Below are 228,094 nucleotides of genomic sequence, written 5' to 3'. Positions count from 1 at the left end.
AGCCCAGCTCGACCGCCTGCCTGAGGAAGACGACGCCGTCGATCGTGTCGAGCCGGGCCGGGTCGAGCGGGAAGTAGCGGAAATCCCGGGAGACGCGCGGTGCGGGTTCGGTGACGGCCTCGGCCAGGCGGCGGGCGTCGACGAGAGAGCGGTCCCACGGGAGCGTGGACAGGATGCCCTCGACGGTGTCCGGGGGAGGGGCGTCGTCGCCGGTCGTGCCGAGGGCCGAGGCGAGGAAGGCGTACCGGTCGCCCAGGTGCGCTCCGGCGATGGCCCCCGCGCTCCACCACTCCAGCGTCTGGTCGCCGAGCGGCATGACGCTCCTGTTCCGCTGCAGGTGGAGGTTGTGGCCGAAGACCAGGGCCGGGCCGTGGCCGGCGACGGCCCGCAGGTTGGCGGCCATCATCGCGTCTCGCTGCGCCGACAGGCGGGTCCACCGCGCCTCGGACGCGTCGGCCATCCAGTGGTGGTAGCGGAGCAGGCCGACGGCGGTGCGGGCGTACAGTGCCGCCCGCTCCCCGTCGTCCGCGCTCAGCCGCGGGACCTGCGTCTCGAGCAGCGCCACCAGGTCGTCGGCGATCAGCCGCAGCCGCCGGGCGTCGGCGGACCGCCCGATCGACCGGGCCGGATCCCTGGCCGTGGCCTCGTCCGACCACCGGTCGTCCGGGCCGAGCAGTTCGTCCAGCTCCTCGGGAGCGCAGGGGAGCGGGCCGTCGAGGAGGGCGTGCAGGGCGGTGAGCGCCTCGCGCGGGCTCGCCGCCCAATACTCCAGCGGGCCGTCGAATCCGAAGAACCGGAGCTTCTCGTCGTGTTCCTCGTTGTACGCGCGCATCCAGCGCACGAGTTCCCGGTTGGCGGCCGACGCGCCGAAGTTGTGGCTGAAGCCGCGTTCCATGACGTCGTCGAGGTCGCCCGCGCCCGTCCTGACGTGGTCGTCCACCACCAGGCCCATGAGACAGTCGCTCTCGATCGCGAACGACCGGTAGCCCTCGTGCTCGACCAGATGCCGGAAGACCTCGTTGCGCACCTCGCCCAGCTCGCCCACGAAGTGCCTCGCCTCACCCAGGCCGAGCAGCAGGGGCCGCGCCGGCAGCGACCGGAGGAACGCCGAGACTCCCGCGCCGTCGAGCGGCCGGGCCGTGTCCTTGATATCCATGCCTTCGACGGTATCGTTGAACCCTCGATGTAAACTTTTCCCCGCTCGGCTCTGCTGATCAGCGACGGACCTTCAATCGGAGATGTATCCATGAGGCCGGTGGACCTGGCGCGGGAGCACGGCCTGTCCACCCAGGCGGTCAGGAACTACGAGGACGCCGGGATCCTGCCCGCCGCCGGGCGCACCCCTTCCGGCTACCGCGTCTACACGCCGCTGCACGCGCGGGCGCTGCGCGCGTTCCTCTCCCTCGTGCCCGGGCACGGTCACCAGACGGCCACGTCGATCATGCAGGCGGTCAACCGGGGCGCCACCGAGGACGCGCTGCGGATCGTCGACGAGAGCCACGCCCGGCTCCTGGACGACCGCCGCACTCTGGAGGCCGTCGAGGCCGCCCTCCACGACCTGGCGCCCGTGCCGCAGGAACGCGGCGACACCCTCAACGGCGACACCTTCATCGGCCCGCTGGCGAGAAGACTCGGCCTCCGCCCGGCCACCCTGCGCAAATGGGAGAACGCGGGGCTGGTCCGGCCGCGGCGCGACCCGCGGACGGGTTACCGGGTCTACGGCGCCGCCGACGTACGGGACGTCCGGCTGGTCCACCAGCTCAGGCGGGGCGGCTACCTGCTGGAGCAGATCGCCCCGCTGATCGCCCAGGTCCGCTCCGCCGGAGGGGTCGCTCCGCTGGAGTCGGCCCTGGGTGACTGGCAGGCCCGCCTGTCCGCCCGGGGCCGCGCCATGCTCAGGGGCGCCGCCGACCTGGACGCCTACCTCCGGACCCGCGACACCTGAACCGGAGACCTTCGAAACAGGCCACGCCGGTTCACCTGGCCGTGTAGCCGCCGTCGGCGACCAGCACGCTGCCCGTCATGAACGAGGAGTCGGCCGAGAGCACGAACTCGACGACCGACGCGATCTCGGCGGGCTCCGCCAGCCGGCCGAGCGGAATGTTCGCCGCCGAGTCCGCGAGCGTCTTGCCGAGGCGCGCCTGCTCCCGCTCCAGCATGGGTGTCCTCGTGCCGCCCGGCGCCACGGCGTTGAAGCGGATTCCCTGCTCGGCGTTCTCCAGTGCGAGGACGCGCATGAGGTTGATCACCGCCGCCTTCGACGAGCTGTACGCACTGAGCCCGGGAGCGCCGACCGTCCCGAGTTCGGACGCGATCGCCGCGAAGGAGGGGGCGGACGACCGCGCGAGCAGCGGCAGGGCCGCCCGGGCCAGCACGAAGACGGCACGCAGGTTGACGTTCAGCACCTCGTCGAACGCCTGCGGGGACGTCTCGGGGGCCGGAGCGGTGTAGCCGATCCCCGCGCAGGCCGCGACTCCGTCGAGGCGCCCCTCGGCCTCCCCGAGCTCGTGGAGCAGCGACTCGACGGCGGCCTCGTCGGCCACGTCGATCGCCCGGCTGACGATCTCGGAGTCCAGTCGCTCCAAGCCGCTTTCGTCGAGATCGGCCGCCCACACCCGCCAGCCGCGTTCGTGCAGGCGTCGCGCGGTCGCCGCGCCGATTCCCGACGCGGCTCCGGTCACCAGGACGGTTCCAGGCATCGTGCTTCCTCTCTCCCGGATCCCCGGCATCTTCGAACATCTGTCAGATCGTGTAAATGTTCGTCAACTTTGATCGAGCTTAGGGGGTGACAATATGCCCTCGACTCTGCTGGATGTCCAGATTTCGCGACATCAAGGTTTGATAACGCCACTCCTCGGCCACTTCGGCATGCGTGCTGAGCTGCGCCGGGGTTGTCGCGCAGTCAAGGCCGCCCGTCGGCGGTTGCCGATGGTGCTGGAGGGCCTTGTGTGAAATCGATGTGAACACCTGCCGACCCCTAGACAACTCTGGAAGACCTCTGTCACATTTGAGGAACATGAGCCGTCCGGCAGGAGGGACACCGGTGGACCACAGCTCGGGCCAGCGCTTTCTTCGGGCGGCGCGGGTGTATCCCGCTCTCGGCGACGACGTCCTGCACGACGCGGTGGTCGAGATGCGGGGCGACCGCGTCGTACGGGTGCGCACCGCGGCGGACGCCGCCGACGACCTCGCCCGGCCGGGCGCCCGGGTGATCGACTACGGGGACGCCACCGTCGTCCCCGGCCTCGTCGACGCGCACTGCCACATCACGCTGACCGGCGACGGCACCCCGTACGAGCAGCAGGTTCTCGACTCGGACGAGATGATGGCGCTCATCGCCGTCAGCAACCTGCAGCGGCATCTCGCCTCCGGCGTCACCACGATCCGGGACAACGGCGGGCGCAACCGCATCGTGTTCGAGGTGCGGGAGGCCGTCGAGCGGGGCTATGTCAGAGGACCCCGGATGCTGCTGGCCGGCCGCCCCATCACCCATTCGTACGGGCACTTCTACTGGTGCAACGGAGTCGCGGACGGCGCCGACCAGATCCGCGCGGCCGTGCGCCGCCTGGTGGCCGAGGGCGCCGACCACATCAAGATCATGGCCTCCGGCGGGGCGACGGCCGGGAACATCCCCTACTACTCCTCCTACACCGCCGCCGAGATGCGCGTCGCCGTCGACACGGCGCACGGCCTCGGCCGGTTGACCACCGCGCACTGCCGGGCCACGTCCTCGATGCTCAACGCGGTCGAGGCCGGCCTCGACTGCATCGAGCACGGGGAGTTCCTCGTCCCGGGCGAGATGATGGAGTTCGGCGGCGGCGTCGCCTCCAGCGGTCGCATGGTCTACGACCCGGCGGTCGCCCAGACGGTGCACGACGCGGGCACCTTCATCAGCTTCACCGCCCAGACCGGCGGCTGGGAGACGCTGGTCGACCTGCGCCGGCGGGCCGAGCGCGGCCCGCTCGGCGACACGGAGAAGGGCCGGGTCTCCGCCATCGAGGCCTACTTCGACATGAAGCTCGGCATCCTGTCGTCGATGCTGGCCGACGGCCTGGGCCCGCGCATCGCGATCAGCAGCGACGCCGGTCCGTACGACGTCGCCTTCGGCGGGCTCCAGCACGGCATCGAACTCGCCGTGGCGGCCGGCCTGACCCCGCTCGCGGCCATCCGCTCGGCGACCGCGGTCGCCGCCGAGGCCTGCGGCATCGCCGACCAGGTCGGCACCCTCGCGCCCGGCCGCCTCGCCGACCTGCTCGTGGTCGGCGGCGACGCCACCCGTGACGTCTCCCGGCTGTGGGACGTGCGGGCCGTCTACCAGAGCGGACGGCTGGTCGCCCCACTGGTCGCCGACTCGGGCGCGGACACCGGCGTGGTCCCCCTCCTGCCGGTCCGGCCCGCCGCCTCCGTCCCCGATTGCTGACCCACCCGAACCACCCCCGGCTCCCCGGACCGCCCCCGTCGAGAGGTGAGAACCCCATGTACCCACGAGACCTCAAGGGATACGGCAGGCGCCCGCCGCACGCCGGCTGGCCGGGGGGCGCGAAGGTCGCCCTGCAGTTCGTCGTCAACTACGAGGAGGGCGGCGAGCGTTCGGTCCTGCACGGGGACCGGTGCTCGGAGGCGTTCCTGACCGAGGAGCCGACCCGGGAGTTCCCCAACGTCCGCAACCTCAACGTCGAGTCGCAGTACGAGTACGGCAGCCGCGCCGGGTTCTGGCGGCTGCACCGGCTGTTCACCGAGCGGGGGCTGCCGGTCACGGTCTTCGGCATCGCCGAGGCCCTGGAGCGTAACCCCGAGGCGGTCGCCGCGATGCGGGAGGCGGAGTGGGAGATCGCCTGCCACGGCCTGCGCTGGATCGACTACGCGGAGATGCCGGCCGAGCAGGAGCGGGAGCACATCCGCCGCGCGATCGACCTGCACACCAGGGTCACCGGCAGCCGGCCCGAAGGCTGGTACACCGGCCGGATGAGCCCGAACACCCGCCGCCTGGTGGCGGAGGAGGGCGGGTTCCTGTACGACTCGGACTCCTTCGCCGACGACCTGCCCTACTGGGAGCACGTCGCCGGCCGGGCGCACCTGGTCGTCCCGTACACCCTGGACAACAACGACGGCCGCTACCTCAACACCTACGGCTTCCAGTCGGAGAGCTTCTCCGCCTATCTGCGCCGGGCGCTCGACCTGCTGCGCGAGGAGGGGGACGACCGGCCGAAGATGATGAGCGTCGGGCTGCACACGCGCATCGCCGGCCGCCCCGGCCGGGCCGCCGACCTGATGCGTTTCCTCGACCACGCCGCCGGGGCGGGCGACGTGTGGGTCGCCCGCCGCGTCGACGTCGCCCGGCACTGGCACGAGACGCATCCCGCCGTCCCGGCGAACGCGTCCTGAGGGGGCCGGCGATGCGTGTGCTGGTGACCGGAGCCTGCGGCTTCGTGATGAGCGTGTTCATCCGGCGCTTCCTCCAGGAGCACGAGGAGGCGCGGGTGCTGGCCCTCGACGTGGGCGAACCGGATACGGCCTGGTCGGGCCATCTGGCGGACGTCGCCGGCCGGGTGGACGTCGAGCGCTGCGACGTGCGCGACCGCGACCGCCTCGCGACGCTGTTCGCCCGGCACCGGCCCGAGACCGTGGTGCACGGCGCCACCGTGACCCTGGTGCCCGAGTGGGAGAGGGAGGACCCCGGGCGGTTCCTCGACGTCAACGTCATGGGCACCGCCGCCGTCCTGGACGCCGCCCGCCGCGCCGGCTCGGTCGGCCGGGTCGTCCACGTCAGCAGCGCGGCCGTGTACGGCGCCGGCGACCCCGGGCGTACGGAACCGCAGGACGAGGACACGCCCCTGGAGCCCGACGACATGTACGGCGTCAGCAAGGTGGCCGCCGAACTGGTGGCCAGGCGGTTCGCCGCCCTCTACGGCATGAGCGTGCCGATCGTGCGGTTCACCAAGGTGTTCGGCCCGATGGAGCGGCCCACCTCCGCGCGGACCCTGATGTCCCTGCCGTACCACCTGGCGCGGGCCCTCGTCGCCGGGACACCGCTGGCGGTGACGCCGCGGACGCTCCGGGCGGCCGGCGACTGGATCAGCGCGGTCGACGTCGCCGCCGCGCTCGGGCTGCTGTGCACCCGGCCGGACGTCGGCAGCGTGGCGTTCAACCTGGCCGGCGGGGCCGCTGTCCCGGTGCCGCGGCTGGCCGAGCTGTTCGGCGTCGAGATGGTCGCCGACCCGGAGCGGGCGGTCGCCGACATGGACCCCGCACTGCGCTCGGGCAAGGACGGGATCTACGACGTGGGGAGGGCGGCGCGGCTTCTGGGGTGGCGGCCGCGCGACCTGGCGCAGCAGGTCGGCGAGTACCGGGAGTGGGCCCTCGCGCACTGGACCCCGGAGACCCTCGCCGACCCCGGCGGCGCGACGTAGGTACTTCTCACATTCACGCGCCATATGCTGCTGACCAACTCAAGAACACTTATCAAGGTCCTCAGATGGCTAAATTTACCGTTTGGAAACCCGAGATGATGCACAACCGAAATCGGCGAGGAGTGTTCTGGTCGTGTCGCCCGCCGCGCACCACCCGGAGAGGCCGATGGCTCGTGAACCCTTCCCCTTCAGCCCCCCGCACCCTCGTGGAGCCGGCCGCATGAGCGCGCGGCGCACGACCGGGACCGCCATGGCCGAGGCGCTCGCCGCCAACGGGGCGGACCTCGCCTTCGGCATCCCCGGCACGCACAACCTGGAGCTCTACCGCGGCATGGCGGCGAGCGGGATCCGCCACGTGGTGACCCGGCACGAGCAGGGCGCGGGCTACGCGGCGGACGGGTACGCCCGGGTCACCGGCCGCCCGGGGCTCGTCGTCACCACCAGCGGACCCGGCCTGATGAACGCCATGGCCGCGATGGGCACCGCCTACGCCGACTCCGTACCGCTCCTGGTGCTCTCACCCGGAGTGCCCACCGGCCTGGAGCGCGCCGACTACGGGTGGCTGCACGAGATGAAGGACCAGCGGGCCGCCGCCGACGCGGCGGTGGCGCGCAGCGTCCGGCCCGGCACCCCGGCGCAGGCCGTCGACGCCGTCCACGAGACCTTCGCCCGCTGGGCGGCCGAGCGGCCGCGTCCGGTGCACATCGAGGTGCCGCTGGACGTGCTCGAGGCGCCCTGGGACGGCGAGGTTCCGGGCCCCTGGCGCGCGCCGCACCCGCCGGCGCCGTCCCGGGCGGCGGTGACGGAGGCCCTCGGCCTGCTCTCGCGGGCCGCGGCCCCGGTGATCGTCGCCGGGGGAGGCGCGCTGGGCGCCGCCGCGCCGCTGCGGGCGGTCGCCGAGGCGCTCGGCGCGCCGGTGGTCACCACCACCGCGGGCAAGGGGGTGCTCGACGAGGACCATCCGCTGGCCGTCGGCCCGTTCCCCGGCTTCGCCGCCGCCCGCGGCCTGATGGAGGACGCCGACGTCCTGCTCGTCGTGGGCAGCGAACTCGGCGACGCCGAACTGCCGGAGCGCCTGGCACCGCGCGGCGCCGTCATCCGGATCGACCTCGACCCGGCCCAGCTGCACAAGAACCTCCGCGCCGCGCTGCCGGTGCACGCCGACGCCCGGGAGGCGCTGACCGCGCTGGCGGCCGGGCTCGCCGGGCCGGCCGGGACGGAACGTGCCGCAGAGGGGGAACGGCGGGCGGCCGGAACCCGGGCCGGATGCCTGGAGCAGGCCGCGGAGCAGGGCGGCCGGTGGCGTGAGGTGCAGGACGCGCTGCGGGCCGAGCTGCCCGGCGACGTCGTCGTGGTGGGCGACAGCTCCCAGGTCTCCTATCTGGGCACCGCGCCGTTCTGGCCGTTCTCCGCGCCGCGCCGCTACCTCGCGCCGGTCGGATACTCCACCCTCGGCTACGCCCTGCCGGCGGCGATCGGGGCGCGGCTCGCGGAACCCGCGCGGCCGGTGGTGGCCCTGCTCGGCGACGGCGCGTTCATGTTCAGCGCCCAGGAACTGGTGACCGGCGCCGAGCTGGGGCTCCCGCTTCCGGTGATGATCCTCGACAACCACGGCTTCGGCGAGATCCGGCAGAACATGCTCGACCGCGACATCGCGCCGTACGCCGTGGACCTGGCCCGTCCCGACTTCGCGGCGCTCGCCCAGGCGATGGGCTGCCACGGCGTCCGGGTGACGGACGCCGCCGGCGCGGCCAAGCAGGCCGCCGCCGCGCTGACGGCCGCACGGCCGACCGTGATCATCTGGGAGGTGGGCTCGTGAGAACCGTACGCAACATGATCGACGGGCGGTGGCGGGACGCCGCGGACGGGCACACCGCCGAGGTGGTGGACCCGAGCACCGAGAAGGTGATCGCGGCCGCGCCGGTGTCGGCCGCGGTGGACGTGGACGCCGCCTGCCACGCGGCCGAGCGGGCCTTCGCCGGGTGGCGGCGGACCACGCCGCGCGTCCGGCAGGACCTGCTGCTGCGGCTGGCCGACGCCGTCGCCGCCCGGGCGGGGGAGCTGGCCGAGGCCGAGTCGGCGAACACCGGCAAGCCCGCGGCCGCGTCGGCGGCCGAGGTGGCCGAGTGCGTGGACGTGCTGCGGTTCTTCGCCGGCGCCGCCCGCCTGCTGGAGGGCAGGTCGGCGGGGGAGTACCTCGACGACCACACCTCGATGATCCGGCGCGAGCCCGTCGGGGTGTGCGCCCAGGTGACGCCGTGGAACTACCCGCTGATGATGGCGGTCTGGAAGATCGCCCCCGCGCTCGCGGCGGGCAACACGGTGGTGCTGAAACCCGGCGACACCACGCCGCTCACCACGGTGCTGCTCGCCGAGATCGCGGCCGGGATCCTGCCGTCCGGCGTCGTGAACGTGGTGTGCGGCGACCGCGACACCGGGCGCGCCCTGGTGTCCCACGAGATCCCGCAGATGGTCTCCATCACCGGGTCGGTCAGGGCCGGGACGGAGGTGGCCGTCGCGGCGTCGGCGTCGCTCAAGCGTCTCCACCTGGAGCTCGGCGGCAAGGCGCCGGTGCTGGTCTTCGCCGACGCCGAGCTGGACGTCGCCGTCCGCACGGTCGCCGAGGCCGGGTACGCGAACACGGGCCAGGACTGCACGGCGGCCACCCGGGTGCTGGTGCACAAGAGCGTCCACGACGAGTTCCTGGCGGGGCTGACCGCCGCGGCGGCGGCCGTCCGCGTCGGGCCGCCGGGCGACCCGGCGGCGGCGATCGGCCCGCTCAACAACGCGGCCCAGCTCCGGCGGGTGTCCGGGTTCGTGGAACGGCTGCCGGCGCACGCCACCGTGACGACCGGCGGGGCCCGCTCCGCCGGCGAGGGCTACTTCTTCGCTCCCACCGTCGTGGCCGGCGTGCGGCAGGCCGACGAGGTGGTGCGTGAGGAGGTCTTCGGGCCGGTGGTGACCGTGCAGCCCTTCACCGCCGAGGAGGAGGCGGTGGCCCTCGCCAACGACACGGCGTACGGCCTCGCCTCCAGTGTGTGGACGCGGGACAACGCCCGTGCGCTGCGCGTCGCCGCCCGCCTCGACTTCGGGGCGGTCTGGCTCAACACCCACATGACCATGGTCTCCGAGATGCCGCATGGGGGCTTCAAGCACTCGGGCTACGGCAAGGACATGTCGGCCTACGGGTTCGACGACTACACGCGGATCAAGCACGTCATGAGCTTCACCGGGGAGCGGTGAGCGGTTGCCGCCGCGCACCGGACACGTCCGCCCGGACCGGGCCGGGCCGCGGGAGGGGGCCGGCGAACCGGCGCCCGGCCGGGCGGACGACCACCAAGGAAAAAGGAAAGGTAAGTGAGAACGTGAAGGTTTCACGCAATTTGTGGGCCGTCACTTCGCTGGCGCTGGCCCTCACCCTCGCCGCCGCGTGCGGCGGAGGGAGCGGGAGCGGTGACGCCGGCGCGTCCGGCGACTCCGGTTCCGTCACCTACGCGGGCTTCGGCGGGACCGGCCAGGAGGCCATCGCCAAGGCGTGGCTCGACCCGTACGGCAAGGAGAGCGGCGTCAGGGTGGTCCAGGACAACCCCGTGACGTACGCCAAGATCCACCAGATGGTCGACGCCAAGAACGTGACCTGGGACATCGCCCAGGGCGGGGTCGACTTCGGGCTGGAGGGCAACCCGCGCCTGGAGGACATCGACTGCACGGTCGTCGCCTGCGACGACTACGCGGACGGGCCGTTCAAGGCCTACAAGCAGGGCGTGCCGCTGTTCGTCTTCTCGATCGTGCTCGCCTACAACACCGACAAGTTCGCGAGCAACCCGCCCAAGAACTACGCCGCCTTCTTCGACACCGCGAAGTATCCCGGCAAGCGGGCCATCGACGGCACCGCCGGCTTCCAGGGCATCCTGGAGGCGGGGCTGATGGCGAACGGCACCCCCCGCGACAAGCTCTACCCGCTCGACGTCGACGCCGCGCTGAAGCTCCTGGAGCCGATCAAGGACGACCTGATCGTCTTCAAGGACGCCGCGGAGTGCATCAACCTGGTCTCCTCCGGTGAGGCCGTCATGGGCAACTGCTACAACGGGCGCGTCAAGCTGGCCAAGGACGAGGGCCAGCCGATCGACAACACCTGGGGCCAGCAGATCTACCTCTGCGACTACCTCTTCGTGCCGAAGGGCGCCAAGGACAAGGCGAACGCGATGAAGCTCATCTCCTACATCGCCAAGGCTGCCAACAACGGGAAGATCACCGAGTACATCCCGTACGGCCCGGCCAACCCCAAGGCCACGGCCTCCGGCAAGTACGCCGCGGACGCCCCGACCGCCCACCAGCTGGAGGGCGAGGACGCCCCGATCGTCATGGACTCCGCCTGGTGGAACGCCAACATGGAGAAGGCGATCGAGAAGACCACCGCCTGGCTGGCGGGCTGACCACCGTGACGGCGGCCCGGCCGTGCCCGAGAGCGGAACGTGCTCGCACGCGGAACGCGGAAGCGGAACGCGCGGTGGAACGCGCGGCGAAGCGCGGCCCGAAACGAGGAGCACAGTGAGCGCACTTTCCCAGATCCCCTCCCGCGCGTCGTCTCCCGGCCCGCAGGCGGGTCCCGAGGCCGGCTCGGCCGTCCGGGCCGGTCGCGGCGGCGGGCCCGGCGGAGGCCCTGCCCGCGCCCGGCGTTTCCCCCGGCCCGACTTCTGGAGCGGCGCCGGCCTGCCCGGCCTGGTCTTCGTCGTCGCCGCGTTCGTCGTCCCGATGGCCGTGGTGGTGGTCAAGAGCCTGACCGACCCCTCCCCGGCGAACTACAGCGCGATCTTCACCAGTCCGCTCTACCAGCGCTCCGTCGTGGACACCCTGCAGATGGCGCTGGTGGTCACCGTTCTGTGCCTGCTGATCGGATACCCGTACGCCTATGCGATGGCCAGGTCAGGGACGGCCATGCGCACCTTCCTGATGGTCGCGCTGATGCTGGCCTTCTGGACGAGCCTGCTGGTGCGCACCTACGCCTGGCAGATCGTGCTGAACGACACCGGCCTCGTGAACACCGCGCTGCGCGACTGGCTCGGCCTCACGTCCGCCCCGATCCACATGATCAGGACACCCTTCGCGGTCTACGTCGGCATGGTCCACATCCTCCTGCCGTACGCCGTGCTCGCGTTGTTCGCCCAGCTCCGCTCGATCGACCCGGACGTCGAGCGGGCCGCGCAGGTGATGGGGGCGCGGCCGTGGCGCGTGTTCGCGCGGGTCACGCTGCCGCTCTCGCTGCCCGGCGCGGTGGCCGGAGGCGTCCTGGTGTTCGTCCTCGCCCTGGGCTTCTACATCACGCCGCAGCTTCTCGGCGGCGCCCGCCAGGTGTACGTGGGGCAGGCGATCATGCAGCAGATCGAGCAGTTCCTCAAACCGGGCGTCGGCGCGGCGATGGCGGTCCTGCTGTTCGTCGCGGTACTGGCCGTCCTCGGGCTCGCCGCCCGGTTCGTCGGCCTCGGCAGGATCCTCGGCGTCGGCATGGGGAGGCGGCGATGAGGGCCGGCCTCGGCGTGCGGCTGTTCGCCTGCCTGATCGCGCTGCTGTTCGTCACCCCCACCCTGATCGTCGCGGCGACCTCGGTGACCTCCGGCTCGATGGTGACCTTCCCGCCCAAGGGCTTCTCCCTGCGCTGGTTCCAGGAGGTCCTCACCGATCCCGAGTGGCTCACCGCGCTCGGCAACAGCGCGCAGGTGGGGCTGCTCGCCGCGGTCCTGGCGATGGCGGCGGGCACCTCGCTCGCCTTCGCCGCGGCGCGCAGCCGCTTCCTGCCGCCCGCCCTCGTCACCGGCCTGGCCGTGCTGCCGATGACGGTGCCGCTCGTCGTCGCCGGCATCGGCTTCTACCTGGTCTACATCCGGGTCGGCCTGTCGGGGAACGTGCTCAGCCTGGGCATCGCCCACGCGGTGCTCGGCCTGCCGTTCGTGTTCGTGAACGTCCTGGCCGCGCTCACCGGCGTGGACCGCCGCGTCGAGGAGGCGGCCCGCGTGTCCGGCGCGACCGAGGCGGTCACGCTCCTGCGGATCACACTGCCCCTGGTGGCCCCGGCCGCGCTGGTCGGCGGCGTGCTGGCCTTCGTCTCCTCATGGGACGAGGTGGTCGTCGCCCTGTTCCTGAACACGCCGCAGTTCCGCACCCTGCCCGTCGTCATGTGGAGCCAGGTGCGCTCCGGCGTCGAGCCGTCCATCTCGGCGGTCGCGACGCTGATCACCCTCGTCTCGCTGCTCATGGCCGCCCTGGTCCTGGTGGGGCCGGCCGTGGTGAAGAAGGTAAGGAGAAGGACGTGACCGAGACGGCAACCCAGGCCGGCCCCGCCGGCCAGGAGGGCTCGCCGGGGGCGAGGGTCGAACTGGCCGGCATCGTGAAGGTGTACGGCGACACGCGGGCCGTCGACGACGTGTCGCTGACCGTCGAGCCCGGTCAGTTCCTCACGCTGCTCGGCGCCTCCGGGTCGGGCAAGACCACGCTCCTGCGGATCATCGCCGGCTTCGTGGACGCCGACGAGGGCCGGATCGTGGTGAACGGCCGCGACATCTCCCAGGTCCCGGTGCACCAGCGCGGGATCGGCATGGTGTTCCAGAACTACGCGTTGTTCCCGCACCTGTCGGTCGCCGCCAACGTCGGCTTCCCGCTGGAGATGCGGGGGGTGCGCCGCCGCGACCGGGCGGCCCTGGTCGAGCGGGCGCTGGAGGCGGTGCACCTCGGCGGGTACGGCCGGCGCTCCCCGAAGGAGCTGTCCGGCGGGCAGCAGCAGCGGGTGGCGCTGGCCAGGGCCATCGTGGCCCGGCCGCCGCTGCTGCTGATGGACGAGCCGCTCGGCGCCCTCGACCGCAGGCTCCGCGAGGCCATGCAGATCGAGATCCGCAGGCTCAGCCGCGAGCTCGGGCTCACCGTCATCAACGTCACCCACGACCAGGAGGAGGCGCTGACGATGAGCGACCGCATCGCGTTGCTCGCCGGCGGCCGGCTGGTCCAGCACGGCACGCCCGAGGAGCTGTACGGGCTGCCCGAGAGCGAGGTCGCCGCCCGCTTCCTGGGCGAGTCCAACCTGTTCCGCGGCCGGGTCCGGCGGGAGGGCGCCGACTCCGTGCTGGCCCTGCCGTACGGGCGGGTGCTCGTCCCCGGCGACCCGCCGGGGGAGCGGGAGGCGGTCGTCGTGGTGCGGCCGTCGGCCATCCGCATCCGGCCCGCCGGGGCGGAGCCGTCCGCGTCCGTCTCCCGCATGCCCGGCGTGGTGAGCGCCGACATCTACGCCGGCGACTCGCGCAAGGTCCTGGTCGCGGGCGCCGACGGCGCCGAGCTGGTGGTCAGGTGCGAGTCCGGCGCCCCGCTGCCGTGCTCCGTGGGCGACGAGGTCGTCCTGGAGTGGGACCCCGGCTCCTGCCACATCATCCCCGGCGCGGCCTGACCGCGCCCGTCCTGCGACGAGGGCGCCGCCCGGCGGCCGCCCACGCCTCCGGCATGCCCGGAAACCCCCGCAGACCCCTGCACACCCCCGAGAACAACACCCCAGAACAAGGAACGAGGAACGACATGGGACTGACCGAGCGCCAGCGCGCCGGAGTCGCCGCGGTGGAGGAACTCGGCAAGGAACTCTCGGAGTTCCACCGCCTCATCTGGTCGTACGCCGAGCCCGCCTGGCGGGAGTACCGGTCGGCGCAGGCGTACGTCGACCTGCTGAAGGCGGAGGGCTTCGAGGTGGAGGTGGGGTCGGGCGACATGCCCACCGCCTTCCACGCCCGGTGGGGCGACGGCGGCCCCGCCATCGGGATGTACTCCGAGTACGACGCCTCGCCGGGTTACTCCCAGGACACCGTGCCGTACCGGCAGCCGCGCCCCGGCCTCCACCCGTGGGCGCCGGGCTTCACCGACGCGCACTCGGCCCTGGGCGTCGGCGCCCTCGCCGGGGCGCTCGCGACCAAGCGGGCGATCGAGCGCACCGGCGGACGGGGAGTCGTCCACCTGTTCGGCGAGCCGGCCGAGAAGGTGTGCGGTTCCAAGCCCGTGCACGCCGCCAAGGGCTACTACGACGAGCTCGACGCGGTGATCAGCTACCACCCGCTGTTCGAGAACACCGCGGTGTGGGACATCCACAACTGCCTGTACTGGTCGGCGGTCTTCACCTTCCAGTGCTTCGAGGCGCAGCGGGACGACGCCCCGCCGTGGATCGACGGCGACCCCCTGGAGGGGTCGGGCATGGGCGCGCACAACAGCGTCCGCTCCCCGGGGGCGCTGGACGCGCTCGGGCTGATGATCACGGCGACGAAGTACGCCAAGGAGAACATGTTCCCCCGGACCGGCCTGTGGTCGCTCAACGAGGCGATCCTGGGCGCGGCCAACGCGACCGCCGACAACCTGCCGCCCCGGATCACCCAGATCCAGTTCAGCTGGCGCTCGCCGCTGATCGGCGTTCAGGAGCAGATCCTGGAGGTGCTCAGGCGCAACGCCAGGCACGTCGCCGGGCTGGCCAACTGCGAGGTCTCGATGCGCTGGGTGACCCGCACCCGGCCGGGCCTGAAGAACCACGTCATGGCGCAGGCGACGTACGAGAACCTGCTGGAGCTGGGGCCGCGCCGGTTCGCGCCCGAGGCGTACGAGTTCGCCCGCGAACTGGAGCGCACCCTCGGGCACGAGCCCTCCGACGACCCCTTCCGGCCGATGCTGCACCAGGTCACCGACCCGCGCGACCACGACGCGGCCACCCGTGCCACCCTCCCGCCGTGGCAGGACTGCACCGGGGCCGACGACTGCACCGAGTACACCTGGCACGCCCCCACCGTGCGCTTCTACACGGCCAAGCCGCTGCTGCGGGTGGTGGGGGAGGACCTCAACCACTGGGCCAACAACGCCATGAACGGCCTGGCCCCGGCGATCGACCCGGTGTGGGGCTACGCCGGGGAGGTCATCGCCGCGACCGCGCTGCGGCTCATCGACGACAGCGGACTGCTGGGCGCCGCCACGGAGGAGTTCCGGCGCAACCGCGAGGCCGCGCCCGAGGCGCTGCGCGACCCGCTGCTGCCGCGCGACTTCGCGCCGCCCGTCGAGCTGCCCTGGCCCGAGTACGTGACCACCGCCCGCGGCTTCGAGTGGCAACTGCCGACCACCACGGACTTCGGCGAGAAGCTCTAGCCGTCCGTGGGAATGCTCTCCCGCCCCCGCCGCGACCCGGGTGCGCCGGTGGGGGCGAGCGGGACCGCGCTCGCGGTCACGATGGTCGGCGCGCTGTTCCTCACCGAGGGGCTGGTGCAGATCCTGCTGCCGATCGGCCTGGAGGCGAGCGGCGCCGGGTCCGGGCTGCTGATCGGCGCGCTGCTCGCGCTCGCCCAGGGCGCCGGCGTGGTCATGTCCCCGCCGGCGGCCCTGCGCGCCGACCGGCACGGGCGTGGCGGCGTGCTGTTCGCCGGCGGCCTCGTCCTCGCGGCGTGCGCGGCCGGGCTCGCCGCCGCCACGTCGTTCTCCTCGGCGTGGATCTGGGTGCTGCCCCTGCTCGGGTACGGCCTGGCCAGGGGCTCCGTCGTGACCACCACGCTGGCGGTGGTCGCCCGGTCCGGCGACCGCTACCGGACCCAGGGCCTCAACGGCGCGGCGCAGCGTCTGTCGGCCGCGGTGGCGGCGACGCTGTCGGTCGTCCTGCTGGCGCGCCTCGGCACCGGGGGCGCCGCCGGGCCCGGGCTCTGGCTGGTCGTCCTGTCGGCCCTGGCCTTCGCGCTGCTCGCTCGGCGGGTGCGGGGCCGGGCCGACCGGGACGACCCCGCCGCGCTGACCGGCACGGCCGGCGCGCGCGGCGGCTACGCGGCGTCGCTGCGCATGCTGCGCCGCGAGCCCGCCCTGCAGGCGTCGTCGCTGATCAACCTCAACCTGAACACCGTGGTCCTGCTCGGCAACTCCTTCTATCCGATCGCGCTCGACGTGCCCGCCGAGCGGCTGCCGGGGCTGGTGCTGACGCTGCTGCTGTGCCGCGACCTGACCTCGGTCACCGCCGGGCCCTTCTTCGGGCGGTTGGTCGCCCGCATCGGGCTGCGCGGCGCGGTGACGGTGTCCGGCGTGTGCGCGGTGGCCGGGCTGGCCGCGGTGGGGCTGGCCGGGAACGGCTTCGCCGGGGTCGCGGCGGGCGCCGTGCTGCACGGGCTGGCCGGGGCGACCGGCATCGGGGCCACCAACCTGCTGGCGACCGGGGGCAGTTCGGCGGGAGGCACCGGTCTGCGACTAGCGGCGACGAACTATCTCAACGGAGTGGGCATGCTGGTCCTGCCGGTGGTCTTCGGAGCGCTGCTCGACGTCTCCGGGCCCCGCGGCGTGTTCCTGGCCGGCGCCTGTGTCTCCGCCGCGATGCTCGCGGGCGTCCTCGCGCTCACCCCCGCCGCGTCCCCTGCGCGGGCCCGGTGACAGGCACGGTGACAGGCCCGGTGACAGGCACGGCGCGGTGGGCGGACGCGTCAGCCGGCGGCGGTCTCGAACCGCCACGGGCGGGGCAGCACCAGGACGCGCGCGTAGGGCAGCACGGTCAGGTCGCGCACGCCGTCCACGGCGACGACGCGGCGCGTCAGCGCGGCCAGGTCCCGCGCCGAGCCGCAGGCCGCCTCGGCCACGACGTGGAACCGGCCCGCCGTCAGCGTGACGATCGCCAGCTCGGGCAGCGCGACCAGGGCGTCCAGGGCGGCCTCGGGGGAGCCGTCCAGGGTGATCCCGACGGAGGCCATCATGATGACGGGATCGGTGGACACCCGGTCGACCATCGCGGTCGCCTGGATCGTGCCGTCGCGGAACAGCGTCTGCGCCCGCTTGCGCACCACCCAGTAGGGGACGCCGAGCTCGTCCTCCATCTCCCGGAAGCTGGCCCTCGGGTTGTCGACGAGCAGGCGCAGCAGCGCCACGTCGAGGTCGTCGAGCTCCGGCCGCCTCGGCGCCGGCGGCCCGGACCGGCGCGGCCTGCCCTGGCTCTCCCACTTGGCCACGTCGAGCTGGCGCCAGACCTCGTGGTCCCCCACGCCCTCGATCGTGCCGGCGATCCGCTGCACGACGTCGGCGAGGTCCGCGTCGTCGCGGGCGGCGACCTCGCACATGACGTCGTACGGGCCGATCGTCTGGGCCGCGAAGGTGACCTGGGGAGTGGCGTTGAGCGCGACACGCAGCCGTTCGACGGGGCCGCGGTAGCGCAGGCCGACGGTGCCGAGCACGTCATAGCCGAGGACGGCCGGGTCCACCAGGCCGATCACCCGCAGGACGCCGTCGCCGGCCAGCCGCGCCATGCGGGCGCGGACCGTGTCGGCCGACAGGCCGACCTGCTCTCCGATCCGGGCCAGCGGAGCCCGGCCGTCCTCCCGCAGCAGGCCGACGATCGCCTGGTCCTGCGCGTCAAGTTCGTATCGCTGCGTCAAGGATCCGCTTCCCGTTCCCGTCACCCGCCCGCGACGGCCCTCCCGCCCTGGACAGTGTGGCACAGCCATGAACGCGTGCGTACGGGTGTCGAACGCCAAATATCCACGATCGACTTCGCTGAATCGATGAACAATGCGAACAGACAATCCTCCGTCGTCGCCGGAGGCCCGTCCGGGGCCCTTCGGGCTGGTGGCCCACCGTCCGTGGCGGCTCTGGATCCTCGGCTCCCTGCTGGCCCGGCTGCCCACGTCCATGGCGGGGCTGGTGCTGATGCTCGTGGGCGAGCGGGTCACCGGCTCGCTGGCGGAGGGCGCGCTGCTGGCCGGGGTGCTCAGCCTCTGCTCGGGGCCGCCCGGCCCGTTCTTCGGGCGGCTGCTCGACCGGCTCGAACTGCGCCGAGCGATGAGGGTGACGGTGGCCCTTTCCGGGCTGGTCACGCTGGGCCTGGTCGTGGCCGCCGAGGTGCGGGCGCCGATCTGGGCGTTGTACGCCCTGTCCGTCGTCCTCGGGCTGGCGACGGCGGGGATGTGGGGCGGCATGCGGGCCCTGCTCGTGGTGACGGTTCCGGCCGTCCAGCTCCGCCGCGCCCACTTCGCCGAGTCCCTCCTCGTCGAGCTGTGCTCGGTGGTCGGCCCGGTCCTGGTCAGCGTGCTCGTGCTGACGGGCGGGACCGTCGCCGCGCTCGCCGGGATGGCGGCCCTGTCGCTGCTGGGCGCCTGGCTCATGCGGGCCGTGCCGCCGCTGCCTCCGGCGCCCCGGCGCCCGGACACGCTCCTGCCGCCGCGCGACACGCAACTCGTGTCCGCCCTGGTGCTGTGGATCGGCCTGGCGTACGGGCTGCTCATGGCCAACGTGCCGCAGCGCATGGGGCAGTACGGCCTCGACTCCGGCGCCTCCGGCTGGTTCACCGCGGCCCTGCCCGCCGGAGCCTGCCTCGGCGGGATCGTCGTCAGCGCCTGGCCGCTGGGCCGCCGGCGTGCCCTGCTCACCACGACGGCCATGCTGCTCGCCTCGGCCGCCCTGGCCGTACCGCCCGGGCTCGCGGGCGGCTCCCTCGGGTACGCCGCGGGGTTGTTCGCCGCAGGGCTGTTCATGGTGCCGCTCAACGGCCTGATGGCGACCGAGATCGAGGGACGGATGGGCCTGCGCCGCCGGGCGGAGGCGTTCTCCTACTTCGGGTCGGCCGCGGTCGCCGGCGGCTCCGGAGGCTACTTCCTCGCCGGCGCGCTGGACGGCCGGCTGGAACCGGCCGCCGTGGGCCTGCTGTCGTCCGCCGCGTTCCTGCTGCTCGCGCTGGTCCTCGCCGCCGTACTGCTGCTCCGGCGCGCCCGCCGACATCGCTGAGCTCTGCCAACCCGCGGCACCTTTCACCCACCCGGCTCCCGAGCCTGTTCGAACGGATCCCTGACCAGTGAGCGACGTCCCCTATCCGATCTCCTCCCCTCTGTCCCATCAGGAGCTGTTGCTGCTCGACATCGTCGCCGAGTCGGCGGACCCCGTCGGCGCGCGCATCGCGACGCGCCTCCTGGGCGACAGCGGCATCGCGCTGAGCGAGGCCAGCACGTCCCGGCTGCTCGCCCGGCTGGACGAACTGGGACTGACCGTCTCCTCGGGCCGCAAGGGCCGCGTGGTCACGGACGCGGGCCGCCGCGTGGCCCAGGTCACCCAGCGCACCCGGCGGCAGGCGAAAGGGCTGCACCAGGCGCTGGACATCCAGAACGCGCGTCAGCTGCTCGACCTGCTGTACGCCCGGCGCGGAGTGGAGCGCGAGGCCGCCCGGTGGGCCGCGGCCCGGGCCACCCCCGACGACATCGAACGGCTCGAAGAACTGGTGAACGGGCACCGCGAAGCGCTCGACGCCGGCGGCGACGCCCGGCTGTGCGGCATGCGCTTCCACCGGGAGATCTTCCGCATCTCCCGCAACCGCCTGCTCCAGGCGATCGGCGAGGTCGTGCTCGACGAGTCGCTCGAACCCCTGGAACGGGTGCTCGACGTCATCACGGGCGGCCACGGGACCCTCGCCCAGTCCGCGCCCGAGCACGTCGACGTCCTGGCCGCCATCCGCGCGGGCGACCCCGACGAGGCGGAGCGGACCATGCTCGCGCACGTCGACCGGCTGATCGAGGAGGCCGAAGGCGCCGCGACGGACCGCGGCGCCGAGGTCGTCAAACGCCTGATCGAGCTCACGCTCTGACCCGAAGAGACACGAGGAACACGAAGAAGAAAGGGGAGAGGCACATGCCGATCCTGCGCCTTGACGCCCGCTACGTGGTGGCCTTCCAGGACGGTGAGCACCGGCTGCTGGAGAACGGCACCGTCGTCGTGGACGGCGACCGCGTCGTCTACACCGGCCGCGACTACCAGGGGCCGGCCGACGAGCGGGTGGACGCCGGAGACACGCTGGTCACGCCGGGGTTCATCAACACGCACGCCCACCTGGAGACCGCCCCGCTGGACAAGTCCTTCCAGGAGGACGTCGGGAAGCGGCAGTTCTTCTCCACCGGCCTGGTCGAGACCCTGCTGATCCAGGAGAACTCCATCGACGAGGAGGGCGTCGACACCTGCATCGACGTCTCGATGTCCGAGCTCATCCGTACGGGCACCACGACCGTGATGCACCAGGGGCTACGGGGCCGGCGGGTGGCCGAGGCCTGCGAACGGGCCGGGCTGCGCGCCTACATCGCGGACGGGTACAGGTCGGGCCGCTGGTTCACCCCCGACGGGAACCGCGTCGCGTACGAGTGGGACGAGGACGGCGGGTTCGCGGGCCTGGAACGGGCCGTGCGGCTGATCGAGGAACTGCGCGACGGCGGTTCCGGGCGCGTGCGGGGCTTCCTGTCCCCGTGGCAGGCCAACACCTGCACGCCCGACCTGCTGAAGGAGTCGCGGCGGCTGTCCGACGACCTGGAGGTGCCGCTGACGATCCACGCCGCCCAGGCGATGTTCGAGGTGATGGACCTCATGGCGGCGCACGGCATGACGCCGATCGAGTATCTGGAGTCGGCCGGGTTCCTCGGCCCCCGGGTCGTGCTCGGGCACGCGATCTTCACCACCGGCACCTCGTGGCTGAACCTGCCCGGGGACGACCTGCGGCGCATCGCGGACTCCGGCGCCTCGATCTCCTACAACGCCTGGACGTTCGCCCGGCGCGGCATCATGGTCGAATCCCTCCCCGGTTACCGGAGAGCCGGCGTCAACATCACGCTCGGCACGGACACCACGCCGCAGTCGATGATCGAGTCGATCCGCTGGTCGGCGATCCTGGGCAAGGTGGCCGACCGGCGCGCCGACTCCTGGCTCGCCACCCATCTGCTCGACGCCGCGACGGTCAACGCGGCCCGGCTGCTGGGCCGCGACGACCTCGGCCGGATCGCGCCGGGAGCCAAGGCCGACCTGCTGCTGTGGCGGCTCGGCACCCCCGTCATGTCACCGGTCCGCGATCCCATCAGGAACCTCGTCTACTACGCGACCCGCGAGGACCTGGCGTCCGTGATGATCGACGGCGCGTGGGTGATGCGGGACGGCGCCCTGCTCACCGTGGACGAGGAGGGGATGACCGAGCGCCTCCAACGGGCCGGCGAGCGCTCCTGGGCCCGGGTGCCGGACCACGACCGGCTCGGCCGCACCCTCGAAGAGGTCGCGCCGTCCTCCCTCCGCCCGTTCCGCTGACCATTCGGTCCTCGTACCGGAGGAGAGCCCGGGCGCGGCGCCGGGGGCAGGCTCACACCGACGGGCGCCGGCCCGCCCCCCGCGCCGCCTGTCTCCGCGGCCACTGCCGGACGTCGATCCGCTGCGGAACGAAGCGCCCGGCTCCTTCGGTGCCCGTGAACCGGCCGTCGCGGGCCACCACCCGGCCGCGGGAGATCGTGAGCTCGGGCAGGCCAGCGCCGGTCATGCCCTCGTACGGCTCGTAGTCGCTGCCCCAGCCCGCCTCGAAGGCCGGCCAGGTCCACTCCCGCGCGGGGTTCCACAGCACCAGGTCGGCGTCCGCGCCCACGCGGATCACCCCCTTGCGGGGATACATGCCGAACGTCCGGGCCGGGCCGGTCGCCGACACCTCGACGAACCCCCGCAGGCCAAGCCGGCCCCGGGTGACCGCGTGGTCCCACAGCAGGGGGATCCGCGCGTCCAGGCCGGGGGCTCCCGGCGGCAGCACGGTGAAGTCGGCGGCGCCGGGCAGCTTGTGCTCCAGGCCGTAGGCGCAGTGGTCGGAGGCCACGCTGCCGAGGACTCCGGCGCGCAGCGCGTCCCAGAGGCGGTCCTGTGCGGCGGCGTCCCTGACCGGCGGCGTGATCACGTACTTCCACCCGTCGGGACGCCGGTACACCGAGTCGTCCAGCACCAGGTAGTGGGTGCAGGTCTCCGCCTGCACCAGGACGCCCGACTCACCGGCCGCCTCGATGGCGGCCAGCGCCTCGCCGCCGGAGACGTGGTAGACGTACACCGGCGCGCCGAGCTCCCGGGCGAAGTGCGTCACCAGGCCGATCGCGGCGCTCTCCGCGCTGCCGGGGCGGCTGCGGGGGAAGCGGTCGATGGCCGCGGCCGAGTCGGACAGCACCGCGGACCTGGCGTGTTCGAGGATGGCGTGGTTCTCCGCGTGGAAACCGGCGAGCCCGCCCGCCTCCGCCACGGTGGTCATCACCGCCCTGATCTCGCCGTCGTCGAGCCGGTCGTCGTACGTCGTGTAGATCTTGAAGGAGGCCAGGCCCTCGTCCACCAGGGCGGGGATCTCCCGCAGCCGGTCCGGGGTGATGCGGGCGATCACCGGATGGAAGGTGTAGTCGATCAGCGATGACGCCGCCTCGGCCATGCGCTCGCGGGCCGCGGCCAGGAGCGACCCGCCGGACGCCGGGACGAAGTCGATCACCGTGGTGGTGCCGCTGACCGCCGCCGCCCGGGTCGCCGAGGCGAAGTCGTCGAGGCTGCGGACGCCTTCCGCGATCGGCCAGGCGATGTGGGTGTGGGTGTCGATCCCCCCGGGGACCAGGACCGCGCCCGGTGAGGCCTCGACGATCCGCGTCCCCCGCAGGGTGCCCGGCGCGGCGAGCGCGGCGATCCTCTCGCCGGTGACGCCGACGTCGGCCACCTCGATGTCGTGCTCACCCACGACGAGGGCGCCGCTCACCACGAGGTCGAAGTCATCACGCACCGGACATCTCCCGACAGAAATCCATCAATACGGAAAGATGTCTATCTCATGTATCGGATAACTGTCTAGGTCTATCAGAATTGAGGAAGATGCTTGTATCGTGACGATCGTGAATCGCCGCCCCCCGTGCGTGAAAGGTGACGCCGACATGACCGCTGCGCAGACCCAGCAGGCCCATGGCCTCGGCAACCGGGACCTGCTCGACCAGTACCTCGCGGCGGGCTTCGCCGGACGCGTCGGATGGGGGGAGCGCGTGGCCCTCCTGGTCATCGACATGGCCGGAGCCTGGACGAGCCAGGACGAGATGATCGGCGCTAACCTCGACGGCGTGCTGCGCAACGTCCGGCGGCTTCTGGACGTCGTGCGCACGCGTGACGACATTCCGGTGGTGTTCACCACCATGGCCTACGACGAGACGTACTCCGACCTGCCCTTCCCGAGCCGGCTGAAGACCCCGCACCTGGAGCGCATGATCCGGGGGTCCGAGCGCGTCCGGCTGGTGCCCGGGCTGGACCGCCGCCCGCACGAGGCGCTCATCGAGAAGCCGCGGGCCAGCGCGTTCTTCAACACCAACCTGCCGAGCATCCTCGCGGCCCAGCGCGTCGACACGGTGGTCGTCGTCGGATGCAGCACCAGCGGGTGCGTCCGCTCCACCTGCGAGAGCGCCATCGACCACGGTCTGCGCGCCATCGTCCCGGCCGAGGCAGTGGGGGACCGCTCCGCCTCGGCGCACGAGGCCGCCCTCTTCGACATCAACGCCCGCTACGCCGACGTGCTGTCCGTCGAGGAGGTCGTCGGCCACATCGAGCGGCTCCCGCGGACGGCCGGCGCCGTCACGACTGACGCGTGAACATCAGCAACCGGTCGAAGATGCGGACCTGGTCGCTGCGGGAGAAGTCGGTGACCTCGTCGATCAGCCGGGTGAGGTGACGGGCCATCGCCTCCTCCGCCGCCGCGGGCTCGCGGCGGCGGATCGCCGAGACGATCTCCGCGTGCTCGGGCACCGACTGACTCACGGTGCCGTGACCTCCGGTGATCACGTCGAGCACCTTCTCCAGCGGGACGAGCGACTCGTTGAGCACGGCTCCCGCCAGCGCCCCCAGGAGATCGCTGCCCGCGATGCGGGCGATCGCCCGGTGGAATTCCATGCCGATCTGGCGGGCGCGTTCGTCGTCGCCCAGGATCGACTCGTGACGGCGCAGGATCTCCTCGAGCCCCGCGACGTCGTCGTCGGTCGCCCGGCTCGCCGCCCGGCCGGCGATCTCCCGCTCGACGCCCCGTCTGCCGTGCAGCAGATCGAGCAGCTGCTCCACCGTGCGGATGTCGAAGGCCCGGGCGAACTCCTCCTCGTGGCGCTGCCGCGCCGACATCGCCTCGGCGCAGCGCCGACCGTGCTCGGTCAGCGTGCGGCCCTTGCGGCCGGACGGCATGGTGAGCCCGAAGTCGTCCAGGCGCTTGAAGATCCGTGAGACGGTCGCCTCGCTGATCTCCAGCCCGCTCTCGCGCAGCTGGCGGCCCGCGAGCCGGGCGCCCACGGGACCGTCGGCCCGCCACACGATGCCGAGCAGACGCTCCTCTTCGAGGTCGAGCTCAGGAGCGGTGCCGTTCATCGCGGGGACGTCGGAAGCCGATGGTCGCGCTCGCCTCGCCACGTTGCGAGCCTCCCCATCCTTTTGGTGGACCCCACTGAAGCGCCCATGATATCGGTCTGGCCGGCACCCGGAACGCTGACTAGAGCGGGTCGTCGTGGGCGATCAGGGCGAGCTGGACGCGGTTGTCCAGGCCGGTCTTGGCGAGGATGCGGGAGACGTAGCTCTTGACCGTGCCGACGCTCATGTGGAGCTCGGCCGCGATGTCCGCGTTGGACCTGCCCCGGCCGACCGCGGCGGCGACCTCGCGCTCACGGTCGCTGAGCCGGGACAGCAGCCGGCGCGCGTCGTCGCGGCGGCGGTCCTCCGTCTCGGGCGCCAGGTGGGCGATCAGTCGCCGGGTCACGTCGGGCGACAGGATCGGCTCGCCCGCCGCCACCCGCAGGACCGCGTCCACGATGCCCTCCGGCGGGGTGTCCTTCAGCAGGAATCCGCCGGCCCCGGCGCGCAGCGCGCCGAAGACGTGCTCGTCGGCGTCGAACGTGGTCAGGATGACGACCTGGGGAGGGTCGGGCCGCCGCCGCAGCAGGCGGGTGGCGTCGATCCCGTTCAGGCCCGGCATCCGGATGTCCATGAGCACCACGTCGGGCGCGTGCGCGTCGACCGCGGCCGCGACGTCGGCGCCGTCGGCCACACCGCCCACCACGACGAGCTCGTCGGCGCCCCTGAGCATCAGCGTCAGACCCGCCCTGACGAGCGGGTCGTCGTCCACGACCAGCACGCGGATGGCGCTCACACCGGCCATGGTAGCCAGACCGCCAGCCGGAACCCGCCGTCCTCCACGCCGGCCCGCTCCACCCGGCCGCCCGCCAGCTCGGCGCGCTCCCGCATCCCGGCCAGGCCGGCGCCCTCGCCCGCGACAGGACCCGCCCCAGAGGCGGAACCAGAGGCGGAACCGGCGGTGGACGTCGCGACGGGGTTGCGCACCTCGATGGTCAGCCCCCGGCCGGGGGCGCCGTCGAGGCGTACGGTCACCGGCCGGCCGGGAGCGTGCCTGCGGGCGTTGGTGAGCCCCTCCTGGACGATCCGGTAGGCGGCCCGCGCCGTCGCACCCGGCAGGCCGGGCAGGCGCACGCCGCCGTCGTGCAGGTCGACGCGCATGCCCGCCCGCCGTACCTCCTCGACCAGCGCCGGCAGGTCGAGCTCGGCCAGGACGGGCGCCTCGCGCAGGACCGAGATCACCTGGCGCAGCTCCTGCAGCGCGTGATGCGCGCTGGAGCGCATGACCGCGGCCGCCTCGACCACCTCGGCGGGGTCGGCCCGCGCGTTGAACTCCAGCGCCCCGGCGTGCAGCGCCAGCAGCGACAGCCGGTGCGCCAGCACGTCGTGCATCTCGCGGGCGATCGCCAGGCGCTCGGTGTGGCGCGCCTGCGCGACGCGCCGCCGTTGTTCCTCCTCGGCCCTGCGGAGCCGCTCCGCCAGCGACAGCAGCAGCTGGCGGCGGGCCCGCGCCAGCATCCCCCATCCGGTCAGCGCGACCCCGAACAGCACCGCGACCAGCGCCCACACCGGGTACGGCGCCAGGCCCGGCGGCCGCAGCCAGAACCGGGCCAGCGTCGCCGCCACCCACGCCGCGCCCATGCCGATCGCCACGGCCGAACGCCGGTAAAGGGCGGTCATCAGCGTGGCGATCCCGGCCGCGACCGACGCCGAGGCGGCGGGCACCGCCAGCGCCACGGCGATCAGCGCCGTGGTGGCAGGCCACCGGCGCGACAGCCACAGCGCCCCGCACGCCACCGCGCCGCCGGCCGCGTCGGCGATCAGGTGCCAGGCGGGCGCCTCGCCGAGGTCGCCTCGCACGACGACCGCGGCCGCGGCCAGCGCGCAGGCGACGCTCCCCGCCCGGATCGCCCGGTCCCGCCGGGTTCTCGCCGGGCCCGGCCGTACGTCTGCCGTCACGGACGCCCAGCGTAACGACGACGGGCGGGGTGGCGGCAGCAACCAAAGTCGACGCGAGGTTGTCACCTGGGTTGCCACGGGCGGGACCTGGGGCGGCAGACGCGGGGGGTGCGCGCGGCACACGCTGGCCGCATGACGGCGAACAAGACACGCGGCCGCCTGGCCGCACTGCTCCTCGCGGTGATCACACCGCTCGTGGCCGAGTTCACCCTCGGCAACCCGCCGCTGCGCATGGCCTGGCTCCTGCTGCTGTGGATCCCGATCTACGGCGCGGGCGTCGTCCTGGTGCGCGAACTCGTACGGCGGGCCGGGACGGGCTGGACCGGGGTGCTGCTGCTCGGCGCGGCGTACGGCATCGTCGAGGAGGGCCTGGCGCTGCAGGCGCTGAGCAGCCCCACGATGTACGGCGCCGCCGGGTGGGCACCGCGGATTCTGGACCTGAACAGCGCCTACACCGAGCTGCAGATCCCCTACCACGCGGTCTTCAGCGCCGCGATCCCGATCCTCCTGACCGATCTGATCGTCCCGTCCCTGCGCGACCGGCCCTACCTCGGCAGGCTCGGCACGTGGGTGGCAGGGGTGGTCTTCGTCCTCGGCGCGCTGCTGCTGCGGGTGACGGTCGTGACCACCATCGACCCCGGCTATCAGGCGCCGCCGGCGATCCTGGCGGGCTGCGCCGCCGCCGTGGCCCTGCTGGTGGCGGCCGGGCTGCGGCTGAGGTCCCGCCCGCGCGCGGCGGTGACCAGGCCGCCCGCGCCCGCGGCGGCGGGGCTGTTCGGCGCGGTGGCCGCCTTCACCTACCTGGCCTTGCTGTTCCCCTTCGGCGGCGCGGCCCGGCCCGCCTTCACCCACGGCGGGTGGGTGCTCGTGCCCATGTCGGCCGCCGTGGTCGTGGCGGTGGCCGTCGCGTGGCTCCTGCGCCGGTGGACGGCGGACGGCCGATGGACCGACCGGCACAGCCTCGCCCTCGCCTCCGGCGCCCTGGTCGCCCACACCGCCTTCGGCCTGATCTCCAACACCGACACGGCAGCCGACCGCGCCGGCCTGGCAGCCGTCGGCGTCGTCATGGCAGGCCTGCTGGCCGTACTGGGCCGCTCGACGGCCCGCGCACAGGTGCTCAGCTGATGGCGCCCCAGGTGAGAGAGAGGCCGGTGGCGGCGCGTTCGGTGCGGATCTCCATCATGCTGCCGAGGATGGTGGCATGGTCGGACACCACGGGTGTGGCGTCGAGTGTGTAGGTGATCCGGGTGCTGACGAGCACCGGGCTGCCCTGCGGCTCCTGGAGGTGACGCGCGGCGGCGGGGTCGAGCAGCCCGGGCCGGACCACCTCGGACGCCCGGGCGACCGTCACCCCCGCGTCGGCGAGGGCCGTGTAGAGGGAGACGGCGGTGAAGTCGCGGTCGCGGATCCGGTCGGCGACCGGCCGGCGGACCCAGGACACCTGGTGCACGGCGGGACGCCCCGCGAACTCGCGGACCCGCTCGAGCCGCAGGGCGGTGTCGCCGGGGCGCAGCCGCAGCTCCGCGGCGATCCGGGCGGGGGCCCGGCGCACCGCCCGCCCGGCCACGGCCGTGCGCACGTCATGGCCCTGCGTACGCAGGTCGTCGACCAGGCTGCGGAGCGAGTCGAGCTGGTACGCCAGATGCGGCGGCGTGACGAACGTGCCCTTGCCGGGCCGCTGCACGATCAGCTTCTCGTCGCTCAGCTCCCGCAACGCCTGGCGCAGCGTCATGAGGGTCACCCCGTAGGAGGCGCTCAGCTCCCGTTGCGGCGGCAGGGCCTCACCGGGCGCATAGTGCCCCGACCGGATCTTCGCGGCGAGGTCGGCGGCGATGGCGCGGTATCTCGCCTCGTGCCCGGCGTCGGGGCCCGCCTGGGGGTTCGCCTCGGGGGTCATCGTGGTCGGTCACACTCCTGGTCGAGGGCCTGCCGCAGGGGCGCGAGGAAGGCCCGCAGGTCGTCCGGCCCGGCCCCGTCGAGCACCCGCCGCATGACCGCGGCGCCGACCACCACGCCGTCGGCGTGCCGGCGGGCTTCGCGGGCCTGATCCGGGGTGGAGATGCCGAATCCTAGCAAGACCGGCCGGTCGGTGACGCGCCTGATCCGCCCGGTGAGCTCCGCCGCCGAGGCGGCGAGGGCAGCCCGCTCACCGGTGGTGCCCATCAGCGAGACCGCGTAGACGAAACCGCGGCTCCGGGCCGAGATCTCCGCCAGCCGCGGCTGCGGCGTCGCCGGCGACGCCAGCAGGACCAGCTCGATCCCGGCGCCTTCGGCCACGCCGGTCAGCTCGTCCGCCTCGTGCACCGGCAGGTCGGGCACGATCAGGCCGCCGACGCCGGCCCGGCGGAGCGCGGTGCAGAACGCCTCGGGGCCGTCGTGCAGCACCAGGTTGTAGTAGGTGCTGACGACCAGCGGCACGCCCAGGTCCGGCAGGCCGGACTGATTGGACAAATCGGCGAGGATCCGGCGGGTGCTCGCTCCCCGGGCCAGCGCCGTGTCGCTCGCCTGCTGGATGGTGACGCCGTCCAGCGTCGGGTCGGAGAAGGGCAGGCCGACCTCGATCGCGTCCGCCCCGGCGTCGGCGAACGCCCGCAGGTAGTCCGTCCAACCCGGGGTGATCCCCCCGGTGACGTACGGCATGAGCAGGCCGCGGCCGGTGTCCCGGCGGGCGCGCAGGTGGCGTTCGACCGCCCCCGCGGCCACGGCGGGGTTCGTCCTGGGGTAGGTCACAGCAGCTCCTTCAGGGTCGAGACGTCCTTGTCGCCGCGGCCGGACAGCGTCATCAGCACCGTCGATCCCGCGGGCAGGTCGCCGTCGTCCGCCGCGCGGATCACCCAGGCGAGCGCGTGCGCGGATTCGAGCGCCGGGACGATGCCCTCGGTGCGCGCCAGCCGTACCGCCGCGCGGACCGCCTCGTCGTCGGTCACGGTGACGTAGCGGGCCCGGCCCAGGTCGCGCAGGTGCGCGTGCTCCGGGCCGACTCCCGGATAGTCGAGCCCGGCGGCGATGGAGTGGGCCTGGGTGATCTGCCCGTCGCCGTCCTGCAGGAACAGCGAGCGGCAGCCGTGCAGGACGCCGAGCCGGCCGCGGGCCGCCCCGGCGCCGCCCTCCGCCTCGACTCCGACCAGGCGCGCCGGAGTGTCGGCGAAACCGGCGAACGTGCCGGCCGCGTTGGATCCGCCGCCGACGCACGCGACCACGTGGTCCGGCACGCCGGTCCGCAGCTCGGCGGCGCACTGCGCGCGGGCCTCGTCGCCGATGACGCGCTGCAGCTCCCTGACCATCCAGGGGTACGGATCCGGCCCGACGACCGAGCCGATGCAGTAGTGGGAGTCGCCGGTCGCGCCCACCCAGTGCCGCATGGCCTCGCTGGTCGCGTCCTTGAGGGTGCGGCTGCCCGTGGTCACCGGGACCACCTCGGCGCCCAGCATGCGCATCCGGAAGACGTTCAGGGCCTGCCGCTCGATGTCGCGCTCACCCATGAAGACCGTGGCCTCCAGCCCGAGCAGCGCGGCGGCGGTCGCGGTGGCCACCCCGTGCTGGCCCGCCCCCGTCTCGGCGATCAGCCTGCGCCGTCCCATCCGGGTGGCCAGCAGCGCCTGGCCCAGCACGTTGTTGATCTTGTGGGATCCGGTGTGGGTGAGATCCTCGCGCTTGAGGTACAGCCGCACTCCCAGTTCCTCGGACAGGCGGAGGGCCGGGGTGAGCGGGGTCGGCCGCCCGGCGTGCACGGCGAGCAGTCGCGCCAGGGCGCCGCGGAACCCCGGATCCGCCCAGGCCTCCCGGAACGCCTCGCCCACCTCGCGGCACGCCTCCACCAGGGACTCCGGCGCGTACCGTCCGCCGTACTCCCCGAACCGGCCCCGCGCCGGGGGCCCGCCCATCGCCTCGTCCGGCGGGACCGGATCACGCCGCAGCGACGCGTCTCGCATGTCAGCTCCCATCGTTCTATAACTCATGAGTGAGTTCTATAACAGTGAGTGTGACATGGAGCGGCCCGGACGCGCCACCACGGGTCCGTCGCCGGTGACCGGCTCGGTGAGCCTCGGCGGGGCTGTGTCATGATCTCCACAAAGCCCCGGCGCGGTCGTCCGCGCCCGACACCCCCGGAGGACCGGTGCCTCTCGTCGCCGGGGTCGACTCCTCGACCCAGTCGTGCAAAGTCGTCGTCCGCGACGCCGACACCGGGGAACTGGTGCGCGAAGGCCGCGCGCCACACCCCACCGGGACCGCCGTACCGCCGGCCGCGTGGGAGGCCGCACTTTCCGACGCGGTCGCACAGGCCGGAGGACTGGACGACGTGGCGGCGGCCTCGATCGCCGGGCAGATGCAGGGCATGGTGTGCCTGGACGCGGACGGCGCGGTGATCCGGGACGCGGTGCTGTGGAACGACACCCGCTCGGCCGGCGCCGCCGCCGACCTGATCTCGGATCTCGGCGGCGGGGAGGCGGGACGGCGAGCATGGGCGGAGGCGGTCGGCCTGGTACCGGTGGCCAGCTTCACCGTCACCAAACTGCGCTGGCTGGCCTCGGCCGAGCCGGACAACGCCGCCCGCACGGCCGCGGTGTGTCTGCCGCACGACTGGCTGACCTGGCGACTGTCCGGCGCGCCGGGGCTCGACGCGCTGCGCACCGACCGCAGCGAGGCCAGCGGGACCGGATACTGGTCGGCCGCGACCGGTGAGTACCGCCTGGACCTGATCCGGCTGGCGTTCGGCCGCGACGATGTGCTGCTGCCGCAGGTGCTCGGGCCCACCGGCCAGGCCGGGCACCTGCGCACCGGCGCGCCGCTGGGCCCCGGCGCCGGGGACTGCGCCGCGGCGGCGCTGGGTGCCGGTGCCGAGCCAGGCGACGTGATCGTGTCGATCGGCACCTCAGGCATCGTGTCCACCGTCTCCGACGTGCCGGCCGCGGACCCGAGCGGGATCGTCGCCGGGTTCGCCGACATGACCGGCCGGTTCCTGCCGGTGGTGTGCACGCTCAACGCCGCCCGGGTGCTGGACGCGGCCGCGACCATGCTGCGGGTGGACCACGCGGAGCTGTCGGCGCTGGCGCTGTCGGCCCCGCCGGGCGCCGACGGGCTGGTCCTGGTGCCCTACCTGGAGGGCGAGCGCACACCGAACCGCCCGCACGCCACCGGAGCCGTGCACGGCCTGACCCTGCGGACCTCGACCGCCGCGCACCTGGCCCGCGCGGCGGTGGAGGGCATGCTGTGCGCACTCGCCGACGGGCTGGACGCGATGATCGCGCAGGGCACGACGGTCAACCGGGTCATCCTGGTCGGCGGCGGCGCCCGTTCGGAGGCGGTGCGCCGGATCGCGCCGACGGTCTTCGGCCGCCCTGTGCTCGTCCCACCGCTGGGGGAGTACGTCGCCGACGGCGCCGCCCGCCAGGCGGCCTGGGTGCTGTCAGGCGGGGAGCGACCGCCGTCGTGGACGGTCGGGCAGGTCGAGACGCACGAGGCGGATCCTGTGCCGGCGATCCGCGAACGGTACGCCGTGGCCCGCGAGAACATCCTCGACCGCGCCGACTGATCGCGGCGGCACGGTCAGCGGGCCGGCGTCACGAACCGCCGGCCATCGCGGGGTGAACCGCGCCGCTCGGCAGCCAGGGCCGATATGTCCAGGGTGTGGGCGTCCATGTTGCGCAGGTAGATGAGTTTTTCGATGGCGGTCTTGACCGAGGTCTCGCTGGCGTCGGTGGCGGCTTTGATCAGCCAGGCCAGCCGGGTCATCTCCAGCCCGGCGTCATACTTCAGCAGCCGGTCCAGATCCCCGCGCCGTTCGCCGGTCGAAGGAGGCGGGCGAGAGCTCCCGGACCTCAGCGCGGATCCCTGCGCATGCACCAGGTGCGGGGGCCGTTGTCAGGGAGCCGGACGTCGGCGGTGACCCTGAAACCGTGTCGCTCGTAGAACGCCACGTTCCGCTCGCTGGAGGTCTCCAGGAATGCCGGATACCCAGCTCGTTCGGCCTCTTCGAGACCGGGAAGCAGCACCGCGCCGCCAAGGCCCCGCCCCTGGAACTCGGGGGCGGTGCCCACCGTCTCCAGGAACCATCCCGGCTCCTGCGGCCGATAGGGCGCGACGGCCTCCGCCGCGGACGCGGCGGCGGCCGCCCGGTCACCGCTGAGTTGGCCGAGCATCGGACCGATTTCGGCGAAGGCGGGCGAGGGGTCCTGGTCGGGGGTGGCCCAGACAGCCACGGCGCGGCCCCCGTCGGCGACCCACACTCGGCCGTACATCATTCCGACGCGAGTCAGGCACAGCTCCTGGGACCGCCGGATCCGGTCCTCGTGACCGTCCGCGGCGATCACGTGCCGGGTGAAGGGGTAGTCGGCGAAGGCCCGGGCAAGCGTGTCGACCGCGGTGGGGACATCGGCGTCGGTGATAGGGCGTACGGAAGGGGCGTTCTGGTGGTGCGGCATGTTCACCAAGCGATCTTGACAGCGGGTCGTCCCCTCGACAACGCATCTCACTGGGTGCCTATGCCCTGCGTAACCGCCAACCGAAGCTCAGCCGACGCCGACGGTCTGCCGCTCGGGTTCGATGACGGCGACGACGCGTTCCTCCGCCCGGGAGTAGGGCCGGCCGATGTACTTCTCGGAGATCTGGTCGATGATCTCCCACGCCGCGTCCCCTTCGAGCCATCGGACGACCCGGCCGCGGACGATGACGGGCTGGAACGGGTTGTCGGCGGGCGCCAGGGAGAGTGCCACCCGGGGGTCGCGGCGCAGGTTGCGGGCCTTGCGCGAGTGCGGCCCGGTGAGGAAGACGAGGTGGTCGCCGTGGGTTCCGGCCCAGAGGGGGACGGTGTGGGGCGAGCCGTCCGGCAGGACGGTGGCGAGGTGGGCCAGCGAGGTTCCGTCGAAGGCGCGGCGTACGTCGGGGTCGAGCATCTGCTTCTCCTTGCGGGGTTGTCGTCGGTAACACGGCCCGGCCGGTGGCGGGGGAGAGCCCCCACGCCGGGGACGAGGGTCAGCGTTCGACCTGGTAGTGGAGGTGGGTGACACCGGGCGCCGGGACGGCCTGGACGAGGCCCAGGCGCACGTGCCCGGGCAGCGACCGGAAGAAGGGACGCCCGCCGCCGAGCAGGATCGGCACCTGATGGAGGATCACCTCGTCGACGAGCCCGGCCCTGAGGGCCTCGGTGGCGACGCCGCCGCCCATGAGCCCGACGTCCTTGCCCCCGGCGGCCTCGCGTGCCGCCGCGACCGCGTCCTCGATGCCGGTGGTGATCAGGGTCTGCCGCTCGGTCATCTCGGGCGCGGGCCGGCGGCTGAGGACGAAGACCCGGGCCGCAGGATGGGGGCTGCCGCCTCCGAAACCGTCGGAGGCGTCGTACGTGGTGCGCCCTGCCACGATCGCGCCGACACGTCCGGCGAAGGTGTCGAAGACCTGGGCGCTGGGTCCGCTCAGTTCGAAGCCGCCGAACACCTGACTGGGCGTGTCGCCGTCGAAATACCAGTCGAACAGCATGCCCGCGTCGCCCAGTCCGCGCCCGGCGCCGGGGTTGCGCCCGGTGATGTACCCGTCGACCGACACCGCATGGGCGATGAGGACTTTGCTCATCGTGCGACTCCCTTTTGGGGTTTCTTAAAAAGACTCTACGACCGTAGCATCCCGAGTTCCCTGAGGGAACCTCAAGAACTAGACTGATCCCATGCAACGTACGAACTTCGGGGAGATGGCCTGCTCCATCGCACGCACGCTCGACGTGATCGGGGAGCCGTGGTCGCCGCTGATCCTGCGCGACGTGTGGGTCGGCATGAACCGGTTCGACCAGCTCCAGGCCGACCTCGGGATCTCACGCAAGGTGCTGACCGAGCGGCTCAACCACCTCGTCGGCCAGGGCGTGCTCGAACGCCGCCCCTACGACAACCGGCCGCGCTACGAGTACCACCTGACCCAGAAGGGCGTCGAGCTGGTCGACCTGCTCATGGTCATGGCCGGCTGGGGAGACAGGTGGCTGGCGGGCGAAGCCGGGCCGCCGGTGCTCTACCGTCACCACGCCTGCGGCCAGGTCAGCCACGTCGATCTGCGCTGCGCCCACTGCGGCCAGTCGATGCACGCCGGCGACATCGACCTGCTGCCGGGCGCCGCCGCCTGACCCTGGACGCTGCGTCACCGAAGGGCGTCCGCGTAGCGGCGGGCAAGGTGGGCGAAGGCGGCCTTGAGCTCGGCCGGGCCGACGACCTCGATGTCGGCGTCGAACCTGCCGACGGCGGCGGCCAGTCCGGTCCACGACCACGAGCCCAGGACGAGCCGGCAGCGGTCCGGGCCGAGCTCCTCGACGACCCCTTCGCGGGTGTAGCGGGACACGACGGCGGCGGGCAGGCCGAGGATCACCTCGCCGCGGCAGGGCCAGTCGCCGGAGCCGTCGGAGCCCCGGAACCTGGCGGCCACGAAGGCGGCCACCGTTCCTCCGGGCAGCTCGCGCGGGGTGAAGCGGGGCCCGGCCGGGGTGCGCGGGGTGATCCGGTCGGCGCGGAAGGTGCGCCAGTCCTCCCGGTCGAGGTCCCAGGCGACGAGGTACCAGCGCCCGCCCCATGTGACGAGGTGGTGGGGCTCCGCCCGCCGCGGCGGGGACCCCGCGTAGTCGAAGCGCAGCACCTCACGACTGTGGACGGCGGCGCTGAGGGCCATGATCACCTCGGCGCCGACCTGCGGGGCCGGCCGGGGCGCGGGGTGCTCGACGGCGGTGACCTGGAGGGTGTCGATCCGGTGGCGCAGCCGTGCGGGCATGACCTGCCGTACGGTGTTCAGCGCTCGGGCCGCGGCCTCCTCGATGCCGGCGCCGCTGGTGACGGCGGTCTGGAGCGCGATGGCCAGGGCGACGGCCTGCTCGTCGTCGAACAGCAGCGGGGGCAGCTCCGTGCCGGCGTCCAGCCGGTAGCCGCCGTCGGGTCCCTTGAAGGTCGCGATGGGATAGCCGAGCTCGCGCAGCCGGTCGATGTCACGGCGCACGGTACGCGGGCTGACCTCCAGCCGCTCGGCGAGCAGTGCCCCCGGCCAGTCCCGGCGCGTCTGGAGCAGCGAGAGCAACACCAGCAGTCGCGCTGAGGTCTTCGGCATGAAATCCAGTGTGCCGTAGGTAGCGGCCACATCCTGACCGCTACCCCTGCGACTGTTGTCGCACTTGAGGCGCTGCACAGCGTCCAGAACCAATAGGAGCGGCATGTCCGTCAAGTCCGTCACTCATCTGAACTTCCGGGGCGACGCCCGCGCGGCGCTGGAGTTCTACCAGTCTGTCTTCGGCGGTCATCTCGCCGTCGTCACCTACAAGGACGCCGGGAACGTGCAGGACCCGGCCGAGGCGGACCAGGTGATGTGGGGCCAGGTGGTCGCCGGCAACGGCTTCCACGTGATGGCCTACGACGTGCCCTCGCGGCTGCCGTGGGACCGGGGCGAGAACTCGTTCTTCCTCTCCCTGCGCGGCGAGACCACCGAGGAGATCACCGCGTACTGGGAGAAGCTCTCCGACGGGGCGACCATCGCGGCGCCCCTGGAACCCGCGCAGTGGGCTCCGCTGTACGGCATGCTGACCGACCGCTTCGGCGTCGTCTGGGTCGTGGACGTCGCGAGCGAATACAACGGCTGAACAGCGGGGGCGTGGTGGGGAGTACCCGCAGCACGCCCCAGCCTGACATCGAAGGGAACAACCAGCATGAGAACACGGCCCCTGGGGCGGACCGGGATACAGGTCAGCGCCTACTGCCTGGGCACCATGATGTTCGGGCGGGTCGGCAACCCCGACCATGACGACTGCGTGCGCATCATCCACCGGGCCCTCGACGCCGGGATCAACGTCATCGACACCGCCGACGTCTACTCCCACAGCGAGACCGAGGAAATCGTCGGCAAGGCACTTGAGGGCCGCCGCGACGACGTGGTCCTCGCCACGAAGGTGAACGGGCCGATGGGCGACGATCCCAACCGCGCGGGCAACTCCCGGCGCTGGATCGTCACCGAGGTCGAGCACTCGCTGCGCCGCCTCCGGACCGACCACATCGACCTCTACCAGATCCACCATCCCGACCCCGGGACCGACATCGAGGACACCCTCTCCGCGCTGACCGACCTGATGGCCGCCGGCAAGGTACGCGCCATCGGCGCCTCCAACTTCCCCGCCTCCGACATCGTCGAAGCCCAATGGGTGGCCGAGCGACGCGGCCTGGCGCGCTTCCGCACCGAGCAACCCCCGTACTCACTCCTCAACCGCGGCATCGAACGCGAGGTCCTGCCCGTCTGCGAGCGCTACGGCATGGGCACGCTCGTGTGGGGTCCCCTCGGAATGGGCCTGCTCGGCGGCCGTTACCGCAGGGGCCGTACGACTCAGGTCCCCGAGCGGCGGATGGCCTGGGTGCCCAGGCACATGACCGACGAACGCACGCTCGGTACCGTCGAGCGGCTCGCCCTGCTGGCCGAGGAGGCCGGGATCGCACCGGCCCACATGGCGATGGCGTTCACGGTCGCCCACCCGGGCGTGAGCGCGGCGATCATCGGGCCGCGCACCATGGAGCACCTCGACGACCTGCTGGCCGGGGCCGGCACCGTGCTCGGGGACGACCTCCTCGACAGGATCGACGAGATCGTGCCTCCGGGCGCCGACATCGGCCCGCTCGACGTGTCCTACGACCCGCCTCCCGTCACCCGGCCGGCGCTGCGCCGACGGCCGGCCGGCGAGCGTTCGGCGGCGTGACCCGTTGACCGTACTCGGCACCCGCGCGCTCAACCGCGCGACGCTCGCCCGGCAGTTGCTGCTCGACCGCGCCGGTCTGCCGGTCCTCGACTCCGTCGCGCATCTGTGCGGCCTGCAGGCGCAGGAGCCGCAGGAACCGTTCGTGGGGCTCTGGTCGCGGCTGCGCGGGTTCGACCCGGCGGCGCTGTCGGACCTGCTGATCCGCCGCGGCGTGGTGCGCACTCACCTCATGCGCCGCACCGTCCATCTCCTCACCGCCGGCGACGTCCTGGCCTGGCGGGCCCGCCACGACCTCATGCTGCGCCAGCGGGTGCTCGGAACCTACCGCCGCGAGCTCGCCGGGGTGAACCTCGACGAGCTCGCGGCGGCGGGCCGGGCGGTGCTGGCCGACGGCGAGCCGCGCTCGATGGGCGAGCTCGCGAGGGCGCTGGCCGGCCGCTGGCCGGAGCCGGGACCGCGGGCGCTGGGCGAGATGCTGGTCGCCGCCCTCGTCCCGATGGCCCAGCTACCGCCGCGCGGGCTGTGGCGCGCGAAGGCCGGAGTGCGCAACCTGCCGCTCTCCGCGTGGCTGGGGCAGGAGATCGACCCACCGGCCGCGGACGGCGCCGATCCGGTGGGGGAGACCCTGGCACGGCGTTATCTCGCCGCGTTCGGCCCCGCCGCCGTGGCCGACCTGCGCGCCTGGTGCGGGCTGGCGGGGCTGCCGGCCGCGGTGGCCGCGATCCGCGGTGAGCTGGTCTCCTTTCGCGACGAGCGGGGCCGGGAGCTGCTCGACCTCCCCGGCGCACCACGCCCCGACCCGGACACACCCGCCCCGGTACGGTTCCTGCCGGCGTTCGACAACGCGATCCTCGGCTACCACGACCGCGGCCGGATCATCGACGACGCCGACCGCGGGCTGTCGGTCGCCGGCGCCCGCGTGGTCCTGGTCGACGGCCGGGTCGCCGCGACCTGGACGGTCGAGGACGGCACAGTGATCGTCACTCCGCTGCGCCTCCTCTCCCGAGCCGACCGCGCCGACCTGGCCGAGGAGGGCCGGGCGCTGGCGTCGTTCCTGTCCGACGGCGACAGCGCCCGCGTACGGCTCCTGTGATCGGCAGGACGCGCTGACCCGGACACTGTCGCTCAGGCGTCGTCAGCCGGCGGGCGGCGTCACCTCGTCCTGAGCGGAGGCCAGCGGCTTCAGGCACCCGCCGGGCCGCTGTAGTCGGTGACGGCGTACACCTGCAGGAGCCTCTCAACTCCGCGCAGGAAGGTCTCAGTGATCAGCACGGGGTCGAACAGGCAGCCGGCGGCCATGGCGCCGTCGCGCATCATCACGAAGTGGCGGGCGGCGGGCTCCGCACCGGTCTCCTGGATCTTGGCCAGCAGCTCCGTGACGGTTTCCAGGAACCACTGGCGGTGGGCGAGCACGGCCTTGCGGACCGGAGACTCGGGATCGGGATATTCGGCGGCGGCGTTGAGGAAGGCGCATCCCCGGAAGCCGGGGGACTGGATGCCCTGGGCGATGGACGTGCTGAGGGCCCGGATGGCGTCGGCGGCCGGTGGTCCGGCGGCGACGGCCTCGTCCGCCTGACCCCGCATGGCCCGGTCGACCTCGTTCAGATAGGCGAGCACGAGGTCCTCCTTGCCGGGGAAGTGCCGGTAGAGGGTGGCCCGCGTCACCTGCGCTTCGGCGACGATGCGATCGATGCCGACGGCGTGGATGCCCTCCGCGTAGAAGAGCCGGGTGGCCGTGGTGAGCAGCCGGGACCGCGCTTCGGACGGCCGTGCTTCGGATTGGCGGGACATACCGCCATCGTACTGGATAGAACGTTCGGTATTGACAACGCGCGCCGTACGTCGTCATGCTCAGCCAAGATAGAACGTTCGGTCTTGCAGTGAGGCGGACCATCGCTGGTTCCCCTGATCGAGAAGGCCGGCCGCGGGGTGCGGTGAACCGCGCTCCACGTCACTCATCCGCTGGAAGGATCATCATGAGCACTGTCGCGGCTTCGCCGGGTGTTCTCGGGATCGCGTCCGCACTGCGGCGGCTGTACCTCGTCCGGTTCGCGTTCGCCATCGTCTGGGCCCTCGCGCTGTTCACGACCGCCTCGAACTTGGGTCCGCTCGCGGTCACCCTGCTCGTGCTCTACCCGCTGTTCGACGTGGCCGCCGCCGCCATCGACGCCCGCGCGTCGCGCGCCACCGGATCACCTGCCCTGTTGTACGTCAACATCGCGGTCAGCCTGATCACCGCCATCGGAGTGGCCATCGCCTGCGCGTCCGGCATCCCGGCCGTGCTGCGCGTGTGGGGCGCCTGGGCAATCGTGGCCGGGCTGGTCCAGCTGCTCGTGGGCGTCACTCGCCGCAGGATGGGCGGCCAGTGGCCGATGATCATCAGCGGTGGCATCTCCGTGCTGGCCGGTGTGTCCTTCATCGTCGGTGCCGCATCGGCCGGCCCGACGCTGGCCAACGCGGCCGGCTACGCCGTCCCCGGTGGCGTCTTCTTCCTCGTCTCGGCCTTCCGTCTCGGCCGCGCCGCGAAGGGAGACTGACGGGGACGACGACACCCACGACGTCGTCGTGCCCGGGACCGGTCCAGCCGGGAAGAAGGGGGTTGAGGAACATCGGAACGAAAACCGGCGCTAAGCGCTCTCGGGGCTTTCGGGCGCTTTGATCTGGGTCTGTAGTGTCGGAATCTTCAGCGGTCGCGTTGATCGACTGTCTGAAGGTCCGGGGTGCCGCTCGAGTTTCTGACGGATGAGCAGGCTGCCGGCTACGCCGCGTTCCGCGGGGTGCCGTCGCGTTCTGAGCTGGAGCGCTTTTTTCTGGACGACGCCGACCGGGAGCTGGTGGAGTCCAAGCGGCGGAATCACAACCGCCTGGGCTTCGCGGTGCAGCTACTGACGTTGAACTCGTGGTGTCGTAGGGGCTGATGGCTCGTCGTCCGTGCGGTTTCACCGGAGCATGCGATATCCATCAAGGAGGCGGGCTGACTGCCGAACGGCAGCAGTTCCGCGAGGAGTTACGGCTCAAGGCGGCCGAGCGGTTCGCCCAGGGCGAGGCGAGCTCGGTCATCGCCAATGCCCTGGGCGTCAACGTCCGCTCGGTACAACGGTGGCGGCAGAAGTGGGAGCAGGGCGGTCCGTGGCCGCTCCCGCAGACGGATCTCCATCGCCGCGCTGACCTGCTACAAACCCGGTCGCCGCTCCAGGCTCATCTACCGGCCCCGCCATGACGACGGCCGTCGCGATGGGCGCAAGAGCTTCTCCTGGCGCGGCTACCGGGACCTGTTGATCGCAGCACACCAGCAGCTCGGTGGCCCGATCGTTCTCGTCTGGGACAACCTCAACGTCCACAAGGCCGCCGACCTGCAGAAGTTCGCCGAGGCCCGGGACTGGCTGACCATCTACTATCTGCCGCCCTACGCACCCGACCTCAACACCTCGTCCAGCGCATCCGGCGCGGCCCACGGCACATCCAGTACCGCAGCGAACTCATAGACGGCTGCCTCGCCGAGACCGGCCTGGCAATCAGACCCACCTGAGCAACCCGGCCACATCACGAGTTCAACCTCAGTACTGCAGGGCGGCCGCGAGTGCCTCGGCCAGGGTCACGGGCGGGCGGCCGATCAGGCGGCGCAAGTCGCCAGAGTCGGTGTACATCTCGCCGCGGTTCATACCGCGGTCAGCGTCAGCGAGGACCTCCGCCAGCTCGGCGGGTAGGCCCGCGGCGTCCAGTACCTGGGCGAAGTCGGCCACCGGGAGGTCAGCGTAGGTAACCTGCTTTCCGGCCGCAGCGGAGATCGCGGCGGCGAGCTCAGTCAGGGTGAAGGATTCGTCGCCGCCGAGCTCGTACACGGCGCCGGTGTGGCCTTCAGCGGTGAGGACGACCGCTGCGGCCTCGGCGTAGTCGGCGCGGGACGCGGCGCTGATCCGCCCCTCGCCTGCGGCGCCGACGACCGCGCCGTTCTGCAGGATCTGCGGCAGTTGGCTGGTGTAGTTCTCCAAGTACCAGCCGTTGCGCAGCAGCACGCTGGGGATTCCGCGGTCCCGCAGATACGCCTCGGTCTCGCTGTGCGTGGCACCGATGACGGTGGTGGCCGTGTCTGCGTGCGTCGTGCTCGTGTACGCCACTAGCGACACGCCTGCGGATGCCGCGGCGTCGATCACGCGGCGGTGGTTGGCGACCCGCTCGCCCACGGGGACCGAGGCCGAGATCAGCAGCAGCCTGTCCGCCCCCGCGAATGCCTCGGCCAGGCCGTCCGTGTCCGCGAAGTCGGCGCGGCGTACCGTGATGCCTCGGTCGGCCAAATCCTTGATCCCGGCGATGTCCCGGCCGGTCGCGATGATGTCCGCGGCCGGGATCCCGCGCCGCAGCAGTGCCTCGACGGTGAGCCTGCCCAGCTGGCCGGTGGCTCCAGTGACGACGATCGGCATGATGGTCATTCCTTCCTTCCGCGCGTGCCTCGCACGCCTGCCGCGGTCCGTCCGCCGCGGGATGGAACACAGAATGACCTGGACACTCTCTGTTGGGGAGTAGCCACTTCTTGGTAGGGTACTTACCGCAGCGAAAGCATGGAGGTGAGCCGTATGGCTGCTGTCGAGAATGTGACCGGGCCCATGCCGTCATTCGATCCGTACGAGCGCGGCTGCCCGTCGCGGGACCTGCTCGACCAGATCGGCAGTAAGTGGGCGGTCCTCGTGCTGGGCGAACTCGGCCGGAACGGGACCTCCCGGTTCGGTCATCTCCGGCAGGCGCTGGCGGGCGTGAGCGAGAAGATGCTCACCCAGACGCTGCGCACCCTCGAACGCGACGGGCTGGTCAGCCGGACCGTCTACCCAGAGGTGCCGCCGCACGTGGAGTATGAGCTGACCGCGCTCGGCCAGACGCTACGGGAACCGCTGAAGGCGCTCACCGAGTGGTCCGTGCTGCACATCGAAGAAGTCATCACCGCCCGCGAAGAGTACGACGACCGCACTGAGCGCACCAGGTAATCAGCGGCGGCCAGCGGTCTGGTCATAGACGGCCGCCTCGCCGAGACCGGCCCGACAATCAGACCCACCTAAGCCACCCGGCGACACCACGCGTTCAACCTCAGTAACCACGGTCCGGTACCTGGGGGTCTTCCTCGACGACCCGCTTCAGGTGCCGGCGGAGGTTACCTGGCGGGCCAGCTGGGAATCGGCGACGTCTCGGTGCTCAAGGCGTACGGCGAGCGGGAGAACACCCGGCTGGAGCACGTACGCGAGCTCCGGCGCGTCTTCGGGTACCGGGAGTTCGCCGAGTCGGAGGCGGAGCTGCGGGCTCCTGACCTGGTGGGGCGCGCGTATCACCAGTAGGTCTAGCTGGTAGGCGCACCTATCTTCTCTATTGAGGTAATTTTCCCCTTCCGAATTTGCAGGGTTACAATGGTGCCGATCTGATACATGCCCTGCTTGATTTCCACTCCATCCTCCAAGGGGTAGCACTGGACGGCTTTTTCATCACTCGGATTGGGCGCTTCGATGCATGCCCGTTTCTTGTCGAGAGAACTTAAGGGGCCAGACACTTGGGCCACCCCAGTAGTGCATGAGACTAGAAAACATCCCGCTAGCAACATGAGGCTGTTTCTTCGTGTATACATAGCTTCTCCTCTCGAAAGAGAGAAAGTGCTGAGTTTGCACCATAGGGGGTAGAACCATAAACCCGGCGAGTGGAGGATTGGATCAGGCCGCCTCGCCCTTCGACGTGGGATTGGGAGCTGGAGCTAGCCGTACGCGGCCGGGGCGGGCCTCCTCGTCCGGGAAGACCCACCTCCGGAATGCCCAGAAACGGAAGACCATGGCGATCAGCGTGCCAATGACCTGCGCGCTCACAAAGTCGGCGATCTCCTGGGTGACCAGGCTCACGTCCGGGGTCTCCAGCAGGAACACATACCGGGAGATCCATAGCGGCACGGAGCTGAGCACCAGACCGACGCCACTGACCAGGAAGAACAGCGCCGCCTCATGGTGGCGCTCGCGACCACCCCTGGTCCGGAACGACCATTCACGGCTCAGCACATAGGACACGATCGTCGCCACGAGCACCGCGACGACCTTCGCGGTCACCGGCTTCGGTTCCAGAACAGTTAGCTTCAGCCCATAAAACACCACGTTGTCTACCAGGAACGATGTTCCACCCACCACCGCGAACTTCAGCAGCTCGCGGTGCTTCAGGGCAAAGGCGGGCACTCCTGATAATCTTTCGAGTGCTGCTTCTGCTATTGTGAAATATCTCGATCTTCTCACCAGCCGGACACCCTGGTCTCAAGACTCACTGACACGGCCTTTCCGGCTCGGGCCGCTGGAGCCGCACCTGTCGGCATCTGGTATCAATGCTCACTCCCACCACAGTCGAGTCCTTTGCGGTGGAGCGCCTGTCAGGGGCCAAACCATCTCGGTGACCGGATGTGCACCCAGCAAAATCCAGTCCGGACACTACATTGGTATGAACTCCCCACCGAAAGCCGGCGCCCAATACCGATAGGCGACCACCATACATTGCTTCCATTGCCCCCACCACTGAGTGCCGGAGCAGACGCGCGGAGAAGATTGGGCAGCGGTTCAGACGCACAACCCCTTGCCACAGATAACAGGGCCGCTTCATGCGCCGCCTGGCGGTCGCCTCCGCAGGCCGCGATCAGCGATGCTGCAGATGACAGAGCGTTATCTGCGGGAAGATTTCAAGCCAGTCCCGGCGGCAACCCATCACCAGCCGCCCACCAGGGCGGACAGGGCCTTGGCGCCGGTTTTCGTTCCGATGTTCCTCAGGCCCCGAGAACGTCGCCGGCCGGGTGAAGCCGGGCGGGCCGGGTGGCCCGCCACGGCCACACTCCCTGGTCTCCGGCTAGTCTCCGGCCATCACGGTGAAGGTGAATCCGGTGCTCGTCGTACGGCGCAGCGGAATGTCGCACTTGATCCGGCGCAGCACCTGGTTCCTGCTGAGGCCGAGCCCCTGCGCGATGAGCCGTTCCGGGCGCACCGGTACGGGATCGTCGAAGACGACCTCCACCTGTACCGGCCACGTCTCGTCATGCCAGACCGGCGGGGTGTCCAGCCGCCAGGCCCCCGTCCAGTCGAGGGTGAAGCGGTTACGCCGGGCGAACAGCGGATCCAGCAGCGTGGACGCCACCAGCTCCGGATCGTTGACGCGGTAGCCGCGGAGCTCGGCCGGATCGAAGGATCCGACCGGGGTCCGCTCGCGCACGGTGAGCTTGGCCGTCCGGTCGCAGGACACGCAGCGGACCAGCAGCCAGACGTCCAGCAGCTTGCCGTTGGCGTTGACGCGGAACCTGCCCTCGCCGGTGGTGGCCGACTCCGACCGGCAGGCCACGCACCGCGACGACAGCAGAGGCAGCCTGGTCCGGCGGACGACCCAGGGCAGCACGATATGAGGTTGTGAAGACATGATCTCTCTAAGACCTGACACGAGGCCGATTGCGCGCGACCTCAAACGCTGTATGACCGGGCGCTCAAGGGCAGCCCGGCGGAACCGACGGAAGCGTCGGCTACAGGTGAGCGGATGAAGGTGTCAGGTCAAAGAGCAGGCGGGGTCACGCGGTTTGTCCTCTGTCCTCACGGCGACGGGCCGGAGGCAACCTACGGGACAGCGAAAAGAAGGCTCAACCCGTTTTCCGGCCGGTGGCCGTCGCCGGTGGCCACGGTGAGGCGGGGCTCCGCGTCAGCGCGGGCGCAGGACGCAGAACTCGTTGCCCTCCGGGTCGGCGAGGACGACCCACGGGACGTCGCCCTGCCCGACGTCGGTGAGCGTCGCGCCGAGGCCCCGCAGCCGGGCCACCTCCGCCGCCTGATCGTCACCGGCGTACGGCAGCAGGTCGAGATGGACGCGGTTCCACACCGTCTTCGGACCGGGCGTCGTACGGAGGAACTCCAGGTACGGCCCGACGCCCTTGGCGGAGCGCAGCGTCGCCTGGTCGTCGGTCACCTCGTGGAGGGTCCAGTCCATCGCCTCGTCCCAGAACCGGGCCATGGCCCGGGGGTCAGCGCAGTCGACCACGATCGCGGCGATCGGCCCGGTGTCCCGGTACTTCTCCCGGGGCTCCAGCACGCAGAAGACGTTGCCCTCCGGATCGGCCAGCACCGTCCACGGCACGTCGCCCTGCCCGACGTCCGCGGGCGTCGCACCGAGATCCTTGAGGCGCGCTACCAGCTCCGCCTGGTGGGCGGCCGAGGTGGTGGCGAGATCGAGGTGCACGCGATATCGCACCGCTTCGGGGTCGGGGACGGCGACGACGTCGACGCAGACCGCGGCCGGGTCCGGCCAGACGAAGTCGCCCGAAGGTTCGACGTTGGTCACGCCGGGTCCCTCGCTGGAGACACCCCAGCCGAGCGCCTCCGCCCAGAACCCGCCGAGGGCTACGTCGTCCCGAGCCTTGAAGTTCACCTGAACAAGTCGCAGCGCCATGCCGCCCAACCCTATGCCCACCGGCCGAACCTGGACCGATGGGCCGCCCGACGGTTTCACTCGATGAGATAGCGCTGGATCGTGGGGCTGAGCCAGGTGATGAGCTCTTCCTCCGTCGCCGCCGCCATCGGCGGAAATTTCAGGATGTAGCGAGACAGGGCCATGCCCAGGAGTTGCGAGGCGACCAGGGACGCCCGCAGGGGAGCGCGCTCCGGGTCGCCGGTCAGGCCGAGCACGAGCGGCAGGACCTGGCCGCCGAAGATCGTCCGCATGCGTTCGGCGGCGGCCTCGTTCGTCACGCCGGTGCGGAGCAGGACCTGCAGCCCCTCGTCGGCCTCCCACTTGCGCAGGAAGTGGCGCACCAGGCCGGCGCCGGCCTCGTCCGGCGTCAGCTCGGGCAGTTCCAGGTCGAACTCGGCCGCGGCGGCGAACAGCTTCTCCTTCGTGCCGAAGTAGCGCATCACCATGGCCGGGTCGATCCGCGCGTCGGCGGCGATGGCCCTGATCGTGGCCTTGTCGTAGCCGTCGGCGGCGAAGCGTTCGCGGGCTGCGGCGAGGATCACGGCCTTGGTCTCGACGGAGGATCTCTTCATGTCAACGATTGTAGGCCAACGCGTGTTGACATTCCAATCGGGACCGGCTTACCTTCATGTCAACAGTCGTTGACCAGGGAGGCGCAATGAACGCCGAAGTGCTCATCGTCGGAGCCGGGCCCGCCGGGCTCACCGCCGCGATCGTGCTGGCCCAGCAGGGCCGGCAGGTCATGATCGTCGACGCGCGGGCGGAGGGCGCCGGCACCTCCCGCGCCGCCGTCGTGCACCCCCGCACCCTGGAGGTCCTGGAGCCGTACGGCGTGGCGGAGCGGCTGGCCGCGCACGGCATCCACACTCCGCTCTTCGCCATCCGCGACCGCGACCGGTTGCTGGTACCGGTGCCCTTCGACGGCCTGCCCACCGCCTACCCCTACACCCTGATGATCTCCCAGGCCGACACCGAGGCCCACCTGCTGGCCCGCCTGCACGAACTCGGCGTCCGGGTGATCAGGCCCGCTCGGGTGAGCCACGTCGAGCAGGACGCCGGCGGTGTCACCGCCACCCTGGACGACGGGCAGCGGATCCGTGCCGCCTACCTGATCGGCGCCGACGGCCTGAACAGCACGGTCCGCCAGAGCGCCGGGATCGGCTTCACCGGCGGCACCTACGCCGAGTCGTTCGTCCTGGCCGACGTCCGCCTGTCCGGCGGGGTGCCGCAGAACGAGGTCATCCTGTACTTCTCGCCCGCCGGACTGGTCGTCGTCGCCCCGCTGCCCGGCGGCATGCACCGGATCGTCGCCACCGTGGACGAGGCCCCCAAGGAACCCGGCATCCCCTTCGTACAGCACCTGCTCGACACCCGCGGTCCCGAGGCCGAGCCCGCGCGGGTGCGGGAGCTGATCTGGAGCTCGCGCTTCCGGGTCCACCACCGCATCGCCGACACCTACCGCCAGGGCCGCATCCTGCTGGCCGGCGACGCCGCCCACGTGCACTCGCCCGCCGGCGGCCAGGGCATGAACCTGGGCATCGACGACGCCGTGCACCTGGGGGAGACACTGGTCCGAGTGCTCGGCGGCGAACCGGACAGCCTGCTCGACTCCTACGCCGCCACCCGCCGCCCGCAGGCCGAGCAGGTGGTCGCCCTCGCCGGGCGGCTCACGAGGCTGGCCACCGCCGCGGCCGGCCGCCGCGTGCTGCGCAACTTCCTCCTCGCCCTGGCCGGCCGCGTCCCCGCCGTACGCACCCGGCTGGCCTGGCAGCTGTCCGGCCTGAACAGGCGGGATCCCGCCGGCAGCGGGGCAGCGGAACGGAGAGTCGCGGCAGGGAGGTAGGGAGAAAAAAGGGTTGGACGGGGTGACGCCCGGGCTTGTAGCGTGCACGCGACCGTGACGCCGCCCGAGGAGGTGAGACCCATGAACGCTGTAGCGATGTGGGTGCTCCCCCTTCCGGTCACGGCCGGCGACTGACGTAGGTGTCGCCGGGAGCGCCTCCCCACCAAGGCACTCCCGAAGGGCAACACCCATGCATTCCCAGCACTTCACCACCGAGCCGTCGCCGGACGACACGGCCGGACGCGACCTCACCGCGGGCGACGTCCCCGGGCTCGGGTCGCAGGCCTCCGGCGCCGACCGCGCGCCGCTCATGTTCGATGTGATCATCGCCGGGTGCGGGCCGACCGGCGCGATGCTGGCCGCCGAGCTGCGGCTGCACGACGTACGGGTGCTCGTCCTGGAGAAGGAGACCGAACCCAAGTCGTTCGTCCGCATAGTCGGCCTGCATGTTCGCAGTCTCGAACTGATGGCGATGCGCGGGCTGCTGGAGCGCCTTCTCCCGCATGGAAGACGGCGTCCGGCCGGCGGCTTCTTCGCCGCCATCGCCAAACCCGCGCCCAAGGACCTGGACTCGGCGTACGCCTATCTGCTGGGCATCCCGCAGCCGGTCGTCGAGCGCCTGCTCGAAGAACACGCCGTAGAGCTGGGTGCGCAGGTCCGGCGCGGTCGCGCGGTCACCGGTCTCGAGCAGGACGACGAGGGCGTGACCGTCGAGCTGGCCGACGGGGAACGGCTGCGTGCGCGCTACCTCGTCGGCTGCGACGGCGGGCGCAGCACGGTGCGCAAACTGCTCGGTGTGGGCTTCCCGGGCGAGCCCTCACGCAAGGAGACGCTGATGGGCGAGATGGAGGCGGCCGCGCCGCAGGAGGAGATCGCCGCCAAGGTGGCCGAGCTCCGCGAGATTCAGCCCTTCTGGCTCCGGCCCTTCGGCGGAGGGGTCTACAGCGTCGTCGTCCCGGCCGCGGGAGTCGGAGACCGCGCGCAGCCGCCCACCCTGGAGGATTTCAGGCAGCAGTTGCGCGCCGTCGCCGGGACCGATTTCGGCGTGCACTCCCCGCGCTGGTTGTCCCGCTTCGGGGACGCCACCCGACTGGCCGAGCGTTACCGGGTCGGCCGGGTGCTGCTGGCCGGGGACGCGGCGCACATCCATCCGCCCATCGGCGGGCAGGGCCTCAACCTGGGCGTCCAGGACGCGTTCAACCTCGGCTGGAAACTCGCCGCACAGATCCGTGGCTGGGCGCCGGACACGCTCCTGGACACCTACCAGGCCGAACGCCGTCCGGTCGCCGAGGACGTGCTGGACAACACCCGCGCCCAGGCGGAACTGATGTCCGCCGAACCGGGGGCGCAGGCCGTGCGCAGGCTGCTCACCGAACTGATGGACTTCGACGAGGTGAACCGGCATCTGATCGAGAAGATCACCGCGATCGGCGTCCGCTACGACTTCGGCGAGGGCCCCGACCTGCTCGGCCGTCGCCTGCGCGACATCGACGTGAAACAGGGCCACCTCTACGGTCTGCTGCACCGCGGCCGGGGCCTGCTGCTGGACCGCACCGGACGCCTGACCGCCGGCGCCTGGTCGGACCGGGTCGACCACCTCGCCGATCCCACCGCGGCACTGGACGTTCCCTGCGTCCTGCTGCGCCCCGACGGCCACGTCGTCTGGATCGGCGACGATCAGCAGGATCTGGACACTCACCTCGCCCGCTGGTTCGGCGGGTGCCGAGCGCACAGCCATCGACACCACTGGCCGTCACACCCCGAGGAGCTCGACCGGCAGCTCCTCCCGCAGCCGGATGTCAGCCGGGGATGACGAACGCCAGCCGGTCGGCCAGTCTCTGGAGGGTGGCGGCGATCTGGACGTTGGTCTGGTGATCGTCGCCCATCCGGACGATCACCGTCCGGGTGGACGGTGACACGACCATGATCTGGCCGTGCGCGCTCATCGCGGCGAGGTCGCGTCCGCCGTCGCCGCGGGGGAGGATCCACCAGCCGTTTCGGTAGCCGACGCCGATGCCGGCGAAGGTGGTGACGGGGTCGCGGCCGGCCGGGTCGAGGCTGCGATCGAGGAAGGGCCCGGGCGCCACCTGGCGCCCGGCGACCCTTCCCCCGTCGAGCATGAGCTGACCGATCCTGGCCAGGTCAGGGGCGGTCACCACGAGACCGCTCTCGTGGTAGGGGAACCCGTGGTCGTCGACGCACCATCCGGCGGGACGCTCCGCGCCAAGGTCGTCCCACAGCCGTTGCAGCGGCCGCCGCGTGAGCGGCGTTCCGGTCAGCCGCCGATACGCGAGGCCGACGAGGTTGGGCGCGTAGTCGTTGTAGGTGAACGGTCCCGGCGGGCTTGCGATCTTCGGCCGCCGCACGATGGTCCCGGCCAGGTCGGTCGCGTAGTAGACCGACGGATAGTCCCGATCGACCCACGGGAAGGAGATGTCGTCGGAGAAGGCGATGCCCGAGCGCATGTCGATTGCGCGGAGATCCGTGAGGCGCGAAAGCACACCGCCCGGCACCGCATGGCGGCGGGCGCGGTGGAGTGATGCCGCGCCCGTCGAGTGCCTGGTGAAGTACCCCTCGTCGTGGGCCCGTTGCCCCGGTGGCCCCCGGGCGTGCGGTCACGGCTCGGGTCAGGCGACATTGATGAGCGGAGCGTCTGCCGCGATTGCTGACGATCAAGTCCGACGACGTGCTGGGCCGCGTGAAGGTCTACGAGGCCATCGTCAAGGGCGAGAACATCCCCGAGGCGGGCATTCCCGAGTCCTTCAAGGTCCTCATCAAGGAAATGCAGTCGCTCTGCCTGAACGTCGAGGTTCTCTCCGGCGACGGCATGTCGATCGAGATGAGGGATACCGACGAGGATGTCTTCCGCGCGGCGGAGGAGCTCGGCATCGACCTGTCCCGGCGCCCCCACGAGGGCGCGATGACCGTCGACGACATCGGAGACAGGGCAGACCGGCTGTGGGCGGCCACTCGCACGCGAGGCCGATCGACCGGTGCGGGCCGCGCAGGGTCTCCTGCACGGCCCGCCGGTAGGCCTTGGCAGATCCGCGGGCTGTGCGCAACACGATCGGGAGGAGCGGTCAGCTCGATGAGCTTCTCGGCCGCCGCCCGGTCGACGGCGAAGTCGGTCTTGCCGCCGAGGAGATGGCCGTAGATCCGGGCGACGCTGGAGACCGTCACGTCGATTCCTCCGCCGCCTGGGAAAGCGGCCCCGGTCCCCAGCGCTCATCCCTGGGGGTGCCGGCGACCAGGATGTCGACCGGGCCGGTGGTCGCGGGGCGGGTGGTGACGGGGGTGGTGACGACCGGGTCGGCGATGAAGTCCCGCATCCAGCGGAAGCTGGCCTTCGGTGTGCGCGCCTGGGTGTCGTAGTCGACGTGCACGAGGCCGAACCTCGCCGAATACCCCCGCGCCCACTCGAAGTTGTCCAGCAACGACCAGCAGAAGTACCCGCGCACGTCGGCGCCCGCCGTCATCGCCTCACGGGTCGCGGTCAGGTGGTCGCGCAGGTAGTCGATGCGCCCGGTGTCCTCCAGCGCGCCGTCGTCGCCGTACCCGTTCTCGGTGATGTAGACGGGCGGCAGGTCGGGATAGCGGGAGGTCAGGCCGACCAGCGTCTCGTACAGCCCCTCGGGCTCCACCACCCAGCCCAGCCCGCTGGTACGCGCGCGCTCCGGCGTGACGGTGCGCACGCCCAAATCGAACGCCGAGCGCCGGACGGGATCGGCCTCCTCGTACGGCGCCGCCTCCACGTGCAGGCGGTAGTAGTAGTTCACCCCGAGGAAGTCCACCGGCCTGCCGACGATCTCCAAATCGCCGTCCCGGCGGAAGGAGAAGCCGCTGATCCGGCCGAACGTCTCGGCCATGTCGGCGGCGTAGGCACCGCCGAAGAGAGGTTCGGTGAACTGCCGGTTGACCAGCAGATCCATCCGCCGCGCGGCCTGGACGTCCTGCGGCGAGGAGGTCACCGGCACCGTGGGCGACATGTTGAGCGTCACCCCGATCTGCTGACCGGGCCTGGCCATCTGGCGCAGGCGGGCGACGGCCAGGCCGTGACCCAGCAGCAGGTGGTGGGCCGCGGCCAGCGCGCCCTCCCCCTCCGTGGCTCCGGGCGCGTGCCGGCCCTCGCCGTAGCCGACGATCGAGGAGCAGTACGGCTCGTTGAGCGTGATCCAGTTCGAGACCGACTCGCCGAGGGCCTCGTACATGACCTCGGCGTAGTCGGCGAAACGCTCGGCGGTGTCGCGGACCCGCCAGCCCCCGTGGTCCTCCAGCGCTTGCGGCAGGTCCCAGTGGTACAGCGTGATGTACGGCTCGATGCCGCCCTCGCGCAGGGCGTCCACGAGCCGGCGGTAGAAGTCCAGCCCGCGCCGGTTCACCGGTCCGCGGCCGTCGGGCAGCACCCGCGGCCAGGCAACGGAGAATCGGTAGGCCCCCGCCCCCAGGTCTTTCATGAGGCCGACATCCTCTTGCCAGCGGTGATAGTGGTCGCAGGCGAACTCACCCGACTCGCCCCGTGCCACCGCGCCGGGCACCCGGCAGAAGGTGTCCCAGATCGAGGGCCCCCGGCCGTCGGTGTCGACGGCCCCCTCGATCTGGTACGCAGCGGTGGCCGTGCCCCACACGAAGCCGGCGGGAAAGGTCCGCGGCCGGGTGCGCCTTTCCTCGATCGCCGTCATCCCTTGATCGCTCCTGACATGATTCCTCCGATGATCTGCCGGCCCAGGGCCGCGAAGACGGCCACGACGGGCACTGTCGCCAGCACCGTGCCGGTGAGCACGAGCGCGTAGTCGGTCGTGTAGCCGCTGGCCAGCGAGGAGAGCGCGACCTGCACGGTCGGGTTCTCCGGGGTGAGGACCACCAGCGGCCAGAAGAAGTCGTTCCATGCCTGCATGAACGTGAACAGCCCGAGCACGGCCGCGGCCGGCCGCGCCGCGGGCACCACCACGTGCCAGAACAGGCGCAAGGTGGAGCAGCCGTCGATCCGTCCGGCCTCCAGGAGTTCGTCCGGCACCGCGCTCGACAGGTACTGCGTCATGAAGAAGACACCGAACGCCGTGACCAGGCCGGGCACGATCACCGCCTCCAGCCGGCCGGTCCAGCCGAGCTCCGCCATGAGGATGTAGAGCGGGATGATCCCGAGCTGGTGCGGCACGGTGGTGGTCGCGATGGCCACGACCAGCAGCGACGTCCGGCCCCGGAAGCGGAGCTTGGCGAAGGCGAACCCGGCCAGCGTGGAGAACAGCACGACCGACACGGTGACCGAGCCGGAGACGATGAAGGAGTTGAGCATCGCCTTACCGAACGCGGTCGTGTCGAAGACCCGCGCGATGTTCTCGAACAGGTGCCCGCCGGGCGTCAGGACGGGAGGCACGCGGGCGATGGCGTCGTTGTCGTGCGACGCCACGATGAGCGACCAGTAGACGGGGAACAGGGAGCCGAGCAGGACGGCGACCAGCGCCGCATAGGTCCAGAACCCGGCCGAGCGGCGCCCGCCGCGGGAGCGGGCCGCCCGCGAGCGGGGCACGCGCGCCTGCCGGGGTGCCTCGGTGATGATCGTCGTCACGTCAGCTTCTCCTGATCCGGCGGGTGACCGAGTAGTTGACCAGAGCCATGACCACGATGATCAGGCACAGGGTCCATGCGATGGCCGAGGCATAGCCGAACTTGTACAGGCTGAACCCCTGCTCGTAGAGGTAGAGGCCGACGGTCTGGAACTGTCGGTCCGAGCCTCCCGTCGGGTTGCCCGTGCCGGCTTGGAACAGCAGCGGCTCGGCGATGATCTGGAAGCCGCCGATGGTGGACACGACGGCGGTGAAGATGATCGTCGGCCGCAGCATCGGGATCGTGATCTTCCGGAACTGGGTGAACTGGCCGGCCCCGTCCAGCGTCGCGGCCTCGTACAGATGCTCGGGGATCGTCTGCATGGCGGCCAGGTAGATCAGCGCGTTGTAGCCGGTCCACCGCCAGATGACGATGAGCGAGATGGCGATGTGCGAGGACAGGGTGCCCGCCTGCCAGTCCACCGGGTCGAGCCCCACCAGATCGAGCGCCCAGTTGACCATGCCGAAGTCGCGGCCGAAGAGCTGGGCGAAGATGATCGTGACGGCGACGATGGACGTCACGTTGGGCAGCAGCACGCCCATCCGGAAGAACGTGCGGGCACGCAGGCTGCGGTTGAGCATGTGCGCGATGAACAGGGCCGCGAGCAGCTGCGGCACGGTGGACAGCAGCCAGATGCTGACGGTGTTGAACAGCGCGTTCCAGAAGTAGTCGTCGGTCAGCAGTTCGGCGTAGTTCGCCAGCCCCACCCAGTGCCGGGTGGGCTCCAGCAGGTTCCAGTTCGTGAGCGAGACGTACGCGGTGTACAGCAGTGGGAACATCCCCACCGCGCCGAACAGCAGGAAGAACGGGGCGATGTAGAGGTACGGCGAGCCCTTGACGTCGAGCTGGTAGGCCCAGCGGCGCCGTGGCCCGGATCGTGCGAGGGTCATGGGTCCATCCCGGGGAAGGGGTGGCGGCGGGCCCTTACCTCCCGCCGTCACCCGGTTTGGCTGGGCGGCTACTGCTCGATGCGCTCGACGTCCTTGAGCATCTGCTCCCAGGCCTGCGGGCCGTCCTGCTTGCCCTCCTCCACTCGGTTGATCGCGTCGCGGATGGCGGTCTGGATGTCGCCGGCCCGCGGCCCTTGGTACTGCGGCTTCAGGTTCAGCGCGGCGGTGGTGAAGACCTGCCCGACCGGGGCGTCGTTGAAGAAGGCGTTCTTCAGGTTCTTGACCTCGGGCTTCTCGTACGTCGCCACTGTCGAAGGCAGGATGCCGTGCGCCTTGAACACCTCGATCTGCTGCTCGGGAGCCGTCAGCCAGGTGATCAGGTCCACCGCCTCCTTCACGTGCTTGCTCTGCGCCGGAACCGTCAGGTAGGAGCCGCCCCAGTTGCCGCCGCCGCCGGGGATGGCCGCGATGTCCCACTTGCCGGCGAATGCCTTGGCCTGGTCCTGGATCTTCGCGAGCATCCAGGCGGGGCAGGCGATGGTGGCGAACTGACTCTTGGCGAAGCCGGTGTTCCACGCCGGGGAGCTGCCCACCAGCTTGGCCGACTCGCCGTCGGCTACGGCCTTGAGCACCTCGTCGTACGCCGAGCGGACCACCGGGTTGGTGGCGACGACCACGTGGTCGGAGGCGTCGTAGTAGCCGGTCTCGGCCTGCCCGATCATCGCGTTGAAGATCTGCGCGCCGCCGTCGAAGAAGCTGGCGCCCTCCGGCTTGTTCGCGGTGTACTTCCTGCCGGCCTCGAAGTACGACGCCCAGTCCGGCCAGAGCTTGCTCACCTCGTCGCGCTCGGTGGGCAGGCCGGCCTTCTCGAACAGGTCGCGCCGGTAGCACATGGCCAGGCCGCCGACGTCCGTCCCGTATCCGATCTGGGCCCCGTTCTTGGCCACCGACGCCTGCCACTTCCACGGCAACCACCGGTCCTTGAGCCCGTCGGCGCCGTGCTGGCGCAGGTCGACGAAGCGCTCCGGCTGCGCCCTGAACTGGGCGATGAAGCCGGTGTCGATGCCCTCCACGTCCGCCGCGCCGCTGCCCGTCGCCAGATGGGCGGCCAGGTTGCGATGGTGGTCGTTGTACGCCGACGTACGCTCGACGATCTTGATGTTCGGGTGGGCGGCCTCGTACTTGGCGTACAGGTCCTTGAACCCCATGTTCCCGAACAGGTTGAGAGTGAGGGTGACGGGGCCGTCGCCGGACGAGCCGGTCGAGCCGCCGCAGCCGGCGGTGAGCACGCCGACGGCGAGCACACCCACGAGCAGACGAAGTTTCGCAGCAGACACCGTGAACTCCTTGGTAGGGAGAAGGGGCGTGGCTGCGAGATGCGACGGTCGAGCCGCGGCAACGAAAAGCATCGACCGATACGCCCGCCATGAGACATAACAGCGGCACGCGATGTCAAATCACGAAAACGTAACGCCGATGAAATTACCGGCGACCTTGACAGACTTCCCACGATTGCGTAATTTCCTCGAAACCGGTTACATGAAACCGGTTGCAGCGAGATGTGACAGCGTTCGATCCGTGGCAACGATCAGAGAGCTGGCACGCCTGTGCGGCGTGTCCCCGGCAACCGTCTCCCGCGATTTCAACAATCCGGAGGTAGCGAACGCGAAGACCAGGACGCAGGTTCTGCGGGCGGCGCGTCAGATCGGCTACCTGCCCAACGAGTCGGCCCGCACGCTGGCCACCAAGAAGTCCTTCATGGTCGGCCTCGTGTGGGACACCGACCACCGCCGCTGCCGAGGAACACCGCGTTCTCCTTGGCGGTGATGAAGTCCAGCGTGCCCAGGTGGGTGATGACCTCGCGTTTGAGGGACCGCTGGTGGTCGAAGTCGAACTCCTCGATCGACTTGCGGGCCGGGAAGCGGGCGGTGTGGATGCGGCCTTCACCGCCGTGGGCTTCGCGGGCGGCGACTTCCCGCTGCAGGCGGCCAGGAACTCCTCATGACTCCACTGCTCGGAGCGGGCGCGTTCGGCCAGCCGTTCGACCGCTGCGGCCAGCGAGGGAGCCTTCAGCGCCCGGGTGAGATAGGCGATCTCACCGGCCACGTTCCTGCCGGTGCTTTTGCTGCCGGTCGGGGCGCTCATCCGGCGATCTCCTCATCAGTCAGGCCGAGCAGCCGGTCGTAATCCGACAACGGCCGCTGCTCCACCGCGGTCTGCAGCGGGCGCAGCGCAGCCAGGTGCCGCGCCTGACGCAGTTGCGCCGCTGCAGCCTGGTGGGCGGGGTCGGTGATGGTCTGGTGGTCGGCCCAGCAGCGGTCATGGCGGGCCACCGCGGCGCCGTCACAGGTGACCACGACGTGGTCCAGGTCTGCGGTCACGTGGACTCGCCGGCCGATCACCGACGGGTGCACCGAATAGTCGTTGGAGTCCAGCCGCACGTAGTGGTCGCGGGGCAGGCGGGTGCCCAGCTGCCATCCCACCGTCGGCGCGACCGGCGGCAGGGGCAGCATCGCCGCCCGGTCAGCCTCCCACCGGTCGATCGGCCGGCAACCGAGCCGCCGGTGGTGACGGGTACCGGCCCGCCACTGGCCGATCGCGGCCTCGTTGTCCCACACCAGGGCCCGGGGCACCCGGCCTCACTGGCTGAGCAGTCTCCAGTGTCCAGCCAGCAGGTCCGGCGCTCTGCGCGAGGGCAGCATGACCGCGCTGATTATCCGCGAGTAGCCGCTGACCATGACCAACACCGGCGGACGGCCCGTTTGCCCGAACCCCAAGGGGACATCGACCGGCGGGAACCACAGATCGCATTGGGCCAGCTCACCGGCCTGGTACTCGGTGCGGGAGGCCGGATCGACCGGCCGATACAGCGGTCGCAGCTGCTGCACCCGCTCGAAGAACACCGTCTTACCCCTACTCCAGCCGACCCGTTCCATGACGACCGAGGCCGGCATGTCCGGGAACTCCGCCAGCAGCGCCCGGATCCGCGGCTCGACCGCGTCGACGATCGATCCTTTCCCGGCTCGCACATACCGGGGCGGTTCATGCGAGGCCAGCGCTTTGCGCACCGTGTTCCGAGCGATCCCGAGCCTGCGGGCGATCGCTCGGATCGCCAGTCCCTCAGCCCGATGCAACCGGCGGATCTCCGCCCAGTCCTCCAACCCGGGCGCTCAACAGCCCCGACCCAGTCCGGCTCGGAGCATTGGCATCCTGTGGCGTTCCTTGCTGACGTGTCATGGCAAAACGGCAGGTCATCGCCGTACTGGAGCTGTCAGCACATGGCACATTGCCGTGGCCTGTCAGTGAGGGATACGCGGCAATCCACGCGCGGGCTGGCGGTGGAAGCCCACCAGCACCGAGTCATCACCCGCGTGGACCCGTGCACGGGGACGATGACGCGGCCAGACGCGTACCGTGACTCCGGCTCGCGATCGGGGCTATGACCTGCGTAAACGGTCTACAAGCGACGGAGGAGCAACACCACGACGCACCCTTCAGCAGCTGATCTTGCCACCAAGTTGTTCTGGGCTTTTGCCATGAGCGGTCAGTGGATGTGCCACGAGGTGTCAGCAATTCGCACCCGGGGTCCGGGTTGTCCGCAGGAGAAGACCCAGAAAGATAACTTGCGAGAATTACCCATCTCCCAAGTTATCCGCGTGCCCAGGCCGCACAACGAATCGATGCTTCCTGTTTTCTATTTCCAGAAAATCAGAAAATCAGTAAGCTGTCCGTCGTGACGACCTCCGGAACCCCCGCCGTGACAACCGCGTGCAAGCACTGCGGGGCGCCGATCGACCAGCCCGTACGGCGGGGCAGGCCGCGGGAGTACTGCCCGGACGGCGACTGCCAGGCGGCGGCCAAGCGGGAGCGGGAGCTGCGCCGCGCGACCCCGGGCCTGGAGGGCGCGCTGGCACGGGTGGAGGACCTGTACGAGCGGATGGAGAAGGGCCTCGCCGCGGCGATCGACCCGCTGGCGCGGGTGCTGGAGCAGGAGCTGAGCCCGGCGGGGGTGGAGGCCAAGCTGAGCGCGGTCCAGGCGGAGGCGCACACCAGCGTCGCCATCGCCCGCGCCGAGCGGGAGCAGGCGCTGGAGCAGGTGCGCCTCGCCCGGGAGGCCGCCGAGGAGGCGCGGCGGGACGCGGAGGAGGCCCGCCGCCGCACGGACGAGGCCTACACGGAGCGGGACACGGCGTTCGCCGACGCCGAGACCGCCCGTGAGCAGGCTCTCGCCGCGCTGCGCGAGGCGGCCGCGACCGAGCGCCGGATCAGGCAGGAGGCCGATCAGGCGACCCGGCGGGCCGAGCTCGCCGAGGCCGCCCGCGAGCAGGCCGTACGCGAGCTCGCCGACCGCGTGGACAAGGCCACGGCCGAGGTGCGGCAGGTGCGGGAACGGGCGGCGCGGGCCGGTGAGGAACGCGACCAGGCGCAGGCCGAGGCGCGGGCGGCGCGGGCGGAGGCCGAGCTGGCCCGCCGCGCGCACCGGGAGGCGGAGCAGGCGAGCGCCGCCGCGCTGGCGAGGGCCCAGTCCGCCGAGTCCGAGCGTGACCGCGCGGTGGCGCGGGCGGAGGCCGAGCGCGACCGGGCCGTCGCCCAGGCCCAGGACGAACGCGACCGGGCGCTGTCACGGGCGCAGACCGCCGAGTCGGCCCGCGAGGAGGTGGTCGCGGAGGCCGCCCGCCTGCGGGCGGAGGCGGCGCAGGCCGAGGCGCGTGCCCGGGCCGCGGTCGCGGAGGCGGAGCGCGTGGTGGGGGAGTCGCGGTCGGCGGCGGCCGAGCGTGATCGGGTCCAGGCCGAGCTGTCGCTGGAGCTGTCACTGGAACGGGCGCGGCTCGACGACCTGCGTTCACAGCTCGACGTGGCCAGGTCGGAGGCCGCCCAGCTGCGTGAGCGGGCGGTCGCCGCGGAGCTGCGGGCCACGGTGGAGGCCCCGCCGCCGGACCGGTGACCGGGCGCCGATCAGTCCCGGGCGGGCCGGATGCGTTCCTCGGCCACAGCCGGCGGGCGGGCCCGCTCGACCCGTGCTTCGTCCCAAACCGGTTCACCGCTCTCGTAGACGGATCCACCGGCCCCGAAGACGAGGAAGCGGTCGAAGTCGGCGGCAAACCAGCGGTCATGGGTGACGGCCAGCACGGTGCCGGCGAAGGACGCGAGGCCCTGTTGCAGGGCCTCGGTACTGGCCAGATCGAGGTTGTCGGTCGGCTCGTCGAGCAGCAGCAGCGTCGCCCCCGACAGCTCCAGCAGCAGGATCTGCAGCCGGGCCTGCTGCCCGCCGGACAGGGTCTCGAACCGCTGGTTGGCCGCCGGCGCGAGTTCGTAGCGGGCCAGCGCGGCCATGGCGTCGTTCAAGGTGAGGGCATGCCCGGCCGTGACCAGTTCGGCGGGGGTATGGCCGTCCAGGTCGGGCCTGGCGTGGGTCTGCACGAAGTGGCCGGGCACAACCCGGGCGCCGAGCCGTACGGAGCCGGTGTGGCGCACCGAGGGGACCGCGCCGTCCGCCGCTTGGGCCAGCAATCGCAGGAAATGGGACTTGCCCGAACCGTTCGACCCGAGGACGCCCACGCGTTCGCCGTACCAGATCTCGACGTCGAACGGCCGCATCAGTCCGGTGAGCTCCAGTGCCTCGCAGACGACGGCGCGTTTGCCGGTCCGGCCGCCGCGCAGCCGCATCCGCACGTTCTGCCGTTTGGGCGGGCGCTCGGGCGGGCCCGCTTCCTCGAACCTCGCGAGCCGGGTACGGGACGCCCGGTAGGCGGAGGCGAGGGCGTCGTTGTTGGCCGCCGTCTGCCGGAGGGTCCGCACCAGGCGCTTGAGCCTCGTGTGCTCCTCGTCCCAGCGGCGGCGCCGTTCCTCCAGCCGGTCGATGCGGTTCTGGCGGCCCTCGGCGTAGGTGGCGAAGCCCGCGCCGTGGACCCAGACGCCACGCGACTCCACGGTCACGATGCGGTCGGTCGCGTTGGCCAGCAACTGCCGGTCGTGGGAGACCAGCAGCACGGTCTTGGCGGTTCCGCGCAGCCGGTCTTCCAGCCATTCCTTGGCGGGCACGTCGAGGTAGTTGTCCGGCTCGTCCAGCAGCAGGACCTGATCCGGCCCGCGCAGCAGCGCCTCCAGGACGAGGCGCTTCTGCTCGCCGCCCGACAGGGTGCTCACCCGGCGCTCCCGGACCGCGTCGTAGGGCAGGCCCAGGGCCGCTGTCGCACAGGTGTCCCACACCACCTCCATGGCGTAGCCACCGGCGTCGGCGTAGTCGCTGATCGCCTGCGCGTAGGCCAGTTGCGTCGTCTCGTCGTCGCGTCCCGCCATCGCCGACTCCGCCCGTCGCACCGCCGCGGCGGTGACGCGGACCCGCTCGGGGGCCACTGACAGCAGCAGATCGTGCAGCGTGCGGTCGTCGCGGACGCTGCCGATGAACTGCCGCATCACCCCCAGCCCGCCCGAGCAGACCACCCGGCCGTCGTCCGGCCGCAGGTCTCCGGCGATCAGCCGCAGCAGAGTGGTCTTTCCCGCACCGTTCGGTCCCACCAGCCCGGCCCTGACACCGTCGCCGACGCGGAACGACGCCTCGTGAAGAAGCAGTCGCCCGTCCGGCAGTACGTAGGTGAGCCGGTCCACCTCGACATGTCCCGCCACCGTGTCCCTCCCTGCCGGGCGACCCCTCTGGACCGTCGTTCTATCACCGGATCATTGATCCGGTGCTCGACCACGATACTAGACTTGCCCGCACGAGGACGAGGAGAGACGTGGTGGGAACGAAGCACTCAGGATCGCCGGGAGACGTGTGGCTGCGACCGTCCGCGCGGGCGGCGCGCGAAGCGCCGCCGCTCAGCCGCGACCGGATCGTGGCCGAGGCCATAGCCCTCCTGGACGAGGAAGGCGCCGACCGGCTGACCATGCGGCGGCTCGCCGAGCGCCTGGGGACCGGCTCCACGACGTTGTACTGGCACGTGAAGACCAAGAACGACGTCCTCGACCTCGCCCTCGACGCGATCTTCGCAGCGGTCGAGATCCCGCGCGCGGACGGCCAGGACTGGCGTGCCGGCATCACCGCGCTGATCAGCGGGTGGCGTGCCGTCCTGCTGGACCATCCCTGGTCGGCGGCGCTGCTCGGCCGGCCGATGCTCGGTCCCAACGTGCTCGCCCGCAGCGAGTTCCTGTACGCCACCCTGCTGGACGCCGGGGTGACCGAGCCGCACCTGACCGCCGCCGCGTACGGCTTGTCCAACTACGTCATCGGTTCCGCACTCATGCAGGCGACCTGGACGGCCGGGGAAGGGCAGGCCACGCGCGCCGCCGCTCAGGAGCGCTTCCGCGCCGACCGTGACCGGTATCCCGTCCTCGCCGCCCACGGCCCTCTGGCCGCGGACAGCGATTGGGACAGCAGCTTCGCTCTCGGCCTCACCTGGCTCCTCGACGGTGTTCACGCCACCGTCGACGAGGCGTCCGGTCGTGGCCGCGGGTCTTCCGGGAAGTGAGGGAGCCGGCCGCGCGGAGGATGTGCCGCCCCAGCGGGCGCGTACAAACGCGGTCCAGACGGGTGGAGATCGGCCGGAAAGGGGATCGTCCACTCCTTTCCACTCTCAACCTATAGCGCACCGGGGGCCTTGCCACAAGACCCCGGTCGTGCCGCACAATCGTCGGCCGAGGCCGGGCCCGCGCCCATCGGGGGACGCCGGCGCACCACCGGACCGGATCGGAGCCGATGCCGTGAACCCCTTGACCACCAGCGCGTTCGACCTGCCCCACCACCTGTCCCACAAGGCGGCCCCGGACCTGATCGCCGGGGACGAGCGGCACTTCGCGGCCATCGCGGAGAGCCTGCGGCAGTCGGTCGCCGAGCTGTCGGGCCGTCTCGACGCCGAGCGCAGGGCGCCCGGCGGCGAGGGCCGGGAGGCGCTGGACCGCGACCTGGAGATCCACCGGCTGACCGCCCGCCTGCGTACGCTGCGCCGCTTCGGCCTGGACCTGTGCCTCGGGCGCATGGTCGGCGCGGACGGCTCCGAGCCCGTGTACGTCGGGCGGCTCGGCCTCACCGACAGCGCGGGCCGCCGGCTGCTGCTCGACTGGCGCTCTCCGGCGGCCGAGCCGTTCTTCGGCGCCACCCACGCCAACCCGATGGGCCTCGCGAGCCGCCGCAGGTACCGCTGGTCCGGGGGACGGGTCAGCGACTACTGGGACGAGGTGTTCACCCCGGACGGTTTCGAGGGGAACGCCGCGCTGGACGACCAGTCCGCGTTCATCGCCAGCCTGGGCGGCAGCCGGTCGTCGCGGATGCGGGACGTGCTCGGCACCATCCAGGCCGACCAGGACGCCGTCATCCGCGCGGGATCGCACGGCGCTCTCGTCGTCGACGGCGGCCCGGGCACGGGCAAGACCGTCGTCGCCCTGCACCGGTCGGCCTACCTGCTGTACGCCGACCCCCGCCTGGGTCACCGCCGGGGCGGCGTGCTGTTCGTCGGCCCGCACCAGCCCTACCTCGCCTACGTATCCGACGTCCTGCCCAGCCTCGGAGAGGACGGCGTACGGACCTGCACCCTGCGGGACCTGGTCACCGAGGGAGCCGCGGCCGGGGTCGAGACCGACCCGGAGGTGGCCCGCCTGAAGTCGTCCGCTCGCCTGGTGGAGGCGATCGAGCCGGCCGTCAGGTTCTACGAGAACCCGCCGGCCACGGGGATGACGGTCACGACGCCGTGGTCGGAGGTCTGGCTGAGCCCCGACGACTGGGCCGAGGCGTTCGAGGCGGCCGAACCCGGCACCCCGCACAACGACGCGCGCGACCTGATCTGGGAGGAGCTGCTCACGATTCTGGTGGACCGCCACGACGGCGACGCACCGCCCGACCTGGTCCGCCGGGCGCTGCTGCGCGACAGGGAGCTGCTCACGGTCTTCAACCGGGCCTGGCCCCTGATCGAGGCGGCCGACCTCGTCGGCGACCTGTGGTCGGTGCCCGCCTACCTGCGGATGTGCGCCCCCTGGCTCAGCGTGGAGGAGATCCGCGCGCTGCGGCGCGCGGACGCGCAGGCCTGGACGGTGTCCGACCTGCCACTCCTGGACGCGGCGCGGCAGCGGCTCGGCGACCCGGAGGCCGCGCGCCGAAGGCGCCGGAACGAGGCCGCCGTCGCCGCCCAGCACGAGCACATGAACCGGGTCGTCGAGAACCTGATCGAGGCCGACGACTCCGAGATGCTCGTGATGTCGATGCTCCGCGGGCAGGACATGCGCGACGCACTGGTCGACGAGGCCGCGCTGGCCGCCGGCGACACCGACCCGCTCGCCGGCCCGTTCGCGCACGTCGTCGTGGACGAGGCTCAGGAACTGACCGACGCGGAGTGGCAGATGCTGCTGCGGCGCTGCCCGTCCCGGAGCTTCACCGTCGTCGGGGACCGCGCCCAGGCCAGGCACGGGTTCACCGAGTCGTGGCGGGAACGGCTGGAGCGGATCGGGTTCGACCGGATCACCCTGGCCTCCCTGAGCATCAACTACCGGACGCCGGAGGAGGTCATGGCGGAGGCCGAGCCGGTCATCCGGGCCGTGCTCCCCGACGCGAACGTGCCGGTCTCCATCCGCAGCGGCGGCGTCCCCGTCGTGCACGGCCCGGTGTCCGAGCTGGGCTCGGTCCTCGGCACGTGGCTCGCCGCGCACGCCGAGGGGACCGCCTGCGTCATCGGCGACCCCACGTTCGAGGAGACGCCGCGCGTCCGGTCGCTGACCCCGGAGCTGTCGAAGGGGCTGGAGTTCGACCTGGTCGTGCTCGTCGACCCGGACACCTTCGGCGACGGCATCGAAGGAGCGGTCGACCGCTACGTCGCGATGACCCGGGCGACCCGCCGGCTCGTCATCCTCACCAGCCCCTGACCCGGCCCCTTCTCCGGCTCCGGCGGACGCCGGCCCGGTGTCAGGGGCCGGCCCCGGGCGTCGTCGTGATGGGGATCAGCGGCCGTAGGGTGTGCGCGGCGATCCGCATGCCCTGCAGAGTCCGCTCGAGTGTGCCGCCCCACACCGGGTCTTCGTGCTCGACCGCGACGTCGCCGTCATAACCGGCGGCGTACAACGCGTCGATGATCCGGTTCCAGTCGAGTTGGCCACGGCCGGGAACGCGGTAGCGCCACCAGCCGACGTCGGTGGGAGAGGCACGTCCGGCTGTCTTGCCGAAGACTCCGTAGCGGGTGCGGGCCCGCTCGTCGATCTGGATGTCTTTGGCCTGAACGTGACCGACGATGCCGGATCGCAGCGCGTGTTCCAGCGCGTCGAGAGGGTCGATGCCGAGCCAGGGCAGATGAGAGGGATCGTAGGCGAGGCCGAATCCGAGGCCGGCCATCCAGTCCCACAGCTCGGGCGAGTAGGCGAGGTTGGCGGGGTATCCGTCGGGATGCCAGCCTTCCATCGGGCAGTTCTCGGCGAGCAGTTTCACGCCGCGGTCCGCCGCGTAGCCGGTCAGCGCGGGCAGGCGCTGTTCGGCCTGCCTGAGGTTGTCGGCTATGGGCAGGGTGACGTCGCGGCCGATGAAGGTGGTGACGTACCGGACACCCAGAAGCGCGGCCGCATCGATGCAGGCCCGCAGGTGACGGTGGACGCGGTCGCGTTCGGCGGGATCGCCGTGCAGGTTGTTGCCGCAGTAGGTCACCGCGGAGACGGTCAGGCCGTGACCGTCCAGCAGCTCGCGCACACGGGCGGCGTCGGCGGCGGTGAAACCGGCCACATCGAGGTGGGCGGCCTGGTGAATGTGTTCGCTGCCGACCGGCCAGGCCGCCACCTCCAGCGCCTGGTATCCGGCCTGCGGCGCCCAGGCGGCGATCTGCTCCAGGGACATCTGGCCGAGCGCGGCGGTGAGCAGTCCGAGCTTCAATTCTGCCTCCTTCACTTTCTGCTGTTCCTTCGAGCGTCCTGCTCAGCGCGCGACGACCGCCGGCACATCGGCGCAGGCGCCTCCGCCCGTGGCCTCGACGGCTGGGAGCTGACGCGGGACGGGGAGCGGTTCCCGGAAGCGGACCGCCTCCTGAAGGCGGAGGAGCAGGCCGAGCCATGCCGCGGTGTCACGGCTCATGGGATGACCTGGGCCGTGCCGCTTGTCCTGAAGACGCAGGGACTCTTCGAGGTCGTGGACGACCCGGCGGACGACGCGGTCGTCACGCGGATCGGCCAGCGCCTGGGCCAGAGCAAGGTACTTGCGGGTCTCCAGCGTGTCAGGGTGCCGGTCTCCCTGGACACGCGCGCGGTCTTCCGCCAGGGCGCGCAGGAGGGCCTGCGCCTGGTCCGCGTGCCCGGCGACGACGAGGAGCTTTCCCTTGGAGTGCCGTGCGTCCAAGCTGTCGGCGTGGTCCTCGTCCAGCTCATGGATCCGGTTCACGATCACGGCGTCATAGCCGCTCACCGACTCCTCCACCCGTCCCTGCCGCCCCAGCAACCAGGCGCGCCGGCACTGCACGTGCCGCAGCATCGGGCTGTCGGGGCCCTGGGACAGCAGCACGCGGTCCTGCAACGCGCCGAAGCCGTCCTCAGCCTCCCGCAACCGGCCCTGGCCGACCAGCGTCCACAGCAGGAGCAGCGTGGTACGCGGATCGGGATGGCCGAACATCCGCTGCTCGTCCTCGCCCAGCCGACGCAGCCCCGTCTCGGCTTGCCGGTGCCGGCCGAGCTCGGACAGGGACTCGGCCCAGGCGCGCCGGACCTCCAGAACGGCCGGATGCCAGCGGCCCAGAAACACCAGATGGGGGAGAGCGGCCTGGACCAGGCGCAGGGCGCCGCGCTCGTCCCGGTCCGCGATCAGGCTCGTCGCCAGTACGGCCACCGTCTCCGCGACCCTCGCCGAGCCCTCCGGGCCGAGCACCCCTGCCGGGCACCTGCTCAGCAGCTCACGCCAGTCCGCGATCGATGCCCGGGTCGCCCCGCGTTCGGCGTCGCGCATCGTCCGCAGATCGCCACCGGGAATCATCGGCGTCCCCGCCCTCTCCACGATGTCGTCCGCGGCACGACCGGCCGTACGGCGCTGGACGAGACGTGCCCCGGCTACAGGGGAGAGGCCTGTATCGGGAGGCGACACGGCGGCGGCCGGCGCACCGGACACGCCGCGCTCACGGACCTCTGAACGAGGCTCGGGAACCGATGCTCCGTTGGGCGCCCGATCGCGCGTCGCCCGCGGCGGGGCGGCGGGGCCGGCGGAAGCCGGTCTTCCGCCCACGATCGCCTCCCAGCCGGAGTCGATGTCGACGGCCTCGTCCACCAGGTCGTCCACGGCCTGGTTGAACGCCGCGAGAATCGCGTCGAGCTCGGCGTCGGACCGCTCGCGTCGCGTCATGCTTCACCTCCGTCATGTGCTCTCTTCAGAGCGGATCTCGCGCGTGAGAGGTTCTGCCGGACGGCGTCCGTCGTCATCCCCAGGTGTTCGGCGATCTCCTGGTTGCCGTAGCCGTCCAGGTGCCAGGCCAGCACGGTGCGCTGCCGGTCGGGCAGCTTGGCGATCATGCGGATCACCTGCCGCATCCGCTCGCTCAGTTCGAGCGCGGCGTCGGGACGCAGCAGCCCGGAGCGGTGGGCGGGAGCCATCGCCCGTTCGGTGTCGGGCAGCTCGGCGACCGGGTCCTCTCCCGGCACGTTCCGATCCTTGGCACGCATCAGCTTGCGCCCGGCGACGCGCCGTATCCAGGCGCGGTGCTCGTAAATCGTGTCCCACTTGGTCAACGCGTCAAGGAAGGTGGCTTGCACGATGTCGGCGGCCAGCTCCCGGTCGCCTGTGCCGAGCCGCATCACGAACCCGAACAGCTTCTTGGCCTCCTGCGCGTAGAAGGCGGCGACCTCCTCCTGCACGCGCGACATGACGGCGGCCCCGGCTCCCTCCGGTGCGGTCTTCGCCTCGACCGGCCCGGTGGCCGAGGCCGGCCGTGGCCGGCCCTCGCGACGCCGCGCCGGGAAGAGCGTCTCACCGGCCACGGCCTCATGAACCATCGGGCGGCTCCGGTGCCCGGGCCAGATCGACCCTGACCACCGATCCGTCCGCCGCCCGGACCGTCAGCCGGCTGCCCGGGGGCAGCACCCTGATCATGGCCGGGGTCGTACTCGCTCCCTGCGCTTCGGCCGTGCTCGGCCTGGCTCGCCCGCGTAGCCAAAGCCTGAGGCAGTGGCTGGCGTAAAGGAGCCCGAGCACGACCACGCTCCCGAGATTCACCTCCACGGCTTCACCTCCTCGATCGCGTCTCCTGGCATCGTCGGCCTTGTGCCGCTGTCAGGGAGTGCATCCGGCCCCCATGAATGTGACATCGTCCAGGTCAACCGGGCTCAGGATGGTGTGCCGTCCGAAGTCCGGCATGGTGGAGGTGCGGGCCGTGGGTTCCTCGCTGCCGCCCCTTGTCGAGACGCTCACGACCTCAGGTGCGGGCGGGGGTGATGACTCCGAACCACCGCTGCACGGCTGCCCGGAGCGCTTCGATCTCCGCGGGGCCGGGCCGGGGCGACGCGGATGCCCAGGCCACATAGCCGTCCGGTCGAAGGAGCAGCGCGGTGGGGGTGGTGGGGATGCGGGAGCGCGCCGTGACGACATCGACCTGGTCGTGCCGCAGAGCGGGTGCGTCTGCCAGCGATGCCTCTTCGGTCAGGTCGAGCAGCAGAGGGCGCGCGTTTCTGGTCAGCTCGGCCAGGCGGACCGGTCCGGCCGGGGTGTCCAGGTCCATGTCTGGGGCGAACCGGCCGGTCAACGGGTGCGCCTCGGGTTCGCCCATGTCGTAGCGGACGTCGGCGCCGGCGAGGAGGTCGGCCAGGCGCTGTACGGTGCTTCGGTCGCCGAGCAGTTCGGTGAACACCTCGCGTAGTCCGGTGACATCGCTGCCGGGGGCTATCAAGGCCGATTGCGCCTGCGCGTTCAGCACCATGCGCTCGGCGGCCGATCGCCGCTCCGTCTCGTAGCTGTCCAGCAGCCCGGCCGGGGCGCTTCCGCGGATCTCGGCGGCGAGTTTCCAGCCCAGATTCACCGCGTCCTGCAGGCCGAGGTTGAGCCCCGGACCGCCTCCCGTGGCGGCGTACACGTGCGCGGCGTCACCGATCAGGAACACCCGGCCGTCGGCGAACCGTTCGGCGATCCGGGTGTTGCCGCCGGTCAGCCGGCGCAGCACGTGCGGCCCCGCGCCGTCGGGCGGATCGAGCGGCACGTCGACGCCGAGCACGCGGCGGATGCTCGCCCGCAGCTCCTCCAGGCTCATCGGCGCGTCGGTCGCGGGCGTGTCCCACTCGGTGGTGCTGATCAGCGGTGGGTGGCCCGGTAACGGCGCGTAGGAGAACCCGCCGTGTTCGGTGCGGTGGGGCAGGAACGGAAAGACAGCGCCGTGGCCGGGCACGTTCAGCGCGCCGGTCGCGGGATCGACCCATTCCGCCGGGACCGTCGCATGCGCCGAGAGCACAGTCATCCGGTCGTAGGTGACGCCGGGGAACGCGATGCCGGAGAGCTTGCGCGTGGTGCTGTGGGCTCCGTCCGCGCCGACGAGGTACCGGGCCCGCAACTGGTAGGCCCCGCCCGGGCCCGCGACGTCGATGGTCACCCCGTCGTCGTCCTGCGACAGGCCGGCGAGCTCGTGTCCCCGGCGGATCTCCACGCCCAGTTCGAGGGCACGCTCCTGCAGGACCTGCACGATGCGTCGCTGCGGCACCGGCAGGGCATAGACGGGGCTGTCCTCCAGCAGGCTGAGGTCCAGGCCCATCGCGCCGAACATGAAGTAGCCGGAGTTCGGCCGCGGAGGGTGCGGGCTGCCACTGAGACGTTCGTGCAGTCCCCGGTGGTCGAGCACTCTCACGACCTGGCCGAGCAGTCCGTTCGCCTTCGGTTCTTCGCTGGGCTCGATCAGCCGCTCCAGCACGACCGGCCGGGCCCCTGCCAGGCTCAGTTCGCAGGCCAGCATCAGCCCGTTCGGGCCACCACCGGCGACGACGACATCTGTGATCACGTGTTTCTCCTTGGGGTGAGAAGGCCAGGCTAGGAACAAAGTTGCGCGTGCGCAAATTTGCGCGCACGCAACTAGACTATGCTGAGACGGTGACGACGAGACGGACGGGGTTGCGCGAGCAGAAGAAGCAGGCCACCCGGGAGGCGTTGCGCGCGGCGGCCCTCCGGCTGGCTCTTGAGCGCGGACCGGACAACGTGCGCGTCGATGACATCGCCGAGGCCGCCGGCGTCTCACCGAGGACGTACAACAACTACTTCTCCAGCCGCGAACAGGCGATCGTCGCGGCCGTGGCCGGCGAACGAGAGGCACGAGTCGCGGCGGCGGTGATCGACCGGCCCGACGGCGTCGGCCTCGCCGACGCCGTGGTCGAGGCCGTCGTGGATCAGTACACCGCCTCGGACGCACCCGGCCAGGAGGCGCTGCTGCTGATCACCACCCGTCCCGCACTGCGCGACGCCTTCATCGACACGACCACCGCGATCGAACGTCCCCTCACCGAGGCCATCGCGCAGCGTCTCGGCGATGACGACCCGCACACCGCACGGGTGCTCGCGGCGAGCGTGACCGCCGCGGTCCGCGTGGCGATCGAGCAGTGGCTGCGCACGACCGTCTCATCCTTCACGGCCGGCGGGCTCGTCGTGCCGTCCGGCTCGCTGCCGGACCTCCTGCGCGCCACACTCGCACCCCTCACACCCGCACTCGACGCCGCGGAGCAACGAGCACTCCGCCACCGGCATCGGTGAGATCGAGATCCAGTCGGTGGTGCTCGTGCCCGCCGCGTACACCGTGCTGAGCCGGGAACGCGAGGACTCCCTGCGGACGCAGGTCGCGCACCGATGAGGTTTCCGCGCCGCGCCCGTCTGTACGTGTGAGATCGACTCACGGAAGGCTGCACGATGCGGAAACTGATCTTCGCCATGAACGTGACCCTGGACGGCTACATCGCCGCGACCGGCGACGACATCGGCTGGAGTGGGGACGAGGGACCGGACTCGTCGCCGAGGGCCGAGCTGTTCCAGTGGTGGCTCGACCGGGAGCGGGCGAACGAGATGTTCCTGTACGGGCGCAAGCTGTGGGAGACGATGAGCCCCTACTGGCCGACCGGCGACCAGCGGCCCGACGCCACCCCGGCGGAGATCGAATACGCGCGGAACTGGCGGGACACCCCGAAGGTGGTGTTCTCGTCGACGATCGACAAGGTCGACTGGAACACCCGCCTGGTCACCGGCGACGCGGTCGCCGAGATCACCCGGCTCAGGGCCGCGGACGGCGGCCCGATGGGCATCGGCGGCGCGACGCTCGCCGGGGCGGCCATGCGGGCCGGGCTGATCGACGAGTACGCGCTGGTCACCAGGCCGGTCCTGGTGGGCGGCGGCACGCCGTTCTTCACCGCGCTGGACAGCTGGGTGAACCTGAACCTGGTCGAGACGCGGACGTTCCCCGGCGGCGTGGTGCTGACCCGATATGAGACGAGGCGATGAGCACGGGCCAGGCCCCGCCGGCAACACCGGCGGGGCGGTGTTCGCGTCGCCGCGTCGGTGTTCAGCCCGCCGGGGTGCTCATTCGGCGGTGACCTCGGTGACGGCGGCCCGTGCGCCGGACTCGTCGACGATGGGGCCTTTGCCTGACGACAGCGTCGGGGGCAGGCCCAGCCATGGTTTGCCGGTCGCGTCGAATCCGGTGAGCTCGGCGAGCTTCCCGTCGACGATGTGCAGGACCGCGATGGCGAACAGCCGGTATTCCGGGTCGCCGGGGGTGCGGAGGTACAGCGCGGCGGCAGGCATGCGGTTGACCGTCGTGGCGACGCAGCGCCAGTCGTCGTGGCCGCGCTGGAAGAGCCCGCCGGAGACCCAGCCGTCCACCGCGTCCTTGGCCGTGACGGTCACGGTGCCCGGCTCGGGCAGCATCGCGAAGCGCAGGTCGTCGAGCAGCAGGGCCGTCAGCCCGTCGAGGTCGTTGCGCTCATGGGCGTCCATGTACGACTTCACCACGCCGCGCTCGTCATCCGACAGCTCGTGCGTGGCAGGGCTCCGCCAGTCGAGGCGGCGGTCGGGCAGCTGCTCGCGCATCGTCACGCGCGCCCGCTGCAGTGCGCTGGTCACCGACGCGACGGTCAGCTCGAGGGCGTCGGCGGCCTTCGACGCCGGCCAGCCGAGGATGTCGCGCAGGATGAACACCGCCCGCTGCCGCGGCGGCAGGTGCTGGACGGCGACGATGAACGCCAGCTCGATCGTCTCCCGCGCCACCACCGATTCCTGCGGGTCCTCCGGGAGCATCCGGTCCGGGTAGGGCTGCAGGTAGCGCACTTCCGAGCCCGCGCCCGGCAGTCCGGCGGGCACGGGTGTGCGGTCGTTGCGCTTCTCCAGGAAGTCGAGGCAGGCGTTCGTCGCGATCCGGTACAGCCAGGTCCGCAGCGCGGCGTGACCCTTGAACGACTCCCGCTTGTTCCATGCCCGCAGGAACGTCTCCTGCGTCATGTCCTGGGCGTCCTCGTAGTTCGCGAGCATCCGGTAGCAGTGCACCTGCAGCTCACGCCGGTAGCGCTCGGTGACGAGCGCGAACTGTGCCGCGTCGTTCGAGCGGGCCGCCGCGATGAACGCGGCCTCGTCGTCGGCTGGCGGTCTGGCGTCGGTCATGGTCGTCAATCCTTCCGCGGGTGGCGAGGGGCTACCAGAACCGACGACGCGGCGGAGGATTTCCGATCGGTGAAGCCGCTACCGGTCTACCGGAACCCCTTGCCGCGGCGGCGGCTCCGTGCCTATTATCAACACAACGGTTGATAAAGAGGTTGGTTGATAAAGATGACGGTTGATGAGGCGGAGGGCCGCCTGGACAGGGCGTTCGCCGCGCTGGGCGACCCGGTCCGGCGCGCGCTGATCGCCCGGCTGTCACGGGGCGAGGCGACCGTGAACGAGCTCGCCGAGCCGTTCCCGATCACCAAGCAGGCCGTCTCCCGGCACATCCAGGTGCTGGAGGCGGCCGGGCTGATCACGCGGAGCCGTGACGGCCAGCGCCGCCCGTGTCGTCTCAATCCGGCGGCGCTCGAGGAGCTGACGAGCTGGATCGACACCTACCGGCTGACCCGCGAGGGGCAGTTCCGGCGCCTCGACGACGTACTCGGCGAGATAGGGGAGCAGGAATCATGATCGAGAACCCGACCACCATCACGGCCCAGCCCGGCAGCCCGTTCATCGAGGTCGTCCGTGACTTCGACGCGCCGCCCGCGCGGCTCTTCCGCGCGTACACCGACCCCGAGCTGGTCACCCGCTGGCTCGGCCCGCGGGACGTCGAGATGCGCCTCGTCGAGTACGACGCGCGCCCGGGCGGAAGGTACCGCTACGTGCACCGCGACACCGAGGGCGACGAGCACGTCTTCCACGGCGTCTTCCACACCGTCGCCCCCGGCGAGCGGATCATCCAGACCTTCGAGTACGAGGGCACGCCCGGTGTCGTCAGCCTCGACTCCGCGACGTTCGAGGATCTCGGCGGACGTACCCGGCTGTGGTCCCGCTCCGTGTTCCCGAGCGTCGAGGCGCGGGACGCCATGATCGCCGGCGGGATGGAGCGCGGCGTCGCCGACTCGATGGACCGCCTCGGCGAGCTGGTTCACGACGAGGGCGAGGACCGCCCGGAGGCCGGCCCGGTCGTGCTGGACATCACGATGTCGCTGGACGGGTACGTCACCGCGCCGGGCGCCGGCCCCGACCACGGGCTGGGGGTGGGCGGTGAGATCCTGCACGCCTGGGTGACGGACGAGCGGACGCCGCGCGACGCGGAGATCCTCCACAGGTCCTTCGTCGACACCGGAGCCGTCATCATGGGCCGGCGCACCTTCGACGTCGTCGACGGGCCCAACGGATGGGGCGACGAGGTCGGCTACGGCCACGACCAGGACCAGATCGCCGCCCCGCCCGTCTTCGTCGTCACCCACTCGCGGCCGGAGAAGGTGCGGTTGCGCGACCGGTTCCACTTCGTCACGGACGGCCTCGACAGCGCCGTGGACAAGGCGCGCGCCGCAGCCGGGGGCAAGGACGTCGTGATCCTGGGAGGCGGCGCGATCGCGGAGCAGTTCCTGCGCGCCGGCCTGGTGGACATCCTCCGGATCCACCTCGCCCCCCTCATCCTCGGCGGCGGCACGTCGTTGTTCCCCGAGGGCATGCCCGGGTCCCTGCGGCTGGAGCCGCTCGGCTCCGTGTCCACCCCGGCCGCCGAGCACCTGACCTACCGTGTGATCAAGTGAGGGAAGGGTGCACGGCCGGGGGTGTCCAGTCCCAGAGAGGACCGAGCGCCCACTCCTCGTCTTCCGGTACGCGGAGTACCTTGCCGGTTCGCTAACGTTCCCACCAGATCCGCAGGTAGGGTACGGGCGGTTGTGCAGCGGGAAGGCTCGCGGTGAACGACTCGGGCAAACCTCCAGGGGCGGGGCGGACGCGGCGGCGCGGCGCCTCCCTGGAGGAGGCGATCCTGCGCGCCGCGGTGGACGAGATGCTCGAATCCGGGTACGCCGGGCTGACCATGGACAAGGTCGCCGCCCGCGCCGGCACCAACAAGAACGCCATCTACCGCCGCTGGCCCAGCCGGCTCGCCCTCGGCGTCGCCGCCTACCGGCAACTGGTCACGGCGGTCCAGCCGCCCGACACCGGCGACCTGCGCGGCGACGTCCTGGAGATGCTGCGCGGGGCCAACCGCCACTGGAGCTCCCCCCTCGGCGCGATCCTGCGCGAGCTGATGTCGGCCGCCGGCGGCGCGCAGGAGTTCCTCACGCAGCTACCGGAGCAGTCGGGCGACGCCGCTGCCGCCGCCTGGCTGACCGTACTGGGCCGGGCGGTCGCGCGCGGCGAGGCGTCCCCCGAGGCGCTCCATCCCCGGGTCGCCACGGTGGCCGTCGTCCTGCTGCGCAACGAGTTCGTGGTGCGCGGGGTGCCCACCGCGCCCGACGACGTCCTCGTCGAGATCGTCGACGAGGTCTACCTGCCGCTGGTGCGCGGCCGCGGGTCGGCTCCGGCGCCGGACGTGGTGAAGTAGGCGGCGCTCTCGGCGTCCGACGGGTAGTACGACTCGATCGCGATCTCGTCCAGGGTGATGTCCGTCGGGGTGCCGAACGTCGTGGTGGTCGAGAACAGTCGTAGTTCCCGTCCACCGAAGCGGAAGATCATCGGTACGGCGATCTCGGACCCGATCGCGGGGCTCGCGTCCTCGGAGCCGGGTGCCAGGAGTTCCTCGTACAGGGCGGTGAGCTCGGGATCGGGAGCGGTGGCGAGCTGACGTCCGATACGGGTACGCAGGAGCGAGCGCACCTCGGCCAGGTTGACGATCCGGTGAGCGAGCCCGCGCGGGTCCAGTCCCAGCCGCACCATGTTGACCGGCGGCCGTAGCAGGTCGGGGGCGACGTCGGCGAGGAACGGGTCGATGGCGCGATTGGTCATCAGGATGTTCCATCGGCGGTCGATGACCAGCGCCGGGTACGGCTCGTGCGCGCGCAGCACCCGTGCGATCGCGTCCCAGGCCGCCGGCAGCGCGTCCCCGTCGAGCGGCCGCTCGGCGTAGCGGGGCGCGAAGCCGGCGGCGAGCAACAGCACGTTGCGCTCACGCAACGGCACGTCGAGCTGGTCGGCGAGCCGGAGGACCATGTCGGCGCTCGGGTTGGACCTGCCGGTCTCCACCAGGCTGACGTGACGGGCCGAGACGTCGGCGGCGATCGCGAGATCGAGCTGGCTGAGCCGCCGGCGATGCCGCCATTCCCGTAACAGTTCCCCGACCGTGCGCATGACCGCCGATGCTACTCATCGTGGCGCTCCGCGCCATGAAATGGGAGTTCATCGACACCGTCGCGGGCGGCGGAGACACTGCGTCCCGTGACTACGCGGAACACGACCACCGACAACAAGAGCATCGTCCAGCGGGCGCTGACGGCACTGGTCGCGACGGGCGACGTCGACGCGCTCGCGCCGTTGCTGAGCGACGACTTCACCCATCACCGGCCGGATTCGACCTCGAAGACCAAGACGGAATGGCTCGCCGCCGTACGCGCCGCGCTCGTCCCGCTCGCGGGCATGCGGGTCGAGATCCTGCATGTGCTGGCCGATGGTGATCACGTCGTGATGCACTCGCGGCGCCGGCTCCCCGGCGCCGGGCCGGGGATCGCGGTCGTCGACATCTGGCGGCTCGACGACGGGCTCATCGCCGAGGCGTGGGAGATCATCGAGCCGGCGGCCCGGGCGGCCGCCAATCTGACGTGGTGGGAATCGGCTGATCGATGAGCACCCGGGCCGGGGGTCGGGAACCATGGTTCGCGATCCCCGGCCCGGGGGTCGTCAGGAGGCGAGCTCGGCGGGGTAGACCGGGTAGCCGTACCCGGCGACCTGCCAGGCGGGGCGGGTGCGGGCCTCGACGGCGCCGTTGCCGGTGTTGCCCTCGACGGTGCGGATGGTGCCGTCGCCGTTGTCCCTGACGACGAAGCCGACGTGCTGGATGTCGCCGATCTTGTTGCTGCCGCTCCAGCTGAAGAACACCACGGCCCCGGGCTTGGGCGTACGGCCCCAGCGGCCGTGGTCGGCGAACCAGCGGGCGTGCTCCACGGTGTAGGCGTCGGAACCCATCACCGGCTGGATGCCGAGCTGCTGGCCCACCCAGGAGACGAACATGTCGCACCAGGGGGCGTTCTCGTATTCCTCCAGCGCCCCGCCGTCGCGCGCGAGGGTCTCGCGGGCGCGCGGGCTGGTCATGTACCACTCCTGGAACTTGGTCCCGCCGCCGGCGGAGTTCTCGCTGATGCCGACCTGGCTCGCGGCCAGCTTGATGACGTCCTGGGGGCCGACCTTGGGCAGCCGGGCGGCGATCTCGGTCAGGGACGGCGCGGCCGCGGCCGCTGCGGCCGGGCCCTTGCCGGAGGCCGGGTTGTCCGCCGCCTGCGCGGCGGGAGAGGCGATCGCCACGGCCGAGGCGAGGACTCCGCCGGCGAGGGCCGTGCGCAGACAGGTCGAGAGGGCGTGCATGATGGGCGGACTCCCTTTGCTTCCATGCCGCCGACCGGGTTAGCTGACGGGTTCGGGCTGGAAGTCGCCCTACGGCAGGTATGCCGATTCACCCCAGGAAGAGGTTGGGTCCCCGGCTCCGCTTACGCGGATTAGGCGGCCGGGCGGCAGGCCGAGATCGGCCGGCCGCGTCGGTGTGAGGTGGGCTTTCTTGACCACTGAGATGAGCAAGTGGGCCCTGAGTTGCTCAAAAAGTAATAGACAAGCCCAAACCGGTCAAGTGATGACAACTCGGGTTTTACCTGGCGCGATGCCGGACGGGCGAGCGCAAAGGGCGGGTTCGCCCGCCCCGCCGGGGATGCCGCGTTCCCCTTCTTCTCCTCTGCTCACACCTTTGTTCGCCCAGAGCGAACGCACCTCGCTCACCTGGGCAGACGTACGGTCACCGTCAGGCCGCCCTCCGGCCGGGCACGGGCGTCGGCCGTACCGCCGTGCGCGACCGCGATGGCGCGGACGATGGACAGGCCGAGCCCGGCGCCGCGGGCCGACCGGATCCGGTCGCCGCCGTGCCGCCGGAACGGCTCGAACAGGTCGCCGACCTCGTACGGCGGCACCGGCGGCCCGGTGTTCTCCACCGTCAGGCACGCCCCGGCGTCGTCCTCGCGCAGCCGGACCCAGACCTCCCCGTCCCGAACGTTGTACTTGACGGCGTTCTCCAGCAGGTTGACCAGGCAGCGTTCCAGGAAGAGCGGATCGCCGTGCGCGACGGCCGGGCGCAGGTCCTCGTGCACCGTGACCTTCCCTCGGCGCGGCTGCGGGCCGATCTGCTCCATCGCCGTACGGACGACCTGCCGCAGGTCCACCGGCCTGCGGGTGGTGATCTCCTGCTCCGACTGCGCCAGCATGAGCAGCCCGTCGATCAGCCGCTCGTACCGGGCGGTGGCGCCCAGCAGCGCCCGGGCCAGCGCCTTGAGGTCCTCCGACGCGGCGGGCTCCTCCAGCGACACCTCCAGCACCGTGCGGTTCACCGCCAGCGGGGTGCGCAGTTCGTGGGAGGCGTTGGCGATGAAACGGCGCTGGGCGTCGAAGACCCGGTGCAGCCGGTCGAGCATCGCGTCGAAGGTGTCGGCGAGCCGCTTGATCTCGTCCTGCGGGCCGCGCAGGGCGATCCGCTCGTGCAGGGTGCTCTCCGACAGCCGCTGCGCGGTCTCGGTCACCCGGTCGAGCGGGCGCAGCGCGCGGTCGGCCACCAGGTAGCCCAGCACCACCGCGACCACCCCGACGAGGATCATCACGATCAGCGACGACCGGAGCACGTCGTTCAGCACGTCGGCGGCGCCCTGCTCGACGTCGGTGCGCACGCGCCGCGCGATCACGTCGGCGCCGAGCGCGCCGCCCGGCAGGCTGTCGGCGGGCAGGGCGGCGCCGGACACCGCGGGGGCAGGGCGCCCGCCGTGGCTCACCTTGTCCACCGCCACGACGAACCGCTGGTTGAGCGCCCGCGCGGTCAGCAGGTGGGTGAACCACAGCAGCACCGAGCCCGCGACGAAGAACAGCCCGCCGTACAGCAGGGTGAGCCGCGTCCGCAGCCCCAGCCTGCGCCACACCAGCAGGCGGCGGGTCACAGGCGGTACCCCCGGCCCGGGACGTTCTCGATCACCGGGGGGTCGCCCAGTTTCCTGCGCAGCGAGGTGATGGTGACGCGCAGCACGCCCGTGCCGGCGCCGGCGTGCTCGTCCCACACGCTCGCGCGCAGCCGCGCCGAGCTGACCAGGCCGCCGCCGGCGCGCATCAGCTCGTGCAGCACGTCGAACTCGCGGCGGCCCAGCGCCACCTGCCGCCCGTCCCGGGCCACCGTACGGCGGGCCGGGTCGAGCCGGATCCCGGCGCGCTCCAGCACCGGCGGCGCGGCCCGGGGGGTGCGCCGGGCCAGCGCCCGCACCCGCGCCACCAGCTCGGCGAACACGAACGGCTTGACCAGGTAGTCGTCGGCGCCCAGGGCCAGGCCGCCGACCCGGTCCCGCACCCGCCCCGCCGCGGTCAGCATGAGGATCCGGCTCGCGCCGCTCGCCGTGACCAGCTCCCGGCACACCTCGTCCCCGTGGACGTCGGGCAGGTCGCGGTCGAGCACCACCACGTCGTAGCCGACGTAGGAGGCCAGCTCCAGCGCCTCCCGGCCGTCGTAGGCCACGTCGACCGCGATCGCGTGCAGCCGCAGCCCGCGGGCGACGGCGTCGGCCAGTTGTTCCTCGTCCTCGACCACCAGCACCCGCATCCTCGCCTCCCGCTCGGCACCGACAGTGGCGCACGCGGTGTTAGGCCCGGATAAGCGAAGCCTCCCGGATCACCCGCGGCTCCTCCTTATCCGTGATTAGCACCGGCTGCGCTGGAGTTGGGCCCCGTCCCGGGCGAAGGCCCCGGGGGAGGAGGAACGACCATGCGCCTGCGACCGACACGCTCACGACCCCTGCGCCCGCGACCCGTACGGACGGGGCTGCGCCTGGCCCTCGCCACGGCTCTCGCGACGACCCTCGCGACGGCGGCAGCCTGTGGTGACGCCGAGGGCGGCGCCTCCGACGGCGACGGAATCGCCGCCGCGTCCACGGCCAGGACCACGGCCGGGGCCACGCCGTCGGCCTCGGCGAGCACCGACCTGCGCGAGGCCCAGATCAAGTTCGCCCAGTGCATGCGGGAACACGGCGTGGACATGCCCGACCCCGACGCCTCCGGCCGCGTCCAGATCCGCGGCCGGAAGGGAGAGGAGGCGACGACCCGCGAGGCCATGCGGGCCTGCGAGCACTTCATGAAGAACGCCGTCGGCGACCGGGCGGGCGCCGACGACCCCCGGGAACGCGACCGGATGCTCAAGTTCGCCCAGTGCATGCGCGAACACGGCATCGACATGGCCGACCCCAAGCCTGGCGAAGGGCTCCTCGTCAAGGTCAAGCCGGGCCAGGAGAAGACGATGGAAGCGGCGCAGAAGGAGTGCGAGGAGTTCGCGCCGGGGGAGCGGCCGTGACGCGCCGGGCCCTGGTGCTCGCCGGGGCGGGCGTCCTGGCGCTGGCCGCCGCGGGAACGGCCGTCGCCGTGACGGGCGGCGGCCCCGGTGGCAGGCCGGGCGGAGGTGGGGGTGGAGGCGACGGCGCGGGCGGGCCCTCCGCGCGGGCCGTCCCGGCCACCACCCCGATCACCCGGCAGGACCTGGTCGACACCAAGACCGTGGAGGGATCGCTCACCTACTCCGGGGAGCGGCGGATCGTCACCGACGCCCGGGGCGTCGTCACCTGGGTGCCCGCCGAGGGAGCGGTCGTCCGCCGGGGCCGCCCGCTGCTGCGGGTCGCCCGCCGCCCGGTCGTGCTGATGTACGGCACGCTGCCGCTCTACCGTACGCTCCGGCAGGGCGTCGCCGACGGGCCGGACGTCGAGCAGCTCGAACGCAACCTGAAGGTCCTCGGCTACGGCGGCGACCTGTCGGTGGACGACCACTTCAGCTACGCCACCTATCTCGCCGTCAGGCAGTGGCAGGACGACGCCGGGCTGCCGCGGACCGGGCAGGTGGACGCCTCGCAGGTGGTGTTCCTGCCCGCCGCCGCCCGGGTGACCGACGCCAGGGCCGAGGTCGGCGCCAGGACCGGCCCCGGGCAACCGGCCCTGGTCGTGTCGGGCCTGCGCCGCCTCGTCCACGTCGACCTGTCCACGAGTGACCAGGCGCTGGTGCGGAAGGGCGCCACGGTCGCGGTGGAGCTGCCCGGCGGTGAACGCGTCAAAGGCAGAGTGACCTCGGTCGGCACGGTCGCCAAGGCGGCCTCGCAGGGTGAGGGGCAGGACGAGGACAGCACCGTCGACGTGGACATCACGCTGGCCAGGACCCCGAAAACCCGGCTCGACAAGGCGCCCGTGCAGGTGGAGCTGGTCAGCGAACGCCGCCGCGACGTGCTGGCCGTGCCGGTGGAGGCGCTGCTCGCGCTGCGCGAGGGCGGCTTCGGCGTGGAGGTGGTCGAGGGCGCCGCGACCCGGATCGTGCCGGTGGAGACCGGCGCCTTCGGCGGCGGAATGGTCGAGATCACCGGCGCCGGGCTCGCCGAGGGCATGAAGGTCGGGGTGCCCGCCCCATGAACCGGCCCCCGAACGAACCCGCCCGCGCCGGCGGGCCGTACGTCGTGGAACTGCGCGAAGTGACCCGGACCTACGGCGGCGTGCGGGCGCTGCGCGGGGTGGACCTGCTCGTCGAGCAGGGCGAGCTGGTGGCCGTCGCCGGGCCGTCCGGGTCGGGAAAGTCGACCATGCTCCACCTGATCGGCACCCTCGACCGGCCCACCACCGGCACCGTGCGGATCGCCGGGCACGACGTGCCGGGGCTGTCGGACCGCGAGCTGTCCGCGTTGCGCGCCCGCCACCTGGGGTTCGTCTTCCAGCAGTTCCATCTCGCCCCCGGGGTCGCGGCGCTGGACAACGTCGCCGACGGGCTCCTCTACGCGGGAGTCCCGCTGCGGGCCCGGCGCGAGAGGGCCGCCGCGGCGCTGGAACGGGTGGGCCTCGGCCACCGCCTCGGCCACCGGCCCCACCAGCTGTCGGGCGGCGAGCAGCAGCGGGTGGCGGTGGCCCGCGCGGTGGCGGGCGACCCGCCGCTGCTGCTCGCCGACGAGCCGACGGGCAACCTCGACTCGGCGGCCGGGACCGAGGTGCTGGCCGTCCTGCGGGACCTGCACGCCTCCGGCACCACGATCCTGGTCATCACCCACGACGCGGAGATCGCGGCGTGGTGCCCGCGCCAGGTGCGCGTCCGCGACGGGCGGATCGCCGGCGACGACGGCCCGGGGTCGGGCCGCCGCCCGCCCGGGGCCGTCCCGGCGACGGCGAAGGGAGCGTCACGATGACCGGTGAGACCACGGGCGGGACGAGCGGCGGGCGGCTCGTCCCGGCCCGGCTCGGGCCGTCCGACGTCCTGCGGACCGGCGTGGCCGGGCTGCGCACCCGCCCCGCCCGCGTGATCCTGTCCGCGCTCGGCATCGCCATCGGCATCGCGACCATGATCGCAGTGCTGGGCGTCTCGGCCTCCTCCCGGGAGGAGCTGCTGCGCCGCCTCGACCGGCTCGGCACCAACCTGCTGACCGTCTCGCCGGGTCGCACGCTGTTCGGCGAGCAGGCGAAGCTGCCGGAGGAGGCGCTGCGCATGGTCCGGCGCATCGGGCCGGTCCGCACGGCGTCGGCGACCGGAGTGATCGGCACGACGATCCGGCGCACCGACCGCATCCCCGAGGCGGTGACCGGCGGCATCGCCGTCCAGGCCGCCACGTCCGGCCTGCTCGCCACCCTGGAGGGCCGGGTGACCGCGGGTGCCTGGCTGAACGCCGCCACCGAGACGCGGCCCGCCGTCGTGCTCGGCGCCAAGGCCGCCGAACGCCTCGGCGTCACCCGCATCGGCGTACGGGTGTGGATGGGCGAGCGGTGGTTCAGCGTCGTCGGCATCCTCGGCCCGATGCCGCTCGCCCCCGAGATCGAACGCTCGGCGCTCGTCGGCTTCCCCGCCGCCACCGACTACCTGGGCTTCGACGGCCATCCGACGACGATCTACGAGCGGTCGACCGAGGAGTCGGTGGAGGCCGTACGGGCCGTGCTGCCGCGCACGGTCAACCCGGAGAACCCGGAGGAGGTGACGGTGAGCAGGCCCTCGGACGCGCTCGCGGCCCGGGCCGCCGCCGCGAGCGCCTTCACCGGCCTGCTGCTGGGCCTCGGCGCGGTCGCGCTGCTCGTCGGCGGGGTCGGCGTCGCCAACACCATGGTGATCTCGGTGCTGGAGCGGCGCAGGGAGATCGGCCTGCGCCGCTCGCTCGGCGCCACCCGCGGGCAGGTGCGCCTGCAGTTCCTCACCGAGTCGCTGCTGCTGTCGGCCCTCGGCGGGCTGGCGGGCACGGTGCTCGGCGGCCTGGCGACCACCGCGTACGCACTGGCGCGCGGCTGGCCGCCGGTGGTGCCGCCCTGGGCGTTCGCGGGCGCGGCCGGCGCCGCGCTGGTCATCGGCACGATCGCCGGTCTCTACCCGGCGATGCGCGCGGCCCGGCTGCCGCCGACGGCCGCGCTGTCGGCCACCTGACCGGCCGGGCTACCGCCAGCCGTCCGGGTCGACCCCGCCCGGCACCGGGGCCGCCGGGTCGTACGGCTCGCGGGTGAACACGAACGTGTTGAGGTCGAGATGCGTGACGCCGCCGGTGGAACGGACCACCCGCAGCGTCTCCCCGGCGTAGTAGCCGTCGAGCCCGACCCAGGTGCCGTCCGCGTCGGGCACGAACCGGGACGCCCGGCCCCGCCCGTTGACCGGGCCGAGCGACAGGCCCCGCCGTGGCAGGACCCGCAGCACGTAGGGCGTCGGGCCCCAGTACCACGGCCCGGTCAGCTCCAGCAGGTCCTCGTCCACGGGCGACGGCCGCCACTCGGCGGGCAGCGGCGGCTCGTGCTCGGCCAGGATGTCCAGCAGCGCGGTGTCGAGGGGGCGCACCCCGGCGGTGGTGTTGGCCATCCACAGCACCGCCACGCCGTCGGCGGGGTCGGCCCACACGGTGGCCAGGAAGCCGGGCATCGACCCGGTGTGCCCGGCCAGCCGCCGCGGCCCGCCGGGCCCGGTGTGCCGGGCGACCTGGAAGCCCAGGCCGTAGCCGCGGGTCCAGGTGTCGCCGTCCTCCACCGTGGCCGGCTCACGCATCTCGGCCAGCGTCGCCGGGCGCAGCACCTCGCCGGTGTCGCCGGCGACGAACGCCGCCCAGCGGGCGAGGTCGGCGGGGGTGGACCACATCTGCCCGGCGGGGGCCATGGCGCCGTGGTCGTTCTCCGGCTCGGGCAGCAGCACGTCGGCCCACGGGTGCACGGCGTATCCGGTCGCGTGCGGCGGCCTCGGCCGGGGGGTGGTGTCGCGCATGCCGAGCGGCAGCAGGATCTCCTCACGCACCACCTGCTCCCACGGCGCCGACCGCTTGCGCGCGACCAGCTCGCCGAGCAGGGCGTACCCGAGGTTGGAGTAGTGATAGCGGCGGCCGGGCCGGTGCCGCGCGGTCTCCGGGCCGAGCGCGGCGAGCAGGTCGGCCGGCGGCGTCCCCGGCGTGCGCTCCCACCACTGACCGGGCGACTCCGCGGTCAGCCCTCCGGTGTGCGACAGCAGCTGCGCGACCGTCACGTCGCCCAGCGGGGTGCCCGGCACGTGCTTGCCGAGGGGGTCCAGCAGGTCGAGCCGGCCCTCGTCGCGCAGCCGCATGACGGCCGTCGCGACGAACGTCTTGGTGATGGAGCCGATGCGATACTGGGTGTCCGGCGTGGGCGGCTCGTCGCCGACCCGGCCGCGCCCTCCGAACCAGGCGACCTCGCCGCCCCGCACGATCGCCGCCACCAGCGACGGCACCCGTGACTCCGCCTGCTCGGCCGCCAGCTTCGCCAGCAGCGCGCGGGCCGTCCCCTCGGAAACCATGCCCCACCCCTCCCGCTCCGTGATCCGCACCAGGCTAGCGCTCCGCCGCTCCCGCGGCCTCCGCATCCGCCCAGCTCACCGGTCAGGGGGAGCGGGCGAGACGGGAGGTCGTGGGACGGCCGGCACGCCGGATGCTCAGCTCGCGAGACGGGCGGCCCGCGGAGTCGTCAGGTCGGGGGACAGGTCGGGGGGTGGTCAGGTGGTGAGCTCGCCCAGCAGACGGGCGATCGCGTCGGCGCACCAGCCGAGCAGCCGCCCGCCGGCGGCCACCACCGCCCCCGCCGCGTCCGGGTTCTTGCCGGCCACGACGATGACCAGCGGGAGCACCAGGATGAGAACGCCCAGCTTCCTCGGCCATGTCGCCCTGCCGGGCCTGTCGGTCCACATGGCTCCTCCTTCCGCCGTCACAGCGGTACGACCTCAGCATCCGTCCGGGCCGAACCGCCGTCAGGGTCCGAGGGTCACCGGCCGCGAGGACCAAGGCCACCGCCGCGCGTCCGTCCGGAGGCCCGGCCGGGACCGGCCTCCGGGGCCGCACACGACGCCGCGCCGCGGATCACCCGCCCCGGGACGCCGCGGGCTCGGAGAGCGGGCCGGGTTCACGCTCCCGGAAGCCACGCCCGCGCGTACGGTCCATCTCGCGCCACTCGGGGCGCAGCCCGGCCAGGTTGGTGGTCAGGAAGTAGGCCGCGCCGCCGGCCAGCAGCACCGGGGCGAGGCCGAAGGCGGCCACCGCCGCTCCGGCGACCAGCCCGCCGAGGGGGATGCCGGCCCACGCCAGCGCGTCGCCCAGCCCGTTGACCCGCCCCAGCAGGGCGCGCGGCACCCGCTCGAACGCGATCGCGCCCAGGATCGGGTTGAGGAAGCCGGACCCGAAACCCCCGACGGCGAACACCGCGACCACCGCCCACATGGGCGCGTCGGCGGCGAGGACGAGGAACCTCGGCGCGCCGACCAGCAGGAACCCGGTGAAGAACACCGCCCGGCGCGGCAGCCGGTGCGCGGCGCCCGCCGCGAGCAGGCTCCCCGCGATCGCCGTCGCGCCCAGCACGCCGTTGCTCAGGCCGATGGCGGCCGGGCCGTTTCCGGACCGCTCGGCCCACACGGGCAGGAGCACCGTGTTCAGCGCCGCGTCGAGCAGGTTGGTGATGCCCACCATGACGATGACGGCCAGCAGCAGCGGTTCGCCGCGCAGGAAGACGAAGCCCTCGCCGAGACGCCGCCAGTATCCCGGCTCTCCGGGCGACGCATCCCCCGGCGGGCGTCCCGGGCTCACGGCCGGGGCCGGCCGTCCCATGCCCCGCGGCAGCGCCAGCGCGACGAGCAGCGCGGCGAGCGCGAAACACGCCGCGTTGACGACGAGACCGGTCAGGGGGCCCAGCAGCGCCACGAGGATCCCGCCGGCGGGCAGGCCGAGGGTCGACGACAGCCGTTCGGTCACGCCCGACAGTCCGGTGGCCCGCTCCAGCGGCACCCGGCCGCGCTCGGCCGCCTCCGGCACCATCACGTGCTTGGCGAGGTCGCCGGGGCCGCGCGCCGCGCCGACCACCGCGACCACGGCCAGCAGCAGCGGGAAGGACAGCAGGCCGAGGGCGTGCAGCAGGGGTACGGCGGCGACCGCGGCCGCGCTGAGCAGGTCGGTGCTCGAGGAGATCCGCCGCGGGCCGGCCCGGTCCACCAGCGGCCCGGCCAGCGCCTTGACCACCACGTAGGGGGTCATCTCGCAGAACGCGACCAGGCCCGTCTGGGTGGCGCTGCCGGTGGTGACGAGCACGAACCACGGGAGCGCGACGGTCGAGACCCGGGTGCCGGTCAGCGCCACCGCCGTGGCCGCGAGCAGCCCGGTCAGCGCCCGCGCTCCCCGCTCCCGGGAGGACCCGCCCGGGCCGGTCCCGGGTTCGGCCACAGGTTCGGCCACAGGTCCGGTCGCGGGGCCGGTCGCCGGGGCCGTCATGACGAGCCCCCGCCGTCGGGATCGGGGTCCGGATCGGGCCCAGGGTCAGCGCCGGGGTCGGGGGCGTCCAGTTCGGGCAGGATGTAGGAGATCAGCCCCACCCGCTCAGCGCCCTCCGGGGCGGTGGCCGCCCCCTCGGGGACGTCACGGCGGTATCGGGCGATGACATCGTGCAGTTCGTCCCGCAGCCGCACGGTCTCCTCGGGGGTGAGCCGCAGCGCCCAGTCGCTCATGTCGGCGGCGCTCCGCCACGGCCGGGGCATCGTCTGGAACTCGTTCACCGCCCGCTGCACGCGCAGGGTGTGGGCGGCGGCGACGGACTGCAGGTAGGCCAGCGCGACCTCGGGTTCCCGCTCGACCAGGTCGATGCCCTCGAAGTACGTCGACCGGTGGACCGAGCGCCACCACCGCTCCCGCGCGTTGCCGCGCCCGGCGTCCTCCTCGACGAAGCCCGCGGCGGCCAGTTGCCGCAGGTGGTAGCTCGCGGTGCCGGAGTTGACGCCCAGCCGCTCGGCGAGCCGGGTGGCGGTCGACGGTCCGTGCTTGCGCAGCAGGCCGATCAGCTGCACGCGTACGGGATGCGCCAGGGCGCGCAGGCCCTTGGCGTCCAGGACGACCACGTCGGGGTTGCCCGGCATGTAGGGCGAGGACGGTGAGTCGGACATGCTCCCACCCTAAACCGCAAAGACTTCTTCGCAAAGGGTTCTTCGCGAAGAACCCTTTGCGGTCCTGCTCGGCACGCACGAGCGAGGGCGTGGGGGAGAATGCCAGCCATGACCACCGCGGGTCCCGAAGGCAGGCCGCCCGGCGTCCAGCTCGACGCCGTGCTGGAGCGGATCACCTATGCCAACGAGGAGACCGGGTACACGATCGCCAGGGTCGCCACCGAGCGGTCGGGTACCGAGCTGCTGACCGTGGTCGGGCCGCTGCTCGGGGCGCAGGTCGGCGAGTCGCTGCGGCTCACCGGCCGCTGGGGCTCCCACCCCAGGTACGGCAGGCAGTTCGAGGTCTGGTCGTACACCACGGTGCTCCCGGCGACCATCCAGGGCATCCAGCGCTACCTGGGCTCGGGCCTGATCAAGGGCATCGGCCCCAAGATGGCCGAGCGGATCGTGGACCACTTCGGCACCGACACCCTGCGGGTGATCGAGGAGGAGCCCAAGCGGCTGGTCGAGGTGCCCGGGCTCGGCCCCAAGCGCACCAAGATGATCGCCGCCGCCTGGGAGGAACAGAAGATCATCAAAGAGGTGATGATCTTCCTGCAGGGCGTCGGGGTGTCCACCTCCATCGCGGTGCGCATCTTCAAGCAGTACGGCGAGGACTCCATCGAGGTGGTTCGCAAGGAGCCCTACCGGCTCGCCGACGACGTGTGGGGCATCGGGTTCAAGACGGCCGACACGATCGCCCAGGCCGTCGGCATCCCCCACGACAGCCCCGAGCGGGTCAAGGCCGGGCTGCGTTACACGTTGTCGCAGGGCGCCGACGACGGCCACTGCTTCCTGCCCGCCCCCAACCTCGTGGCCGACGCCGTGAAGATCCTGGAGGTGCCGGCCGCCCTGGCCGGGACCTGCCTGGAGGAACTGGTCGCCGAGGAGGGGGTGGTCCGCGAGGAGATCCCGGCCCGGGGAAGCGGCGAAGGCGACAGGAAGGGCGACGCCGGGGACGGCGACGTCACCGTCCCGGCGGTCTACCTCGTGCCCTTCCACCGGGCCGAGCTGTCGCTGGCCGGCACGCTGCGCGGCCTGCTGGCCTCGTCGCACGACCGGCTCAGGGCGTTCGCGGACGTCGACTGGCCCGCCGCCCTCGACTGGCTGCGCGGCCGCACCGGCGCCGACCTCGCCCCCGAGCAGGCCCAGGCCGTACGGCTCGCGCTGACCGAGAAGGTCGCGGTGCTGACCGGCGGTCCCGGCTGCGGCAAGAGCTTCACCGTCCGCTCGGTGGTGACGCTCGCGCGGGCCAAACGCGCCAAGGTCATCCTCGCGGCCCCGACCGGGCGGGCGGCCAAGCGGCTGGCGGAGCTGACCGGGCACGAGGCCACCACCGTGCACCGGCTGCTCCAGCTGCGGCCCGGCGGGGACGCCACCTTCGACCGCGACAACCCCCTCGACGCCGACCTGGTGGTGGTGGACGAGGCGTCGATGCTCGACCTGCTGCTGGCCAACAAGCTGGCCAAGGCGGTCGCCCCGGGCGCGCACCTGCTGTTCGTCGGCGACGTCGACCAGCTTCCCTCGGTCGGCGCCGGCGAGGTGCTGCGCGACCTGCTCGCCGCCCCCGACGTCCCCCGGGTGCGGCTGACCCAGATCTTCCGCCAGGCGCAGGAGTCCGGCGTGGTCGTCAACGCCCACCGCGTCAACACCGGGCAGCACCCCCTCGTGCGGGAGTTCCCCGACTTCTTCCTGTTCCCCTGCGAGGAGCCCGAGGAGATCGCCGCGCTGACCGTGGACGTGGTCGCCCGCCGCATCCCGAAGAAGTTCGGGCTGAACCCCCGCAGGGACGTGCAGGTCCTGGCGCCGATGCACCGCGGCGCGGCCGGGGCGGGCGCGCTCAACATCGCCCTGCAGGAGGCGCTGACCCCCGCCCGCGAGGGCATGCCCGAGCGCCGGTACGGCGGCCGCGTCTTCCGCGTCGGCGACAAGGTCACCCAGTTGCGCAACAACTACGACAAGGGCGCGGCCGGGGTGTTCAACGGCACCGTGGGCGTGGTCACCGCCATCACCCCCGAGGAGAGCAGGCTGACCGTGCTCACCGACGAGGACGAGAACGTCGACTACTCCTTCGACGAGCTGGACGAGCTCGCGCACGCCTACGCCGTCAGCATCCACCGCTCCCAGGGCAGCGAGTATCCCGCCGTGGTCATCCCGCTGGCCACCAGTGCCTGGATGATGCTGCAGCGCAACCTGCTCTACACCGCCATCACCCGGGCCAAGAAGCTTGTGGTCGTCGTGGGGTCACGGCGGGCGCTCGGCCAGGCGGTCCGCACGCGGGGGGCGGGCCGCCGGCACACGGGGCTCACCCACCGCCTCCGCGTGCCGTGACCCGCCCCCCGGTCGTGCCGGTGCTCCGGTTCTGTCAGTACTTCGAGGTGTAGGTCACCAGGGACGGCTGGCCGACCGCCGTGGTGCCGTTGTAGCAGACCACGTCACGGACGTAGACGTCCGAGCCCGAGGTGGTCCACAGCGTGAGCAGGTTGCAGAAGGCCGGCCCCGGCCCGTACGCCGTGACCTGCACGTTGTTGGGCAGCAACCCGACCTTGGGGAAGGTCACCAGGCGCATGCCGGTCCCGGCCGACTGCACCGTGTTGACCGCGCCCGGGTAGTTGAAGTTGATCGCGGCGGGCAGCGGCGCGTACGGACCGGGGTTGGCCGGGGTGTTGTCGAAGGTGTAGGCGAAGTACTTCGGCGGCGCGAACGCCCCGGTGATGGCCCGCTCGCGCTGGTAGGTGAGGGTCCAGCCGGTGTCGAGCGGCGTGGTGGTCGCGTCGTGGCAGAGCACCTGGAACTTCTGCCCCGTCGCCGCCCAGCTCCAGGCGCCCACCTTGCACCGCGCCGGCACGCCGGAGTCGACCGCGGTGACCTGCACGTTCCCGGCCTGCGTGGACGAGCCGAGGCCGGGCATCCAGACGGTCCAGGTCCCGGTGGAGGTGTGGGTCACGGTGTTCACCGCGAGCGCCGAGTTGTAGTGGGAGGCGATGGACGAGCCGTTCCAGAAGACGTAGCCGTACGCCTGCGTCGCCGAGGTGAGCGCTCCGCTGCTGCTGGCGAAGACGATGGAGAACAGCGCCTTCGCCGGGCCCCCGCCGAACCGGTAGCACCGCACGGCCACGATCTCGTCGGTGCCGGCCATACCCCACTTCTCGATCTGGCACCACTCGGCCGACTGCGTGATCGCGGTCACGTGCGCGATCCCGCCCGAGGGGATCCCGATCCCCGGGAACCGCACGAAGTATTCGCCGGGGACCCCCGGGGTGACGGTCACCGACCCGGACGTCCAGCTGCCCGCCTGGTAGGACAGGTTCGGGACGCCGGAGCTGGTGTTGACGTAGGCGAATCCCCACACGTCGGGAACGGCCGCGGAGGCGGCGCCCGCCGCCGCGGTCGTCCCCCCGGCGACCATCGCAACCATGACCAGTAGTCGGATGACCACGGTTCGTAACAGGCGCATGCCGTCCTCCATCGCGGTGGTGCCCAGTGGGCGTGCGAGATGTCGACGCCGGGCGGTCCCGGCGCGTCGTGCCCTGCTTCGGGTGGAGCGGTGATCGGGGTGGAGCGGTGATCAGGGTGAGGCGGGCGATCGCGGTGAGGCGGAAGGCTCACTTTCACCTTTCCGCTTTGTGATAACCCGTGTGGCGATCTTTGAAAAGACCCAATCCACCTGCCGGAAGACGGCCGGGCGGGCGCCGTCGTGCTTCGGCCGAAAGGGCGCGCCCCTAGCGGGCGATCAGGTGCTTCCGAATCTCCCGCGCCGCGGCCGGTCGGCCGCCGGCACCGCACCGCGGGCCTCCGCGAGCCGGGCGCACCTGACCGAACACTTGATCAGGCTTGACCTGCGCCTTACCGTTTACACAGGTGAGACCAGCGAAGAGCGACCGAAATGTGACCTCAGGGCTAGGGAAAATGCCAACATAAGAGGCAACCCCGAATAAGGTCTGATAGTGCCCTTCGCGCTCATGGGGGAGTAGTTGTGCTGAGCACTGCACGTCGTTCGATGACGCCGATCGCCGGTGTCGCCGTGGTTCTGACCGCGACTCTGTCGGCATGCTCCGGTGGGTCGGGCGGACCGGGCTCGACCGGAGACGGAGGGTCCGGAGGATCGGGGAGTTCCGCCCCCGCGGCCCCGGCCCCCACGATCAAGATCAGCCCGGCGACGGGCAGTGCCGGTGTGCGCCCCGACAAGACCGTGGTCGTCACGGCCGCGGGCGGCCAGTTGCAGGAGGTCACCGTCAGGGCGGGTGGCACGACGGTCGAGGGCGAGTTCGACTCCACCCACACCAAGTGGACGTCCAAGCAGCCGCTCAAGCCCTCCAGCAAGTACACCGTCTCGGCCACCGCCGCCGGTGACGGCGGGCCCGCCAACGCGTCCAGCAGCTTCAGCACGCTCAAGCCCAAGTTCCCCCTGCAGATCGCCGACGTCACCCCGGGCATCAAGGGCGAGACCGTCGGCGTCGGCATGCCGATCATGGTGCGGTTCAACCGGCCCGTGCAGGACAAGGGCGCCGTCGAGCAGGCTCTCGAGGTGGAGGCCCAGAAGCCGGTCAAGGGCGCCTGGCGGTGGATCGACGACACGTACGCGATCTACCGGCCGGCGAAGTACTGGCCCGCGCACCAGAAGGTGAAGTTCACCGCGCACCTCACCGGGGTGAAGTCCGGACGCGACACCTACGGCGTGAAGGACCACTCCACGACCATCAAGATCGGCGCCGCCTGGATCAGCTCGGTCAACACCCGGACCCACATGATGGTGGTCAAGCGCGACGGCAAGGTCGTGCAGACCATGAAGATCAGCGCGGGCAAGGCGACCACCCGCGAGTACACCACCACCAACGGCATCCACCTGACCATGGAACGCGGCAACCCGGTCACCATGATCTCCCCGGGGAAGAAGGAGGGCGACCCCGGCTACTACAAGGAGATCGTGAACCACGCGGTGCGCATCTCCAACAGCGGCGAGTACGTCCACAGCGCGCCGTGGTCGGTCGGCTCGCAGGGCCGCGCCAACGTCAGCCACGGCTGCGTCAACGCCAGCCCCTCGCAGGCCAAGTGGTTCTACGAGAACTTCCACCGCGGCGACGTCGTGAAGATCGTCGGCACGAACCGGGCGCTGGAGTGGAACAACGGCTGGGGCTTCTGGCAGATGCCGTTCAGCAAGTGGAAGCAGGGCAGCGCCCTGGAGTCCTGAGCCCCCCTGGAGTCCTGGGTCCTGGGGTCCTGGCCCGCCAGGGCCGGGACCCGGTGGGGTGTCCGCGAACTAGGTGATGCCCCACTTCATGAGGGCGAAGGCGCCCACGATCTTCAGCGCGACGAGCACCATGATCACGCAGAAGACGATCAGTGCGGGGCGGTGCTCGAAGTGTTTGCCCTCCTTGAGCGGGGGGCGTTTGGCGACGCGCTCGGCGATGCGCTCTTCCAGGGGTTTGCGGTGGAACATGCCTCCAGGCTATCGCCCTCCCTCTCCGCCCCACCAGCCGGGCGCGTCGGCCTCGCTCCCTAAACTTCCCCGAACCGGCCAGCGATAGGGTGGTTTGGGGAGTCACGCGGAGAGGGGTGCCATGATGCCGCGGCAGCCGTACTCGGTCGAGCAGGTGGCCGAACTGCTGGGCCTGCACGTCAAGACCGTGCGCAGCTACGTGCGCGACGGGCGGCTCAAGGCGGTGCGCATCGGCAAGCAGTACCGCATCGTCCCCGAGGACCTCGACGCCTTCCTGGGGCAGCCGGTGACGGCCCCGGCCGCCGGGACCGCGGGCCGGCGGCGCCATGCTGAGGCGTCGAGCATCGTGCAGATCGACGCGATCGCCCCCGACGCCGCGATGACCGTGGGCAACACCCTGATCGCCGCCGTCAACGGGCGCACCCCCGGCGGGCGGCCCCTGCGCGTCGAGACGATCTACGACGAGGACAGGGCGAGCTTGAAGATCATCATCGTGGGGGGCGTGGCCGACACCGCGGAGCTGCTGCGTTTCGTCACCACGCTGACCGAGCACAGCACGCCGGCCGGGGGCACCGCGTGAGCACCGGCCGAGAGCCCGGCACGCGCGACGCGGCCGCGCCGGACACGTCCGCGCCGGATACGTCCGAGACCCGGCCGGACGAGGTGCGCGTCCTCACGCCTGGCCCGGCCGTCGCGGTCGGCCGGCCCTCGCTGGTCAGCCGGCGAGGCCGAGCCGGGCCGCGCGGGACAGGGGGGTCGCGGCGCCCGGGCTGAGGGGCTCGGTCAGCATGAACGGCATCTGGGACATGAACCGCGGCCGGGTGCCGTGGTGGGGCTGCGCGGCGTGCACCAGGTAGGGGTGGCACACGTAGACGTCTCCCGGCAGTCCGGTCGCCAGGGCCACGGGCCGGTGGGCGCTCGCCTCGTCGAGCAGCGGCCCGGAGGCGAAGAACTCCAGCCCGCTCTCGCCGTGCGGTTCGAGCACGCGGGCGGTGTCGAGATGGGAGCCGACCCTGACGCGGGTCGGCGCGTCGTCCGGGCCGACCTCCGAGAACAGCATCAGCACGAGCAGCGTGCGGGACCTGGCGGTGACGGTCCCCCAGGTGCCGCCGGGCCCGGGGTCGTTCTGGTCGATGTGCCAGCCGGTGTCCCCGGCGTCGGAGGGATGCGGGAAACGGATCGGTATGTTGCCGATCGTGCCGCGCGGCTCCCAGCCGCCCTTCCCGGCGACCAGGTCGAGCGCCTCGGCGAGTGCGGGGCTGCGCACCGCCTCCCCGAACGGGCCCCGCCCCATCGGGTCGGGTCCTGCCCACACCACCGGCTGCGTCCAGTCGCCGGGCCGGTCGGGCGACAGCCCGACCTGCTGCCACAGGATGTCCCTGAGACGGTCGCCGGTCTCCCGGGGGAAGGCCTCCTCCAGTTTGAGGAAGCCCTCGGCGACGAAACGATCGGCGTCGGTGTCAGTGAGCATGCCGTGGACGGTAGCGATCACGGCCCCGCGCGTCGACCGGTTTTCCGCCGCCTGCTTCCGCCGCTCCCCGCTTTCTCCGCTACTGCTGTCGGCGTCGTCTGCTGCCGTCGCCTGGCGATTCGCCGTACCCGGCCGGTCAGGCCGCTTCGGCGCTGAGGGCCCGCGCCACCGGCCGCCGGGCGGCCAGGCGGGCCGGCAGGGCGGTGAACGCCGCCGTCACCAGGAGGGTCACGAGTGCGGCGGCGAGCATCCAGGAGACGGGCGGCATGATCGTGTTCCTGGCGCTGAAGAGCCCGCACACACCGATGCCCAGAGGAACACCGGCCATGGCGCCGAGCAGGGCGGGCAGCACCTGGGCGGCCGACAGTCCCGCGGCGATCTGCCCGGGGGTGGCGCCGAGCGTGCGGGCGACGGCCATGTTCGCCCGGGCCTCCATGGCCGTGGTCCAGGTGAGCGTGACGGTGTTCACGACGGCGAGCGCGATCAGCAGGATGGTGACGGCGAGCATCAGCCGGCGGTCGAGCTCGCCCCGCAGGTTGGGCAGGACGGAGGACCCGTTCAGGCCGTAGCCCCTCTCCTTCTGGGAGTAGACGGTCAGCAGGGCGACAGTCGCGATCACCGTGGTGGCGGTGGAGCACGCCTGCAGCACGGCGCGGCCCGGCCGGCGGGCGGTGAGCCGCAAACCGAGCAGCAGAGGCGTGGGCAGCAGCGCGGACAGCGCGGTGAGCAGCGGCCGGTGACGGGGCTGGTGCGCGGCGGCGGCCAGCGCTGTGACGGTCGCCGTACGCATGGCCCGCAGTGCGGGACGCAGGGTGGACAGCACCGCCACCGCCACGGCGAGGACGGTCGCCGCGGCGACGGTGGCGCCGCCGGGCCCGGCCGCGTCACCGATCCGGCTGGCGGTGGGGCTGGCGATGCCGGGCACGGTCAGGCGGGCGATCGCCAGCCCCAGCGCGTCGCCGACCAGCGCCAGCGCCAGATACTCGGTGAGCAGGACGGTGGCGATCAGGCCCGGGGTGGCGCCGACGGCCTTGAGCAGCCCGGCCCGGCGGGTCTGCTCGACGGCGCGTCCCGCGGCCAGCGCCGCCACTCCGGTGACGGCCAGGAAGCCCAGCAGCCAACTCCCGACGACCAGGATCGGCTGGCTGTTCCTGAGGATGACCGTGTCCTGCGTGGCCATGAACTGCCAGGTGTGCAGGTTCACCCTGGCGGCGGAGTCGCGGTGGGCGTCCGAGAACGCCTCGACGAAGGCCTCGGTGGCGGCGGGGTCGCGCAGCTTGAGGTCCATGGCCGTGGTCACCGGCAGATCCCGGCCCGCCAGGGTCCGGGCGTCCGACCGGGTGAGCCAGACCAGGCCGCTGGAGTCGCTGGGGCCGCCGTACGGACCGATCTGCGCCGCCCAGGGGTAGATGGGGGTGGCCGCGGTCACGGCGATCCCGACGACGGGGTACGACCGGCCGGCGATGGTGACGCGGTCGCCGACGCCGATGCCGAGCGCCTCGGCGAAGCCCCGTTCGACGACCGCGCCGCCGGGCCGCACCCAACCGCCCGAGGTCACCAGCGGCCGGTTGACCGCGCCGGGCGTCTCGGCGAAGCCGTGCACCACCACTCCGGACGCCACCGCGGGAGATTTGCCCGAACCGCGCGTGGTGAGATCGGCGTAGACGATGCGGTAGGGGCCGTGGTGAGCGATCACTTCGGGGTCGTCCGCCAGCGAGGCCAGCGCCGAGGTCACGGCGGGGCCCGTGTCACCGGAGAGGGCCACCACGTCGGGCCCGGCGGTGGCCGCGCGGGTCTGCTCGTACAGCGCCTCGCTCACGCCGCGCAGGGACAGGCCCAGTGCCATCGTGGCCGTGGCCACGGTCACCGCGAGCAGCAGCATCGCGGCCTGCGCGCGGTGCCGGCGGACGTCGGCGAGAACGAGCCGGACGACGAGCACGAAGGAGCCCATTGCGGTCAGCTCTCCCACTCGATCAGGCCGCCGAGCCCCTGCGAGGACGAGCCGGTCAGCCGGGTGTCGTCGACGAACATGCCGTCGCGCATCGACACCAGCCGGTCCGCGGTGGCCGCGACCCGTTCGTCGTGCGTGACGATCACCAGGGTCTGCCCCGCCGTACGCAGATCCTCGAAGATCCTCAGCACGTCGAGCGTCGCCGCGGTGTCGAGGTTGCCGGTCGGCTCGTCGGCGAGCACGATCGGCGGCTCGTTGGCGAGCGCGCGGGCGATGGCGACCCGCTGACGCTGCCCGCCGGACAGCCGCGACGGCAGATGCCGGGCCCGCGCGGCGAGCCCGACCCGTTCCAGCAGGAGGCTCGCGCGGCGTCTGGCCTCGCGCGGCGAGCGCCCGGCCAGCAGCACCGGCAGCTCCACGTTCTCGGCGGCGGTCAGCTCCTCCATGAGGTGGAAGGCCTGGAAGACGAATCCCACCGACCGGCGTCGCAGCCGTGCCACCGCGCGCTCGCTCAGGGTGTCGACGCGCCGGCCGGCCAGCCACACCTCGCCGCGGGTGGGCCGCTCCAGCCCGCCGAGCAGGTGCAGCAGGGTGGACTTCCCGCAGCCGCTGGGGCCCATCACCGCCAGCGTCTGCCCCCGGGGCACCTCCAGGTCGACGTCGTCGACCGCGCGGACCCTGCCCTGCCCCTGTCCGTGCTCCTTCACCAGGCCGCGGATCTCCGCCACCGGACCCGCGACTGGACCCGCCACTGCATTGGGCACGGCATCCGACCCGTTCATCCGCCCTCGACTTCGTCGTTCTCGTCACCGTCTTCGTCACCGGCGGTCGCGCCGCCCGCGCCCCCGGAAGACCAGGCCCGCTCGCAGGCCGCCAGCCAGCGCAGGTCCGCCCGCAGCCGCAGCATGACCCCCTCCAGCAGCACGGCGGCGGCCGATCCCTCCGGCTCGGCCAGGGCCGCCTGCTGTGCCTCACGCAGGCGGCGCAGCAGCTCACGGCGCTGCGCCGCCACCAGTTCGACAGGGTCGGCCAGCCGGGCCGCGGCCGCCGCGACGAGCTTGAGATGGAACTCCGCCAGGTCTGGTTTCGGCCAGCCGACCTCGGCCAGCCACGCGGCCACCCGCCGCTGCCCGGCCGGCGTCAGCGCGTACACCTTGCGGTCCGCCCGGTCGGGCAGGCCGTCGCTCCGCTCGCAGACCACGAACCCCGCTTTTTCCAGCCGGGCCAGCGTCACGTAGATCTGGCCCTGGTTCATCGACTCGCCCAGCGGGCCGAGGGCCCGCCGCAGCCGGGCGCGCAGGTGATACCCGTACGACGGCTCCTTGGCGAGCATCGCCAGCACCGCGTCCTGCATCCCGCCTCGCACCCCCTCACGGCTAACGGTTAGCTGATAGATAGCGGTTAGCCGTAGGGGGTGTCAAAACGACCGCCCCGCACCGGCGCCGGTTTCACCACGAGCCGCGAACAGGGGAGCCAACCAGGGCGGCCGTAACCAGCGCGTGTGGCAGGAGGCGGCGCGGCGCGGGACCGGGGCGAACCGGGAGGCGCGGTGTGGCGTGGGGTCAGACGAGGGCGAGCTGGCGGTCGGGGGAGCGGCGGCGGCGCCAGCGCCGGGCCTGGCCGCCGATGCCGTACGTCTCGGCCAGTGCCCGCACCTGCTCGGCGATCCGGCGGCGGTAGCCCTCCTCGGCGACCTGGCCCTTGCCGTACAGCGCCTGGTAACGCGGCACCAGGCCGGGGTGCTCGCGCTCCAGCCAGCCCAGGTATCCCTCGCGCACCCCGGACGGCAGGCGCAGCACGACCGGCGTCACGCTGACCGCCCCCGCCTCCGCCGCGCGCCTGACCGTGGCCAGCAAGTGATCGCTGGAATCGGTGACGAGCGGCAGGATCGGCGCCATCAGCACCCCGCAGGGGATGCCGGCGTCGTTCAGCGCGGCGCAGACCTCCAGCCGCCGCTGCGGCGTCGCGGCTCCGGGCTCCACGGCCCGCCGCACCCGGTCGTCGACGAAGCCGACCGACACCATGACACCGACCTGGGTCACCTTCGCGGCGTCGCGTAACAGGTCCAGGTCGCGCAGGATCAGCGGGCTCTTCGTCAGCACGGTGAACGGGTTGGCCGCGTCGGCCAGGGCCCGCACGACGCCCGGCATGAGGCGGTAGATCTCCTCCGCCGGCTGGTAGCAGTCGCCGGTGAGGCCGAGCGCGACCTGCTCGCCGCCCCAGCGCGGGGAGGCCAGCTCACGGCGCAGCCGGCGGGCGAGATCGGTCTTCACGACGATGCGGGTGGAGAAGTCCCGGCCCGGATCCAGGCCGAGGTAGCGGTGGCCGCGCCGGGCCGCGCAGTAGCCGCAGCCCGCCTCGCATCCGCGGTAGGGGCTCGCGGCCCAGGCGAAGGGCAGCTCGGCGGCGTCGGGCACGCGCTCCAGCGCGGCGCGCGCGGGCACCTCGTAGCAGGTGATGCCGTCGAACACACGGGTGACGGCCTGCCGCTCGATACGCGGGCGGGCGGGGCCCGCGCCGACGATCGACTGCTGCTCAGCGCCCATGATCGCCTGCTGCTCAGCGCCTGTGATCGCCTGCTGCTCAACGGGCCGCGCCGTGCCCTGGTCCCCGGACGGGGAGTCGGGGCGGGAAGTGGCGTCGCGACGCATGAGGATCAGTAGAACACGCATTCGACCCCCACGCCAAGTGTCCGCGCCCGGCGGCGCGCCTGGCATCGCGGGAGGCTGGGCGCACGTTACTCCACTTTCGTTGCGAACGCATGAAGTTCTGTTCAATCACGTCATAAGTGGCTAATCTCGTCGCATTCGCCCCAGCCAGGGGCCGTACCCCATGGAGAGCGGACGTGACGATGGCACGGTGGTTGGGCCGGCTGCTTCTGCCGATCGTCGTCGGCGTGCTGGCCGTCGCCGCCCTGGCCGCACCCGCCTCCGCCCACGGCCAGCTCGCGATGTCCACCCCGGCCAAGGACAGCACGGTGAAGGCCCCGCTGGAGTCGCTGCGGCTCTACTTCACCGAGGCGCCCGCCCCGAACGCCTACTTCGCCGTCACCGCGCCGAGCGGCGCCCGCGTCGACCAGACCTGGACGCACGGCCGGCCGGAACGGCTCGACAAGCCGGTCCAGGAGTACAACCTCGTCGACGGCGTATGGGAACCGAGCGTCTACAACACCGGCTTCCCCGCGGTGGTACCCGTCGCCTACTGGCCCGAGCGGGGCGAGTACGTCGTCCACTACCTGTCGATCGCCTCCGACGGGGAGCCCGTCAAGGGAGAGCTGCGCTTCACCTACAAGGGCAGGACCACGGCAGCGCCCAAGGGCTGGAAGGCCCCGGCCAACGAGCCCGACGCCGCCCTGCTCGCCACGTCCGAGCCCGGAAGCGGCGCCACCGCGAACGCGACGCCCGACAACGGCGGCGGCGCGCTCGGGCCCGTGGCGCCCTCCCAGGCGGCTACCGGCCCCGCCGCCGTGCCCGAGACCGGCGCCGGTACGTCCGGCCCGGCCCCCGCGGCGCGTACGGCGGCGCAGCAGGACGACTCCGGCACCGGCCTGTCGGTGTGGCTGGTGCCCGCGCTCCTCGTCGCGGGAGCGGGCGTCCTGATCCTGCGGGCGGCGCGGCGGCGGCCCGCCCCGGCGCGTACGGCGGGCCCCAAGAAGCCGGCGGCCGGACGGCCTTCCGGGCGCTCCACGCCCAAGCCGAAGACCCCCACGAGTTCGTCCCAGTCGCGGACGGCGAACCGCCCCAGGTCCGCCAAGCGGCGCTGAACCGCCCTCACCTCCGGAGAAATGTCGTGACGTTCACCCCTGCCCGCCGCCATCGTGCCCGCCGCCGCCCGATGCTCGCCGCGCTCCTGCTCGGCGTGGCGCTGCCGATGGCGGTGTCGGCCTGCGGCGAGTCGGACACCACCGCGCCCGCCACCGCACCCACCACCGCGTCGTCCACCGAACTGCCTGCCGCGGCGGCGAGTGACGCGGCGACGGAGCCGGCCGCGCCCGCCACCGACGCGCCGGCCGACGCTCCCGCGGACGCGGACGTGAAGGAGATCGACGTCACGATCAAGGGCCGCAAGGTGACGCCGCCCCCGGGACGCATCGAGGTGGACAAGGGGCAGCGGGTGCGCATCACCGTCACCGGCGACGCCGCCGACGAGGCGCACCTGCACGGGTACGACAAGGAGGCGGAGCTGAAGCCCGGCACCCCCGCCACCATCGAGTTCACGGCCGACGAGACCGGCCTGTTCGAGATGGAGACCCACGAGTCCGGCCTCCAGCTGTTCCAGCTCGTGGTGCGGTAGGCCCGTCCCATGCTCCTCGCCCACGGGGTCGGCGGACGCCAGGACCTGCCGATCCCGTTCCCTGCCGCGCTGACCGGCGCGGCGCTGGCGTTGCTGGTGTCGTTCGTGGCACTCGGCGCGTTGTGGAAGGAGCCGCGGCTGGGCGGCGCCGACCCGCGCGCCCGCACCCTGCCGGGCACGCTCCAGCGGGCCATGGCCACGCCGGCCTGGGACTGGGCCTGGCGGATCGCCGGGCTCCTCGCCGCCGCCTACTTCTGTGTCGGGCTGGTCTTCGGCCCCGACAAGGCCGACAACCCCACGGCGGGCGCGTTCTACGTCCTGTTCTGGGTCGGCCTGGTGCCGCTGTCGCTGCTGTTCGGCCCGGTGTGGCGCGCCCTGAGCCCGCTGCGGACGCTGCACCTGCTGGCCTGCACGGCCCTGCGGCGCGACCCGGACGCCGGCCTGCGCCCGCTGCCGCCGGGCCTCGGCTACTGGCCGGCCTGCGCCGGGCTGTTCGCCTTCGTCTGGCTGGAACTCGTCGCCCCCGAACGGGCCACCCTGCCGGTGATCGGCGCCTGGCTCGCGGCGTACACGCTGATCATGCTCGCGGGAGCGGTCGTCTTCGGCGCCCGGTGGTTCGGCCACGCCGACCCGTTCGAGGCCTACAGCGGCATCGTGGGCAGGCTCGCGCCGGTGCACCGGCGCGAGGACGGCGTCGTCGCCTGGCGCAACTCGCTCGACGGCATGGCCGGGCTGCGACCGGCGCCCGGACTGACGACGCTGGTGGTCGTCCTCCTCGGCTCCACCATGTACGACAGCCTGTCCAACGCCCCGATCTGGGTGCGGTTCATCCAGGAGAGCCCGATTCCGGCGCCGGTGACCGGCACCGCCGGGTTGCTGGCCGTCATCGGCCTGGTGCTCGCGGCGTACCGCGTCGCGACCGCGCTCGCCGGGCGGTGGGGCGCCGCCGGCGCCGCGATCACAGCAGGGAAAACTGCGGGGACCACAGCCGGGAGAACAGCAGGGGAGACGGCGGGGGAGATCGCCCACTCGATCGTGCCGATCGCCGTCGGATACGTGATCGCCCACTACTACACGCTGTTCCTCCTGGAAGGACAGCGGACCATCGCGCTGCTGTCCGACCCGCTGGACACCGGCGCCAACTGGCTGGGCACCGCCGACTGGAAGATCCAGGCGCTCGGCACCACCCCCGCCGGAGTCGCCACCCTCCAGGTGACGGTGATCGTCGTCGGCCACGTGCTGGGCACCGTGCTGGCCCACGACCGCGCCCTCGCCCTGTTCCCCAGGCGGACCGCGGTCCTCGGGCAGGTCCCCCTGCTCGTGCTGATGGTCGTCTACACCGTGGTGGGCCTGCTCCTGCTGTTCGCCGCCTGACGGGAGTGTCGCGAGCCCGGGGCGGCAGCGGCTGTCCCACCGCCGCTCCCGCCCCGGGTCACCGCGTCAGCCGACCTTGATCGGCGCTATGTCGAACCTGTCGAGGTTCGGCGCCCACTGGCTGTCGAGCTCGGAGATGCACGGTGCCGGGCATCCCTGGGCCTTCGCGCCGTTGGCGGGATCGTTGTACACACTGATCGTGTTCGTACCGGCCTTGAGGGTCACCGGCACGCCGCGAGCCCACCAGTTGCCCCAGGACCAGGTGTTCTTGAACCAGTACCGCTTCGAGGCCCCGTTGTTGACGGAGATGTCGAGGGGCCGCGAGATGATGTCGGCGTTGTAGACGTGGCCGGACTTTCGCTCGTCGTTGGCGTACTGCACGACGAGCATGTAGTCACCCGCCTTGTCCACGTCGACCTGGAGGGTCAGCCGGTTCTGCGACCCCTGTCCGATCCAGCCGACGAACTTCCCTCCGGAGGCGTAGCCGTGGTTGTCCACCGCGGCCGAGCCGGACCGGGCGGCGGACTCGGCCTCGATCACCTGCACCGGCCGGGGCCCGGACGTCGCCCGGGTCACACTCACCTTGTCAAGGCGCACCGGCGTGGGGCCGGAGGGCTCCACCGTCACCCGGTTGACGCCCGCCGACAGGAACAGCCGGTGCCGGTCGGTCTTCCAGAAGGTGCCGCCGCCCGGGTTGGCGCGGAGCACCGCACCGTCGACCGCGCGCCGGTCGAGCCCGATGTTCGCGGTGACCGACCCCGGCTTGCCGGGGCTGTTGTGCCGGAACTCCAGGTCGTAGTACCCATCCTCCTCGGCGTACACGGTGAACATGGCCTCGCCGCCGCGCTTGAGCGTGAGGAAGCCCGCCTCCGACTGCTTCGGCTGGTCGTACTCGTAGGTCACATCGCCCTTGGTCTGCGACCGCTCGGCCTCGTAGTCCCGGGTGACCGGGCCGGTGGAGGCCGGTTCCAGGTCGATGCGGTCCAGCGTCGCCTGACCGACAGCGGTGCCCAGCTCGGGGTGGGACTTGGCCAGCCGGATCTGGTTCGCGCCCGCCTGGAGCTGGACCACGACATCCTTGCGGGTGCGCCACTGGAAGTTGAGCGTGGCCTGGTAGTCGACCATCTGCGCCTGAGCGCCGTTGACCGCGAGCACCTGCTGGGCGGGCTGACCGGTCTGGTTGGCGTACAGGATGCCCAGCTTGTACGCGCCGGCCTTCGGCACGTTCACGTCGAACGTCACCGCGCTGTTGTTCTGGGTGAGATTGCCGACGTGGCGCGTGCCGGAGGTGGCGGCCGCGTTCCAGTTCGACGGGGTGCCGAAGGTCTGAACCGTTCCGGCCGTGACGGTGGCCAGCTCCGCCTCGTACGAGGCCCGCCAGGGCAGGTCCACGGACTGGCGGGTGCCGACGCCGCCGGGCGACAGCACGATCTCGTACACCGACATCTGGTCGACGTTAGGCCCGCCGTCGCCTTCGACGCCCAGCCCGCGGATCGGGATCGTCAGCGACCCGTTCTCGGGGGCGAGGTCGACGTCGCGGAGCACGACCGGCGGCGGGGCGTCGGAGTTCTGGCCGCTCCACGTGGTCGCCGACACGGTCACGTTGACCTTGTCGCCGAACACTTCGCCGTCGATGCCGCCGACGACCACGTCGAAGTCGGCCGAGGGGCCGCCGCCGGCCAGGATGCGCGCCTGCCTGCGGTCGTCGTCGATGACGGCGATGCCTTCGAGCTTGTCGAGGGTGGCCGGGGCCGGGGGAGTGACCTTGACCGTGTCACCGCCGGCCATGTCGGCGTACATCTTGTAGAACCACCAGCCGCCGCCGGGCTTGTTGGTCTCCACGACGTCGCCGCCGAGCAGGCCGGCCGCGGTCCAGTACGCCTTGCCACCCGCGTCGACCTTGGTGTCCTCGAACATGGCGACGTACTGGATGAGCTGGCCGGGCACCGTCAGGTCGCGGTTGCCGCCGTACTCGTTGATGTTGATCGGGATGGGGGAGATGCCTCGCTCCTGCTCCAGGTTCCGGTAGGTCCGGTAGTTGGTGCGGTAGTAGTTGCCGCCCGCGGGGTTGAGGCTGCCGGACTCCAGCTGGTGCCAGGACACGAAGTCGGGCAGCACGTCGTTGTCGCGGGCGTAGGTGAGGAAGTCACCGTAGTTGCGGGCCCGGAAGGTGGCGTCGTTGAGGCCCATGACCCGCGCGCCCGGGTGGTTGGCGCGGATGTACTCCACGGCCGCCTTCCAGTGCGCCATCAGGGCGGCCATCCGGGTCTGGTACTGCGCGGCGTTGCCGGTGGAGGTGTTGTACCAGATGCCGTCGGGCTCGTTGAACGGCACGTAGACGATGCGGTCGGCGTACGGGCTGTTCTTGACCTGGTTGACGACCCAGGCGAGCTTCTGCATGTAGTTGTCGAAGCAGACCTGGTTGCACGGGATCACGCCGCCCGCGTTCTCGTACGTCCACTGCGCGTACATGTCCTGGACGTTGACCTGGATGTACTTGCCGCCGTTGCGGAAGAACGAGGGCGCCACCGACAACGCGTCGCCGTTGGGGTGCTGGGCGCCCGCGGGCGGCTTCTGGTTGACGGTGGTCAGCCGCAGCGGCTCCAGCGTGTTGTCGCTGGGCACGCCCTCGTCGCTCAGCCCGTACAGCGCTCCGCCGGCGGCGCCGCGGAACGCGCCGGTCCTCGTGCCGAGGTCGACGACCAGCTGCGTGGCCGCCGGGCCGTCTCCCTGTGCGGGGACCGCCGCCGTCACCCCTGCCGTCACGAGGGCGAACGTGGTTGTCACCGCGGCGATGATTCGCCGTGCTCGCCGATCTGTTGGTAATTTGGACATGCCTCTCCTCTGGCTCTCCTGTAGATGGCCGATGGGGTAGGGGGATTCACTGATCGAAGGTGGCCGGCCGAGCCCTTGCACAGGCGTTTCTCGGCCGGTTCACCGCGTTTTCCGATGTGTTCCGGCGTTTCCGGCTCCGCCGCGGGCGGTGATCTACCACCCACGGGCGTCCGTGTCGGCATGTGGCGCCCCGGGCTACTGGAACGCCGGGGCTACTGGAACAGGGCGTTGACCTCGTCGTTGGCCTTGCTGAGCGAGGACGGCTCCGCTTCGAAGCTCAGCACCGCGTCGATCGCCGGGCCCATCACCGCACCGATGTCGCTGGCGTGGTCGGTGATCGGGAACAGCGAGGTCGTGTTCTCGTGGATCTGCACGGTGAAGGCGCTGATGTCGATGCCCTTGGCCTTGAACTTCTCCTCGGCGACGGTGAGCGCCTCAGGGATCGCCGGGAAGACGACGGCCTTGTCGCCGACCGTCTTCTGGCAGTCCGCGGACGCCAGGTACTTGACCCACCGCCAGGCCTGGTCCTTGTGCTTGGTGCCGGCGTAGATGGAGTCGGCCAGGCCGTTGTAGATGGTCGCGCGCTTCCCGGAGGGGCCGACGGGCGTCGGCGCGGTGCCCACCTTGACCCCGTCGTAGCCGTAGTAGGTGTTGATCATCCAGGAGCCGTTGGTGGACAGCGCGTACTTGCCGGCGCCGAAGCCGTCGTTGACGCTGGTGCCGGACCGCGCGATGGCCAGGCTCGGCATGTATCCCTTGTCGATCAGCCCGCGCCACCACGCGATGGTCTTCTGGAAACGCGGGTCGTCGTACCGGAACTTCGTGCCCCACGGGTTCTTGTCGGTGAACTGCCAGCCGGTGGACAGCGCGTACATGCTCCACATCTGCTGGCCGACACCTGCGCCGTTGTTCTCGTCCAGGCCCAGGCCGTAGACCTTGACGTTCTTCTTGTCGAAGCCGGGCTCGTCGCCGCGCTTGCCGTTCTTGTCGACGGTGAGGCGCGCGATGATCTTCTCGTAGGTGCCGCCGTCGTCAGGGTTCCAGGTGAGCGACTTCATCTGGTCCTCGGTGATGCCGGCGTCGTCGAGCATCTTCTTGTTGTAGAAGATCGCCACCGTGTCGAAGTCCTTCGGCAGGCCGTACCGCTTGCCGTCGGCCGACACCCACAGGTCGGCGAGGCCGGGGGCGTAGACGTCGGTCTTGGTGCCGTCGGCGGCGACGAACTCGTCCAGCGGCAGGATCTGCTGCTTGCCCGCGAACTCGGGGTAGTAGTTCAGGTGGTTGGTGAAGACGTCCGGCGCGTTGCCGGACACGAGGTTGGTCGTGAGGCTGGTCCAGTAGTCGGCCCAGCCGAACTGTGAGATCTTCACGGTGATCTCGGGGTTCGCGGCGTGGAACGCGTCGGCGCAGGCCTGGTAGGCCGGCAACTGGTTGGAGTCCCACAGCCAGTAGCTGATCTCGGTCTTCTCTGGGGCCTGGGCGTTACCGCTCCCGCCGCCGCTGTCGTCCCCGCTGCCGCACCCGGCCAGGGCCAGCGGAAGTATCGTCGCGACAGCGGCGAGGCGCGTTATCCGTCTCATGCCAGATCTCCTTGTTGCGGTGGGGGGATGAGGGTGGTTCAGGGAGGGATCACTTGATCCCGGAGAACTGGATGGAGTTGACGATCCATCGTCCGAAAACGGTGAAGAGCGCGATGACCGGCAACGCGGCCAGAAGCGTCGCGGCCATGAGCCCGGACCAGTCCGGCCCGGCCTGCGGGCTCTGGGCACGGAAGATGCCCAGGGCCACGGTGAGCACCCGGACGTCGTTCTCCTGCCCTACGAGCAGGGGCCAGAAGTACTCGTTCCAGGCTCCGATGTAGACCAGCAGGGAGATGGTGGCGATCGGCGCCGAACTCATCGGCACGATCAGCCGGAAGAAGATGTGCGCGTGTCCCGCGCCGTCCACGATCGCCGCCTCCTCCACCTCCCTGCTGATGTTGAGGAAGAACTGCCGCAGGAAGAACACCGCGAAGGGCGTCATGAACAGGTACGGCAGCACGATCCCCGCGTACGTGTTGAGCAGCCCGAGCTGCTTGACGGTCACGAAGTTGGGCAGCGCGGTGAAGATCGGCGGGATCATCAGGGCGGTGAGGAAGACGAAGAAGACCTTCTCCCGTCCGGGCCAGCGCAGCCGGGCGAACGCGTACGCCGCCATGGCGCTGAAGAACACCTGGCAGACCGTGATGACGGCCGAGGTGACCACCGAGTTCGCCAGGTACCGCCAGAAGTCGATGTTCGCGCCGGAGCCGCCCTCCGCGGTGGCCTCCGCCAGCGTCGCGATGCCCAGGACCCGCTTGAACGCGCCGAACGTGAAGTCCGTCGGCATGAGCGAACCCGGGTTCGCGAAAAGGGTCCGGTTGTTGGACAGGGAGATGCGCAGCATCCAGTAGAACGGCAGCAGCGTGATCAGGACGAACAGCACGAGGATCGCCCAGGCCGCCGTCCGCCGCCGGCTCAGCCGTCTCAGTATGTGGCTCATGGCCTGCCTCTCAGTCCAGGTCCGAGTCGCCGGCGCGGAGCAGCTTGAGCTGGAGCAGCGCGAGGCCGGCGAGAATCGCGAAGAGGGCGACGCAGACGGCGGCGGCGTAACCGAAGTTGAAGCGCTGGAACGCCTGCTCGTAGATGTAGTAGTAGATGACCCGGGTCGCGTTGATCGGCCCGCCCTTGGTGGTGACCGCCACCGTGTCGAAGATCTGGAACGATCCGATGACGGTCAGCACGAGCACCAGCGCCAGGACGGGACGCAGCAGCGGCAGCGTGATCCGCCAGAACATCGTCGCCTCGGAGGCGCCGTCGGTCGCCGCCGCCTCGTACACGGTCTTCGGGATGGCCTGCAGGCCGGCGAAGATCAGCAGCGCGGTGTAGCCCACGTGCCGCCAGACGTTGACCAGCGCGATGGTCGGGATCGCCGTGCTCGTCTCCCCGAAGAAGGCCACCGGGTCGAGGCCGATCCACTCCAGCGCCTGGTTCACGATGCCGAGCTGAGCGTCGAGCATCGTGTACCAGATCAGTGCGACCACCACGTTGGCGACCAGGTACGGCAGCAGCAGCACGCCCCGGATCAGCCCGGAGCGGGTCAGCCGGTGCATCAGCACGGCCAGGCCGAGGGCGGCGATCGTCTGCACCCCGATGTTGACGACGACGTACTCGACCGTGACCTTCAGCGCGTTCCAGAACAGGCGGTCGCCGAGCAGGCGCCGGTAGTTGTCGAGCCCGGCCCACTCGGGCGGAGCGAGCAGGCTGTAGTCGGTGAAGCTGAGGTAGGCGGTCCGCAGCGCCGGCCACAGGTAGAAGGCGGCGAAGCCGACCGCCGCGGGCAGGAGGAAGACCATCGCGACGGGCAGGTCGCCCGCGCGGCGCCGGGGCCGCGGCGCGGACGTGTCGGACTGCGGTGGGGATGTGCCGGGCCGCGGCTCCGCCGTGCCGCTCTGCCGTTCGGTGCTGGTCCTCATGACGGTCAAGCCTTCGTGATGTGCAGCAGGAGCAGTTGTTCGGGGTGGAGCGGCGGGGCGGACAGGCCGACCTCCGCCAGCATCTGGCCGGTGACCACGACGCCCTCGGCCAGCCACGGGTTCGGGGCCACCGCGGTGGTGCCCGGACTGTCGCCCGGAGCCAGCGGTCGCACGCGGTAACGCCGGTGCGGGTCGAGTCCGGGGATGCGGACCCGTCCGGGCTGGGTGCGGGCGCCGGTGGCCATCGCCACCACCGAGAACAGCGCCTGGTCGCGGTCCGCCGACACGATTCCGTGCAGCCACAGCGCCGGATCGGGATGGTCGGCCCGTACGACGAGCCCACGGTGCAACCAGCCGCGCATCCGCTTGTAGAGCTGAACCCACCGCCGCAGCTCCGCGCGTTCCTCCCCGGAGGCCGCGGTGAGGTCCCACTCGATGCCGAAGTGCCCGAACAGCGCGGTGCCGGCCCGCAGCGCGAGGCTCTGCGTCCGTCCGGTGGTGTGCGCGCGCGCCGACCCCACGTGGGAACCGATCAGCTCAGGCGGCAGGAGCAAGGCCGTCCACCGCTGGATCGCCTGCCGCTCTGTGCCGTCGATGCAGTCGCTGGCCCAGACGCGATCGGTGCGCTCGAGAATGCCGAGGTCCACCCGGGCGCCGCCCGACGAGCACGACTCGATCTCCAGCCCGGGGTGACGCGCCCGCAGCTCGTCCATGAGGCGGTAGACCGCCCTGGTCTGCTCGTGCACTCCCGCGTCGACGAGATCGCGGTTGTGGTCCCACTTCAGGAACGCGATCCGGTACTCGCGCACGAGCGTGTCCAGCCGCTCCAGGATGTAGTCGTAGGCCTCCTGCCGGCGCAGGTCGAGCACCTGCTGATGACGGACCGGCGGGGGCTGCCGGCATTCGGTCGCCATGATCCAGTCGGGGTGCGCGCGGGCCAGGTCCGAGTCGGGGTTGACCATCTCGGGCTCGACCCACAGGCCGAAGTCCATGCCCCGCGCCCGTACGCGCTCGACGAGCGGGTGCAGCCCCTCCGGCCAGCGCGTCTCGTCGACGAACCAGTCGCCCAGCCCGGCCCGATCGTCGCGGCGGCCCCGGAACCAGCCGTCGTCGAGCACGAACCGCTCGGCCCCTACTTCGGCGGCCGCGTCGACCAGCGCCGTGAGCCGGCCCAGGTCGTGGTCGAAGTAGACCGCCTCCCAGGTGTTGACGATCACCGGTCGCCGGTCGCTCCGCCCGCTGCGAACCAGGCGATGGAAACGGGCGGCCATCTCGTCGAGGCCGTCCCCGTGGGCGGCGTAGACCCATGGGGTCTCGTACGACACGCCGGGCGCGAGCCGGACCTCGCCGCTCTGCAGCAGCTCGCCGCCCCCGACGACCGAATCGCCGGTGGGCAGCCGCTCGGCGTACGTCCGGTGGTTGCCGCTCCAGCCGACGTGGACGCCCCACACCTGGCCGGACCGGAACCCGAACCCCTTCTCGCCCGCGACCAGGATGAACGACGCGTCCGAGCCGGTGCGCCCGCGCCGCCCGTCGCGCACATGGGCGCCGGCCGAGAACGCGCGTCGCTGGGGGTCCCGCTCCCGGCTCCAGCGGCCGGTGAAGTCGAGCAGTTCGGTCGCCTCCGCCGGCACCGGCAGAGCCATCACCAGGCCGTCGAGCGTGTACCAGCCGGGAGCGGTGTTGCGGAGCACGGCTCGCATGCGGAGCACGCCGCCGGCCGTCAGGTCGAGGCGGAGTTCGAGGGACAGCCCGCAACCGGCGTCCGACGCCAGGACGGCCACCTCGCCGCCCTCGCCGGCTCCGCGGTCGTGGACGCCGACGTGCTCCGTCTCGAACAGCGGCGACCAGTGCCGGCCGTCGCGGTGGCCCAGGACACCGGGAAGGCCGAACCACCCGGTCGCCGACTCCGGCACCACCGCCACCGAAGCGGGCGTGTCGAGCGAGTTCGGCACCGTCGCCGGCAGCGAGGCCAGCGCCAATGCAGAAAGGTCCGCGTCCGACGCGCGCAGCAACGGGCGTCCCCAGTGCAGCACCCGTGGCAGCCGGGGGCCGCGGCAGTCGAGCACCAGGCTCACCCCGGACGCCTGGAGGTGGACGAAGCCGTCGGCTCCGCGCCCGGCCGGCCGCTCCGTGACCTCGTCGCCCGCACCGGGGGAGTGCGGATCTCTCCCGTCAGCGGCAGCTTCCACGATTGCCACACTTACGTCCTTTTCATCCCGAATCTGGCGTGCATCAACCGCCGAGAGCCTGGGGCCCGGCTAGGTGTCTCGATGAGGGTGAGGAGTGTGTTAGCGGTCACATGTATCGTTCAATGGAGCCGAGAGTGACATGCCGTCCGTGTTACGTCAAGGTGTCGTCCGGGGCTTCGCCGGGGTGCGTCCGGGGTGATGCGCGCACCGGTCCGCGCGACCCTCTCCGGGGCCTGCGGTGCGTGTTAGAGTCCGGAGGCATTCGAGGGTCCGGGCGCCCGTGACACCATGAGTGGTGCGAATGTCAGATACAGCCGATCGGGGGAAAATGGCCGGCGCGAACGATCGTCACTCCGTCCGCCGCCCCAGCATCGACGATGTCGCAAAACTCGCCGGCGTATCACGGCAGACGGTTTCCAATGTGCTCAACGGCCGCAAGGATTACTTCTCGACACAGACGCAGACCCGCGTCGTGGCCGCGATGGAAGCGCTTTCATACAAGCCGAACCGTGCGGCCCAGACCCTGCGCTCCCGGCGGAGCATGCAAATCGGTTACCACATGTCCGGCGAGGAACTGGAGACGGTGAAAGGCTTCACCCTCAGCTTCCTCCAGGCGCTGATAAAGGCGGCGGCCCGCCGGGGCTACCAGATACTGGTGTTCACACACACCGACGAAGACCCCTTGTCCGTGTTCACCGAGCTGACCACCCGGGGCAACATCGACGCGCTGATCATCTCGGAGTCACAGGTGGACGACCCCCGCGTCCGGCTGCTGGCGCGAGGCACGCTGCCCTTCGTGTCCTTCGGCCGCCTCGCCCCCGGCCTTCCCCAGCAGTGGGTCGACATCGACAACGCCCACGGCATGGCCATGCTCATGGACTACCTGGTCGCGAAGGCGTACGGCCGGTTCGCCTACGTGGGGGCCGAGGGCGACGAGTACTGGAAGCGCGAACGGCTCCACGGCTTCCGGCGGGGCCTCGACCGCCATGGGCTCAAAGTGAGGGACGACGACGTCTTCGAGGGCTCCGGCGACGCGATTCGCGACCACGTACGCCGGATGCTGAGCCGGCGGCAGCGGCCCGACGCGATCGTCACCAGCAGCGACTCCATCGCCGCCGTCGTGGTCAACATCGGTCATTCCCTCGGCCTGCGCGCCGGCCGCGACATCGCGGTCACCGGTTTCGACGGCGGAGCGATGGGACTGATCACCGAACCGACCATCACGAGCGTACGCATTCCGCTGGAGAAGGTCGCCGGCGAACTGATCGACCGATGCCAGGCCGAAATCGACGCGGGGCCCACCGGACGCCCGGGAGTGCTGGTGCCGACCGAGATATTCCAGGGCGGAAGCGCCTGACTTCCCGGTTCTCATGGGCCGTCCGCGGCGCCGCGGAAAAGCACGGAGATGTTCTGCTCTCCGGCGAGGAGAACACCAGCGGAAGGGCGGTCTTCCGCGCGCGGACAATGGCGGCGGGCCATCTGCGAACCAGGTGCCTCATCTCGGAGGACCAAGGGTCTCGGACTTTCCCTGCACGCGAACGCGGTTTGATGCCGGACGACCGCGTGTGAGCGCGCGCGGATCACGGCGACGAGGCTGTTGTCAGGGACCGGCGGCGGAGGCGGCGGCGTGGCAGGCGCCGTGGCCGTCCGCGCGGGCGACCACGCGTCCGGCCCGCACGCGCACCGCCGCCTCCGTCCCGTCGCTCACCGCCGGCACCCCGGCCGCCGCCGCGACGGCCCCCCGCTCGTCGTACACCACCCGAAGACGCGGCCAGGCCCGCCGGGGGAACGCCTCCCGCAGGCAGCCGCGCAGGTCCGCGAGGACCAGCCGCACCAGCGGCCCCAGCTCACCGGGGTCACCGGTCACCAGTACGGCGGTCACCTCGTCACCGGCCCCCGCGCCCCGCACCGCCTCCTCCACCGCGCTCAGGCGGTGCAGCCCGACGACCGCCACCACCCCGTCACCGGAGAGCGGCGCGGGACCGCCGCGCAGCGCGTCGGCCGCCGGCGGCGGTGCCCACGGCGCGTCCGCGGGCCGGGCAGGGGCCGCCCAGGGCAGATGCGGCGGGTCCCACCGGTCGCCGAGGTCGAGCTCGGCCAGCCGCTCGCACGCGCTGACGACGTCGAACTCCTCCACGAAACCAGGAGCGGCGTCGGCCATCTGGCTCATGCCGTGCAGCGTCGTCAGCGCGACCTCCGCGACCCGCACCATGCGCCCGCCCCCGGCGGCCACCCCCTCCAGTGCGAGCCCGAGCAACATCCCGTTCAGCTTCATGAGCTGCGCGAACGGCTTCCTGGTCCGCTCGTCGGCCATGATCTCCGGCATCAGGTCCATGCCCATCCGGCCCGGGCCGTCGGTCGCCAAGGGGAGCCGCGACACCCAGACCCGGGCGAACGCGGCGAGCGCCTCACCGGCCCCGGCGACCTCCGGGATGCCGTCCCTGGCCGTGCCATCGGCGCCGAACGCCGCTCCAGGCACTCCGGCGGCCGGGGGAGCGCCGTCCTCGCCGAAGGCCCTGCCACGGGGCCCGGCCGTCGGGGGAGCGGCGTCTTCCGGTCCATCGGCGTCCGGCGCGGCGGCACGCTCGGCGAGCTCGGCCAGCACCGCGAAGTACAGCGCCCGCTTGCCCGGGAAGTTGGAGTAGACCGCACCCCGGGTCAGCCCGGCACGCTCGGCGATGGCGTCGATCTTGGCGTCGCGGAACCCCCGTTCGGCGAACTCGTCCCGCGCGGCGGCCAGCACCCTGGCCCGGTTGCGCGCCTGCAGCTCCGCCCTGGACAGGCGTTCCATCACCCTCCTCGCCGCGACGGCCACGGCTTGCCGACCGCCGATCACCAAGATACCGTCGCCATCCAGATGATATGAACATGTGAAATGAACATTTGGAGGATGCGATGACCGGCACACTGCCCGAGATCGACCTGTCCCGCCCCGAGGTCCTGCGCGACCCCCTCGCCGCGTACGGACGGGCCCGCGAAGACGGCCCGCTCGCGCGGCTGCTGATTCCCGGCTTCGGCCCCACCTACGCCCTGACCAGACACGACGGGGCGAGAGCGATGCTGGGCGACGCCCGGTTCGAGCTCGACTCCACCAGCTACATGCGCCCCGAGGTCCCCGCGGACTGCCTGCCGTACATGCGGAGCATGAGTGAGATGAACGGCGCGGAGCACGCGCGGCTACGCAAACTGGTCGCCCCGGCCTTCACCCCCCGCCGGGCCGACGGGTTCCGGCCGCGGATCGCCGCCATCGTCGACGCGTTGCTCGACGAGCTTCCCGCGCACGCCGTCGGCGGGCGGACCGATCTGCTGCCGCATTTCGCCCGGCCGCTGCCGATGGACGTCATCTGCGCCCTCGTCGGCGTCCCCGAGGAGGACCGCCCCCGCTGGCGTGAGTACGGCGCCACCGTCGCCGGAGCCGCCGGCGACGACTTCGCGCGGGCCATCCCGGGCATCATGGCCGGCGCCAAGGCAGCCGTCGCCGCCCGCCGCGACCACCCCGACGCCGACGGCACGGGGGGCGATCTGGTGGGCGACCTCGTCCGCGTCCGGGCCGAGGACGGCGACCGGCTGAACGACACCGAGATCGTCACCCTGGTCTGGCACCTGGTCATCGCCGGGCAGACCCCGGCCAACCTCATCGCCAACGCCGTGGCCGCCCTGTTGTCCCACCCCGACCAGCTCACCGCCCTGCGCGCCGACCTCGCGCTCATGCCCCGCGCCGTCGAGGAGCTCACCCGCTGGTGCGGCCCCGCGCAGCTGGCGGTCCCCCGTCAGGCCCGCGGCGACGTCGAGCTGTACGGCACGACGGTGCCCGAAGGCGCGAAGGTCACCGCTCTCATCTCCGCCGCCAACCGCGACCCACGGGCGTTCGACGACCCCGACCGGCTCGACCTCGCCCGGGTGCCGGCCACCGGCCACCTGGGCTTCTCCCACGGCCCGCACTTCTGCCTCGGCGCCTCCATCGCCCGCGTGCAGACCCAGGTCGCGCTCACCGCGGTGTTGCGCCGGTTCCCCCGGATGGCCCTGGCCGCCCCGGTGGAGGAACTGCAGGCCGTCGACCCCGGCACCCGCCGGCTGACCGCACTGCCGGTGACTCTGTGAATCCTGCTCGCTCCGCCGCCCCGTCATCGGCCCCGGCATTGGCCGCGCCGCCGCCGTCCGCTCGCGCCCCGAACACGTCAGCGAGCCACCCCGGCACAGCCATTCGGTATAGCTGGAGCACCGACCCGTCAATCGCATGGCCAGGAAGAGCCCTCACGCCTAAAATTGGGACAAGCGTACCGCTTTGTCTGTGAGGTTCCTCCATGGCCTGGCTCCTGCTCGCCGCCGCGATCGCCTCGGAGGTCCTCGCCACCTCCGCGCTCAAACTCAGTGACGGCCTCACCCGCTGGGGCTGGACCATCGTGGTCGCCGCCGGATACATCGCCTCGTTCATCCTGCTCGCCTGGGCGCTCAAACTCCGCATGCCCGTCGGCATCGCGTACGCGGTGTGGGCGGGCACCGGGACCGCGGCGATCGCGCTGATCGGCGCGCTGTTCCTCGGCGAGCACATGAACCTGATCAAGATCGCGGGCATCACCCTGATCATCGCCGGGGTGGCCGTGCTCAACCTCTCCGGCGCGCACTGATCGTTTGACCCCGGCTCCCAGTGCCGGTAAGGGTGGGTCCGGACGGTTGCCGGGTTCCTCGGAGCCCGCACATTCCGGCGAGCCTCGCATTCCGGCGACCCGCTCATCCCGACAAGCCAGGAGAGGACCACGGCGTGCCCGAATCCCGCCAGGTCGCGCCCCGGCGGCCGCAGCAGCGGGCCGTACGCCGGCGGGAGGCGCTGCTCGACGCGGCGGTCGACCTGCTCGGCGAGGGCGGCTTCGCCGCGGTCACCCACCGCGCGGTGGCCGGGCGGGCCGCTCTTCCGCTCGCCGCGACCTCCTACTACTTCTCCTGCCGCGACCAGCTGCTGGCCGAGGCGTTCGCGCTGCTCGTGGAGCGTGAGCTCGCCCGCATGCGCGCCGCCGTACGGCAGCCGACGGGCCGTTCGGCCGCCGCGGTCGCCGAGGCCCTCACCGACGTGTACGCCACGGACCGGCTGCGCGAGCTCGGCCTGTGGGAGCTGTACCTGCAGGCCGGCCGCGACCCGGCGCTGCAGGCCGTCGCCCGCGCCTGGACGGACGGCTGCGACGAGATCGTCGCCTCCGCGCTGCGCGGCGCGGGCTATCCCTGCGGTCACTCCGAGGTCCGATTCGTCGCGGCGTTGCTGTCGGGACTGTGGGTGGAGGACGTCGTCGAGGCCCGCGCCGACTCGCGGGACCGCGCCCGCGACGCGGTGACCCGCGCACTGACCACGCTCCAGACCCCCGCCGGAGGCCACCCATGATCCTTCACCTCGCGCTGGCCGCCGACTGGGACGCCGCCGTCGCCGTCGGCGAATACCGCGTCTCCACCCTCGGCGTGACCCTGGAGGAGGAGGGCTTCGTCCACGCCTGCTCCGATCTGCCCCAGCTGCGTGGCGTGGCCGGCCGCTACTACGGTCAGGTCACCGAACCGCTGGTGGTCCTGGAGATCGACGAGAAGCGGCTCGGCTGTCCGGTCAGGCTGGAGGTGCCCGAAGGCGCGGGGGAGGCGTTCCCCCACATCTACGGGCCGGTCCCGGTGACCGCCGTGGTCGCCATCACGCCCTTCACCCGGTGAACCCGCCCCTCACGGACGGCACCGCGACGGCACGGCGACGGCACGGCGACGGCACGGCGTTCCCGGAGCGGCGTGATCTCTTGAAACCGGTGGTTCGGTCGGCGGTTCCTGTGCCGCGTGTCCGATTCGTTCAAGACGCCGCGCCGGCCCGCCGTCTACCGTGACCGCCATGACACCATCGTTCGACCTCATCGGCCTCGTCGTGGCCGACATGGCCGCGTCGCTGGCCTTCTACCGCCGGCTGGGCCTGGACATCCCCCTGTCGGCGGACACCGAGCCCCATGCGGAGGTGACCCTTGACGGAGGGCTCCGCCTCGCCTGGGACACCGTCGACACCATCCGGTCCTTCGACCCCGCGTGGACGCCCGCCGCGGGCGGCCCGAGGATGTCCCTCGCCTTCCGCTGTGACGGCCCCGGAGAGGTCGACCGCCTGTACGCCGACCTGGTCGAGGCGGGCTACCCGGGGCACCTGCCGCCGTGGGACGCCTTCTGGGGGCAGCGTTACGCCGTCGTCCACGACCCGGACGGCAACGGCGTGGACCTGTTCGCGCCGCTGCCGGATGCCTGACCCGAGGTCGCCGGCCAGGAGACCCTGAGCCGACTGCCCGCCCGAGGCTACGCACAGTGGTCCCATGACGATCGCGATGACACGAGAGGACCCGCGCACCAGGCGTTGGCCGCCCTGCAGGATCTGCGCGCGGCGTCACTCCGCTGATCGACTCTGCGGGAGCCACCGCAGGCCACCGGTGACCCGGGATCGGCCACCCGGCTCGGTGGCGCAGCTCGGGGCGTAACTCGGTGGCGCGACTCAGCGGCTCAGCGGATCAGCGGATCAGCTCGCCCAGGGTGGCACCGGCCAGCGACTTCACTTCCCGCGCGAGATGGGCCTGATCGGCGTATCCGGCAGCGCCGGCCACTGCGGCGTAGGGGACACCCCGGCGGGCCAGGGCCAGGGCCCGGTTCATCCGGAGGATCCGGCCGAGCGTCTTCGGGCCGTATCCGAAGGCGTCCAGGCACCGGCGATGCAGTTGCCGCACCCCGAGCCCCGCACCGGCCGCGACCTCCGCTACTGGCAGGCCCGCACGGACGCCGCCTACCACAGCAGAGATGAGCGCCGCGGAGACGGGCGTGGTGCCGGCTGAGTCCCCGGCCGCGCGGATCCGGCCCAGCGCCGCCTCCTCGAGGACCACGCCGGGGTCGGCGGCCTCGGCGGCCCGTTCCGACAACCGCCGCGCCTGGGCCCCCGGCCACACCTCGGCCAGCGGCACCCGCAGGTCGCGCAACTCGTGGGCGGCCACGCCAAGGATCCCCGGCGCGGTGCCGGGGCCGAAACGCAGCCCCACATATCGGCTGCCCGCACGATCACGCACCAGGTGCGCCACGGTGTCCGGACCGGCAACCAGCAGCGCGCCGTCCATCCAGATCAGATCCATGCAGCCGTCGGGCAGCACCCGCCGGACCGGCGGCGGAGCGAGATCAGGACGGGAACCGTGAGCGGTGTCGGGGGCGTCCTGCCACCACAGCACCGCCCCCGGAACCCGCGCCCGTCTCTCCTCGTACACCCGGCAATCATCCCCCTCACCCGCTCGGCACTGCCATCAGGCCCTGCGGAGTGGGAGGGCGACAGGGGTCAGTCGGTGCCGGCCTCCATGGCGGCGTGGTCGAGCAGTTCCTCGTCGGCGGAGACCTCGCCGCGGGAGGCGATGGCCTCGGCCCCGCCCTCCGGCATCGCACCGATCAGCTCGGTCGAGGCCACGAGGGTGGCGTCGGTCAGCATCGGGTGCGGGGTGCCCACCATGCCGACCCTGGCGTACTGCTCCAGCTTCGCCCGCGAGTCGGCGATGTCCAGGTTGCGCATGGTCAGCTGGCCGATGCGGTCGACCGGGCCGAAGGCGGAGTCCTCGGTGCGCTCCATGGACAGCTTGTCCGGGTGGTAGCTGAAAGCCGGGCCGGAGGTGTCCAGCACGGAGTAGTCCTCGCCGCGGCGCAGCCGCAGGGTCACCTCGCCGGTGACCGCGGTCCCGACCCAGCGCTGCAGCGACTCGCGCAGCATCAGCCCCTGCGGGTCCAGCCAGCGGCCCTCGTACAGCAGCCTGCCCAGCCGCCGTCCCTCGACGTGGTAGCTGGCCAGGGTGTCCTCGTTGTGGATCGCGTTGACCAGCCGCTCGTAGGCCGCGTGCAGCAGCGCCATGCCCGGCGCCTCGTAGATGCCCCGGCTCTTGGCCTCGATGATCCGGTTCTCGATCTGGTCGGACATGCCCAGGCCGTGCCGGCCGCCGATGGCGTTGGCCTCCAGCACCAGGTCGACGGCGGAGGTGAACTCCTTGCCGTTGATCGTCACCGGCCGTCCCTGCTCGAAGCCGATCGTGACGTCCTCGGGAGCGATCTCGACGTCCTGGTCCCAGAACCGCACTCCCATGATGGGCTCGACGATCTCGAGGCCCGTGTCCAGGTGCTCCAGCGACTTCGCCTCGTGGGTCGCGCCCCAGATGTTGGCGTCGGTGGAGTAGGCCTTCTCCACGCTGTCGCGGTAGGGCAGCCCGTGGGCCACCAGCCACTCGGACATCTCCTTGCGGCCGCCGAGCTCGCCGACGAAGTCGGCGTCCAGCCAGGGCTTGTAGATGCGCAGGGACGGGTTGGCGAGCAGGCCGTACCGGTAGAACCGCTCGATGTCGTTGCCCTTGAAGGTCGACCCGTCGCCCCAGATCTGCACCCCGTCTTCGAGCATCGCCCGCACCAGCAGGGTGCCCGTCACCGCCCGCCCGAGCGGAGTGGTGTTGAAGTAGGTGCGGCCGCCGGAGCGGATGTGGAACGCCCCGCACGCCAGGGCCGCCAGCCCCTCCTCCACGAGGGCGGCCCGGCAGTCGACCAGCCGGGCGACCTCCGCGCCGTACGCGGTGGCGCGCCCCGGCACCGAGGCGATGTCGGGCTCGTCGTACTGGCCGACGTCGGCGGTGTAGGTGCAGGGCACCGCGCCCTTCTCGCGCATCCACGCGACCGCTACCGAGGTGTCGAGACCACCGGAGAAGGCGATGCCGACACGTTCGCCGGCAGGCAGGGAGGTGAGGACCTTGGACATGAGTAGAATATATACACCCCAGTGCATGGACATGCAATGCGGATCGAGCCGACAGGATGCAAAGACAGCCCGCCCCCGCGCCGTCAGCGGGGGTGACCGGCCCGCAACCAGCCGACGTAGTCGGCCACGGCGCGGTCCAGGTCGTAGTCGGGGACGAACCCGGTGTCCTCCCGTAACCGCGCGACGTCCAGGGGAGCGTCGAGGCCCGGGGATCCCGGGGTGCGCCCGGGCAGCAACGCGGAAACGGCTCCCGGCACGACCCTGCCGACGGCGGCCGCCACCTCGTGGTTGGCGGTAACCAAGCCACTGCCCACGTTGTAGGTGCGGTGGCGCAGGGCCCGAGCCGTCTGCAACAGCGCGATCGCCCGCCCGCAGTCACGCGCGTAACACATGTCGATGGAGTCCTCGGCGTAGACCGGCGGCGCCCCCGCGACCGCCGGGCCTCCGGGAGCGGCGCCGACAGGGGAAGGCCCGGCCGGTGAGGGTTCGGCGGGGGAGGCGCCCAGCGGTGCGAGGCCGCCGCGCACGGCCTCGGCGTCTCCTGCACCGGGCCTCGCCCCGGCGCGTACGGCCGCGTGGACGAGACCGGGAGCGGCGAAGAAGGGAGAGGACGGCCGGCCCAGCGGACCCCAGATCGCGCCGATCCGCACGCTGACCACCTCCTGCCCGGACGAGGCGGCGAGATCGGCCACGATCTCGCCGATCTTCTTGCTCGCCGGAATCGGATGCGGGCTCGCGACCGGCAGCGGCGCGTCCTCCCGGTAGGAGGAGCCGTGCACTCCCGCGTACACGCCGATGGTGCTGGCGACCACAGTGCGGGCCACGCCCCACTCCCGCGCGGCACGCAGCACGGTGAACAGCCCCGCCGTGTTCGCCTGCGCCTCCTCCAGCGGTGGCGACGACCCCAGCCCCGCGGCGGCGAGGTGCACGATGCCCGTGATGCGGTGGCGCCGGCCCACCGCCCACACGCTGTCGGCGTCGGCACAGTCGAGCGACTCCATCACGGCGTGCCCGTCCGGCGCCCCTCGCAGCAGGGCGGGCGGCGCTCCCGCCGACCGCTGCCCGAGCAGGCACCGTTCGCCCAGATCGAGCAGGGCCCGTACGACGTGCGCGCCGATGAAGCCCCGGCCACCCGTCACCAAGATCATGATGATTCCCCAGTTCGCTAGCAGGCTAACGATCAGCGTAACGAGGAAGTCGTTAGCCTGCAAACGAATCGTAGGATTGACCGGTGACCGAAGTGCTGAGGCTGCTCACGCGAGTGCAGAAGCTCCTGCGTGCCGCGGCCGACGAGGCGATGAGCCGCCACGGCGTACGGATCGGCCAGAACCTCGTGCTGGAGGTCCTCTGGCAGGCCGACGGCCTCACACCGGGGGAGCTGGCCGCCCGCCTGCAGGTCACCACACCGACCATCGTCAACACCGCGACCCGGATGGAAGACGCCGGCCTGCTGGTACGCCGCCGCGACCCCGCCGACGGCCGCCTCGTGCGGCTGCACCTGACCCCCCGGGCCCGCGCGGCCGAACGCCCGATAACCGAGGCGAGACGACGGCTCGCCGAACACGCGACCGCGACCCTCACCGACGAGGAACGGCGGCACTTGCACAGCGCACTGCAAAAGATCATCGACCAGATGACCGGGCCCACGCCGCCCCTCGACCCCGGCGAGCACACCCCCTCCACCGGCGCAGGCGACCCCTGACCGGCACCGCTCATACGGCGTGACGCAGCCGGTGGGCTACCCGCGTGCGTCGTTCACGCGCACAGCGCGCGCTCCAGACGCCGCGACGCGAACCAGACACCCGCGGCGGCCAGCACCGTCAGATACAGCGCGTGACCGAGCGTGCCCCACCCCGGCGCTCCCATGCACAGGCCGCGCACCAGCTCGACCGCGTGATACAGGGGAGTGACCTGGATCAGCACCTCCACCCCGACGGGATAGTCCCGCACGGGGGAGAACGTCCCGGAGAACAGGAACAGGGCGAACTGACCCGTGTTCAACAGGTCGAAATCCTGCCACCCGCGCATCAGCGTGCTGACCGCCATCCCCAGCCCGCCGAAGGCCAGCCCCACCAGCACCGTCGCCGGAAACGCGGCCACCGCCCAGCCGGCCTCGGTCAGCCCCATCGCGACCATCACGACGAGGAAGATCGCCGTGTAGACCGAACCCCGCACGATCGCCCAGACCAGCTCACCGACCGCGACCTCCACCGGCCGCACCGGCGTCGCCAGCACCGCCTCGAACGTCTTCATGTACTTCATCTTGAAGAAGAAGTTGAACGTCGTCTCGGCCAGCGCACCCGACATCGCCGACACCGCCAGCATCGCCGGGGCGACGAACGACGCGTACGACATCGTCCGCCCGTCCACCGTGAGCTCACCGATCAGCGCGCCCACACCCACACCGATCGACAGCAGATACAGCAGCGGCTCGAAGAACCCCGACAGCAGCACGATCCAGTACGACGGCCCCGAGCGCAGCGCGCCGACGTTGCGGTTGATGACGGCACCCACCCGGCCGGGGGAGAGCCGGGAGACCACCAGACTCGTCACCATCAGTCCTCCAGCCTCCCGCGGAACGCCCGCACCGCCAGCACGAACCCGGCCACCGCCCACACCAGCAGATAAGCGGCGTGCGCCCAGACCGGCCAGGCCGGCGCCCGGCCCAGCGTCGCCGCCCGGCACAACTCCACCGCATGCCACAGGGGAGAGGCGTACGCCAGCAGCCGCAACCCCACCACGAGCTGCCCGACCGGGAAGAACACCCCCGAGAACAGCGCCGCCGGCAACACGATCAACCGGAACAGCAGGGAGAAGTAGCTGTCATGGTCGATCGACGCGGAGAACGCGGCCACAGGCGCCGCCACCGCCATCGTCACCAGGGCGCACACCAGCACGGTCACCGGCGCCCACGGGGAATGCAGCCCCCCGAAGAACACCACCACGACCAGGAACACCACCACCGTCGCCGTCACCCGGAAAACCAGGTAGAGCAGATGACCGCGGACCATGTCCGCCATGTCCACCGGAGTCGCCCGCATCGCGTGGTACGCCCGGACCCACTTGAAGTCCGCGAGCACCGAGTAGGTCGACTCGCCCACCGCGATCTGGAACGCCGTCGACGCGAGCACCCCCGGCACGATCCACGACAGGTAGTCGACCCCCTGCACCGAACCGACGTAGCCGCCCACCCCGATGCCGATACTCAGCAAAAACAACACCGGCATGACGAACGACGAGAACACCGAGGCCTGCCACACCCGCCGATACAGGGTCAGGTGCCGCTCCAGCACCGCGAAGGTCGGATGCACCGACCGCGTGAGCGCCATCTCAGTCCACCAGCGTCCGGCCCGTCAGGTGGAGGAACACGTCCTCCAGCGTCGACCTCCGCACCAGCACACTGGACGGCGCCAGCCCGCGCCGCTGCACCTCCGCCAGCGCCACGTCCCCGTCGTCCACGTACACCAGCACCCGATCCGGCAGCGGATCGACCCGCTTGCCGACCCCCGCCAGCGCGGCGGCGTGCCCCGCGATCCCTTCCAGCCCGTCGGGGAACCGCAGCTCGACCACCTCCGCCGTCGAGTACGTCTCGATCAACGACCGCGGCGACCCCTCGGCCACGATCCTCCCGCCGTCCATCACCACCAGCCGGTCGCACAACTGCTCGGCCTCGTCCATGTAGTGCGTGGTGAGCACCAGCGTCACGCCCTGCTGCTTTAACCGGAACAGCCGCTCCCACAGCAGATGACGCGCCTGCGGGTCCAGCCCCGTCGTCGGCTCGTCCAGCAGCACCAGATCGGGCTCGTTCACCATCGCCCGCGCGATGGTCAGCCGCCGCTTCATTCCCCCCGACAGCGGCTCGACCTTCCCGTTCGCGCGATCGGACAACTGCACGAACTCCAGAAGCTCGTCCGCGCGCCTGCGGCTCTCCGCCCGCGACAACCCGAAATACCTGGCGTACGTCACCAGGTTCTCCCGCACCGTCAGATCGGGATCGAGGTTGTCGAGCTGCGGGCACACGCCCAGCCGCGCCCGGATCCGCGGCCCGTCCCGCACCGCGTCCATCCCCAGGATGCGCAGCTCCCCGGCGGTCGGCACCGACACGCACCCGATCATGCGCATCGTCGAGGACTTCCCGGCCCCGTTGGGACCCAGGAACCCGAACGCCTCGCCCCGCGCCACCTCCAGGTCGATCCCGTCGACGGCGGTGAAGTCTCCGAAGCGTTTGACCAGGCCACGCGCCACGATCAGAGGTTGGTCAGCCACGATCCGAGACCCTAACCAACGGCCCCGACATTTCCGCAACAGGTTATCGGCGCCCCCGCCACGCCCCCGGACGTCCCCGCCTCCCCGGGCACGGACGAGGGCCCCCGCACGCGCACTCCGCGCGGGCCGTACCCTGACGTGCGTGAGCACGTTCGAACTGGGCACCGACGGCCCGCGGGTCATCCTCGTCGGCGTCGACGGCTCCGACACCTCGCTCCGCGCCACCGCCTACGCCTGGGGGCTGGCCCGCCGCCAGGGCTCCCACGTCGTGCTCCTCCACGTCACCGACCCCGGCACGATCAGCACGATGATGCCCACCGCCTCGGCGTCGGTCGTCGAGGCGGGGGAGCAGGTCGCCGCGGAGCTCCGCGAACAGGTGGAGCACTACGCCCGGACCCTCCACTCCCACGTCGGCTACACCTTCCGCACCGAGTACGGCGACGCCGCCGGAGTCATCGCCAAGATCGCCGACGAGATCAGGGCGGACGCGGTCGTCGTGGGCGCCTCGACCCAGGCCGGGCACCGTTTCATCGGCTCGGTCGCCCTCCGCCTGGTCCGCGCCGGCCGGTGGCCGGTCACCGTCGTACCCTGACCGCCCGGCCCCCGTACGGGTTCCGTACGAGACCTGGCCGGGCCGGGGGGGCACGCCCACGCGGCCGTCACAATCCAGCGCGGCACGGTTGAGACCAGGTCAGCGGTGGCCCGGGCCGGACACGTCGAGAGCGCGCAGCCCTTCCAGCACCCGCAGCAGCGTCGCCTCGTCCGGGCCGTCCGCGCGCACTCCCACGGGATGACGCCGCTCCCGCCGCGGCAGCGCCCCGGCGGATCCCGCCGCCGACGACACTCCGGACGCGAGCCCCGTCACGACCGCCGCGAACACCCCCGGCAACGGCTCCCGCGTCACGCCCGGCGAAGCATCCTCGGCCGGACCGAAGGCCACCACATCGGCCGACGCGATCGCCAGCTCGCACCACACGATCTTCCCCCGGTCCGGCGCCGTGTAGTGCCCCCAGCGCCGCGCCAGGCTTCCCACCAGCACCAGCCCCCGGCCGCTCTCACCCGGCTCGTCACCCGCGTCGCCGCCCGGCACCGGCTCGCGGTCGCTGCCGTCCCACACCTCGATGAACACGCTGCGCGGCCCGGGAGCCTCCCGAACCCGCAGCGCCACCGTACGCAGCGCCACCGGGAACATCGACGACGCCACCGGCGGGCTCACCACGGCGTCCGTCGCCCGCACCGCGTTCGTCACCAGCTCCGAGACGACCAGCTCCGCCGTGTCCGCCAGATGCCCGAGCTGCCACCCCCGCAGCTGGCACCGTACGAACGCACGGGCCCGCCGCGGCGCGGTCGCGACCGACCCGAACACCCGGTACGCGGTCCTGCGGCCTTCCCGCGCGGGAAAGGGGGAGGTCAGCATCCCGTTGAGCGGCTCTGGACGGACCGGCCTGCGGCGGCCGGCGCGGCCACTGGGGGAGTAGGCATGTCTCCGATCATCCGTCATGCCCGGCGGTAAAGCGTCAGCCTTGACCGCATTCGCCGAACTTTCTCCGACTCATCACCGAAAAGACACGGGGAAAGTCCCCGGAAAGCCGCCGCGTACCTGACGGGAGATGACAGGAAAGGCCGCCACCCTGGTCCCATGAACACGCACGCCACCGGCACATTCGACGTCACCGGCTGGAACGACCTGGCCACCGAGGAGAAGCAGGGCGCCACGCTCGGCCGCGCCCGCATCACCAAGACCTTCCAGGGCGACCTCACCGGCACCAGCACCACCGAGATCCTGACCGTCGGCACCCCCGACGGCCCCGCCGCCTACGTCGGCGTCGAACACTTCGAGGGCGCCCTGCACGGACGCAAGGGCACCTTCGTCCTGCAGCACAGCGCCGCCAGCCACAACGGCGAGCAGTGGATGAAGTGGCAGATCGTTCCCGCCACCGGCACCGGCGAACTGACCGGCCTCACGGGGGAGGGCGCCATCCGCGTCGAGGTCGGCCACCACTACACCCTCGGCTACACCCTGCCCGAGGCCTAATCGGTCCCCGGCGGGGTAGCCGTGGGCCCATGGTGAAATCCGCTGATCGGCAGTCCGCGGTCGCCGCGCCGGACCCGGCCGCCCCCGCGCCCGCCACCCCCCGCGCCTCGGCGCCCCGCACAGACGCCTCCCGCGCCGAACAGCCGGGCGCCGCCCGCACCGAGGCACCCGCGACCAAGGCCCTCGACACGAAGGCCTCCCGTACCAAGGCACCACGCGTCGCGGTCATCGCGCACCGCAAGAAGACCATCGGCGGCGGCCTCGACGAGCTGCGTAAGCTCATCACGGGCTACGAGGTCGAGGACCTGCTGTGGTACGAGGTCCCCAAGAGCAAGAAGGCGCCCAAGAAGGTCCGCCAGGCGCTCAAGGACGGCGCCGAGCTGTTCTTCGTCTGGGGCGGCGACGGCACCGTGCAACGCTGCGTCGACGCCCTGGCCGGCAGCGACGCCGCCGTCGCCATCGTCCCCGCCGGGACCGCCAACCTGCTCGCCCGCAACCTCGACATCCCCGAGGACCTGGCCGAGGCCGTACGGATCGGCTTCGAGGGCCGCCGCGCCAGGCTCGACCTCGGCAAGATCAACGGTGAGCACTTCGCGGTCATGGCGGGCGTCGGCCTGGACGCCGAGATGATCGCCGACGCCGACCGGGGCCTCAAGGACCGCCTCGGCCGCCTCGCCTACATCTGGACCGGCCTGCGGCACGTCGGCGGCTCCGTGACCCCGATGAAGGTCAAGGTCGACGGCAACGACTGGTTCGAGGGCGACGCCAGCTGCGTGCTCGTCGGCAACGTCGGCACCGTCACCGGGGGCATCGACGTCTTCGAGGACGCCCGCTACGACGACGGCTGGCTGGAGGTCGGCGTCTCCACAGCCGAAGGCCCCATCCAGTGGGCGCGCACCCTCGGCCGGATGAGCGCCGGCAACGCCGAGAAATCCCCCTTTGTCCGCATCACCCGCGCCAGGAAGGTGTCGGTCAAGCTGCAGGCCCCCATGGCGTACGAACTGGACGGGGGAGCGCGCGACCGGGTCAAGCGCATCACGGTCAAGGTGGTGCCCGAAGCCGTCACCCTCTGCCTGCCCGACTCCACCGGCTGACCCGCGCCGCTCGGTGCTCCGATTCAGCCACCGTCCCGGCCGTCACCATGCGTGACCTTCCCGTACGGCCGGGACGGCCCGGCACCCGCTCACCGGTCGCACCGCGAGGCCGGGGGATGGGCGACTCACCACGGGCCTGACTCAGTCACTGCGACTCAGCCGGTGCCTCCGCAGGAAGGCAGGTCTTTCGCGGCGAGCAGGGCCTTCGCCGTCTCCTGGGTGTCGGGATGGTCTGGTCCCAACGCCTGCCTCCGGCTGTCCAGCACCTGTTCGAGCAGGTGCACCGCTGCGGCCCGCTGTCCCTGATCGGAGAGCAGCACGCCCCAGTGGTGCAGGTTGCCCAGGGTGTCCTCGTGGCTTACGCCGAGCACTTCCTCCATCGATCGCTGGACGTCGCGGTACGCGGCGGCCGCAGCGGCGAAGTCGCCGCGCATGTGCAGGAGGCGTGCCACGTTGTGGCGGCTGACCAAGGTGTCCGGATATGTGCTGCCGAGAATACGTTCCTGGGCCATCAAGGTGTCACGCATGATCTGTTCGGCCGCGTCCAGGTCTCCGCTTTCGCGCAAGGTGTCGGCCAGATTGAGGCCCGAACGAAGGGTGTCGGGATGTTCCGGGCCCAAGAGTCTCACACGTGCACGGAGATCCCTCTTCATGATGGACAGGGCTTCTCCGTGACGCCCTTGCAGAGTGAGGACGATGGCCAGGTTGCCTCTCGTGTGAGCTGTTTCTCTGTGATGCCTGCCAAGGATCCTCTCGCGCTTGCGCAGGACGTCCCGAAGAAGGCGCTCCGATTCCGGATAGAGGCCGCGGCACTGCAAAATGGTAGCCAGGTTGTGCTGGACGCCCACCACGATGGCCTCACTCCGCCCAAGCTTGCCGGCGGCGGAAATGGCGGCCTCACCCAGACGTTCGGCCTCCTGCCAGGCGTTGCTGAGCCGCAGCATCGCGACCAACGGCGGCGCCAGCTCGAGCAGGCGCCGTTGGTCGTGTTTCGGCTGCCTGGCCGATGTGCTGAGAAGTGCTTCGAAATGGGCGACCAACAGGCGCCAGACGGGCCAATGGCTGGGGAGACGGAAGTCCAGCGCCTTCGCCGCCGCAGTGAGCATGCGCAAAGCCGTGTTCCAGGAAGACCTGCTCCGCCGCCGAGGCGCAGGGGTCTGTTGGCGTATGGTCGTCGCAACCAGATCGTGCATCCTGATGCCCCGAGGTTCGGAAGGGGAGGCCCAGTCGATGAGCCCCATCCTGTCCAGGCCTTCCAAAGCGGTGGCATCTACGGCAGGCGCCCTCTGGCCTCGTCTGCCCTTGGTGGGAAGCTCCGCGCAGAGCATCTCCATCGGCACGACCTGACCGCCGGCGAGCTCGGCCAGCGTCCCCGCCACGGCGCGGGCATGCTCGTTTCCCTGGTCGCTTAGGGTGATCAGGGACAGCTCCCAGGTACGCGTGATCATCTGACGCTCGTCCGCCCGCTGCCGCGCTGGAGAGATGGACTGTTCGCGCATCGTCGAGGCGAAGTCGTTGTTCAAGGCGTCGAGATAGGCGTTGAAGGTCCTGTGCCGGCTGCTCTTCGCACCGATGTGAATCCCGGCCAGGTGCAGCGCCAGTGGCAGCCCGTTCAGCCGATGTCCCACCGCCAGCGCGGCAGCACGATCACTGTCTCCTGGGACGAAGTCCATGAGAAGGTCAGCGGCGGCAGCGGGGGACAGGGGACCGAGAAGGTGCAGCTCGCACAGTCGCCCCCATGTTGTCGGTGCCCTGTCCCGGGACGTCACGACGATGGAGCAGTTCCGGCTGACTCGAATCCAGCCGGTTCCGTCGGCGACCTGGTCTCCGGTCACGGCCAGCACCGACTGCGGATCGTCGGCATTGTCGATGATCAGTAGACGGCCGCTGCCGGCCGCTGTCTGCTCAATGGCGTTCCAGAAGAGATCTGCCGCGTTCCTGCGGCCGGACATGGCTTCGCGAACAGCCGGTTCCGGCACATTCAGCTCATGCTGGGCGATGCCCAGCATGGAAGTCATGAGTGTCACACGATCGGCACCGTTCACCCACCAGACCGCTGCGAACCGATTTCGCGAGTCCTCGGCGAGTTTTAGAGCCAGTGTCGTCTTTCCGACACCTCCCAGCCCTGCGATCACCTGGATTCTTCCGGACCCCGGCGTGATGGCACGGCCCAGGTGGTCCAGGATCTCCGCGCGTCCGTGCAGGTGCGTCGGCAGGCGGCCCAGGGGCGGCTGAATCGAAGCTACCGGAGACTCCGCCATATGAACCGATTGATCTTTTTCAGGAGGGGCACCAGCAGGTTTTCCGGCCCCTTGTCCTTGCGATTGGGTGCGTATCTGGATGAAACCGGCGGCCACCGCTACGGGAATACCAACGATCGATGCTATGGCGCCTATGGCATCCCAATCCATACAGCAATAGTCCGCCGTACGGATGAGACGACGCAATGCCCATCGCTCGCGCACCGGACATGCCTGCGAGCCAGGGGAGAGGACGGCTCATCGCCCAGCCGCACGAGCACAGCTCCGCGTCCTCTGAAGGCCCGCGCGCTTCTCAGCGCGGCGACCCCGCGCTTGGGCACCTCGTACCCCGGGCGGCGCTCAACCCGGGGGAAGCCTCCAGTCCGCACCTCAGCAGCAACCTGGCGAACTCTCGCCCTGGGGACCGCCCCGTCTTCGCTACTTGACATAATGTTCATTATCGAGCAACGAGGTGAAGGTGCGGGAAGGGGTGGATCGGGCTGGTCGCGCGGCTGCGTCCGCTTCATCGCGTCTGCGACGTCAGGCGGACTTCTGCACCGAGGAGAACGCCGAACCCGGCACGCTCAACCGCCGTCTGTGTGACGTCGCGGCAATCCGGCTCCGCGGAGTTACACAGGGCCCGATGCCGCCGACATGCCGGGCTCGCGTCATGATCACGCCGCCATGCCGGGTCCGGCCTTTGCGCCGGCCATTTCCACTCCGGGGCGTCGATCCGAGGCCTCACCGGCTTCGATACGCCACGGGACGGGAACCCGCTGGAACCCGGCGGATATCGCTTCGCCGCGCGCCGAACCTCATCGATCGGAGAACCGGGACCCGCACTCGTCCCCTCTTGCCCGACATTCACAAATAGTCCTATACCGGACAGAAGGTGGATTCTGTCTGGTATGAGACAAACCCGGACAGCTTATTGGAAGGCGTTGAACGTCGCCTCCGGGCGGTCGCGCTCGGCGTACAGGTCCCAAGCGGCGTCGGCGATCATGTCCGGGTCGAGGGACCTACTCCCCACGTCGCCGAAGCGCTCGGGCTGGGAGGTCACCAGCCGGTGGATGTCACCCCGTTCGACCAGTCCCCCGATGATCAGGTTTCCGGCGTAGACGCCTTCCCCTGCCAGCGCGGCGTTGAGGGTCAGGGCGTAGGTGCGCAGCGCCGCCGCCGACAACGCCAGGCCTCCGAGCGCGGGCATCGGCATGACGGCGCTCAACCCGCCGGCGAACAACAGCCCGCCCTCCCCTCTTTCGATCATGCCGGGCAGCACCGTGCCGACCGCGTCGATCGCCGGATACAGGAAGTCCATCGCCCCCCTGGCGTCGCCGGCGGTCGTCTCGGTGATCGGCCGGGGCGGGGCGTTCAGGTCGGAGGCTCCCGGCCCGTAGTAGAGAACGTCGATCGCGCCGAAACGATCGGCGATCGCGCCCAGGGCGGAGACGAGCCGGTCGCGGTCGCGTACGTCGGCGGCGAAGGACGCCGCCTCGATCCCCGCTTCGGCCAGGGCCGCCACGTATCCGGCGTGCCGGGCCTCCGTCCGGGAGATCAGCGCCACGGCGTACCCCTCGCGCCCGAACCGATGCGCGACGGACATGCCGAGTCCGGGCCCGGCGCCGATGACGGCGACGGTCTTGCGTGCTGCTGCAGGCATGGGGCACCTCTCCAGGTCGGTAAGTTGAGGGTCTTCTCAACTTGACCGCGACAGTAGCACAAACTTGAGGCCACCCTCAGATTCGTATGATGGGAGGCATGGCAGCCGGATCGAAACCGCTGCGGTCGGATGCCGCGCGCAACCGCGACAAACTGCTGGTCGCGGCCACCCAGGTGCTCGCCGAGCGCGGGCTCGACGCTCCGCTGGAGCACATCGCCCGTCGTGCCGGCGTCAGCATCGGCACTCTCTACAACCACTTCCCGACCCGGGAGGCGCTCCTCGGGGCGGTCCTCCCCCAGCGGATGGCCGCTCTCGATGAGATCACCGCGGCGGCCCTGGCTCACCCCGACCCCTGGGCGGGCTTCACCGGTTTCCTCGAAGGGCTGTTCACCCTGCAGGCCGAGGACCACAGCCTCAACGAGGCTCTGACGCAGAGCTTCTCCATGGCCACTGACGTGAGCCAGGCGTGCCACCGCGGCTTCCGGGACGTCGAGCGCATCCTCGAGCGAGCCAGGACCGCCGGCTGTCTACGGGCCGATTTCGCGTCCACGGACCTGGTCACCCTGATCTGGGCGATGTCCCAGGTCATCCGTGAGTCGATGGAGACCGCTCCGGACACGTGGCGCCGCTTCCTGGCCTTCTTCCTCGACGGCCTGCGCGCCGAGGCCGCGCATCCCCTCCCCCAGGAGCATCCGGTCCGCTGATCGGTGATCGGCTGGCAACCGATCTTCGCCGTGCCACGTCTCATGTAGGTCCCCAAGCCCCATGAGTCCCATCAGGAGCCGGCGTTGCGTATGCGTGCGGTGGTCTCGTTCGTCTTCGCGGGTTGTCTCGCGTTGCTGTGTCAACCGGTTGAGGCCGCTCCCCTGCCGGGTGCGGAACGCGGCCTGCGCATGGCCACCGAGGTCGTCGAGTACGAATGCACGACCGACGACGTAACCGAGAAGCAGAACGTCGAGATCAACGTCGAGCTGACCATGCCGGACGACGCCACAACGGGCAGGCAGATGTCCATCGGCTGGCACGCGACGTCCTACGTGACCGGCAGCGAACTGCGGGCCCCCGCCGCCGGACTCGCCGGCGTCAAGCTGTACGCGTACGCGTCTCTGACCGGGATCGCGAACCTGACCTCCGCGACCGGCGTGAGCGAGCACTTGAGCACGATCGCCGGTGGGGAGATCATTCCGCTGCCGACGGCCGCGGTGAGCCTGAAGACGACCGCGTCGAACGCGGGCACGGCCTCGGTGCGGCCGGCCGCCGTCAACATCGGCCCCTCGCCCACCGCGCCGGTGATCGAGTGCGAGGTGCGGAACGCGGACGAGCTCACCGCCTACACGCTCACCGTCACCCGCGACGGGCAGTCGAGCACCAGCCCCTCCCCAAGCGCCACTCCGTCCGCGAGCGCCACCACCAGCGGCAGCCCCAAGCCGACGCGGACCGTCACGGCCACCGTGACCGCGGCCGTACCGGACGAGGACGACGAGGTGGCCCCGGCGGCCCGGGACGCGATCGAGACGCCGATCGGCGCGGCCGCGACCGGAGGCGGCGGCGAGGCCGGGCCGGACGGGCGCATGTACGTGCTGACCGGTCTCGCGATCTGTCTGGCCGCCGGCGCCGGGCTTCTGCTGCGCCGCCGTCTCCTGGCACGGTGAGCGTGCCGCTCCCGGATCGAATGCGGCCTGAATTTTTCACGGGTCCGGCAGGTCGTCTTTCCCGAACGGCTGCCCGGCCGGAACCACGTTTCCGGCCCGGCCTGGACAGGCGATATGGGGATCGCCGCTGCATGTACTGTGCCCGCGGATGAAGAGGCCCGCGGTTTCGGACCACATCTTCTCCGCAGCAGTATTTTCACCTCTCGTTTCGAGCGGACTTTCGGTCCGCGCCGAAAATCTCGGCCATTGACCGTTCCCGGCGGCGGTGATGAATTCGCGTGGCGAGAGTGAGGCGGGAGAAGGGGATTGCACATGTTCGCTGCGAAAACGGCCCGGCGGGCGCTGGCGCTCGGATCGGCGCTGGTCACGACCGGGGTGCTGGCTCTGGTGGCCGCGCCACAACCGGCCATGGCGTCCGGCATCACGGTGCAGGTGACGGTCGACTGCCTCAACGTGAACTTCTTCGGCGACACCTCCGACTGGTACGCCACCGACCTGCGGTTCGGCGGCGCGTCGGTGCCCTACAGCAGCGCGACCGCCATTCCGGCCACACACTCGTGGCAGTTCACCCAGACGGTGCCCAGCGGGACGACGGCCGTCGGCGCCGGCGGCATCTGCAGCGGCGGACACCAGTACGACTTCTTCGGCTCCACCGGCTATGCCAGCATCCCCGCGGGCACGACCACCGTCATCGGCACCTGGGCCTGCACCACCGCCCCGGTCTACCCCGGGCCGTGGCAGACCAACTGCTACGTGCAGTCCGTCTCCTACAGCTGAGCTCGTACGGCCGGCCCTCCTCTCGTACGGTGAAGCGGGAGGAGGGCCGGCCGGCATGGACGAGGAGATCCTGGTAGGGGGCGTCAACCGGGTCGTCAGGATCGGCGGCACCGTGCGCCGCCCGGCCCGCCGGTGGACGCCGGCGGTTCACGCATTGCTGGAGCACCTGGCGGCGGCCGGGTTCGCGGGGGCGCCGAGAGCGCACGGGATGGACGGCGTGGGCCGGGAGGTGCTCGACTTCCTGCCGGGCCGGGTGCCCGACTGTCCCCTGCCGCCGTACGCGGCGTCGGAGAAGGCGCTGGCGGACGTCGGCGAGCTGCTGCGTAACTATCACGACGCGACCGGGGGCTTCGAGCCTCCGGAGGGCGCGGAGTGGTACTTCTCCCCGCGTACTCCGGCCGAGGTGGTGTGCCACGGCGACGTGGCGCCCTACAACTGCGTCTTCCGTGATGGGCGTCCGGTGGCCTTCATCGACTTCGACACCGCGCATCCGGGCCCCCGGGTGTGGGATGTGGCGTACGCTGCCTACCGCTTCGTGCCGTTGCACGATCCCGGTCGTGACCCGGGTGCCCCGCCGGCGGCGGAACAGGCGCGGCGGATGGGTCTTTTCGCCGGCGCGTACGGGCTCGGCGCGGGTGATCGGGAGGCGCTGGTCGCCACCGCGTCGGCCCGGCTGGAGCACCTGGTGAACCACATGCGTGAACGGGCACGGGCGGGTGACGAGGCCTTCGCCGCCCACCTGGCGCGCGGCGACGACACGCTCTACCTCACCGATATGGCCCACATCGCCCGCCATGACGCGCTCTTCCGCGCGGCGGTGATCTGTACCTGAATTACCGGTTGGGGCCACCGTCGCACCGACGCGCGTTTTACGATCACCACATGCCTAACCTGGGTCCGATGGAGTTCGTTCTCCTCGGCGTCATCGTGATCGTGCTGCTCGGTTTCTTCGTCGTCTTCGCCGCCGTGCGGGCCGGTGCGCGGCCCGCGGGTCCGCTCGCCTGGCGCAGTCCCGGCTTGGCGCCGCCGGTCTCGGCCGCTCTGCTGCAGCGCGTACGGGAGTTGTACGCGGAGAACAAGAAGATCGAGGCGATCAAGCTGATCCGCGAGGAGACCGGGCTGGGGCTGAAGGAGGCGAAGGACCTGGCCGACGGGATCGGCGCGGGCCGGCCGCTGCCCGTGGCCACGGCGCGTCACGGGTACGACCTGGCCACGCGGGCGCGGGAGCTGAAGGAGGCGGGCCAGGTGGAGCAGGCGGTGTTCCTGGTGCGTGGCGAGACGGGCATGAGCCAGAGCGAGGCGGAGCGGTTCGTCGACGCGCTCGGCGTGGAGTAGAAACGGAGCCTGCTCCGGGATGCTGGCCGCGCGGTTCCGCACCGGTTCCGCACCGGTTCCGGGCCGGATGATTGTTGTCGGTCCCGGGCGGTACGGTGTCGATCATGCTGCCCCCGCAGGTGAACCGGCTGACCGTGCAGGAGGCCGCGGACCGTTATGTGGAGCTGGTCCGGGCCAAGACCGTGACCGGGGCGCTGTCACCCGCGACCGCCGAGGTGTACGCGCGGGACGTGGCCACGTTCGTACGGCTGGCGGGCGACGCCCGGGTGCTGGACGACCTGACCGGTGAGGACGTCGACGCGGTGCTGCTGGCGTTCGCGCGCAAGCCGGACGAGCGCCTGCGCGGGCGCGGTGAGGACGGCACGGCCGACGAGGGCGCGGCGAGCGACGGTGCCTCTCGTGGAGGTCGGGCGCGCGGGCCGGCGGCGCGGGGTGGTCCGGGGCAGAGCGCGGCGTCGCAGGCGAGGTTCCGCCGGTCGGTGTCGGCGTTGTTCCGGCACGCCGCGTCGGCGGGGTGGGTGCATCTGGACCCGATGGCCGCCTCGTCGGTGCGGGCACGGGAGCGGGGCGGGCTGCGGCCGGAACGCCGGGCGCTGACCCGGGAGCAGGCCGAGGGCCTGATCGAGGCGGCCCGCTCCCCCGCCCCGCCGCCTGAGCCGGGCGGCCCGGGCGGGCGCCGCCGCCGGGCCGACCAGCGGACGGAGGTGCGGGACGCGCTGGTGGTGATGCTGCTGGCCGCGCTGGGGCCGCGGGTGTCGGAGCTGGTGCGGGCGAACGTGGAGGATTTCTACACCAACGACGGAATGCGCTACTGGCGGATCTTCGGCAAGGGCGGGCGTACCCGCGACGTGCCGCTCCCCCGTGACGTGGCCGCCGCGCTGGACGCGTACCTCGCGGTGCGCGTGGCCGGGGACGGCGAGAAGGCGCTGCTGCTGTCGTGGCGGGGCAGACGGCTGGCCCGGGGCGACGTGCAGGCGGTGATCGACCGGGTGCGGCAGCGGGTGGAGCCCGGGCGGAGCCGGGAGGTGACGCCGCACGGGCTGCGGCACACGACGGCGACGCACCTGCTGGCCGACGGCACGGACATGGACGCGGTGCGGCGGGTGCTGGGGCACAGCGACCTGTCGACGCTCGGCCGTTACCGCGACGATCTGCCCGGCGAGCTGGAGGTGGCGATGGGGTCGCACCCGCTGCTGCGGCGCCGTGGCGGCGGCAGGGACGGGCAGACCGCGCCCGGCGGGGAGAGCGGTCCCGGGGAGGGTTGATCCCCGGGCCGCCGCAGGTGCGCCGGCCGCGTGCCTGCCGGCCAGGGTCAGCTCAGGCGGGTCAGCTCACGGGGTTCCAGCCGTCGGAACCGGCCAGGTACTTCTGCGGGGTGTAGTTGGCGGCCTGCGCGTCGCTCAGCTGCGGGCGGTTGGCGTTGACCGTGGCCCCGGCGCCGGTGTTCCGGTATTCGAAGAAACGAGCGTTCTTCCATGAGTTGCCCGACATGTCGGTCCAGGGCTGAGAGGTCTTGATGGTCGAACTGAGGGTGGACTCCCGGTAGAGCACCTGGGCGTTGGGACCCCAGGGCCGTCCCAGCTGGGTGGTGTCGCCGGTCGCGCCGCTGATCCGGGACTTGTAGATGAGGAACCCGTACGGCTTGGCGGCGTCGGTCCTGGCCGCGGTGATGGGGGCGCCGCTGCTGCGCTTCTCGTAGATGTCGCAGTCGTGCAGCACTGCGGTGCCGTCGCCGAAGACGAAGTCGACCGTGCCCTCGATGTAGGAGCTTCTGACGTACGCGCGGGCGGAGGCGTTGATCAGGAAGGTGTCCTGGTCACCCAGCAGCCGTACGTTCGACAGGATCGCCCGGTCGGCGTTGAGGTTCAGCGCGACGGCCTGCTGGTTGACGGTGGAGCCGTCCTCGACGTAGTCGTTGGAGACCGTCAGGTTGGTGAGGGCGGAGTCGTGGCCGTTGACGAACGCGGTGGCGCTGTTGAACGTGCCGTACGCGCCGGCCGCGTGGTTGTTGACGATCAGGACGTCCCTGGCCGAGGAGCCGAGGCCCTGCAGGGTGATGTACGGCTTGTTCGCCGGGATGGTGACGATCTCGCGGTAGGTGCCGGGCTTGATCGTGATGACTTTCCTGCTGGAGTTGCCGGTCGGCACCGCGTCGATCGCTGCCTGCACCGTCCGGTAGGCGCCGGTGCCGTCGGCGGCGACGGTGGGCTTCCCGGTCGTGGGCGTCGCCGTCGGCGTCGCGGAAGGTGTCGCAGAGGGCGTCACCGTGGGAGTCGCCGAGGGTGTCACGGTGGGGGTGACTGTGGGCGTCACCGAGGGGGTGGGTGACGAGGTGGTGGTGGATCCGGTGCAGGTCACGCCGTTGAGCGTGAAAGCCGCCGGCTTGGGGTTGGAACCCGACCACGAGCCGTTGAACCCGATCGAGACGGACGCGCCGGTGGCGATGGCGGCGTTGTAGTCCACGTTCGTGGCCGTGACGTTCTGCCCGCTCTGGCTCCAGGTGGCCGACCAGCCGGTCGTCACCTTCTGACCCGAGCTGGGGAAGGTGAAGGCGAGCGTCCAGCCGTTGACGGCGCTCCCGAGATTCTGCACGGTGACGGCGGCGCTGAAGCCGCCCGGCCACTCGCTGGTGGTGTAGGTGACGGCGCAGCCGGTCGCGGCGGTCGCCGTTCCCGGGACCCCGGCGGCGAGGCCGCCCACGACCAGCGCGGCCGCCAGAGCCGCCGTACCGCCGCGGCGGCCGCTTCGGGAGCCGCTGTGCGGGCCGGGAATCGCCGTCCCGGGCATGGTGTCGGGCATCTGCGCTCCTTCGGGACGGGTCATCGTGGACGGAAAGCCGCTGCTCGCACCATGCGAGCGAAAGCCTCCGCACGGTAAGATCGCCCGGCGGAATAAGTCAACCGTCCAAACTAATCCGGCGGCGTCGCCGCTGCTCGGCCGGGGTCCCGGCCGGAAAGTTTCACCCGCTCTCTTCTGCCCCGGCTCGGGGCCGGGCGGTCACAGAACGGCGGCGAGGCGGTCCGTCAGCAGATGGCGCCATCCCCCGTCCATGATGGATCGGGCCCGCCGCTGCAGTTCGCTGCCGGGATCGAAGCCCTCGTGGGTGAGGAACAGCCGGGTGCCCCTGCCTTCGGGTTCGAGCGTCCAGGTGATCGTCCAGTCGGCGGCGGCGGGGCTGGCGGGGTCGGCGTCGCGCCAGCCGAGGCGGAGCATGCGCTCGGGTTCGAAGGCCAGCACCTCGGCCTGCACGGTGCCGGAGAACCCGGTGCCGGGCATGGCCATGCCGGCCATGGTGTAGCGATGGCCCACGGTGAGGCGGAAGTCTCCCGGCATGAACCACCGGGCGAGCAGCCCGGGGTCGGTCAGGGCCTGCCACACGCGGGCGGGCGGATGCGCCAGGAACTCGTCGAGCCGCAGCACGGCCGGGTCGCCGGTGTCGTTCACGTCGTTCACGTTGTTCATTTCGTCTCCTGGTCTCCGGTACGGCCGAGAGCGGCGGCGTCCCCGGTGCCGTCCCCGATGTCATTCATGTCGTCTGTGCCGTCCATGCCGTCGAGCAGGTCGCGCAGGCCGGTCAGCCTGCCGCGCCAGAACCGCTCGTACGGGTCGAGCCAGTCGCGGACGCGGGCGAGCGGGACGGCCTCCAGACGGTAGAGCCTGCGCCTGCCGTCGCGGCGTTCGCTGACCAGGCCCGCCTCGCGCAGCACGCGGAGGTGCTCGGAGAAGCTGGCCCGGGCCATCGCGAAGCCGGAGGCGAGGTCCTGCACCGGCTGGGGGCCCTGTTCGCGCAGCAGGCGCAGGACCTCGCGCCGCACCGGGCTGGCGAGGGCGGCGAAGATCTCGTCTTCGGTGGGGGCGGCGGGAGTGATGTCCACGCGTTCCATAATACGTAGGAAATATCCTACCTGTCACTGCTCAGGTAGGATATTTCCTACCCCGACACTCCGCAGGCGGTCACTTGACTGCGATCTTCACGCAGCCTTTCACGCTTCCGAAACGCACCGGAAACACATCACCGTGAAGATGGGGACTCGTGATCAGGGCCATTCTGTTCGACCTCGACGAGACCCTCTTCGACCATCGCCGGGCCGTCGCCCACGCCGCGACCCGCTGGATGGAGACGGTCTGCCCCGGCCATGAGCTGCTGCCGGAGGCGCCGGCGCTGTGGCTCGACCTGGAGGACAAGCATCTGCCGGCCTGGCACGCCGGTGAGTGCTCGTTCGCCGAGCAGCGGCGCAGGCGGCTGTGGGAGTTCTGCGACCGGCTGGGCATGCCCGCGCCGGCCGACCCGGACGCGGCCTTCGCCGGGTTCCTCACCCACTACGAGGACGCCTGGGCCGCCTTCCCCGACGTGGCCGCGACACTCGCGGTGCTCGGCGACGGGCTGACACTGGGCGTGCTCAGCAACGGCGATCCCGTGCAGCAGGAGGCCAAGCTGCGGCGCCTCGGGCTGATGGACCGCATGGAGGTCGTCCTGACCCCCGAGACGCTCGGCGCGTTCAAGCCGGCCCCGGAGTGCTACCTGCGGGCGGCGGCGAAGCTGGGGCTGCGGCCCGAGGAAGTGCTGATGGTCGGCGACAACCTGCTGCTGGACGCCGTCGCGCCCGCCCGGGTCGGCATGCACGGCGTCTGGCTCGACCGCTACCGCGCCGAGCCCTCCCCCGCGTTCGCCTCGTCCGGCGAACCGGCCGGCTCCGTGGTGAGGGTCACCACGCTGCGCGATCTGCCCGGCGTGCTGGACGGCCTGAACCCCCGCCTGGCCGACGCCGTCCGCGCCGCCTGAGACAGAGGCGCCTGAGACAGGCGCGCCCGACCCGCTACGGGGCAGATCAATCAAACCAGTTTGATGTACCATGCTCGTCATGGTGTCGTCCGCGCACGCCGTCCCGCCGGCGTTCGTCCGGCTGGCCGCGCACGCGGTGCGGTGGCGGCTGCTGAGCGAGCTCGCGTACGGCGACCTGCGCGTGCGGGAGCTGGTGGCGCTGGTCGGCGAGCCGCAGAACGTGGTCTCCTACCACCTGCGGCTCCTGCGCTCGGACGGGCTGGTCACGGCCCGGCGCAGCAGCCACGACGGCCGTGACAGCTACTACCGCCTTGACCTGGAGCGCTGCGCGGAGACGCTGGCCGCCGCGGGCACCGCCCTGCATCCCGCGCTGCGCCTGGTGCCCGCCCAGCCGGCGGCCCCGGCCGGCGATCCGGTCACGTCCCCTGTGACGTCATCGGTGCTGTTCGTGTGCACCGGCAACAGCGCCCGCTCACCCGTCGCCGAGGCCCTGCTGCGTCACCGCGCCGGCGGCCGCGCCGAGGTGGCCAGCGCGGGCAGCCACCCCAAGCCCCGCACGCACCCCGACGCCGTTCGCGTGCTGCGCCGGGGGTACGGCATCGACATCGCCGACCGGCGGCCCCGGCATCTGGACACGCTGACGGGCCGACGCTTCGACTACGTGATCACTCTGTGCGACAAGGTCCGCGAGGTCTGCCCCGAGCCCGGCGGCCACTCGCAGCGCCTGCACTGGAGCATCCCCGACCCGGCCGCCACCGGCGACGGGACCGGCCAGGCCGGTTATCCGGCGTTCGAACGCGCCGCCGCCGAGATCGACACCCGCATCCGCTACCTGCTCCCCGTCCTCACCCACCCTCCACGACCCTGACCGAGGAGGCACAGCCATGACATCACCCGACCGGTTCGCCGGCGTCCGCTACATCGTCGACGACGTGCAGGCGGCCGTCGACTTCTACACGACGCATCTGGGATTCACCCTGCGGGCCGCCGCCGCGCCCGCCTTCGCCGACGTCGTACGCGGGCCGCTGCGGCTGCTGCTGTCCGGCCCCGCCAGTTCCGGCGCCCGCGCCACCCCGGACGACGCGGGGGCCGCCGGCCGCAACCGGGTCCACCTGATCGTCGACGACCTGGACACCGAGGTCGCCCGGCTGCGGGCCGCGGGCCTGCCGTTCCGGAGCGACGTGGTCACCGGTCCCGGCGGGCGGCAGATCCTGCTCGCCGACCCGGCCGGCAACCTGGTCGAACTGTTCCAGCCAGCCTGAGGCCGGGCTCAGCGGCGGAGCGCGGCGACGCCGAGGCCGCGGCGGGCGAAACCCAGCCGTTCGTAGACGGCGATCGCGGGGGCGTTCCAGTCGTCGACCATCAGCGCCCCCGCGCCGTCGCGGATCCCGGCCCACCGGCGCACACCCGGCAGGCCCGGCACGGCGTACGAGTGGGGGTGGGCGGCGGCGAGCAGGGCGGCCACCTCCGGATCGTCGGCGGGTTCCAGCCACCCGGCCTCCGCCCCGATCGACCATGCGCCCGCCGACGCCCCCTGCGCCGGGTCCGGGGCGCCCGCACGCGGCCGGGCGAGCTTCTCGGCCGTCATCCAGGTGAAGTGACCCGCGAGCTCCAGTTCCGGCGCGGCGCGGACCACTTCCTCCAGGAGGGCGGCCTCGCCGAGCGGCCGGAACGACGGGCCGGCCTCGGCCAGGGCGTGTCGCAGGAGCGGGACGACCCTGGCCGGCTCACCCCTGACCACGAGGCGGTCGCGCCGCGCCAGCGCCGGGCTCGCCACCGCCACCGCCTCGCCGTACGCCCAGGCGCGGACGCCGGGCCGCATGCCCTGCGCCGCCCACATGACGAGGTCGTCGTCGCCGGAGGCGGCGGCGACCTCGGTCTCACCGGCCAGGGGGCTCACCGATGGGATCGGCCGCACCGGCGTCCCTACAGGATCGCGCCGGGGGTGTAGGCGGCGGCGCCGGGATGGCGCGCGGTGATCTCCCCGGCCCGGGCGACGACCGCCGCGACCTGACCGGCGGCGGCTCCGGCGAAGGTCGACCGGTCGGCGAGCAGCGCGTCGAGGTCGGCGCGGCCGAGCGGGAAGCGCTCGTCGGCGGCGAGGCGGTCGAGCAGTTCGTTGCCGGCGCCGCGCGAGCGCATGGCCAGCGCCGCGGCGACGGCGTGCTCCTTGATGATCTCGTGGGCGGTCTCGCGGCCCACCCCGGCCCGTACGGCGGCCATGAGCATCTTGGTCGTGGCGAGGAACGGCAGGTAGCGGCCCAGCTCGGCCTCGATGACGGCGGGGAACGCGCCGAACTCGTCCAGCACGGTCAGCATGGTCTCGGCCAGGCCGTCGAAGGCGAAGAACGCGTCGGGCAGCGCGACCCGGCGCACGACCGAGCAGGACACGTCGCCTTCGTTCCACTGGTCTCCGGCGAGTTCCCCGGCCATCGAGGCGTAGCCGCGCAGGACCACGGTGAGGCCGTTGACGCGTTCGCAGGAGCGGGTGTTCATCTTGTGCGGCATCGCCGAAGAGCCGACCTGGCCCTCCTTGAAGCCCTCGGTGACGAGTTCGTGCCCGGCCATCAGGCGGATCGTCTTGGCCAGGGAGGAGGGGGCGGCGGCCAGCTGCACCAGGGTGGTCAGCACGTCGTAGTCGAGCGAGCGGGGATAGACCTGCCCGACGCTGGTGAAGCGGCGGGGGAAGCCGAGGTGCGCGGCGACGCGGTCCTCCAGCGCGGCCAGCCGGTCCTCGCCGCCGAGCAGGTCGAGCATGTCCTGCGCGGTGCCGACGGGGCCCTTGACACCGCGCAGGGGGTAGCGCTCGAGCAGGTTCTCCAGCCGTTCGTAGGCGACGATCAGTTCGTCGGCGGCGGTGGCGAAGCGCTTGCCGAGGGTGGTGGCCTGCGCGGCGACGTTGTGCGAACGGCCGGCCATGACGGTGGCGGCGTGCTCGGCGGACAGGCGGGCCAGGCGGGCCAGCAGCGCCACGACCCGGTCGCGCACCAGCAGCAGGCTGTCGCGGATCTGCAGCTGCTCGACGTTCTCGGTCAGGTCGCGGGAGGTCATGCCCTTGTGGACGTGCTCGTGCCCGGCGAGGGCGTTGAACTCCTCGATGCGGGCCTTCACGTCATGCCGGGTGATCTTCTCCCGGTCGGCGATGGAGGCGAGGTCGACCTGCTCGGCGATCTTCTCGTAGTCGGCGATCGCCTGTTCGGGGACGTCGATCCCGAGGTCGGCCTGTGCCTTGAGGACGGCCAGCCAGAGCCGGCGCTCCAGCACCACCTTGTGCTCGGGTGACCACAGGCGGGCCAGTTCCGGCGAGGCGTAACGGGAGGCGAGGACATTCGGGATACGCGGCTTGGCACTCACGTTGGCCCAGTCTATTGAGGGCCGCCGCCCGCCGGACGCGGGAGGACCCCGGGACGGTCGTCGCGGGGACCGTCCCGGGGTCCTCCCTTCCTCCATGCTGCCCTCACGGCGCCGTCACAGGCACCTCATCGGGCGGGTTCGAGGGCCTCCTCGTCGTACACCGTGACCTCGCCGTCGTCGCCCCCGGGCCGGGCGGGAGCGCGGCGCATGCGCTCCTTCAGGCGTTCGACGATGACGTAGAGGGCGGGCACCAGGACCAGCGTGAGCAGCGTCGAGGACAGCAGGCCGCCGATCACGACGATGGCCAGCGGCTGGGAGATGAACCCGCCCGACCCCGTCGCGCCCAGCGCCATCGGGGTGAGCGCGCAGATCGTCGCGATCGCGGTCATCAGGATGGGACGCAGGCGGCGCCGGCCGCCCTCGATGACCGCCTCGGTCACGCCGAGCCCCTGCTCGCGATACTGGTTGATCAGGTCGATCAGCACGATGGCGTTGGTGACGACGATGCCGATCAGCATCAGCATGCCGATCAGGGCGGGCACGCCGAGCGCGGTGTCGGTGACCAGCAGCAGTCCGATGGCGCCGGTCGCCGCGAACGGGATCGACACCAGCAGGATCAGCGGCTGCACGAGGCTGCGGAACGTCGCCACCATGATCATGAAGACGATCGCGATGGCGATCAGTATCGCCATGCCGAGGTCGGCGAACGCCTCCTGCTGGTCGGAGCTCGCGCCGCCGATCTTGTACGTCACCCCGGCGGGCAGCGTCAGGGTCTTCAGCTTGTCGGTGACCTTGGCGGTGATCGCGCCCAGGTTGGAGGCGTCGGCCGCGCCCGACACGGTCGCGGTGCGGTCGCCGTCCTGGCGGGTGATCTGGGTCGGCCCGTCGGCCTTGACGACGTCGGCGACGTCGGACAGCTTCACCAGGCCGGTCGCAGTGGGAAGGGTGAGCTTCTCGATCGCGGCGAGGTCGTCGGGGGCGTCGCCGGACCCGCGCAGGATCACGTCGCTGGAGCGGCCGTCCACGTCGATCGAGCCGACCGGCGCGCCGCGGAACGCCTGCGCGACCAGTTGCCCGATGCCGGCCTCGGTCAGGCCGCGGGCGGCGGCCTTCTCGCGGTCCACGTGCACCTCGACCCGGGGGATGCTGTCCTCGAGGTTGGAGGTGACGTCCCGCAGACCGCCGATGCCGGCCATGGCGTCGCGGACCGAGGCGGCGGCCGTCTTCAGCGCGTCCTGGTCGGGCCCCTGCACGATGACCTGCACCTGGTCGGAGTTGAACCCGCCCCCGCCGCCGTTGCCGCCGACGGTGACGTCGCCGATGCCGCTCAGGCCCTTCAGCCGCTCACGCAGCCGCTCCTCCAGGACGGGCGTGTCCACGCCCTCCTGCAGGGTGACGGAGTAGGAGGCGCGGTCGGAGGCGCCGCCCAGCCCGCCGAGGAAGCGGTTGCCGCCGCCGACCGTCACCTGGTAGGACTTCACGTCCTTCGTGTCGGCGGCCAGCACCTCCTCGATCTTCTTGGCGGCCGTGTCGGTGGTCGCGAGGTCGGTCCCGGCCGGCATCCGCTGGCTGATCTGCAGGGTGTCGTTGCCGGAGGAGTCGAGGAAGTTGGTCTTCAGCTTGGGCGCCAGCGCCATCGTCGCGGCGAACACGACGACGCCGATGAGCATCGTCACCAGGCGCCGCCGGGTCGCGAAGCGCAGCACCGGCAGGTAGATCCGCTGCAGCGGGCTGCGCAGTTCCCTGCGCTCGGCGTCCTCGCGTACGGCCTGCGCCTCCTGCGGGGTGAGCTTCGGCGCCTTGAGGAACCAGTACGCCAGGACCGGGATGACGGTCAGCGCGACCAGCAGCGACGCCAGCAGCGCCACGGTGACCGTGATGGCGAAGGAGCTGAATAGCTCCCCGACCAGACCGCCGACGAAGCCGATCGGCAGGAACACCGCGACCGTGGTCAGCGTGGAGGCGGTGACCGCGCCGGACACCTCGCGTACGGCCGTCAGGACCGCACTCCGTTTCTCCTCGCCGTAGGCGAGATGGCGCTTGATGTTCTCCAGCACCACGATGGAGTCGTCGACGACCCGGCCGACCGCGATCGTCAGCGCGCCCAGCGTGAGCAGGTTGAGCGAGTAGTCGCCCGCCCACAGCGCGATCAGGGCGATCACGACCGACAGCGGGATGGACACCGCCGTGACCAGCGTCGAACGCACCGACAGCAGGAACACCAGGATGACGAGCACGGCAAAGGCCAGGCCCAGCAGGCCCTCGGTGGTGAGGTCCTCGATGGACCTCTCGACGTACGGCGCCTGGTCGAACACGACGTTCAGCTCGGCGCTGTCGCCGAGGGCGCGGGTCAGCCCGGGGAGGGCGTCGTTGACGTCGTGGGAGATCTGCACCGCGTTGCCGTCGGGGACCATGGTGATCGAGACGCCGAGGCTGGGTGAGCCGTTGGTGCGGGTGATGGTGGTCGCGGTGGCGTTTTCAATCTTGATGTCGGCCACGTCGCCCAGCTTGACCGGCTTCGGCGCCCTGGCCGGAGCCGCCGCGCCGCCCGCCGCACCGGCTCCCCCGGCTGTCGCGCCGCGCCCGGCCGGCGCCTGGCCGGGGAGCCCCTGCCCCCCGGCCGCACCGCGCTGGCTCCCACCCGGCTGGCCCGCCGGGGCGCTCGCGGGGGTGAGGTACAGGTTCTCCAGGTCCTTGACCGTACGGACGGGATCGCCGATCTGCACGGTCAGCGACTTGCCGTCCTCGGTCAGCGTGCCGGCCGGGATGGACACCCCGTTGGCCCGCAGGAGGTCGGGAATCGCGGCGGCCGACAGCCCCAGGAAGGTCATCTTGCCGAGATCGGGGGTGATGACGACCTGCTGTTCGCGGGCGCCGCTGACGGTGACGTCGCGCACGCCCTCGATCGACTGCAGCTCCGGCACCATGATGCGCTCGATCTTGTCGGCCATGGCGTGCTCGTCGCCGCCGTCGCCCACGGCGATCGCCATGACCGGGATGTCGTCGGTGCTGCCCGCCACCACCTGGGGGTCGACGTCGGCCGGAAGCTGCGCCTTGATCCGGCTCACGGCCTGCTGCATCTTGCCGGTCATCTGGTCGATGTCGGTGCCGTACTCGTAGGCGACCTGCACCTGCGACATCCCCTCACGGGAGGTGGAGGTGATGTCGGTGACGCCGGCGATGCCCTGGAAGGCGCTCTCGATCGGCTTGGTGACCTGCTCCTCCACGATGTCGGGAGCGGCCCCGGGATAGCTCGCCACCGTGAAGGCCGCCGGGAACTCCAGGGACGGGAAGAGCTGTTGCTTCAGCGAGGGGATCGCGAAGAGGCCGAATCCCGCGAGCACCAGCGCGACCATGATCACTAGTGCGCGGTTGGCAAGGCTCAGCCTGGCCAAGGAGGTCATCCGAACTCCTGACAACGGAGGAAGTGTTTGGCGCAACCCTAACACTTCGCATGGCCCTAACATTTAGCCGGTGTATTAAACGCTGGTAACCTCTCGTGACGAGAGGTGGAACGTGAACGACAGCGCAGCCGAGCGACGCCCCCGCACCGGAACGGGATCCGAGGAGACCCCGTACGCGAGCCGGGAGGAGAGCCCGGAGACGGACCGGACGAGCGGCCCCCGCCCCCAGGCCGGCCGCCCGTACGCCCACGCCCGCGCGGACGAGGCCACCCCCGAGGAGGCCACCGCGGAAGAGGAGACCGAGCGCGGAGAGATCATCACCAGGCTCGCGGATCTCCAGCGTAGCCTGGGCCGCTTCTTCGCGCGCGACCGCTCGATGCCGCTGATGGCCTCCACGTTGACCATGCAGCAGTTCAAGGTCGTCATGCTCCTGTCGTTCGCGGGGCCCACCTCCGGCCAGGAGCTCTCCCGCCACCTCGGCGTCGGCCTGGCGACCGTCACCGGCATCGTCGACCGGGTGGTCGCGCAGGGCCTGGTCACCCGGCACGAGGACCCCCACGACCGCCGCGTACGCCTCGTCGAGCTCACCGAGGCGGGGCGGCGGCTCACCGGCGAGATCATCGAAGCCGGCACGGGCGGCTACGTCCGCCTCCTGCGGCGGCTCGACACCGAGACCCTGCGCACCATGGAAACGGTCATGCGCAAGATCGAGGACGCGATGCGCGACCTGCACGCCGAGGAGACCGTCACCGACGCCGTGAACGGCGTCATCGACGACCTCTCCTCCGGCGCCGCCGCCCACGCCGCCGAGGCCGCCGAGGCCGCGGACGACGCGGCGTCCACCGGAGGACTCCCCCGCCGCGGCTGACCGTCCGCGCGGCCCGTGGGAGTGCGCAGGGGCGGGCGCCGCACCGGGGCGGGCCGCTGCTAGCGTCACCCGATGTGCCGATCCACATCGAAGAGCTCTTCTCCCTGACCGGCCGGGTGGCCCTGGTCACCGGAGGCAGTTCCGGCATCGGATACGCGATGGCGGAGTCCCTCGGGCGGGCGGGGGCGGCCGTGATCCTGGTCGCCCGCCGGGAGAGAGAACTCGCCGAAGCCGCCGCCCGGCTCGACGGCCACGGAGTGCGGGCGGCGACGATCAGCGCCGACCTCGGCGACCGCGCCGCGATCGACCGCGTGTGCGAGCAGGCGCACGGATTCTTCGGCGACGTCGACATCCTCGTCAACGACGCCGCCAACAACATCCGCAGGCCCATGGCCGGCCTCTCCGCCGACGACTACGACCAGACCATCGCCGTCAACCTCACCGCGCCGTTCCTGCTCGGGCAGCACTTCGGGCCCCGGATGGCCGCCCGCGGCTGGGGACGGATCATCAACGTCGGCTCCCAGCAGTCGATCAGCGCCTTCGGCGACAGCGGCGTCTACGGCGTGTCCAAGGCCGCCGTGTGCGGGCTGACCCGTTCGCAGGCCGAGGCGTGGTCCGGCCGCGGAGTCACCGCCAACACGATCGTGCCGGGATTCGTGCTGACTCCGCTCAACGCTGCCGCCCAGGCCGTTCCCGGGCGGGTGGAGGCGATGGCCGCCCGGACCATGAGCGGCCGCAACGGCGTCCCGGGCGACTTCCGCGGCGTGGCCGTGTTCCTCGCCTCCGACGCCGCGTCGTACGTCACGGGCCAGGCCATCTGCGTCGACGGCGGCTTCAGCGTCCACTGACCGGACGGCGGCGCCCGCCGGAGGACCGGTGCCGCCACCGCCGGATACCCCATCCCGGAGACACCGTGGAGCCGCCGTCGCTCGGAGCCGCGACCGATCCGTCACTGGTCCTGGGCGGCAGCACCTGGATACATCGGGTGCTTGGCGACAGAGCACCGTTCCTTGGCTGCTCACCGTAACTAGTGAGGTTCCACGCGGGGTAGGAGGGTCACGTCCCGGCGGAAGACGAGCGACAGCGAACGCCGGGGCAGGAACAGGAAGGCACGCACCGAGATGTCCCGCTACCGCACGCGGAGCCCGCGCGGCGCAACCGTCCCCGCGACAGACCTCGCGCCAGTCACCACGACGGTCCCCGCGAACCGGCGGCCGGTCCTGGCCCCGCGCCCTGCGGCACCGCCCATGGCCGCGCTTCTCGCCACGCTGGCGGCCGTACTTGCCACACCGGCGGCGGGAATCGCCGCCGCGCAGCCGGCCGCCGCGCAGGTCGCCTCGCCCCATCCCCGTACGGCAGTTGCCGCGTTCCACGCCCCCCGCCCCGGCGGTGGCGGCGGGGGTCAGATCATCAGCGGCGGCCAGGCCACCGGCGCGCAGGGCAGGTCGGGTGCGGGCAGGTCCAACCAGAACCTCAACGGCCTGCAGGCTCCCACGTTCGTCATCGGACAGACCCAGCAGGTGATGACCGGTGTCGGCGGGTACGCCGGGCAGGCCCTCGTCTGCGGATCCCGGCCCGCCGTCTGCCTGGCCGGGCAGAACATGCCCACCCACTTCAGGTCCTGACGCCGCCGCCGCGCGCGGCGGCGGGAAAGGGTCAGCGGCGGCGGACCACCCGGTGACCGGCGCCCTCGTGCCACATCTCGATCACCAGCTGCTCCCCCGACTCGTCCACGCGCGTGTGGACCACCTCGGTCACCTCGACCCGGAACAGGTGGGAGTCCTCCTCCGGCGGCACTCCGTACGCCTCACGCGCGGCCGGGTCGGTGACCTCGACGGCCCGCCCGGCCAGCTTGGCCTCGCCGTCCCAGGAGGCAGGATCGCGCTCGTCCGGGTCGACGGAGGGGCCGTGGATCGCCACCCGCGGATCGCGGCGCAGGTCGAGCGCCTTCATCGCCCCCGGCATCGACCCCAGCCACACCTCCCCGTCCTTGAACTCCACCTCGGTGCCGCTGATGCGCGGCGAGCCGTCCCGCCGCAGCGTCGCCATCGTCTTGTGCCTGCCCTTTCCCATGCTCGCCAGCACGCGCGCCGCCAGCGCGGGAATCTCCTTCTCGATCTCCTGCCAGGAAGCCATGCGGCCATCCTGCCGGACCCCACCGACATTCCTCCGGTCCACCGCACAGCGGTGAGACCAGGCGGATGAAAGTTGCACGCCCCGCCTAACTCCCCCGCAGCTCATGACCGCCCACGAGGCGCTCTCCTTGACCGTTCCACACGGCCTCATCACGATCGCACGGCAAGATCCTCCAGAAAAGGGACGTCATGAGCACCCTGCGTACCACCAGGCTGGCCCTCGCGCTCCTCATGGGCGCAGTGGTGGCCGCCCAGACCCTCGCGGGCATCCCCTCCGCCGGCGCCGAGACGGCACCGGTCAACGTCACCGTCAACACGCGCGCGGCTCTGGCCGTCGCGTCCGACACCGCCGTGGGCACCAACCACGCGATATGGGACTCCAACCTCGGAACGAACGAGACCGCGGACCTCCTCAAGGCCGCCGGTGTGAAGATGCTGCGCTACCCCGGCGGGTCGTACGCCGACATCTACCATTGGAAGACCCATACCGCCCCCGGCGGCTACGTCGCCCCCAACACGGACTTCGACACCTTCATCCGCGGCGCGCAGCGCACCGGCGCGCAGCCGATCGTCATCGCCAACTACGGCACCGGCACCGCCGAGGAGGCCGCCGACTGGGTCAAGTACGCCAACGTCACCAAGGGCTACGGCGTCAAATACTGGGAGATCGGCAACGAGAACTACGGCAACGGCCACTACGGCGCCGACTGGGAGGCCGACGACCACGCCGACAAGACCCCGGCCGAGTACGCCAGGAACGTCGTGAAGTACGCCGACGCGATGAAGGCGGTCGATCCAACCGTCAAGATCGGCGCGGTGCTCACCACCCCCGCCAACTGGCCCGACGGCATCGTCGCCGACGGCGACCAGGCCACCTGGAACGACACCGTCCTGTCGATCGCCGCCTCGAAGATCGACTTTGTCGTCCTGCACTGGTATCCCCCGCACACCGACGTCGCCGACGTCCTCACCAAGACCGCGCACATCCCCGACATGATCTCCATGGTCAAGCAGCAGATCGCCAGGCACGCGGGCGCCCGCGCCGGTGACATCGGCATCTCCATGACCGAGATCAACAGCGGGATCGCGTACAACACCCAGCCCGCCGCGCTGTTCGCCGCCGACGCCTACGCGGGCCTCATGGAGCAGGGTCTGTTCACGATCGACTGGTGGAACGTCCACAACGGGATCGGCACCGTCAGCACGGTCGCCGGCCACACCGACTACGGCGACTTCGGCATGCTGTCCAGCGCCGGCTGCACGGGCGACGTCTGCGAACCCCCCTTCAACACGCCCTTCGCGCCCTACCACGCGATCTCCATGGTCAGCGCGTTCGCGCGGCCCGGCGACCAGTTCGTCCGCGCGGCCACCGACGAGCCGCTGGTCGCGGCCCACGCGGTCCGCCGCCCCAACGGCGACCTCGCCGTGCTGCTGGTCAACCGCGACCCCGACAACGAGCGCCAGGTGAAGATCGGCTATGCCGGGTTCGCCCCCGCCGCCGAGGCGCCCACGGTGTCCAGCCTCACCAACGGCGCGACGTCCGTCAGCACCGGCCACGGCGGCACCGCCACCACCCAGGCCCTCCCGCCGTACTCGGTGACCGCGCTGGTGCTGCACCCGGCGGCGGCCGCCACGGGCGCCCCCGGGGCGCCCGGGCAGCCCACCGTCAGCGGCGTCACCGACAAGACCGCCACCATCTCCTGGCCCGCCTCCACACCTGGCGCCGCTCCCGTCGCCAAGTACGAGATCCACCGCCAGAACGGCGCCGTCACCGAGCAGCTCGGCGAGACCTCCGTCACCTCCTACGTGGTGCACAACCTCAACCCCGGCACCCGCTACACGGTCAACGTGATCGCCCGCGACACCGCCGGCCGCGTCTCCTGGGCCTCCGCGCCGCTCACCTTCACCACCGGCTCTCCCGACGAGAGCTCCTGCGCCGTACGCCTGACGGACACCACCGACTGGGCCAGCGGGTTCGTCGGCAACGTCGACATCACCAACACCGGCACCGCCGCCCTCGACGGCTGGACCCTCAACTTCACCTGGCCCACCACGTGGCAGAGCGTCAGCAGCGGATGGAGCGCCAACTGGACGCAGAGCGGGAAGTCGGTGACCGTCACCAGCACACCGGACAACCGCAAGCTCGCCCCCGGCGCCACCACCTCCATCGGCTTCGTCGGCGCCTACAGCGGCCCCAACGTCCTGCCCACCGCCTTCACCCTGAACGGCACCGTCTGCACCACCCGATGACCCGGGCCTCCTGAAGACGAGCACGGCGCGGCGTACCGGCCGGTGAACCCGGTACGCCGCGCCCCGGGCAGGGCCTCAGCGGCTTCAGCCAGGGAGCGGCGTGCCGTTCTCGCCCCGCTCGACGACGGCGTGCTCCGACTCGGCCGGCTCCGCCGCCGCGACGGAGCCGCCGGCCTCGGCCGGAGCCCGAAGCTTCCCGATCGCCGCCTCGTCGTGGCCGAGGGCTCGCCGTAGGCGCGGGCCCACACTCGCAGCGCGCCACCCCCCGCGCGCTCTGCCCGTTCAGGCCCGGGGTTTGCACCAGACGATGCTGTAGCGGAACAGCGGGTGCCGGCGATACCGGGAGCCGGGCAGGATCTCGGCGGCCATCGCCCGCATCTGCGGGTACGTCACCGGCGGCGGCCACACCGTGGGGGACGGATGCTGCCAGTGGCCCTTCGTGACGCGGAGGAAGGTGCCGAGGACGGTGCCGGCCAGGTCGTGCGGCAGGTCACCGGGCAGGGTGCTGCGCGCCAGCCCGACGACGGCCAGGACGCCCCCGGGACGCAGCAGGTCGCGCATGCGGGCCAGCCCGGTCGCGGCGTCCATGTGGTGCAGGGTGGCCACGGACACCACGACGTCGAACGAGGCCGGCGCGAAGGGGTGGGTGAGGAAGTCGCCGAGGATGTAGTCGACGTCGCCGGGCTGCTCACGGGCCTGCTCGATACTGGGCGCGTCAAGATCGATGCCGACGACGCGCGGCACCGTCCGCCGGAGCTCCCGCGCGAGCATGCCCTCGCCGCAGCCCACGTCGAGAGCCCGCTTGGCTCCATCGGGAACCGCCCGCAGGATGCGGGGATGGTAGTGGATGTTGTGGTTCCATCGCCTGCCGCCGTCCGCTGACATGGGCTCATCCTGCCGTGCCGGGCTCCTGCTCCGTGCCGTACAGCCGGGACAGGTCGGCGACGGCCTCGGCCATCAGCGCGCGCAGCTCGGGTGGTTCCAGCACCTCGACCAGGGTGCCCAGGCGCAGCAGCAGCCACCGTGCGTGTGTGAGCGACTCGACCGGCACTGTCAGCCGCGTCCAGCCGCCCGGCTCGGAGTGCCCGTTCGCCAGCGCCTTGTCGGCGACGTCGCCGCCGAGGGTGTACCGGAACAGGTCCTCCCCGCCCGGTGCGAGCCGTACGACCGCCTCGGCGGTGTACATGCGCGCGGCGAACCCCTCGGCGAAGCCGCGCCAGAACTCCGCGAGGTCGAAGTCCGGCGGCCGCTCGAACCGCTCACCAAGGACCTCGGCCTCGATGATCCGGCTCACCCGGTAGGTCCGCACCGTGCCGGAACAGGCCGCGGCCAGGTACCACGAGCCGCCCTTCAGCACCAGGCCGTACGGATGCAGCAGGCGTTCGACCTCGGCCGGCCCCCAGCGGCGGTATCGCATGCGGAGCACCCGTTCCTCCCAGACCGCCTCCGCCACCTCCGTGAGCAACGGCGCCTCGTCGGCGCTGCGGTACCACCCCGGCACGTCGAGGTGGAACCGCTCGCGCATCCGGGCCGCGTGCGACCGCGGCCCGGGCGGCAGCGCGGCCAGCAGCTTCAGCTCCGCCGCCGCCGCGAACTCGCCCAGCCCCAGCTCGGCGGCCGGCCCCGGCAGGCCCGCCAGGAACAGCGAGGACGCCTCCTCCGCGGTCAGCCCGTTCAGGCGGGTGCGGTAGCCGTCGAGCAGCCGGTAGCCGCCCAGCGGCCCGCGGTCGGCGTACACGGGCACTCCGGCGGCGGAAAGCGCCTCGACATCCCGATAGACGGTCCGGACCGACACTTCGAGCTCTTCGGCGAGTTCGGCGGCGGTCACCCTGTTGCGGGTTTGGAGCAACAGAAGTAGGGACAGCAACCGACTGGCGCGCATGTCAACCAATCTGCCACCTTTACAATGTAGATTAACAATCCGGAAGCGGTACGCGGCACCGGGTCGTCAGCGCCGGTCGGTGTGGGTCATCTCCTGTTCACCGGCGACGACCAGGCCGGATTCGTACGCGAAGACGACGGCCTGGGCGCGGTCGCGCAGGTCCAGTTTCGTCAGCAGATTGCTCACGTGACTCTTGACCGTGTGCTCGGAGACCACCAGATCCGCGGCGATCTCGGCGTTGGACCGGCCCCGTGCGAGCAGCCGCAGCGTGTCCGTCTCCCGGTCGGTGAGCTCACCGAGTCGCCGCTGTAGCCGGGGCCGGGCACGTCCACGCCCGACGAACTCGGCGACCAGGCGCCTGGTGATCGCGGGGGCCAGCAGCGACTCCCCCGCGGCCACCAGGCGGACGGCGCGTACGAGGTCGTCCCGGCGAACGTCCTTGAGCAGGAAACCACTGGCCCCGGCGCGCAGGGCGTCGTAGACGTACTCGTCGGCGTCGTACATCGTCAGGACCAGCACCTTCGCGCGGGTCCTGCGGCACACCCGCGCGGTGGCCTCGACGCCGTCCACGCCGGGCATCCGGATGTCCATGAGCACGACGTCCGGCTCCAGTTCGACCGCCTTCGCGACGGCCTCGGCGCCGTCGGCCGCCTCGCCGACCACGGCGATGTCGTCATGGGCGCCGAGGATCATCGCGAAGCCGCCGCGGAACAGGTCCTGGTCGTCGGCGACGAGCACGCGCAGCACGCCGTCAGCCGATCGGCAGTGTCGCGGTGACGGTGAGACCCGGGTTCCCCGGCCGGACGGCGAGCCGGCCGCCGCAGGCCGTGACCCGCTCCCGCATCCCGATCATGCCGTGTCCCTCCCGTAGCTCCCGCCCGCCCCGGCCGTCGTCGGCGACCTCGACGTCCAGGGTGTCACCGGACCAGCGGACCCGTACGCGGACGGTGCTCGCGCCGGCGTGCCGGATCGTGTTGGTCAGCGCCTCCTGGACGATCCGGTACGCCGCGACGTCCACGTCGGAGGGAAGGCGCCGTGGCTCACCCCGCATGTCGGCGGAGACGTCCAGGCCCGCCCTGCGGGCGTTGTCCAGCAGGCCGGGCAGGGCGTCGAGCCCGGGTTGCGGCCCCCGGGCCGGAGCCGGGACACCGGGCCCTTCGCTTCCGCGCAGCGCGCCGAGGATCAGGCGGAGCTGGCCGATCGCGTCCCGCCCCGCCTCCGCGATCGCCTCGAAGACCGCCTCGGCCTTCTCCGGGTGATCGCGCACCACCAGCGGGCCGGTCTCCGCCTGGATCACCATGAGGCCGACCGAGTGGGTCACGATGTCGTGCATGTCGCGGGCGATCCGCGTGCGTTCGCGTGCGACCGCGGCGGCACGTTCCTCGCGGACACGAGCTTCGCGCTCCCGTTCGGCCGCACGGCCGGCCCGCCGGGCTCGTGCGCTCACACCGAGGGCGTACGCGGCGACGATCGCGGTGAGGAGGTAACGGTAGGTCTCCAGATTCTCCTGCGGGACGACGAGCGACACGGCCACGCCGGCGGCGAGCCCCGCGACGCCCCCGGCGCGCCGTGCCCGGGAGAGGTCCGCCGCCGCGAACGTGTAGGTGCATACGAGCACTCCGTAGGGCAGCAGCAGAACCAGAGCCCCGGAGTGCGGCAACGGCTTCACCGCGATCGCCAGGACCGTCGTGGCGCAGCCCACGACCGCCCCGACGGGGAGAATGACGCGCCGCCGCCACAGCACGGGCACCGACATCAGGACGGCGAGCGCCACGGCCCACCACGGCTGCCGGTACGGGACCAGGAGGGGTGTCACCGTCATCACGGTGACGACGGCGGCGATCGCGACGTCGGCCCTTGATGGACTCAGGATGCTCGCCCGCATGACCGGCTCCGGGGTTGTCGGAGAGAACCCGGCAAGACTATGCGCGCGGCCCCCGCCGTCGCCTCCCCCGCTCGGCTGACGGCTGTCTCACTCCTTCGAGTGAGACCCGCTGCCACGACTCTCCGAGCGGTCCCGGTCCCTTCGACCGGGACCCGGACCGCTCCCGCCGGTGATGTGCGTCCAGGCCGGGTCCTGGAGGGTCGGGGCGGCTGAAAAGGAGGCTGCACGATGAATCCACCGATCCGGCGTCTGGCCGTGGCGCTCGCCGCCACGGCGCTGTCGGCGACGCTGTTGCATTTCGGCACCGGGCTCACGCCGGTGCCCTGGCTCACCTGGCTCGCACCGCTGCCGGTGCTCGTCCTCGCCCACCACGCCGGCGCTCGCACCACGTTCCTCGCGGCGTCGGCCGCGTGGCTCGGCGGGGAGACGGCGATGTGGGGCTACTTCCTCGACACGGTGCGGATTCCGCCACCGATGGTCGTGTCGTTGGTCGTCGGGTCGGCGCTGCTGTTCGGTCTGGTCGTCCTGTCGTCCCGGGCGCTGGTGCTGAGGGGACGTCCGCTGACGGCCGCCGCCGTCGTGCCGGCGGCCTGGGTCGCCGTCGAGTACGCGTCCTCTGTCCTGTCGCCGAACGGAGCATGGTGGAGCCTGGCCTACACCCAGGCCGACGTCCTTCCGGTCCTGCAGACCGCCTCGGTCACCGGACCGTGGGGAGTCACGTTCCTGGTCCTCGGACTTCCCGCGGCCGTCGCCGCGTTCTTCGCACCGCGGGCGGCCGGGCGGCTGCGGGTGGCGGTCGTCGCCGCGACCATCCTCGCCCTGGCGCTGGGGTACGGCGCCTGGCGGCTGCGCGCGCCGTACGGGGAAGACTCGGGCTCGGAGAAGGTGGCGCTGCTCGCCATCGATCGGATGAAGGACGGCTGGGTCCCGGTCGCCTCGGCGGAGGGACGTGCCCTCCTCGGGCGGTACACGGCGCGGATCCCGGGCCTCGCCGCACGCGGCGCGCGGGTCGTGGTGATGCCGGAGAAGGTCTTCATCGCCGACGACGCGACGCTGCCCGTCCTGGCGGCGCCGCTGGCGCGGCTCGCCGCCGACCACCACGTCGACATCATCGCCGGGCTGATCCTCAAGCGGTCCGGCGTCCTCCGCAACGCGGCCGTCGACTTCCCCGCCGACGGGAGCCGGCCGGTCGAGTACTTCAAGCACCACCTCATCCCCGGGCTGGAAAGCGACTTCCAACCCGGGGATCGCAAGGCCTTCGTGCCCGGTTCGGGCTCCCGCTGGGGGATCGCGATCTGTTTCGACCTGGACCTGCCCGACCTGGTGCGCGACTACCGCAGGAGCGGCGCCACGGCGCTCTTCGTGCCCGGCTGGGACTTCGGCCGGGACCGCTGGCTGCACGGCAGGATGGCGATCACCCGGGGCGTCGAGACCGGGCTCACCGTGGCGCGTGCGGCGCGGGACGGCGACCTGGTCGTGAGCGACGCCAACGGCCGGATCCGGACCGAGGCGCACAGCGCGGACGCGCCGTTCGTGTCCGTACTCGCCGCGCTGCCCACCCGCTCGGCCGAAACGCCCTACACGAGGTTCGGCGACTGGTTCGCCTGGGCCTGCGCTCTCCTGCTGCTGCTCGCGCTCGCGTCCCTGACCCGCATCCGGGCCGCGGCAGGCGGGCACCCCAGCGGCCGAGGGACCCAGGCCGACGGTGACGACCGGATCATCCGCGTCCGGCCTGCGGCTCGCTGACCCTCACCGTCGCCGCCGCGGGGTCTGAAAGTTTCCTCACCCGGACCCCGGCGGCGGACGAAGACGCAGGCCACCGAACCGGGCCCCCGCCGGACCGTTGCCTCGGACGCGGAAGACGCTTTCGATGATTGACAAGCCGGTATGCGGCCCCCCTCCCCTTCCCGGGAGCACGTGATGCCCAAGCGTCTGTCCGCGGCACTCGCGGCCGTCCTCTGCGCCATAACCGCCGCCGCGGTGCTCGTCGCGACCCGGCCGGCCCCCGCGGGCGCGGCGACCGGCGGATTCGACTTCACCAGGCCGCAGGTCGCCGTCACGGGCCTGCAGACACCCTGGGGGATGGCGTTCCTGCCGGACCGCAGCGCCCTCGTGACCGAACGCGCCACCGCGGACATCTGGCGGGTGTATCCGGGGACCACGCCCACCCGGGTCACCACCATCCAGAACGTGTACACGACGGGCGACGGTGGCCTGCTCGGCATCGCCCTGTCCCCTGCCTTTCTGCAGGACCTGTTCGTCTACGTGTACCTCACCAGCGCCTCCGACAACCGCGTGGTCCGGTTCCGGTGGGGCTCCCCCAACACGCAGCAGGTCGTCCTCAGCGGCATTCCCCGCGGCCAGTCCCGCAACGGCGGGCGGATCGCCTTCGGCCCCGACGGCATGCTGTACGTCGCCACCGGCGACGCCGGCAACCCCAACAACGCGCAGAACGGCACCCTGGGCGGCAAGATCCTGCGTATCAGGCCCGACGGCACGGTGCCCGCGGACAACCCGTTCGCCGGCTCGCCGGTCTACAGCTACGGCCACCGCAATGTGCAGGGCCTCGCCTGGGACACGGGCGGCCGGCTGTACGCCACGGAGTTCGGCGAGGACGCCTGGGACGAGCTCAACGCCATCGTCCCGGGAGGCAACTACGGCTGGCCGTCCTGCCAAGGTGTGTGCGGCGACACACGCTGGCGCGACCCGATCCTGACCTGGCGCCCGGCCGACGCGTCTCCCAGCGGCCTCGCGTACGCCAACGGGACGCTCTTCGCCGCGGCCCTGCGCGGAACGCGGCTGTGGGCGGCGCCGGCCGCGGGCGGCTCTGTGGGCACCCCGGTGGCCGAGCTTCGGGGGATATACGGACGGCTGCGCACCGTGGCCCTCGGTCTGGACGGCTGGCTGTGGGTGACGACAAGCAACTACGACGCCGGCGGGACTCCTGTCCTCGGCGACGACCGGATCATCCGGATCCCGCCCGTCGACGGCGGGCCGCCGGCCTCGCCGCCGGCCTCGCCGCCGGCCGGTCCGCCGCTCTCCCCGTCGGCCGGTCCGTCACCGTCACCGTCACCGTCGCCGTCCGGCGGCTCCTCGCCGTGCCTCTCCCCGTCGCCCAGCCCCTCGCCGTCACCGTCGCCCAGCCCGTCACCGTCGCCGAGCCCTTCCGCGACGCCGTCGGTCAGCCCCTCGCCGTCGGTCAGCCCTTCAGTGACGCCGTCACCAAGCCCCTCGCCGTCGCCATCGCCAAGCGCGTCGCCGTCGCCGTCACCAAGCCCCTCGCCCAGTGCCTCGCCGTGCCCCTCTCCAACGCCCACCCCTTCACCGTCACCAAGCCCCTCGCCGTCACCCAGCCCTTCCGCGACGCCGTCGCCCAGCCCGTCACCGTCGCCCAGCCCGTCACCGTCCGCCGGTACACGCTCGTGCGAAGCGACGATCCGTTTCATCCTGTCGTGGACGGCGGCCTCACGGGGCGAACTGATGGTGCGGAACACGGGAACGCTGCCCATCTCCTCGTGGACCGTCACCTTCAGGGTCCCCAACGGTCTGAGCTACGTGCAGATGTGGAACGGCGGCCCCACCCCGCCGGGAGCCATGGTGACCGTCACCAACCAGCCCTGGAACGGCGCGCTGCCGCCGGGCGCGTGGGTGACGATGGACTTCGCGATCGGCTGGTCCGGCGGCGCTGTCCAGGCGCCGTCGCCCATCACCTGTACGGCCACCTGACCAATCTCGGCAACGCAGTCAGCGCGGTCATCCGCGCCCGACCGCTCGGTGCGGTGATGTGGGTGCGATCAGTTGGTTACGCGCGCGCTCGGGCGCGTCGCAAGGGTGGTGATGAAGGTGGCGATCTCGTCGGGATTCTCTTCGGCCATGAAGTGCCCGGATGCGGTCGGCTGGAAGGTCAGGTCCGGCGCCCAGGCCCGCCACAGCGATGCGGCGTCGAAGCCAAGCTGGGAGCCCCAGTCCTGTGAGATGACACCCACCGGCATCGCGAGCTGTGCGCCACGCTCACGGTTGACTCGATCCATCTCCAGATCGATGCTCGCGGTGGCCCGGTAGTCGGCCACGATGGAGTCGACCGCGGCGACCGAGCTGTCGATGTAGTAGGCGCGCTCCTCAGGGGTGAAAGTCGTGCCGCCGGGGTCCCACGCGTCCAGGAAGGAGCCGAAGAACTCCGGAGCGACTGCGCGGATCATCTTCTCGGGAAGCCCGATGGGCTGAGCCATCAGGTACAGGTGCCAGGCGACCTTGGCGTCGACTCCCCGCAGAACGGCCCACGTGTCGAGGGTGGGCAGGACGTCGAGGATCCCCAGGTAGTCCACGACGGCGGGGTGGTCCAGGCCCGCGCGGACGGCGACCAGTGCACCGCGGTCGTGCCCGACGAGCCCGAAGCGGTCCACGCCGAGGGCGGACGCGACCGTTACGATGTCCTGAGCCATCGTGCGCTTGGAGTACGTGGCGGGGTCACTCCCGTCCGGCTTGTCGCTGGCGCCGTATCCGCGCAGGTCAGGGATGACAACCGTGTGGTCGTCGGCGAGCCTCGCCGCGACGTGGCGCCACATGTAGTGGGTCTGCGGGAACCCATGCAGAAGGACCACGGCCGGCCCGCTCCCGCCGGCCGCGACGTTCAGGTTGACGCCGTTGGCGCCGGGGATGGCCTGGTAGTCGAAGGCTTTGATCGTCAGGCGGCTGGTCATGCGTTCTCCTTCGCGTCAGGCGCGGCGGTCTCATGGGCGGTGGGGGCCGGGTGGCCGGAGAAGATCCCGGCGGGCAGGGGGGCCCGCCCGGACGATGCCTTCAGGGCTGGGATGACGATGGTGTCGACGAGTGCGGACAGGTACTCCTCGTCGACCGCGAGGTCGTTGACCCGTCGCAGCAGGAGGGCGGCACCGACCACCTCGTCGAATGCGAAAGGGTCCGCGCCGTCGGGCAGCTCGCCGCGCGCGATCGCGGCGTCGATGACCTGTCGCGGCAACCGAGCTCCTGTCGGGCCGACGGCGTTCTCGATGGCATCGCACAGGTCCGGGTCCTCCAGGCCCGCCTGCAGGAGCAGCATCGTGGTCTGACTGTCCGCAGCGCGCATGGTCTGGTCCAGGCGCCGGCACAGGCTCAACACGTCCCCGCGCAGGCTGCCCGTGGCGATCGGCTCGCCGGCCCCGCGCTGTGCGGGCCCGGCCTTGACCGCAGCGATCACCATTTCCCGCTTGGAGCCCCACCGTCGATACAGGCTCGCCTTGGACGTCTGGCACCGTCGGGCGACCTCCTCGAAGGACGTCCCCTCGTAACCGGACTCCGCCAGCACCTCCAGTACGACAGCAGTGATCCGCTGATCCAGAGCCACATCACGGGGACGGCCACGCGCCGCCCTCTCAACACTATTTCGATACGTCACGGCCCGTATCGTAATGCATGAGGACCGAACTCCAGTAACCAACGCCTCCGGTCGGTACAGTCAGGCCGGCCGCGTCGTCGCCGGTCACGGTCCTCCCCCGTGAGGACCGTGACCGGACGGGGCCGCCCCATGCGGCGGCGGGCGCTCAACCGGTTCGACCATCTGCGCCAGGCGAGGTTGGGCCGGCCTACTCGTCGCGGGCGGCGGACCGTTCGGCGATCTCGGTCTTCACCGTCTCGTGCAGCTCGTCCGACGTGAAGCCGAGGTTGCGCAGAATCCGCGCGGCCGGGCTCTCTTCCACGCGGATCAGGCCGAGGAGCGTGTGCTCCGTGCCGACCCAGTCGTGGCCGAGATCGGCCGACGCGCGGGACGCCTGCTCGATGGCGTCCTTGCTCTCCGGCCGGAACGCGATGTGACCCCGCAGCGCCTTCTGCCCGGCCGGCGGCATGGCCTCCTCGATCGCGTCGCGGATGCGTTGCTCCGACTCGGTCTTCGCCGTCAGCACCTCGTACGCCAGGCCCCGGGGTTCGCCGAGCAGGCCGAGCAGGAGGTGTTCGGTGCCGATGAAGTCGTGCTTGTGCGTACGGGCGGCCTCCTGTGCCAGCACGATGCTGTGCCGGTTCAGGTCGGTGAACCGCTCGAACACGTTCGGCGCGTGGCGTTGCTGGGCGGCCTGCTTGGACACCCCGATGGCGTCGCCGACCTCGCTCCACGACGCGCCGGCCTGCTTGGCCTTGCCGACGTAGTGGCCGACGAGCTGGTCGGCGAGGTCGGACAGGGTCTGGGCACGCAGTTGCGCCTCGCTGATGCGGGCCAGGTGGTCGGCGTCGGGGAGTTCCTCGTCGAGCCGGGCGATCAGGTCGGCGAGGCTGATGTTGAGTGGACTCATGCGTCAACCGTAGCTTGACGATTCTCTCATCGTCAATCCGTAATTGACGCCCAATCCGACCCTGCTCGGCCCGAGCCGCGTAGCCGCCTCCCGATCACCTTCCGGGAGCCGGTCACCGAGAACCGCTCGGCCCGCCGGCCTCCTCCTTCTCCTCGGAGGCGCCGCAGCAGGCGTCACCGCCCGCGACCACCGTCGCGCTCGCGCCGATCGTGTCCGCGTCGGCCTTGACCACGTACACCTCCCAGGGCTCTCCTCCGGGGCCGTGCACCCAGACCTTGTCCTGGAGGGCGTAGCAGCAGGTGGCGTCGTTCTCCTCGAAGGTCGCGAGGCCGGCCTCCCTGAGCCGCTCGGTCGCGTCCGTGACCAGGGAGGTGTCCTCGACCTCCACGCCGAGGTGGTCCATCCGGGTGGGCTCGCCCTCCTCGCCTTCCAGCAGCACCAGCTTCAGCGGCGGCTCGGCGACGGCGAAGTTGGCGTAGCCGGGCCGCCGCTTGGCGGGCTCGACGCCGAACAGCTTGGAGTAGAAGGCGATCGACCCTTCCAGGTCGGCGACGCGCAGGGCGAGCTGGACACGGGACATGGGCTCCTCCGGGACTGTGAAGCGGCAGGTAAGGCCGCTGTTTCGATGATTGTCTAATCAAGATATAGCGGCAGTTTGCGCCTTTGGATAGAGCCGTGTCAAATTAGAGCCATGTCGAAACAGGGGTCGCCGATCGCCGAGGCCGGCGTGGACGGGTCCGGCGTGGGGTGTTGCGCCCCGCTGGCATCCGAGCCGTTGCCGGAGCGCGAGGCCGTGGAGCTCGCACCGCTGTTCAAGGCCATCGCCGATCCCGTACGGCTGCGCCTGCTGTCGCTGATCGCCTGCCACGAGGGCGGCGAGGCGTGCGTGTGCGACCTCACGGCGGCCTTCGACCTCACTCCGCCGACGATCAGCCACCACCTCAAGGTGCTCAGGCAGGCCGGGCTCATCGGCTCCGAACGCCGCGGCACCTGGGTGTACTACTGGGTCAACTCCGGCGTGCTGGCCCGGATGTCGGCGCTGATCGGCCCGGCTTAGACCCCCGTACCCGGCCCGTACCACCGCACTGGCAGCAGAGGCGATCGCCACCCCGAGCCCGAGGGGGGCGATCCTGGGGCCGGTGCCACGCGCCGATGCCCTCTACGTGATCGACGCGACCGTCGCGGACGTCGCCGTCCCTCATCATTGCTCGCGGACCGGACGAACCTGGTTCCAGGTGTATCGCACAACCCGGTCGGCTTTACAAAGTAGATTTAGTTGCTCTCGTACAGGAGCTGTGTTCAAATGAACACATGGAAAGTGCCGACCGCATGCGTGCGATCATGAATGCGCTGCGCACCACCGACAGCGTCTCCGTGGCCGAGCTGGCACTGGCATACGGGGTATCGGAGATGACCATCCGCCGCGACCTCGACGAGCTCGCCCAGCAGGGCGTGGTCCGCCGGGTGCGCGGCGGCGCGCTGAGCCTGCTGCTGCGCGGCGAGGAGCCGCCGTTCGGGGTGCGTGAGCGCGAGGCGGTCGATGCCAAGCGGCGTATCGCGGCGGAGGTCGCCTCCCTGCTGGCCGATGGTGAGGCCGTGGTGCTCGACGGCGGCACGACCGCGCTGGAGGTCGCGCGGGTCGTACGCGACCGCCGGCTGACCGTGCTGCCGCTCGCACTCCAGGCGGCGCAGGAACTCGCCGCCGCGCCCCGCGTCCGTCTCGTGCTGCCCGGCGGAGAGGTGCGCCACGGCGAGATGAACTTCGTCGGCCCGCTCACCGAGGCGTCCATCAAGGCCCTGCGGTTCGACACCGCGGTCGTCGGCTGCTGCGGCCTGTCCGCCGAGCACGGCCTGACCGCGCACGACCTGCCCGAAGTGGCCATCAAGAAGGCCGCGATCGCCTCGGCCCGCCGGGTGGTGGTGGTCTGCGACTCGGGTAAGTTCAACCGGACGGCGTTCGGCGCGGTCTGCGGACTCGACCGGCTCGACGTCGTCGTCACCGACGACGGGATCCCCAAGGATCAGCACGACGCCCTCGCCGCCGCCGGAGTCACCGTACGCACGGTCCCGGCCGTGGCGTCCGTTCCCTGACCGATCCCCGCCACCGCGGATCCTGCCGGCCGTCCCGCACACGAGCCCGCCACGATGCCCCATCACGACGCCTACGGAGGTCACCCGCCCGCCCACGTCACCCCGCCTACCGTCGCGTGGTGTTTCCCGCACCGGCCAAGCCGCCCGTCTTCCGTCAGCGCATCCGTCCCGGTCCTCGCGCCAACCCCCGTCACAGGGCCGTTGTCAGCGTGCCGCTGGCACTGTCCACCGTTACCGTCCACAGTCACACGCAACGCGTGAAGTCAGGCGGCTCTAAGGGCCGGCGCGGCGTCACCGCTCTCCCCCGAGCACCCAGCGCGCCTGGACACGTGAGTCCGGCCGCCCCTCACGCACGCCGGACGTGATCGATCACACATAGTCGGGTGTTCGTCCGAACACCGCCACAGCTCCGGCCGCTCGTAGCACTCCACCCGGCCAGGCCCTGCCGCCGGGGTCCTGCCCGCCACCACCGCCTTCGAGGAGCGATGCGTCATGGCTCTGTCCGCCCCCGCCCGTCCGGCGCTCGTGCGCGCCCGGGTGGCCGTCTACGGGCTGTTCCTGCTGTCCGGGATGGCCATCGGCACATGGACCAGCCGGATCCCCGCGATCAAGGCCGACCTGCGGCTCAGTGACGGCGCGCTGAGTCTGGGACTGCTCGGCATCGCCGTCGGCGCGATCACCGGCATGCAGATCGTCGGCCGGTTGGTGGACAGGTACGGCAGCTACCGGACGATGCTGCCGGTGGCCCTCGCGCAGGGCGTCGTCCTCGTGCTCCCCGCCTATGCCCCGAACCTGGCGACTCTCGCGTTCGCCCTGTTCGTCTTCGGCGCGGTGCACGGCACCCTCGACGTCGCGATGAACGCCAACGCCGTCGTGGTCGAGCGGGCCTACGGCACGCCGATCATGTCGTCCTTCCACGCGGTGTTCAGCGTCGGCGGGTTCGCGGGGGCGTCCGCGGGCGGGCTGTTCGCCCACGCCGATGTGAGCCCGGCCCTGACCTTCGTGTCGGTGGGCGTGGCCATCCTGCTCGTCGCGCTGCTGAGTGCCCGCTGGGCGCTGCGCGACGCCCCGCCGGGGCGTACGGCACCGGCCGCCCCGGTCACGCCCTCCGGAAGCGGCCCGGCCCGGCGGCGCGTCAGCGGCGGCGTGCTGTTCCTCGGCGTCCTGGCGTTCTGCTGCCTGGTCGGCGAGGGTGCCTCTGCCGACTGGGGGTCGGTCTACCTGCGCGACAACCTGGGGTCCTCCCCCGGCTTCGCCGCCGCGGCGTACGCCGCCTTCTCGATCATGATGACGGCCGGGCGGTTCGCCGGAGACCGTCTCGCCGCCTGGCTGGGCCCGGTCACACTGGTGCGCTGCTGCGGGCTGCTCGCCGGGGCGGGCCTCGCTGCCGGGGTCCTCGCCGGCCGGCCGGTCGCCGGTGTCGTGGCGTTCGGGCTGTTCGGCGCGGGCCTGTCGTGCATCATCCCGCAGGTGTTCTCGGCCGCCGGGCACCGCGACCCCGCGCAGTCGGGCCGGGCGCTGGCGGCCGTGGCGAGCCTCGGCTACACCGGGTTCCTCACCGGCCCGGTGCTCATCGGCGGCCTGGCGGAGGCCGTCACCCTTCCGTACGCGCTGCTGGTGCCCGCCCTGCTGGCACTGTTCGTCGCCCTCGCGGCGCCGGCCGTACGCGCGCCGCGGCGTGAGCCCGCCGATCAGGCGCCGGTGACCCTGACGCCGCCGAAGACGCCGTAGCCGCATACGTGGCGGCCGGGGCCGCCACGCGACCGCCGAACAGGCTGAAGCCGTCGACCTCGACGGCCGCGTCGGCGGGCACCCGCAGCCGCACCCCGCCCAGGAGGCCGGGGTGATTGGGGGGTGGTCAGGCGGCGAGGAACTGGTCGTAGGCGAGCTTGGCGACCAGGGCGGCCACCACGCACAGCAGGACGACCCGGACGAACCCCGAGCCGCGGCTGAGCGCCATCCGGGCGCCGATCTGCGCCCCGGCGATGTTGCAGGCGGCCATGGCCAGTCCCACGGCCCACAGCACGTGCCCCTGGGCGGCGAAGACGGCGAGGGCGCCCAGGTTCGTGCCGGTGTTGATGACCTTCGCCGTGGCCGAGGCGTGGACGAAGTCCATCCCGAGGATCGAGGTGAACGCGATGAGCAGGAACGTCCCGGTGCCCGGCCCGAGGATGCCGTCGTAGTAGGCGATCGCCATGCCCGAGACCAGCAGCGCCGCCACGACCCGCCCGCGGGTACGCAGGTGCGGCTGGGGCAGGCGGCCGAACGCCGGTCGCAGGGTCACGAACGCGGCCACGCCCAGCAGCACGACCATGACGAGCGGCTTCAGCACGGCGGCGTCGAGCAGGGCCGCCGACGCGGCGCCCAGACCGGCGAAGGCGACCGCCAGCGCGGCGGCGGGCACGGCCACGGCGCGGTCCAGTTTCGTCCTGCGGGCGTAGGTCACGGCCGCCGAGGCGGTGCCGAAGATGGCGGCGGACTTGTTCGTCGCCAGCGCCTGGACCGGCGGGACACCGGCCAGCAGCAGCACCGGAAGCTGCAGAACGCCCCCGCCGCCGACGACGGCGTCGACCCATCCGGCGGCCACCGCGGCGAGCAGCAACAGCACGATCTGCCCGGCGTGCATGCGCCACCGTCCTCCTTTTGCCGCCGCTCGGCCCTCGCTTGACCGGCGCCTGACAGAGCCGAGCCTAGGTCATGTCTGGCAAATCATGCCCTGCTGCGCCTCGCTGCGTTGCCGTGGTCGCCGATAACGCTGTTGTCAGCCCCTCCTCCGCCTTGCGATGCATCCACCTGGATCCCCACTCGCGACGGGCAGCATTTGTCAGGCACTCCCCAGCGGGCGGCCGTCACCCCGGCGCCGGGGCCCCTTCCGACCGGGGCGTGTCATGGTCGCGCCGACGATTGCCGCCGTCGATGAACGGTGACACGAGGCTGACGGGGCGCGTACGTTCGGCGTCGATCGTGGTTCGGCATGGACGAGCCACGCGCTGTTTCCTCTCGGTCCCGTGACCGGCGGTACGCCGCGGTCACGCTGCTGCTCTGCCTCATCGTGTCCGCCGTCCTCGCCGCCGGGGGCCGGCTGGTCCGCACCGGCGCACAGGAGGAGCCGCCGCCGTTGTCCGGCTCAACGCCGGCGTCGGCTGCCGCGGCCCTGCCGTGGACTCTGCCCTGGCCATCGACGGGGCAGGCGGCGGTCGAGATCGCCGGGCGGGCGGGCAGCCTCCGTGTGCACGGCGAGCAGCGGCCCGTGCCGATCGCGAGCGTCACCAAGGTGATGACCGCCCTGGTGGTTCTTCGCCACCACCCGCTCGGCGGGAACGACACCGGGCCGCCCATCCGGGTCGACCGGCAGGCGGCGATCGAGGCGGAGAACCGCGACGAGTCCACCGTGCCGGTCACCGAAGGCCAGATCCTCACCGAGCGGCAGCTTCTCGAGCTGATGCTGATCCCCTCGGGGAACAACGCCGCACGTCTGCTGGCCCGCTGGGACGCCGGCTCGGAGCAGGCCTTCGTCCGGGAGATGAACGCGGCCGCCGCCAGGCTGGGCATGACCAACACCACCTACACCGGGGCGAGCGGGTACGAGCCCACCACGGTCAGCACGGCGGTGGATCAGCTCAAGCTGGCCGGGCAGGCCATGAAGAACCGCGTGCTGCGTGACATCGTCGCCACCGTCAGGACCACCGTGCCGGGCGTGCCGGGCGAGATCGTCAACTCCAACAAGCTGCTCGAGTTGCCCGGGGTGGTCGGCATCAAGACCGGCACCAGTACGCCGGCGGGCGGAGCGCTGCTGTGGGCCGTCCGTTCCGCTTCCGGGGCCCGCGACCGGCTGATCCTCGGCGTGGTTCTGGGCCAGGGCGACCCCGGCGACACGCTCGAGGAGAAGAAGGAGGCCGCGTTCGCCGCGAGCAGGGAGCTGATCGCGGCGGCCCGGCGGCCGCGCGTGCCCCTGGAACGCCCACCGGCGACCGGTGGAGGGGACGCCACCGTCACTCCGGGCATTCCCGGGCGTCGGCGTTCCGCCCGGCGCCGACGACGGTGATCTTGACGGCGTTTTCGGGCGCCGCGGCGGCGGCCGTGCACACGATCTGCTTGACGGCCAGCGCCGACAGGTCACCGGCCGCGGCGGACAGGGTCACCGCCAGCTGGCCGGGCGGCCCGGCGGTCACCGAGAACGGGGCGGCTTCGGGCGGGACACCGGTGGTGAGCCCGTGCGCCTGTTCCTCCGCGGTGGGCCCGGCCGCCAGCAGCGCGAGCCGGTCGGCCGGGAACAGCGGACGGCCGCTGGATTGCCGCGTCACCGCGCTGAGACGGCCGTTCTTCACGAGGTAGAGGGTGATCGTCGTGGCGCGTGCGACGGTTCCGCTCGGCGGATCCGCGCCGGTGATGACGTCGCTGGGCCGCACGCCGCAGCCGGCCAGGACGGCGAGCGACAGCAGGCCCGCGCCGAGGACACCGCGGGCGGACCCGGGCCTCACTCCGGGTCTCATTCCGGGTCTCCGTCCGGATCGTGTGCCCGGCGCGGCAGGCGCAGCGTGAAGACGGCGCCGCCGTCCGGGGCGTTGGCGACGGTGAGGTCGCCCTGGTGCAGGCGTGCGTTCTCCCGCGCGATGGCAAGGCCCAGTCCGCTGCCCTCGGACCTGGCCCGGGCCGCGCTGGCCTTGTAGAACCGGTCGAACACGTGCGGCAGCACCGCTTCGTCGAGTCCCGGCCCGTGGTCGCGGACCTCGACGGCGATCCAGTGCGGGTCGGCGCGAAGCCGTACCGACACCGGCGGTTCGCCGTGCCGCAGGGCGTTGCCGACCAGGTTGGCGAGGACGACGTCCACCCGGCGCGGGTCCAGCCACGCCGTCACCGCGACCGGGAGCTCGGTGCGGACCAGCTCCGACCAGCCCCGGACCCGCAGGGTCGCGCGCACCAGCTCGGCCACGTCGACCTCGTTCAGCGCGAGGGCCGCCACGCCGGAGTCGAACCTGCTGATCTCGATGAGGTCGTTCACGAGCGCGGTGAGGTTGAGCGTCTCCCGGCTGACCAGCCTGGCGGCCCGGCCCGCGGGCTCCGGCAGCCCGGCCGCCTCCTCGTCCAGAACGTCGGCGACCGCGGCCAGCGCGGCCAGCGGCGTGCGCAGCTCATGGGACACGTCGGCCACGAACCGGCGGGCGTCGGCCTCCATCGCGCGCAGCTGCTCGACGTGCCGTTCCAGCTCCGCGGCGGTGTCGTTGAACGTGCGCGCCACCTCGGCCAGCTCGTCGGAGCCGCGCACCTCGATCCTGGTCCGCATCTCGCCCCTGCCCAGCAGGCGTGCCGCCCGGCCGAGCTCGCGCACCGGGCGCAGCACGCCACGGGTGGCGAGCGACGCGAGGACGACCGCGAACGCCAGGGCCACCCCGCCGTTCTTCCAGGCGGACGCGGCGAGTTCGTCGATGCTGAGCTGTTCGGGAAGCAGGCTGCGCGCGGAGTAGACTTCGATCCCCGACACCCGCGCCGTCCGGTCCCGCTCGACGATCAGCAGCGGCGTTCCGATGATCAGGAAGGGCGCCCCCTGCCAGACCACGCGCTGCCACGCGATCTCGCCGCGGGCCACCGCCCGCCGCAGTTCTCCGGGGATCGCCCCGGGCTCCAGGGCCGGGGCGCTCTCGCCCAGTCTCCAGTCTCCCGGCGGCCCGGCCGGCGCGTTCGGGATCGCTCCAGGATCCATCGCTCCGGGGTCCAGGGCCGGCCCGCCCGCGGCCGGCCTCCGGTCCCCCGGCGGCGGCCTGACCGGCGCGTACACGCCGTGATAGAGGGCGATCGCGGAGCTGTTCCGGTCGGTCACCGCGGCGGCGATCTCGCCGAGCTCGTCCGGGCCAGGCGCCGGATTCCGCAACGGGTAGAGGGCCTGCAGGCGGCTTCTCATCGCCTGCACCGCGGCGTCCTGGGTCCGCAGCAGGATGGCGGTGCGGGCCTGGACGTACATCCCGCCGGCCACCGCCGCCGCGGTGACCACGCACAGCAGCGCGAAGGCGGACAGCAGCCGGGCACGCAGCCCCAGGCTCGGCCGAGATGCCACCGGCGGGCTCACACCGGCCCGAACCGGTAGCCGAACCCACGCACCGTCTGCACGTAGACGGGCGCCGCCGTGTCGTCCTCGATCTTCGCGCGCAACCGCTGCACGCACGCGTCCACGAGACGCGAGTCGCCGAAGTATCCGTGCTCCCACACCGACTCCAGCAGTTGCTGGCGGCTGTGCACCCGGCCCGGCGTGCCGGAGAGTTCGAGCAGCAGGCGCAGCTCGGTCGGGGCGAGGCTGACCGGCACGCCGCGGTTGGCGACCACCAGCCCGGCCCGGTCGATGGTCAGGTCCCCGTACCGCTCCAGGTCCGCCTGGTCGCGGCCGACCCGCCGGAGCACCGCGCGGATGCGCGCCTCGAGCACCCTGGGCTGCACCGGCTTGACCACGTAGTCGTCGGCGCCCGCCTCCAGCCCGGCCACCACGTCCATGTCGTCGCCGCGCGCGGTGAGCATGATGATCGGTAACTCCCGGGTGGCCCTGATGCGGCGGCAGATCTCGAACCCGTCCATGCCGGGCAGCATCAGGTCGAGCACGACGACGTCGGGAAGGTCCGTACGCAGCCGCTCCAGCCCCTGCTCACCGGACTCCACCGCCCGCACCCGGTACCCGTGCCGGCTCAGGGCGAGCTCAAGGCCCTCCCGCACGGCCGGGTCATCCTCGATCAGCAACACTCGCGACACGCCGCCGGGTTTCACCGCACGCTCCACAACTCGCCTGCCGGGCAACCCCGTCCATTGTGGCGCGGCCGTGTCCCCGCCTCGTCCGCGGCCTGTCATGGTTGTGTCACGACCGAGCCGGCGGCGGCCGACAAGGACGTACGTGGAGCACGTGCGCGGAGGTCAGATGGGGCCGCGGCCGTCGTCGAGGTCCATCGGCCAGGGCGACTCGCTGCCGCTTCCGGACGGTCCGGGGGTGGGCCGCTGCGGCACCGGTGAGGCGGGCTCGGGCGGCGGGCTGGGCACGAACTGCGTGTTCGGCAGCGGCCGGGCCGGTTCCTGCTCGTCCTCGCCGCGGAAGAGCAGCAGCCAGGCGGCCACGAGGAGCACGAGCACCAGCGTGGCCAGCAGCGTCGAGGCGAGCACGACCGAGCGCCGGGTGGCGACCGCCGGCGGCGGCGGGGCCGGCGGGCCGGGCACCGCGGGGGTGGCGTCGCCCTGCCAGTAGTGCAGGAAGTCGGGCCCGTGCCGCTGCCCGATGAGCGTGCCGGACACCGTGACCGGGTCGAGGAACCGCTCGGCCCCCGGGGCGTTCGGCGCGTACGGCACGGCCACCCAGGGGGCCGGACCGTCGTGCATGGCCAGGACGGGCGGCGTGTCGGGGGCGACCCGGCCGCGCATCCGGTCGACCAGCGTGGCGCCCCATCCGAGCACGCCCGTACGGCCCTGCCGCTCGGCCTCCTTGATCGCGGTGACGAACCGGTCCCGGGCCGCCGCGTCGAGGGCGGCGCCGCTGCTGAGGACCGCCACCGACACCACCCGGCCGTCGGGCGCCTGGCCCAGGTAGACGAGCCCGGCCTGGGCCGTGCGCAGGCGTGCCTGCAGCGCGATCGGCCCCACGTGGGCCGGGTCGCCGTACTGAAGAGGGGTCACCATCTCCTCCACATCAAAACACACAAGCACGACAACTCATGGGCGCGATAGGGGGTGTGGCGCGCGCCCGGACGGGCAAATGGGAGAGAAATGGATTCTCCCGCCGAGTCACGGTTGAATAACGAGCATGACCGTTGCCGATGAACGCAGTGACCCCGAGCCCGGCGAGGGCGTCGCGGAGCAGGAGGACGGGGAGGCTCGGCTGGATTCCCTGATGGACGCGCTCGCCGAGGTCCGCCGTGTGATCGTCGGGCAGGACCACATGGTCGAGCGGCTGCTGGTGGCGCTGCTCGCCCGCGGGCACTGCCTGCTCGAAGGCGTGCCGGGGGTGGCCAAGACCCTCGCGGCCTCGACACTGGCCGTCGTGACCGGTGGCTCCTTCGCCCGGATCCAGTTCACCCCCGACCTCGTGCCCAGCGACATCGTCGGCACCCGCGTCTACCATCCCGGTTCCGAGAGCTTCGACGTCGAGCTCGGGCCGGTGTTCGTGAACTTCCTGCTGGCCGACGAGATCAACCGGGCCCCGGCGAAGGTGCAGTCGGCGCTGCTGGAGGTGATGGCCGAGCGGCAGGTCACGCTGGCCGGGCGGACCCACCCGCTGCCCCGCCCGTTCATCGTGCTGGCCACGCAGAACCCGATCGAGTCCGAGGGCGTCTACCCGCTGCCCGAGGTGCAGCGCGACCGGTTCCTGTTCCGGGTGGTGGTGTCCCATCCGAGCGCCCACGAGGAGCTGGAGATCCTCCAGCGGATGAGCGTCCGGCCGCCGGTGCCGAGGCCGGTGCTCGACCCGGCCACCCTGCTGCGGCTGCAGGACATGGCCGAGGAGGTCTCGGTCCACCAGCTCGTCGCCGACTACGTCGTACGGCTGGTCATGGCGACGCGGACCCCGTCGGAGTACGGCCTGCCCGACCTGGAGGACACGATCGAGATCGGGGTGAGCCCCCGGGCCACGCTGGGCCTGATCTCGGCCGGGCGGGCGCTGGCCCTGCTGCGCGGGCGCGACTACCTGCTGCCCGACGACATCCGCGACGTCGCCGTGGACGTGATGGCGCACCGGCTGATGCTCACCTTCGACGCGCTGGCCGACGAGGTGGACCCCGCCGAGGTCGTCGGGCGCATCCTGCAGACCGTGCCGCCGCCCCTCGTGGTGTGGAACCAGGGCATGCGATGAGCGGCGCGAACCCCGATCAGGCGCTGCGGCGGCTGGAGCTCACGGTGGTGCGGCGGCTCGACGGGCTGCTGCAGGGCCGCCACCAGGGCCTGATCCCCGGGCCGGGCAGCGAGCACGGCGACAGCCGGGTGTACGTGCCCGGCGAGGACGACGTGCGCCGCATGGACTGGGCGGTCACCGCCCGCACGACGGTCCCGCACGTGCGGGACCTGATCGCCGACCGGGAGCTGGAGACCTGGGCGCTGGCCGACCTGTCGGCCAGCATGGAGTTCGGCACCGCCGAGGTCTCCAAACGCGACCTGGTGATCTCCGCCGTGGGGGCGATCGGGATCCTCGCCGGACGGGTGGGCGACCGGTTCGGCGCCTACGTCCTGTACGGCGACGATGTGCACCGGTATCCGGCCCGGCAGGGCCGGCCCCGGCTGTACGCGTTACTGCACTCGCTGCTCGGCGCGCCGCCCGCGCAGGGCTCGGTCGATCTCGGGGAGGGTCTGGAGATGATGGCGGCGGCGCACCGCAAACGGGGGCTGCGGGTGGTCGTCTCCGACTTCCTCGACCCGGCCGACTCCTGGGAGCCGCCGCTGCGCCGCCTGGCCGCGCGGCACCAGGTGCTGGCCGTGGAGGTGGTCGACCCGCGCGAGCTGGAGCTTCCCGACGTGGGTTTCGTCACCCTCACCGACCCGGAGACCGGGCGCTCGCGCGGCGTCCACCTGTCGCGCGGGCTCAGGGAGCGGTACGCCGAGGCGGCGGCCGAGCAGCGCTGGGAGATCCGTACGGCGCTGCGCCGGGCCGGGGCCGCGCACCTGGTGCTGCGCACCGACCGCGACTGGGTGTTCGACCTCGCCGGGTTCGTGCTGCGGCAGCGGCGCACGGCCCATCTGATGCGGCGGGCCGCGGGCAGGAGGGCGGGCGCGTGACCTTCCTGTCCCCCGGCTGGCTCTGGCTGTTCGTCCTGGTCGCCGCGCTGGTCGCGGCGTACGTGGCGCTGCAGTTCGCCCGCCGCCGCTACACGCTGCGCTTCACCAACCTGGCGCTGCTGTCGCTGGTGGCGCCGGAGCGGCCCTCGTGGCGGCGGCACGTACCGGCGGCGCTGTTCCTGATCATGATGGCCCTGCTGGTCATGGGCGCGGCCAGGCCCGCGGGCGCGGTCAAGGTGCCCAGGGACCGGGCCACCATCATGATCGCCGTGGACGTGTCGCTGTCGATGGATTCCAACGACGTCGAGCCCACCCGGCTCGTCGCGGCCAAGCAGGCCGCCCAGCAGTTCGTACGGGACCTGCCGGACCGGTTCAACGTCGGAGTGGTGGCCTTCGCCCGGTCGGCGGCCGTGGTGATCTCCCCCACGACCGACCACGCGGCCGTGACCACCGCGATCTCCAGCCTGACCACCCGGGCCGGCACGGCGATCGGCGAGGCGGTGTTCAACTCGCTCGACTCGGTCAGGTCGTTCGACCAGCGGGCGGTGACCGATCCGCCGCCCGCGGCGATCGTGCTGCTGTCGGACGGCGACAACACCTCCGGCCGGTCGGTCAACGAGGCCGTGGAGGCGGCGGTCGGCGCCAAGGTGCCGGTGTCCACGATCGCGTACGGCACGCCGGAGGGCACCGTCACGATCGACAACCGGTCGGTGCAGGTGCCGGTCAACAAGGCCACGCTGCAGTCGTTGTCGGACGGCACCGGGGGCCGGGCGTACACCGCCGAGTCCGGCAGCGAACTGCGGGATGTCTACGCGCAGATCGGCACGTCGCTCGGCTTCAAGGTGGTGCACCAGGAGATCACCCAGCGGTTCCTCGTCGCCGCGATCGTCGCCGGGATGCTCGCCGCCGCCGCGGCCATGCTGCTCGGCGCCCGCATCCCCTGACCGGATCACGCTCGCGTCCCGGCGACCGGCGCCCACGGGCCGCCGCGCCGCCGGGCGCCGGCGGGTGACGGGGAGCGGCCCCTGAGGAGTCTGGGTGCGGAGATCGGCCGGTGACTCTCGGTCGCGCATCAAGGACTTCAACTAGTCACCGTGCGGCTACGGACTACCACACCAGGTGTGACACCCCTCGTTCGAGCAATCACCGAACCGAAACGAAGATCACGTTCCTGGCGCCAAGTCCCGCGCTGTGGCTCCTCGAAGGCCGAGCCCGGCCGCCAGGCACGCCACGGGCACCACGGGAAGCACGTAGCGGTGGTCGAAATCGAGCACGGCCACCGGCGCGACCAGCAGCGTGACGGCGACCGCCCAGGGCAGCGCCGCCGTCCGAGGCCTCCGCACCGCGCCCACGGCGCCCATCAGCAGGACGGCGGCCAGCAGCGGCCCGCGCAGATAGGCCGGGTACTGGTAGGCGACGAGCAGATCCGCGTACGGCCGGACCGCCCGCATCCCGGTGAGACCCGGGTCGTACTCCCTTCTGACCTGCTCGACGAGCGGCTGATCGGCGGGCAGCGACCACGTGCCGACGGCGAAGCCGAACGCGGGGACGACGCGCGCCGGGTGGGCGACGGGAGTCCAGGGGAACGCGAGCGCGGTGTCCCGCGCCACGTCGCGCAGGTAGTCGAGCGGCTGGGCGGCGATGGCGCGCAGCGCGAAGGCACGGGCCCGGTCGTTGAGCGCGGCGTGCCCGCCGGGGAGCCGGTTGAGGGAGGACTCCCTCGCCCAGGCGTACTCCCCCGCGGCGTCCAGGACGGTCCCGTTCGGGCACAGCGGAGCGAGGTCCGGCGGAGGGCGGACGACCGCGCAGTCCGCGAAGGTCATGGTGCGGGCCCACAGAGCGACCCCGTCCCCGCCGCCGATCGCGAACCTGCCGTGGACCCCGGCGTACCATCCCGCGTACGCGGCGACCGGCAGCAGCCCGGACAGGGCCAGCACGGCCAGGCGGCGCCAGGGGACGCGGCGCACCGCGAGCACCAGCACGGCGAGCAGGATCAGCGGCAGCGCGACCGTCCGCGTGAGGGCGGCTCCCGCGAGGAGCAGGCCGGCGGCCGCGGCGGCGCGCGCGGACGGCACCGGGCGGCGGACCAGCAGAGCCGTGGCCGCCACGACCAGCAGGATGAACAGCGAGTCGGACAGCACCGCGTGCTCCAGGCGGAGGAACGACGCGTCGAACAGCACCGGCGCCGAGGCGGCCACGGCGGCCCAGCCGGGCAGTCCCCCACGGCGCAGCGCCGTGTAGACGACGACGCCGGTCGCCAGCCCCATCGCGTGCTGCGCGGCGACGACCACCTCGACACTGTGGAAGGGCAGGAGGGCGCGCAGCAGCAGGGGGTATCCGATCGGGTGGAACCCCTGCTCGGGCCGCAGGTGGACCGCGTTGTGCAGGTAGGTGAACGAGTCGTACCAGTACAGCCGGGCGGGCGGGTAGCCGAGCATGGTGACCACCCGGAGCGCGGCCGCGATCGTGAGCGTGACCGCGAAAGCGCGGTGCCGCCGGGCCCAGGCGAGGACCGGGAGCAGGCGGCGGGCGTACGCGAGCATGGCGAATCCGATCGGGGAGGGAAGGGAGATGAGGGGAGATACGGGCAGGCGTCATCCGCGCACGGCACCCAGTGGCCCGGCTCCGTGGATCGCGGCGGAGGTCGCGGCGTGGATCGCGGCGGGGGGTCGGCGGCCGCGCCGAGCCGCGTGATTCAGCGCGGCTCAGCGGGCTCGACGGGCTCGGCGGGCTCGGCGGCTCAGGGGTGGGACGACGGCCCGGCGGCCGCCGGGCAGTAGGCGTCCCTGGCGCGCGGCCGGGGATTGGGGGCGGGGCCGACCAGCAGGAGCGCCTGCCCGTCGGCGACCATGATCCCTTCGAGTACGTACCAGCCGGCGGGGGCAGGCCGCCGGGCGCCGTGGGCGGTGTAGGAGGTGAACTCCGCTCGCACGCCGTGCTCCCGCAGCAGGGGCAGGACCTCGCCGACGGTCCGGTTGAGGAAGTCCACGCAGTGGAAGGGCATGCCCTCCATGTCGATGTGCTCCATGAGGCCGTATCGCTCCCCCGGCCGGGCGGCGCGGCCGATCAGCACCTCGGCGTGCCCGCGGAAGTCCACCGGGATGCGGAACCCGGTCGGGCAGCCGGCGAAGCGCACGCACGTGCCCGGCGCCTGGATCGCGGTGATGGCGCTGTTGTCGCGGGTGCCGTCGACGTAGAGGGCCCGCCCGGCCGAAGCGGGCGCCGTGGGCACGATCCGCACCTCCACGTCCAGGCCGCGCTGGCGCAGTTCACGCTGGTACGTCGCGGGATCGGCGAACAGGTCCCGCACCATGACGACGTAGTGGCCGCCCTCCCGCCTGATGTCGAGCGCGGCGGAGGCCGGAGCGGGGCCGAGCCCGGCCGCGCCGGGGACGAGCCACGACACGGCGAGCAGGACGGCGGCGAGCGGGAGGACGACCGCCGCCAGGCGGAGCTGGACATTCCGGACGGCCCCGCGTGCCATGTGGCGGAGCCGGTCCCGGTGACCGCGTGCCGGAGCCGGCCCCGAGACGATCTCCTCCAGCAGTTCCATGGCCAGCGGCGTCAGCCCCGGGCCGGGGCCGGGGGCGATACCGGCGACCAGGCGGCGCAGGTCGCGGTCACGCGCGGAGTCCTGAGCACGGCCACGTGCTCGGTCGCACGCAGGGTCCTGAGCGCGACCATGTGCGCGGCCGTACGTGTCGCCGTGTGCGCGGTCCTGTGCGCGGTGGTCCATCACGCCTCTCCTCCCGCCAGCGCCGCCATCCGGATCCCGTACCGGGCCATGTCCACTCCTGCCGAGCTCAGCTCCGCGGCGAGGCGTTTGCGGGCCCGGTGCAGCCGGAGGCGGGCGGCCCCGCGCGAGCAGCCGAGCACCGTGGCGATCTCCGCCGACGCCAGCCCTTCCCAGCTCGCCAGCGCCAGCACCTCGCGGTCGTCGGCGCCGAGCCGCCGGAACGCCCGGCGCACGGCGTCGAGCTCCTCGTGGTCCGGCGGCCAGGCCGGATCGTCCCGCCGCTGCGCGTCCCAGAGGGCGAGCTGCGCCCCGAGCCGCTCGACGAGCGCGCTCCTGCGGGTCTCGGCCCTGCGGCCGTTGGCCAGCACCCGCCGGGCCACGCCGTACAGCCACAGGCGGGCCGCCGGGCCGGCGGGGACGTCGCCTATGCGCCGCCAGGCCGTGGCGAAGGTCTCGGCGAGGGCGTCGGCGGCGTCCTCGGGGGACGTGGCGCGGCGCCGCACATAGGCGAGGAGATCCGCGTAGTGCGCCACATAGATCTCCTCGAAACGGCGCCTCATGTCCCCGCGGCCCACCGTTGCTCCCCCTTCACCGTTTTCCCCGCCATCTCGTACCTGTCCGGAAGGCCGGAAGTGTTTCACCCCCGTCTCCGTGGAGATCACCGCTCCGCGGCGTTGGTACGTTTGGGCACGTGGCCCATTACTTCGAGGAGCGTCCCGAGGCGGACAGCCGGCCGGGGACGGTCACCCTGGTCCTCCCGGATCTGCATCTGCGCCTGGAGACCGACAGCGGGGTGTTCTCCCCCGAGCGGATCGACGCCGGGACCCGGGTGCTGCTGGAGAGCGTGCCCGCGCCTCCGCCCGACGGCGACCTGCTCGACCTGGGCTGCGGCTACGGCCCGATCGCGCTGACCATGGCGTCCCGGGCGCCGGGAGCGACGGTCTGGGCCGTCGACGTGAACCGCCGCTCGGTGGACCTGTGCCGTAGGAACGCCGCGAGCGCCCGCCTTGACAAAGTAAGGTCGCTACATGTCGACGAGGTGCCGGACGACGTGAGGTTCCGGGCCATCTGGTCGAACCCGGCCATCCGGATCGGCAAGGCCGCCCTCCACGCCATGCTCACGCGGTGGCTCGACCGGCTCACCCCCGACGGCAGCGCGTACCTCGTCGTGCAGAAGCACCTGGGCTCCGACTCGCTGCAGCGCTGGCTGAACGAGCAGGGCTGGCCCGCCTCGCGGCTTGCCTCCCGGTCCGCCTACCGCGTCCTGCGGGTGGACGCCCGCCCCGCACCCTCCCCCACACCGTCCCCTCGACCGTCCGCTGTACGCGGCTCTTCCGGCGACCAGGAGCGATGAGCGCCCCGATGAACACGACCAACCCGCGCAGGCAGCTCAAGCCGACCGACGTCAAGCGGCTCAACCGCACCTGGCGCCGCAACACCGAGGGCCGTCTGGCGCTGATCCTCGAATCCGTCACCGGCCCCTTCAACGTCGGCTCGGTCTTCCGCACCGCCGCGGCGTTCGGCGTGGAGACGATCTGGCTGGCCGGCAACGCCACCCCGCCCACCAATCCCAAGGCCCAGAAGACCGCGCTCGGGACCGACCGGCTGGTGGAGTGGCACGAGCCGGTCCCGGTGACCGACGCCGTACGCGCCGCCAGGCAGGAGGGCTACCGGGTCGTCGCCGTCGAACTGACCGGCGACGCCGCGCCGCTGCACGAGGCCGCGCTGGACGGGGACGTCTGCCTGGTGCTGGGCAGCGAGGACCACGGCGTCTCCCCCGCCTGCCTGGAGGCCGCCGACGCCGTGGCCTACATCCCGCAGGTCGGCAGGGTCGGATCGGTCAACGTGGCGGTCGCGGCGGCGATCGCGATGGCCGAGGCCAGGCGACGGGAATGGGCGTCGATGGGCGCCTCGTGACCCAAATGTTCATGTCCGCGCGCTGACGCACTCTCCGAGACCCGGCATACTCCTTTCGTGCACCGCCGTTTCGCCTTCCTCGACCATCCCGGCCCGCTCGCCTTCGCGCACCGCGGCGGTGCCGCCGAGGGCCGGGAGAACACGATGGAGGCCTTCTCCAGGGCCGTCGAGCTCGGCTACACCTACCTGGAGACCGACGCCCACGCGACCTCCGACGGCGTCCTGCTCGCGTTCCACGACCACACCCTCGACCGCGTCACCGACCGCGCCGGGCGCGTCTCCCGCCTGCCCTACCGCGAGGTGCGCGAGGCCAGGATCGGCGGACGGCACGAGATCCCCCTGATCGAGGACCTGCTCGGCACCTGGCCGGACGTGCGGTTCAACATCGACGTCAAGGAGAGCGCCGCGATCGCGCCGCTCGCCCACGCCATCCGCCGCACCGGCGCCCACGACCGGGTCTGCCTGACGTCGTTCTCCGACTCCCGGCTGTCGCGCGCCCTGCGCGCGATCGACCGGGAGGTCTGCTACTCGCTCGGCCCGCGCGGCCTCGCCGCCCTGCGCACCGCCGCGATGGGCGGCGGGTACGGCAGGCTGCTGTCCGGGCTGGCCCGGGCGGGGGTCCCGTGCGCGCAGGCGCCGATCGGGTTCCGCGGCCTGCGGGTGACCACCCGCGCCCTCGTACGGACCGCGCACGCGATCGGCATGCAGGTGCACGTGTGGACGGTCAACGACCCGGTGACGATGGCCCACCTGCTCGACCTGGGCGTGGACGGCATCATGACCGACAACATCAGCGGCCTGCGCGACGTCCTCAAGTCGCGCGGGCAGTGGCACCCCCGCCCGGTGGTCCCGTAACCCCCGTGACCCCCCCTGACCCGCCCGGCACGACCGCTCCACACGCGAGGAGAGACGATGACCGCCCCCCAGGTCGTTCAGGAGGAGCTTCCCGGCGCGCGACGGCGTGAGCAGCGCGGCTGGTACTGGTACGACTGGGCCGACTCGGCGTTCCAGACGACGGTCCTGACCGTCTTCCTCGGGCCGTACCTGACCTCGGTCGCCACGACGGCGGCGGGCGGCCCGGAGGGCTTCGTGTCGTTCCTGGGCCTGGACCTGCGGCCGAAGGCGTACTTCACCGCGATGGTGACGATCTCGGTGCTGCTCCAGATCGTGGTCATGCCGGTCGTCGGCGCCCTGGCCGACCACACCGGGCGCAAGCGGCACATCCTCGGGTCGCTCGCCTTCACGGGCGCGGCGGCCACCCTGGGGTTCTACCTCGTCTCGGGCGACGCGTACCTGCTGGGCGGCGCGCTGTTCCTGCTCGCCAACGTCACCTTCGGCTCGGCGCGGGTCGTGTACGACTCCTTCCTGCCCCAGATCGCCGGGGCGGAGGAACGCGACACGATCTCCAGCAGGGGCTGGGGCTTCGGCTACCTCGGCGGCGGCCTGCTGCTCGCGCTCAACCTGGTGGTCTACCTGTTCGCCGACATCGACAAGGGCCTGGCGGTGCGGATCAGCCTGGCCTCGGCCGGCCTGTGGTGGGGCGCCTTCACGATCATTCCGATGCTGCGCCTGCGCGACCGGCGGGTGCCGGTCCACGAGGCGACCGCGGCGCGGGCGGTCGCCGGCAGCGTGCGCCAGCTCGGCCGTACGATCGCCGAGGCGCGCCGCTATCCCCGCACGCTGCTGTTCCTCGCGGCCTACCTGGTCTACAACGACGGCGTGCAGACCGTGATCGGGTTCTCCGCGACGTACGCCGACCAGGAGCTGGGGCTGGGGCAGACCCACCAGATCGGCGCGATCCTGATGGTCCAGTTCATCGCGGTGGGCGGCGCCCTCGGGCTGGGGCGGCTCGCGGCGGTGTTCGGGACCAAGCGCACGGTCCTCGCCAGCCTGGTGGTGTGGACCGTGGTGGTGGGGGTGGCCTACTTCCTGCAGAAGGGCGCGGCCCTGCAGTTCTACGCGATCGCGTTCGCCATCGCGATCGTCATGGGCGGCACGCAGGCGCTGTCGCGTTCGATGTACTCGCTGGTGATCCCGCCGGGGCGCGAGGCGGAGTACTTCAGCCTCTACCAGGTCAGCGACAAGGGGTCGGCGTTCCTCGGCTCGCTGGTGCTCACGCTGGCGCTCCAGCTCACCGACAGCTACCGCACCGCGATCGTCTCGCTGATCGTGTTCTTCGTCCTCGGATTCGTGCTGCTCACGACCGTCAACCTGCCCCGGGCCATCCGCGAGGCGGGCAACGAGGTCCCCGACCACATCTGAGGGCGCGTTCTGGGAGGGATCGTCCGTGCCGCCTGGAGGCATGACCCCGCGACGGGCGGTCTGGCTCGTGCTGACCCACCGCGCCAGGGCCTTCGTCCCCGCCTGGCCGCCGGCCGGCTGGTGCCCGTCGTCTGGCCCGCACCGGTGCGGGATCGGCACGTCGCCCGGCGCGCGGAGCACCCCGACCTGCATGCGATGGTCTCCGAGGTGGCCGGTGAGCTCGGAGTCCGGCGCCCGTCACGCGTGTGTCTCGCCCCCGTCGCCGAGAGCGGTGGCACCCGGCTGGGGCCGCGGCGTACGGAGCTGTGGATCGGCCTGCCCTACCTCATGGGGTTCGAACGGGCGGAGCTGCGCGCGGTGATCGCCTTCGAGCTCGTCTTCCTGGAAGCGCGCCGGTCGTGGCTGCTCGGCGCGCTTTGGGAGGTCTGGAAGGCGGGGGTGCGGATGAGGCCCGCCGTGCAACGGGAGATCGGCGCGGTGGTGCGGGCCCTCGTCACCGAGGCCGACAGGGCCGGCTGCCGCGTGTCGGATCCGCGGACCACGGCGAACGCGGTTCTGCGCGGCGTCCTCATGAGCGTGTCGTTCGACTGGTTCGTGCACCGCTACGCCGCGGATCTGCCCGCCCACCGGTATCTTCCGCTGGACCTCTACCCGGCCTGGCGCTGGAAGGTGCACAAGGACGACCTTCTGGCCCGGCTCATGCCGCGATACCTCGAACTCTCCGCGACCGAATCCCTGGGTCTGGACGCGACCAGCCGCATGGCGGAGCTGGGGGTCGTCCTCGACCGGCCGCCCGGGCCTGCGGCGGACCCGATCATGTCCACGCCCGGTCCTGAGGGCGAGGCGCGGTTCGCCCGCTGCCGGCTCGGCGACGTTCTCGCCGGCACCCCGGCCATGCGCCGCGAGCTTACGTTTCCCGACGTCCCGGAAAGCGTCTGGGACGAGATCATGAAGTGCCGCCATGACCAGGTCCTCCGGGCCGCGGCCGAACTCACCGGTCGTGAGCATCTGACGCTCGCCGACCTCATGGAGATCGTCGCGGCCGGGCGCGGCGCGGAGCTCGTCCGGGAGCACAGAGAGGGGGTGTGCACCCACCCGACGGCCGGGGTCTGTGTCCTCTTCCCCGTTCTCCATCGCCATCTGCGGACGAAGGGCTACAGGTACGGCCAGGCGCTGCGCCAGCGGGAGCTCATCGGTCCCGGAGGCGACCGCGTCGACGTGGTACGGCTCGCCGAGGCGGCCGAGCAGGGCCACCCGATAACCGAGATCCTGCCTCTCCGGTATCAGTCCGCGGTCTGACTCGATCTGGTGGGCGCGCTTTATACCGCACAGCTGGGACCAGTGGGACGGAAAAAGCGCGATTGGATCAGGTCTCGGCTGGGAATCCCTTCACGGTATCAGGCGTTGTACGCGGTGGCGAACGAACCCCCTCGAAGGCGGGGACCTCAGGAGGCTTAAGAACATGGGCGAGCGTGCACTTCGCGGTACCCGGCTCGGCGCGACCAGCTACGAGAACGACCGCAACACCGATCTGGCGCCTCGCCAGGAGGTGACCTACACGTGCCCGAAGGGCCATCTCACCACCGTCCCGCTCGCCGTCGAGGCCGAAATCCCGACGACCTGGGAGTGCCGTCACTGCGGCAGTCCCGCGCTGCGGGTGGACGCGGAGCAGCCGCAGCAGAAGAAGGCGAAGCCGCCGCGGACCCACTGGGACATGCTTCTCGAGCGCCGTTCGATCGAGGACCTTGAGGAGGTGCTCAACGAGCGCCTCGCCATCCTGAGGGAGCAGCGGCGCAAGAGCGCGTAGGACGCCTGTGACGCCCCCGGCGGCCCTGATCTCCAGGGCCGCCGGGGGCGTTCGCATGTACCCGGCCGGTGCGGGCACGGGCACGCCGGGTGGTGCGTCAGGACACCCCGGCCCGCTCCGGGGGCTCGGCGGCGGTGAGGTGGTGGCGCAGGCGCTCGCCCTCGACGTCGAGGTCGGGCAGCGCCCGGTCCAGGGCGCGGGGCAGCCACCACGCTGCGCGGCCGAGCATGGACATCACGGCGGGGACGAGGGTCATCCGGACCACGAAGGCGTCGACGAGCACGCCGACGGCCAGTGCGAAGCCCATCGACTTGATGATCGGATCGTTCATGAACACGAACCCGCCGAACACGGCCGTCATGATCAGCGCCGCGGCGGTGACGACCCGCGCGTTGTGCCCCATGCCGTTGATCGTCGCCTGGCGGGGAGCGTCGCCGCGCACGTAGTCCTCGCGCATCCGCGAGACCAGGAACACCTCGTAGTCCATGGCCAGGCCGAACAGGATGCCGATGAGCAGGATCGGCAGGAAGCTGACCAGCGGGCCCGGCACGTCCACGCCCAGCAGGCCGGCCAGGTGACCCTGCTGGAAGATCGCCACGGTGATGCCGAAGGTCGAGCCGACGGTGAGCAGGAAGCCCAGCGCGGCCTTCACCGGGACGAGGATCGACCGGAAGACCAGCATCAGCAGCAGCACCGACAGGCCGACCACCAGCAGCAGGTACACCGGCATGGCGTCGGCGAGCTTGTCGGAGACGTCGATGCCGACGGCCGTGGCGCCGGTGACGGCGATCTCGGCACCGCCGATGCCGGCGACCTTGGCCCGGATGGCGTGGACGGCGTCCTCGGTGGCCGCGGCGGTGGGCCCGGCCTTGGGGATGATGGTCAGCAGCGCGGTGGTGCCCGCGGCGTTCGGCTGCGGCGGGGCCACGGCCAGCACGCCGGGGGTCTGCTGGATCAGCTGCGCGGCCCGCCCGGCGGCGGCGGTCGTGGCCGCGCGGTCGGCGGCGGAGACCACGGCGATCAGGCGGGCGTTGAAGCCCTCGCCGAATCCCTCGCTGGTCAGGTCGTACGCCTCGCGGGCCGGGGTGCCGGGGGCGGCGGTGCCGGCGTCGGGCAGGGCCAGGCGCAGGTCCTGGGCCGGCAGCGTGAGCGCGCCCAGGGCGAGGACGCCGGCCACCAGGATCGGCACGCGCAGCCGGGTGACCAGCCGTCCCCAGGTGTAGCCGAAGCCGCGGCCGGCCGCGCCCGCGTCGTCTCCGGTGCGCTGCCTGCGGGGCAGCACTCGGGCCCCGGCGTACGACAGGAAGGCCGGCAGCAGCGTGAGGGCGACCAGGACGGCGACGGCCACGGTGCCCGCGGCGGCCAGGCCCATCACGCTGAGGAACGGGATGCCGACGACCGACAGGCCGGCGAGCGCGATGACCACGGTGGCCCCGGCGAACACGACCGCCGATCCGGCGGTGCCGACCGCCCGGCCCGCGGCCTCGGCGGGTTCGACTCCCTCGGCGAGGAACTGGCGGTAGCGGGAGGTGATGAACAACGAGTAGTCGATGCCGACGGCCAGGCCCAGCATCAGCGCCAGCACCGGGGTGACGGAGGTCAGCTCGACGACGCCGCTGAGCGCGAACAGCCCGCCCATGCCGGCGCCCACGCCGATCAGCGCGTTCAGCAGGGTCATCCCGGCGGCCACCAGCGAGCCGAAGGTGACGATCAGCACCACGGCGGCGATCACGACGCCGATCCCTTCCGACCCGCCGACCTCCGGCGCGGCCTTCAGGATCTCGCCGCCGTGCTCGACCCGCAGCCCCGCCGCCGAGGAGCCGGCTTTGAGGTACGCCTCGCGCTGGGCGTCGGTCACGTCCTCGACCGCGTGGGCGAACTGCACCTGGACCAGGGCGTAGCGGCCGTCGGGAGAAACGGCGCCGGTCCGGAACGGGTCCATGGCGGCGACGACGCCGGGAATGGCGGCGGCCTCCTTGACCACGGGCGCGACCGCGGCGGGCGCGAGCTTCCGGCCCTGCGGAGCGGCGACCACGATGGCCCCGGTGGCACCGCTCGCCTGCGGGAACTCCTTGGCCAGGGCGTCCAGCGCCCGCTGCGACTCGGTGCCGGGCATCGAGAACTTGTCGCCGGCCGGGCCGTGGAAGGCCGCGGCGGCCAGGCCCAGGACCACCAGCAGGAGCAGCCACAGGGCGGCGACGCGCCCGCGCCTGCGGAAGGAGAACCGGCCCAGCCGGTACAGCAGGGTTGCCACAGAGATCTCTTTCTCGGGGAGGGTCAGCCGGTCGGCAGACCGAGCGTCCGCAACGCGCCGCGGGTCAGTTCCGCGCGCAGTGTCTCTTCGGGGATCGCGCATTCACTGGCGCTGGTCAGGATGATCCCGAGCATCGCCATCCAGGCCCAGACGCGGGCCTGGGGGGCGTCCGAGCGGCCCGACAGGGCCTCGGTGAGCCGTTCGACGATGTGGTCGGCGGCGGGCAGCTCCGGCCGGTTGATCAGCGCGTCGACGTCCTGCAGGAGGATCTTCACCTGGAGCCGGAAGCGCAGGGACAGGTCGACGAGCCCGGTGACGGCGGCACGGGCCGCCTCCTCACCGCGCAGCCCGGCGAGCCGCCCTTCCAGCTCGGCGAACTCCGGCCCCACGGGCGCCAGCAGCTCGGTCAGGATCGCGTCCTTGTTGGTGAAGTGGTACAGCAGGGACGCCTTGGAGCAGCCCGCGTCCGTGGCGATGTCCTGCAGGGAGGTGCCACGGAAGCCGTGGGCGGCGAACAGCCGCACGGCCGAGTCGAGGATGTCCGCGCGCGTCGTGGTTGCGCGTGCCATGGGAGACACCTTAACTGACCGATCGGCCAGTCGTTGGGGCGCCCCAGACCCCGCAGGACCCTGATGGCCGTCGATACACTCGGACGTGCCTCAAGCATGATCGATAAGCCGGAATCGTCCCTGTGGTTCCTTGGCCTTGCGGAACGTTCCTGCGACGACATACGACGGGGGACAAGATGAGAGTTCTCAGGTGGGACACCGAAGATCTGGCCGTCCGGGATCGGTTTGCCTTCTGGTACGACACCATGTCGCGGGCGCTTGTGCACTCATGGCTGGCCACCGACCATCCCGCCCGCTTCGCCGCGTCAGCGTGCGTCTTCGACCTCGGCGCGGTGCAGCTGACGACGATGAGTCATCACAGGCTGCTGGCGCAACGGCCCGCGCGGCTCATCCGGCAGTCGGATCCGGAGGTCTTCCAGTTGCACCTTGTTCTCGTCGGCGCCGGCGGCTTAGCGCAGGCGGGACGGGATGCCGCCTTCCAGGCGGGGCAACTGCTCCTCATCGACTCCTCCCGGCCCTACGAAGGGTGGCGGGGCTCCGCCGACGAACCGGCCACATCACTGGTCGTCCAGTTCCCCCGGGCCGCGCTCGGCCTGCGGTCCGACATGGTCGGGCAGCTCACCGCCACGCCGATCCCCGTCCGGCACGGCATCACCGGCGTCCTGGCCGGGCACCTCAAGCACCTGGCGGACAACGCCGACGGGCTCACCTCTCGTGACGCGCAGACGGTGGCCGCCGTCACCCTGGACCTGATCGCGGCCACCTTCGGCGACCGGCTGGAGGCCACCGCGCTGCTGTCACCCGAATCGCGACGCCAGGCCCTGCTGTCGCTGATCCACGACTTCGTCCGGAAGCGGCTCGGCGACCCCGGCCTCACCCCCGCCACGATCGCCGCGGCCCACCAGATCTCCGTCCGGCACCTGTACAAGCTCTTCGAGGAGCAGGGCGTCACCGTGGCGGCCTGGATCCGCCGCTGCCGGCTGGAACAGTGCCACCGCGATCTCGCCGATCCCCGGCAGCGTTCCCGTCAGATCCAGGACATCGCCACCCGGTGGGGCTTCGCCGATGCCGCGACCTTCAGCCGGGCCTTCCGCGCCGCCTACGGCATGTCACCCCGCGATCACCGCAGGCTGACCGCGGGCGACGGCCCTTCGGAGGACGCTCCCCCGCGGCCCTGACACCTCCCCGCGAGGCCAACGCCAGAGGTCAGGGTCAGAGGTCGGACCGGCATCACCCTGGATGAGAGCCCTAGCGGTCAGGGCAGGGCCCTTGACAGGCGCAGCCAGTTCTGGATCGCGAACTTGACGTCCCCGCGGGGCAGCGATTTCTCGATGACGTAGAGCGGCATGCGCATGTTCTTGATGAAGCGCAGTTTCCTGATTGTCCGCAGATCCAGGGCACGCCAATCTCTCACCAGGGCGGTCGCCTCCGGCAGTGAGTACGGCACCTCCGTAAGAAATGATTCGGCGGCGGACGTGGGGCTCAAAACCCCAGGGGAGGATTCGTCGAATCCTGTCAGGGCCGCTACGGTATTCAGCCGCCTGATCACGACTTCGGACCGTTTCATCCCTACACGCGTCCGGCGCAGCGAGGACGTGACTCAGGGCGGCCGGGCAGGCCCGCCGGCCTACGGACGAGTTTACGTTCTCACGCACCGCGACTTCCCCGCCACGGGCGTGATCTTGACTTTGTCTTGTCACCAAGTCATCATCCTGCTGTTTTCCTGTGCAGGCTTGATCGAATTCACAGCGCATGGCGGAGGTGCTTCGCGGCGGAGGAAGCAGCCATTCCATAACGACGCCCAGCCGAGGAGACACATGAAAATCGCGTGGAGCACCAGAGACATGGCCGTGCCGGACCGGTTCACCTTCTGGAACGACACCATGTCGAGGACGCTTGTGCCGGTGCGGCTGGCCACCGACCATCCCGCCCGTTTCAACGGATCGGCGCAGGTGTTCGGCCTCGGCGCACTGCAGTTCTCGCTGATGAGCCACTGCCTGCTGCAGGCGAGCCGGCCCGCGAAGCTCATCCGGCAGTCGGATCCGGAGGTCTTCCAGTTGCATCTTGTGCTCAGCGGCCGTGGCCGCATGACGCAGGCGGGACGGGATGCCGCCTTCCAGGCGGGGCAGCTGCTCCTCATCGACTCCTCCCGGCCGTTCGGGGGGTGGCGGGGCTCCGCCGACGAACCGGCCAGGTCACTGATCGTCCAGTTCCCCCGGGCCGCGCTCGGGCTGCGGTCCGACATGGTCGGGCAGCTCACCGCCACGCCGATCCCCGTCCGGCACGGCATCACCGGCGTCCTGGCCGGGCATCTCAAGCACCTGGCGGACAACGCCGACGGGCTCACGCCCCGTGACGCGCAGACGGTGGCCGCCGTCACCTTCGACCTGGTGGCGGCGGCCTGCGCCGACCGGCTGGAGGCCACCGCGCTGCTGTCACCCGAATCGCGACGCCAGGCCCTGCTGTCGCTGATCCACGACTTCGTCCGGAAGCGGCTCGGCGACCCGGACCTCACCCCCGCCACGATCGCCGCGGCCCACCAGATCTCCGTCCGGCACCTGTACAAGCTCTTCGAGGAGCAGGGCGTCACCGTGGCGGCCTGGATCCGCCGCTGCCGGCTGGAACAGTGCCACCGCGATCTCGCCGATCCCCGGCAGCGTTCCCGTCAGATCCAGGACATCGCCACCCGGTGGGGCTTCGCCGATGCCGCGACCTTCAGCCGGGCCTTCCGCGCCGCCTACGGCATGTCACCCCGCGATCACCGCAGGCTGACCGCGGGCGACGGCCCTTCGGAGGACGCTCCCCCGCGGCCCTGACACCTCCCGGCGATGTCGGGGTCAGAGGTCGAGCAGGTCGGCCGACACCTGCCAGAGGAGGGTGGCCGCCTCCGGGTCGAGCGCGTACTCGGCCACGCCGCGGCGGGTCCCCGGGCGATGCGGTTCGGCCTCTTGGCAGTCCTCGAAGTATCGCCCGGTGACGCCCTCCACCAGCGGCGAGGCCGCGAGCAGCACCGACGTGGCCGCGCCCTGCTCGGGTGTCTTCCAGGCGGGGCCGTCGCCGCCCATCTGGGCGCGCATACGCTGGAGCTCCTCCTCGGTGACGTGCCGCTGGAGGTTGGTCGGGATCGCGCCGGGCATGAGCGCGTTGACGACGATGCCGTCACCGGCCCAGCGCCTGCCCGCCTCGACCGCGAACAGCACGTTGGCGGTCTTGGACTGCCCGTAGGCCAGCCACGGGTCGTACGGGCGCTCCCGGAACTGGATGTCGTCGAAGACGACCGGCGAGCGCAGGTGGGCGCTGGAGCTGACCGACACGACGCGGGCGCCGCCGGCCGCCGCGAGCGCCGGGCGCAGGCCGGCGGCGAGCGCGAAGTGCCCGAGGTGGTTGGTGGCGAACTGCGACTCCCAGCCCTCGGGGGTGCGCGCCTCTGGCGAGGCCATCACGCCCGCGTTGTTGACCAGGATGTGCAGCGGCCCCTCCCAGGTCGCGGTGAAGGCCGCGACCGACGCCTGGTCAATCAGGTCGAGCGGTGCCACCCGCACCCGGGCGTTGCCGGTGGCGAGGGCGAGGTCGTCGGCGACCCGCTTGCCCGCGCCGAGGTCGCGGACCGCGATCGTCACCTCGGCTCCCGCGGCGGCCAGCGCCCGCGCGGTCTCGACGCCGATGCCCGACGCGCCGCCGGTCACGACCGCCCGCCGTCCGCGCAGGTCGACGCCCTCGATCACCTCGGCGGCGGTGGAGCCGGCGGTGAACGGCGTGGTGACGCGCGTGTTCCCAGTCGTGTTCCGAGTCATGTTCGTTCCCCGTCCCGTACGGCGGCGCGGGCCCCCTGGGAGTCCGGGCCGCTACAATCAGAACAAACCGGAGGAACCTCCGGTACGACTGCGACTCTAACCGGAGCTTCCTCCGGTTAGCAACCCGCGCCGTGGAGGAGCCGTGTCCACCCCCGCTCGACCGACCGGAGTCAAGCCGTTGCGCGCCGACGCCCGGCGCAACCGCGAGCGGCTGCTCGACGTCGCCGTACGGGCGTTCTCCCAGGAGGGGCCGGACGTCACGCTCGACGCGATCGCGAAGGAGGCGGGCGTCGGCATCGGCACGCTCTACCGCCACTTCCCCACGAGGGAGGCGCTGATCGAGGCGGCCTACCGCAACGAACTGGCGAAGCTGTGCGACGCGGCGGCCGGGCTGCTGGAGGAGATGCCACCGGACGTGGCGCTGCGCACCTGGATGGACCGCTTCGCCGACTACCTCGCCACCAAGCGGGGCATGGCGGACGCGCTCCGCGCGGTGATCGCCGCCGGCGCCAACCCGTACGCCCACAGCCGTGACCGGCTGGTCGGCGCGATCGGCACGCTGATCGAGGCAGGCGCCGCCGCCGGGGTGTTCCGGCGGGACGTGGCGGCCGAGGACGTGCTCACCGGCATGAACGGCGCCTGCCTCGCCGCCGGCGAGCCCGCGCAGCGCGAGCAGGCCGGACGGGTGATCGACCTGCTCGTGGACGGCCTGCGCCACGGCGCTTCCGGGGCGACGGCCTGAGGGCGCCGCCCGTCACCGCTGTCATGCCGAGGGCCGGCGGCGCGCCCCCCAGCGCGCAACCGGCCCCCTCGATGGATCCGCTCACACCCGGTGCCAGCGGGCCTCCGCGAAGCAGTAGACGGCGAACAGCACCAGGCCGATCGCGACCACGACCAGCAGCCACGGGCCGGCCGGGGTGTCGGCGAGCGCCTTGAGCGCGTCGTCGATGCCGGCCGCCTTGTCCGGGTCGTACGTGAGGGCCGCCTGGCCGATCAGGGCGCCGGCGGCGAGGGCGATGACGCCGCGGGCGATGTAGCCGGCCTTGCCGAGCTTGACCACGACACCGCGGGCGCGGGGCTCGGTCACGTGCATGTCCCGCATGAACTTCTCGGTCCAGCCCTCGTAGATCCAGTACACGCCGAGGGCGATCACGCCGAGAGCCAGCAGGCCCACCAGGAACTGCCCGCCGGGCAGGTCGAACAGCGCCTTGGTCGCGTCCTGCGACTGGCTGTCGGACGAGGCGGCGGCCTTGTTCTGGGTGAGCAGCGCCACCATGGAGTAGACGAGGGCGGCGTAGACGACGGCCCTGGCCACGGCCTCCACCCGCTCCCTGGCCTCGGGCCGGCCCCAGACGGCTTCGGAGATCTGCCAGATCGCCAGCGCGGCCAGGCCGACCGCCATGAGCCACAGCAGGGGGTCGCCCAGGGGCGAGTCGCGCACGATCTGGAGCGCGCTGCTCTTGTCGGCCTCCCCGCCGCCGCCGAAGGCGATCTGGAGCGCGACCAGGCCGATGATGGCGTACAGGACGCCTCGGGCGGCGAAGCCGACCTTGGCGAGTTTTTCCAGGGCGGGGTGGTCGGCCGCCCTCCGGGCCGTGCCTTCCAATCGCCGGCCGGTCTGATGCGCGGTCGTCATCACGGTTCTCTCCCTCTGGAGGCGGATCGATCTTCCTGCTGACCCAGAGAAGGAGGATTAAACGTCGGCCTGCTCAGCCCGCCAGGCGCAGGGCCTCGGCGGCGACGGCGTGCCGCAGGTCGCGGATGCCGGGCCGTCCGCGCAGGGGATGCACGTTGTTGGTGAGCAGCACGACGGTCAGGCGGCGGGCGGGGTCGACCACCAGCGACGTGCCGGTGAAGCCCGAATGGCCGAACGCGCCGGTGAGAGGGCCGACGATGGCCGGGTCGCCGATCCGCACCCCGAGCCCCTGCCGGAAGGCGGCGGGCGGGACGCCCTGGTCGCGCAGCATCTCGGCGGTCCACTCGGGAGACAGGATCGGGCCGCCGCCGGTGCGCAGCGCCTCGCCGAAGCGGACGAGCTCGGCGGCGGTGGAGAACAGCCCGGCGTGGCCGGTCACGCCGCCCAGCGCGTGGGCCGTCTCGTCGTGCACCTCACCTCTGACGCAACCGGCGGCGCTTCGCTCCGGCTTGAACTCGGTCGCGACGGCCCGCTCCGGCTCGACCGGCCCGTACGTCGTGGCGCCGAGCCCGAGCGGCCCGGTGACCCGCTCGCGCACGAGCGCGTCCAGCGGCGCGCCTCCGGCGGCCTCCGCCACCCGCCCGGCCGTGATCATGCCGACGTCCGAGTAGAGGTGGGTGCCCGGCGGCATCTGCGCCGGGGTCGAGAGCACCAGGTCCCAGCGGGCCTCCTCCGGCTCCCTCTCCACCCGCCGGCTCGCGGGCAGGCCGGCCGAATGCGTCAGCAGGTGCCGTACGGTGATCCCGGGCCGGTGCCCGTAGAACCGGGGCAGCCGCGCGGCCACCGGCTCGTCGAGGCCGAGCGCGCCCTCCTGGGCCAGCGAGACCACCACCGCCGCCGTGAACATCTTGGTCAGCGAGGCGATGTCGAAGAGCGCGTCCATCACGACGGAGGGCCGCCCGGAATCCAGCCCGTACAGGGGCTCTTCGGAGGGTCCGGCGTACCGCACGGCCTCCCCCACGGCGGCCGCGGCGACCGTGCGCCCGTCCAGGGCGATCACGGCGACCGCCGCCGAAGCGACCCCGGGTACGGCGGCGTGCAGGATCTCGTCCAACCCGGACGCCTTTACAAAGTAAGGCACAGGGTCACCTTTCGCGTCCGGTCAGGCGCCGCGCAGCGCCGGGCCGAGCCGGTCGCCGTGCACGGCGAGCAGCGCCCTCGCGTCGTCGGCCCCGACCCCGCGCTCGATCATCACCACGGCCGTCTTCACGTCGCGCCCGGCGTGCTCCAGCACCTCCCGGGCGTCCGGCACCTCCGCGCCGGTGATGTCGGAGACGATGCGGGCCGCCCGGTCGACGAGCTTGGAGTTGCTGGCCACGACGTCGACCATGAAGTTCCCGTACGTGCGGCCCGACCTGATCATCGTGATCGTGGAGATCATGTTGAGCACCAGCTTCTGGGCCGTCCCCGCCTTGAGCCGGGTCGAGCCGGTGACGACCTCCGGCCCCACGATGACCTCGATCGCCCGTTCGGCGGCCAGGGCGAGCGGGGTGCCGGTGTTGCAGGCCAGGCCCACGGTCAGCGCGCCGCGCCGGCGGGCCTCCTCGACCGCGCCGACGACGTACGGCGCGCGCCCGCTGGCGGAGATGCCGACGACCGAGTCGAGCGGGCCGACGCTCTTGTCGCGGATCACGGCGGCGCCCGCTTCGGCGTCGTCCTCGGCGCCCTCGACGGAGCGCACCAGCGCGGCCTCGCCGCCCGCGATGATGCCCTGCACCAGGTCGGGGTGGGTGCCGAAGGTCGGCGGGCACTCCGACGCGTCGAGCACCGCGAGCCGCCCCGAGGTGCCCGCGCCGACGTAGAGCAGCCTGCCGCCGCCCGCCATCCGGGCGGCGATCGCATCGACGGCCGCGGAGATCGCCGGGACCGCCTGGCCCACCGCGGCGGGGACGGCGGCATCGGCGGCGTTCATCAGGCGCGCGATCTCCTCCGTCGGCAGGGTGTCGATTCCGCTGTAGCGGGGATCGCTCTGTTCGGTGGCGAGAGCGGCGAGTGAGTGCGTCATGGTTCCTCAGCTTCGGAGTGCCTTGTACTGATGGATCGCGTGCGTACGGGACTGGAACGGCTGGTGGCCGCGCCCCGGACCGGGCGGGAGCGGGTGGGCCTCGTCACCAACCCCACCGGAGTCCTGCCCGATCTGACCCCCGCCGCACCGGCCCTGCTGGCCGCGGGGACGCGCGTGACCACGCTTTTCGGTCCCGAACACGGGCTGCGCGGCACGGCGCAGGCGGGCGGCGGCGAGGCCGCCGCGGCCGATCCCGTCACCGGCCTGCCCGTGACCGACACCTACGGCCGTACGGGCGCCGACCTGGACGCGCTCGTCGCGGCGTCCGGGGTGGAGGCGCTGGTCTTCGACATGGCCGACGTGGGTGCCCGGTTCTACACCTACGTGTGGACGATGTGCGACCTGATGGGGTCGGCGGCCCGCCTCGGGCTGCCCTTCACCGTGCTCGACCGGCCCAACCCGATCGGCGGCGCGGTGGCCGAGGGCCCGGTGCTCGACCCCGCCTTCGCGAGCTTCGTCGGCCGCGCCGCGCTGCCGCTCCGGCACGGGCTCACGCCGGGCGAGATCGCCTTGTCCGCCAACCGCGTGGCCGGCACCGCGCTGGAGGTCGTGCCGATGGAGGGCTGGCGCCGGGAATGGCATTTCGACCGGACCGGGCTGCCCTGGGTGATGCCGTCGGCCAACATGCCGACTCTCGACACCGCGCTGGTCTATCCCGGCACCGGGCTGCTGGAGGGCGTGAACGCCGCGGAGGGCCGGGGCACGACCCGGCCGTTCGAGCTGGTCGGCGCGCCGTACGCGGACGGGCGGCTCGCCGCCGCGCTGAACGGTCTCGGCCTGCCGGGCGTGCGCTTCCGCGACACGTCGTTCACCCCGGCGTACGGTAGGCACGCGGGTGTGCCGGTGCGCGGCGTCCAGCTTCACGTGACCGATCGCGGGGCCTTCCGGCCGGTGCTGACCGGGGTGTCCCTGCTGCACGAGCTGCGCACCCTCTATCCGGACGACTTCGCCTGCGACCCGTTCCTCGACCTGCTGTGGGGCTCGGGCTCGCTGCGCGCGCACCTGGAGGCCGGGCGCGACCCCCGCGGGCTGTGCCCCCCGCCGGGGCCACCGGAGGGTGATCTGCTGTACGGCTGAACCGGCCCCACCGGCCCATCCGGTGAGCCGCCGGGCGGGACGCACCGGTATCGGCCCTGGTATCGGCGCGGGCATCAGCCGAGGTGGCGGCGGTAGAGCCAGAAGACGCGCTCGGCGCGGGCGGCGACCGCCCGGGAGTAGAACCGCAGCGGGCCCACCCAGCCGATCTGCGCCGAGGTCAGCCCGGCGGCGGCCTGCTCGGCCAGGCAGCGGCGCAACAGCACCCGGCCGACGCCGAGGCCGCGGGCGGCCTCCGCCGTCCCCATCGGGCCGAACCACAGCGGCCTGGCGCCCCAGGCGGCGAAGCCGAGGATCTCCCCGTCGCGGGCGGCGTAGTGCAGACCGGTCGCCTGCTCGGCCTCCCAGGCCCACGCGTCGTTCCACTGCTCGCGGACGAAGGCGACGACGCCGCTCCGCTCCCCCGCGGGCGCGGCCGCGACCGTCACCCCGGCGGCGTCGAGCCTCGCCAGGTCGGCCTCGTGCCCGGCCTCGTCGTAGCGGGCCGGGAGGTCGGCGGTCATGTTCCAGGCGACGCGGTAGCGCTCGTAGCCCAAGCTCTCGGCCAGGCAGGCCGCCGGGGTGTAGCGCACGTCGATGCCCGGCCAGGCGTAGCAGGGCGCGTTGCCGGCGAACCTCGCCTCGGTCGCGCCCTTGGCCCGCATCCACTCCTCGGCGGCGGCGACCAGCGCCCGGCCGATCCCCCGGCTCCGCGCGGCGGGGTCGACGGCGATCAGGTCGACGTGCCCGGCGCCGTCCGCGCCGATCGACACGAACACCGCCCCCTGCGGCCCGGCGTCCGGGGCGGGCACGGCCAGGACGGTCCACTCGCGGCCCGGCGGCGGGGCGGCGAGCCGCCGTACGAGCAGCGCGGCGTCGTCGGCGTCGGCCCAGAGCGCGGCGGCGGCCAGGCGCTCCAGCCGCTCGTCCACCTCGGCCGCCTCCACCGTGACCACTTTCACCGTGACCACCTCCGCCCGGGCCGGCGTCACTCACCCACCCCCACCGGGATCACGCTACGCCGCCTGGGGTGGAAGCAGGCGTGCTCCTGCTCGGTCTCCTGCCCGGGCCCGCCGTCGCGGCCCAGGACGGGGGTCTCCTGCTCGCAGCGTTCGGTGCTGAACGGGCAGCGCGGGACGAACAGGCACCCGCCGGGAGGCCCCTCCCCCTGCGGCTCCTTCGGCACGACCCGCTCGGCCCCTGGCTGCTCCAGGCCATGTAGGACCGGGATCGCCGACAGCAGCGACTGCGTGTACGGGTGGACGGGGTCGGCGATGATCTTCTCGGTGGCGCCACGCTCCACCACCTGCCCCCGGTAGAGCACGTACAACTCGCCGTCGTCGCCGATGTAGCGGGCGGTGGCGATGTCGTGGGTGATGAACAGCACGCCGACGCCGAGCCGCTCGCGCAGGTCCTTGAGCAGCGCGAGGATGCCCAGCCGCAGGGACACGTCGATCATCGAGACGGCCTCGTCGGCGACCAGGACCTCGGGGTCCATGGTGAGCGCGCGGGCGATCACCACGCGCTGGCGCATGCCGCCGGACAGCTGGTGCGGGTAGCGCGGCAGCACGTAGCCGGGGTCGATCCCGACCATCGACAGCAGCTCCTGCGCCCGGCTGTCGATCCACGACCTCGGGCGGCCCGTCTGGCGGGCGCGCAGCGCCAGCGGGGCCTCCAGGGCCTGGTGGATGGTCCGCGTGGGGTTGAGCGCCGAGTAGGGGTCCTGGTGGATGAGCTGGACCCGGCGGAAGTACGGCTGGCGCCGCCGGTGGCTCAGGGACGACATCGGCACCCCGTCGATGACGATCTCGCCGGCGTCGTGGGTCTCCAGGCCCGCGATGATCCGGCCGAGGGTGGTCTTGCCGCTGCCCGACTCGCCGATGAACGAGACGGCTCCGCCCCTTTCGACGGCGAAGTCGACGTCGCGCAGCGCCGGCACCTCGCGGGCGCCGAGCACGCCGCCGCGCTGGCGGAAGGTCTTGGAGATCCCGGTTCCCGTGATCACACGAGCTCCTCTCGTCCGACCAGCTCCAGGGGGCGGCCGGTGGCGTGGCAGGCGACCGTACGGCCGTCGTGGGTGACGGCGGCGGGGTCGTCCGTCTCGCAGATGTCCATGCGCCGCTCGCAGCGCTCGCGGAACACGCAGCCCTGCGCGGGCAGCGTGCCGAGCGTCGGCGGGCGCCCGGGCAGCGCCCGGGCGAGGGACAGGTCGCCCGTGAGGCGCGGGATCGCCCGGATCAGGCCCCGCGTGTACGGGTGGCGGGCGTCGCCGAGCACCTCGGTCACCGGCCCGTGCTCGACGACCCGACCGCCGTACATGACGGCGAGGTCGTCGGCGACCTCGGCGACCGCGCCGACGTCGTGGGTGATGACGAGGGTGGTGAGCGCCCGCTCCTCGTGGACCTCCCGGATGATCCGCAGGATCGTCGCCTGCGTGATCATGTCGAGGGCGGTGGTCGGCTCGTCCAGAACGACGACTTTGGCGTTCAGGACGAGCGCGAGCATGATGCCGACCCGCTGGCGCATGCCGCCGGACAGCTCGTGCTGGTAGGAGTCGAGCACCCGGGCGCCGTCCATGCCCATGCGGGCCAGCAGCTCCCGGGCGTCGCGCACCAGCGCCCGCAGGTCCTCCACGTCGTGGGAGCGGCCGAGGTCGAGCAGCTGCTTGCCGATGGTCTTGAGCGGGTTCAGCGAGTTCTGCGCGGCCTGGAAGACGTAGCCGACCTCGCGTCCGCGGGCGCGGCGCAGGTCCTCGCCGCGCAGCGTCAGCACGTCGCCGAGCCCGTCGATCTCGACGCTGCCCGCCGCGATCCTGCCGGGCGGCTGCACGGCGTTGAGCAGCGAGAGCGCGAGGGTCGACTTGCCCGAGCCCGACTCGCCGACGACACCGGTGATCGTGCCGGGGGCGAGGGTGAGGTCGACGCCGCGGACGGCGGGCAGCTCGCCCGCCGGGGTCTTGTAGACGACCGTGAGGTCCCGGATGCGGACCCCCGGTGCTGCCGCGTGAGGTGTGGCCGGTTGAGCGGTCATAGGGGCTACTCCTCCCGCAGGCGGGGATTGAAGATCTCGTCCATCGCGTCGACGATCAGCACGATGCCGAGCGTGAGCAGCAGGATCGCGATCAGCGGGGCCATCAGGTACGGCAGCGCGGCCGGGGTGGTGAGCGCGCCGCCGTTGAAGACGGCGAGGTTGAGCATCACGCCCCAGTTGTTGGACTCGAACGGCAGCACGCCGAGGAAGAACAGGCCGACCTGGGCGTACACCGCGCCGGTGACGGCGATCAGCATGTTCATCGCGATGTACGGCGCCATGCTCGGCAGCAGCTCACGGCCGATGATGTGCCGGGTCGGCAGGCCGAGCCCGCGGGCGGCCTCGATGAAGCCGCGCTCGCGCAGCGACAGCGTCTGCGACCGCACGGCGCGGGCGATGCCGCCCCAGCCGAGCACCCCGAGCACCAGGCCCATCTCCAGCGGGCTCTCGAACTTCCACACGGTGGACAGCACGAGCAGCAGCGGCAGGCCGGGGATGGCGAGGTTCATGTCGGTCAGCCGCATCAGCACGGTGTCCCACCGGCCGCGGTGGAAACCCGCGAACAGCCCGATGGCGGTGCCGAGCGCGACCGTGATGACGGCCGTGGCGAGACCCGTGAGTAGCACGTACCGCGCGCCGGTGATCACGAGGGCGAGCACGTCGGTGCCCTCGAAGTCGGTGCCGAAGGGGTGGGCGAGGCTCGGCGGCGCGTAGAGGGCGTTGTCGTCGCGCGGCAGCTGGGCGGGGTAGAGCAGCGGCCCGGCCACGCCCATGAGCGCGAACAGGGCGACGATGACCACTCCGGCCATCCGGCTGGGTTTGCGCCGCAGCACCCGCCACACGCCGCGCCAGAAGTTGCGCCGCAGCGTGGCCCGGGTGGTCTCGGCGGGCGGCGCCGCCGGAGGCCCGGCGGGGTTGACGATGACGGTCATGCCGCGCCTCCGCTCCTGACCCGGGGGTCGATCACCGTGTACAGCAGGTCGGCGACGATGTTGGCGACGACGATGCCCACCGTGATCACCAGGAACGTGCCGCCCATCAGGGCGTAGTCGCGGCTGCTGATGCTGTTGACGAGCAGCAGGCCGAGGCCCGGGTAGTTGAAGATCTGCTCGATGAAGATCGAGCCGCCGAAGAGCATGCCGATCGACAGGGCGAGGATCGTGAACAGCGGCAGGATCGCGTTGCGCGCGAGATACCGGAACACGATGCCGCGCCGCAGGCCGCGCAGCTCCGCCGCGAGGATGAAGTCGTCGCCGAGCACGGCGACCACGTTCGACTTCATGGCGAGGATCCACCCGCCGTAGCTCGCGAGGGTGTACGTCACCACCGGCAGCACGGCGTGGTGCACCAGCGAGCCGATGTATCCGGGGTTGAGGCCGGGGACGAACTCGACGTCCACCGGCCCGCCGGACGGCATGATCGGCCACAGCGTGGCGAAGATCGCGGTGAGGAGCAGGCCGATCACGTACACCGGCACGCCGTGCAGCAGCGACCCCGACAGGGCGAGCGCGTCGCCGAGCCGGCCGGACCGCTTGATCGCGGCGTACACGCCCATGGTCACGCCGAGCAGGAAGCTGAGCAGCGTGCCGGCGAGGACCGGCAGCACGGTCCAGCGCGCCGCGTGGCCGATCAGCGTGGTCACCTCGACGCCGGGCGTGCTGAGCGAGCGCCCGAGGTCGAAGTGGAGCAGCGAGCCCAGGTAGCCCACGTACTGCTGCCACAGGTTGCCGGTGGGCAGGAAGCCGTACAGGACGGCGGTGGCCCGCTCGGCCTGCTCGGGCGACATGCCCTTCTGGATCAGGCTCTCGTACTGCCCGAGCACGGGGTTGCCGGGGATCTCCCGGATGATGACGAAGCTGATCGTGGCCACGGCCCAGATCATGACCAGGCCGCGTACGACGTGACCCGCGACCTTCCTGGCGATTGCGGCGGCCCGGTGCCGCCCGGGGACCGTCTGCGTCATGCCCGCCCCTTCTCCGCTTTCCTGATCATCCCGAGCTGCATCCACACGCCGGACGACAGCCGCAGGGCCTGGTCGTCGTCGGGCGGGAACGCCGTGTAGCGGGAGGTGTTGACGAACTGCGTGTTGACGTAGTCCCAGAGCTGGACGACCGGAAGCTGCTCGTTGGCGACCTTGGCGAGGACGCCGACGATGCGCTTCTGCTCCTCCTGCGACGCGTAGTTCAGCTTGCCGGTCAGCTCGCCGGGGTCGACGACCCCCGCCTCGTCGGCGTCGACCTTCTCGGGGCCGCCCATCCAGTTGCCCTCGGTGCCGGGCGCCACGTGCCGCAGCCGCCCGCCGAACATCTGCCAGCCGTTCGCCTGGCCGAACAGCCGCTGGAAGATGTTGTACGGCGACGGGCCGAGGCCGATCAGCCACAGTCCCAGGTCGTACTTGCCCTCGGCCAGCTCGCCCAGGTAGAGCGTGTAGTCGGCGGCGGTGACCACGCTCGCGTCGACGCCGTGGTCGGCGAGCTGGCTGCTGATCGACTTGCCCGCGGCGACCCAGTCGGAGAACGACGCGGGCACGTGGATGCGGACCTTCCAGGGGCTGCCGTCCGGCATGGCCCACCGGCCGTTCCGCTTGGTCATGCCCGCCGCCTTGAGTTCGGCGTCGGCCTTGGCGGGGTTCGTCCGATACTGCTCCAGGCCGTCGAACCCGGAGCCGAGCCAGGCCCGGGCGGCCTGGGCGTGGATGCCGGAGGTGGTGGCGGCGGGAGTGCCGCCCTCCGGGGAGGCGATCCTCGTGACCTGGGCGCGGTCGATCAGGTAGGCCAGCGCCCGCCGCACGTGCACGTTGTCGTACGGCTTGTGCGCCTGGTTGAACGCGAGCGAGACGGCGACCGGCGAGTAGCCCTTGATCACCTTGCTGCCGCGGGCCTCGCGGATCCGGTTCATGACGGCGGTGGGCACGGAGGTGAAGGGGGCGTTGTCCAGCCGCCCGGCGATCAGGTAGTTCCAGATCTGCTCGTTGCCCGTGTAGTTGAGGATCTTCACCTTGTCCGGCGCGATCTTCTGCCGGTCGTAGAAGTAGGGGTTGCGCGTGAGCAGCGCCGCGCCCGGGTTGACCCGCTCCAGCACGAAGGGCCCGGCCGACACGTCGTGGCCCGGGTCGAAGGCGATGACCTTCTCCGCCAGCCCGGTGATCGCGCTCTTCGCCTTCTCGGCCACCGCGCCCTGTCCGTGCTGGGCGGTCTTGAGCAGCTGCCAGAAGTCGGCGGGGAGGAGCTTGCCGAAGACGTGCGCGGGCACGACCACGGTCGACAGCAGGTTGGCGAGGAACGTCGAGCTGCGGTTGGCCCCCTGCGTGATCCGCACCGTGGTGGGGTCGACGACCTGGATGTCGGCGGCGGCGCCGGCCGCCTTCGGGTCCAGCGCGTACGCCGTGCCGCCCTGGGTATAGGCGAGACCGATCGAGACGCGCACGTCCTCGCTGGTCACGGGCACGCCGTCGGACCACTTGGCGTCCGGCCGCAGGTGGATGTCGACGTGCGACCGGTCGGGGGACGTCGTCCAGCTCCCGGCGATGGCCGGGTAGAACTGGTTGGGATCGGTGGGGTCGTTCTTGGGCCACGCCAGCGCCATGCCGTTGTATCCCGAGAAGACCGATCCGACGGGGTTGAACGGGTTGATCGGCGCGCTCGCGTTGATCTGCTTGCTGCCGTCGATCGTGGTGAACACGCCGCCGCCCGTGCGGGCGGTCTCCGTCGTCCCGGTAGTGCCGCAGGCGGTGGCTGTGGCGATCGACGCCACTGCCATGATCGCCGCGAGTCGCTTCATGGGCTGCTCCTGGTTCCCGATTGCCTGGACAATACGGGCGCACTCGCGACCCGTCAATTTTTTCCATGCCCGGAGACCGCCGTGGAGTTAATTTTTACCGATGCCTGTGACCTGCGGGAACGTCTCTCCGGTTGTGGTCATCGCGGTCGGCCGGCGAGCCAGCGGGCCGCCGCCCGCGCCGACGCCGTCGAGTTGCCGTGGGTGGCGAGGTAGAGCCGCCCGGCGGGCGTCCCGGGCACCCCGGTCTCGACCACCACGGCGTCCGGCCGGGCCCGCAGCGCCTCCTCCAGCAGGCGTCGCATCCAGGCGTGCCGTACGGCGTCGTGGACGGCGATCACCAGCGGGCGCCCGGTGTCGCCCAGCAGGGCGAGCAGGCCCGGCGCGGCCTCCTCGTCGTTCGCCTCGGCCGTCACGGTCCCGGGCAGGATCTCCTCCAGCGCCTGCCCCAGGGTGAGGGGGGTGACCCGGCCCACGGCCTGGCTGGGGCGCGCCGTCATGCTCACCACCAGCGGCGCCCGCGCCAGCACCCCAGTCCCCACCGGCCCGGCCGGTGTGTACGGGGTGGTGGGGAAAGCGGCGGGCGTAGCCGATGGGGGCGGCGTGCTCGGAATCGCAGGCCTGGCGGCGGTGGGCCTGGTGGGGGCTGGGAGCTCGGTCACCACGGGTCCTTCGGCCGGCGTGGCCGTGGTGGGTGCTGTGGTCACGCGCAGGGCGGCGGCGGCCGCGGCGAGGCCGAGACCCTCGTCGGCGTCACCGGCCGCCGCCGCCCTGGCGTCCGCCCGCGCGTCGTACCAGGCGGCCAGGTCCCGCACCCGGCCCGCCGCCTCGGCGAGGCGGTCCTCCTTCAGTCGTCCCTCGCGGACCGCCGCGGTGATCGCGTCGCGCAGCGCGTACACGCTCTCTCCCTCGGCCGAGGACACCCCGACGCAGATCGCGTCCGCCCCGGCGGCCAGCGCGCGCACCGCGATCTCGCCGGGGGCGTGCAGGGCGGCGACCGCGCGCATCTCGATGGCGTCGGTCACCACGAGCCCGCCGAACCCCATCTCCTCGCGCAGCAGCCCGGTCAGCACGGCCCGGCTCAGCGTCGCCGGGAGCGGGCCGACGGCGGGGACGAGCAGGTGGCCGCACATCACCGCGCGCACCCCGGCCGCGATGGCGGCCCGGAAGGGCGGCAGGTCGCGCCGTTCGATCACCTCCCGCGAGGCCCGTACGGCGGGCAGCGCGAGGTGGGAGTCGGTCACGGTGTCGCCGTGACCGGGGAAGTGCTTGGCGCAGGCGGCCACGCCCGCGCTCTGCAGGCCCTCGATCCACGCCGCGCCGTGGCGGCCGACCGCCTCGGGGTCGGAGCCGAACGAGCGCACGCCGATGACGGGGTTGCGGGGGTCGGCGTTGACGTCGACGACCGGGGCGTAGTCGAGCGTGACACCGGCCGCGGCGACCATCCGGCCGATCTGCCGCCCGACCCGCCGGGTCAGCGACTCGTCGTCCGCGACGCCCAGCGCGAGGTTGCCCGGCCAGGAGCTTCCGGTGGCGGCCTCCAGCCGGGTGACGGACCCGCCCTCCTCGTCCACCGCCACGATCACGTCCGGCCTCTCCCGGCGCAGCGCGGCGACCAGCGCCCTCGTCCCGTCCGCCGCGCGGGTGACGTTGCGGGCGAAGAGCACCACGCCGCCGAGGCCGTCCGCGAGCGCGCGGAGCAGCCAGGCGGGTGGCTCGGTGCCCTCGAACCCGGGCTGGAGCACGGCCATCGCCAGCCGGTCCAGGCCGTCGCCGCTCGCTCCGCCCGCGGTCACCGGACGGCCTGCCCGATCAGTGCGCGGTGCGCCGCGGCGGCCCGCGGATCGTCTCCGAGGGCGGCCCGCAGCGCGAGCGCGGCGGCGCCCACCGCCGCGTCCCGCGCGGGCACCAGGTCGGCCCACCTGCCCAGCTCCGCCCAGACCAGATGGGCGAGCTCGGTCGGCTCGGTCAGCAGCGATCCCGCCAGCACCAGCGGACCTCCGCCTCCCCTCGCCCACGCCCCGCTCCACGGGACGCCCTCCCCGCACACCACCCGTGCCGTACGGCACAGCCTGCGCGCCGCCTCGCCGACGACGCCGCGCGCCACCTCGTCGCCCTCGCGGGCGGCGGTGTCCACGACCGGCGCGAGCGTGCCGAGCCAGGCGGGCCCCTGCTCGGCGACCCGCGCGTACACGGCCGCCACCAGTTCCCCGGCGAGCGCGGGCCCGTCGTCCTCTCCGGCCGAGCCCGCCCCGAGGACGGCCTCGGCCACCCTGGCCACCAGGAGGGTCGGGGCGCCCCGGCCGTCGATGGCGTTCAGCGCCGCGGCGGCGCACCGGCGGCCCAGCCACACGCCCGATCCCTCGTCGCCGAGCAGCCAGCCGAGCCCGTCGGCCCGCCGTACGACGCGGCGGGCGCGGACGCGGGCGCCGATCGCGCCGGTGCCGGCCACCAGCACCGCGCCGTCCGGCTCGACGGTCGCCCCGGTGAAGGCCACGAGCACGTCGGAGACCACCACCGGACGTCCCGCGAGCCCCGCATCCCGCCAGGCCCGCTCGGCCGGTTCGGTCGCGCCGGCGACTCCCGCGAGGCCGAACACGCCTCCGGCGACCCGGGCGGGGTCGACGCCCGCCAGCGCGCCGAGCAGCGCGGCGCGCAGGTTGGCCGCCGGGTCGGGAACCGAGATCGCGTTGGCGCCGCCGGCCCGTCCCCGTCCGGCGATCTCGCCCGACTCCCCGGCCACGACGCAGCGCGTGCTGGTTCCTCCCCCGTCCACGCCGATGAACAGAGCCCCCACGACCGCTCCCTATGGAGATGCCTTCCATCAACCTATAAGTCGGTGGAAATTGTCTACAACGGTGGCCGGAGCGGCCGGGGGGCCGGGCTACTTCTGGCTCTCGGTGAGGTCCACCATCGCGGTGGCCGCACGGAAGAACTTGTTGCGGCCGAGGTCACCGATGGTCTTGATGTGGAACGCCTTCTTCAGCATCTCCGCGTCCTCCGCGCTGACCCCGGAGAGCGCCTCCACCGGCGCCTTGACGATCTCCTCCAGGCTCTTGTCCTCGTACGCGCGGTCGAGCAGCTTGGCAAGATCCGCTGTCACAGCCATGACTCCCCCAATCACCAGGCCCCGATACCTGGTGAAATGCCCCACGCACCCATTTCCTATGCGAGCGCGCGACGGCGCGGGCGGCGCGGGGCCGCGGAAGCCACCGCCGACGTTGATCTTTTCCCTTACTGTTCCCCCATGTCCGTCTATCGACGTCTCCGCCGCCTGCCGGCCCGCGAGGTCACCGTTCCCGTGGGCCTGGGCATCGCCGCACTCGCCCTCGCCCTGGTCGTGGGCGGCCTTGTGACCGTACGTCTCGGGCTCGGCGACGTCCGCCTCACCCTGGCCGAGGGACGCGCGACGCTGAACGGACCGGGCGTCTCCGGCACCTTCCAGCCCGACGACGGCCCGGCGGTCCTCTTACCGGCCGAGATCCCCTGGACCGACGGATCCGGCGCCGTTCACCATGGAGGACGGCCCGCGTGCCTATGGGACCGGGACCCCTCGGACGGCATGAACCGCATCGAGGGAGCCCGCGTGCAGGCGGGATACCGGTGGGTGGAAACCCCGGGCGAGACCTCTTATCCCCTGGTCATGTGGCTCCGTTGTCCCTGACACGCTCCCCGGCCGGAGGCCGGTCGTGGGGTCAGCCGGCCAGGTTGCGCAGGGAGCGCACCGACCAGACCAGGGTGAGCGCGGTCAGCGCGGCGAAGAGGGCGAAGGCCACCGGGATGGTCCCGGCGCTCAGGTCGCCGCGGAACAGCGACCGGCCCGCCTCGACGGCGTAGTAGAGCGGGTTGAACTTGGCGAGCGTCTGCAGCCACTGGGGCCCGAGCGAGACCGGCAGGAACAGCCCGGCGATCAGGGTCAGCGGCATGGCGAAGAACTGCACCAGTTGCGACATGCCGTTCTCGTCGCGCAGGGTCAGCGCCAGGCCGTAGGACAGGCTGGCCGCGAACAGGCCGGTCGCGGCCATGAGCAGCAGCACGAGGACCATCTCGGTCAGTCCGATCCGCAGGCCCATGAGCGCGGCGATCCCGATCACCAGGATCGCCTGCAGCACCAGGACGATCACGTCCTTGACGAGACGGCCCAAAATGATCGCGGGACGCCAGGCCTGGCTGACCGCGAGCCGCTCCAGCATGCCGTTGCGGGTCTCGTTGATCATTCCGAAGCCCGCGAACATGGAGCCGAACAAGGCGATCATCATCATGGAGCCCGGCGTGAACATCGCGAGCACGTCCGTCATCTTCCCGCCGGGGACCGTGCTCCTCAGCAGCGGCGCGAAGAACACCAGGTAGAGCACCGGCTGCATGATCCCGAACAACGGCCAGACCGGGTTGGCGAAGAGTTTCCTGAGCTCGTAGCCGAGGAAGAGCATCGTGTGTCGAAACATCGTGGAGTCCCGGAGGTCAGGCGGCGTCGCGCAGCGAGCGGCCGGTGTGCTTGAGGAACACGTCGTCGAGGGTGGCGCGTTCGAGGGAGACCGACCGGATGCCCAGGCCGTTCTCCTCCAGGGTGCGCAGCATGTGCATCAGGCCGTGCTCCCCGTCGTCGAGGTACGCGCGGACGGTGCCGGGCTCGGCCCGGACCTCCTTGACGTACGGCTGCGCGGCGAGGAGCTCCCGGGCGGCGTCGGTGTCCTCCAGCCGGAGCGTCACGACGTCGCCCGCGACCTCCTTCTTGAGCTCCTCCGGCGTGCCCCTCGCGACGATCTTGCCGTGGTCGACGATGACCAGCCGGTCGCAGAGCGCGTCGGCCTCGTCCAGGTAGTGCGTGGTGAGCAGCACGCTGGTGCCCTGCTCGCGCAGTTTGCGCACCTCGTCCCAGAGGTTGGCCCGGTTCTGGGGGTCGAGGCCGGTGGTCGGCTCGTCCAGGAAGATCAGCGGTGGCGCGTTCACCAGTCCGACGGCGATCGCGAAGCGCCGCTTCTGCCCTCCTGAGAGGGTTTTCGCGGGGCGGTTCGCGATCTCGGTGAGGCTGAACGCGGCGAGCAGCTCATCGGCCCTCGCCTGGGCCTGCCGGCGGGACATCCCGCTGATCCGGGCCGCGAGGAGCAGGCTCTCGATGCCGGGGGCGGTGTCGTCGACGCCGCCCGCCTGGCTCACGTAGCCGATGTTCTCCCGGACCTTGGCCGCCTCCCGGGCGACGTCGAAACCGGCCACCCGGGCGCTGCCCGAGGTGGGCACGGTGAAGGTCGCGAGCATCCGGACGGTGGTGGTCTTGCCCGCGCCGTTCGGGCCGAGGACCGCGAAGACCTCGCCCCTCTCGACCTGGAGGTCGATGCCGCGTACGGCCTCGACCTCCTCCTTCTTCCCTCGTCCTCGTTTCGCGTGAAAGGTCTTGCGCAGGTCGTGCGCTTCGATGATCATTTTCTCTCCGGTGATCAGGGGGTCACCAGCCTGATGGCTCACCCGGGGAGAGAGTCAACACCTTTTCGACGGCTCCCGGCCGCGGGACCATGTCAAAGGTCGCGGACGGCGCGAGCCCCCTTCCCGGAGGTCCCGGGAAGGGAGTTCGCCCGGATCGGCGGGAGGACCGCTCAGACGCGGGAACGGCGCAGGGCCGTGATGCCCGCGCCGGCTCCGACCAGGCCGGCGACGAGGCCGAGGCCGCCGAGCACCAGGGCCGCGGTGCCGCTGCCGCCCTCGTCGTCGTCATCCTCCGCCGCGGCCACGGACGGCGCCACGGCGGCGGCTGTCGGAGAGGCCGCGGCCTCGTCGCCGCCGTCCCCCGCCTTCGGCGCGACGAGCTTGAGCGTGGGCGCCGGGTGCTCGGCCTCGGACCCGTCGGCCTTCGGCGGGTCCGCCCACTTGACCACCTCGCCGTTCGAGTAGGTCTGCTCGGTGGGGAAGGACAGCGCGTCCACGTTCTTGGGCAGCGGGCCGACCGAGGCCTCGAACTCCTGGAACTGGCCGGACTCGATCTTCCCGCCGGTCCAGGTGATCTTCAGCACCGATTCGGTGATCTTGTCGCCGTCGTCCGACACGACGGGCTGGGGCAGCTTGCCCTGGGTGACCTCGACCTTCCACCCGGACACCGGGCGGACCGAGACGAACGGCAGCGGGTGATCGGTGGGGAACGCCACCTCCACCTTGGTGGTGGCGGCCTCGTCGCGCTCGTTGGGCACCCGGAAGGCGATCTTGGTCCAGCCGCCCTGCTCGGCGGTGCCGGGGTTGACGGTGACGTGGGCGAGGGCGGGCAGGGAAAGACCGAGGGTGAGGGCGAGGGCACCCGCGGCGACCGCCGACACACGGCGGACGTATGAAGTCATGGGGGTTCTCCAGTCTCTGTACTGAAATGCCGGGGACGCGCGAGCAGGGGCACCTCGGGAAGACGGCTGGAAGACAGGGCCGCCGAGCGGAACGAGGGGCTCTCGCACCGCTGTTTCCCGCATGGCAGGCCTCCGCAGGGCACGTCTCCCCCTGTCGTGGGGCGGCGGAGGAGACGCCTCCGCCGGGAGAAACGCGCCGCTCGCGCGGGACGCTCAGAAGACGGGAGAAACGGGTGGCCCGCGACGGACGACCGCGTGCCGCAACACCCATGCCGGGCGTGGCAGGCGGGTCCGTCCTCGCGCGGCGCGCACACGGGGACGGGTGATCCCCGCGAGACCGGCCCGCAGCAGCGCCACCAGCGCGGCGAGCATCGTGAGGCAGCGGGCCGCCCCGGCGCCGATCCGGCGCAGCACCGACCACAACGCCTCCTCGCCGCGCGACAGCCACAGCCCGGTGAGCAGCGCGGCGGTGAGGTGGGCGGTCAGCATGCCGGTCTGGGTGGTGAGACCGCCGTGCCAGGTGATGTGGGCGGGCGCCCCGGCGGAGGCCGAGGCGTCGAACAGCAGGTGCAGGAACGCCTGTGCGCCGACCAGCAGCCCGACGATCACCTGAGGAGACCGTTCCCGGCCCGCCGCGACCGCCGCGCCCGCCGTGACGGCGAGCACGCCGACGAGCAGCGCCCCGGTCGTGGGCCCGCCTCCTCCGGCGAACCAGTGCGCGCCCACGGCGAGGAGCACGCCGACGGCCGCGAAGGCGGCCGACCGCGCGAGCCGGAAGGGGAGCGTGGCGCGCATGACGCCGGGATTATCGCACACCGCCGTGATCTCGTCCCTGGGTCTCGCCCCGGCGATTCATGCCCGCTGCGGCCCTGCGCACAGGCACCGGAAGGCGCCATCGGCGGCTGAAGTTTTCACCGCGACGTCGTGATCGCGGCCGGCGAGTGCGGCAGCACTCCCCTAACGGCAACAATCCGGTCATACTCATGACCGACCAACGGTGCCGAACCGAGGAAACCCCCCGATGACCTCTCCCCCCGGGCGGCGCGGCTCCATCGCCGCCGGGCCGATCGCCGCCGTCGTGGCGACGGCGGCGGCCGTGCTGCTGCTCGCCCTGTGGTTCGGCGGCGCCGGGCCGCGCCCGGCCATCGAAGGGCTGCCCTCCCCCGGCGTGCTGACCACCCGGGGCCTGCCCGTCGCCCGCCTCGTGCTCGACGTGTGCGCCGCGGCGACCGTCGGCGTGCTACTGGCGTCCGTGGTCCTCATGCCCGCGCGTGCCGGGGCCGTGAGAACCGGGAAAACGACCACCATCCCGTCACGCACCAGCCGTTCACGCACTGGATCCGCGGACGCTGGGGACGCCGAGGGTGCAGCCTCCCGGCGACTGGCCCGGGCCGCCGCCGCGTGGGCGGCCGGGTGGGCGCTGAGCGCGGCGGTCACCGAGGTCCTGACCCTGTCGGACTTCCTGGGGCTGCCCGCGGGCCAGGCGCTGCGCTCCGGCGCTCTCTACGTGTTCCTGGTGAACATCCCGCAGGGCCAGGCGTTCGCGCTGGTGGCGGTGGCGGCCGCGGCGGTCGCCGCCGGGGCGCTCCTGCCAGGGGGACGCGCCTGGCGGGCCGTGCTGCTGGCGGTGGCGATCCTCGCGGTGCTGCCCCCGGCGTACGTGGGGCACTCGGCCTCGGCGGCCGACCACAACCTCGCCGTCCTCAGCCTGATGGCGCACGTCACGGCCGTCGTACTGTGGACCGGCGGCCTCTACGCCCTCGTCGCGCACCTGCGCGCCGCGCCCGGCCTGGCCGTCGCGGTGAGCCGGTTCAGCACGCTCGCCCTGGGCTGCTTCGCCGCCGCCGCGGCGTCCGGCGCGCTCAACGCCTGGGTGCGGCTCGGCGCGCTCCCCCCGCTGTGGCAGTCCAGGTACGGCCTGCTGGTCCTGGCCAAGATCGCCGCGCTGGCCGTGCTGGGCTGGTTCGGGTGGCGGCACCGGCGCGCGACGATCGAGGCGCTGCGGTCCGGCACGTCCCGCGCGCCGTTCGTCCGGCTGGCCGCCGGGGAGGTCACGGTCATGGCCGGCACCGTGGCGCTGGCCGTGGCACTGGGGCGCAGCGCCCCGCCCGCGGGCGAGGCCCAGCACCAGCACGACGCCCTGGGATACGCCCTCCCGCCGTTCACCCCCGGCACGCTCGTCACGGACCTGCGGCCCGACCCGATCGCGCTGATCCTGCTCGCGGCGGCCGCGGCGGCCTACCTGTCCGGCGTACGACGCCTGCGGGCGGACGGCGCGGGGTGGCCGGCCGGGCGGACCGTCTCCTGGCTGGCGGGCCTGCTGGTCCTCGCCTACGCCACGTCCGGCGGGGTCGCGGCGTACGCGCCGGCCATGTTCTCCGCCCACGCGGCGCAGTACGCGCTGCTCGGCGCGGTGGGGCCCGCCCTGCTCGCCGCCGGCGCCCCGCTCACCCTGTGGCGGCTCGCCCATCCGGGCCCGGACGCGCTGGACGGCCCGGCGGCCCGCACGCTGTCCCATCCGGTGGCGGCGCTGGCCCTGTACGCGCTGCCGTACCCGGCGCTGTATCTGACCGGGCTGTTCGCGTTCGCCCAGCCGAGCCTCGCCCTGCGACTGGCCGCGCAGACGGTCGTGGTGGTCACCGGGGTGATCTTCTTCGTCGTCACGGCCGGTGTCGACCCGCTCCCGCGCGCGATCCGGCCGCAGGTCCGCGCGTGGATGCTCATCGGGGCGATCGCCGTACGGGCCTGGACAGGCCTCGCGGTGCTCACCGGACCGGGGCAGGCGCCGCAGTGGTACGCGGCGCTCGGGCTGCCCTGGGCCCCGGACCCGGCGGCCGACCAGCGGACGGGGGCGCTGCTCGGCACCGGGGCGGAGGTCGCCGTCCTGGCGGCCCTCCTCGCGCTGCTGCTCGCCCGGCTGTTCGCGGCGCGGCGGCGGACCGCCGCGGCGCCGGTCCCCGCCACGAGCCGGCGGGTGTGATCGCGGAACCCGGACGGGGCGAAAGCGGCCGGCGGAGCGAGTGACCCGCCTCGGCCCGCTTCGACGACCCGCGTCGCCCAATCCGACAGCGGTCCGGGCCGCCCGGCCGAGTGGGCTCGGCCGCTCACCTCGGGCGTTCGCCGGGCGGCCCGCCCTCAGCCCTCACGCCGTCCCGCCGGACGCAACCCGTCGAGGACGATCTCAAGCGCCTTGTCCTGCAGTCTTTCGTCCCAGCCGCCTCGCTCCGCCGCCGCGGAGACACCGGCGATGAGCGCCATCAGCTCGGGACCGGTGACATCCGGCCGGATGTCACCGGCCTCCTGAGCGCGCCGCAGGGGCACGTCCAGCGCCGACTGCAGCTTCAGCGCGGCGGCCCTGGTCTCCGGCTCGATGTCGATCCCGGCGAGCGCGAGCGCGTCGGAGAACGCCCGCTTGGTGCGGGACTGGGTCACCATCCTGGTGAAGAACCCGACGACCGCGGCTCCCGCGTCCGGCGCGTCCGCCAGCGACTCGGCCTCGTCGATCAGAGTATGCAGACGGGCCCGCATGATGGCCTCGATCAGCGATTCCTTCGTGCGGAAGTGCCGGTAGACGGTGCCGACGCCGACCCCGGCCTGCTGGGCGATCTCCTCCATCCGGGCGGAGACTCCGGTCCTGGCGAGCACCACCTCCGCGGCCTCGAGCACCAGTTGCCGGTTGCGCCGGGCATCGGCTCGTGCCGGGCGTGCGGGATCGCCACTCGTTGACATGCGGAATCCAGGTTCCGCATCCTGATGCGGAATCACGATTCCGATTGTAGGCGACGCCCCGTCCGCTGCCACAGTCCCATCCGGGCTGAACGAGAGCGGCTGAAGGCCGCCCTCCGCATCGGTCCTGGCGTGGCCGGGACTCTTCGTCCTGATAGGAGAAAAGCGCGTCATGAGCGATGTGGAAGCCGCAGAAGCCGCGCCGATGGCGGCCGGCGCACTGCGGCTCGTATTCGGCGGGATTCTGCTGTGCCTGTTCCTCAGCACCCTGGACCAGACCGTCGTGGCCACCGCGCTGTACGGGATCATCGCCGACATCGGGCGGAGCTCCGGCCTCGGGCAGGCCTCCTGGATCATCACCGCGTACCTGCTCACGTCGATCGCGGCCACGCCGCTGTACGGCAGGCTCTCCGACCTGTACGGCCGCAAGCCGGTCTACCTCGTCTCCATCTCCGTCTTCATGGTCGGATCGATCCTGTGCGGGCTGGCCGGGAACATGCCCGAACTGATCGTTCTGCGTGGCCTGCAGGGCATCGGCGCGGGCGGCCTGCAGTCGCTGGCGTTCGTGATCGTCGGTGACGTGGTGGCCCCCCGGGAAAGGGCCAGGTTCCAGACGCTGTTCTTCGCCGTCTTCACCATCGGCGGCATCGCCGGACCCCTGATCGGCGGCCTGTTCGTCAGCGCCGGCACGCTGCTCGGCGCGGCCGGCTGGCGCTGGATCTTCTTCGCCAACATCCCGTTCAGCCTGACGGCGCTCGCTCTCATCGGCGTGTTCATGCGGCTGCCCAGGCCGGGTCTCCGGCACAAGATCGACGTCCTCGGCGCCGTGCTCGTCGTCGCGGGCGTGGTCAGCCTGCTGCTCGTAAGCGTCTGGGGCGGCCAGGAGTACGCGTGGAGTTCACCGCAGATCATCGGACTGATCGTCTGCGGGCTGCTGCTGCTCGCCGCCTTCGTCTGGTGGGAGCGCCGCGCCTCCGAGCCGATCCTTCCCATGCACCTGTTCCGCGACTCGATCTTCACCGTCTCCTCCGTACTCGCCCTGGTGATGGGCGTCACCAGCACCGGTGTGCTGGCGTTCCTCGCCCTGTACCTGGAGGGCGCGAAGGACGCCTCGCCGACCGAGGCGGGTCTCGGGCTGCTGCCGCTGATGCTCGGGCTGCTGCTCACGTCGTTCTTCTCGGCACGGCTCATCGCGAAGACGGGGCGCTACCGGCCCTTCCCGATCGCCGGATTCGCCGTCTCGGGGATCGGCATGGTGCTGCTGTCACTGCTCGACGAGAACACCTCGGGAGTCATCCGCTCCCTGTACCTGGCGGTGGTCGGCATGGGCATGGGCCTCGGCATCCAGGTCCTCACCGTCGCGGTGCAGAACTCCGTCGAGCGCAAGGACATGGGGGTGGCCACCGCCGCCGGCCCGTTCTTCCGCGCGATCGGCGGCTCGTTCGGCACCGCGCTGTTCGGCGCGATCCTGACGACCACCCTGGTCGCCGACCTGCGGACGAGCCTGAACGGGCAGCGCCTGCCGAGCGGCCGGGACGTGTCGTCCATTCCGCCCGTCGGCGAGGTGCACAGCTGGCCCGCCGGGATCCGCGCCGCCTTCACGCACGCCCTGACGCACGGCTGGTCCCTCGTATGTCTCGTCGCCGCCGGCTTCCTCGCGGCGGGCTTCGTGCTGAGCTGGTTCCTCAAGGAGGTGGAGCTCGGCGGCGCCCCCGCGCCGAAGCCGAGCCCCGCGTCCGCCAAGGCGTAGGCCAGGCCTCCGATCTCCGCGTGGCGGAGGGTCAGCGGCGGCCGCGGGGGGCGCCGTCGCGGTCCCTCCGGACGGTGGGCCGCTTGCCCTTGATGGTGGTCTGGCGCAGCGCCTCGACCACCTCGTCCACGGCGGCGTCGGGGATCTCGACCAGGGTGAACCGGTCGGCGATCTCGATGGCGCCGATCTCCCGCCCGGTGACCCTGGTCTCCCCCGTGATCGCGCCGACGATGTCCTGGGGGCGCACCCCGGCGCTGCGGCCGGCACCCACGAACACCCGGCTCATCGCGCCGCCGCCGCGCCGCCCGCGCCGGTCGTCGCGGCCGTACCGGTCGTCGCGGCCCTCGCGCGGCCCGCGCTCGGGGCGCGGCGCGCGCGGCGCCACCTCGGGGATCTCCTCCTCGTCGGCGGCGGCTCCGGTGGACTCGTGGGCGAGCTTGACCGCGGCGAGCGCGATGTCCATCAGGTCGAACTCGTCGGCGAGCGTCTCGACCACGACCCTGAAGCGGTCGAGGTCGCCGTCCTCCATCAGGCTCTCCTGCAGCGCGGCCCGGGTGAGCTCCAGGCGGCGGGCGCGCAGGTCGGCGACGGTCGGGACCTTCTCGACCGTGATCCTGCTGCGGGTGACCCGCTCGATGGTCTTCAGCATCCGGTGCTCGCGGGGCTCGGCGAGCGTGATCGCGACGCCCTCGCGGCCGGCCCGGCCGACCCGGCCGATGCGGTGCACGTACGACTCGGGCGCGGACGGCACGTCGTAGTTGATGACGTGCGTGAGCTGCTCGATGTCGAGGCCGCGCGCGGCCACGTCGGTCGCCATCAGCAGGTCGGCGGTGCCGCTGCGCAGCCTGCCCATCACCCGGTCGCGCTGCTCCTGGCCCATGCCGCCGTGCAGGGCCTCGGCCCGGTAGCCGCGGCCGTTCATCGTCTCGGTGAGCTGGTCGACCTCCTCGCGGGTGCGGCAGAACACGATCGCCGCGGTCGGCGCCTCCACGTCGAGCACCCGGCCCAGCGCGGCCGGCTTGTACGCCCTGCTCACGATGTAGGCGCTCTGCCGGATGAGCGGCGCCTCCCCGGCGGCGGGCGCCTCCCGCTCGATCCTGATCCGGACGGGCTCGCGCAGGTGGCGGCGGGCGATCCCGTCGATGCGCGGCGGCATCGTCGCGGAGAACAGCACGGTCTGCCGTTCCTCGGGGATGTCCTGGAGGATCGCCTCGATGTCCTCGGCGAAGCCCATGTCGAGCATCTCGTCGGCCTCGTCGAGGACGACCATGCGCAGCCCCTTCAGCGGCAGCGTCCCCCGGCCGATGTGGTCGAGCGCGCGGCCCGGCGTGGCGACGACGACGTCCACCCCGCGCTCCAGCGCCCGCAGCTGCCGGCCGATCGGCTGGCCGCCGTAGATGGGCAGCACCCGCGTGCCGAGGTCACGTCCGTAGCGGTGCATCGCCTCCGACACCTGGACGGCGAGCTCACGCGTGGGCACGAGCACCAGCCCGGCGGGCTCGCCGCCGTCGTCCGCGCCCCCCGCGTGGAAGACGCCGTGCAGCCGCTGCAGCATGGGCAGCGCGAAGGCGGCGGTCTTACCCGTCCCGGTGGCGGCCTGCCCGAGCAGGTCACGACCTTCCAGCAACGGCGGGATGGCCTCCCGCTGGATGGGGGTGGGCTCCTCGTAACCGAGGCCGGACAACGCCTTGAGGAGCTCCGGACCAAGCGCCAGGTCGGCGAAGCCGGGTCCGTCTTCGATCTCGTTCACGGACATGTCAAGCTCCTCATGGGGCGGATGTGCACGGGAAGACCCTACGGTCTTTCCGCCCGTACCCCGAACGGCACCCCCGCACCCGGCGGCGCACCTGGGGTGACCGTACGGGCCCGGGGCGACCGCACGGCCGGGCACGGAATAGCGTACGACCGTGGATCTTCGGGAACTGAGACGCGCCAGGTTCGCGGTGTCGGTCGTCTTCGCCCTGCACGGCGCGGTGACGGGTGGTTTCGCCTCCCGCATCCCCTGGATCCAGGATCACGTGGGTGTGGGGACCGGCGGCCTCGGCCTGGCGCTGCTCGCCCCGGCGGTGGGCTCGATCCTGGCGATGCCGACCGCGGGCCGGATCACGCACCGGTTCGGCGGCCGGGCCGTCACCCGGGTCTCGATCGGCCTGTGGTGCCTGGCCCTCGTCCTCCCCCCGCTGGCGCCCAACCTGCCGCTGCTGTGCGCGGCGCTCCTGGCGTACGGCGCGGTGGCGGGCGTCGCCGACGTCGCGATGAACGCCCAGGGGGTGGTGGCCGAGCAGCGGCTCGGCCGTCCGATCATGTCCGGCCTGCACGGGATGTGGAGCGTGGGCGCGCTCGCGGGCGGCGCGGTGGGGACGCTGGCGGCCAACGCGGGACTCGACGCCCGCGCGCATCTGGGCGGGGCCGCGGTCGTGCTGGTCCTCGTGGCCCTCGTGGTGGGGCCGCTGCTGCTCGACGTGCGGGCGGACGAGGAGGAGGCGGCCCCTGCGCACTTCGTGCTGCCGTCGCGCGGCGTCGTGCTCATCGGGCTGGTGGGCTTCTGCGCGGTGTTCGGCGAGTCCGCGGCCCAGGACTGGTGCGCGGTCTACCTCGGGCAGGTGACCGGCGCGTCCGAGGCCGTGGGCGCCGCCGCGTACACGGCCTTCGCCTGCACGATGGCTGCGGGCCGGCTGTGCGGCGACGCGGTGGTCCGCAGGCTCGGCCCGGTCACGACCGTCCGGGGCGGCGGCGCGCTGGCGGCGCTCGGCGCGCTGCTCGTGGTGGCCGCCCGCACCCCGGTCCCGGCGGCCACCGGGTTCATGCTGATCGGCCTGGGGATCGCGGTGGTCGTCCCCCTGGTGTTCGCGGCGGCGGGCCACGCCGGGCGCACGCCGAGCGAGGGCGTCGCGGGAGCCGCCACGGTCAGCTACGCGTCGGGCTTCGTCGCGCCGAGCGCGATCGGCGGGATCGCCTCGCTGACCGGGCTGCCCGCGTCGTTCGGCCTGGTCGCCGTGCTGCTGCTGGCGGTCGCGCTCGGCGCGGGCAGGCTCGCGCCCTCCGCGCGGGAGGCGCCTCAGCGGACGGCGCCGACCCCGCACAGGAAGTAGTTCACGACGCTCAGCAGGCGCGGATCGAAGGCGTCGTGCTCGGGCCGCCACTGGTGCAGGTTGACGACGCCGGGCTCGACCAGGTCGAGCCCTTCGAAGAACGGGGTGATCTCGCCCGACCGGCGGGCGACGAACTGCGCCGAGGCGCCCTGGTAGATCCGCTCCACGTCCGGCGCGCGCTCCGGGCGCTCGTCGACCGCGACGTGCGACATCGCGAGGTAGCTGCCGGGGGCGAGCGCGTCGCGGATCCGGCCGATCAGCCGGCGGGGCTCGTCGGAGTCGGGCAGGAAGTGGACGATGGCGAGCAGCAGGACGGCGACCGGCCGGCCGAAGTCCAGGTGGCCGCGCACGTCCGGATGGGCCAGGATCTCCTCCGGCCGCCGCAGGTCGCCCTGCACGACCCGCACCTCCGGGCTGTCCTGGAGCAGCGCGCGGGCGTGTGCGAGCACCTGCGAGTCGTTGTCGACGTACACCGTCCGCGCGCCGGGTGCGTGCTCGGCCGCCACCTGGTGGACGTTGCGCTGGGTCGGCAGGCCCGCTCCGATGTCGAGGAACTGCCGGATGCCGCGCCCGGCGAGGAACCGCACGGCGCGGACGAGGAACTCCCGGTTCTCCCTGATGCCCAGAGGGACCTCCGGCACGTGCTTCAGCACCTGCTCGGCCGCCGCGCGGTCGGCGGGGAAGTTGTCCTTGCCGCCCAGGAAGTAGTCGTACATCCGGGCCGCGTTGGGCACGTTCGGATCGAAACCAGACCCGGCGCCCGATGCTGTGACGGGCCCGCTGCCGGTCCCGGACTGCCCCGGATCCATGGTGATCTCCCCCCTCGCCAGTGGAGATCACTGTAACCACAGGCGGGAAATCGGCGCCATCTTCATCTGATCGCGAAGTAGAACGCGATATTTCCCGAATAGCCGCACCACCCGGTGTCATGATCGCCTCATGTCCGCACCCTCCGAGACCGCTCCCGAGCCTGGTCCCGAGCCTGGTCCCGGGGCCGGCCCCGGGACCGGGCGGGCGCGCCGCGTGCTGGGCGCGTGGCTCGCCGACGGCGTCACCAGGGGCAATATGTGGGCCCTGCTGGCGCTCGCCGCGGCGGGGACGGTGGTGATCTCCTTCCTGCCGTCGGCCCAGCCGCACGTGCTCACCGTGATCCTGGGCCTGCCCGAGTCCCGGCAGGGCACCGTCGTCGGCCTCCTCAACACGGCGGCCGAGATCGCCATGGTCGTGAGCCTCGCGTGGTACGGCGCGCTGGCCGACCGGTTCGGGCGGCGGGTGATCGTGGTCGCCGGGCTGGCCCTGTGCGCCGCCGGCACCGCGTTGTTCCCGTTCGCCGGGAACACGGCCGCGCTGGCCGGGCTGCGGGTGGTGTTCGGCCTGGGCGTCGCGGCGATCAACGCGATGCTGTCCACGATCGCGATCGACTACGTGCGCAGCAGGTCGCGCGGCGCGTCGTACGGGCTCGTCGGCTTCTTCGGCGGGCTCGGCGCGCTGGTCGCCGTGCTGGTCCTGGTGCGGCTGCCGCAGACGCTGGAGTCGGGCGGCATGGAACCGGTGCGGGCGGCCCGCACGGCGTTCCTGCTGATCGCGGCGGGGATCGTGGCCGCGGCGGGCCTGCTGTGGCTGACGCTGTCCGGGCGGCGGCCCGTCGCGGCGGCGCGGGTGCCGCTGGTCCGCCTGGTGCGCGAGGGCGTGGCCCTCGTCCGCGACCCGGGGGTGGCCCTGTCGTACGCGGCGTCGTTCGTGGCGCGCGCCGACCTCGCGATCGTGGTCGCCTTCATGTCGTTGTGGATCAAGAACTACGGCACGGAGCACGGCGGCCTCACCGGCGCGGCGGCGCTGGCCAGGGCGGGCGCGGTGGTGGGCGTGTCGCAGATGGTCGCGCTGCTGTGCGCGCCGCTGTTCGGGTGGCTGGGCGACCGCATGCGGCGTCAGGACCTGGTCGTCCTGGCGCAGGCCGTCGCCGCCGTCGCCTACCTGTCGACGCTGCTGGTCACCGACCCCCTCGGCCCGGGCATGATGCTGGTCGCCGTGCTGATCGGCGTCGGTGAGATCGCCGCCATCACCACGGCGGGCCCGCTGCTCGCGCAGCAGGCGCCCGCGGCGGTGCGGGGGTCGGCGTTCGGCGTCCACACGCTCTGCGGCGCGGCCGGCGTGATGATCGTCTCCGCGCTCGGCGGGGCGTTGTTCGACGCCTGGCGTCCCGCCGGGCCGTTCGTCGTGGCCGGCGTCTTCAGCCTGGCCGTCGCGTGCTTCGGCCTGGCCGTACGACGGCGGGTGACGCCCAGGACCGAGGCCGACGTCGCCGGCGAGGCCCTCCCCGGCCCGCAGGCCGGAAGCCGCTGAGGGAGGTCCCGGCGCCATAGTGGCGCTGCCCTGAAGCGAGACCGTCGCGAGGGGTGGGCGCGAAGCGGCGCGGGGCTGGCACGGCGCGGGGCTGGCACGGCGCGGGGCGGGGTGTCAGAGCGGGATGTTGTTGTGCGCGCCGCGCGGGGCGGGCGCGGCGGCGAGGGCCTCCGCCACTCTCCGCCGGGTGGTCCTCGGGTCGATCACCTCGTCGACGACTCCGAGATCGAGCGCCCGGCGGACCCCTCCCGACCGCTCCTCGTGCTCGCGGACAAGTTCGGCGAGCAGTCGTTCCCGCTCCTCCTCGGACCCCGCCGCGGCGAGGCGGCGCCGGTGCAGGATGCCCACGGCCGCCTCGGCTCCCATCACCGCGACCTCCGCCCCGGGCCAGGCGTAGACCGCGGTCGCGCCGAGGGAGCGGGAGTTCATGGCGATGTACGCCCCTCCGTAGGACTTACGGACGATCACCGTCACCCTGGGCACGGTGGCCTCGGCGAAGGCGTGCAGCAGCTTCGCCCCCCGGCGGACCACGCCGCCCCATTCCTGGTCGACGCCGGGGAGATAGCCGGGCACGTCCGCCAGTACGACGAGCGGGACGCCGTTGGCGTCGCACATGCGGACGAACCGCGCCGCCTTCTCCGCCGACGCCGAGTCGAGGCATCCGCCCATGCGCAGCGGGTTGTTGGCCACAACGCCGACCGGGTGACCGGCCAGACGGCCGAGGCCGACGACGATGTTCGGCGCCCAGCGAGGCTGGATCTCCACGAACGCGGGGCCGTCCCCGCCCTCGTCGAGCAGCGCCCGGATCACCGGGCGGATGTCGTAGGCGCGGCGGGCCGACTCGGGCAGCAGGACGGCGGGGTCCCGGTCGTCCGTCAGGCGCTCCAGGTCGTACCGGCCGGTCCCGGTCAGCAGGCCGGCGATCACGCGGGTGCGCCTGAAAGCGTCCTGCTCGTCGCCGGCGACCACGTGCACCACGCCGGATCGGCGGCCGTGCGCGTCCGCGCCGCCGAGCCGTTCCATGTCGATGTCCTCGCCCGTCACGCGGCGGACCACGTCGGGACCGGTGACGAACACGCGGCCCTGGCCGGACATGACGATCAGGTCGGTCAAGGCCGGGCCGTAGGCCGCCGCGCCCGCCGCGGGGCCCACGATGACCGAGATCTGCGGCACGCGGCCGGAGGCGCGGGTGTTGGCCGCGAAGACCAGGCCCGCGCCGTGCAACGACTCGACCCCGTCGGCGAGGCGGGCCCCGCCGCAGTGCCACACCCCGATCACCGGCGCCCGCCGCCGCAGCGCCTCGTCCACGGCGGCGGCGATGTGCCGGGCGCCGGCCAGCCCCAGCGCCCCGCCCATGACGGTCGCGTCGGTGCAGAAGGCGACCACCGGTGACCCGCCGATCCGGCCCGTGACCGCCAGCACGCCACTCGCGTCTTCCGGGTGCAGCGGCACCGCCGAGTCCGCGTCCAGCAGACGGGCGAGCCGCGCCGCGGGGTCGCGATCCTCCCGGTCCTCCCGCACGGTTTCCGTCTGGGCGGTTTCCGCCTGGGCAGCGGTCATCGGCGCATCCCCCGCTCGCGTTTCCGTTCAGCCTTCCGGCCGGGCCTTTCCTCCCCGGAACGGTAGCCGGGAGCCATTCTCACGGTCTAATCAGAATATTTGATGGAATATAAAAAGAAATCCTTATGGATAGCCCAGAAAGAGGCGTGTTCGCCATCACAGTTGACTATTTCACGAAATTCGTGCAAATGTCGATTGTGCCGGTCCCGGCCGGAGGGCGTCGCTTCCGCGAGAAAGTCCGCGGGCCGCTCACACCCCTTTTCCGGCACGGTCCGCCGCGTGGGCGCGACCGGGCGGACGGATGTCTCCTTTCCGGCGTGAGCGGTGTGAGCGGGTGGCCAGACGGCCGGGGGACCGGGCGGTGCGGTGGAACGGTGACGACCGGCCTTTTCTCACGGCCGGCGTGCCGCCCGGACGTTCCGGATAGCCCGGATGTTCCGGACGGCCCAGGATGACGCGGCGGGAAACGACGCAAGGCTCGACGAGGGGCGGATGCTCAGCATGGACGAAGCGGTCACCTATGGTGCGGGCGCGGTCGCGGTGGTCGGGCTCGCCTGCCGGCTGCCGGGCGCGGCGCACCCGCGCGCCCTGTGGGAGCTGCTGCGCTCCGGACGCGACGCGGTCGGCGCGCCCCCGCAGAGCCGGCTGACGAGCGAGCCCCGGCTCGCCGGCATGCGGGGCGGGTTCCTGGAGCAGGTCGACGGATTCGACGCGGGCTTCTTCGGCGTCTCGCCCAAGGAGGCGGCGGCGATGGACCCCCAGCAGCGACTGGTGCTCGAGCTGGCCTGGGAGGCGCTGGAGGACGCGGGCGTCCCGCCCGCCGCCCTCGCCGGCACGTCCGCGGGCGTGGTCATCGGGGCGATGGCCGCCGACTACGCCGCGCTCGTCTACGGACGCGGAGACGCGGCGATCACCCGGCACACGCTCGCCGGACTCACCCGCGGCATCCTGGCCAACCGGATCTCGTACGCGCTGGACCTGCGGGGGCCGAGCCTCACCGTGGACACCGCGCAGTCGTCCGCGCTGGTCGCGGTGCACCTGGCCTGCGAGAGCCTGCGCTCGGGCGAGTCGGAGGTCGCGCTGGCGGGCGGGGTGAACCTGAACCTCGTCCCGGAGAGCACCGCGACCGCCGAACGGTTCGGCGGCCTGTCCCCCGACGGCCGGTGCTTCACCTTCGACGCCCGGGCCAACGGCTACGCCCGGGGCGAGGGCGGCGGGATCGTCGTGCTGAAGCCGCTGGGGCGCGCACTGGCCGACGGCGACCACGTCTACGCGGTCGTCCTGGGCAGCGCGGTCAACAACGACGGCGCTACCCCCGGCCTCACCGTTCCCGACGCCGCCGCGCAGCAGCGGGTCGTACGGCTCGCGGTGGAGAGGGCCGGCGTCGATCCCGCGTCCGTGCAGGTCGTCGAACTGCACGGCACGGGAACGAAGGTCGGCGACCCGATCGAGGCGGCCGCGCTCGGCGCGGCGCTCGGCGCGGCGCGGCCCTCGACGCAGCCGCTCCTGGTGGGCTCGGTCAAGACGAACATCGGCCATCTCGAAGGCGCGGCCGGCATCGCCGGGCTCCTCAAGGCCGTGCTCGGCATCCACCATCGCGAGGTCCCGCCGAGCCTGAACTACGAGACGCCGAACCCGGCCATCGATCTGGACGCGCTCAACCTGCGGGTGGTCACCGAGCCGTCCCCCTGGCCGCGCCCCGGCCTGCCGCTCGTCGCGGGGGTCAGCTCGTTCGGCGTGGGCGGGGTGAACTGCCATGTCGTCCTCGCCGAACCGCCGCCCGAGCACACGTCCCCCACCACCGGTCACATGGGGACCAGAGGCGGCGCCGCAGCCGCACACCAAGGCGAGGCCCCGGACCGGAACCACGCTCCGGCCCAGAGCCGGGCCGAGAACCGGGGTGGGGTTGCGGGCCGGAGCGAGGCCGGAGGCGGGGGCGGCCTGGTGGCCGTACCGCTCGTCCTGTCCGCCCGCGACCCGGACGCGCTTCGCGAACAGGCGGCCCGGCTGTCCGGCTCGCCGGCGCTCGACGGCGACCTGTCCGACGTGGCGCTCTCGCTCGCGGCGGGCCGGACCTCCTTCGAGCACAGGGCGGTGGTGGTCGGCGCGGACCGCCACGAGTTGCGGGAACGGTTACGGGCGTTCGGAGCGGGCGACGTGACGTCCGGAGCCGTACACGGCAGGGCGCGCGCGCTCGGCGGCACCGTGTTCGTCTTCCCGGGGCAGGACGGCCAGTGGGCGGGCATGGGCCGGGCCCTGGCCGACGCCTCCCCCGTCTTCGCCGGGCATCTGGCCGAGGCCGCCGAGGCCCTCCGCCCGTACGTCGACTGGTCGCCCCGCGACGTGCTGTGGGACCTCCCCGGTGCGGCTCCGATCGATCGGGCGGACGTCGCGCAGCCCGCGTTGTTCGCCGTCACGGTGGCGCTGGCCCGGCTCTGGGAGCACTTCGGTGTCCGCCCGGACGCCGTTATCGGCGACTCCCAGGGGGAGATCGCCGCAGCGCACGTCGCGGGCGCCCTGTCGCTGGAGGACGCCGCCGCGATCGCGGTCCTGCGCGGTCAGGCGCTCGCCGATTTCTCGGACCGGGACGCGATCGAGGCCGTACGAGACCGCCTGGTGAGCTCCCTGGCGGGACGGCCGGCCCGGCGCGGCGAGGTGGCGTTCTACTCGGGGGTGACCGGCGGACGGTTCGACCCGGCGGAGCTGGACGCCGGGTACTGGTACGGCGGCCTCAGGCACGCCGTGCGGTTCCGGGAGGCCGTCGACGCCGCGCTGGCCGACGGCCACACCGTGTTCGTGGAGGCCGGGCCTCACCCGGTCCTGGCCCCGCGCATCCGGCAGATCCTCGACGCCGCCGGTCGCGACGGCCTGGTCACCGGTACGTTGCGCCGCGACAGGGGGGATCTGGACGAGTTCCTCCGGGCACTCGGCGTGCTCCACGTCAGCGGCGCGGGCGTCGACTGGAGCCGCGCCGTACGGCCCGGTGCGCGGCGGGTCCCCCTGCCCGCCTATCCCTTCCGGCGACGCCGGTACTGGATCGACGCGGTTCCGGCCGAGGAGGAGAGCGGCGTACCGGCCGATGTGGCCTCGTACGCGGGCGAGACCGCTCCGGCGGTCGCCCCGGCGGCGCGGCACGAACAGGGGTCACGAGGCGAGCAGGAAACACGCGTCACGCCACATGCCCGGCATGAGCCGGAAGGACAGTACGAGTCACCAGCCCAGCGCGAGCCAGGAGTGCCGCACCAGCGGGAAGTGCAGCACGCACAAGGAGCACGGCACGAACCGGAAGCCCGCGACAATCCGGAAGCCCAGCGCGAGCGGGAAGCGCGGCATGAGCGGGAGACGACGGAGAACGGGTGGTCGCCGCTCGACCTCGTCCTGTCGGCCACCGGGGACGTCCTGGGTCACCCGGACGCGTCGGGCGTCGAGGCCGAGCTCACGTTCAAGGAGCTGGGGCTCGACTCGCTGGGGGCGGTGGAACTGCGCGACGCTCTGGCCGCCGCCACCGGCCTGCCGCTTCCCGCGACCGTCACGTTCGACCACCCGACACCGCTCGCGCTCTCCCGCCACCTGCGCGCTCTGTCAGCGGCCGGCGCCCCTGCAGGCGGCACGGCGAGCGACACGAGGGGCGGTGCCACGGGTGGCATAGCGGCAAGCGGCGCGGCGGCTCATGCGCCAGTGCCGTCGTTCTCACCGCCGACGGCCGGAGATCGGGCGGAGGACGAGCCGATCGCGCTGGTCGCGATGGCCGGGCGATGGCCTGGAGGGGCCGACACCCCGGACAAGCTCTGGGACCTGGTGCTCGACGGCACCGACGCCGTCACCACCCTCCCCGTCAACCGCGACTGGGACGCGGAGGCCCTGCACGATCCGGCGGAGTCACGGCAGGGCACGTCGGTCACCGGAGAGGGCGGCTTCCTCCACGACGCCGACCGCTTCGACGCGGAGTTCTTCGGCATCAGTCCCCGCGAGGCGGCGGCCATGGACCCGCAGCAGCGGCTTCTGCTGGAAGTGGCGTGGGAGACCTTCGAGCGGGCCGGTCTGGTGCCGCGCTCACTGGCCGGCAGCCGTACGGGCGTGTTCGTCGGCATGATGCCCCAGGACTACGGGCCCCGGCTGCACGAGACGGCCGAGGGCTCCGAGGGGTACGCCCTGACGGGCACGGCGGCCAGTGTCGCCTCCGGGCGGATCGCCTACACCTTCGGCCTCGAAGGGCCCGCCGTGACGGTCGACACGGCCTGCTCGTCGTCGCTGGTCGCGCTGCATCTCGCCGTACGGTCGCTGCGATCGGGCGAGTCGGACCTCGCGCTCGCGGGCGGCGCGACGGTGATGTCGTCGCCGGGGATGTTCACCGAGTTCTCCCGGCAGGGCGGGCTCGCGCCTGACGGACGGTGCAAGGCGTTCTCCGCCGCCGCGGACGGCACCGGCTGGGCCGAGGGCGTCGGCCTGCTGCTGGTGGAACGCCTCTCGGACGCACGGCGGAACGGGCATCCCGTGCTGGCCGTCGTCCGCGGCACCGCCGTCAACCAGGACGGCGCCTCCAACGGCCTGACCGCGCCGAACGGCCTGGCGCAGCAGCGGGTGATCCGCCGGGCCCTCGACGACGCCGGGCTGACGGGCGGCGAGGTGGACGCGGTCGAGGCCCACGGCACCGGCACGACGCTCGGCGACCCCATCGAGGCCCAGGCGTTGCTGGCCACCTATGGCCAGGACCGCGAACGCCCGCTGTTGCTCGGCTCCCTCAAGTCGAACATCGGGCACACCCAGGCGGCGGCGGGCGTGGCCGGTGTGATGAAGATGGTGCTCGCGATGCGGCACGGCGTGCTGCCGAAGACGCTGCACGCCGAGGAGGCCTCCCCGTACGTCGACTGGTCGGCCGGGCTCGCCCTGCTGACCGAGCCCGCGCCCTGGCCGGAGACCGGACGGCCGAAGCGGGCCGGAGTGTCGTCCTTCGGGATCAGCGGCACCAACGCGCACGTCATCATCGAACAAGCACCAGAGCCGACCAGCACGGTGACCTCGGACGACGAGCCCGCACTTCCGCAGCCGGCGCAGGCCCGGGCAGCGGTCGCGCACGACGAAAAGCACGCGGCGCCGGTGAACGACGCCGTCGCGCCACCGCGAGAATCAGACGACCTCCAGAACGCCCGGCAACCGCTGCTGGCGGACGCCACCACCCAGGGTGTCGGTCCTAGAGTGCCGGTGGACGCTCCCCAGGGCGTGCGGCTGCCGGTCGTGGGGTGGGTGGTCTCGGCGCGGTCGCCCGAGGCGCTGCGCGCCCAGGCCGCCCGGCTGGCCGACCACCTGGACCGCCACCCCACCCTGGACGTGGCCGACGTCGCGCACTCCCTGGCCACCACCCGCGCCCAGTTCGACCACCGCGCCGTCATCACCGGCACCACACGACAAGAACTCCTCGACCGCACCCGCGCCCTCGCCGACGGCACATCCGCCGGCGGGATCGTGACCGGGATCGCCCGGCCCGCCAAGGTCGCCTTCGTGTTCACCGGGCAAGGCAGCCAACGCCCCGGCATGGGACGCGGCCTCTACGCCGCCCACCCCGCCTTCGCCACCGCCTACGACCAGGCCATCAACCTGCTCGACCAGCACCTGGCCCGGCACACACCCGTACCACTACGCGAGGTGTTGCTCGGCGACGCCGACCCGGCCTTGCTGGACCAGACCCTCTACACCCAGCCCGCCCTGTTCGCCCTCCAGACCGCCCTCACCCACCTCCTCACCAGGTGGGGCATCACCCCCCACGCCGTGGCCGGGCACTCCATCGGCGCCATCGCCGCCGCCCACACCGCCGGCATCCTCACCCTCCCCGACGCCGCCGCCCTGGTCGCCGCCCGCGCCCGCCTCATGCACACCGCCCCACCCGGCGGCGCCATGACCGCCATCAACGCCACCGAAGCACACATCACCCCCCACCTCGCCCCCTACAAGGGCAGAGTCACCATCGCCGCCGCCAACACCCCCACCTCCACCGTCATCAGCGGCGACCACGACCCCGTCACAGAAGTCACCGAGCACTTCCGGCAACAGGGGCACAAGGTCCGGGCACTGACCGTCAGCCACGCCTTCCACTCCCCCCACATGGACCCGATCCTCGACGAATTCCAGAAGGCGATCGACGGCCTGCCCCATACGCCGCCCGCGATCACCTTCGTCTCCGACCTCACCGGCGCCGTCACCGCACCCGACGGACCCGCCTACTGGGCAACCCACCTGCGCAACCCCGTCCGCTTCGCCGACGCCACCCGGACCCTGCACGACCAGGGCACCACCACCTACCTCGAAATCGGCCCCGACGGCATCCTCAGCAGCCTGATCCGCGACACCCTCGACAAAGAACAGGGCATCCTCGCCGTTCCCGTGTCACGCCGGGACCGGCCCGAACCCCACACCGCCCTCACCGCCGCCGCCCACGCCCACACCCACGGCACCCCCGTCGACTGGACCGCAATCAACGGCCCCGCCACCATCATCGACCTGCCCACCTACGCCTTCCAACGGCGCAGGCACTGGGTCAGCCCGCCGAAGCCGCACCACGCCGGGCCGTACGACGACGGGAAGGCGCGTTTCTGGGAGATCGTCAGTCGCGGCGACCTCGACGCGCTCGTCGGGACGCTCGGTCCCGAGGCCGGGAACGTACGGCGATCTCTCGAGGAAGCCCTGCCGGTCCTCGCCTCCTGGCACGCGGCGGGGGACACCCGGGCCACGCTCGACTCGTGGCGGTATCGCGTCGTCTGGCGGCCCGTGGAGGACGCCGCACCTCGGTCCGGTGGCCGCTGGCTGCTGGTTCGCACCGCGCAGGAGACGCCCGCGGCCTGGGCGGAGGCCCTGCGGCGCGGGCTGGAGGAGCGCGGCGCCGGGGTGACGGAGGCCGTCCTCGACGGGACGACCACCCTTGAGTCGCTCGTGGCCACGCTGCGCCCCCTGCACACCGGCACGCCGTACACCGGTGTCGTGTCCCTGCTCGGCCTGGACGTCACGCCGTACGAAGGGCAGGACGTCGCGCTGCTGCAGGCGCTGGACGCGGCGGAGATCGGCGGCCCGCTCTGGCTCACGACGAGCGGCGCGGTCGCGGCGACGCCGTCCGACCGGGTGCCGAACCCGGCCGGGGCGAGGGCGTGGGGCCTCGGCGGTGTGATCGCCGCCGAACGGCCGGAGCGATGGGGCGGCATCGTGGATCTCCCACCGGCGCCCGACGCGCGGCATGCCGCGTTCACCGTGACCGCGCTGACCGGACGGCACGGCGAGCCGGAACTCGCGGTGCGTTCCGCGGGCCTCCTCGCGCGCAGGCTGGTCCACGCCCGGAGCCGGGCCGCGACGCCCGCGGAATGGGCTCCGGCCGGGACCGTGCTCGTCACGGGAGGCACGGGCGCGCTCGGCGCCCACGTGGCCCGGCGGCTGGCCCGGCGCGGCGTTCCGCGCCTGCTGCTGGTCAGCCGGCGTGGCCTCGATGCCCCAGGTGCGGAGGACCTGCACGCTGAGCTCACGGTACTCGGCGCCCGGGTGACGGTCGCCGCCTGCGACGTCGCCGACCGGGACGCCCTGGCCGCCGTGCTCGCCGCCGTGCCGCCGGAGCACCCGCTGACCGCCGTGGTCCACACGGCCGCCGTGCTGGACGACGGCCTCCTCGGCTCACTCACCCCCGAGCGGCAGGCCGCCGTACGGCGGGTCAAGGCGGACGGCGCGCTCGCCCTGCACGAGCTGACCCGGGAGCTTCCGCTGACCGCGTTCGTGCTGTTCTCGTCGATCACCGGGCTGATCGGCAACCCGGGCCAGGGCAACTACGCGCCGGACAACGCCTATCTGGACGCCCTCGCCGAGCACCGCCGGGCGCTCGGCCTGCCGGCCACGTCGATCGCATGGGGCCACTGGGACGGCGAGGGCATCGCCGGCGCGGAGGCCAGGGAGGGCCTGCGGCGGGGCGGTTTCCCGCCCATGGCGCCCGACGTCGCGGTGTCGGCGCTGGAGGAGGCGGTGGTCCACGGCGAGACGCGGCTCGTCGTCGCCCGCGCCGACTGGGCCACGGTCGGCGCCGTACGGCCTCGTCCGCTGCTCGCCGAGCTACCTGAGACCCGGGGGGCGGCTGAGCGGCAACGCGCGAACGAGGAACAGGACCTCCTGGAACGGCTGGCGGCGCTGCCGGAGCCGGAGCGGCGGCCGAAGCTGCGCTCGCTGGTCCGTGTGGAGATCGCCGACGTGCTCGGGTACGCCTCGGCGGACGCGGTGGACGACGACCGCGGCTTCCGCGACCAGGGCTTCACGTCGCTTTCGGCCGTCGAACTCCGGGGCCGCCTCACCCGGCTGACGGGGACGCCGCTGCCGAGCACGCTCGTGTTCGACTACCCCACGCCTGCCGGTCTCGTGGACCACCTGCTGCACGTGCTGCTGCCCGATCCCGAGCCGCCGCTCACCGCCGCACTGGCACTGCTCGACGAGCTGGAGACACTGCTCGGCGAGCTGAAGAAGCCGCCCGGGGCCGCCGGTGGGGAGGCGGTGGTGACCCGCCTGCGGCGCCTGGTGGATGCCGTGGAGTCCGTGGGGCCCGTGGATTCCGGTGCGTCCGGTGAGCACGCGGCGGCGACCGCCGACCTGTCCTCCGCCTCCGACGACGAGCTCATCAGCTTCATCAGCAACGAGCTCGGCATCTCCTGACCTCTTCCTTCTGCCCCACCTCGTGCCATGGAAGGCGTACCTGTGAGCGACGACCAGATCCGGCATCTCCTCCGCCGTGTGACGGAGGAACTGCACAAGACACGTGAAGAACTACGGGACGTGCGGGACGAGCAGCGGGAGCCGATCGCGATCGTGGGGATGGGCTGCCGCCTGCCCGGCGGGGTGACCTCCCCCGAGGACCTGTGGGACCTGGTCGCCGAGGGCCGCGACGCCGTCACCGAGTTTCCCACCGACCGCGGCTGGGACCTCGACGCGCTCTACGACCCCGACCCCGACCAGCCCCACACCTCCTACACCCGCCACGGCGGCTTCCTCGACGACGTCGCCGGATTCGACGCCGCCTTCTTCGGCATCTCCCGCCGCGAAGCCCTCGCCAGCGACCCCCAGCAACGCCTCCTCCTCGAAGTCGCCTGGGAAACCCTCGAACGCGCCGGCATCGACCCCGCCACCCTCAAGGGCAGCCGTACGGGGGTCTTCACGGGGACCAACGGCCAGGACTACGCGAAGTCCTCGGGCCCCGCGCCGGAGGAGGTCGAGGGTTACCTGATCACGGGTACCGCGGCCAGCGTGCTGTCGGGGCGGATCGCCTACACCTTCGGCTTCGAGGGCCCGGCGGTGACCGTCGACACCGCCTGCTCGTCGTCACTGGTCGCCCTGCATCTCGCCGTACGGTCGCTGCGTTCGGGCGAGTCGGACCTGGCGCTCGCCGGCGGTGTCACGCTCATGACGTCGCCGGGCACGTTCGTCGAGTTCTCGCGGCAGCGGGGGCTCGCGCCGGACGGACGCTGCAAGGCGTTCTCCTCCACCGCCGACGGCACCGGCTGGGCCGAAGGCGTCGGCCTCCTCCTGGTCGAACGCCTCTCCGACGCCCAACGCAACAACCACCCCATCCTCGCCCTCGTCCGCGGCACCGCCATCAACCAGGACGGCGCCTCCAACGGCCTGACCGCACCCAACGGCCCCTCCCAGCAACGCGTCATCACCCACGCCCTCGACAACGCCGGACTCACCCCATCGGACATCGACGCCGTCGAAGCCCACGGCACCGGCACCACCCTCGGCGACCCCATCGAAGCCCAAGC

209 protein-coding genes, 4 pseudogenes and 1 riboswitch (1 of these 214 cut by a window edge) are annotated in these 228,094 nt (G+C 72.2%); of the genes and pseudogenes, 100 read left to right on the top strand and 113 right to left on the bottom strand.

The genetic code is table 11. The features are described from left to right. Positions 1-1,156, bottom strand: partial view of an erythromycin esterase family protein gene (locus tag F5972_RS15295; protein WP_150934160.1) — the 5' portion only. 2 nt of this gene lie to the left of the window's left edge; 1,156 of the gene's 1,158 nt are visible here — the first part of the coding sequence; it begins with the start codon at positions 1,154-1,156; only part of the stop codon is in view: it crosses the left edge, with 1 base visible at position 1. Between the two features lie 90 nt (positions 1,157-1,246). Between F5972_RS15295 and F5972_RS15290 the strand changes: the two genes are divergently transcribed. Further along, entirely contained in the window at positions 1,247-1,945 is a 699-nt protein-coding gene (locus F5972_RS15290; protein ID WP_150934159.1) for a TioE family transcriptional regulator, read from the top strand. 31 nt (positions 1,946-1,976) lie between these two features. Here the strand turns inward: F5972_RS15290 and F5972_RS15285 are convergent, their stop codons facing one another. Next, positions 1,977-2,699, bottom strand: coding sequence for an SDR family NAD(P)-dependent oxidoreductase (locus F5972_RS15285; RefSeq protein WP_191910136.1), 723 nt, complete (start codon positions 2,697-2,699; stop codon positions 1,977-1,979). A 344-nt stretch (positions 2,700-3,043) separates the two neighbouring features. On the opposite strand from F5972_RS15285, the gene F5972_RS15280 reads away from it, so the two are divergent. The 11 genes from F5972_RS15280 to F5972_RS15230 all read left to right on the top strand — a co-directional run bounded on the left by F5972_RS15280 (position 3,044) and on the right by F5972_RS15230 (position 16,820). Beyond that, a complete protein-coding gene (locus tag F5972_RS15280) occupies positions 3,044-4,420 on the top strand; it encodes an amidohydrolase family protein (RefSeq protein WP_191910135.1) in 1,377 nt (458 codons plus the stop codon). 56 nt (positions 4,421-4,476) lie between these two features. Next, on the top strand, positions 4,477-5,385 hold the full coding sequence (puuE, locus tag F5972_RS15275; RefSeq protein WP_150934156.1) for an allantoinase PuuE: 909 nt from the start codon (positions 4,477-4,479) through the stop codon (positions 5,383-5,385). Between the two features lie 11 nt (positions 5,386-5,396). Next, complete coding sequence (locus tag F5972_RS15270) at positions 5,397-6,410, top strand: NAD-dependent epimerase/dehydratase family protein (protein ID WP_150934155.1); 1,014 nt, start codon at positions 5,397-5,399, stop codon at positions 6,408-6,410. A gap of 220 nt (positions 6,411-6,630) precedes the next feature. After that, positions 6,631-8,229, top strand: coding sequence for a thiamine pyrophosphate-binding protein (locus tag F5972_RS15265; RefSeq protein WP_150934154.1), 1,599 nt, complete (start codon positions 6,631-6,633; stop codon positions 8,227-8,229). A gap of 14 nt (positions 8,230-8,243) precedes the next feature. After that, positions 8,244-9,653 (top strand): aminobutyraldehyde dehydrogenase, encoded by a 1,410-nt coding sequence (locus F5972_RS15260; RefSeq protein WP_150934498.1) that lies wholly within the window; start codon positions 8,244-8,246, stop codon positions 9,651-9,653. Positions 9,654-9,775: 122 nt separating this feature from the next. Beyond that, the gene (locus F5972_RS15255) at positions 9,776-10,846 is read left to right on the top strand and encodes an extracellular solute-binding protein (RefSeq protein ID WP_191910134.1); all 1,071 of its coding nucleotides are present in this window, start codon (positions 9,776-9,778) and stop codon (positions 10,844-10,846) included. A gap of 115 nt (positions 10,847-10,961) precedes the next feature. After that, entirely contained in the window at positions 10,962-11,933 is a 972-nt protein-coding gene (locus tag F5972_RS15250) for an ABC transporter permease (protein WP_150934152.1), read from the top strand. Next, on the top strand, positions 11,930-12,721 hold the full coding sequence (locus F5972_RS15245; RefSeq protein ID WP_150934151.1) for an ABC transporter permease: 792 nt from the start codon (positions 11,930-11,932) through the stop codon (positions 12,719-12,721). The genes F5972_RS15250 and F5972_RS15245 overlap by 4 nt, the downstream gene beginning before the upstream one ends. After that, a complete protein-coding gene (locus F5972_RS15240; RefSeq protein ID WP_191910133.1) occupies positions 12,718-13,842 on the top strand; it encodes an ABC transporter ATP-binding protein in 1,125 nt (374 codons plus the stop codon). Before F5972_RS15245 ends, F5972_RS15240 begins: the two co-directional genes overlap by 4 nt. A gap of 125 nt (positions 13,843-13,967) precedes the next feature. Next, positions 13,968-15,563 carry a zinc-binding metallopeptidase family protein gene (locus tag F5972_RS15235; RefSeq protein ID WP_150934149.1) on the top strand — a complete coding sequence of 532 codons (1,596 nt, stop codon included), beginning with the start codon at positions 13,968-13,970 and terminating at the stop codon, positions 15,561-15,563. Positions 15,564-15,569: 6 nt separating this feature from the next. Continuing rightward, entirely contained in the window at positions 15,570-16,820 is a 1,251-nt protein-coding gene (locus tag F5972_RS15230) for an MFS transporter (RefSeq protein ID WP_150934148.1), read from the top strand. Between the two features lie 50 nt (positions 16,821-16,870). Here F5972_RS15230 and F5972_RS15225 read toward each other — a convergent pair whose 3' ends face one another. Next, a complete protein-coding gene (locus F5972_RS15225; RefSeq protein ID WP_191910132.1) occupies positions 16,871-17,812 on the bottom strand; it encodes an Lrp/AsnC family transcriptional regulator in 942 nt (313 codons plus the stop codon). 133 nt (positions 17,813-17,945) lie between these two features. On the opposite strand from F5972_RS15225, the gene F5972_RS15220 reads away from it, so the two are divergent. The 3 genes from F5972_RS15220 (at position 17,946) to F5972_RS15210 (ending at position 21,482) form a co-directional block, all read left to right on the top strand. Next, entirely contained in the window at positions 17,946-19,157 is a 1,212-nt protein-coding gene (locus F5972_RS15220; protein ID WP_150934146.1) for an MFS transporter, read from the top strand. Positions 19,158-19,224: 67 nt separating this feature from the next. After that, on the top strand, positions 19,225-20,007 hold the full coding sequence (locus F5972_RS15215) for an FCD domain-containing protein (RefSeq protein ID WP_150934145.1): 783 nt from the start codon (positions 19,225-19,227) through the stop codon (positions 20,005-20,007). A gap of 44 nt (positions 20,008-20,051) precedes the next feature. Next, a complete protein-coding gene (locus tag F5972_RS15210) occupies positions 20,052-21,482 on the top strand; it encodes an amidohydrolase family protein (protein WP_150934144.1) in 1,431 nt (476 codons plus the stop codon). A gap of 52 nt (positions 21,483-21,534) precedes the next feature. Here F5972_RS15210 and hydA read toward each other — a convergent pair whose 3' ends face one another. After that, entirely contained in the window at positions 21,535-22,962 is a 1,428-nt protein-coding gene (gene hydA / locus F5972_RS15205) for a dihydropyrimidinase (protein ID WP_191910131.1), read from the bottom strand. A 148-nt stretch (positions 22,963-23,110) separates the two neighbouring features. Between hydA and F5972_RS15200 the strand changes: the two genes are divergently transcribed. Then, positions 23,111-23,812: an isochorismatase family protein gene (locus tag F5972_RS15200; protein WP_150934142.1), complete on the top strand. Its 702-nt coding sequence runs from the start codon at positions 23,111-23,113 to the stop codon at positions 23,810-23,812. On the opposite strand, the gene F5972_RS15195 is transcribed toward F5972_RS15200, so the two are convergent. From F5972_RS15195 to F5972_RS15185, 3 genes are all read right to left on the bottom strand, one after another. Beyond that, positions 23,796-24,614: a FadR/GntR family transcriptional regulator gene (locus tag F5972_RS15195; protein WP_150934141.1), complete on the bottom strand. Its 819-nt coding sequence runs from the start codon at positions 24,612-24,614 to the stop codon at positions 23,796-23,798. The two genes, F5972_RS15200 and F5972_RS15195, sit on opposite strands and share 17 nt — an antisense overlap. 79 nt (positions 24,615-24,693) lie before the next feature. Next, the gene (locus F5972_RS15190; protein WP_150934140.1) at positions 24,694-25,356 is read right to left on the bottom strand and encodes a response regulator; all 663 of its coding nucleotides are present in this window, start codon (positions 25,354-25,356) and stop codon (positions 24,694-24,696) included. Beyond that, positions 25,344-26,510 (bottom strand): sensor histidine kinase, encoded by a 1,167-nt coding sequence (locus F5972_RS15185; RefSeq protein ID WP_150934139.1) that lies wholly within the window; start codon positions 26,508-26,510, stop codon positions 25,344-25,346. Before F5972_RS15185 ends, F5972_RS15190 begins: the two co-directional genes overlap by 13 nt. Positions 26,511-26,642: 132 nt before the next feature. Here F5972_RS15185 and F5972_RS15180 point away from each other — a divergent pair, with 132 nt between their 5' ends. Then, entirely contained in the window at positions 26,643-27,635 is a 993-nt protein-coding gene (locus tag F5972_RS15180) for a hypothetical protein (protein ID WP_150934138.1), read from the top strand. On the opposite strand, the gene F5972_RS15175 is transcribed toward F5972_RS15180, so the two are convergent. Genes F5972_RS15175 through trpB form a run of 3 tightly spaced genes read right to left on the bottom strand, consistent with a single transcriptional unit; the run spans position 27,628 to position 30,442 of the window. Next, positions 27,628-28,407, bottom strand: a complete 780-nt coding sequence (locus F5972_RS15175) for a GntR family transcriptional regulator (protein WP_150934137.1) — start codon at positions 28,405-28,407, stop codon at positions 27,628-27,630. The two genes, F5972_RS15180 and F5972_RS15175, sit on opposite strands and share 8 nt — an antisense overlap. Then, on the bottom strand, positions 28,404-29,240 hold the full coding sequence (gene trpA / locus F5972_RS15170) for a tryptophan synthase subunit alpha (RefSeq protein WP_225311509.1): 837 nt from the start codon (positions 29,238-29,240) through the stop codon (positions 28,404-28,406). The genes F5972_RS15175 and trpA overlap by 4 nt, the downstream gene beginning before the upstream one ends. Next, positions 29,237-30,442 carry a tryptophan synthase subunit beta gene (gene trpB / locus F5972_RS15165; protein ID WP_225311508.1) on the bottom strand — a complete coding sequence of 402 codons (1,206 nt, stop codon included), beginning with the start codon at positions 30,440-30,442 and terminating at the stop codon, positions 29,237-29,239. The genes trpA and trpB overlap by 4 nt, the downstream gene beginning before the upstream one ends. A gap of 185 nt (positions 30,443-30,627) precedes the next feature. Here trpB and F5972_RS15160 point away from each other — a divergent pair, with 185 nt between their 5' ends. Then, positions 30,628-32,043, top strand: a complete 1,416-nt coding sequence (locus F5972_RS15160; RefSeq protein ID WP_150934136.1) for a xylulokinase — start codon at positions 30,628-30,630, stop codon at positions 32,041-32,043. Positions 32,044-32,057: 14 nt separating this feature from the next. On the opposite strand, the gene F5972_RS15155 is transcribed toward F5972_RS15160, so the two are convergent. The 4 genes from F5972_RS15155 to F5972_RS15140 form a co-directional block, all read right to left on the bottom strand. Then, a complete protein-coding gene (locus tag F5972_RS15155) occupies positions 32,058-32,243 on the bottom strand; it encodes a hypothetical protein (RefSeq protein WP_150934135.1) in 186 nt (61 codons plus the stop codon). Between the two features lie 86 nt (positions 32,244-32,329). Next, positions 32,330-32,932, bottom strand: coding sequence for a GNAT family N-acetyltransferase (locus F5972_RS15150; protein WP_150934493.1), 603 nt, complete (start codon positions 32,930-32,932; stop codon positions 32,330-32,332). A gap of 87 nt (positions 32,933-33,019) precedes the next feature. After that, a complete protein-coding gene (locus tag F5972_RS15145) occupies positions 33,020-33,403 on the bottom strand; it encodes a PPOX class F420-dependent oxidoreductase (protein WP_150934134.1) in 384 nt (127 codons plus the stop codon). A gap of 79 nt (positions 33,404-33,482) precedes the next feature. Then, entirely contained in the window at positions 33,483-34,076 is a 594-nt protein-coding gene (locus F5972_RS15140; protein ID WP_150934133.1) for a dihydrofolate reductase family protein, read from the bottom strand. A 91-nt stretch (positions 34,077-34,167) separates the two neighbouring features. On the opposite strand from F5972_RS15140, the gene F5972_RS15135 reads away from it, so the two are divergent. Then, positions 34,168-34,614 (top strand): winged helix-turn-helix transcriptional regulator, encoded by a 447-nt coding sequence (locus F5972_RS15135; RefSeq protein ID WP_150934132.1) that lies wholly within the window; start codon positions 34,168-34,170, stop codon positions 34,612-34,614. A gap of 14 nt (positions 34,615-34,628) precedes the next feature. On the opposite strand, the gene F5972_RS15130 is transcribed toward F5972_RS15135, so the two are convergent. Next, complete coding sequence (locus F5972_RS15130; protein ID WP_150934131.1) at positions 34,629-35,579, bottom strand: helix-turn-helix transcriptional regulator; 951 nt, start codon at positions 35,577-35,579, stop codon at positions 34,629-34,631. Between the two features lie 103 nt (positions 35,580-35,682). Between F5972_RS15130 and F5972_RS15125 the strand changes: the two genes are divergently transcribed. The 3 genes from F5972_RS15125 to F5972_RS15115 all read left to right on the top strand — a co-directional run bounded on the left by F5972_RS15125 (position 35,683) and on the right by F5972_RS15115 (position 38,299). Then, positions 35,683-36,105, top strand: coding sequence for a VOC family protein (locus F5972_RS15125; protein ID WP_150934130.1), 423 nt, complete (start codon positions 35,683-35,685; stop codon positions 36,103-36,105). 66 nt (positions 36,106-36,171) lie between these two features. Beyond that, positions 36,172-37,206, top strand: a complete 1,035-nt coding sequence (locus F5972_RS15120; protein ID WP_150934129.1) for an aldo/keto reductase — start codon at positions 36,172-36,174, stop codon at positions 37,204-37,206. Positions 37,207-37,210: 4 nt separating this feature from the next. Beyond that, the gene (locus tag F5972_RS15115) at positions 37,211-38,299 is read left to right on the top strand and encodes a winged helix DNA-binding domain-containing protein (RefSeq protein WP_150934128.1); all 1,089 of its coding nucleotides are present in this window, start codon (positions 37,211-37,213) and stop codon (positions 38,297-38,299) included. A gap of 89 nt (positions 38,300-38,388) precedes the next feature. Here F5972_RS15115 and F5972_RS15110 read toward each other — a convergent pair whose 3' ends face one another. Continuing rightward, a complete protein-coding gene (locus F5972_RS15110) occupies positions 38,389-38,997 on the bottom strand; it encodes a TetR/AcrR family transcriptional regulator (RefSeq protein WP_150934127.1) in 609 nt (202 codons plus the stop codon). A gap of 185 nt (positions 38,998-39,182) precedes the next feature. Between F5972_RS15110 and F5972_RS15105 the strand changes: the two genes are divergently transcribed. The 4 genes and pseudogenes from F5972_RS15105 to F5972_RS39355 all read left to right on the top strand — a co-directional run bounded on the left by F5972_RS15105 (position 39,183) and on the right by F5972_RS39355 (position 40,691). Continuing rightward, complete coding sequence (locus F5972_RS15105) at positions 39,183-39,743, top strand: hypothetical protein (protein ID WP_150934126.1); 561 nt, start codon at positions 39,183-39,185, stop codon at positions 39,741-39,743. A 183-nt stretch (positions 39,744-39,926) separates the two neighbouring features. Then, a pseudogene (locus F5972_RS15100) lies at positions 39,927-40,100 on the top strand (DUF4158 domain-containing protein); the annotation flags it as partial. A gap of 23 nt (positions 40,101-40,123) precedes the next feature. Continuing rightward, complete coding sequence (locus F5972_RS39360) at positions 40,124-40,426, top strand: helix-turn-helix domain-containing protein (RefSeq protein ID WP_150934125.1); 303 nt, start codon at positions 40,124-40,126, stop codon at positions 40,424-40,426. A gap of 55 nt (positions 40,427-40,481) precedes the next feature. Then, positions 40,482-40,691 carry a transposase gene (locus F5972_RS39355; RefSeq protein ID WP_225311507.1) on the top strand — a complete coding sequence of 70 codons (210 nt, stop codon included), beginning with the start codon at positions 40,482-40,484 and terminating at the stop codon, positions 40,689-40,691. A 72-nt stretch (positions 40,692-40,763) separates the two neighbouring features. Here the strand turns inward: F5972_RS39355 and F5972_RS15085 are convergent, their stop codons facing one another. Then, on the bottom strand, positions 40,764-41,627 hold the full coding sequence (locus F5972_RS15085) for an SDR family oxidoreductase (RefSeq protein ID WP_225311506.1): 864 nt from the start codon (positions 41,625-41,627) through the stop codon (positions 40,764-40,766). A 153-nt stretch (positions 41,628-41,780) separates the two neighbouring features. On the opposite strand from F5972_RS15085, the gene F5972_RS15080 reads away from it, so the two are divergent. Both F5972_RS15080 and F5972_RS15075 read left to right on the top strand, forming a co-directional pair. Beyond that, positions 41,781-42,185, top strand: coding sequence for a winged helix-turn-helix transcriptional regulator (locus F5972_RS15080; protein WP_067253666.1), 405 nt, complete (start codon positions 41,781-41,783; stop codon positions 42,183-42,185). Between the two features lie 168 nt (positions 42,186-42,353). Next, the gene (locus tag F5972_RS15075) at positions 42,354-42,530 is read left to right on the top strand and encodes a DUF4158 domain-containing protein (RefSeq protein ID WP_225311572.1); all 177 of its coding nucleotides are present in this window, start codon (positions 42,354-42,356) and stop codon (positions 42,528-42,530) included. Between the two features lie 366 nt (positions 42,531-42,896). On the opposite strand, the gene F5972_RS15070 is transcribed toward F5972_RS15075, so the two are convergent. The 4 genes from F5972_RS15070 to F5972_RS15055 all read right to left on the bottom strand — a co-directional run bounded on the left by F5972_RS15070 (position 42,897) and on the right by F5972_RS15055 (position 46,229). After that, positions 42,897-43,403, bottom strand: a complete 507-nt coding sequence (locus F5972_RS15070; protein WP_225311505.1) for a GtrA family protein — start codon at positions 43,401-43,403, stop codon at positions 42,897-42,899. A gap of 655 nt (positions 43,404-44,058) precedes the next feature. Beyond that, positions 44,059-44,598 (bottom strand): DUF1062 domain-containing protein, encoded by a 540-nt coding sequence (locus F5972_RS15065; RefSeq protein WP_225311504.1) that lies wholly within the window; start codon positions 44,596-44,598, stop codon positions 44,059-44,061. Between the two features lie 294 nt (positions 44,599-44,892). Further along, complete coding sequence (locus F5972_RS15060) at positions 44,893-45,636, bottom strand: VOC family protein (protein ID WP_150934121.1); 744 nt, start codon at positions 45,634-45,636, stop codon at positions 44,893-44,895. A 56-nt stretch (positions 45,637-45,692) separates the two neighbouring features. Next, positions 45,693-46,229, bottom strand: a complete 537-nt coding sequence (locus F5972_RS15055; RefSeq protein WP_150934120.1) for a TetR/AcrR family transcriptional regulator — start codon at positions 46,227-46,229, stop codon at positions 45,693-45,695. A gap of 86 nt (positions 46,230-46,315) precedes the next feature. Here F5972_RS15055 and F5972_RS15050 point away from each other — a divergent pair, with 86 nt between their 5' ends. Further along, on the top strand, positions 46,316-47,500 hold the full coding sequence (locus F5972_RS15050) for an FAD-dependent oxidoreductase (RefSeq protein ID WP_150934119.1): 1,185 nt from the start codon (positions 46,316-46,318) through the stop codon (positions 47,498-47,500). A gap of 310 nt (positions 47,501-47,810) precedes the next feature. Further along, positions 47,811-49,313 (top strand): rifampin monooxygenase, encoded by a 1,503-nt coding sequence (gene rox, locus F5972_RS15045; protein WP_225311571.1) that lies wholly within the window; start codon positions 47,811-47,813, stop codon positions 49,311-49,313. Here the strand turns inward: rox and F5972_RS15040 are convergent. After that, positions 49,300-49,965, bottom strand: coding sequence for a serine hydrolase (locus F5972_RS15040; RefSeq protein WP_150934117.1), 666 nt, complete (start codon positions 49,963-49,965; stop codon positions 49,300-49,302). The two genes, rox and F5972_RS15040, sit on opposite strands and share 14 nt — an antisense overlap. Before the next feature lie 179 nt (positions 49,966-50,144). Here F5972_RS15040 and F5972_RS15035 point away from each other — a divergent pair. Further along, positions 50,145-50,405: pseudogene (locus tag F5972_RS15035) on the top strand (DNA-directed RNA polymerase subunit beta); the annotation flags it as partial. Positions 50,406-50,623: 218 nt separating this feature from the next. On the opposite strand, the pseudogene F5972_RS39180 reads toward F5972_RS15035, so the two are convergent. The 5 genes and pseudogenes from F5972_RS39180 to F5972_RS15010 all read right to left on the bottom strand — a co-directional run. Then, positions 50,624-50,680: pseudogene (locus F5972_RS39180) on the bottom strand (hypothetical protein); the annotation flags it as partial. Then, the gene (locus F5972_RS15025) at positions 50,677-52,179 is read right to left on the bottom strand and encodes a GH1 family beta-glucosidase (RefSeq protein WP_150934116.1); all 1,503 of its coding nucleotides are present in this window, start codon (positions 52,177-52,179) and stop codon (positions 50,677-50,679) included. The gene F5972_RS15025 and the pseudogene F5972_RS39180, both read right to left, overlap by 4 nt. Further along, positions 52,176-53,066 (bottom strand): carbohydrate ABC transporter permease, encoded by an 891-nt coding sequence (locus tag F5972_RS15020; protein WP_150934115.1) that lies wholly within the window; start codon positions 53,064-53,066, stop codon positions 52,176-52,178. The genes F5972_RS15025 and F5972_RS15020 overlap by 4 nt, the downstream gene beginning before the upstream one ends. A 1-nt stretch (position 53,067) precedes the next feature. Further along, positions 53,068-53,994 carry a carbohydrate ABC transporter permease gene (locus F5972_RS15015; RefSeq protein ID WP_150934114.1) on the bottom strand — a complete coding sequence of 309 codons (927 nt, stop codon included), beginning with the start codon at positions 53,992-53,994 and terminating at the stop codon, positions 53,068-53,070. Between the two features lie 68 nt (positions 53,995-54,062). Further along, on the bottom strand, positions 54,063-55,331 hold the full coding sequence (locus F5972_RS15010; RefSeq protein ID WP_225311503.1) for an ABC transporter substrate-binding protein: 1,269 nt from the start codon (positions 55,329-55,331) through the stop codon (positions 54,063-54,065). A 241-nt stretch (positions 55,332-55,572) separates the two neighbouring features. On the opposite strand from F5972_RS15010, the gene F5972_RS15005 reads away from it, so the two are divergent. Next, positions 55,573-55,821: a LacI family DNA-binding transcriptional regulator gene (locus F5972_RS15005; RefSeq protein WP_150934112.1), complete on the top strand. Its 249-nt coding sequence runs from the start codon at positions 55,573-55,575 to the stop codon at positions 55,819-55,821. Here F5972_RS15005 and F5972_RS39350 read toward each other — a convergent pair. Further along, on the bottom strand, positions 55,751-55,930 hold the full coding sequence (locus F5972_RS39350) for an ATP-binding protein (RefSeq protein ID WP_404803059.1): 180 nt from the start codon (positions 55,928-55,930) through the stop codon (positions 55,751-55,753). The two genes, F5972_RS15005 and F5972_RS39350, sit on opposite strands and share 71 nt — an antisense overlap. Positions 55,931-56,135: 205 nt before the next feature. Next, positions 56,136-57,155: pseudogene (locus F5972_RS14995) on the bottom strand (Mu transposase domain-containing protein). 572 nt (positions 57,156-57,727) lie between these two features. Between F5972_RS14995 and F5972_RS14990 the strand changes: the two are divergent. Continuing rightward, the gene (locus F5972_RS14990) at positions 57,728-58,939 is read left to right on the top strand and encodes a coiled-coil domain-containing protein (RefSeq protein WP_150934111.1); all 1,212 of its coding nucleotides are present in this window, start codon (positions 57,728-57,730) and stop codon (positions 58,937-58,939) included. A gap of 11 nt (positions 58,940-58,950) precedes the next feature. Here the strand turns inward: F5972_RS14990 and F5972_RS14985 are convergent, their stop codons facing one another. After that, the gene (locus tag F5972_RS14985; protein WP_150934110.1) at positions 58,951-60,621 is read right to left on the bottom strand and encodes an ABC-F family ATP-binding cassette domain-containing protein; all 1,671 of its coding nucleotides are present in this window, start codon (positions 60,619-60,621) and stop codon (positions 58,951-58,953) included. 113 nt (positions 60,622-60,734) lie between these two features. Here F5972_RS14985 and F5972_RS14980 point away from each other — a divergent pair, with 113 nt between their 5' ends. Together F5972_RS14980 and helR are read left to right on the top strand one after the other, a co-directional pair. Then, positions 60,735-61,463, top strand: coding sequence for a TetR/AcrR family transcriptional regulator (locus F5972_RS14980; protein ID WP_225311502.1), 729 nt, complete (start codon positions 60,735-60,737; stop codon positions 61,461-61,463). Between the two features lie 232 nt (positions 61,464-61,695). After that, positions 61,696-63,843, top strand: coding sequence for an RNA polymerase recycling motor ATPase HelR (gene helR, locus F5972_RS14975; RefSeq protein WP_150934108.1), 2,148 nt, complete (start codon positions 61,696-61,698; stop codon positions 63,841-63,843). Positions 63,844-63,883: 40 nt separating this feature from the next. Here helR and F5972_RS14970 read toward each other — a convergent pair whose 3' ends face one another. From F5972_RS14970 to F5972_RS14955, 4 genes are all read right to left on the bottom strand, one after another. Next, complete coding sequence (locus F5972_RS14970) at positions 63,884-64,834, bottom strand: sugar phosphate isomerase/epimerase family protein (protein WP_150934107.1); 951 nt, start codon at positions 64,832-64,834, stop codon at positions 63,884-63,886. Between the two features lie 42 nt (positions 64,835-64,876). Continuing rightward, complete coding sequence (locus tag F5972_RS14965; protein WP_150934106.1) at positions 64,877-66,283, bottom strand: hypothetical protein; 1,407 nt, start codon at positions 66,281-66,283, stop codon at positions 64,877-64,879. Then, entirely contained in the window at positions 66,280-66,930 is a 651-nt protein-coding gene (locus F5972_RS14960; RefSeq protein WP_150934105.1) for an RNA polymerase sigma factor, read from the bottom strand. Before F5972_RS14960 ends, F5972_RS14965 begins: the two co-directional genes overlap by 4 nt. A 419-nt stretch (positions 66,931-67,349) precedes the next feature. After that, on the bottom strand, positions 67,350-68,915 hold the full coding sequence (locus tag F5972_RS14955; protein WP_150934104.1) for an FAD-dependent monooxygenase: 1,566 nt from the start codon (positions 68,913-68,915) through the stop codon (positions 67,350-67,352). A gap of 89 nt (positions 68,916-69,004) precedes the next feature. On the opposite strand from F5972_RS14955, the gene F5972_RS14950 reads away from it, so the two are divergent. Together F5972_RS14950 and F5972_RS14945 are read left to right on the top strand one after the other, a co-directional pair. Continuing rightward, positions 69,005-69,658 (top strand): TetR/AcrR family transcriptional regulator, encoded by a 654-nt coding sequence (locus F5972_RS14950; RefSeq protein WP_150934103.1) that lies wholly within the window; start codon positions 69,005-69,007, stop codon positions 69,656-69,658. A gap of 153 nt (positions 69,659-69,811) precedes the next feature. Then, positions 69,812-70,396, top strand: a complete 585-nt coding sequence (locus F5972_RS14945) for a dihydrofolate reductase family protein (protein WP_150934102.1) — start codon at positions 69,812-69,814, stop codon at positions 70,394-70,396. A 78-nt stretch (positions 70,397-70,474) separates the two neighbouring features. Here F5972_RS14945 and F5972_RS14940 read toward each other — a convergent pair whose 3' ends face one another. Then, a complete protein-coding gene (locus F5972_RS14940; RefSeq protein ID WP_150934101.1) occupies positions 70,475-71,551 on the bottom strand; it encodes an RNA polymerase subunit sigma-70 in 1,077 nt (358 codons plus the stop codon). A gap of 165 nt (positions 71,552-71,716) precedes the next feature. On the opposite strand from F5972_RS14940, the gene F5972_RS14935 reads away from it, so the two are divergent. The 3 genes from F5972_RS14935 (at position 71,717) to F5972_RS14925 (ending at position 73,940) form a co-directional block, all read left to right on the top strand. Beyond that, on the top strand, positions 71,717-72,061 hold the full coding sequence (locus F5972_RS14935; RefSeq protein WP_150934100.1) for an ArsR/SmtB family transcription factor: 345 nt from the start codon (positions 71,717-71,719) through the stop codon (positions 72,059-72,061). Next, a complete protein-coding gene (locus F5972_RS38835; protein WP_191910130.1) occupies positions 72,058-73,155 on the top strand; it encodes an SRPBCC domain-containing protein in 1,098 nt (365 codons plus the stop codon). Before F5972_RS14935 ends, F5972_RS38835 begins: the two co-directional genes overlap by 4 nt. Before the next feature lie 152 nt (positions 73,156-73,307). Continuing rightward, positions 73,308-73,940, top strand: a complete 633-nt coding sequence (locus F5972_RS14925) for a TetR/AcrR family transcriptional regulator (protein ID WP_150934099.1) — start codon at positions 73,308-73,310, stop codon at positions 73,938-73,940. On the opposite strand, the gene F5972_RS14920 is transcribed toward F5972_RS14925, so the two are convergent. Further along, entirely contained in the window at positions 73,883-74,683 is an 801-nt protein-coding gene (locus tag F5972_RS14920; RefSeq protein WP_150934098.1) for a helix-turn-helix domain-containing protein, read from the bottom strand. The genes F5972_RS14925 and F5972_RS14920 overlap by 58 nt on opposite strands. Before the next feature lie 87 nt (positions 74,684-74,770). On the opposite strand from F5972_RS14920, the gene F5972_RS14915 reads away from it, so the two are divergent. After that, positions 74,771-75,175, top strand: coding sequence for a nuclear transport factor 2 family protein (locus F5972_RS14915; RefSeq protein ID WP_150934097.1), 405 nt, complete (start codon positions 74,771-74,773; stop codon positions 75,173-75,175). Positions 75,176-75,229: 54 nt separating this feature from the next. Here the strand turns inward: F5972_RS14915 and F5972_RS14910 are convergent, their stop codons facing one another. The 3 genes from F5972_RS14910 to F5972_RS14900 form a co-directional block, all read right to left on the bottom strand. Further along, the gene (locus tag F5972_RS14910; protein WP_150934096.1) at positions 75,230-75,910 is read right to left on the bottom strand and encodes a CHAP domain-containing protein; all 681 of its coding nucleotides are present in this window, start codon (positions 75,908-75,910) and stop codon (positions 75,230-75,232) included. Between the two features lie 13 nt (positions 75,911-75,923). Further along, a riboswitch (cyclic di-AMP (ydaO/yuaA leader) is annotated at positions 75,924-76,058 on the bottom strand. A 253-nt stretch (positions 76,059-76,311) separates the two neighbouring features. Then, a complete protein-coding gene (locus F5972_RS14905; protein ID WP_225311501.1) occupies positions 76,312-77,514 on the bottom strand; it encodes a sensor histidine kinase in 1,203 nt (400 codons plus the stop codon). Then, positions 77,511-78,164: a response regulator transcription factor gene (locus F5972_RS14900; protein ID WP_150934095.1), complete on the bottom strand. Its 654-nt coding sequence runs from the start codon at positions 78,162-78,164 to the stop codon at positions 77,511-77,513. Before F5972_RS14900 ends, F5972_RS14905 begins: the two co-directional genes overlap by 4 nt. 162 nt (positions 78,165-78,326) lie before the next feature. Here F5972_RS14900 and F5972_RS14895 point away from each other — a divergent pair, with 162 nt between their 5' ends. Genes F5972_RS14895 through F5972_RS14880 form a run of 4 tightly spaced genes read left to right on the top strand, consistent with a single transcriptional unit; the run spans position 78,327 to position 81,983 of the window. Then, positions 78,327-78,908: a hypothetical protein gene (locus F5972_RS14895; RefSeq protein ID WP_150934094.1), complete on the top strand. Its 582-nt coding sequence runs from the start codon at positions 78,327-78,329 to the stop codon at positions 78,906-78,908. After that, positions 78,905-80,005, top strand: coding sequence for an efflux RND transporter periplasmic adaptor subunit (locus F5972_RS14890; RefSeq protein WP_225311500.1), 1,101 nt, complete (start codon positions 78,905-78,907; stop codon positions 80,003-80,005). The genes F5972_RS14895 and F5972_RS14890 overlap by 4 nt, the downstream gene beginning before the upstream one ends. Further along, positions 80,002-80,766, top strand: a complete 765-nt coding sequence (locus tag F5972_RS14885) for an ABC transporter ATP-binding protein (RefSeq protein WP_150934093.1) — start codon at positions 80,002-80,004, stop codon at positions 80,764-80,766. Before F5972_RS14890 ends, F5972_RS14885 begins: the two co-directional genes overlap by 4 nt. Beyond that, a complete protein-coding gene (locus F5972_RS14880) occupies positions 80,763-81,983 on the top strand; it encodes an ABC transporter permease (RefSeq protein WP_150934092.1) in 1,221 nt (406 codons plus the stop codon). The genes F5972_RS14885 and F5972_RS14880 overlap by 4 nt, the downstream gene beginning before the upstream one ends. A 9-nt stretch (positions 81,984-81,992) precedes the next feature. On the opposite strand, the gene F5972_RS14875 is transcribed toward F5972_RS14880, so the two are convergent. From F5972_RS14875 to F5972_RS14860, 4 genes are all read right to left on the bottom strand, one after another. Then, positions 81,993-83,345 carry a serine hydrolase domain-containing protein gene (locus tag F5972_RS14875; protein ID WP_150934091.1) on the bottom strand — a complete coding sequence of 451 codons (1,353 nt, stop codon included), beginning with the start codon at positions 83,343-83,345 and terminating at the stop codon, positions 81,993-81,995. Between the two features lie 195 nt (positions 83,346-83,540). Further along, entirely contained in the window at positions 83,541-83,732 is a 192-nt protein-coding gene (locus tag F5972_RS14870) for a hypothetical protein (RefSeq protein ID WP_150934090.1), read from the bottom strand. 169 nt (positions 83,733-83,901) lie between these two features. Further along, complete coding sequence (locus F5972_RS14865; protein ID WP_150934089.1) at positions 83,902-85,299, bottom strand: MFS transporter; 1,398 nt, start codon at positions 85,297-85,299, stop codon at positions 83,902-83,904. Then, positions 85,296-85,964 (bottom strand): ArsR/SmtB family transcription factor, encoded by a 669-nt coding sequence (locus F5972_RS14860; RefSeq protein WP_150934088.1) that lies wholly within the window; start codon positions 85,962-85,964, stop codon positions 85,296-85,298. Before F5972_RS14860 ends, F5972_RS14865 begins: the two co-directional genes overlap by 4 nt. Positions 85,965-86,072: 108 nt before the next feature. Between F5972_RS14860 and recD2 the strand changes: the two genes are divergently transcribed. After that, complete coding sequence (gene recD2, locus F5972_RS14855; RefSeq protein ID WP_150934087.1) at positions 86,073-88,334, top strand: SF1B family DNA helicase RecD2; 2,262 nt, start codon at positions 86,073-86,075, stop codon at positions 88,332-88,334. Positions 88,335-88,368: 34 nt separating this feature from the next. Here the strand turns inward: recD2 and F5972_RS14850 are convergent, their stop codons facing one another. Further along, positions 88,369-89,460, bottom strand: coding sequence for a hypothetical protein (locus F5972_RS14850; RefSeq protein ID WP_150934086.1), 1,092 nt, complete (start codon positions 89,458-89,460; stop codon positions 88,369-88,371). A gap of 717 nt (positions 89,461-90,177) precedes the next feature. Between F5972_RS14850 and F5972_RS14845 the strand changes: the two genes are divergently transcribed. Beyond that, complete coding sequence (locus tag F5972_RS14845; protein ID WP_263641830.1) at positions 90,178-91,194, top strand: L,D-transpeptidase; 1,017 nt, start codon at positions 90,178-90,180, stop codon at positions 91,192-91,194. A gap of 69 nt (positions 91,195-91,263) precedes the next feature. Here the strand turns inward: F5972_RS14845 and F5972_RS14840 are convergent, their stop codons facing one another. Continuing rightward, positions 91,264-91,443 carry a hypothetical protein gene (locus tag F5972_RS14840; protein WP_150934085.1) on the bottom strand — a complete coding sequence of 60 codons (180 nt, stop codon included), beginning with the start codon at positions 91,441-91,443 and terminating at the stop codon, positions 91,264-91,266. Between the two features lie 121 nt (positions 91,444-91,564). Between F5972_RS14840 and F5972_RS14835 the strand changes: the two genes are divergently transcribed. Beyond that, the gene (locus tag F5972_RS14835) at positions 91,565-92,023 is read left to right on the top strand and encodes a helix-turn-helix domain-containing protein (RefSeq protein WP_318527587.1); all 459 of its coding nucleotides are present in this window, start codon (positions 91,565-91,567) and stop codon (positions 92,021-92,023) included. 135 nt (positions 92,024-92,158) lie between these two features. Here the strand turns inward: F5972_RS14835 and F5972_RS14830 are convergent, their stop codons facing one another. The 5 genes from F5972_RS14830 to F5972_RS14810 all read right to left on the bottom strand — a co-directional run bounded on the left by F5972_RS14830 (position 92,159) and on the right by F5972_RS14810 (position 97,516). Then, on the bottom strand, positions 92,159-92,914 hold the full coding sequence (locus tag F5972_RS14830; RefSeq protein ID WP_150934084.1) for a phytanoyl-CoA dioxygenase family protein: 756 nt from the start codon (positions 92,912-92,914) through the stop codon (positions 92,159-92,161). Positions 92,915-93,050: 136 nt separating this feature from the next. Beyond that, positions 93,051-94,865: an ABC transporter permease gene (locus tag F5972_RS14825; RefSeq protein WP_150934083.1), complete on the bottom strand. Its 1,815-nt coding sequence runs from the start codon at positions 94,863-94,865 to the stop codon at positions 93,051-93,053. A gap of 5 nt (positions 94,866-94,870) precedes the next feature. Beyond that, on the bottom strand, positions 94,871-95,593 hold the full coding sequence (locus F5972_RS14820; protein ID WP_225311499.1) for an ABC transporter ATP-binding protein: 723 nt from the start codon (positions 95,591-95,593) through the stop codon (positions 94,871-94,873). Positions 95,594-95,643: 50 nt separating this feature from the next. After that, the gene (locus F5972_RS14815) at positions 95,644-96,219 is read right to left on the bottom strand and encodes a PadR family transcriptional regulator (protein ID WP_150934081.1); all 576 of its coding nucleotides are present in this window, start codon (positions 96,217-96,219) and stop codon (positions 95,644-95,646) included. Between the two features lie 208 nt (positions 96,220-96,427). Beyond that, entirely contained in the window at positions 96,428-97,516 is a 1,089-nt protein-coding gene (locus tag F5972_RS14810; RefSeq protein ID WP_225311498.1) for a radical SAM protein, read from the bottom strand. Between the two features lie 200 nt (positions 97,517-97,716). Between F5972_RS14810 and F5972_RS14805 the strand changes: the two genes are divergently transcribed. The 3 genes from F5972_RS14805 to F5972_RS14795 are packed head-to-tail and all read left to right on the top strand — an operon-like array spanning position 97,717 to position 100,532. Next, the gene (locus F5972_RS14805; protein ID WP_225311569.1) at positions 97,717-98,628 is read left to right on the top strand and encodes a copper resistance CopC family protein; all 912 of its coding nucleotides are present in this window, start codon (positions 97,717-97,719) and stop codon (positions 98,626-98,628) included. A 26-nt stretch (positions 98,629-98,654) separates the two neighbouring features. Next, a complete protein-coding gene (locus F5972_RS14800; protein WP_150934079.1) occupies positions 98,655-99,158 on the top strand; it encodes a cupredoxin domain-containing protein in 504 nt (167 codons plus the stop codon). A 9-nt stretch (positions 99,159-99,167) separates the two neighbouring features. Beyond that, the gene (locus F5972_RS14795; protein ID WP_150934078.1) at positions 99,168-100,532 is read left to right on the top strand and encodes a hypothetical protein; all 1,365 of its coding nucleotides are present in this window, start codon (positions 99,168-99,170) and stop codon (positions 100,530-100,532) included. Between the two features lie 66 nt (positions 100,533-100,598). On the opposite strand, the gene F5972_RS14790 is transcribed toward F5972_RS14795, so the two are convergent. The 5 genes from F5972_RS14790 to F5972_RS14770 form a co-directional block, all read right to left on the bottom strand. After that, positions 100,599-103,319 (bottom strand): CBM35 domain-containing protein, encoded by a 2,721-nt coding sequence (locus F5972_RS14790; RefSeq protein ID WP_191910129.1) that lies wholly within the window; start codon positions 103,317-103,319, stop codon positions 100,599-100,601. 260 nt (positions 103,320-103,579) lie between these two features. Continuing rightward, positions 103,580-104,947 carry an ABC transporter substrate-binding protein gene (locus F5972_RS14785; protein WP_150934076.1) on the bottom strand — a complete coding sequence of 456 codons (1,368 nt, stop codon included), beginning with the start codon at positions 104,945-104,947 and terminating at the stop codon, positions 103,580-103,582. Between the two features lie 49 nt (positions 104,948-104,996). Next, positions 104,997-105,887 carry a carbohydrate ABC transporter permease gene (locus tag F5972_RS14780; protein WP_150934075.1) on the bottom strand — a complete coding sequence of 297 codons (891 nt, stop codon included), beginning with the start codon at positions 105,885-105,887 and terminating at the stop codon, positions 104,997-104,999. 10 nt (positions 105,888-105,897) lie between these two features. Continuing rightward, a complete protein-coding gene (locus tag F5972_RS14775) occupies positions 105,898-106,860 on the bottom strand; it encodes a carbohydrate ABC transporter permease (RefSeq protein WP_225311497.1) in 963 nt (320 codons plus the stop codon). Between the two features lie 5 nt (positions 106,861-106,865). Then, a complete protein-coding gene (locus tag F5972_RS14770; RefSeq protein ID WP_318527586.1) occupies positions 106,866-109,061 on the bottom strand; it encodes an alpha-galactosidase in 2,196 nt (731 codons plus the stop codon). 292 nt (positions 109,062-109,353) lie between these two features. On the opposite strand from F5972_RS14770, the gene F5972_RS14765 reads away from it, so the two are divergent. After that, positions 109,354-110,409 carry a LacI family DNA-binding transcriptional regulator gene (locus F5972_RS14765; RefSeq protein ID WP_150934074.1) on the top strand — a complete coding sequence of 352 codons (1,056 nt, stop codon included), beginning with the start codon at positions 109,354-109,356 and terminating at the stop codon, positions 110,407-110,409. A gap of 243 nt (positions 110,410-110,652) precedes the next feature. Here F5972_RS14765 and F5972_RS14760 read toward each other — a convergent pair whose 3' ends face one another. Beyond that, positions 110,653-111,843, bottom strand: a complete 1,191-nt coding sequence (locus tag F5972_RS14760; RefSeq protein ID WP_150934073.1) for a helix-turn-helix domain-containing protein — start codon at positions 111,841-111,843, stop codon at positions 110,653-110,655. 104 nt (positions 111,844-111,947) lie between these two features. Between F5972_RS14760 and F5972_RS14755 the strand changes: the two genes are divergently transcribed. The 5 genes from F5972_RS14755 to F5972_RS14735 all read left to right on the top strand — a co-directional run bounded on the left by F5972_RS14755 (position 111,948) and on the right by F5972_RS14735 (position 115,308). Then, entirely contained in the window at positions 111,948-113,153 is a 1,206-nt protein-coding gene (locus F5972_RS14755) for a cytochrome P450 (protein WP_150934072.1), read from the top strand. A 203-nt stretch (positions 113,154-113,356) separates the two neighbouring features. Further along, complete coding sequence (locus tag F5972_RS14750; protein WP_150934071.1) at positions 113,357-113,680, top strand: DMT family transporter; 324 nt, start codon at positions 113,357-113,359, stop codon at positions 113,678-113,680. A 134-nt stretch (positions 113,681-113,814) separates the two neighbouring features. Next, entirely contained in the window at positions 113,815-114,426 is a 612-nt protein-coding gene (locus tag F5972_RS37235) for a TetR/AcrR family transcriptional regulator (RefSeq protein ID WP_191910127.1), read from the top strand. After that, positions 114,423-114,740 (top strand): DUF952 domain-containing protein, encoded by a 318-nt coding sequence (locus tag F5972_RS14740; protein WP_150934070.1) that lies wholly within the window; start codon positions 114,423-114,425, stop codon positions 114,738-114,740. Before F5972_RS37235 ends, F5972_RS14740 begins: the two co-directional genes overlap by 4 nt. A 169-nt stretch (positions 114,741-114,909) precedes the next feature. Continuing rightward, positions 114,910-115,308 carry a VOC family protein gene (locus F5972_RS14735; protein WP_150934069.1) on the top strand — a complete coding sequence of 133 codons (399 nt, stop codon included), beginning with the start codon at positions 114,910-114,912 and terminating at the stop codon, positions 115,306-115,308. Positions 115,309-115,564: 256 nt separating this feature from the next. On the opposite strand, the gene F5972_RS14730 is transcribed toward F5972_RS14735, so the two are convergent. The 3 genes from F5972_RS14730 to F5972_RS14720 form a co-directional block, all read right to left on the bottom strand. Further along, positions 115,565-116,302, bottom strand: a complete 738-nt coding sequence (locus tag F5972_RS14730) for a helix-turn-helix domain-containing protein (RefSeq protein WP_150934068.1) — start codon at positions 116,300-116,302, stop codon at positions 115,565-115,567. Between the two features lie 68 nt (positions 116,303-116,370). Beyond that, positions 116,371-117,819, bottom strand: coding sequence for an argininosuccinate synthase (gene argG / locus F5972_RS14725; RefSeq protein ID WP_150934067.1), 1,449 nt, complete (start codon positions 117,817-117,819; stop codon positions 116,371-116,373). Positions 117,820-117,902: 83 nt separating this feature from the next. Continuing rightward, positions 117,903-118,967 carry an NAD-dependent epimerase/dehydratase family protein gene (locus tag F5972_RS14720; protein ID WP_150934066.1) on the bottom strand — a complete coding sequence of 355 codons (1,065 nt, stop codon included), beginning with the start codon at positions 118,965-118,967 and terminating at the stop codon, positions 117,903-117,905. Positions 118,968-119,050: 83 nt separating this feature from the next. On the opposite strand from F5972_RS14720, the gene F5972_RS14715 reads away from it, so the two are divergent. Beyond that, on the top strand, positions 119,051-119,521 hold the full coding sequence (locus F5972_RS14715) for a MarR family winged helix-turn-helix transcriptional regulator (RefSeq protein WP_150934065.1): 471 nt from the start codon (positions 119,051-119,053) through the stop codon (positions 119,519-119,521). Positions 119,522-119,574: 53 nt separating this feature from the next. Here the strand turns inward: F5972_RS14715 and F5972_RS14710 are convergent, their stop codons facing one another. From F5972_RS14710 to F5972_RS14700, 3 genes are read right to left on the bottom strand one after another with little or no spacing between them, the layout of a single operon-like run. Further along, positions 119,575-120,375, bottom strand: a complete 801-nt coding sequence (locus F5972_RS14710) for an ABC transporter permease (protein WP_150934064.1) — start codon at positions 120,373-120,375, stop codon at positions 119,575-119,577. Next, the gene (locus F5972_RS14705; RefSeq protein ID WP_150934063.1) at positions 120,375-121,148 is read right to left on the bottom strand and encodes an ABC transporter permease; all 774 of its coding nucleotides are present in this window, start codon (positions 121,146-121,148) and stop codon (positions 120,375-120,377) included. The genes F5972_RS14710 and F5972_RS14705 overlap by 1 nt, the downstream gene beginning before the upstream one ends. A gap of 1 nt (position 121,149) precedes the next feature. Then, on the bottom strand, positions 121,150-122,085 hold the full coding sequence (locus tag F5972_RS14700; protein ID WP_225311496.1) for an ABC transporter ATP-binding protein: 936 nt from the start codon (positions 122,083-122,085) through the stop codon (positions 121,150-121,152). Between the two features lie 142 nt (positions 122,086-122,227). Here F5972_RS14700 and F5972_RS14695 point away from each other — a divergent pair, with 142 nt between their 5' ends. After that, positions 122,228-122,677, top strand: coding sequence for a universal stress protein (locus F5972_RS14695; RefSeq protein WP_150934062.1), 450 nt, complete (start codon positions 122,228-122,230; stop codon positions 122,675-122,677). A gap of 99 nt (positions 122,678-122,776) precedes the next feature. On the opposite strand, the gene F5972_RS14690 is transcribed toward F5972_RS14695, so the two are convergent. Continuing rightward, a complete protein-coding gene (locus F5972_RS14690; protein ID WP_150934061.1) occupies positions 122,777-123,586 on the bottom strand; it encodes an ATP-binding protein in 810 nt (269 codons plus the stop codon). 138 nt (positions 123,587-123,724) lie between these two features. On the opposite strand from F5972_RS14690, the gene F5972_RS14685 reads away from it, so the two are divergent. Continuing rightward, positions 123,725-124,120, top strand: a complete 396-nt coding sequence (locus F5972_RS14685; protein WP_150934060.1) for a DUF3224 domain-containing protein — start codon at positions 123,725-123,727, stop codon at positions 124,118-124,120. Positions 124,121-124,149: 29 nt separating this feature from the next. Then, on the top strand, positions 124,150-125,214 hold the full coding sequence (locus F5972_RS14680; protein WP_150934059.1) for a diacylglycerol/lipid kinase family protein: 1,065 nt from the start codon (positions 124,150-124,152) through the stop codon (positions 125,212-125,214). Between the two features lie 155 nt (positions 125,215-125,369). Here the strand turns inward: F5972_RS14680 and F5972_RS14675 are convergent, their stop codons facing one another. Continuing rightward, complete coding sequence (locus F5972_RS14675; protein WP_150934058.1) at positions 125,370-127,625, bottom strand: tetratricopeptide repeat protein; 2,256 nt, start codon at positions 127,623-127,625, stop codon at positions 125,370-125,372. Between the two features lie 757 nt (positions 127,626-128,382). Next, a complete protein-coding gene (locus F5972_RS14670) occupies positions 128,383-129,114 on the bottom strand; it encodes an SDR family NAD(P)-dependent oxidoreductase (RefSeq protein ID WP_150934057.1) in 732 nt (243 codons plus the stop codon). Positions 129,115-129,212: 98 nt separating this feature from the next. Between F5972_RS14670 and F5972_RS14665 the strand changes: the two genes are divergently transcribed. From F5972_RS14665 to F5972_RS14640, 6 genes are all read left to right on the top strand, one after another. Next, a complete protein-coding gene (locus tag F5972_RS14665; RefSeq protein WP_150934056.1) occupies positions 129,213-129,818 on the top strand; it encodes a TetR/AcrR family transcriptional regulator in 606 nt (201 codons plus the stop codon). Positions 129,819-129,908: 90 nt separating this feature from the next. Continuing rightward, positions 129,909-130,766, top strand: a complete 858-nt coding sequence (locus tag F5972_RS14660) for a hypothetical protein (RefSeq protein ID WP_150934055.1) — start codon at positions 129,909-129,911, stop codon at positions 130,764-130,766. A gap of 312 nt (positions 130,767-131,078) precedes the next feature. After that, positions 131,079-131,543, top strand: coding sequence for a hypothetical protein (locus F5972_RS14655; protein ID WP_150934054.1), 465 nt, complete (start codon positions 131,079-131,081; stop codon positions 131,541-131,543). Between the two features lie 55 nt (positions 131,544-131,598). Continuing rightward, positions 131,599-132,375, top strand: a complete 777-nt coding sequence (locus F5972_RS14650) for a phosphotransferase enzyme family protein (protein WP_150934053.1) — start codon at positions 131,599-131,601, stop codon at positions 132,373-132,375. Positions 132,376-132,443: 68 nt separating this feature from the next. Next, complete coding sequence (locus F5972_RS14645) at positions 132,444-132,878, top strand: ribosomal protein L7/L12 (protein ID WP_225311495.1); 435 nt, start codon at positions 132,444-132,446, stop codon at positions 132,876-132,878. Between the two features lie 104 nt (positions 132,879-132,982). Continuing rightward, a complete protein-coding gene (locus F5972_RS14640) occupies positions 132,983-134,143 on the top strand; it encodes a tyrosine-type recombinase/integrase (RefSeq protein WP_150934051.1) in 1,161 nt (386 codons plus the stop codon). 61 nt (positions 134,144-134,204) lie between these two features. Here the strand turns inward: F5972_RS14640 and F5972_RS14635 are convergent, their stop codons facing one another. The 3 genes from F5972_RS14635 to F5972_RS14625 all read right to left on the bottom strand — a co-directional run bounded on the left by F5972_RS14635 (position 134,205) and on the right by F5972_RS14625 (position 136,753). Continuing rightward, the gene (locus tag F5972_RS14635; RefSeq protein ID WP_225311494.1) at positions 134,205-135,677 is read right to left on the bottom strand and encodes a pectinesterase family protein; all 1,473 of its coding nucleotides are present in this window, start codon (positions 135,675-135,677) and stop codon (positions 134,205-134,207) included. A gap of 198 nt (positions 135,678-135,875) precedes the next feature. After that, positions 135,876-136,340, bottom strand: coding sequence for an SRPBCC family protein (locus F5972_RS14630; protein ID WP_150934050.1), 465 nt, complete (start codon positions 136,338-136,340; stop codon positions 135,876-135,878). After that, positions 136,337-136,753, bottom strand: coding sequence for an ArsR/SmtB family transcription factor (locus F5972_RS14625; RefSeq protein ID WP_225311493.1), 417 nt, complete (start codon positions 136,751-136,753; stop codon positions 136,337-136,339). Before F5972_RS14625 ends, F5972_RS14630 begins: the two co-directional genes overlap by 4 nt. A 158-nt stretch (positions 136,754-136,911) precedes the next feature. Here F5972_RS14625 and F5972_RS14620 point away from each other — a divergent pair, with 158 nt between their 5' ends. The 3 genes from F5972_RS14620 (at position 136,912) to F5972_RS14610 (ending at position 138,923) form a co-directional block, all read left to right on the top strand. After that, positions 136,912-137,661, top strand: coding sequence for an HAD family hydrolase (locus tag F5972_RS14620; protein ID WP_150934048.1), 750 nt, complete (start codon positions 136,912-136,914; stop codon positions 137,659-137,661). A gap of 79 nt (positions 137,662-137,740) precedes the next feature. Then, positions 137,741-138,529 (top strand): arsenate reductase/protein-tyrosine-phosphatase family protein, encoded by a 789-nt coding sequence (locus F5972_RS14615; RefSeq protein ID WP_150934047.1) that lies wholly within the window; start codon positions 137,741-137,743, stop codon positions 138,527-138,529. 16 nt (positions 138,530-138,545) lie between these two features. Then, positions 138,546-138,923, top strand: a complete 378-nt coding sequence (locus tag F5972_RS14610) for a VOC family protein (protein WP_150934046.1) — start codon at positions 138,546-138,548, stop codon at positions 138,921-138,923. Positions 138,924-138,931: 8 nt separating this feature from the next. On the opposite strand, the gene F5972_RS14605 is transcribed toward F5972_RS14610, so the two are convergent. The 3 genes from F5972_RS14605 to F5972_RS14595 form a co-directional block, all read right to left on the bottom strand. Continuing rightward, on the bottom strand, positions 138,932-139,579 hold the full coding sequence (locus F5972_RS14605; protein WP_225311492.1) for a hypothetical protein: 648 nt from the start codon (positions 139,577-139,579) through the stop codon (positions 138,932-138,934). An 8-nt stretch (positions 139,580-139,587) separates the two neighbouring features. After that, positions 139,588-141,015 carry an adenylosuccinate lyase gene (purB, locus tag F5972_RS14600; RefSeq protein ID WP_150934045.1) on the bottom strand — a complete coding sequence of 476 codons (1,428 nt, stop codon included), beginning with the start codon at positions 141,013-141,015 and terminating at the stop codon, positions 139,588-139,590. 125 nt (positions 141,016-141,140) lie between these two features. Next, positions 141,141-144,419, bottom strand: a complete 3,279-nt coding sequence (locus F5972_RS14595) for an efflux RND transporter permease subunit (RefSeq protein ID WP_150934044.1) — start codon at positions 144,417-144,419, stop codon at positions 141,141-141,143. Positions 144,420-144,531: 112 nt separating this feature from the next. Between F5972_RS14595 and F5972_RS14590 the strand changes: the two genes are divergently transcribed. The 3 genes from F5972_RS14590 (at position 144,532) to F5972_RS14580 (ending at position 146,912) form a co-directional block, all read left to right on the top strand. Next, entirely contained in the window at positions 144,532-145,287 is a 756-nt protein-coding gene (locus tag F5972_RS14590) for a MarR family winged helix-turn-helix transcriptional regulator (protein ID WP_225311491.1), read from the top strand. A 74-nt stretch (positions 145,288-145,361) separates the two neighbouring features. Continuing rightward, positions 145,362-146,135 (top strand): SDR family NAD(P)-dependent oxidoreductase, encoded by a 774-nt coding sequence (locus F5972_RS14585; RefSeq protein ID WP_150934043.1) that lies wholly within the window; start codon positions 145,362-145,364, stop codon positions 146,133-146,135. A 399-nt stretch (positions 146,136-146,534) separates the two neighbouring features. After that, positions 146,535-146,912, top strand: coding sequence for a hypothetical protein (locus tag F5972_RS14580; protein WP_150934042.1), 378 nt, complete (start codon positions 146,535-146,537; stop codon positions 146,910-146,912). Between the two features lie 31 nt (positions 146,913-146,943). Here the strand turns inward: F5972_RS14580 and F5972_RS14575 are convergent, their stop codons facing one another. Beyond that, positions 146,944-147,423 carry a pyridoxamine 5'-phosphate oxidase family protein gene (locus tag F5972_RS14575; protein ID WP_150934041.1) on the bottom strand — a complete coding sequence of 160 codons (480 nt, stop codon included), beginning with the start codon at positions 147,421-147,423 and terminating at the stop codon, positions 146,944-146,946. 188 nt (positions 147,424-147,611) lie between these two features. Between F5972_RS14575 and F5972_RS14570 the strand changes: the two genes are divergently transcribed. Beyond that, positions 147,612-149,672, top strand: a complete 2,061-nt coding sequence (locus F5972_RS14570; RefSeq protein WP_225311490.1) for a cellulose binding domain-containing protein — start codon at positions 147,612-147,614, stop codon at positions 149,670-149,672. A gap of 84 nt (positions 149,673-149,756) precedes the next feature. Here the strand turns inward: F5972_RS14570 and F5972_RS37230 are convergent, their stop codons facing one another. The 5 genes from F5972_RS37230 to F5972_RS14550 all read right to left on the bottom strand — a co-directional run bounded on the left by F5972_RS37230 (position 149,757) and on the right by F5972_RS14550 (position 153,439). After that, positions 149,757-149,918, bottom strand: a complete 162-nt coding sequence (locus F5972_RS37230) for a hypothetical protein (RefSeq protein WP_191910125.1) — start codon at positions 149,916-149,918, stop codon at positions 149,757-149,759. Between the two features lie 36 nt (positions 149,919-149,954). Beyond that, positions 149,955-150,557 (bottom strand): class I SAM-dependent methyltransferase, encoded by a 603-nt coding sequence (locus tag F5972_RS14565; protein WP_150934040.1) that lies wholly within the window; start codon positions 150,555-150,557, stop codon positions 149,955-149,957. 4 nt (positions 150,558-150,561) lie between these two features. Then, positions 150,562-151,554: a helix-turn-helix transcriptional regulator gene (locus tag F5972_RS14560; protein ID WP_150934039.1), complete on the bottom strand. Its 993-nt coding sequence runs from the start codon at positions 151,552-151,554 to the stop codon at positions 150,562-150,564. 66 nt (positions 151,555-151,620) lie between these two features. Next, complete coding sequence (locus F5972_RS14555; protein ID WP_150934038.1) at positions 151,621-152,301, bottom strand: response regulator; 681 nt, start codon at positions 152,299-152,301, stop codon at positions 151,621-151,623. A gap of 4 nt (positions 152,302-152,305) precedes the next feature. Continuing rightward, the gene (locus F5972_RS14550) at positions 152,306-153,439 is read right to left on the bottom strand and encodes a sensor histidine kinase (protein ID WP_191910124.1); all 1,134 of its coding nucleotides are present in this window, start codon (positions 153,437-153,439) and stop codon (positions 152,306-152,308) included. 228 nt (positions 153,440-153,667) lie between these two features. Between F5972_RS14550 and F5972_RS14545 the strand changes: the two genes are divergently transcribed. Then, positions 153,668-155,185 (top strand): nitrilase-related carbon-nitrogen hydrolase, encoded by a 1,518-nt coding sequence (locus tag F5972_RS14545; RefSeq protein ID WP_150934036.1) that lies wholly within the window; start codon positions 153,668-153,670, stop codon positions 155,183-155,185. 174 nt (positions 155,186-155,359) lie between these two features. After that, the gene (locus tag F5972_RS14540) at positions 155,360-157,165 is read left to right on the top strand and encodes a PQQ-dependent sugar dehydrogenase (RefSeq protein WP_150934035.1); all 1,806 of its coding nucleotides are present in this window, start codon (positions 155,360-155,362) and stop codon (positions 157,163-157,165) included. 68 nt (positions 157,166-157,233) lie between these two features. Here F5972_RS14540 and F5972_RS14535 read toward each other — a convergent pair whose 3' ends face one another. The 4 genes from F5972_RS14535 to F5972_RS14520 form a co-directional block, all read right to left on the bottom strand. Continuing rightward, positions 157,234-158,139 carry an alpha/beta fold hydrolase gene (locus F5972_RS14535; RefSeq protein ID WP_150934034.1) on the bottom strand — a complete coding sequence of 302 codons (906 nt, stop codon included), beginning with the start codon at positions 158,137-158,139 and terminating at the stop codon, positions 157,234-157,236. Beyond that, positions 158,136-158,834 carry a TetR/AcrR family transcriptional regulator gene (locus tag F5972_RS14530; protein ID WP_150934033.1) on the bottom strand — a complete coding sequence of 233 codons (699 nt, stop codon included), beginning with the start codon at positions 158,832-158,834 and terminating at the stop codon, positions 158,136-158,138. Before F5972_RS14530 ends, F5972_RS14535 begins: the two co-directional genes overlap by 4 nt. Positions 158,835-159,021: 187 nt before the next feature. After that, entirely contained in the window at positions 159,022-159,723 is a 702-nt protein-coding gene (locus tag F5972_RS14525; protein ID WP_150934032.1) for a Clp protease N-terminal domain-containing protein, read from the bottom strand. 112 nt (positions 159,724-159,835) lie between these two features. Further along, positions 159,836-160,303 carry an ArsI/CadI family heavy metal resistance metalloenzyme gene (locus F5972_RS14520; protein WP_150934031.1) on the bottom strand — a complete coding sequence of 156 codons (468 nt, stop codon included), beginning with the start codon at positions 160,301-160,303 and terminating at the stop codon, positions 159,836-159,838. Between the two features lie 111 nt (positions 160,304-160,414). Here F5972_RS14520 and F5972_RS14515 point away from each other — a divergent pair, with 111 nt between their 5' ends. The 3 genes from F5972_RS14515 (at position 160,415) to F5972_RS14505 (ending at position 163,545) form a co-directional block, all read left to right on the top strand. Beyond that, positions 160,415-160,780, top strand: a complete 366-nt coding sequence (locus tag F5972_RS14515) for an ArsR/SmtB family transcription factor (protein ID WP_150934030.1) — start codon at positions 160,415-160,417, stop codon at positions 160,778-160,780. 272 nt (positions 160,781-161,052) lie between these two features. Continuing rightward, positions 161,053-161,814 carry a DeoR/GlpR family DNA-binding transcription regulator gene (locus F5972_RS14510; RefSeq protein ID WP_263641829.1) on the top strand — a complete coding sequence of 254 codons (762 nt, stop codon included), beginning with the start codon at positions 161,053-161,055 and terminating at the stop codon, positions 161,812-161,814. 492 nt (positions 161,815-162,306) lie between these two features. Then, a complete protein-coding gene (locus F5972_RS14505) occupies positions 162,307-163,545 on the top strand; it encodes an MFS transporter (protein ID WP_150934028.1) in 1,239 nt (412 codons plus the stop codon). 127 nt (positions 163,546-163,672) lie between these two features. Here F5972_RS14505 and F5972_RS14500 read toward each other — a convergent pair whose 3' ends face one another. Further along, on the bottom strand, positions 163,673-164,440 hold the full coding sequence (locus tag F5972_RS14500) for a TSUP family transporter (protein WP_150934027.1): 768 nt from the start codon (positions 164,438-164,440) through the stop codon (positions 163,673-163,675). A 348-nt stretch (positions 164,441-164,788) separates the two neighbouring features. On the opposite strand from F5972_RS14500, the gene F5972_RS14495 reads away from it, so the two are divergent. Continuing rightward, positions 164,789-165,859 (top strand): D-alanyl-D-alanine carboxypeptidase family protein, encoded by a 1,071-nt coding sequence (locus F5972_RS14495; protein ID WP_150934026.1) that lies wholly within the window; start codon positions 164,789-164,791, stop codon positions 165,857-165,859. On the opposite strand, the gene F5972_RS14490 is transcribed toward F5972_RS14495, so the two are convergent. From F5972_RS14490 to F5972_RS14475, 4 genes are all read right to left on the bottom strand, one after another. After that, the gene (locus F5972_RS14490; RefSeq protein WP_150934025.1) at positions 165,807-166,307 is read right to left on the bottom strand and encodes a GerMN domain-containing protein; all 501 of its coding nucleotides are present in this window, start codon (positions 166,305-166,307) and stop codon (positions 165,807-165,809) included. The genes F5972_RS14495 and F5972_RS14490 overlap by 53 nt on opposite strands. Next, entirely contained in the window at positions 166,304-167,866 is a 1,563-nt protein-coding gene (locus tag F5972_RS14485; RefSeq protein WP_225311489.1) for a sensor histidine kinase, read from the bottom strand. Before F5972_RS14485 ends, F5972_RS14490 begins: the two co-directional genes overlap by 4 nt. An 8-nt stretch (positions 167,867-167,874) precedes the next feature. Next, positions 167,875-168,549, bottom strand: coding sequence for a response regulator transcription factor (locus F5972_RS14480; protein WP_191910123.1), 675 nt, complete (start codon positions 168,547-168,549; stop codon positions 167,875-167,877). A gap of 159 nt (positions 168,550-168,708) precedes the next feature. Beyond that, entirely contained in the window at positions 168,709-169,461 is a 753-nt protein-coding gene (locus F5972_RS14475; protein WP_225311488.1) for a hypothetical protein, read from the bottom strand. Positions 169,462-169,585: 124 nt separating this feature from the next. Between F5972_RS14475 and F5972_RS14470 the strand changes: the two genes are divergently transcribed. Genes F5972_RS14470 through F5972_RS14460 form a run of 3 tightly spaced genes read left to right on the top strand, consistent with a single transcriptional unit; the run spans position 169,586 to position 172,490 of the window. Further along, positions 169,586-170,629 (top strand): AAA family ATPase, encoded by a 1,044-nt coding sequence (locus F5972_RS14470; protein ID WP_150934023.1) that lies wholly within the window; start codon positions 169,586-169,588, stop codon positions 170,627-170,629. After that, positions 170,626-171,546 (top strand): DUF58 domain-containing protein, encoded by a 921-nt coding sequence (locus tag F5972_RS14465; protein WP_150934022.1) that lies wholly within the window; start codon positions 170,626-170,628, stop codon positions 171,544-171,546. The genes F5972_RS14470 and F5972_RS14465 overlap by 4 nt, the downstream gene beginning before the upstream one ends. Next, on the top strand, positions 171,543-172,490 hold the full coding sequence (locus tag F5972_RS14460) for a VWA domain-containing protein (protein ID WP_150934021.1): 948 nt from the start codon (positions 171,543-171,545) through the stop codon (positions 172,488-172,490). The genes F5972_RS14465 and F5972_RS14460 overlap by 4 nt, the downstream gene beginning before the upstream one ends. Before the next feature lie 219 nt (positions 172,491-172,709). On the opposite strand, the gene F5972_RS14455 is transcribed toward F5972_RS14460, so the two are convergent. The 3 genes from F5972_RS14455 to F5972_RS14445 form a co-directional block, all read right to left on the bottom strand. Next, positions 172,710-174,089, bottom strand: a complete 1,380-nt coding sequence (locus tag F5972_RS14455) for a hypothetical protein (protein ID WP_150934020.1) — start codon at positions 174,087-174,089, stop codon at positions 172,710-172,712. Between the two features lie 197 nt (positions 174,090-174,286). Then, positions 174,287-175,282: a hypothetical protein gene (locus tag F5972_RS14450; RefSeq protein WP_150934019.1), complete on the bottom strand. Its 996-nt coding sequence runs from the start codon at positions 175,280-175,282 to the stop codon at positions 174,287-174,289. Continuing rightward, on the bottom strand, positions 175,282-175,842 hold the full coding sequence (locus tag F5972_RS14445) for an RNA polymerase sigma factor (RefSeq protein ID WP_150934018.1): 561 nt from the start codon (positions 175,840-175,842) through the stop codon (positions 175,282-175,284). The genes F5972_RS14450 and F5972_RS14445 overlap by 1 nt, the downstream gene beginning before the upstream one ends. A 131-nt stretch (positions 175,843-175,973) precedes the next feature. Here F5972_RS14445 and F5972_RS14440 point away from each other — a divergent pair, with 131 nt between their 5' ends. From F5972_RS14440 to F5972_RS14415, 6 genes are all read left to right on the top strand, one after another. Continuing rightward, complete coding sequence (locus tag F5972_RS14440) at positions 175,974-176,636, top strand: class I SAM-dependent methyltransferase (RefSeq protein WP_150934017.1); 663 nt, start codon at positions 175,974-175,976, stop codon at positions 176,634-176,636. Then, a complete protein-coding gene (locus tag F5972_RS14435) occupies positions 176,633-177,199 on the top strand; it encodes a TrmH family RNA methyltransferase (protein ID WP_225311487.1) in 567 nt (188 codons plus the stop codon). Before F5972_RS14440 ends, F5972_RS14435 begins: the two co-directional genes overlap by 4 nt. A 57-nt stretch (positions 177,200-177,256) precedes the next feature. Continuing rightward, complete coding sequence (locus tag F5972_RS14430; RefSeq protein WP_150934016.1) at positions 177,257-178,054, top strand: glycerophosphodiester phosphodiesterase; 798 nt, start codon at positions 177,257-177,259, stop codon at positions 178,052-178,054. Positions 178,055-178,111: 57 nt separating this feature from the next. Continuing rightward, entirely contained in the window at positions 178,112-179,461 is a 1,350-nt protein-coding gene (locus F5972_RS14425; protein ID WP_150934015.1) for an MFS transporter, read from the top strand. A 144-nt stretch (positions 179,462-179,605) separates the two neighbouring features. Further along, on the top strand, positions 179,606-180,760 hold the full coding sequence (locus F5972_RS14420; protein WP_150934014.1) for a M48 family metalloprotease: 1,155 nt from the start codon (positions 179,606-179,608) through the stop codon (positions 180,758-180,760). Positions 180,761-180,923: 163 nt separating this feature from the next. After that, positions 180,924-181,268, top strand: a complete 345-nt coding sequence (locus F5972_RS14415) for an RNA polymerase-binding protein RbpA (RefSeq protein ID WP_079316970.1) — start codon at positions 180,924-180,926, stop codon at positions 181,266-181,268. A gap of 97 nt (positions 181,269-181,365) precedes the next feature. On the opposite strand, the gene F5972_RS14410 is transcribed toward F5972_RS14415, so the two are convergent. Both F5972_RS14410 and F5972_RS14405 read right to left on the bottom strand, forming a co-directional pair. Beyond that, complete coding sequence (locus F5972_RS14410; protein ID WP_150934013.1) at positions 181,366-183,522, bottom strand: MMPL family transporter; 2,157 nt, start codon at positions 183,520-183,522, stop codon at positions 181,366-181,368. Positions 183,523-183,545: 23 nt separating this feature from the next. Next, positions 183,546-184,091: a TetR/AcrR family transcriptional regulator gene (locus F5972_RS14405; RefSeq protein WP_150934012.1), complete on the bottom strand. Its 546-nt coding sequence runs from the start codon at positions 184,089-184,091 to the stop codon at positions 183,546-183,548. 176 nt (positions 184,092-184,267) lie between these two features. Here F5972_RS14405 and F5972_RS14400 point away from each other — a divergent pair, with 176 nt between their 5' ends. Continuing rightward, positions 184,268-185,269 (top strand): AraC-like ligand-binding domain-containing protein, encoded by a 1,002-nt coding sequence (locus F5972_RS14400; protein ID WP_150934011.1) that lies wholly within the window; start codon positions 184,268-184,270, stop codon positions 185,267-185,269. Positions 185,270-185,346: 77 nt separating this feature from the next. Here F5972_RS14400 and F5972_RS37225 read toward each other — a convergent pair whose 3' ends face one another. Beyond that, the gene (locus F5972_RS37225; RefSeq protein WP_191910122.1) at positions 185,347-185,538 is read right to left on the bottom strand and encodes a hypothetical protein; all 192 of its coding nucleotides are present in this window, start codon (positions 185,536-185,538) and stop codon (positions 185,347-185,349) included. Positions 185,539-185,908: 370 nt separating this feature from the next. Here F5972_RS37225 and F5972_RS14395 point away from each other — a divergent pair, with 370 nt between their 5' ends. Then, positions 185,909-186,907 carry an AraC-like ligand-binding domain-containing protein gene (locus F5972_RS14395; RefSeq protein ID WP_191910121.1) on the top strand — a complete coding sequence of 333 codons (999 nt, stop codon included), beginning with the start codon at positions 185,909-185,911 and terminating at the stop codon, positions 186,905-186,907. A 21-nt stretch (positions 186,908-186,928) separates the two neighbouring features. Here F5972_RS14395 and F5972_RS14390 read toward each other — a convergent pair whose 3' ends face one another. After that, positions 186,929-187,885, bottom strand: coding sequence for an SDR family NAD(P)-dependent oxidoreductase (locus F5972_RS14390; RefSeq protein ID WP_150934009.1), 957 nt, complete (start codon positions 187,883-187,885; stop codon positions 186,929-186,931). Positions 187,886-188,027: 142 nt separating this feature from the next. Here F5972_RS14390 and F5972_RS14385 point away from each other — a divergent pair, with 142 nt between their 5' ends. Continuing rightward, a complete protein-coding gene (locus F5972_RS14385) occupies positions 188,028-188,627 on the top strand; it encodes a TetR/AcrR family transcriptional regulator (protein ID WP_150934008.1) in 600 nt (199 codons plus the stop codon). Positions 188,628-188,708: 81 nt separating this feature from the next. On the opposite strand, the gene F5972_RS14380 is transcribed toward F5972_RS14385, so the two are convergent. The 3 genes from F5972_RS14380 to murQ form a co-directional block, all read right to left on the bottom strand. After that, positions 188,709-189,521 (bottom strand): DUF1206 domain-containing protein, encoded by an 813-nt coding sequence (locus F5972_RS14380; RefSeq protein ID WP_150934007.1) that lies wholly within the window; start codon positions 189,519-189,521, stop codon positions 188,709-188,711. Between the two features lie 73 nt (positions 189,522-189,594). Continuing rightward, a complete protein-coding gene (locus tag F5972_RS14375) occupies positions 189,595-190,662 on the bottom strand; it encodes a serine hydrolase domain-containing protein (RefSeq protein ID WP_225311486.1) in 1,068 nt (355 codons plus the stop codon). Positions 190,663-190,683: 21 nt separating this feature from the next. Next, positions 190,684-191,586, bottom strand: coding sequence for an N-acetylmuramic acid 6-phosphate etherase (murQ, locus tag F5972_RS14370; protein ID WP_150934006.1), 903 nt, complete (start codon positions 191,584-191,586; stop codon positions 190,684-190,686). A gap of 30 nt (positions 191,587-191,616) precedes the next feature. Here murQ and F5972_RS14365 point away from each other — a divergent pair, with 30 nt between their 5' ends. Then, complete coding sequence (locus F5972_RS14365; RefSeq protein ID WP_150934005.1) at positions 191,617-192,723, top strand: exo-beta-N-acetylmuramidase NamZ family protein; 1,107 nt, start codon at positions 191,617-191,619, stop codon at positions 192,721-192,723. A gap of 74 nt (positions 192,724-192,797) precedes the next feature. Here F5972_RS14365 and F5972_RS14360 read toward each other — a convergent pair whose 3' ends face one another. From F5972_RS14360 to F5972_RS14320, 9 genes are all read right to left on the bottom strand, one after another. Next, positions 192,798-193,682 carry a GNAT family N-acetyltransferase gene (locus F5972_RS14360; RefSeq protein ID WP_225311485.1) on the bottom strand — a complete coding sequence of 295 codons (885 nt, stop codon included), beginning with the start codon at positions 193,680-193,682 and terminating at the stop codon, positions 192,798-192,800. A 26-nt stretch (positions 193,683-193,708) separates the two neighbouring features. Continuing rightward, positions 193,709-194,725, bottom strand: a complete 1,017-nt coding sequence (locus F5972_RS14355) for an ABC transporter ATP-binding protein (protein WP_150934004.1) — start codon at positions 194,723-194,725, stop codon at positions 193,709-193,711. Next, a complete protein-coding gene (locus tag F5972_RS14350) occupies positions 194,722-195,750 on the bottom strand; it encodes an ABC transporter ATP-binding protein (protein ID WP_150934003.1) in 1,029 nt (342 codons plus the stop codon). Before F5972_RS14350 ends, F5972_RS14355 begins: the two co-directional genes overlap by 4 nt. Positions 195,751-195,755: 5 nt before the next feature. Further along, on the bottom strand, positions 195,756-196,682 hold the full coding sequence (locus F5972_RS14345) for an ABC transporter permease (RefSeq protein WP_150934002.1): 927 nt from the start codon (positions 196,680-196,682) through the stop codon (positions 195,756-195,758). Then, on the bottom strand, positions 196,679-197,713 hold the full coding sequence (locus F5972_RS14340; protein WP_150934001.1) for an ABC transporter permease: 1,035 nt from the start codon (positions 197,711-197,713) through the stop codon (positions 196,679-196,681). The genes F5972_RS14345 and F5972_RS14340 overlap by 4 nt, the downstream gene beginning before the upstream one ends. Continuing rightward, positions 197,710-199,530, bottom strand: a complete 1,821-nt coding sequence (locus tag F5972_RS14335; protein WP_150934000.1) for an ABC transporter substrate-binding protein — start codon at positions 199,528-199,530, stop codon at positions 197,710-197,712. The genes F5972_RS14340 and F5972_RS14335 overlap by 4 nt, the downstream gene beginning before the upstream one ends. 137 nt (positions 199,531-199,667) lie before the next feature. After that, the gene (locus tag F5972_RS14330; protein ID WP_225311484.1) at positions 199,668-201,323 is read right to left on the bottom strand and encodes a glycoside hydrolase family 3 protein; all 1,656 of its coding nucleotides are present in this window, start codon (positions 201,321-201,323) and stop codon (positions 199,668-199,670) included. Continuing rightward, positions 201,320-202,324, bottom strand: coding sequence for an N-acetylglucosamine kinase (locus F5972_RS14325; protein ID WP_225311483.1), 1,005 nt, complete (start codon positions 202,322-202,324; stop codon positions 201,320-201,322). Before F5972_RS14325 ends, F5972_RS14330 begins: the two co-directional genes overlap by 4 nt. A gap of 87 nt (positions 202,325-202,411) precedes the next feature. Then, positions 202,412-202,630 (bottom strand): hypothetical protein, encoded by a 219-nt coding sequence (locus F5972_RS14320; protein WP_225311482.1) that lies wholly within the window; start codon positions 202,628-202,630, stop codon positions 202,412-202,414. Between the two features lie 144 nt (positions 202,631-202,774). On the opposite strand from F5972_RS14320, the gene F5972_RS14315 reads away from it, so the two are divergent. Continuing rightward, complete coding sequence (locus tag F5972_RS14315; protein ID WP_150933998.1) at positions 202,775-203,191, top strand: hypothetical protein; 417 nt, start codon at positions 202,775-202,777, stop codon at positions 203,189-203,191. Between the two features lie 31 nt (positions 203,192-203,222). Here the strand turns inward: F5972_RS14315 and F5972_RS14310 are convergent, their stop codons facing one another. The 4 genes from F5972_RS14310 to F5972_RS14295 all read right to left on the bottom strand — a co-directional run bounded on the left by F5972_RS14310 (position 203,223) and on the right by F5972_RS14295 (position 206,645). Continuing rightward, entirely contained in the window at positions 203,223-203,972 is a 750-nt protein-coding gene (locus F5972_RS14310) for an ABC transporter permease (RefSeq protein ID WP_150933997.1), read from the bottom strand. Positions 203,973-203,988: 16 nt separating this feature from the next. Next, positions 203,989-204,948, bottom strand: a complete 960-nt coding sequence (locus F5972_RS14305; protein WP_191910120.1) for an ATP-binding cassette domain-containing protein — start codon at positions 204,946-204,948, stop codon at positions 203,989-203,991. A 170-nt stretch (positions 204,949-205,118) separates the two neighbouring features. Then, on the bottom strand, positions 205,119-205,850 hold the full coding sequence (locus F5972_RS14300; RefSeq protein WP_150933996.1) for a YcnI family copper-binding membrane protein: 732 nt from the start codon (positions 205,848-205,850) through the stop codon (positions 205,119-205,121). A 213-nt stretch (positions 205,851-206,063) separates the two neighbouring features. Beyond that, complete coding sequence (locus F5972_RS14295) at positions 206,064-206,645, bottom strand: MFS transporter (RefSeq protein WP_150933995.1); 582 nt, start codon at positions 206,643-206,645, stop codon at positions 206,064-206,066. 226 nt (positions 206,646-206,871) lie between these two features. Here F5972_RS14295 and F5972_RS14290 point away from each other — a divergent pair, with 226 nt between their 5' ends. After that, positions 206,872-208,830, top strand: coding sequence for a cytochrome c oxidase assembly protein (locus tag F5972_RS14290; protein ID WP_150933994.1), 1,959 nt, complete (start codon positions 206,872-206,874; stop codon positions 208,828-208,830). A 155-nt stretch (positions 208,831-208,985) separates the two neighbouring features. On the opposite strand, the gene F5972_RS14285 is transcribed toward F5972_RS14290, so the two are convergent. Then, positions 208,986-209,579 (bottom strand): TetR/AcrR family transcriptional regulator, encoded by a 594-nt coding sequence (locus F5972_RS14285; RefSeq protein WP_150933993.1) that lies wholly within the window; start codon positions 209,577-209,579, stop codon positions 208,986-208,988. A gap of 169 nt (positions 209,580-209,748) precedes the next feature. On the opposite strand from F5972_RS14285, the gene F5972_RS14280 reads away from it, so the two are divergent. Beyond that, a complete protein-coding gene (locus F5972_RS14280; protein WP_150933992.1) occupies positions 209,749-211,326 on the top strand; it encodes an MDR family MFS transporter in 1,578 nt (525 codons plus the stop codon). Positions 211,327-211,357: 31 nt separating this feature from the next. Here the strand turns inward: F5972_RS14280 and F5972_RS14275 are convergent, their stop codons facing one another. Beyond that, positions 211,358-213,082 (bottom strand): DEAD/DEAH box helicase, encoded by a 1,725-nt coding sequence (locus F5972_RS14275; protein ID WP_150933991.1) that lies wholly within the window; start codon positions 213,080-213,082, stop codon positions 211,358-211,360. 151 nt (positions 213,083-213,233) lie between these two features. Here F5972_RS14275 and F5972_RS14270 point away from each other — a divergent pair, with 151 nt between their 5' ends. Further along, complete coding sequence (locus tag F5972_RS14270) at positions 213,234-214,418, top strand: MFS transporter (protein WP_150933990.1); 1,185 nt, start codon at positions 213,234-213,236, stop codon at positions 214,416-214,418. Here the strand turns inward: F5972_RS14270 and F5972_RS14265 are convergent. Next, the gene (locus F5972_RS14265; RefSeq protein ID WP_150933989.1) at positions 214,385-215,227 is read right to left on the bottom strand and encodes an SAM-dependent methyltransferase; all 843 of its coding nucleotides are present in this window, start codon (positions 215,225-215,227) and stop codon (positions 214,385-214,387) included. The genes F5972_RS14270 and F5972_RS14265 overlap by 34 nt on opposite strands. Before the next feature lie 130 nt (positions 215,228-215,357). Between F5972_RS14265 and F5972_RS14260 the strand changes: the two genes are divergently transcribed. Next, on the top strand, positions 215,358-216,761 hold the full coding sequence (locus tag F5972_RS14260) for an MFS transporter (RefSeq protein WP_150933988.1): 1,404 nt from the start codon (positions 215,358-215,360) through the stop codon (positions 216,759-216,761). Between the two features lie 114 nt (positions 216,762-216,875). On the opposite strand, the gene F5972_RS14255 is transcribed toward F5972_RS14260, so the two are convergent. Next, positions 216,876-218,321, bottom strand: coding sequence for an acyl-CoA carboxylase subunit beta (locus F5972_RS14255; RefSeq protein ID WP_150933987.1), 1,446 nt, complete (start codon positions 218,319-218,321; stop codon positions 216,876-216,878). 501 nt (positions 218,322-218,822) lie between these two features. Here F5972_RS14255 and F5972_RS14250 point away from each other — a divergent pair. Further along, entirely contained in the window at positions 218,823-226,991 is an 8,169-nt protein-coding gene (locus F5972_RS14250; RefSeq protein ID WP_191910119.1) for a type I polyketide synthase, read from the top strand. 42 nt (positions 226,992-227,033) lie between these two features. After that, a partial coding sequence (locus tag F5972_RS14245) for a beta-ketoacyl synthase N-terminal-like domain-containing protein (RefSeq protein WP_404803056.1) occupies positions 227,034-228,094 on the top strand: 1,061 nt, incomplete at its 3' end.

This window comes from Microbispora cellulosiformans, from assembly GCF_008728085.1.
Taxonomy (GTDB): Bacteria; Actinomycetota; Actinomycetes; order Streptosporangiales; family Streptosporangiaceae; genus Microbispora; species Microbispora amethystogenes.
This window is presented reverse-complemented; position numbering and strand designations above follow the sequence as displayed.

Bases quoted from the DNA above. Each gene is read 5' to 3' on its own strand.
- F5972_RS14735 (WP_150934069.1), top strand. From the start codon at position 114,910: ATGACACCATCGTTCGACCTCATCGGCCTCGTCGTGGCCGACATGGCC.
- F5972_RS14450 (WP_150934019.1), bottom strand. From the start codon at position 175,282: ATGGACCACCGCGCACAGGACCGCGCACACGGCGACACGTACGGCCGC.
- F5972_RS15235 (WP_150934149.1), top strand. From the start codon at position 13,968: ATGGGACTGACCGAGCGCCAGCGCGCCGGAGTCGCCGCGGTGGAGGAA.
- F5972_RS14615 (WP_150934047.1), top strand. From the start codon at position 137,741: ATGGTGTCGTCCGCGCACGCCGTCCCGCCGGCGTTCGTCCGGCTGGCC.
- F5972_RS14935 (WP_150934100.1), top strand. From the start codon at position 71,717: ATGACGGTTGATGAGGCGGAGGGCCGCCTGGACAGGGCGTTCGCCGCG.
- F5972_RS14825 (WP_150934083.1), bottom strand. From the start codon at position 94,865: ATGGGCTCCTTCGTGCTCGTCGTCCGGCTCGTTCTCGCCGACGTCCGC.
- F5972_RS14740 (WP_150934070.1), top strand. From the start codon at position 114,423: ATGATCCTTCACCTCGCGCTGGCCGCCGACTGGGACGCCGCCGTCGCC.
- F5972_RS14660 (WP_150934055.1), top strand. From the start codon at position 129,909: ATGCGTGCGGTGGTCTCGTTCGTCTTCGCGGGTTGTCTCGCGTTGCTG.
- F5972_RS14305 (WP_191910120.1), bottom strand. From the start codon at position 204,948: ATGATCATCGAAGCGCACGACCTGCGCAAGACCTTTCACGCGAAACGA.
- F5972_RS14550 (WP_191910124.1), bottom strand. From the start codon at position 153,439: ATGCGGGCGAGCATCCTGAGTCCATCAAGGGCCGACGTCGCGATCGCC.
- murQ (WP_150934006.1), bottom strand. From the start codon at position 191,586: ATGACGCACTCACTCGCCGCTCTCGCCACCGAACAGAGCGATCCCCGC.
- F5972_RS14645 (WP_225311495.1), top strand. From the start codon at position 132,444: ATGGAGTTCGTTCTCCTCGGCGTCATCGTGATCGTGCTGCTCGGTTTC.
- F5972_RS15200 (WP_150934142.1), top strand. From the start codon at position 23,111: ATGACCGCTGCGCAGACCCAGCAGGCCCATGGCCTCGGCAACCGGGAC.
- F5972_RS14780 (WP_150934075.1), bottom strand. From the start codon at position 105,887: ATGAGCCACATACTGAGACGGCTGAGCCGGCGGCGGACGGCGGCCTGG.
- F5972_RS14335 (WP_150934000.1), bottom strand. From the start codon at position 199,530: ATGAAGCGACTCGCGGCGATCATGGCAGTGGCGTCGATCGCCACAGCC.
- F5972_RS14860 (WP_150934088.1), bottom strand. From the start codon at position 85,964: ATGTCCGACTCACCGTCCTCGCCCTACATGCCGGGCAACCCCGACGTG.
- F5972_RS39360 (WP_150934125.1), top strand. From the start codon at position 40,124: ATGGCTCGTCGTCCGTGCGGTTTCACCGGAGCATGCGATATCCATCAA.
- F5972_RS14610 (WP_150934046.1), top strand. From the start codon at position 138,546: ATGACATCACCCGACCGGTTCGCCGGCGTCCGCTACATCGTCGACGAC.
- F5972_RS15105 (WP_150934126.1), top strand. From the start codon at position 39,183: ATGAGCACTGTCGCGGCTTCGCCGGGTGTTCTCGGGATCGCGTCCGCA.
- recD2 (WP_150934087.1), top strand. From the start codon at position 86,073: ATGACCACCGCGGGTCCCGAAGGCAGGCCGCCCGGCGTCCAGCTCGAC.
- F5972_RS15085 (WP_225311506.1), bottom strand. From the start codon at position 41,627: ATGCCGATCGTCGTCACTGGAGCCACCGGCCAGCTGGGCAGGCTCACC.
- F5972_RS14830 (WP_150934084.1), bottom strand. From the start codon at position 92,914: ATGCTCACTGACACCGACGCCGATCGTTTCGTCGCCGAGGGCTTCCTC.
- F5972_RS14710 (WP_150934064.1), bottom strand. From the start codon at position 120,375: ATGGTGACGAGTCTGGTGGTCTCCCGGCTCTCCCCCGGCCGGGTGGGT.
- F5972_RS14260 (WP_150933988.1), top strand. From the start codon at position 215,358: ATGTCCGCACCCTCCGAGACCGCTCCCGAGCCTGGTCCCGAGCCTGGT.
- F5972_RS14570 (WP_225311490.1), top strand. From the start codon at position 147,612: ATGAGCACCCTGCGTACCACCAGGCTGGCCCTCGCGCTCCTCATGGGC.
- F5972_RS14300 (WP_150933996.1), bottom strand. From the start codon at position 205,850: ATGACTTCATACGTCCGCCGTGTGTCGGCGGTCGCCGCGGGTGCCCTC.
- F5972_RS14840 (WP_150934085.1), bottom strand. From the start codon at position 91,443: ATGTTCCACCGCAAACCCCTGGAAGAGCGCATCGCCGAGCGCGTCGCC.
- F5972_RS14875 (WP_150934091.1), bottom strand. From the start codon at position 83,345: ATGGTTTCCGAGGGGACGGCCCGCGCGCTGCTGGCGAAGCTGGCGGCC.
- F5972_RS15025 (WP_150934116.1), bottom strand. From the start codon at position 52,179: ATGACGGCGATCGAGGAAAGGCGCACCCGGCCGCGGACCTTTCCCGCC.
- F5972_RS15050 (WP_150934119.1), top strand. From the start codon at position 46,316: ATGAACGCCGAAGTGCTCATCGTCGGAGCCGGGCCCGCCGGGCTCACC.
- F5972_RS14655 (WP_150934054.1), top strand. From the start codon at position 131,079: ATGTTCGCTGCGAAAACGGCCCGGCGGGCGCTGGCGCTCGGATCGGCG.
- F5972_RS14650 (WP_150934053.1), top strand. From the start codon at position 131,599: ATGGACGAGGAGATCCTGGTAGGGGGCGTCAACCGGGTCGTCAGGATC.
- F5972_RS14295 (WP_150933995.1), bottom strand. From the start codon at position 206,645: ATGCGCGCCACGCTCCCCTTCCGGCTCGCGCGGTCGGCCGCCTTCGCG.
- F5972_RS14535 (WP_150934034.1), bottom strand. From the start codon at position 158,139: ATGACCAGCCGCCTGACGATCAAAGCCTTCGACTACCAGGCCATCCCC.
- F5972_RS14525 (WP_150934032.1), bottom strand. From the start codon at position 159,723: ATGAGTCCACTCAACATCAGCCTCGCCGACCTGATCGCCCGGCTCGAC.
- F5972_RS15120 (WP_150934129.1), top strand. From the start codon at position 36,172: ATGAGAACACGGCCCCTGGGGCGGACCGGGATACAGGTCAGCGCCTAC.
- F5972_RS14250 (WP_191910119.1), top strand. From the start codon at position 218,823: ATGGACGAAGCGGTCACCTATGGTGCGGGCGCGGTCGCGGTGGTCGGG.
- F5972_RS14895 (WP_150934094.1), top strand. From the start codon at position 78,327: ATGCGCCTGCGACCGACACGCTCACGACCCCTGCGCCCGCGACCCGTA.
- F5972_RS15180 (WP_150934138.1), top strand. From the start codon at position 26,643: ATGACGGCGAACAAGACACGCGGCCGCCTGGCCGCACTGCTCCTCGCG.
- F5972_RS14680 (WP_150934059.1), top strand. From the start codon at position 124,150: ATGGTGAAATCCGCTGATCGGCAGTCCGCGGTCGCCGCGCCGGACCCG.
- F5972_RS14520 (WP_150934031.1), bottom strand. From the start codon at position 160,303: ATGTCCCGTGTCCAGCTCGCCCTGCGCGTCGCCGACCTGGAAGGGTCG.
- F5972_RS14515 (WP_150934030.1), top strand. From the start codon at position 160,415: ATGTCGAAACAGGGGTCGCCGATCGCCGAGGCCGGCGTGGACGGGTCC.
- F5972_RS14785 (WP_150934076.1), bottom strand. From the start codon at position 104,947: ATGAGACGGATAACGCGCCTCGCCGCTGTCGCGACGATACTTCCGCTG.
- F5972_RS14630 (WP_150934050.1), bottom strand. From the start codon at position 136,340: ATGAACAACGTGAACGACGTGAACGACACCGGCGACCCGGCCGTGCTG.
- F5972_RS14900 (WP_150934095.1), bottom strand. From the start codon at position 78,164: ATGCGGGTGCTGGTGGTCGAGGACGAGGAACAACTGGCCGACGCCGTC.
- F5972_RS14405 (WP_150934012.1), bottom strand. From the start codon at position 184,091: ATGGCACGCGCAACCACGACGCGCGCGGACATCCTCGACTCGGCCGTG.
- F5972_RS14290 (WP_150933994.1), top strand. From the start codon at position 206,872: ATGACCTCTCCCCCCGGGCGGCGCGGCTCCATCGCCGCCGGGCCGATC.
- F5972_RS14400 (WP_150934011.1), top strand. From the start codon at position 184,268: ATGAGAGTTCTCAGGTGGGACACCGAAGATCTGGCCGTCCGGGATCGG.
- F5972_RS14940 (WP_150934101.1), bottom strand. From the start codon at position 71,551: ATGACCGACGCCAGACCGCCAGCCGACGACGAGGCCGCGTTCATCGCG.
- F5972_RS14425 (WP_150934015.1), top strand. From the start codon at position 178,112: ATGACCGCCCCCCAGGTCGTTCAGGAGGAGCTTCCCGGCGCGCGACGG.
- F5972_RS15060 (WP_150934121.1), bottom strand. From the start codon at position 45,636: ATGGCGCTGCGACTTGTTCAGGTGAACTTCAAGGCTCGGGACGACGTA.
- F5972_RS14310 (WP_150933997.1), bottom strand. From the start codon at position 203,972: ATGTTTCGACACACGATGCTCTTCCTCGGCTACGAGCTCAGGAAACTC.
- F5972_RS14380 (WP_150934007.1), bottom strand. From the start codon at position 189,521: ATGACGACCGCGCATCAGACCGGCCGGCGATTGGAAGGCACGGCCCGG.
- F5972_RS15260 (WP_150934498.1), top strand. From the start codon at position 8,244: ATGATCGACGGGCGGTGGCGGGACGCCGCGGACGGGCACACCGCCGAG.
- F5972_RS14540 (WP_150934035.1), top strand. From the start codon at position 155,360: ATGCCCAAGCGTCTGTCCGCGGCACTCGCGGCCGTCCTCTGCGCCATA.
- F5972_RS14595 (WP_150934044.1), bottom strand. From the start codon at position 144,419: ATGACCTCCTTGGCCAGGCTGAGCCTTGCCAACCGCGCACTAGTGATC.
- F5972_RS14475 (WP_225311488.1), bottom strand. From the start codon at position 169,461: ATGGTGACCCCTCTTCAGTACGGCGACCCGGCCCACGTGGGGCCGATC.
- F5972_RS14510 (WP_263641829.1), top strand. From the start codon at position 161,053: ATGCGTGCGATCATGAATGCGCTGCGCACCACCGACAGCGTCTCCGTG.
- F5972_RS14470 (WP_150934023.1), top strand. From the start codon at position 169,586: ATGACCGTTGCCGATGAACGCAGTGACCCCGAGCCCGGCGAGGGCGTC.
- F5972_RS14490 (WP_150934025.1), bottom strand. From the start codon at position 166,307: ATGAGACCCGGAGTGAGGCCCGGGTCCGCCCGCGGTGTCCTCGGCGCG.
- F5972_RS14920 (WP_150934098.1), bottom strand. From the start codon at position 74,683: ATGCGCACGGTCGGGGAACTGTTACGGGAATGGCGGCATCGCCGGCGG.
- F5972_RS15140 (WP_150934133.1), bottom strand. From the start codon at position 34,076: ATGAGCAAAGTCCTCATCGCCCATGCGGTGTCGGTCGACGGGTACATC.
- F5972_RS15080 (WP_067253666.1), top strand. From the start codon at position 41,781: ATGGCTGCTGTCGAGAATGTGACCGGGCCCATGCCGTCATTCGATCCG.
- F5972_RS14415 (WP_079316970.1), top strand. From the start codon at position 180,924: ATGGGCGAGCGTGCACTTCGCGGTACCCGGCTCGGCGCGACCAGCTAC.
- F5972_RS15135 (WP_150934132.1), top strand. From the start codon at position 34,168: ATGCAACGTACGAACTTCGGGGAGATGGCCTGCTCCATCGCACGCACG.
- F5972_RS15040 (WP_150934117.1), bottom strand. From the start codon at position 49,965: ATGCGCTCGGGCATCGCCTTCTCCGACGACATCTCCTTCCCGTGGGTC.
- F5972_RS15130 (WP_150934131.1), bottom strand. From the start codon at position 35,579: ATGCCGAAGACCTCAGCGCGACTGCTGGTGTTGCTCTCGCTGCTCCAG.
- F5972_RS14455 (WP_150934020.1), bottom strand. From the start codon at position 174,089: ATGCTCGCGTACGCCCGCCGCCTGCTCCCGGTCCTCGCCTGGGCCCGG.
- F5972_RS14850 (WP_150934086.1), bottom strand. From the start codon at position 89,460: ATGCGCCTGTTACGAACCGTGGTCATCCGACTACTGGTCATGGTTGCG.
- F5972_RS14750 (WP_150934071.1), top strand. From the start codon at position 113,357: ATGGCCTGGCTCCTGCTCGCCGCCGCGATCGCCTCGGAGGTCCTCGCC.
- F5972_RS14765 (WP_150934074.1), top strand. From the start codon at position 109,354: ATGTCAGATACAGCCGATCGGGGGAAAATGGCCGGCGCGAACGATCGT.
- F5972_RS14760 (WP_150934073.1), bottom strand. From the start codon at position 111,843: ATGGAACGCCTGTCCAGGGCGGAGCTGCAGGCGCGCAACCGGGCCAGG.
- F5972_RS14445 (WP_150934018.1), bottom strand. From the start codon at position 175,842: ATGAGGCGCCGTTTCGAGGAGATCTATGTGGCGCACTACGCGGATCTC.
- F5972_RS15055 (WP_150934120.1), bottom strand. From the start codon at position 46,229: ATGAAGAGATCCTCCGTCGAGACCAAGGCCGTGATCCTCGCCGCAGCC.
- F5972_RS15190 (WP_150934140.1), bottom strand. From the start codon at position 25,356: ATGGCCGGTGTGAGCGCCATCCGCGTGCTGGTCGTGGACGACGACCCG.
- F5972_RS15150 (WP_150934493.1), bottom strand. From the start codon at position 32,932: ATGCCGCACCACCAGAACGCCCCTTCCGTACGCCCTATCACCGACGCC.
- F5972_RS14705 (WP_150934063.1), bottom strand. From the start codon at position 121,148: ATGGCGCTCACGCGGTCGGTGCATCCGACCTTCGCGGTGCTGGAGCGG.
- F5972_RS14635 (WP_225311494.1), bottom strand. From the start codon at position 135,677: ATGCCCGACACCATGCCCGGGACGGCGATTCCCGGCCCGCACAGCGGC.
- F5972_RS14910 (WP_150934096.1), bottom strand. From the start codon at position 75,910: ATGCACGCCCTCTCGACCTGTCTGCGCACGGCCCTCGCCGGCGGAGTC.
- F5972_RS14775 (WP_225311497.1), bottom strand. From the start codon at position 106,860: ATGAGGACCAGCACCGAACGGCAGAGCGGCACGGCGGAGCCGCGGCCC.
- F5972_RS38835 (WP_191910130.1), top strand. From the start codon at position 72,058: ATGATCGAGAACCCGACCACCATCACGGCCCAGCCCGGCAGCCCGTTC.
- F5972_RS14665 (WP_150934056.1), top strand. From the start codon at position 129,213: ATGGCAGCCGGATCGAAACCGCTGCGGTCGGATGCCGCGCGCAACCGC.
- F5972_RS14965 (WP_150934106.1), bottom strand. From the start codon at position 66,283: ATGACGCGACGCGAGCGGTCCGACGCCGAGCTCGACGCGATTCTCGCG.
- F5972_RS14755 (WP_150934072.1), top strand. From the start codon at position 111,948: ATGACCGGCACACTGCCCGAGATCGACCTGTCCCGCCCCGAGGTCCTG.
- F5972_RS14275 (WP_150933991.1), bottom strand. From the start codon at position 213,082: ATGTCCGTGAACGAGATCGAAGACGGACCCGGCTTCGCCGACCTGGCG.
- trpB (WP_225311508.1), bottom strand. From the start codon at position 30,442: ATGCGAGACGCGTCGCTGCGGCGTGATCCGGTCCCGCCGGACGAGGCG.
- F5972_RS14795 (WP_150934078.1), top strand. From the start codon at position 99,168: ATGCTCCTCGCCCACGGGGTCGGCGGACGCCAGGACCTGCCGATCCCG.
- F5972_RS14640 (WP_150934051.1), top strand. From the start codon at position 132,983: ATGCTGCCCCCGCAGGTGAACCGGCTGACCGTGCAGGAGGCCGCGGAC.
- F5972_RS14670 (WP_150934057.1), bottom strand. From the start codon at position 129,114: ATGCCTGCAGCAGCACGCAAGACCGTCGCCGTCATCGGCGCCGGGCCC.
- F5972_RS14545 (WP_150934036.1), top strand. From the start codon at position 153,668: ATGAATCCACCGATCCGGCGTCTGGCCGTGGCGCTCGCCGCCACGGCG.
- F5972_RS14395 (WP_191910121.1), top strand. From the start codon at position 185,909: ATGAAAATCGCGTGGAGCACCAGAGACATGGCCGTGCCGGACCGGTTC.
- F5972_RS15290 (WP_150934159.1), top strand. From the start codon at position 1,247: ATGAGGCCGGTGGACCTGGCGCGGGAGCACGGCCTGTCCACCCAGGCG.
- F5972_RS14285 (WP_150933993.1), bottom strand. From the start codon at position 209,579: ATGTCAACGAGTGGCGATCCCGCACGCCCGGCACGAGCCGATGCCCGG.
- F5972_RS14505 (WP_150934028.1), top strand. From the start codon at position 162,307: ATGGCTCTGTCCGCCCCCGCCCGTCCGGCGCTCGTGCGCGCCCGGGTG.
- F5972_RS14865 (WP_150934089.1), bottom strand. From the start codon at position 85,299: ATGACGGCCCCGGCGACCGGCCCCGCGACCGGACCTGTGGCCGAACCT.
- F5972_RS14435 (WP_225311487.1), top strand. From the start codon at position 176,633: ATGAGCGCCCCGATGAACACGACCAACCCGCGCAGGCAGCTCAAGCCG.
- F5972_RS14885 (WP_150934093.1), top strand. From the start codon at position 80,002: ATGAACCGGCCCCCGAACGAACCCGCCCGCGCCGGCGGGCCGTACGTC.
- F5972_RS14265 (WP_150933989.1), bottom strand. From the start codon at position 215,227: ATGGATCCGGGGCAGTCCGGGACCGGCAGCGGGCCCGTCACAGCATCG.
- F5972_RS15265 (WP_150934154.1), top strand. From the start codon at position 6,631: ATGAGCGCGCGGCGCACGACCGGGACCGCCATGGCCGAGGCGCTCGCC.
- F5972_RS14575 (WP_150934041.1), bottom strand. From the start codon at position 147,423: ATGGCTTCCTGGCAGGAGATCGAGAAGGAGATTCCCGCGCTGGCGGCG.
- F5972_RS14815 (WP_150934081.1), bottom strand. From the start codon at position 96,219: ATGCAGGACGCGGTGCTGGCGATGCTCGCCAAGGAGCCGTCGTACGGG.
- F5972_RS15210 (WP_150934144.1), top strand. From the start codon at position 20,052: ATGCCGATCCTGCGCCTTGACGCCCGCTACGTGGTGGCCTTCCAGGAC.
- F5972_RS15270 (WP_150934155.1), top strand. From the start codon at position 5,397: ATGCGTGTGCTGGTGACCGGAGCCTGCGGCTTCGTGATGAGCGTGTTC.
- F5972_RS14280 (WP_150933992.1), top strand. From the start codon at position 209,749: ATGAGCGATGTGGAAGCCGCAGAAGCCGCGCCGATGGCGGCCGGCGCA.
- F5972_RS14350 (WP_150934003.1), bottom strand. From the start codon at position 195,750: ATGACCGCTCAACCGGCCACACCTCACGCGGCAGCACCGGGGGTCCGC.
- F5972_RS14835 (WP_318527587.1), top strand. From the start codon at position 91,565: ATGATGCCGCGGCAGCCGTACTCGGTCGAGCAGGTGGCCGAACTGCTG.
- F5972_RS14365 (WP_150934005.1), top strand. From the start codon at position 191,617: ATGGATCGCGTGCGTACGGGACTGGAACGGCTGGTGGCCGCGCCCCGG.
- F5972_RS15220 (WP_150934146.1), top strand. From the start codon at position 17,946: ATGCGAACAGACAATCCTCCGTCGTCGCCGGAGGCCCGTCCGGGGCCC.
- rox (WP_225311571.1), top strand. From the start codon at position 47,811: ATGTTCGATGTGATCATCGCCGGGTGCGGGCCGACCGGCGCGATGCTG.
- F5972_RS15155 (WP_150934135.1), bottom strand. From the start codon at position 32,243: ATGACCCGGCTGGCCTGGCTGATCAAAGCCGCCACCGACGCCAGCGAG.
- F5972_RS14390 (WP_150934009.1), bottom strand. From the start codon at position 187,885: ATGACTCGGAACACGACTGGGAACACGCGCGTCACCACGCCGTTCACC.
- F5972_RS14345 (WP_150934002.1), bottom strand. From the start codon at position 196,682: ATGACCGTCATCGTCAACCCCGCCGGGCCTCCGGCGGCGCCGCCCGCC.
- F5972_RS15145 (WP_150934134.1), bottom strand. From the start codon at position 33,403: ATGCTCGACCCCGACGTACGCCGCGCCTTCGACGGAACCTCGCTGGCC.
- F5972_RS14945 (WP_150934102.1), top strand. From the start codon at position 69,812: ATGCGGAAACTGATCTTCGCCATGAACGTGACCCTGGACGGCTACATC.
- F5972_RS15285 (WP_191910136.1), bottom strand. From the start codon at position 2,699: ATGCCTGGAACCGTCCTGGTGACCGGAGCCGCGTCGGGAATCGGCGCG.
- F5972_RS14720 (WP_150934066.1), bottom strand. From the start codon at position 118,967: ATGATCTTGGTGACGGGTGGCCGGGGCTTCATCGGCGCGCACGTCGTA.
- F5972_RS14805 (WP_225311569.1), top strand. From the start codon at position 97,717: ATGGCACGGTGGTTGGGCCGGCTGCTTCTGCCGATCGTCGTCGGCGTG.
- F5972_RS14465 (WP_150934022.1), top strand. From the start codon at position 170,626: ATGAGCGGCGCGAACCCCGATCAGGCGCTGCGGCGGCTGGAGCTCACG.
- F5972_RS14500 (WP_150934027.1), bottom strand. From the start codon at position 164,440: ATGCACGCCGGGCAGATCGTGCTGTTGCTGCTCGCCGCGGTGGCCGCC.
- F5972_RS14565 (WP_150934040.1), bottom strand. From the start codon at position 150,557: ATGTCAGCGGACGGCGGCAGGCGATGGAACCACAACATCCACTACCAT.
- F5972_RS14960 (WP_150934105.1), bottom strand. From the start codon at position 66,930: ATGGTTCATGAGGCCGTGGCCGGTGAGACGCTCTTCCCGGCGCGGCGT.
- argG (WP_150934067.1), bottom strand. From the start codon at position 117,819: ATGTCCAAGGTCCTCACCTCCCTGCCTGCCGGCGAACGTGTCGGCATC.
- F5972_RS15175 (WP_150934137.1), bottom strand. From the start codon at position 28,407: ATGACCCCCGAGGCGAACCCCCAGGCGGGCCCCGACGCCGGGCACGAG.
- F5972_RS14690 (WP_150934061.1), bottom strand. From the start codon at position 123,586: ATGACGGATGATCGGAGACATGCCTACTCCCCCAGTGGCCGCGCCGGC.
- F5972_RS14495 (WP_150934026.1), top strand. From the start codon at position 164,789: ATGGACGAGCCACGCGCTGTTTCCTCTCGGTCCCGTGACCGGCGGTAC.
- F5972_RS14880 (WP_150934092.1), top strand. From the start codon at position 80,763: ATGACCGGTGAGACCACGGGCGGGACGAGCGGCGGGCGGCTCGTCCCG.
- F5972_RS14340 (WP_150934001.1), bottom strand. From the start codon at position 197,713: ATGACGCAGACGGTCCCCGGGCGGCACCGGGCCGCCGCAATCGCCAGG.
- F5972_RS14685 (WP_150934060.1), top strand. From the start codon at position 123,725: ATGAACACGCACGCCACCGGCACATTCGACGTCACCGGCTGGAACGAC.
- F5972_RS14255 (WP_150933987.1), bottom strand. From the start codon at position 218,321: ATGACCGCTGCCCAGGCGGAAACCGCCCAGACGGAAACCGTGCGGGAG.
- F5972_RS14580 (WP_150934042.1), top strand. From the start codon at position 146,535: ATGGCCGCGCTTCTCGCCACGCTGGCGGCCGTACTTGCCACACCGGCG.
- F5972_RS15110 (WP_150934127.1), bottom strand. From the start codon at position 38,997: ATGTCCCGCCAATCCGAAGCACGGCCGTCCGAAGCGCGGTCCCGGCTG.
- F5972_RS15125 (WP_150934130.1), top strand. From the start codon at position 35,683: ATGTCCGTCAAGTCCGTCACTCATCTGAACTTCCGGGGCGACGCCCGC.
- F5972_RS14315 (WP_150933998.1), top strand. From the start codon at position 202,775: ATGTCCGTCTATCGACGTCTCCGCCGCCTGCCGGCCCGCGAGGTCACC.
- F5972_RS15015 (WP_150934114.1), bottom strand. From the start codon at position 53,994: ATGACCCTCGCACGATCCGGGCCACGGCGCCGCTGGGCCTACCAGCTC.
- F5972_RS14675 (WP_150934058.1), bottom strand. From the start codon at position 127,625: ATGGATTGGGATGCCATAGGCGCCATAGCATCGATCGTTGGTATTCCC.
- F5972_RS15245 (WP_150934151.1), top strand. From the start codon at position 11,930: ATGAGGGCCGGCCTCGGCGTGCGGCTGTTCGCCTGCCTGATCGCGCTG.
- F5972_RS14870 (WP_150934090.1), bottom strand. From the start codon at position 83,732: ATGTGGACCGACAGGCCCGGCAGGGCGACATGGCCGAGGAAGCTGGGC.
- F5972_RS14810 (WP_225311498.1), bottom strand. From the start codon at position 97,516: ATGCGTCGCGACGCCACTTCCCGCCCCGACTCCCCGTCCGGGGACCAG.
- puuE (WP_150934156.1), top strand. From the start codon at position 4,477: ATGTACCCACGAGACCTCAAGGGATACGGCAGGCGCCCGCCGCACGCC.
- F5972_RS14560 (WP_150934039.1), bottom strand. From the start codon at position 151,554: ATGCGCGCCAGTCGGTTGCTGTCCCTACTTCTGTTGCTCCAAACCCGC.